The organism is Paraburkholderia yinzeri (genome assembly GCF_046581065.1).
Taxonomy (GTDB): domain Bacteria; phylum Pseudomonadota; class Gammaproteobacteria; order Burkholderiales; family Burkholderiaceae; genus Paraburkholderia.
The window spans coordinates 804,625-1,035,310 of sequence record NZ_JBFOCJ010000002.1; the positions used below are offsets into that span (position 1 = coordinate 804,625).

Consider the following 230,686-nt stretch of genomic DNA (forward strand, 5'->3'; position numbering starts at 1 on the left):
CGCACTGCGCGCGGCCGGCTTCGCCGTAGTGTTCTCCGATCGCCTGCAGCGCATGGCGCAGACGCGCGTCCAGATCCTGTCTGCGTGCCTGGCGGTCGTCCGCGCGACGATGCGGCGCGCGCAGATGCGCGCATGCGCGTTCGAGCGCTGCGACAAATGCGAGCCATTCCACCTCGGCCGCGAACGCGGCGCCCGCGAGCGCGAAAGCGCGATCCGGGCGGCGGGCCAGCGCGTACAGCAGGTTGGTTTTCGCCATGCTGGTGGGCAGATAGAACTGCCAGTAGGCGTGCTGCTGGCGCGTCACGCCGCAATGGTTCGCGACGCGGGCGAGCATTTCGTCATCCTGCCCATTGCCGCCGACCATGGGTCGCGCATCGGGCGGCAGGCCGTCGAACCGGCCGCCCGCCACGGCTCGCGCCACCGCGCTCCGCTGCGACGGTGCAAGCGCCCAGCGCTGGATCATGATGAAACGCAGACCCTCTTCGAGGTAGTCGTTGCGCAGCAGCCGCGCAAACGTTTCACCCCAGAACGCGCTTTCTTCGTCGAAGAGGCGTACGAGGCGCGCCGCAGCGGCATCTACGCCCTCCTCGTCCGCGGCAGGATCGCCGAGATACGAGAACGCATAGTCTTCGAGGAACGGTGCGATCTGCGCGCCGAGCGTGCGCGCGTCTTCGCGGTAGAAGCTGGCGAAGCGCTGCCAGTCGGCGGGAGCGGCGCTCTGCGGCATGCGCGCCACGTCCAGTTCGTAGATCGACAGCAGCGTGCGGTTCGAGGCCAGCGACGGCAGGCGGCTCACGTTGTCGCTGCGCACCGGCTTCATGAACTTCAGGAACTCGAAATCCTCGGGACGCAGCGGCCGGCGGTGGTAATCGCCGTCGAGCACGAGTTCGTCGACCGTTGCACTGCGAAACGCCGGCGCGGCCGCGAACTGCTTGATCAGCGAGACATACGCTTCGCTCTGTCCTGCGTAGGCCCCGAAATCGAATAAGGCGGGAGAACGGTACGTCATGCAGAAAGCTCCTTGTGCCGACGTTGCGGCAAATTCGAATCAATAGAGAGGAAACGGAGACAACATGCCGTCACGTCACTGGCGGCCGGATGCGGCCAGGCTCAACCGGCGGCGGCGAGCGCGGCCGGTTGCTGCGCGAAGGCAACGACGTCGCGCAAGGCACCTGCGATTTCACGAATCAACGGCGCACGTGCCGTTTCGACGAAAAAGTGGCCACCGTCCAGCATTTGCTCGCGAAACGCGCCGGTTGTTTCGTGGCGCCACGAAGAAAGATTTTCATGAAGTTCGGATAACGAATCTTCCCGGCCACCGAAGGCACAAACCGGACAGGCGAGCGGGCCCGATCGCGTACGCCAGCGGCGCACATAGGTGGCGCACAAGTGGAAATCCGCGCGCAGCACCGGCAAGGCAAGCTCAAGAAATTCCGCGTCGCCGAGCAGTTCTTCGGGCGTGCCGCCCAGGCGCCGCAGTTCCTCAACCATCTGCTCTGCGCCGCACTCGAGCCATTTCGTCTCGTAATCGCGCTCGAGCGGGGCGGCGCACGCGGCTACCCCTAGCCAGACGGGTTCGCGTCCGTCGCGTTCGCGCAGCGCGTGAGCCAGCTCCAGCGCGACCAGCGCGCCCATGCTGTGCCCGAAGATCGCGAAATCGCGCGCGGGCAACGGCCCGATCGCGTCGAGCAGCGCCGTGGCCAGCGCCGGCCAGTCGCTGCACGGCGCCATCGCCCGCAGGCGGCCGTGCCCCGGCAGATCGAGCGGAACGCAGTCGATCCACGACGGAAGCGCGTCGCGCCAGTCACGATAGATCGCCGCATTGCCGCCGGCGTAGGGCAGACAGAACAGCGTAACCGGCGCCTCGGCGAGGGCCCGCATGTCAGGCCTGCGCGCCGCCGGCGGCAGGCACGCCTGGCGTGCCCGATGCGTCGTACTGCGCCATCGCCTGGCGCAGGCTCAACGGACGCATGTCGGTCCAGACTGCCTCGATATGCGCCAGACACTCGTCCTTCGTGCCCGTCTTGCCGTCCGCGCGCCATCCCGCCGGCAGCGCCTTGTAGTCCGGCCAGATCGAATACTGTTCTTCGTGGTTCACCACCACGTGGTATTGGGTGTTTTCATCGCCCCAGCTCATTACTGCCCTCCTTCGCATGAATCGGTTAATCGAAGCGATCGCCGCGAGACTCGGCGCGCAGGGTTCCGTGTTGCATCCGCAGTAGCGACCATCTATAAATAAAAACGCAAATCATTCCCATTAACTTATTCAACGGTAGTAGCTCATTGCTCATGTGTCAACCTGTCAAGCCTGGAGACATACGCGGCGGACTGGCCTCATTCGCTCGATTCTGCCGCGTCATCAAAGACTTGAGCGCCAAGCTTCATCGCTGCGCGGGAAGCACGGAAAGGCCATTTAAGACTACCGCTATCAGGGGCTTTAAGGTTCCTGTCACAAATTGCCGCCCGCGCTACACCGCATTCAATCGCACTTGCATTGCAAAACGCATAATCGCCAGCCCATGATTGTCGATCAGGACTACATATCGCTGTTCCCGCACCGGGGCGCTCGGACAGGTCGCGCGATCGACGCTCGCCTGGCCCCGACGTCAAGGCCAGCGCGGCGCCCAAGCCACGCAGCCCTCGCTGCCCGCCAGTTCGTCAAGCCAGCAGAAGCGCAGCGTCCGCAGCCGCACCCCTGGTCCCGACGCGGCCAAGGTTTCCACGCGCGGCTCCCCCGTACCCTCACGCTGACACGGGTCGACCGAAAACGTCTGCAAGTCTTGTGCGATCCCTATGCCAAGCGTCTTGAGCAGCGCTTCTTTCGCCGTCCAGATGCGCACGAATACCTGGGCGCGCGCCGCTGGCGGCGCGCGCTCCAGCGCTTCGCACTCCGTAGCGGTGCAGGCGAGCGCACAGAGCGCGCGCCAGTCGGATACCCGCCCGTACTGTTCGACGTCGACACCCACCTCGCGCACGCCCGATATCGCAATCAACGCATGCGGCCCGCTATGCGAGACGTTGAACGACAGCATGCGCGTGCCGGGCGGCGCGCAGAGCACGGGCCTACCCTGCGGCGTGGCGTCAAAGCGCAGCGTAGCCGGCGGCACACCAAGGCGCTGCGCGAGCAGCGCGCGCAACGTCGACCGCGTGAGAACGAAGCGCACGCGATCTTCCTCGCGACGAAAACGCAGCACACGTGCGCGCTCCACATCGTCGAGATACGCCGCTTTGCCCGGCGCAAAGAACGCCCCCTCGACCAGCGCGGGTGCGCAGTCGACGCGCCACACCGCCACATCGTCGGGCCAGCGTCCCGCTGCTTCGATCTGCATTGCACTGAACAAGCGCGAGCCCCTCCTGGAAATGATCGCGCAGTGTACGGCATCTTCTCGTGCCCATCAAATGAATGAGAATCATTTGCAATTATAGAAATTTTTGGCGATCATATCCGTCCGCGTGTTCTTCGTCTTTCCTCTCCATGACCACTTCCCTCCTCGCGTCGCCTCCCGTCGGTACCGCCCCGGCGCTCACCGCGCAGGCGGACACCGCCCTCGCGCTGCTGCTCTCGCGCCAGTCGCATTGGCCGCTCACCGAACCGGGCCCGCGCGACGCCGAACTCGACCTGATCTTCGACGCCGCGATGCGCGCGCCCGATCACGGCAAGCTGCGGCCCTGGCGCTTCGTCATTGTGCGCGGCAAGGCGCGCGGCGCGCTCGGCGACGTGCTCGTCGACGTCGCCGCGGCACGTACGCCCGACGAGCCGCGCGAAACCCATGCGCATCGCCGCCGGCGGGCGTTTGCTGCGCCGCTCGTGATCGCGCTGGGTGTGTCGGTCTCGCATGAGGAAGGCATACCCGAAGTCGAGCAGGTGCTCGCGCTCGGCGCCGCGGCGATGAACATGCTCAACGCGATTCACGCGCTGGGCTACGGCGGCTTCTGGGCAACCGGGACCGACAGCTACGACGCGCGCCTGCACGACGCACTGGGTTTCGCCACGCACGAGCGCGTCCTGGGTTTCCTGTTCGTCGGCACGCCGCCACCGCGCACGAGCACGAAAGCGCGTCCGCCGGGCGCAGACTACGTGCGCGAATGGTTCGGCCCGGCCGGCCGCAGCGATTCGGCCTGACCCTGAGCGCAGGGGCCCGCGAGCGCACGTCGCCACGCGCGTCGCAACGTCAAGTACAAGGAGAATGCATGCGAAGCACGCCGCACGCGGGAGCCGCGCGCCGCTTCCAGCCGTCATCACATCCGATTTACGAAACGCCGGGCATCGAGTTCATTCCGCATCGCTCAGGACTGCACACGCGGACCGGCAATCCTCTGCCCTGCAGCGGAGAGCTGATGATCTGGCGGCTAAGTGCAAGCTGGGATTATCTGAGTTGCGAAGAGGCCTCGCTCTGGCTCTCGCGCCAGGAGACGGCGCACATGCGCCAGTATCGCAACCCGTCGTTCTCGCGGCGCTATGCGATCGCGCGCGCCTCGTTGCGGCACCTTCTTGCCGATGTTCTCGGCAAAGCGCCGCAAGCCATCGAACTCACCGACAACGACCACGGCCAGCCCATGCTGCGCGAACCCGATCTTGCGCAGCCCCTCGCGCTGCGCGTCGCCTTTGCCGGCATCTGGATCACGATCGGCATGAGCGCCGACGCGTTCGGTCTCGAAACGATCATGCCGGGTGCCGCGTGCGAATCGGCTGCGCCGCTCGCGCGCGGCCGGGTGCAGGCCGATCTCGACTGCGCCCGTACGGCATGCGCATCGCAGTTGCTCGCGCAACCGGTCGATCTCGGCGACCGATTGCGCACACAACGAATCGGGGCAGTGTCGGTGCACCAGATCGAGCGCGCCCTGTTCAAGGTGATCGATCTGCCCATGCCGGGCCGCATCAGCGCGGCCGCTGCCACGCCGCTTTCGACCTCGACCATACACGCGTATGGCTGGCTAAGCCGGCGTTTTTGATCGGAATCCGTAGCTTCCCAGCATGTCTCGCCTCCGTTCATTTGTCGCGCCGACACGCGCGCACGCCGGACATGGTTTCAAGCCGCGAGCAGATCGCGAAAAACTCGCCGGGGGTCACACGTGACAGTGCGATTTGCACGTCGTCGAATTCCGGATCGTCTTCGGACTGCTGCACAATAAACTGCTTGACGCGGACACTTCCCGAGCCGAGCGTATGTTGCAATGTATCCACAGAAACGCTTCCGCGCTCGACCAGAAATTGTATGTTGCGCTGTTGCCGGACAGCAATGAAGCGGCGCTCAAGCGGCTTCACTCCTGCAAGAATCACCAGAATGATGACGGTCGCGCCGATGGCCGCAGTGTACATGCCGCCACCGACGGCAAGACCGCCCCTCGCGACGGACCACAGGCTGGCCGCCGTGGTCAGCCCGCGGCCCACCCCGAAGAGCCGGAAATTTCCAGTTGAGACCGGGACGGAATTTGGGCCAGCCTCAGCAAGAGAGTGGCCGGACGATCGCCGTGTTGCCAATTTGACCGGCAACACGGCTGGCCCGGAAAGAGCAACGTCTGCGATTCAGGCAGGAGCGAATGGCGCCCTGCTGGGCGCCTGGTCAGAGCGTCTGCATGGCTTCGTCTATCCGGATTTCCAGTTTGACCATGTGGGCACCATCAGGAGGGGCGTTGCAGAAATGAACCCCTCAGATGTGGTCACCAGAAAACCTTGAGCGAAGTTCTGCTGAACCTTCTTGCCGCCTTTTCCGCGATATTCGACATGTAATTGAAATGGACTATCGAGATAGCCCATGACATTTCGATCGAGAGCCTGTGCAAACTCGCACTTGCTCTCGGCTGTGAACCTTATGAGCTTCTGCAGGCTGATTTCACCCCGCGGAGATAGCGAGGTGTAACGAATTGCAAGTGGAAGACGTATTTCGTTAACCATAAGTCTTCCAAACGGAAGTTTTATGGTTACCTATACAGTTCCGCGCGGCGGGACGCGAAAACCTTGACTGGCGGAAAGCAGCCGGAGTCGAACCGACCTGGGAACGGCTGACGTCCCCAACCAGATTTGAAGTCTGGCCGTACCACCCGATACGAATGCCTTCCTTTGCAGACCTGAGATATCCGATGCAACGCCGAGGGTGTCGCGATGGCGCGGCATTCAGAGCACGTCGTGCAAGCGGCTGTCTGGACGCAGGACATGCCGCTCGCGGTGAAACCGAGTATATCCAACGCGATCGAAGAACTCCAGAATCTGGATCGCGCGCTTGCGGCCCAGTCCTGTTGCGTCGCGAAACGCTGCCGCAGTGAGCGCACCGCCCTGTTCGGCGGCGGCGTTCGCCACGAGCCGCGCGAGTTCGTGCACGACCTCGCGCTCGTAGAACAGATCGCGTACGACCTGGTACAGTTCCCCGAGCCGCGCGAGCTTGCGCAGCAGCGCGCGCACGGTCTCCTCTTCTTCCCGCGTTTCGCGTGCGAGATCGCGCACCCACGGCGGATCGTAACGTCCTTGCGCAAGCAACGGTCGCAGGCGTGCCGCGAGTACCGTTTCTCGCGTGTCGAGCGTCACCGCGTGCGAAGGCAGGTGCAGCCATGGCCCGCTGCGCACTACCCGGCCCTCGTCCACCAGCGCGTCCACCACCGCACGCCACACGGCATCCGTCACCAGCGGCGCCGCCATGCGCCTCAAGCGCGCGGCGTCCGGGCCCTGCTCATCCGGCGCGCGCCGATGAAATTCGCCGAGTACCTCGACGATGCGTGCCGCCATCCGCGCCCAGTGCTGCCGCGCCATCACGACACCCTCGGCGGCACGACCCGACGATGCCACCTCGATCGCGTCGCCGGGCAGCGCGAGCGCATCGGCCGCATAGCCGGTCAACTGCGTCAACGTCGTACGCGCGATACCCCTCGGCGCTTGCGCAATCAGCGCATCGGCGCGTCCCTCGTCGAGCCAGGTGCGTAATGCGTCGAGCCATGCGTGCCGCTCGGGCGTGCGCCTGCGTCTTGCCGGCGCGAACGGATCGAGCACGCGGCCACCGCCTACAGTGCGCGTCGCCTGCGCGTTGCGCACGATCAGACGGTCGCCCGGCAACGCGCCAAGCGGCGCGTCGAACACGAGTTGCACGCGCGCCCGCTCGCCGGGCCCCAGCGTCTCGCCTTCCAGCAGCGCGACGTTCGCCACGCGGTGCGCGGTGCCGAGATGCACGTGCAGCGGAGACCAGTGATGCAGCGTCAGATCCGCATCGTCGAGCAGACTCAGCTCGCAGTCGATGCGCGTCGCCCCCTCCGCGAGCCTCGCATCGACGATCCAGTCGCCGCGCGCGATCTGCTCGCGGTCGATGCCCGCGAGATTCAGCGCACACCGTTGCCCCGCGTGGCCCTGCTCCGCCGCGCGATTCTGTGCGTGAATGCTGCGCACCCGCACGGGCAGTCCCGCCGGCGCCAGCATCAGCGTATCGCCCACCTGCACGCGGCCCGCGAACACCGTGCCGGTCACGACCGTCCCCTGGCCCGCGAGCGTGAACACGCGGTCGACCGCCAGCCGGAAGAGTCCGTCGTCGCGGCGGCCCTGCCTGGCCATGGCGCGTTCGCGCAGCCAGGCGTCCAGTCTCGCGACGCCTGCGTCGTCGGTCTGCGTGGCGCGCGTTTCGAAACACGGCGCGCCTGCAAGCGTCGTGGGCGCGAGCCATGCGGCAATGTCCTTTCTCACTTCGGCTAGCCGGGCCGCGTCCACGCGATCGGTTTTGGTGAGCGCGACGGCGCCCTCGGTCACGCCCAGCAACTGCAGAATCGCGAGATGCTCGCGCGTTTGCGGCATCACGCCGTCGTCGGCAGCGATCACGAGCAGGGCAAAATCGATGCCGCACGCGCCCGCCGCCATCGTGTGCACGAGCTTTTCGTGGCCCGGCACGTCGATGAAACCCAGCACGTCGCCATTGGCGAGCGGCACATAGGCGTAGCCCAGTTCGATCGAAATGCCGCGTGCCCTCTCTTCCTTGAGCCGGTCGGTATCGACACCCGTCAGCGCGCGGACCAGCGTGGTCTTGCCATGGTCGATATGCCCCGCCGTGCCGACGATCACAGACGCAGCTCCGCGAGTTGGGCAACGAACGCCGCTTCGTCGGCGCTTTCGAGGCAGCGCAGATCGAGCCGCAGCGCGTCGTCGGCAATGCGGCCGATCACGGGGCGCGGCAGCCCACGCAGCGCGCGCTCGAGCTTCAGCAGCGCGCGGCCGCTACCGCTTTTGCCGGCGGCGTGGCGCACGACAAGACCGCTGCTCGGCAGCACGTCCACCGGCAACGCGCCGCTGCCGATCTGGCTGAACATCGGCTCGACAGCCGCCGAGTAGCCGTCGCCCAGCACACGCTGCAAGACGGGCAGCGCACGCTCGGCCGCCGCCTGAATTTCAGCGGCGGGACGCGTGAGCAGGCGCAGCGTCGTGAGCCGTTCGCGCAGGAATTCCGGTGCCTGATAGAGCCTCAGCACCGGTTCCAGCGCGGCCAGCGTGAGCTTGCCCACGCGCAGCGCGCGCTTGAGCGGATGCTTCTTGATCTTCGCGATCAACGCCTTGCGGCCGACGATCAATCCGGCCTGCGGCCCGCCCAGCAACTTGTCGCCGCTGAACGTCACGAGGTCCGCGCCCGCTTCGACGGTCGCGCGCACGGTTGGCTCGGCGGGCAGCCCCCATTGCGTGAGATCGGTCAGCGTGCCGCTGCCCAGATCGACCGCCACGGGAAGACCGCGCGCATGGGCGAGCGGCGCCAGTTCGTCGAGTTCGACGCTCTTCGTGAAGCCGCTGATCGCATAGTTGCTGCAGTGAACCTTCATGAGCAGCGCCGTACGCGGATTGATCGCCGCTTCGTAGTCCTTGAGATGCGTGCGGTTGGTCGTGCCCACCTCGCGCAGGCGCGCACCCGCACGGCTCATGATGTCGGGAATGCGAAACGCGCCGCCAATCTCGACCAGTTCGCCGCGCGAGACGATCACTTCCTTGCGCGAGGCAAGTGCCGAGAGCGCCAGCAGCACGGCCGCCGCATTGTTGTTCACGACGGTCGCGGCCTCGGCGCCGGTCAGCTCGCAGATCAATTCGTCGATCAGGTCGTCGCGGTCGCCGCGCTTGCCCGTTGCGAGATCGAACTCCAGATTCGCCGGTTGCGTGAGCGCCTGCACGACGGCCCGAACCGATTCGTCGGGTAGCAGCGCACGGCCGAGATTCGTATGCAGCACCGTGCCCGTCAGGTTGAACACGGCACGCAACCGGTTTTGCGCGCGGGCGGCCAGTGCGCGTGCCGCGTGATCGATCACACGTTCGAGCGCGAACGGTTCGTCGTCGCCCGCCATCTTCCCCAGCGTGCCCGCCTGCGCTTCGCGCCGCCATTGGTCCAGCGTGGCGCGGATCGCCGCCAGCACCTGCGTGCGCCCGTACGCAGCGATCAAGGTCTGCGCCGGAGCGGAGGCAATCACACGCTCGACGGCCGGCATTCTCGCCAGCCATGCATTGAGCGTGCGCGCGTCACGCTCCGTTTCGTGTCCCACGGCTTCGCTCATCGTGGCTTCGCTCCTCTACTGGTCGGCCGGCACTTCGGGCCACAGCAGAGGGTTCGGGCTCGCGCGACGGTAGCCCGCGTCGCTCATCAGCAGGTCGAGCGTGAGGCTCGCGAGGTCGTCGGCGAGAGGCTCGAAGTCGAAATCCTTCTCCTGATAGCCAATCTTGCGATAGGTGTGGCACTCGTCGCACGATTCGGCCTTGAGCGCGGGGTCGCCGCCGTCGATGCCGTGGTACGCGATGCCTTTGGTCGAATCGCAGTTCGTGCACTTCACGCGCACAACATGCGCCTCGGTCCCGCACAGGCTGCATTGCGTGTAGCGATAGCCCTGGTACGTGCCGCCCACCCGCACGATGCTCGCCACGGGCGGCACGCCGCACATGGGGCATGCGCCGGGCGCATCGACGTAAGGCACGTCCCGCACATCGAGCCGGCTCGCCAGATCGGTCCACACCACCTGCAGGGCAGCCATGACGAAGGGCGCCGTGGCGGGCGCGACTTCGGCGTAGCGTTGCGCGAGCAGCGCATCGGCTTGCGCGTCGAGTTCGGCATCGCTCATCGCGCGCAGCGTATCGAGCACCTTCGCAAGCGCGGGCGCCACAGCGCCCGCCGCTTCCACGTGGTCGACAAGACGCCGCAGCACGTCGCGCCACAGCGGATCGCGCTGCCCCGAAAGCGCGGGCAGAATCGGCATGGCATGGCGCTGCGCGTTCTCGATAGCCTCGCGCTCGGGCATCGGCGCGCTCACGCGTTCGAGCGCGTGCTGCTGCGCGTCGACCAGCACCGCCATGAGCCGCACATAGCCGCCGATGGGATTGTGCTCCGCCAGCTTGCGCAGGCGCGCGGCACGCGTAGCGAAATGCGTCGCGCGCTCGGGCAGACGAATGCGCGGAATCGCGGAGGGATCGAGCGCCTGGATCTCGCCCGGATCGAGAATGCGTTGCGTCACGACCTGGTTTCTCCGAAAACGAAAAAGCCGCCGCGCCCTGCCGGGCCGGCGGCTTGCCGGAACACGCGGGGCCTTGTTGCAAGGGCCCCGCGCAGCCTCTACGCTACTTGATGCTCTCGCGGAACCAGCGTGGATGATGTTTCCTCGCCCAGCCCCATGTGACCGTGCCGCGCGTCATCGCTCCGATCGAGCCTTTCACCCACAGCGCCGCGTAGATATGCACGACGATGCTGACGATCAGGACAAACGCCGCGGCCGCATGCACGACTGCCGCAAGGCGCACCACCTCGATCGGAAACCAGAACGAAAAGTAGCGCCGCCAGATCACGATGCCGCTCGCGAGCAACAGCACGAGACAAGCCACCAGCGTAAAGAATAGCAGCTTCTGTCCCGCATTGTATTTGCCGATTTCGGGCAGCTTGTCCTCGCGATTGTGCAGTACGTCGTCGATCTGCCTGAGCCATTGCACGTCGTTGCGGTCCAGATAATTGTGATGCCAGAAACGCAGCACGAGAATCAGGAACGAGAGGAACATCACGATGCCGATGAACGGATGCAGGATGCGCGTCCACTGGCCGCCGCCGAACAGCGCGGAAAGCCAGAACATGGCGGGATGAAACATCGCGAGACCGGAAAGCGCGAGCAGCACGAAGCTGATCGCCGTGATCCAGTGATTGGTGCGCTCGTTCGGGGTATAGCGCTCGATCAGCCTGGGTTCGTCATTTTGCATCGTCGCGCTCCTCGGGTTCGCCCTTGATGCGGCGCGCTTCGTCGATCGCGGCCGCTTCGTCCTCGGCGCTCACTTCGTTCGGGCCGATCCGCGTGTAGTGGAAAAAGCCCGCCAGCGCGGCCAACGCAATGCCCGCCAGCGCGAGCGGCTTGGCCACGCCCTTCCAGAGCCGCACGAACGGGCTGATGCGCGGACTGTCGGGCAGGCCGTGATAGAGCGAGGGCTGGTCGGCGTGATGCAGCACGTACATGACGTGCGTGCCGCTCACGCCAGGCGGGTCGTAAAGGCCCGCGTTTTCGAAGCCGCGCTCCTTGAGGTCCACGATGCGCTCCGCCGCGTGCTGCTTCATGTCCTCCTTGGTGCCGAACACGATCGCACCGGTAGGACAGGTCTTCACGCAGGCGGGCTCCTGCCCCACGGCCACCCGGTCCGAGCAGAGCGTGCACTTGTAGACGCGATGGTCCTTCTTCGAAAGCCGCGGGATATTGAACGGGCAACCGGCAATGCAGTAGCCGCAGCCGATGCAGTTCTCCTCGTGGAAATCGACGATGCCGTTCGTGTACTGCACGATCGCGCCCGGCGAGGGACAGGCCTTGAGACAGCCGGGATCCTCGCAGTGCATGCAGCCGTCCTTGCGGATCAGCCATTCGAGGTTGCCGTTCGGGTTCTCGTACTCCGTGTAGCGCATCACCGTCCACGAATGCTCGGTGAGATCCATCGGGTTGTCGTAGACCCCGTGGTTCACGCCGATCTCGTCGCGCAGGTCGTTCCACTCCATGCAGGCCGTCTGGCAAGCCTTGCAACCTATGCATTTCGTGACGTCGATGAGCTTCGCCACCGTGCCCGTGACCGGTTCGCGCACGCCCGGCGGCGGCGTGGTGGTCGCGGAAAGGCGCTTGATGTCGAGCGATTGCAGTGCCATGTCTCGCGCCCCCTTATGCCTTTTCGACTTTCACGAGGAACGACTTGAACTCGGGCGTCTGCGAATTGCCGTCGCCCACCGGCGGCGTCAGCGTATTCGTCAGATAGCCCGGTTTCGTCAGCCCCGTGAATCCCCAGTGCAGCGGCACACCCACCGTATGCACCTTCTTGCCTTCGATCGTGAGCGGCTTGATGCGCTTCGTGACCACCGCCACCGCGATCAGGTAACCGCGGTTGCTCGACACCTTCACGCGTCCGCCATCGACCACGCCCACTTCGCTCGCGAGTTCCTCGCCGATCTCCACGAACTGCTGCGGCTGGATGATCGAGTTCAGGCGCGCGTGCTTGGTCCAGAAGTGGAAGTGCTCCGTGATGCGATAGGTGGTGGCGACATGCGGGAACGACTGCGCCGTGCCGAACGTCGCGCGGTCGTCGGGGAACACGCGCGCGGCGGGGTTGCTCGTCGCCTGCGGGTTGTTCGGATGGAACGGGTTGTAGCCGAGCGGATTTTCGAATGGTTCGTAGTGCTCGGGAAATGGCCCCTCGTTCATCTGGTCGCGCGCGAAAAACCTCGCAACCCCCTCTGGATTCATGATGAAAGGCCCCATGCCCAGATCGGGCGCTTCGTCCACTTTGTAGTCGGGGATGTCGGCGCCGGTCCACGCCGCGCCGGTCCAGCCGATCAGCTTGCGCGTGGGGTCGAAGGGCTTGCCCGCCGTATCGCACGAAGCGCGGTTATAGAGCACGCGCCGGTTCGCGGGCCATGCCCATGCCCAGTTCAAGGTCTGTCCAATGCCCGTGGGGTCCGAGTTGTCGCGCCGGCCCATCTGGTTGCCCGCCTGGGTCCACGCGCCGCAGAAGATCCAGCAGCCGCTCGCCGTTGTGCCATCGTCCTTCAACTGCGCGAAGCCCGAAAGCTGCTCGCCCTTCTTCACGAGCACCTTCGTGGGATCCTTCGCATCGGTCTGGTCTGCGAGAGCCTTGCCGTTGTACTCCATCGCAAGCTCTTCCGGTGTCGGGCTCGCGGGATCCGAGTAGGGCCAGCTCAGCTTGAGGATCGGGTCGGGACACTTGCCGCCGTCCTTCTGGTACGCGGCGCGAATGCGCAGGAACAGGCCCGACATGATCTCGAGATCGCTCTTCGCCTCGTAGGGTGCCTCCGCGCCCTTCCAGTGCCACTGCAGCACGCGGCTGGAACTCACGAGCGAACCGTTTTCCTCCGCAAAGCACGTGGTGGGCAGACGGAACACCTCGGTCTGGATCGAAGCCGTATCGACATCGTTGTAGTCGCCGTACTTGTTCCAGAACACCGACGTTTCCGTCTCCAGCGGGTCCATGATGACGAGCCACTTCAGCTTGCCGAGCGCGGCCAGCGTCTTGGCCTTGTCGGGTGCCGAGGCGATCACGTTGAAGCCCTGGCAGATATAACCTGTGAGCTTGTCCTGATTCATGAGCTCGATGGTCTGCAACAGGTCGTACGGCTTGTCGAGCTTCGGCAGCCAGTCGTAGCCCCAGTTGTTGTCCTTCGTCGCGTTGTCGCCCCACCACGACTTCATGAAGCTCACGAAGAAGGCGCCGTAATGCTGCCAGTAGCTGAGCTGGTTCGGCCGCATCGGCTGCGAGGCGCGCTTCTTGATGTAGCTGTCGTAGTCCTGCTCGGCTTCGTTGGGCAACGTCATGTAGCCGGTCAGCAGGTTCGACATCAGGCCGAGGTCGGTGAGCCCCTGGATGTTCGAGTGGCCGCGCAGCGCGTTCATGCCGCCGCCTGCGATGCCGATGTTGCCAAGCAGCAGTTGCACCATGGCGCCGGTGCGGATCATCTGCGAGCCGATCGAGTGATGCGTCCAGCCGAGCGCGTACATGATGGTGCCCGCGCGGCCCGGCACGGCCGTGCTGGCCAGCATTTCGCACACCTTGAAGAATTTTTCCTTAGGTGTGCCGCAGACCTTCTCCACCATCTCGGGCGTATAGCGCGAGTAGTGCTGCTTGAGCAGGTTGTAGACGCAACGCGGGTTCTGCAGCGTGTCGTCCGTTTTCACGAAGCCGTCGTCGCCGGTCTCGTAGTCCCACGACGACTTGTCGGGATACGCGTGCTTTTGCGGATCGTAGCCCGAGTAAATGCCGTCGTTGAACGCGAAATCGTCGCGCACGATGAACGAGAAGTCCGTGTAGTTCTTCACGTACTCGTGCTGGATCTTGTCGTTCGTGAGCAGGTAATTGATGACCCCGCCAAGGAACGCGATGTCCGTGCCGGTGCGGATCGGCGCGTAGAAGTCCGCCACCGAAGCGGTGCGCGTGAAACGCGGATCGACCACGATGAGGCGCGCCTTGCGGTTCGCCTTCGCCTCCGTGACCCACTTGAAGCCGCACGGGTGCGCCTCGGCCGCATTGCCGCCCATCACCAGAATCACGTCCGCATTGCGAATGTCGACCCAATGGTTCGTCATCGCACCACGGCCAAACGTCGGGGCAAGACCTGCCACCGTCGGGCCGTGTCAGACACGCGCCTGGTTGTCGAATGCGAGGAGGCCCATGCTGCGGGCCACTTTGTGCGTGAGGTACCCCACCTCGTTGCTGGCCGCCGAAGCGGCGAGCATGCCGACGGAGAGCCAGCGGTTGACGGTCTTGCCGTCCTCCGCCTTTTCGACGAAGTTCGCGTCGCGGTCCTCTTTCAGCCGCTTCGCGATCCCGTCGAGCGCCTCGTCCCACGAAATGCGTTTCCACTCGTTCGATCCCGCCGCCCGGTACTCGGGGTACTTGAGACGGTTCGGACTATGGATGAAGTCGATCAGGCTCGCCCCCTTCGGGCAGAGCGTGCCGCGGTTGACCGGATGATCGGGATCGCCCTCGATGTGGATGATGCTGGCCGTGGCGTTCTTCGCGCCGTCGCCAAGACCATACATGAGGATCCCGCAGCCGACCGAGCAGTACGGACAGGTGTTGCGGGTTTCGGTAGTACGCGCCAGTTTGTATTGGCGGACCTCGGCAAGCGCGTTGTCGGGCGCGAAGCCCATCAACGCGAGGCTGGAACCTGCCAGCGATGTTGCCGTGACCTTGAGGAACTGGCGCCGGGACATTTGCAGCATGGTGCGTCCTCGGCCTGTCGAGTTGTGGGTGATTTTCAGTATAGGCGGATTTCAGCGACGGATCACGGAAGCTGCGCAAAGGCACAGCCAAAGCGCGCCCGGGAGCCGCGCTTGCTAATATTGAGACAAAACAGGCACGCGGAACGGACATCATGGCCACGCTCTCTTCGGAACGACTGCAAGCCGCCGCGCGCAAGGAAGCGTCCTGGGTCGTGGGCGCCTTCCGGCAATTCTTCAAGGACCGCTGCCCGGCGCTCGCCGCGGGCATCGCGTTCTATTCGGCCTTTTCGCTTGCGCCAACGCTCGTCATGGTGATCGCCGTGGCCGGCTGGTTCTTCGGCGACGCCGCCGCGCGCGGCGAGTTGTTCCGCGAGGTTCACAACGTCCTCGGCGACGATGCCGCCGCCGGCATCACGACCATCGTGCAAAACGCACACCGCGCGGGCAAGGCCGGCGGCATCGCCACGATCATCTCGCTGTCCTTGCTCGCCGTCGGCGCCTCGGCCACGTTTTCGTCGCTGCACGCGGCGCTCAATGTCGTCTGGCCGCCGGACGGCACGCGCGCCTCGAGCGTATTCGCGCTCGTGCGGGTGCGGCTGATCTCGTTCTCGCTCGTGCTGGGCGTTGCGTTCCTGTTGATCGTCTCGCTCGTGCTGGACGCGGCGATCACCTTCGTCGGCCAGTGGCTGTGGGGCAACTCGCCCTATGTGATCATCGGAAATCTGCTGCAGCTCGCGGTCGGACTGATCGTGCTGGCCGCCGCGTTCGCCGCGCTCCTGCGTTTCCTGCCCGACGCCAACGTGCTCTGGCGCGATGCCATGGTGGGCGGCGGCGTCGCCGCCGTGCTGTTCTCGGCAGGCAAGAAGCTGTTCGCGCTCTACCTCGCCCATGCCGGCATGGCCACCGCGTTCGGCGCCGCCGGTTCGCTCGCCGTGCTGCTGATGTGGCTGTACTTTTCCGCGGCCGTGCTGCTGCTCGGCGCCGAGTTCTCCGCGGCGCGCGGGCGGCTGCACGATCCGCGCGGCGCATGGGGTTTCCTCGAGGAAACGCCGCCCGGCAGCCGCGCCAAGCTCGCCTCGGTGCTGGCCGCGTCGACCATCGTCAAGCCCCATGACCCCGCCGCTGCACCCCCCGGTACGCTTTCCGTGCCGATCGGAAACAACCCGGTTGCGGCGACCGGCGAAGTGCCCCTGTATGCCGCTGCCTCGGCCGCCGCACACGACGATGCGCCGCACGCCGGAACACCGCTGCGCGCCATGGCGCAGGCCAGCGCGCGGGGCGGCGCGTTCGGGCGACGTCCCGGCGCCGTTCTGCAGATTGGACGCTCGGTGGTGCGGATGGAAGACGGCGCGACCCGGGCCGCCGCGCAGACACTGGTTCGCGCGGGACGCACGGTCGTCGCCGCGGATCGCTACGTCAAGCGGCATCCGTGGAGTACGGTGTTGCTCGCCGCAGGCGCCGCCATCGCGATGACGGCTGCCGCGGGGCGCCGCAACGGCGCCGGCGAGGACAGCGAGGCGGACGCAACGCTTCCCTCGACCCAGGAGAAAAACTGACAATCAGCTAACTTATTATCGTCACAAATTACAATAATTAAAAATTGCGATTCAATCTGGAAAAAGCAGGTACGACTCATCCATGCCCCACCCATCAAGGCATCGATGTATTTGTCAGCTTTTTGCCACAGTCTGAACTTTTCATTTCTTTCAATTTATACAACTGCGTTATTCTCCATCGCGCAATAACGAAACCCTCATCTGCGTGGAGAAATCTGGATGAAACGCGTCGCCTTCTCGACCCTCTCGCTGGCCATGCTGACCGGCGCCGGTGCGGCCCATGCCCAAAGCAGCGTGACCCTCTACGGTGTGATCGACGAGTCGATCCAGTGGGCCCACAACACCACGAATTCGAACGCCCCGGGCCAGAACCAGAATCTGGTCGGCATGTACGGCGGCAACATCTCGGGCAACCGCTGGGGCCTGAAGGGCACGGAAGACCTGGGCGGCGGCCTGCAGGCGATCTTCCAACTGGAAAGCGGCTTTGACATCAATACCGGCGCGGCCGGCCAGGGCGGCAAGATGTTCGGCCGCCAGGCCTTCGTCGGGCTTGCTTCGGATCACTACGGCACGCTCACGCTGGGCCGCCAGTACGACCCGCTCGTCGACATGATCCAGCCGCTTACCGACGACAACGACTTCGGCAGCACGTTCGCGACGCCGGGCGACGTCGACAACAACGACAACAGCTCGCGCACGAACAACGCGATCAAGTACACCTCGCCGCTTCTGGACGGCTTCCAGTTCGAAGGCATGTATGCCCTGGGCGGCGTCGCCGGCTCGAACGGCTCGGGACAGAGCTGGGGTGCGGCAGGCACCTACGCCATCGGCTCGTTCAACATCGCGGCCGGCTACTTCATGATGGACAACGCGTCGTCGCTGGCCGACCGCACCGGAACGGACGGCACGGTGGGCTGGGCGTCAGGCTCGACATCGGGCGCCATGTTCGACAGCCAGATCAACCAGGCCTATGCCTCGGCGAAGTCGGTCGGCACGGCGGCGGTGGCGGCGCAGTACGTCACGGGCCCATTCACGTTCGCCGCGCGTTACAGCAACGTCCAGTTGAAGGCCGACGGCTTCTCGACGTTCGCCACGACGCAGCGCTACAACGTCGCCGGCGGCTACTTCGGCTATCAGGTGAACCCGGCCGTGCTGCTCGGTCTCGGCTACACCTACACGCACGGCTCGGGCAATGCGTCGAACACCTATAACCAGGTCTCGCTCGGCGCGGACTACAACCTGTCGAAGCGTACCGACCTGTACGCGCTCGCGGCATATCAGCACGCCAACGGCCAGCAGCCGGGCGCGGCCTCCGGCACATCCGCGGGCGCATCGATCGGTTCGTACGGGTACAACTCGGCTTCCAGCTCGCAGGAACTGGTCAGCCTCGGCATTCGCCACAAGTTCTAATAGAACGGCACAGCCGGGCTTCGGCCCGGCGTCAGAGCCGGTTCCCAACCGGTTCCGGCCGTGTCAGAATGGCGTGGCCGCTAAAAACCACACGCTTAACGGAAAAACCAGCCTTCGGTGCAAGCCAAGGCTGGTTTTTTCATGGGCGCAAGAAGACCCTCATGCGAAGCAGGCGCAGCAAAAAAACCGGCAGCAAGGTCAGTCATCCATAACATTCGCGTATGACCCATCGGCCGTATCCTCTCGCGAAGCGCTGTCCACGCGGATCGAACGACGCCCGGCGAGCGCGCATGAAAAATCCCCGCGAGCTCGACACCGGCGGGGATTTTTGGGTACTGACTCGCACACAGCCTCGCGGCTGCGGAAAACGGTGCTTACGCAGCCGCTGCGTCCTTCAGCTTCTTCAGTGCGCGTGCCTTGATGCGAACCGAGGCGGGCTTCGCCGGGAACCAGCGCTCCTGGCCCGTGAACGGGTCCTTGCCGAAGCGCTTCTTCTTCGCCGGCACGGCCTGCACGACGATCTTCAGAAGACCCGACAGCGTGAATTCGCCGGCGCCCTTCTTGTGGACCGAACCGAGGATCGTGTCTTCCAGAGCGGCGAGCACGGCCTTGGCGGCCTTCGGCTCGACACCGGCGCGCTCAGCGACGTGAGCAGCCAGCGAGGCCTTCGTGAAGGTGTCCTTGATCGGCGACGGAGCGCCAGACGCCTTCACGGCGACCTTCTTAGCTGCGGCCGTCTTGGCCGGTGCTTTCTTTGCAACAACCTTCTTGGCCGGGGCAGCTGCCTTTTTGGCCACTTTCTTTGCGGAAGTCGGCATGTTTCTCCTACCAGTGTTGGTCAGTGAATCGGCGAAGCACCGCAGAATGCATGTACTTCAACGGCGGATTCTACAAGCGCGCAAGCGTTTTGCGTGACTCTTTTGCATTGTCGAAGCAAATTTGTTGCGCGGCGCTGACTGCCGTGTGCATTTTGACGCCTGTTTACAGGGGTAATCGTGCTCGCCAGACTCCTCGAATACCCTGGACAGGCGCTCGCGAAGCCTGGCGCCGCGATGCAAGAAGGCGAACCGTATGGCGTTTTTCTGCGGGCGAGCGCTGCGCTGCGTATGACGAGCCCGAAGAAAAAAGCCCGGACACGTCGCGGACGTCCGGGCTTTTCGGCGGCTAGCCGGCTATCCGGCACGGCCTGAATGCAGGCAGCTTCGCTGCCGACGTTCGCTCAATGCGCGCCTTCGTGCTGCGCGGCGACCTGGGCCACCCGTTGCGCGCCGGCCTCGTGATGCTCGCGCGACAGGCGGCGCATCAGCGGCAGCAGCACGATGGCGACAAGCGTGCCCAGCGCGGCGAGCCAGCCGAGTCCTGAGAAGAGGTGCGTATAAAGCGGCAGCGAAACGAGCGGATCGAGCTCGCCGGAGGGCATCTGCGCGAAATTCGCGACCACGCTGCCGAGATACTGCGAAACGCCGCTGGCCACGAAATACGCACCCATCATGAAGCCGCTCATGCGCGCCGGCACGTAGCGCGCGATCATGGCGAGGCCGAGCCCGCTCACGAGCAGTTCGCCGAGCGAGTAGAGCCCATAGCCGCCCACCATGAACCAGGACGAGACACGTCCCGCCACGGCGTAGTTTCCGCTCGCCGCGAACACGAAGAAGCCCGCCGCAACCACCGCGAAACCCAGCGCATACTTCACCGCCACCGGAAAATCGCGTCCGTGCCGCGCGAGCGACGTATAGAGCGAAGCGAGCACCGGCGAAAGCAGCATGATCCAGATGGGATTGAGCGCCTGGAACTGGGCCGCGCTCCACTTGAAGAGCGACACGCCGAACAGCGAGAACTGCGGATCGACGTTGCGCAGCGCAAAGAGCGTGAGCGAGGTCGACATCTGCTGGTAGAACACGAAGAAAAGGATCGCCTGCAGCGTGAGGATCAGCGCGGCGGCAAGGCCCGCGCGCTCGGCGCGCTGTGAGCGCACGAGCATCCACGCGAACACCGCGAGCACGGCAACGCCCGCGGCATAGACGCAGGCCACGGCCACCGCCTTGTGCTGCAGCACGAACAGCGTCGCCGCGCCCAGCGCGACGGCGCCTACGGCAACGAGCGCGGCCCGGCGGTAGTTCAGCGGCGCATCGTCGGGCACGGAACCAATATGCGCGAGCGTGCGGCGCATCAGCAGGAAGTTGAGCACGCCCAGCAGCATGCCCGCGCAGCACACCGCGAATGCCGCGTGCCAGCCCCATTGGTCCTTGATCCACGGCGTGGCGAGCATCGACACGGTCGAGCCGATGTTCACCGCCATGTAATAGATGGTAAAGGCGCTGTCGAGACGCGCATCGTCGCCTTCGTAAATGCGGCGCACGAGGTTGGCCGCGTTCGACTTGAAGAGCCCGTTGCCCACCACGATCACGGCGAGCGAGGCGAACATGTGATGGAGGCTGTCGTCGGGCATCGCGAGCATGAGATAGCCGGCCGCGAGAATCAGCGCGCCCGCGACCATCGAGCGGCGCGCGCCGAGAATCTGGTCGCCTATCCAGCCGCCGATGGCCGGCGCCGCATAAACGAGCGCCGTGAAGGCGCCCCACGTGAGATTTGCCTGGCTGTCTTCAAAGCCGAGCTTGCTCACCATGAAAAGGACGAGCAGCGCGGCCATGCCGTAAAAGCCGAAGCGCTCCCACATTTCAATCAGGAAGACCGTCGTGAACGAACGGGTCTGGGAACGGGTTGGCGAAGCGGGGGTAGTCATTGTTCTCCTTGCCTGAAAACGCATCCGATATGGGTGCCGACCTCGTGCAATGGGGCGGCGGCACCCTGCCTGGCAGGCATTGCGCCTTTTTTGGCAGCCCCGGGCAAAGTCGCGGCAATAGAGTGGCGGCATGGACGGCAACCGCCGCCTTTCCCCCCTTCTCTCGCACGGGATTTCGCCATGGCACTCCAGATCGGCTTTCTCATCTTTCCTCGCGTGCAACTGCTCGACCTTACAGGGCCTTACGACGTGCTCGCGTCGATGGCGGACACCGAGGTCCGGCTTATTTCGAAAACGCGCGACTGTATCACGTCAAATACAGGCCTGGTCATGAGGTCCGATACCAGTTTCGAGGACTGCCCGCCGCTCGACGTGCTCTGCGTGCCTGGCGGCAGTGGCGTGGGCGACCTGATTCCCGATCAGGAAACGCTCGCGTTCCTGCGCCGTCAGGCCGCGCATGCGCGCTACATCACCTCGGTCTGCACGGGTGCGCTCGTGCTGGGCGCGGCCGGCCTCCTGCGCGGACGCCGCGCCACCACGCACTGGGCCTTCCACGCGCTGCTCGAGCCATTCGGCGCGATCCCTGTACGCGAGCGCGTGGTACGCGACGGCAATGTCATCACAGGCGGCGGCATTACGGCCGGCATCGATTTCGCGCTGACGCTCGCGGCGGAGCTGATCGGCCGCGAAGCCGCCGAAGCGTTGCAGCTCGAACTCGAATATGCGCCGGCGCCCCCCTTCGATGCGGGCAGCCCCGACACCGCGCCGCGTGCGGTCGTGGAGCGGGTGCGCGCCGCAAACGCGGCGTCGGTGGCGGCGCGCACGCGGCTCGTTCACGAGGCGGCGGCGCGACTCTAGCGCTGCAACGGCAGCAACGCAGAGGATGACGAATGAAACCTGGCCGCATGACCGGGCGCCACACCGCGGCAACGTCGACGGAATTCCATGAAGGGGATGGGACAGATTGAGGACATGACGGCGTCGAAACGATTACGCTTGCCTTGACGTCACCCGCTGGTTGGCCGCCCACGCATCGCTCGTTGCGATGGCGAGGCACAACCGCGAGGTCCAACCGGCAAGGAGCCGCAGATGGAAGTTGCAATCGACGAGGCACGCCGCTTCGCCACCGACGTGCTGGCCAAACTTTCGGTGCCGCCCGACATCGCCGCCGATGTCGCCGACCACCTGATCGAATCCGACCGCGTGGGCTACGCGAGCCACGGCCTCTCGATCCTGCCGAACTACCGGCTCGGGCTCGAAGCGGGATTCGTCACGCCCGACGGCCGCCCGGAGCGGGTCGTGGACCGCGGCAGCCTGATCGCCTACGACGGCCATCATGGCTTCGGCCAGCACGTGGGCAAGATCGTGATCGACGACGCCATCGCGCGCGTGCGCGAGCACGGCCAGTGCATCGTGACGCTGCGCCATAGCCATCACCTCGGGCGCATGGGACATTACGGCGAGATGGTCGCGCAGCACGGTTACGTGCTGCTCGCCTTCAGCAACGTGGTGAACCGGCCGCCCGTCGTCGCGCCCTATGGCGGACGCGAGGCGCGCCTCACGACCAATCCGCTATGCTTCGCAGGCCCGCTGCCAGGCGGGCGCCCTCCATTCGTCGTGGATATCGCGACGAGCGCCATTGCCGTCAACAAGGCGCGCGTGCTCGCGGAAAACGGCCGCCCCGCGCCGCCCGGCACGATGATCGACGCCAACGGCGACCCGAGCACCGACCCGAACGTGCTGTTCTCCGACCCGCCCGGCGCGCTGCTGCCGTTCGGCGCGCACAAGGGCTATGCGCTCGGCCTCGTCGCCGAACTGCTGGCCGGCGTGCTCTCGGGCGGCGGCACGATCCACGCGGACAATCCGCGCAACGGCATCGCGACCAACAACCTGTTTGCGCTCGTACTCGATCCGCAAGTGGACTTCAACCAGACGTGGCGCTCGCAGGAAGTCGAGACCTTCCTCGACTATCTGCTGGGGTGCCCGCCGCAGCATCCCGACGCGCCGGTGCAATACCCCGGCCAGTACGAGGCGGAGAACCGCGCGCGCCATACGCTCACGATCGATCTTCCGGATTCCGTGCAAAGAACGTTTGGCGAACTCGCCGCGCAACTGGGCGTGACGCCGCTCGCGGCAGCCCGCGCGTCGTAAGCGGCGCCTGCGGGCGGCGGGCCTCCCGGTTCGAGACTCGCCGGGCAGGAGCAAGACGGCCGCGCGGAACGCGACTTGCTGTGCGCTGCGGCGCCGGCAACCTGCCCGCCTTCCGCTCAACCTCATCCGAGAGTCATGCTCAAGCCCATCCGTCTTTTTGTCCCGTCTTTTCAGAGCCGCACACAGCGCCCGCATGCCGGAGCGCTCGCGTCGACCCTCGCGCTGTGCCTCGCGCTCGCCGCCGCGCCGGCAGCGTACGCGTCGGCAACGGCCACCGACACAGCAGCGGCGAGTGCAACACCGGCATCGACGCCGGCTCCGCCGACCCGGATTACAGAGGCCGGGCAGGATTTACCGGCTACGCCGCTGCCGCCGTCGGAACTCTACGGCGCGCTCTACCGCGACGTCGAGCTTGCCCAGATCTACCCCGACAGCAAGACGTTCGCTGACATGATCCCCAACGCGCCGCCCGCGCAGATCGTTGCCGCCTACACGGCCTGGCGGCAACAGAACAGCGCGTTGCAGGACCCCGCTGCCCGCAAGGCCGCGCTCACGCAGTTCGTCGAACGCAACTTCACGGCCCCGGCGCTGGCCGACGATCACTACGTTTCCGATCCGAACCAGAACGTCGCGGCCCATATCGACACGCTCTGGAACGTGCTGCGCCGCGGCCCGGACGCCGCGCAGCACGCGGATTCGTCGCTGCTGCCGCTGCCGTATCGCTACGTCGTGCCGGGCGGCCGCTTCAACGAGATCTACTACTGGGACTCGTACTTCATCATGCTCGGCCTCGAAGCAAGCGGACGGCACGACCTCTCGCTCGACGAGCTCAACAACTTCGCCACGCTGATCGACCGCTACGGCCACATTCCGAACGGCAATCGCAGCTACTATCTCAGCCGCTCGCAGCCGCCGTTCTTTGCGCAGATGGTGAGCCTCGTCGCGGAACGCGACGGCGACGCCGTGTATCTGCGCTACCTGCCGCAACTGCGCAAGGAGTACGACTACTGGATGGACGGCGCGGACAGCGTGAAGGCGGGCGACGCGGCGGGCCACGTCGTGCGCCTTGCCGACGGCACGCTCCTGAACCGCTACTGGGACGCGCGCGATACGCCGCGCGACGAGTCGTACCGCGAAGACGTGCTGACCGCGCAGGCCACGCCGCAGCGCGATCCCGCCGATCTGTGGCGCAACCTGCGCGCGGGCGGCGAAACGGGCTGGGATTTCAGCTCGCGCTGGCTCGCGGACAACCGTACGCTCGGCACCATCGACGTGACCTCGCTCGTGCCCGTCGACCTGAACTGTCTGCTGGTCGTGCTCGAACGCACGCTCGCGAAGGCCTATGGAATCCAGGGCGACGCCGGCGATGCGCAGGCGTTCTCGCAGCGCGCACAGCGCCGCGCCGCCGCAATCGAACGCGTGCTGTGGGATCCAAAACTGCATGCGTTCGGCGACTACGATTTCGTGCAGCACACACTCACGCATCGCCTCACCGCGGCCACCGTCTATCCGCTCTATGCGGGCGTCGCCACGCGCGGCGAGGCGCGCGAAGTGGCCGCCGCCGTGCGCGCCGGACTGCTCCGGCCAGGGGGCCTCGCCACGACCCAGGTGTCGAGCGGCCAGCAATGGGACGAGCCCAACGGCTGGGCGCCGCTGCAATATCTCGCGATCATGGGACTGCGCCGCTATGGCGAAAACGCGCTCGCGCAGACCATCGCTACACGCTGGGTCGCGACGAACCTCGTCTATTACCGGCACACGCACAAGCTCGTCGAAAAATATGACATAAGCGCGGCGGCAGCGAAGGCTTCATCGGCGGGCGGCGGCGAATATCCGCTGCAGGACGGCTTCGGCTGGACCAACGGCGTGTTGCGCGTGCTGCTGCTCATGTATCCGCACGCCTCCACACCGGTAACGCCGGCCATAGGTGCGCCGGCCGCGCCGTGAAACCGTGCCGGCTGAACCAGGCACGGCGTTTGCTGTTTCCTTTCGGCATGGCGGTCGGCGGCCTGCGCGCACAACGCGCCGCCGGGCCGCCGCTACGGCCCACCGGGCGTGGTGCATACCGCACGCCTTAGGCGTATGCTGATTACGACTACTACGATATAGACGTCCGGCTTGCGCCGTTCGACCGCGATGAACGCCTCCGCTCCCGCCCCAGGTTCCCAGTCCGCGCCGCGCGTGACGGTGGTCGTGTTGACGCGCAACCATGTTCGCCAGACTGTCGATACCGTCGCTCGCCTCCTCGCGCTGCCGGAGCACCCCGACGTGATGGTGGCCGACAACGGCTCGAGCGATTCCACCGTCGGCCTGCTCGCCTCGCTGTTTCCGCAGGTGCACATCGTCCAGGGTCTGCGCGACCTCGGCATGGCCGGTTTCAACCGTGCCGTCACACTCGCGCAGACCGATTACGTCGCCTGCTGCGACGACAGCACCTGGTTCGCGCCGGGTGCGCTCGCGAGCGCGGCCCAGTTGCTCGACGCGCACCCGAACGTCGCCGTCCTGAGCGCCCGCGTTGCCGACGAGGGCAAACGGGAGATTCATCCGGCCTGCCAAATGTTCGCCGCCACCTCCCCCGGCAGCGAGGGCCTCGCCGGCCCCGCGCTCGCGAGCTTCATGCCGGGCGCCTGCCTCTTCCGCGCGGACGTGTTCCGCGAATTCGGCGGCTACGACGAGCGGCTCGCGCGCGGCGGCGCCGAAGAGCTCGCCGCGCTCGACGTGCTGTCCGCCGGACACGCAATCGTCTATTGCGAGGGCGCGCTCGCGCATCGCGAGCCGCTCTATCGCTGGTTCACGCGCGCGCAGCATTGCACGCTCGCGCGCAACGCCGCGTGGGTCGCTTGGATGCGCCTGCCGGCACGCGACGCGCTCGCCGCCACCGGCCACGCACTCGCGGTCTTCGCGCGCCAGCGCTCGCTCGGGCCGGCGGGCTTCGCCCTGCTGCGCGGCGCGTTCTGGACACTGCGCCGCCGCCGCGTGGTGCCGCCGCATGTCGTGCTGCTCACGCGCCAGGTGCGCCGCGCCCAACACCAGGTGCGCCTCGGCATTCCCGCGATGGCCGAGAAGTACGATCGATCGGGACAGCGTGCATGGTAAGCTGCCCCGCCTGAACGGCCCTTCATTCATCCAAGGACCATGACGACGCCCGAGCCCGGCATCGCCCAGCAGCCCGGTTCCGCCCGGAAGGACGCGAACTTTGCCGCCGTCGGTCACAACGACCGCCGTTTCGAGGCGCTCGTGCAGCCCATCGAGGACTACGCGATCTTCCTGCTCGATCCCGGCGGCAACGTCGCGACCTGGAATCGCGGCGCCCAACGCATCAAGGGCTACGAGGCGCACGAGATCGTCGGCCAGCATTTCTCGCGCTTCTATACCGAAGACGCCAAAGCGCGCCGCTGGCCCGAGCACGAGCTCGAACAGGCCGTGCTCCATGGCCGCTTCAACGACGAAGGCTGGCGCGTGCGCAAGGACGGCTCGATGTTCTGGGCCAATGTCGTCATCACCGCGCTGTACGAGCAGGACGGCTCGCTCGCGGGCTTCGCGAAGGTCACGCGCGACCTCACCGTCGAACGCCGCCAGGTCGAGGCGCTGCGCCAGTCGGAGGAGCGCTTCCGCCTGCTCGTGGAGAACGTCGGCGACTACGCCATCTTCATGCTCGACCCCGAGGGCTTCGTGGTGAGCTGGAACAGCGGCGCGACCAACCTGAAGGGCTATCGCCCGGCCGAGATCGTGGGCCAGCATTTTTCGGTGTTCTATCCAACCGAGGACGTGGCCGACGGCGTGCCCGAACGCGAGCTGCGCCGCGCCGCCGGCCAGGGCCGTTCGGTGAGCGAAGGCTGGCGCGTGCGCAAGGACGGCTCGATGTTCTGGGCCTACGTCACGATCACGGCCATCCACGACAGCCAGGGACGCCTCTCCGGTTTCGCGAAGGTCACGCGCGACATGACCGAAAGCCGCCGCAACGAGGAGCTCGAACATTCGAGCGAGCAGATGAAGCAGTTCCTCGCGCTGCTCGCCCACGAACTGCGCAATCCGCTTGCACCCGTGCGCAACGCCGTCGCCGCGATGCGTCTTGCGCAGCACGCGAGCCCCGAAACGCGCCGCGCGGGCGACCTCATCGAACGGCAGATCGCGCATCTCACGCGGCTCGTCGACGACCTGCTCGACGTCGGCCGCATCACGTCCGGCAGGATCGAACTGCGCGAAGCGCCGCTCGATCTGCACGAGGTGATCGCGCACGCGGTCGAAGCGGCCCAGCCTTTCACCGCCGCGCGCGAGCAGCAGGTGATCGTGCAGCTACCGGCGAGCGCGCTGCGGATGATCGGCGACCACACGCGGCTCGTCCAGGTGCTGCAGAACGTGCTGCACAACGCCTCGAAATTTTCGCCCGACGGCAGCCGCATCACCATTGACGTGCATGCCGGCGCGCGCACCGTACAGATTCAGGTGCGCGACAACGGATGCGGCTTGCGGCCCGGCACCTTCGAATCGATCTTCGGTCTCTTCAGCCAGGACCGCTCGATGCCCGGCCCGAGCGAAAACGGTCTGGGCATCGGCCTGATGCTCTGCCGCTCGCTCGTCGAACTGCACGGCGGCACGATCTCGGCGACGAGCGCAGGGCCCGGCACCGGCAGCACTTTCACGATCCGCCTGCCGCTCGAGCGCGCCGGCGCATATATGCCGGCGGCTCAGCCGCCGGCGCCCGCGCAGACGGCGCGCGATCTCCACGCATCGCACGCACCGCCCGCGCTGCGCGTGCTGATCGTGGACGACAATCGCGACTCCGCCGACAGCCTGGCCATGCTGCTCGAACTGAAGGGACACGAGGTACGAGTGGCGTATAGCGCCGGGCACGCCCACGAGCAGGTGCAGGACTTCACGCCCGACGCGGCGCTGATCGACATCGCCATGCCCGAGATCGACGGCTATGCGGCACTGCAGGCATTGCGTGCCCATGCGCCGCTCGCGCGCACGCTGTTCGCCGCGATGACGGGCTTCGGCCAGGCCGCCGACGTCGAACTCACGCGCACGGCGGGCTTCGAAATGCATCTGGTGAAGCCCGTGGACGTCGCGCTGTTCGACGAGGTGCTCGCGCGGGCCGCCGAGCGGCGCGCTCAGGTCGTGACCGGCGCGACCGGTACGAACTGGCGGTAATCCACCTGCGGGCCGCGCACGACGATCGCCGTGGCCTCGGGCACCTCCGCCCAGGCGTCGGGCAGATCGACGAGCGGCTCGGAAACGATCAGATAGGCGTCGTCGCCGGCGGCCGTAATGCGCGGGTCGTCGGGATAGAGTTCGTGCAGATGCCTGAACGACGTGCTGTGATAGAGCGAACGCGACTTGCCTTCGCTCGAATAGCGCACCGCCACCATCTGCTCGCCGTCGGTCGCGACCACGGTCATGTTGAGCGGATTCTCGATTCCGTGGCTGCGCGCCTTCGCCTCGACGAAACCGACCATGCGTTCGAGCGCCGGCACCGGTTCGTGCTCGAGGCCGAACGACATCGCAAGATAGAACATCACCTCCGAATCCGTCGATCCTTCGAGCCCGTTGAAGCGCCCCGGATCGATCGCCACCAGCAGATCGCGGCGCACGATCGGAAAGTTCTCGATCAGCCCGTTATGGGCAAAGAGCCAGCGCCGGTGCCGGAACGGATGGCAGTTGGTCTCCTGCACCGGTGTGTGCGTGGCCGAGCGAATGTGCGCGATGAACATCGGCGCTCTCACGGCGCGCGCGAGTTCGTGCAGGTTATGGTCGTTCCAGGCGGGCTGGATGCTTCGATAGCGATAGGGAATGTCGTGCGACTGCTGATACCAGCCGAGACCGAAACCATCGCCGTTGGTGGTCGTCGCACCGAGCTTCGAGTGCAGAGCCTGGTCGATCAGCGAATGGCGCGAGCGGAACAGCACGGTTTGCAGATGAACGGGGTTGCCCGAATAGGCGAGCCAGCGGCACATGACGCACTCCTCTGTAACGGCGTACTCACTTCGTGACGTGCAGGGCCGCGATCGGCGTGAGGAAACCGTCGAGGCCGGTCAGGATGATCTGCACGCCGATGCACAGCAGCAGAAACGACGACACGCGCATGGCGACGCGCGTGCCCTCCACGCCGAGGTATTGCGCAAGGCGCGCCGCCCGGCTGTAGACGTAATAGATAACGATCATCACGAGCACCGAAATGGCGACCGAGGCGATGCTCGATATCAGCCACGCCGAAAGCTTGTGCGTGCGGTTCGCGTTCAGCGCGATAGCGGTGGCGATCGAGCCGGGCCCCGTGGTGAGCGGCACCGTGAGCGGAAAGAAGGCCTTGCCGGAAGCCGACTCGGCATTGAGGGCCTTGAGCGCGGCTTCGTCGGCCGGGCGCGGCGCGGCTTCGGGCGCGTTGAGCATTTGCCAGCCGCTCACGGCCACGGCAAGTCCGCCGCCAATGCGCAGCGCCTCCATCGAAATGCCGAAGAAATGCAGAATGGGCGTACCGACGAAGAACGCCACGATCAGAACGAAGAATGCGTTCATCGCCACGCGCTTGGCGAGCAGGCGCCGCTCCTCGTCGCTGAACGTGGCCGTGCGGTCGAGAAAGACGAACGCAACGCCGACAGGATTGATGATGCTGATCAGTCCGGTGAAACCGAACAGAATGTCTGAAATCAGGCTCTCGATCATGGAGTCGATCCGGTTTGGGCCAGGCCGGCCGGGGCAGTGCCGCCACGGCGGCCGGGCTGCCAGAAGTGTAACTGGATCGGCGGCGCGCGTGACGGCTCGGTGCCAGGCGCGCGGCTTCACAATCCCGCTTGCAATCCCGCGCCGCACCATGCTTTCGAAAGACATACGGTCATTTTTGAAGCCTTTACGCCGCAGTCCCGCCCGGCATAGAGTGACCGAACCGTCTTTGGCCACGCGATCGTTCTTGCCTGGAAGAGGAGTTGTCCATGTCACTGAAGCTGCTCGCCGCCCTGCCCTTCATCGGCATCCTGCTCGGCGTGCCGTTCGTCAACCGCACCGAACCGCTCGTGCTCGGCATGCCGTTCGTGCTCGCGTGGATCGTCATGTGGGTCGTGCTGACCTCGGCGATCATGGCCGTCGTCTACCGGCTCGATCCCGCCCATCGCCAGGCCGGGATGCAGGCGGACCCCGAGGCCGACAACGCGGGCGAGGCGCGATCATGAGCGCGCTCGTGCTCATCGCGGCAGTCACGCTCGTCGCGCTCGGCCTCGGCATGCGCGCGCGGCGCGGCCACGACATGGATCTCGAACAGTGGTCGGTGGGAGGCCGCAGCTTCGGCACGGCCTTCGTGTTCCTGCTCATGGCCGGCGAGATCTACACCACCTTCACGTTCTTGGGCGGCAGCGGCTTCGCCTACGGCAAGGGCGCGCCCGTCTATTACATCCTCGCCTACGCCACGCTCGCGTACATCCTCTCGTACTGGATGCTGCCGCCCATCTGGCGCTACGCGAAAACGCACCGGCTCGTCTCGCAGCCGCACTTCTTCGCGCGCAAATACCAGAGCCCCGCGCTCGGCGTGCTCGTCGCGCTCGTGGGCGTGACCGCTCTCGTGCCCTATCTCGTCCTGCAACTGAAGGGACTCGGCATCATCGTCGCGACGACCTCGTACGGCGCCATCCCCTCGACGGCCGCCATCTGGACCGGCGCCGTCGTCGTCACCGCCTATGTGATCGTCTCGGGCGTGCGCGGCTGCGCATGGAATTCGGTCGTCAAGGATGGGCTGATCCTCGGCGTGGCGATCTTTCTCGGCCTCTATCTGCCGATCCACTACTACGGCGGCCTCGGCGACATGTTCCACGCCATCGACGCGGCGAAGCCCGGCTTCCTGGCGTTCCCGGCCAAAGGGCAGAGCGTGACGTGGTTCCAGTCCACCGTGCTGCTCACGGCGCTCGGCTTCTTCATGTGGCCGCACAGCTTCGGCTCGGTCTATACCGCGAAGGACGAACGCATCTTCCGGCGCAACGCCATGCTGCTGCCGCTCTATCAGTTGATCCTGCTGTTCGTGTTCTTCTGCGGCTTCGCGGCCGTGCTGAAGGTGCCCGGCCTCAAGGGCGCCGACATCGACCTCTCGCTCTTCCGGCTCTCGCTGCAGACCTTCGATCCGTGGGTGATCGGCATCATCGGCGCGGCGGGCGTGCTCACGGCGCTCGTGCCGGGCTCGATGATTCTCACCACGGCGTCCACGCTGCTCGCCAACGACGTCTATCGCGGCGCGATGGCCAAGCGTGCCGACGACGCCCGCGTCGCCCGCCTCGCGCGCTTCCTCGTGCCGGTGATCGCGCTCGTCGCCGTGGGCTTTACGCTCAAGGGCGGCGATACCATCGTCGCCCTGCTGCTGATGGGCTACAGCTTCGTGACGCAGCTCTTTCCCGCGCTCGTGTGCAGCCTCGCGCCGCGCAACCGCGCCACGAAACAGGGGGCGTTCTGCGGGATTCTGGCCGGCGTGGCGGTGGTCGTCGCGACCACGCTCCTGCACGTGAGCGTGGCGCAGCTCATGCCGTTTGCGCCGGACGCGCTCAAGGACATCAACATCGGCTTTCTCGCACTGGGCATCAACGTGGTCGTGCTGGCGGTCGTGAGCGCGGCGACGCAGCCGCGTGCGCAGGCGGGGCATACGCACGCGAGCGCGCACTGAGGTGCGCTGAGGCGCCGTTGCGGGCGCCTGGTGCGCGCGCGGTGTGCGCCCGGCGACGAGCCTCTACGTTCAGCGTTTCGCCGCGCCGTAGAGCGTCGAATCGGCGAAGCCTTCCGCGGCCAGCACGTCGCCGACCAGAATCAGCGCGGTGCGCTCGATGTCGGTCGCCGACACCTTCTCCACGATATCGCCCAGCGTACCCGTCACGCGCTCCTCGTCGGGCCAGCTCGCCCGGTAGATCACCGCGACCGGGCAGGCCTCGCCGTAGTGCGGGCGCAGTTCGTCCACGATGCGCGCGAGATGGCGCACGCCCAGGTGAATCGCCATCGTCGCGCGATGGCGGGCGAGGTCGCCCAGTTGCTCGCCTTCGGGCATCGCGGTTTTCGTCGCATAACGCGTGAGGATGAGCGTCTGCGAGACGCCCGGCAGCGTAAGCTCGCAACCCAGCGCCGCCGCGCAGGCGGCCGTGGCCGTGACACCCGGCACGATTTCATAAGGAATGCCAAGCTCGCGCAGGCGGCGGATCTGCTCGCCGATCGCGCCGTAGAGCGACGGGTCGCCCGAATGCACGCGCGCGACGTCGTGGCCGTTTCGATGCGCCTCGTGCAGCAGCGCGACGATCTCGTCGAGCGTGAGCGGCGCGGTGTCCACCACCTGGCGGGCGCGATGCCCGTCCAGCACGGCAGGCGGTACGAGCGAGCCGGCATAGAGGATCACGGGGCAACTGCGCACGAGGCGCTGCCCCTTTACCGTGATGAGTTCCGGGTCGCCCGGTCCGGCGCCGATGAAGAAGACAGTCATTGCAGGGTATTCCGAAGCGTTTGCGCGGCGCCCAGCGCCGCGAGCAGATCCTCCGCCGAGTCGAACTCGCGCACGGCGGCAGGGAGTACCGGACGCCGCAGCATCACGACGGGCAAGCCCCGTTCGCGCGCGACGCCGAGCTTCGCTTCCGTAGCCGCGCCGCCGCTGTTCTTGCTGACGACGACATCGATGTGGGCAGAGGCGAACAGTTCGCGCTCGCCCTCGGGCGTGAACGGACCGCGCGCGTCGATCACGCGTGCGCGCGCGTGGCCGGGGTGCGCCTCAAGGCAGCGTATCGTCCAGCACTGATGCAGCGGGACTTCATTCAGATGCGCGAGCGGCTCGCGCCCGAGCGTGAAGAGCGGCCGCTCGAAGGACGCGAGCGCGGCCATCGCGCCGGACCAGCCATCGACGAAACGCCAGTCGTCGCCGGCTTGCGGCTGCCACGGCGCGCGGCGCAGCGCCCAATGAGGCACGCCCGCTTCGGCACACGCGTTCGCCGCGTTAGCGCTGATCTGCGCCGCGTACGGGTGCGTCGCATCGACCACGAGATCGATGCGCGCCTCGCTCAGATAACGGGCGAGTCCCTCGGCACCGCCAAAACCGCCGACACGCACCTCGCACGCGAGGTCTTTCGGCACGCGACCGAGGCCCGCGAGACTGTAGACGTGCCGCGGCGCGAGTCGACGTGCAATCTGCAGCGCGTCGCCGGTGCCGCCCAGCAGCAGCAAACGCGATATCACGGCTTCATTGCCTCGTAGAGCGTGACGGGCAACGCCTGACGCCACGTGTCGAAGCGCCCGAGCGGCTGCACCTCGCCAATGCCGATGCGCGTGAGCGTGCCACCATGCTGCTCGCGCCACGCCACGAGCGCCGCCTCGCTCTGCACGGTCACGGCGTTCGCCACGAGCCGGCCGCCGGGCGCGAGCCGGTTCCAGCAGGTTTCGAGCACGCCCGGCGCCGTCACGCCGCCGCCGACGAACACGGCGTCGGGCGCGGCGAGACCCACCAGGGCGTCGGGCGCGCGGCCCGCCACGAGCCGCAGCGCAGGCACGCCCAGCGCCTCGCGGTTGTGCTCGATGAAACGCTGGCGCGCTTCGTTCGCTTCGATCGCAATCGCACGGCAAGCCGGGTGCGCGCGCATCCATTCGATGCCGATCGATCCGCTGCCCGCGCCCACGTCCCAGAGCAGCGCGCCCGGTGTGGGCGCGAGCCGCGCGAGCGCGAGCGCGCGCACGTCGCGCTTCGTGAGCTGGCCGTCGTGAAGGTAGGCGTCGTCGGGCAGCCCCGGCGTGAGCGTCCAGGCTTGTGCACCGGCAGCGGCCACGCACTCGAATGCGACCAGGTTGAGCGCGGCAACTTCATCGGCGTGCCAGGCATCGGCACGGCCGTCGAGGCGCCGTTCGCGCTCGCCGCCCAGATGTTCGAACACGGTGAGACGCGTGGCGCCGAAGCCCGCCGATGCGAGCCACGCTGCGAGCGCGGTGGGCGTGCGACCGTCGGCGCTCAGGACCAGCACGCGCGAACCCGCATAAAGATGGCGCCGCAGCGCATCGATCGGCCTGCCGACGAGCGAGAGAGCCGCAACATCCTGCAGCGCCCAGCCAAGCCGCGCCGCGGCGAGCGACAACGACGACGGTGCGGGCAGCACCGCCATCTCGCCGGGCACGAGATGGCGCGCCAGCGTGGCGCCGACACCGAACAGCATGGGGTCGCCGCTCGCGAGCACGCACACGCGCAGGCCCGCTTCGCGCTGCGCGAGCAGCGGCTCGACGCTGAACGGCTGCGGCCACGGTTCGCGGCGCGCCCGCACGCGCGCGGGCAGCATCGACAGATGGCGCGCGCCGCCCGTCACCACCTGCGCGTCGAAGAGCGCATGCCGCGCCGCGCGTCCCAGTCCCGCATATCCGTCGTCGCCGATGCCGACCACCGTCAGCCACGCACGCGTGCCCTGCATGCCATCTCCGTTCGAGTCCCGGGGAGGCCGCCCCGAGTCTCGGGCCCCCCATGAAAACGGGCATAATACCGTGTCCGCCGGTGCCCGATGGGCTGAAAACGGAACACAGCGCAACTGTGCCCGCGCCCGAGCGCTCAACCTGGTATCTCTTTGAAGCACGATCAGCACCCTGGGCACGACAAGCCCATCGCCGCCACTCCCGACACCGACCGCCGTTCTGCGTGCCCGGGCCTGCTGCGCGTGGTCGCGGCGCGCGACGGCGGCCTGTGCCGCGTTCGCCTGCCTGGCGGCGTGCTCGCCTCCGCAGAAGCGCATGCCATCGCCGAAGCGGCGCGCGCGCATGCGAGCGGCGTGATCGAGTTGACGAATCGCGCGAACGTGCAGTTGCGCGGTGTGCGCCCCGGCCACGAGCACGCCCTGAGCGAAATGCTCATGCACGCGGGCCTCGGGCCCGATCTACCCGCGCCCACGTCTGGCGACGACGAAAACGCCTGCGCCCACGCTTCGCTCGCCGACGATCGGCGCAATCTGATGCTGAGCCCGCTGGCGGGCTGCGACCCCGACGCGCTGTTCGACACGACGACGCTGACCGAGCCGATCCTCGACCTGTTGCAGCACGAACCGCGTTTTGCGGCGCTCACGCCCAAGTTCGCACTGCTGGTGGATGGTGGCGAACGCCTCGCGGCGCTCGATCATCCGCACGACATCTGGCTCGCCGCGGCAAAGCACGGCGAACGCCCGGTGTTCATGTTCGGCCTCGCGGGCTGCCCCGGCGACGAAGCGCTGGGCGCCGTCGAGCCGCGGCACGTTCCCGCCCTGCTCCGCGCGCTGCTGCATGCTTTCCTCGATCTCGCCGAAGCCGGCCAGCGGCGCATGCGCGACGTGCGCGCAAGCCGGGGCTCGGAAGCCGTGCTGTTGCAGGCGCAACGGTATCTGGACTTCGCGCCGATGCGCGACGAAACCGTGCGCCAATGGCAACGCGCGCCGGTTGACACGGCGGCTCGGCTCGGTGCCCATGCGTTGCGTGCCGATAGCGGCTATATCGGCGCCCAGCCGCCGCTCGGCCGTCTCGACGCCGCCACGCTCGACGCACTCGCATCGCTCGCGCAATCGCACGCCACCGCCGCCCTGCGCATCACGCCGTGGCAAGGCGTGCTGCTGCCCGGCGTCGCGACGCACCAGCTTGCGCCCACGCTAACGCAGTTGGGCGCGCTCGGCCTGATGACCGAAAGTGCCGCGCCGCTTGCTCGGCTGATCGCCTGCACGGGCTCCGAGGGCTGCGCGAAAAGCCGCGCCGACACCAAGGCCGACGCGCTGCGCCTCGCCGCCCGCCTGGGCCGGAACACGCCTGCCGAGGTACACCTGAGCGGCTGCGAGCGCTCATGCGCAGCGGTGCATCGCGCACCGTGGACGCTGCTCGCTGTCGCGCCCGACTGTTACGACCTCTACGCACGCGACGAAGCCGCAGCCGGATTCGGCCGCCTCGTCGCGCCTCACCTGACGATCGATGCCGCTGCGGATGTGCTCTTGCAGCGGCCCCGGAGCACCCCCGATGCCTGACTATATTCGCGACGGCGCGGCGATCTACCGCGAGTCGTTCGCGACGATCCGCGCCGAAGCCGACCTCGCGCACGTTCCGCCCGACCTCGAAAAACTCGCCGTGCGCGTGATCCACGCGTGCGGCATGGTCGACGTCGCCGCCGATCTCGCGTTTTCCGCGGGCGCGGGCCACGCGGGCCGCGCGGCGCTCGCGGCCGGCGCGCCCATCCTCTGCGACGCGAAGATGGTGGCCTACGGCATCACGCGCGCGCGCCTGCCCGCCGCCAACGAAGTGATCTGCACGCTCGACGATCCGCGCGTGCCCGGTCTCGCGCGCGAGATCGGCAATACGCGCTCGGCCGCCGCCCTCGAGTTGTGGCGGCCGCATCTGGCCGGCAGCGTCGTCGCCATCGGCAACGCGCCCACTGCGCTCTTCCATCTGCTCGACCTGCTCGCCGCCGGCGCGCCGCGCCCGGCGCTCATCGTCGGCATGCCGGTGGGCTTCGTCGGCGCCGCGGAATCGAAGGCGCTGCTCGCCGAAGCCGAAGGCGCGCACGGCGTGCCGTTCGTCGCGGTGCACGGCCGCCGCGGCGGCAGCGCCATGGCCGCCGCCGCCGTCAACGCACTCGCTTCGGAGACCGAATAAATGGCGCGGCAAGGACGTCTCTACGGCATCGGCGTGGGCCCCGGCGACCCCGAACTGCTCACGCTCAAGGCTGTGCGATTGCTGAAAGCGGCGCCCGTGGTCGCGTACTTCGTCGCGAAAGGCAAGAAGGGCAACGCGTTCGGTATCGTCGAAGCCCACCTCGAACCGGACCAGACGCATCTGCCGCTCGTCTATCCCGTGACGACGGAGGCGCTGGAGCCGCCGCTCTCGTACGAAGCGATCATCGCGGACTTCTACGACACGGCGTCGACCCTCCTCGCGGAGCATCTCGACGCGGGCCGCGACGTGGCCGTGATCTGCGAAGGCGACCCGTTCTTTTACGGCTCGTACATGTATCTGCACGACCGGCTCGCCGCGCGCTACGAAGCCGAAGTCGTACCCGGCGTGTGCTCGATGCTGGGCGGCGCGGCGGTGCTGGGCGCGCCGCTCGTCTACCGCAACCAGAGCCTTTCCGTGCTCTCGGGGGTGCTGCCCGAGGGCGAACTGCGCCGCCGCCTCGCCGAAGCGGACGCCGCCGTGATCATGAAGCTCGGCCGCAATTTCGACAAGGTGCGCCGCGTGCTGGGCGAACTCGGCCTCGCCGAACGCGCGCTATACGTCGAACGCGCGACCATGGCCAATCAGCGCATCGTGCCGCTCGACGAAGTCGATCCCATGGCGTCGCCCTACTTTTCGCTGCTGGTGGTGCCGGGGGAAAAATGGCAACGCTGAAAGCGACGTCGAAAACAGCGCCCGCCATCGTGATTCTCGGGCCGGGCGCACTCTCCACGGCGCGGCGCGTACAGCGCTGCTACGAAGGCGCCCGCGTGCATGCATTGCAGGGGCGCGTGGAAGGCGACGTGGCATTCAACGAGCTCGGCACGCATCTGCGCGCGCTCTATGCCGAAGGCACGCCCATCGTCGCGCTGTGCGCCGCGGGCATCGTGATCCGCTGCGTGGCGCCGTTGCTCGCCAACAAGGGCGCCGAGCCTCCCGTGCTCGCGCTCGCCGAGGACGGGAGCGCCGTGGTGCCGCTGCTGGGCGGCCTCGCCGGCGTGAACGTCATGGCGCGCACGATAGGCGAAGCGCTCGGCATCGCGCCGGCCATCACCACGAGCGGCGAATTGCGCTTCGGCACCTGCCTGCTCGACCCGCCCGCGGGCTATGCGCTTTCGAGTCTCGATCAGGGCAAGCGCTTCGTTTCCGACCTGCTTGCGGGAGAATCCACGCGCATCGAAGGTGCCGCGCCCTGGCTCGATTACGTGGACCTGCCGCGCGACGGCGCCGCGCGTCACGCGATCCGCGTGAGCCCGCGGGCCTGGGACGGCACGCGCGAGGCACTCGTGATTCATCCGCGCAGCATCGTCGCCGCCGTGAGCGAGACGCGCGCGACTCTCGCCGATGCGGTGCGCGATGCGCTCGCTTCGCAAGCCTATGCGCCGCTCGCGCTCGCCGCGTTGCTCGCGCCGGCCGCGCGCATGAGCGACCCCGCGTGGGCCGAGGCCGCGGCCGGCCTCGGCGTGCCGCTGCGCTTTGCGGATGCGCCGGCCGCGACGTCCGGTGCGCTGCTCGAAGCGTGCGGTCTGCAGGCCCGCTTCGACGCCGGTGGCGTCGCCTTCGCCGTTGCCGATGCGCCGGTCGATCCGCACACGCTGGGCGTGGCGCGCGGCAAGCTCACGGTGCTCGGTCTCGGCCCCGGCCGCGCCGACCTGCTCGCCCCCGCCGCCCGGGCCGCGCTCGACGACGCCACCGACATCGTCGGCTACGCGACTTACGTCGAAATGGCTGGCCCGCTGCGCGCGGGCCAGCACCGCCACGCCACCGACAACCGCGAAGAGTTGCAGCGCGCGCGGCATGCGTTCGAACTGGCGAGCGCCGGACGGCGCGTGGCCGTGGTCTCGTCGGGCGACCCCGGCGTGTTCGCAATGGCCGCCGCCGTGCTCGAAGCCCTCGAAGCCTCGGACAACGCGCGCTGGCACGCGGTCGAACTCGAAATCGTCCCCGGCATCTCGGCGGCGCTCGCCACGGCCGCGCTCGCAGGCGCGCCGCTCGGCCACGACTTCTGCCTGTTGTCGCTCTCCGACAACCTCAAGCCGTGGGCCGTCATCGAAAAACGCCTTACGCACGCGGCGCAGGCCGACCTCGTGATGGCGTTCTACAACCCCATCTCGCGCGCGAGGCCGTGGCAACTCGACCGCGCGCTGGAAATCGTGCGCCGGCATCGCACCGCGCAAACCCGCGTGGTGCTGGGCCGCGACGTGGAGCGGCCTGCGCAGACGCTGCGCAATACGACGCTCGGCGCGCTGCGCGCGGAAGACGTGGATATGCGCACGATGGTGATCGTCGGGTCGTCGGCGACGCGGGGCTTCGGGCGTGACGGCGGTGGCGAGTGGGTTTATACGCCGCGCTGGTATCGCGAGGATGCAGCGCCCGAAAACTGAAATGTGGCGGGCGCAACGCCCGTCACCCAATCCGCCACCGATTTCCACATAACGCACCATTCGCGTGCAAACTCCCCGAGCCGGTCGCCAATTCAATACTGCACCGGCCAATCCCCTGTTTTCCAATCGTAATGCAGGAATCCGCCCGCACACGCCACGCCTGGTGCTCGCATTGGCCTGCCTCGTCCACGCCACAATTTCCCAAAATTGACACATATTGCCAATAATATGCAACCCGCCCCGCAGGCTCGGGCGACGTGGCCCTTGCGTCGCTCGTTGCAGCAAATAAAACCGATCCGGCGACGAAGGGGTGTCGCCAAACCTGACATGGGATGAAAGGACAATGAGTACCCAGTGGAAAGTGCTGATTCCAGCCCTGCTGATCAGCACCGGCGCTCACGCACAGAGCAGCGTCACGCTGTACGGCATGATCGATGAAGGCATCAACTTCACCAACAACGCCGGCAACGGACAGGCCTGGACAATGAAGAGCGGCGACGTGGCAGGCAGCCGCTTTGGCCTCAAGGGCACCGAAGATCTGGGCAGCGGTTATAGCGCGATCTTCCGCCTCGAAAACGGCTTCAACGCGAGCAACGGCGAAGCGGGCCAGGGCCAGCGCATGTTCGGCCGCCAGGCCTATGTGGGACTTGCCTCGCAGAACTACGGCACGCTGACGCTCGGCCGCCAGTACGATCCGACCGTCGACCTGTTCAGCCCGATCACCGCCGGCGGCAACTGGGCCGGCGACGTGGGCGCCACGCCGTTCGACAACGACAATACGGACTGGGATTACCGCGTCAACAACTCGGTGAAGTACGTTTCGCCGACCATCGCCGGCCTCACGGGCGAAGCGATGTACGGCTTCAGCAATACCGCGGGCGGCTTCGCGGACAACCGTCTCATCAGCGTCGCGGGCCAGTACCAGTACGCCGGCCTGACCGCCGTGGCCGCCTATATGCGCATCGACAACCCGGGCCAGGGTACGTCCGGCGCCGTGACCAACGACTCGGTGTTCACCGGCTCGACGCAGGAGAACATCGACGCGGGCATTGCGTACGACTTCAAGACGTTCAACATCGCCTTCGCGTATTCGCACACCAACATCGACCAGCCGACCGCCAACAGCTATCTCTCCGGCTCGCTGACGCCGGCCAACGGCGGCGCGTGGACGCGCTGGCAATTCGACAACTTCCAGATCAACGGCCAGTACTTCCTCCGTCCGAATCTCTGGCTCGGCGCGTCGTACATCTACACGATGGGCAAGCTCGACACGACGGCCGGCAACTACAGCCCGAAGTGGCATACGGCTGAAATCACGTTCGACTACGACCTCAGCAAGCGCACGTCGGTCTACATCCAGGGCGCTTATCAGCACGTGGCGGGCGGCAACACGGGCACGCAGTTCGACGACGCGCAGATCGTCGCCGCGCCGGGCGCCTCTTCGACCGAAAACCAGGTCGTGGCCCGCGTGGCGATGCTCCACAAGTTCTGACGCGCCCACGCCTCGCGCAGAGGATGCGGACTTACGGCTCCCGCCGTAAGTCCTTCTAACTTGTTGCGCCATCCGCGATTCGCTTGAACTTTTCCCGCAGCGCGCCGTAAACACGTAGACCGTGTCATTTCCCCGGAGCGCGCCGATGACCCCTGCAGAAGAATCCATTACGCATGTGGTTCTGCTCACGCCCGAGTCGTTGCCGCTTGGCCAGCCGCTCGCCTGGCCCGTGGTCGATCGCGATGGAACGCTGCTTCTCGCGCGCGGCGCCGTTCTCGTCAACGAAACGGAGCGGCGCTTCCTGTTCGAGCACTTCGCGCCGCAGCGTGGGGATCTCGATGCGCCCGAAGCCCTCAAAGCCCCGCAGGAAGAAACCGGTCCGCGCAACGTCGATGCGCCACCGGCTCTGCGCGAAATGCACCTCACGCTCGGCGCCCTCATGGGCCTGCGCTCGCAGATGAGCGGCAGCAGCGGGCCGATGCAGCCGTGCCGGCTGATTGGTTTCGCACCCAACGACATGATGTTCGTGACGCCGCCGCACGTGAGCGGGCGCATGCTCGAATTGATGCCGGGCGAGAACGTCGAGCTCGTCGCCATCGCCAGCCAGGCGGTCTACCGCTTCGTCTGCTCCGTCGAGGCGATCTGCCAGGCGCCGCTCGAATACCTCATCCTCTCGAAGCCCGGCGCCGTGCGCCGCCTGCGCGAACGCAAGTCGATCCGCGTGCGCGCGCATATTCCCGTGCGCTACGGGCTCGGCGAAAGCGGCGCCGGCTACGACGGCATTGCACTCGCGCGCAGCATCAGTTCGCTGGGGCTGTCCATCTCCGCGCCGTGGGCGCTCGGCAAGGTCGGCGAGCGGCTGCGCATTGCCTTCACCGTGCAGTCGGGCGAGGTAATCACGCCGATCGAAACGGGCGCCGTGATTCGCAACGTGCAGCAGGAAGGCGGCCCCGATGCGGGTCCCGACGCACCTGCCACGCTCGGCCTCGAACTCGACCAGCTCGGCGCCACCGAGCAGATGGCGATGAAGGTCTATGTCTTCGACCGCCAGGACGACGTGCTTTACTGGAGCGGCTCAGTCCGCTGATGCCGGCGTTGCGTCCGCTTTTGCTTCTGCTGTTGCTTCAGCAAGCAGCGTGCGCGCGTCGATGCACTGCGCATCCCACGCCTCGGCCAGCACGGCGCAACGGCCGAGCCGCACGGCCGCCGCTTCGAAATCGACTACGGTGACGCGATCTGCATGGCGCGGACGCGCGAGCCATTGCGTGCTGCGTCCGTCGCTCATGAGCCACAGATGGCGGGAGCGGCCCGGATCGCGACGCGCGGCCGACTCCAGCACGCGTGCCGCCGCCGCGATACCCGCCGCGAGCGGCGTTCCGCCTCCACCGCCAATGGGCGCGAGCCAGCGTTCGTTCCACCAGCGCGGCACGGCCGGGCCGAAGCGCAGTTCCGCCCCCGCGCCGCCGAACGAAATCAGCGCGACCTGGAAGCGTGCGTGACGCGCGCGATCGAACAAGGCGACGAGCACGCCCTTGGCGAGCGCGAGCTGTCCGCGCGCCAGCATCGATGCGGAGCAATCCAGCACGAAGCAGTGCAGCGCCCCCGTCCCGGCTCGCCTGCGCGCGTAGCGCAGATGATCGATATGCAGCCGCGCCTGGCATTTGGCGGCGAGTGTTGGCGCCCACGCAATGCGCGCGCCCGGCCCGCCGTCGCGCGTTGCGCGGGCGAGGCCCGAGCCTGGGCCCGGATCTGGGTCTTTCAGCCGCCGGGCGCCGCCCTGTGCGGAGGCGGCAGCCCTTGCCCGACGGGTCAGCGTTTTTTTGCGGGCAGCGGAATCACACCCTTCACAGGCGTGACGGCCACCGGCTCGGGCGGCAGCGCACCCCAATCCGCATCTGCCTGGGACTGCCGATCGTCCGTGCTTGCGGGCGAGCGGTCGGCGCTGGCGCCCGCTGGGGCGGGATCCTGAAACGCCCGGCGCCGGTGCGCGAGCACGGCCGCCGCCACCTGATCGACGTGCGCCGTGCTCACGTCGTGCGCGCCCTCGAACGCCGCGAGCGCGCGCGCCGCGCGCAGCATCACGATGTCCGCGCGCATGCCGTCGACCCTCGCTTCGACACACAACGCCGCTGCGCGCTCGTGCACCGCGTCGCTCAACATAAGCGTGGCCACGCGCTCGCGCGCCGCGCGCAAGCGCCCGGCCAACGCCGTTTGTGCCGCCTCGCAGGACGTGCAGAACGCATGCGGATCCGCGTCGAAGGCGAGCCGTGCCTTGACGATGCGCTGCCGCTCCGCGGCATCGAAGCTGTTCTCCAGTTCCACCATCAACCCGAAGCGATCGAGCAGTTGCGGCCGCAACTCGCCCTCCTCCGGGTTCATCGTGCCCACGAGCACGAAGCGCGCGTCGTGCGTATGCGAAATGCCGTCGCGCTCCACCGTGTTGGTGCCGCTCGCCGCCGCGTCGAGCAGCACGTCCACGAGCGCATCCGGCAGCAGGTTGACCTCGTCGACGTAGAGCACGCCGCCATGCGCCTTCGCGAGCAGCCCCGGCGAAAAGTGCACGGCGCTCTCGCGCAGCGCTGCTTCGAGATCGAGCGAGCCGATCAGCTTTTCCTCGCTCGCGCCGAGCGGCAGCGTGACGAATGCGCCGTCGGGCAGCAGCGCGGCCAGCGCACGCGCCGCCGTGGATTTCGCCGTGCCGCGCGGGCCGCTCACGAGCACGCCGCCAATGGCCGGATCGACGGCCGCGAGCAGCAGCGCCTGCTGCAAGGGCGCCTGGCCGACCAGTGCGGTGAACGGAAAGGCGGGTCGAAAATCGGGGGGAAGCGCCGCTGCGCTCATGGTGCTAATCCTTCCAGTTGCTGCCCGGCTTCGAGCAGACGTTGTTCGAGTTGCGCGCGATGAGCACCGGGTTGCTGCCACAGCCCGCGCTGGATCGCTTCGAGCAGGCGCTCGCAGATAGCGTGCAGTGCGTGCGGATTGTGCCGCGCGAGGAACGCACGCGTGGTGTCGTCGTGGACATAGGCGTCGGCCACGAGCGCGTACTGGTGGTCGCCCACCACGCGCGCCGTCGCATCGTAGCCGAACAGATAGTCGACGGTCGCCGCCATTTCCGCCGCGCCCTTGTAGCCGTGGCGCTTCACGCCGTCGATCCATTTCGGATTGACCACGCGCGAGCGGATCACGCGCGCGATCTCCTCGGCGAGCGGGCGGATGCGCGGTGCGGCAGGGTTACTGTGGTCGGCGTGATAGAGGCTCGGCTGCTCGCGCGAGAAGTGCCGTGCCGCCGCCGCCATGCCGCCCTGGAACTGGTAGTAGTCGTTCGAGTCGAGCACGTCGTGCTCGCGGTTGTCCTGGTTCTGCAGCACGACGTCGATGGCCGCGAGACGCGCGCCGAACGCCTCGCGCGCCTCGTCGCCCGCGCTGTTCTGGGCATACGCATAGCCGCCCCACGCCTGGTAGGCCTGCGCAAGATCGGCATCGGTCTGCCACTGGCGCTGGTCGATCAGGTCCTGCAGGCCCGCGCCGTAATGGCCCGGCCGCGCGCTGAACACGCGCCAGCCGGCGCGGCGGCGCGCTTCGGCTGGCTCGATGCCGCCCTTGACGAGCGCATCGCGCTCGCGCAGCACGCGCTCACGCAGGAGGTTCAAGTGCGGCGGCTCGTCGAGGTCGGCCACGGCCTGCACCGCCGCGTCGAACAGATGCATGACGTTCGGAAACGCGTCCCGGAAGAATCCGGAAACGCGCAGCGTCACATCGATGCGCGGCCGGTCGAGCGCCTCGGCGGGCATGATCTCGAAGTCGATCACGCGATGACTGCCCGCCGCCCACTTCGGCCGCACGCCGATCAGCGCGAGCGCCTGCGCGATGTCGTCGCCGCCCGTACGCATGGTGGCCGTGCCCCAGACCGAGAGTCCCACGGCGCGCGGGTAGTCCCCATGCTCCTGCAGATGGCGCTCGATCAGTTGTTGCGCCGACTTCATGCCGAGCGACCAGGCGGCCTGCGTCGGCACCGCGCGCGTATCGACCGAATAGAAGTTGCGGCCTGTCGGCAGCACGTCGGGGCGGCCGCGCGAGGGCGATCCGCTCGGGCCTGGCGGCACGAAACGGCCCTCCAGCGCGCGGCGGAACTGGCGCAGTTCCTCCGTGCCGCAGGCGTCGAGGCGCGGCAGCACGTCGTCGGCAAGGCGCGCGAGCACTTTCGCAGCTTGTGGCAACGATGCTTCGCATTCCACCGTGCCGGCGTCGCATACGCGCGCGACCAGCGATCCCGCCAGCGCCTCCAGCCGCTCGCGCGTATCGCCCGTGTGGCGCCAGGGCGTCTCGCTCACCGCTTCGAGCAGCGCCGGGCGCGGCCCGGTCCACGGCGCGGCCCAGTCCACGGCGGCCGGGTCGAGCAGATGATCGATCCGCAGATCGCGTGCGAGCGCGTCGATCAGTCCGGCGTTCGCGCCCTGCCCGTCGCCGCACGCATAGCGGCCCAGCGCCAGCAGTGTGTCGCGCCGCTGCGTCCCCTGCGGCGACGCGCCGAAGATATGCAGCCCGTCGCGAATCTGCGCTTCCTTCAGTTCGCAGAGCCAGGCGTCGGCACGCGTGAGCAACGCGTCTTCCGTCGCTTCGTCCTGCGGCGCCGGCATGCTGAGTTCCTCGTGCAGCCGGTGCTCGACGATCGTCTCCAGGATGGTCCGGCGCAACAGTTTCGCGCGGCGCGGATCGACCATCAATGCTTCGTAATACTCATCGACCTGCCGTTCGAGATCCTGCAGCGGGCCGTAGTTTTCGGCGCGCGTGAGCGGCGGCATCAAATGATCGATGATCACCGCCTGCGCGCGCCGCTTGGCCTGGCTGCCCTCGCCGGGGTCGTTGACGATGAACGGATAGACGTGCGGCAGCGGGCCGAGCGCCATGTCGGGCCAGCAGGTATCGGCCAGCGCGACGCTCTTGCCCGGCAGCCATTCGAGGTTGCCGTGCTTGCCCACGTGCGCGATCGCGTCGATGCCGAAGGTCTCGCGCAGCCAGAAGTAAAATGCTAGGTACGCGTGCGGCGGCACGAGTTCGGCGTCGTGATAGTTCGCGTAGGTGTCGTCGCCGCGCGAGCGTGACGGCTGGATGCCGACGAAGACCTGGCCGCAGCGCCAGCCCGCAATCATGAAGCGGCCGCGGCGCACGGTGGGATCCTGCTCGGGCGGCCCCCAGCGCGCGATGAGCGCGTTCTGCGCGGCGGCGGGCAAGCGCGCGAACGCGCGCCGGTAGTCGTCGAGGGCGAGGCTTTGCCACGCGGGCCGCAGCGCGCGCGTGTCCGGATCGTTGGTCACGCCCTGCGTGAGCCGCGCCATGAGCGCGTCGCCATCCTCGGGTAGATCGGGCAGGTCGGCCACGGCGTAGCCTTCGTCGCGCAGCATCCGCAGGAGGCCAACCACCGAGGCCGGGGTGTCGAGTCCCACGCCGTTGCCAATGCGCCCTTCGCTCGCCGGATAGTTCGCGAGCACGAGCGCGAGCTTTTTCTCCGCATTCGGCAGCCGGCGCAAACGGCACCAGCGGCGGCTCAACTCCGCCACGAACGCCACGCGCTCGGCATCGGGCTGATAGCGCACGACGTCGACCTGGGTTTCCTTGCAGTGGTACGCCAACCCCTTGAAGCTGATCGCCCGCGTGATGAGACGGCCGTCCACTTCGGGCAGCGCGATATGCATGGCAATGTCGCGCGAATTAAGGCCGTGATTGTCCTTGAGCCAGTATTCGCGGTTGCCGCCGGAGAGGATCACCTGCAGCACCGGCGCGTCGCCCGCGAGCGCGAGCGGCGCGGGATCGTCGAGCGACGAGGCCGCGAAAGCCGTGGTGTTCAGCACGAGCGCGATGTCGTGCGCGGCGCAGAGCCCGTCGATCACGTCGCGGCTCAACGTGTCCTTGAGCGAAGTGACGGCAAGCGGCAGCGGATTCATGCCGCGCTCCGTCAAGGCATCGATCAGGGCATCGAACGCCGCCGTGTTGGCGGCCTGCAGATGCGCCTTGTAGAAGAGCAGCATGACCACCGGCGCATCGGGCTGCCAGCGCGCGCGCCAGTCTTCGATCGTGGCAACGTCGCGCGATGGATGATAGAGCGCGGCCGCGGGCAGCGCGAGCGGCGGTGCCGGTTCGCTGCCCCAGCCGAAGGCGCGCCACGCGAGCGCGCGCAGGAAACCCTCGGCGTTCGCCGCGCCGCCTTCGCGCAGGTACCGCCACAGCAGCCGGCAGAATTCGGGCTCGGCACGGCTCTTCGCGATCAGGCCGGGATCTTCCTGAAGGTCGCCGGAGAACATCGCGAGCAACTGATCGCGGCGTTTGGCGAGCGCGACCACCTGCTCGATGCCGTAGGGCCAGTAGGCCTCGCCGCCCAGATGATCGACCACGACAACGCGCGCATGCTGCAACACGTCGTCGACATAGAAGTCCACCGAGGCCGGCTGGCGCAGATACGTGACGTTCGCAAGCCGCACGCTCGGGAACCCGGCGGGCAGGCGCGGCACGATACTCGCGAGCAGCGCGAGCGTCGTGTCGGCGGAACTGAGGATGACGATGTCGGCGGGCTGCTGGTCGATACGGACCACGCCGGCCGTATCGTCGACGAAGCCGCCCGGCGTCGTTCGCAACAAATGCATGAGAGAAGTGTCGCTGGCGTTGGCGTGGGTCGATCAGGCCAGCGCGCCCGGTGCGAGCGCGGCTTCGAATGCGCGTTGCAGCGTGGCGGCGTCCAGATTTTCGCCGATCAGCACGAAGCGGCTCGCGAGCGACTGCGACGCGGCTTCCTGCGCGTTCCAGCGGCGGTCGAAGTAGCTGTCGAAACGGCGCCCCACGCCCTGCACCACGAGCCGCATTGGAGCGCCGGGCAGCGCGGCGAAGCCCTTCACGCGATAGATCGTGTGCGCGTCCACAAGGCGCTGCAGCGCCTCGATCGCGCCCTCGCGCGAGGCAACCGTGGCCGTGACGACGACCGAATCGAATTCGTCGTGGTGATGATCGGCATCGTCGGCGGAACCATGATGGTCGTGGCGCAGATGGATGCTTTCCTCCGAGGCCGCTTCGAGCCCGAGCAGCGTATGCAGATCGAGCTGGCCATGTTGCGCGCGTACGATCTTCACCTGCGGAGGCAGTTCCTCGCGCAGTTCCTCGATGAGCGCATCCTGCGCCGCCGCGTCGAGCAGATCGGTCTTGTTGAGGATGACGAGATCCGCGGCCGAAAGCTGATCTTCGAACAGCTCGTGCAGCGGCGATTCGTGGTCGAGATTCGGGTCGGCCTTGCGCTGCGCGTCCACGGCTTCGGGGTTCTCGGCGAACTGGCCGCTCGCGGCGGCGGGGCCGTCCACTACCGTCACTACCGCATCGACCGTGAAGGCGTTGCGAATCGATGGCCAGTTAAACGCCTGCACGAGCGGCTTGGGCAGCGCGAGCCCCGACGTTTCGATCAGCACGTGATCGATCTCGCCGCGGCGCTCGAGCAGTTGCTCCATCACCGGGAAAAACTCTTCCTGCACGGTGCAGCAAAGGCACCCGTTGGCCAGTTCGTAGAGCTGGCCTTCCCGTTCGTTGCCGTTCTCGTCGCAGCCTATGCCGCAACCGCGCAGGATTTCGCCGTCGATGCCGAGTTCGCCGAACTCGTTGACGATCACCGCCACGCGCAAGCCGCCCGCGTGCTGAAGAATGTGACGCAGCAGCGTGGTTTTGCCGCTGCCGAGAAAGCCCGTGACGATGGTGACCGGGATCTTGCGCATGTTCATGAGGTATTCCTTCGGCGCGAATGGCCGCGGGCGTGGAGCATGGATCCGGCACCGCCTCCCCGCAGCGCGAATCCCTCGTGTCTGGCCGGTATCCGGACTGACGAAACGCCGCTCCGCCTTCCCGCGCGCCGGTCCTCGCGGACCGTCTGCACAGTGGCATGAGCTGCATGCGGCGCGCATGCGTCGAAGCGGCTTGCCTCGCCCATGCAGGGCGAAGCGATCGTTGTACCGTTGCGGGTGCAGTTCAGGTTGGCCAGTCCCTCGCCGGGATGGCTCCCTGATTCCCGTTTAACTGCGCGCGCAAGGAACGCGCGCGCGAGCACCAGAGTGCGTGCGAGTGTAGGCGTGGGCCACGGGATCGTCAAGGAAAGGCCCGGACGCCCGCTGTTGTTTACCCCTGGCGCCGGGACCTCGCGCCCGGGCGCGAAAAACCGTGTGCTATCGTATGCGCGCATCCGCCGGGCAACGGGCAAAGCCCGCGCCGCGGTGTCTGCTGCCCTGTCCGCTGCCTTGTTTCCAAGCACTCACCGTGAATTCCGCTACGTCTGCAAGCCTGCTTCCCGCGCCCTCCGCCTTACCCGGCCCCGCAGCGCTTGCGCTCGGTATCGGCTGCCGCCGCGGCGCGACGCTCGCGCAGATCGAGCGCGCCGTGCGGGCTGCGCTCGCGGTGTTGCCGATGGCTCGCGTTGCGGCCGTGGGGACGCTCGACGCGAAAGCCGACGAACCTGCGCTGCTCGCGTTCTGCGCGGCACATGGCTTGCCGCTTCACACGTACACACGCGAAGCCATCGCTGCCGTGCCGGTTGAGGCCGAGCCATCGGGTGCAGCGCGCACGAAGTTCGGCGTCGATGGCGTGAGCGAGCCTTGCGCCCGGCTCGCCGCCGGCGGCGGACCGCTGGCGTGCGGCAAGCTCGCGCTCGACGGCGTGACCGTAGCGGTTGCCGTGGTCGTTGCCGCAGTCGTTACTCCCGCGCAGGCGCCGCGCTAAACCGGCGGTGCATACGCACACGTTAAGAACCCCGCATCCTCAGACCTCGTTTCGCCCATGAAAACCGATCCCGATTCGCACCTGCGCATGACCCAACGCCGCCGTGAAGGCCACGAAAAGAAGCAGGCGGCGGCTTCCGTCGAAAAAGGGCTTTTGATCGTCAACACCGGCAACGGCAAGGGCAAGAGCACGGCGGCCTTCGGCATGGCCGTGCGCGTGCTGGGCCACGGCATGAAGCTGGGCGTCGTGCAGTTCATCAAGGGCGCGCTGCACACGGCCGAGCGCGACTTCCTTAGCAGCGTCGCCCATTGCGATTTCGTGACGATGGGCGACGGCTACACCTGGAACACGCAGAATCGCGACGCCGACATCGCCACCGCGCGCAAGGGCTGGAACGAGGCGAAGCGCATGATCGAAAGCGGCGAATACGGCATGGTGATCCTCGACGAGCTGAATACCGTGCTCAAGTACGAGTACCTGCCGCTCGACGAAGTGCTCGCCGTGCTGAATGCGCGCGGCCCGCTGCAGCACGTGGTCGTGACGGGCCGCCACGCGCCCGACGCGCTGATCGAAGCCGCCGATCTCGTCACCGAAATGCGGCTCGTGAAGCATCCGTACCGCGAGCAGGGCGTGAAAGCGCAAAAGGGCGTGGAGTTCTGAGCCGATGGTTGCCCGCGCTGCCAGCATTGCCTGCCCCGCGCTCTTCGTCAGCGCACCCGCCTCGGGCCAGGGCAAGACCACGCTCACGGCGGGACTCGCGCGCCTGCACCGCCGCGCCGGCAGGCGCGTGCGCGTCTTCAAGACCGGGCCCGACTTTCTCGATCCGATGATCCTCGCGCGCGCAAGCGGCGCGCCGGTCATGTCGCTCGATCTGTGGATGGTGGGCGAGCACGATTGCCGCACGCTGCTCACGCAGGCCGCGCAGGAAGCCGACCTGATTTTGATCGAAGGCGTTATGGGCCTCTTCGACGGCACGCCCAGCAGCGCCGATCTCGCCACGACCTTCGGCGTGCCGGTGGCGGCCGTGATCTCGGCGAAGTCGATGGCGCAGACCTTCGGCGCCGTCGCATTCGGGCTCGCGCGCTTTCGCCTCGACGTCCCGTTCCATGGCGTGCTGGCGAACCGCGTGGGCTCGGCACGGCATGCGCAGATGCTGCAGGAAGCCTTGCCGGCCGACCTCCGCTGGCTGGGCCACGTGGCCGGCGACGCCCTCATCGAACTGCCCGACCGGCATCTCGGCCTGCATCAGGCGAGCGAGATCGCCGACCTCGACGCACGCATCGAACGCGCCGCCGACGCGCTCGCGCAAACCGCGCTAGCGGACCTGCCGCCGCCCGTCGAATTCTCGCTCGCGAGCGCGCCGACTCCCCTTCCGCGCCTGCTCGAAGGCCGGCACATCGCGATTGCGCGCGACGCGGCGTTCTCGTTTGTCTATCCGGCGAACGTCGCGCTGCTCGAAGCGCTGGGCGCGCGCGTGACGACCTTTTCGCCGCTCGCCGACGAGGCCGCCCCGGCGAACGCCGATGCGATCTATCTGCCCGGCGGCTACCCCGAACTGCACGCCGCGGCGCTCGCGCGCCATACCCGCAGCGCGGCGTCGCTGCGCGCGCATGTGGAGGCCGACAAGCCGCTGGTCGCCGAGTGCGGCGGCATGCTCTGGCTGCTCGAAGGCCTGACCGATACCGAAGGCACGCGCACCCCCATGCTCGGGCTGCTGCCGGGCGAGGCGGTCATGCAGCGGCGCTTCGCGGCGCTCGGCATGCAGCAGATCGACAGCGCGCACGGCACGCTCAGGGGCCACACGTTCCACTACTCGCGCGTGAGCACACCGCTTGCGCCCACACTCGTCGCGCGCCATGCGCAGACCGGCGCCGCGGGCGAGCCGCTCTACCGCCACGGCCCGATCGTCGCCACCTACCTGCATGCCTGGTGGCCCTCCAACCCCGCTTTCACGGCCGCACTCTTTCATGGCTCAACCCTTTGACGAAGCCGGGCGCGCGGCGGTCTACCGCGCGATCTACGAACGGCGCGACATGCGGCACTTCGTGCCCGGCCCCGTCGATCCAGCCACGCTGCAGCGCCTGCTGGACGCCGCGCATCACGCGCCGAGCGTGGGCTTCATGCAGCCATGGCGCATCGTGCGGATCACCGACGCAACGTTGCGCACGCAACTGCATGCGGCGGTCGAGCGCGAGCGCCTCGCCACCGCCGATGCGCTAGGCAAGCGGCACGATGAGTTCATGAAGCTGAAGGTCGAAGGGATGCGCGAATGCGGCGAACTGCTCGTCGTCGCGCTGATGGATCGCCGCGAGCCGCATATCTTCGGGCGGCGGACGCTGCCCGAGATGGATCTCGCCTCGGTAGCCTGCGCGATCCAGAACCTGTGGCTCGCGGCGCGCGCCGAAGGGCTGGGCATGGGCTGGGTGTCGATCTTCGACGTGGACGAAGTGCGCGGGCTGCTCGCCATGCCGGCGGGCGCCAAGCCGGTGGCAATCCTGTGCCTCGGCCACGTGGCCGAATTCTATCCGCAGCCGATGCTGGAGATGGAGCATTGGGCCGAGCGCCGCGCGCTCGGCGAATGCGTCTACGAAAACCGCTGGCCGCGGGATGGCGCCGAAGACGATCGGCCGCCTTCGGCCTGACGTCACTGCGCCGGGGCGACTGCCTTTACGGAAATGACTTCCGGCAGCGCGCCCGCGCCGCCCTCGCCCCCCGCACCCGCTTCTGCCCCCGCCTCGCGCAGCTTCACGCGCCATTGCGGCGCACCGGCCGCACCGGCATAAGGCAGCCGCGCGAGCGCGCTCGCGACGAGATACGGCAGCGCCTCCTGGGCATTGGCGTTGCGGTCGTGCTTCACGACGCTCACGCGGTACGCCTCGGCGCCGCCGGGCAACGCGAAGAAACGCAGCGTGAGCGCATGCACGTACGGCCGCCCGAACCACGGGAATGGCGAACCGGCGGCCGGCTCGCAAGCCGGCGCACAGTCGCCCTGGGCAATCCCTACATCGGCCGGGCGCGTCGACCAGGCAGCAGAAACCACGTAGGCCGCCTTCTCCGGCGCGCCGTCCACGAAGCCGCGCTTCGCGAGGCCATCGCGCAACAAGGCTTCGTACGGCGGATTCGATACGGCCTCAGCCTCGGCCGGGGTACGCGCCAGACGATAGACCACGGTACGCTGGCCTGCGTCCGGCAAGGCGCCGCGTGCGCTCACGTCGGCGTTCACGCCGGCGCAACCAGCCAACGCGCCAGCCGTCAGAAAGAGGCATACCGTCAACAGGATCTTCACCGCAAACTCCATCGAACTCACCGCCAACCGCTCATTGGCACGCAAGCACCTCAGAGAGGCGCGTCGAGCGCGGGAAGCGACATCCTCAGAGTCGTGCCCTTGCCGGGCTCGCTCTCCACGTCGACCTCGCCGCCGTGGCGCGTCACCACCGTCTTCACGAACGCCATGCCGAGCCCGGCCCCGCTCACCTCGGGCCGCTGCTCCACATGAAAGCGCTGGAAAGGTTCGAAAAGCCTCGCCTGGTCTTCCAGCGAAATGCCGTAACCTTCGTCGCGAATCGAGCAGATCACACGTGCCGCCTGCGGCGCCACGCTTCCCGCCGTGGCAGAGATAGTACAGACAATTCGCGTATCGGGTGGGCTGTACTTCACGGCGTTGTTCAGGAGATTCACCAGCGCCCGTGTCATCAGCGACCGGTCGGCGTTGATCCAGCCCATCTGATCGTCCTCGAACACGGTCTCGATATGGATGCGCTTCGCGTGCGCCTGCGGCCAGACTTCGTCGCTCGCGTCGATCACGAGGTCGGCGAGGCTCGCGGGTTCGAGCGCGTACACCTGCGACTCCGCGCGCGCGAGTTGCACGAAGTCGTCCGCAAGCGTGAGCGCCCGCCGCGCGTAGCGTTCGATACGGTCCATCACGTCGCCCACGGGGCCCGAGCTCAGCGTGCCGCGCTCGCGCTCGGTCTCCACGAGCGCGACGATCGATGCCTGGGGCGAACGCATGTCGTGCGAAAGCAGCCTCAGCGCATCTTCGCGCTGGCGTTCGGCATCGTGCAGCGCGGTCACGTCCACGAGGCCCGCGATCCAGCCCACCGCCTGGCCCTGGGCGTTCGTGCAGCGCGCGTAGCGCAGCAGGTAGTCGCTGCCGTCGGCCGCGCGCACTTCCACGCCGCGCTCCATGAGCTCGGCGAATTCGCTGCGCGCCGGATCGAGCGGCGCGGGCCAGTGCGCATGCGCGAAGGCCGTCGCCTCGGGGCTGGGGTCGATCGGCTTGACGAGCGTGAAGCCGCCGAACACGGCGGCCATCGGCCGGCCTTCCGCTGCGCCGATGCCGAGCCGGTCGAACGACTCGCGCGCCGCGTGGTTGGCAATCAGCACGGAGCCGCGCAGATCGGCGACCAGAATGGGCTCCGGCACGGAATCGAGGCTGTCCCACACGAAGCGGCGCATGTCCTGGAGCCGCTGCGCGGCCTGGGCCATCAGCGCCATCTGCTGCGCGAGCGCATCGCCCGCGAATTCGCGGCGAGTGCTGTGCGCCTCCGGCAGCAGATAAGGCTCGTCGGCAAGCTGGCGCAGTTCCTTGCGCAGGTACGCCATGGTCATCTCGAGACGGCGCCAGCTCCACATCGGATAGACCACGAGCAGCACGACGACCGAGGGGACCGGGCTCAGCCATACGCGCGCCCCGTAGAGCAGCGCCGCGCTCACGCCGAACGACGCCGCGCCCAGCCCTGCCGAAAGCAGCAGCGCGCGCCACGGCGAGAGCCAGAGAAAACCCGCCAGCAGCAGGGCAAAAGGCACGAGCGTGGCCAGTACGACCCAGAAGGTCGAAGCGGGCTCGATGGCGGTGCCCGAAAGCAGGGTGTCGAGAACGCTCGCATGAATGTAGACGCCGGGCAGCGGGCCCAGCGTACCCGAGAGCGGCGTCGCGAACCGGTCGAAGAGACCCGACGCCGTGACGCCGACCACCACCACCCGCCCGCGCAGCACGTCGGGGGGCACGCGGCCTTGCAGCACGTCGTCGAACGATACCTTGCGATAGGTCTGCGCGTTCGTGCTGAACGGAATCAGGAAGCGCGCCTCGCTGTCCGGGCCACCCGCGAGCGTCAGATCGGCGCCGTGCATGACCTGCGGCACGCCGTCCGCCAGCACGACCTTGCCGGCGCGCACCGCGCGCCACGGCGGCACCATGAGCTGCGGCCAGCGCTGATGCGCGTCGCCCTCGAAGAGCGCGACGCTGCGCACGATGCCGTCGCTGTCCACCTCGAGATTGATGTGCCCTAGCCCCGCGGCCGCATTCGCAAGCGGCGCGACGGGCAGCGCGACCTGACGGTTGCCGGCCGCGTCGGCCTGCGACAGCAGGATCGGCAGGTAGACCGGACGCGCGGCGAACGCCTCGGCAAGGCGCGCGTCGTCAGGCGAAGGTTCGGTGAAGAGCACGTCGTAGACCACGGCGGCCACGCCGGCCTTCGCGAGCTGATCGACGAGCCGCGCGTGAACGCTGCGCGGCCAGGGCCAGCGGCCCAGCGCCGTGACGCTCGCATTGTCGATCTCGACGATGACGATGTCGGGCGACACCGGGTGCGAGCGCGCGGTGAGAAAGCGGTCGTAGACGAGATGGTCGGCGCCGGCGGTCCAGTGCCACACGACGCTCAGCAGCACGATCGCAATGCCCGCGCAACTCACGCCCACCCACTCGAAGAGGAAGCGGCGCCCGACCGAGCGGCCAAGGCGCTGACGCGGCTTGACGCTCATGACGGGCCTCGTCACCAGTCGAGCCGGAACGACTGGACGGGGCTGGCCTTCTGGTAGTAACGGCCGTTGTCGAACTGCTCGGCGATCACGGTCCAGTAGTAGACGCCCTTGGGCAGATCGCTCACCACGACTTCTCCACCTGAGAGATCCGTGCGGTCGACGAGCGGCACGCGCAGGTCCGGCGCTGCCGCGAGGACGAAGCGGAAATGCAGGTTCGTCGCATTGCGGTCGACGAACCAGCGGAACGCATAGTTGTGCGTGTTGTCGACCCGGCCCGCCGACGTGCCGAGCGCAAGATGCCGGCGCTCGAACGCATAGGTGCTGGGCATGCCTTCGAGACTGCTCTGATCGATGGCCGCGACGCGCACGAAGTAAGTGCCGTCGGCCAGCGCGCCGACATCCGCATGAGACGAATCGAAACGCTCGTCGTGGATCATTTCGAGCAGGCCCGCGTCGCGCCCGATCTGCACGCGATAACCGTGCGCGCCGTCGATCGGCACGACGTCGAAGGCGACGTTCGCGTCGTCCTGCACTTTCGACGGATTCGCGATAGCGGGCGCGTCGAGCAGCGCCACCGGGCCGCCAACCGCGCCGCCCGCCGTCGTCAGGCTGCCGTGGCGGGCCGTGACGAGCTGCGTCGAAGCGGCGAGCGGCACGCCCGGCGCGGGCGTGCCTGCCCCGCCATGCGCCGCGTCGACGCCCACCGCGCCATCCAGCACCTCGACCGCGGTCGACTCGTTGCCGCCGTCGTAATTCACGCGAAAGCTCGTGCCGCGCACACCGGCGACGACAGAGGGCGAACGGATCTGGAAGCGGTCGTCCTTGCGCGTGGCGTGCGTGACCTCGCTGTCGACCTCGCCGTGCTGCAGGTTGATGACGCGGTCGGTCGTGCCGGTCAGCGCCGTCTGGCGCAGCGTGCCGAACTCGAGCGAGGTGTTGGGGGGAATGATCAGGTGGGTGCCGTCGGCCAGTTCGAGCGTGGCGAATCCGTCCTTGCCGGTTTGCAGCCGGTCGCCTTCGACGAGGCTCGACCCCACGACCAGCGGAAGCGACGGCTCGTTGCGAAAGGCGTGCGTGGCGGGTCCGCTCGTGGCGATCACCTTCGCGCTCAGGCCGTCCTCGCGCAGCAGCGCGACCGGCACGCGCAGCACGGTGCCGGGTTGCAGGTGGCGCGGCGTGCTCACATGGTTCAGACGGGCAAGCTGCATCCAGTCCGAGGAGTCGCGCAGATAGCGGGTCGCCACGTTGTAAAGCGAGTCGCCCGCGCGCGTGACATAGGTGATCGTGTCCGGCGCGCCGGCGTGGGCGCGCGCTTCATGCGCTTGCGCCGGAGATGCCGCCAGCCATGTTCCGCAGACCAGCGCGCAAACTGTGCAAACATCAAGGCGCGCAAAGGTACGGCCGGCCGGCGCCGCCAGCGTGCGCGCGGCTCGCCGGGCTTCGGCGGGCCGCATCGAACGGGCTGTGCTCACGCGGCGTCCCCTTCGATCCTCTCGAGTCGATAGCCGTAGCCGTAGATCGGTGTCAGCCGGTAGCCATTCTCGGGGCGCAGCCCCAGCTTCGAGCGCAGCATCGAGACATGCGTGTCCATCGTCCGCGACGGGATGTCGTCGGACTGCTTCCAGATGACGTCGAGGATGTGTGCGCGCGAAAGCGGACGGCTCAGGTGCTGGAACAGCAGGAGCGCGAGGTCGAACTCCTTGTGCGTAAGGGCGACCTGCCTGCCGCCCACCGCCACCTGGCGCGACTTCAGATCGAATTCGTAGTCGCCGAAGGTTTCCTTGATCGCGGGCGCATGCAACTGATAGGCGCGGCGCAGCAGCGAACCCACGCGCGCAAGCAGCACCGGCGCGGAAACCGGCTTGACCACGTAGTCGTCGGCGCCGTTGTTGAGCATCTGCGCGATATCGGTCTCGCGACTGCGGCTCGTCATGAACAGCACGGGCAGGCGGTTCGAGAGGCTCTGCCGCACCCAGTGCAAGACCTCGTCGCCGGCCATGTCCGGCACGTTCCAGTCGAGCACGAGCAGATCGAACGTCTCCCGCCGCAACTGCCGAACGAGCTCGCCGCCCTTGGCAAACGCGTGGCAGGCATGCCCGGCCGCCGTCAAGGTCTGGCAAACAAAATCGGTTTGAGCTGGATCGTCGTCCAGTACCGCAATTCTCATCATGCCCCGCACCCAGGATCGTTATTCATCTTTTCGGGACGGACTCGCCTGCCGGTCGCGCGACCTTGGCGCCGGTCCGGCCGCCGGCCGCGCAAGCGCGCCCGGTGGCCTCGTGTCGCCAGACGTCCATCCTTACACTCCCTGCGCGCTCGCCGTGGCGGGCGCGCCCCATCCGCTACTCTCGCTTCATCTTGAATAAAATGGGAGAGTGAAACGGCGGTCGCTGTCTGGAATCGGATTTCGCTCATAGTAGTCGAAAACGCCCAAGCCCGATTTAACGAGTCGAGTCACGCGAACTCGCGAGACTCCCGCCTACCCTTGCCGCTCGTCCTCGCACGCCGCGATGTCCGCGGGATGGCCGGGCGGCGGTGCGTCCTGCTCCGCTTCGTTCTCTGCCTCGGGCCGCGCGGACAGCAACGCCGTGAGTTGCTTGCGCACGTGCTCCCACGCGGCGTGGGCGTAGTCCGGCTGAACCGCGGCGCGCGATTGCGCCAGTACGAAAACGCGCAGCACGGTCGCCGGGCATTGGGTCAGCCGCTCCGAACGTCCGAACGGCGACTGGCGCAATGCTTCTGCAAGCCAGGGCATGTCGGCCTCGCAGGCGTCCGCGTAAGCTTCCATGGCCGAGCGCGCGTGGCGGTCGCGGACCAGGTCCAGCTCGACCCGCCCGAAAGCGCGCCCGTCGCCCTCGACCCGTGAAGCAGGCGGAAACCGAAGCCTGCCAAATCGAAAAAACATGCGTCCTCGCTCGCTGGTCCGTGCCAACCCCGCGGCGGCGCCCCGGCGGGACGGCCTCGCGTGTCTGCCAAATGCAAATGGAATGGGGCAGCCATCATGCCGCCCCGTTCCTGCGTATCGTGTATCGGTGCCGAGCGCCCTGCAATCCGGACGCGAGAGATGAAAAACGAGTGGCGACGGCCTTCGTTGCGAACTGCGCGGCCCCCCGGTTTATTCCCCGGGATTGGTCCGCCGACACAGTCACCGCCGTACCGGCTGCGACCCGCAAGCAACATCACCGCCCGATGACCGCCTGCCTGTCGCCGCCGCCCTCAAGGCACGACGAACAACCCCAGCCATCGCCACTCCACCTCAAAGCGCTGGCCTCCCAGCGTTATCCGGCGAACTCGGGTTCGCTCTGACTTCCTCCGCGCCGGCATGCGTACGGCCGTGTATCCGGCCGCGCCAGCCCCCGTAGCAAAATCGTTTGTCGGCGGCAGGTCGTGCTTTTTCCGCGACGGCCCATTGTCGCCGGAAGTGACAGAATGTACTGTCAGGGATTGTTAAATCTGACGGTGAATAGCAAAACCGGCGGGCGGTGCCGACCCGGCGTCCCGAATCGGCGCCGCCAGGCGCGCTGCTCGCCCCGTATCCCGATCGCATGAACGAATAAAGCGAGATCGCCGAGGCTTCGAACGATGCTTAGCCACTCAATTATTTAGCAATCCATATTAATTAACGTAAACGGCGCGGCGGGACCCGAAACGCGAGTCCCGCCCGCAAGAGAGTCGGGAATGCGGTCAGTTCTGCTGCCGCGATTCGCCGTGGCCGCCTTCCTCGTGACCGGAGGGACGAGCGGGCTCCGGACGCGCATTGCCGGGCGCGGGCCCGGGCGCATGCATGGCGCCGGCGGGCTGCGGGCCGGGGGGGCGGCCATAACCCTGCTGATGCGGACCGCCAGGGCGACCGCCATATTGCGGTTGCGGCGCCGGGCCGGGTGGCCGGGCAGCCGCCGGAGGCGGCCCGGACGGCCGCGGAGGCGCAGCAGCCGGGGGACGCGCCACGTTGCCTTGCTCGGGCGGTCCACCCGGGCCGGCCGGAGCGCGGTATGCGCCCTCCGGCGGTCCATGCGGCGTGCCGGGCGGCGGGTGGTATACGCCTGCCCCAGGTCCGCCGTGCATGAGCGGAGGCGGCACTGGCGGCCGCCCGCCATAACCCGGCGGCGGCACGCGTGCCCAGTGATCGCGCTCGCCGTACCACGGGCGGTCGCGATAGAAGCTACCCCAGTACGTGCCGATGGCGAAGGTCACGATGGGCAGCCCGATCGCCGCGCCATAGCCTTCGACGGGAACGTAGCCGCCCTGATACGGATAGGTGAGATACCCCGCGTAGATCCAGCCGCGCAGGCCGGGTAGCACGATGTCGCACCACGAGTAGTCGCTCACGCAGCCCATGACCTCGACAGGCACGCCCTGATCGACTTCGCTGACCACGGGGTAATCGCCGGAAGGTCCGGCGTAAAGGTCGACCGGTTGGCTCGTCCAGGCCTGCGCCTGGGCAAAAGCCCCTGGGGCGGCCAGCCCCAGACAGGCCGACGCTGCCGCGAGCGCCCACGCCGGCGCGCGCATCGTCTGCCGCTTACGCATTTTTCTCTCCCTTGCCTTGTCCAGCTTCAATACGGGCCGGGCAAGCAGATTGCGTACCCGGCCTATTCGTTTTCTTCGAAGTAATGTCCGAACTTCACCTGCTTCGTGCGGATGTAGCGTTCGTTCTCTTCCCGCATCGGAATGGCAAGCGCGACGCGTTCGAGCACCGGAATGCCGTGCTTCGAAAGCGTGTCGAACTTCTTGGGATTATTACTCATGAGGCGCACCGACGACACGTTCAGGAGCCGCAGGATTGCCGCAGCCGAATCGTATTCGCGCGCGTCGTCGGGCAGGCCCAGGTCGAGATTGGCCTCGACGGTGTCGCGGCCCTGCTCCTGCAGCGCGTACGCGCGGATCTTGTTCGACAGGCCAATGCCGCGGCCCTCGTGACCGCGCAGGTAGAGCAGCACGCCGCGCCCTTCGGCCGCGATGTAGCGCAACGCCTGATCGAGTTGCTCGCCGCAGTCGCAGCGGTAGGAGCCGAGAACGTCGCCGGTCAGGCATTCGGAGTGCAGCCGCGTCAGCACGGGCTCGCCGCTCCCCACGTTGCCCATCACGAGCGCGAGGTGCTCGGCACCGCCGTCCCTCACCCGATAGACGTAGGACGTGAACGTGCCGTAACGAGTCGGCAGCGAAGCGGTGGCGTCGAGCACGACGCATTCGTTGGCGTTTTCGCCGTCCGCGCAGGACGACTCAGGAAGCGTAGGCATGATCTGGAACAGAAGACTGGCAAATACCGGCTCGCGACCGGGTTGAAGTTAGGAACCGGAGTTTACCGCCATTTGGCATCCCTCGCCGCGCGTCGCCTGCGGAGCGATCCGGCGGACAGTCGTCCCTCAGGCGTTGCCCCGCGCGCATATCCAGACGCCGCGACACGACCCGTCCGCCTATACTGAAAGCGTTTTCCAATGGCACGGCCGGCGCCCAGCCCGTCGTGCTGCGCCGCGCAATGACTGAAAACCCACCGCAGGACGAATGGGAGTCGCCCTATGACAAGCGTTGCACAGGTACTCAAGTCGAAGCCGGAACAGGTGGTCTATACGATTGCCGCCTCGGATTCCGTCTATAACGCAATCCGCCTGATGGCGGAAAAAGGGATCGGGGCGCTGGTCGTCACGGACGACAACGCGATCGTCGGCATCGTTACCGAGCGCGACTATGCGCGCAAGATCGTGCTGATGGACCGTTCGTCGAAAACCACGGCGGTGCGCGACATCATGACTCCGCACGTGCGCTTCGTGGAACTCGCGCAAACCACCTACGACTGCATGGCGCTGATGACCGAGCGCCGCATGCGCCACCTGCCCGTGATAGAAGACGGCAAGCTGATCGGGATGGTGTCGATCGGCGACCTCGTCAAGGAGATCATCGCCGAGCAGCAGTTCACGATCTCGCAGCTGGAACACTACATCACCGGCGGCCCCGGCACCTGAACCGCCTCGCGGCACTGCGCGAAGCGCCGCATGAAAAAAGCCCAATCCAGCCGGGTTGGGCCAAGCCGCCTTGCGGCGGCGGAGGTTTCACGCATGAAAGCCAGGCGACACGATGCGTGCCGTGCGCGCGGTATCGCCTATGGCTACAGTCTAGGCAGTCAAGCGACCAGGGCAAATACCCGGTTTTCCAACACACCGTTTCGTACCCCACAACAATCGCACGCCGGCCGGCATCGATTCAGACTCCGGTTGCCAACAGCCTGCGCGGCCCGCTGACGAACAGGCTGCCGACTTCGAAGAAGCGCAGCGGCCGTTCGGTTTCGCGCGACAGGCCGATACGCGTCGTTACGCCGACAGGCCGGGCGGGCTCGTCCACGCGACCGATCCAGAGGCCGCGCCCGCGGCACAAGTCCACGCCGTCGAAGGCCGCGCCAACGCCGAACGCCTGCGTCAGGCGGCCTGGCCCGCGCGCGAGGTCGCGCAAAGGTGCGTCTGGCCGGCGCGCCTCCATCTCCGCCAGCCCTTCCAGCGGCTCGACGGCGCGAATCAGCACACCCGCGCCAACGTCCGCCTCCTCGCTCGACATATTGAGCATCCATGAAGCGCCATAGGTGAGCCGCACATAGGCATGGCCGCGCTCGAGAAACAGCGAGGCGTTCCAGCGCCGCCGGCCGATGAACGCGTGACTGGTCGAATCGCCCACCGGGTAGGCCTCCATTTCCACGATCCGCCCGCTGACGCGGCCCTGCGCGCAATCATGGATCAGGTATTTGCCGACCATGAAGCGCGCCAGCTCGACGGTGTCCACGGGCAGGTCCGCGCGGCGCAGCGCGACGATCGGCAGCCGCGGCGACGAAGTCGCGGCCATCGCCGTTCGCGCACGAGCCAGTGTGGGCGCAAGGCTACCCTCGCCCGTCGGCCCCTCCCGACTCGCTCCGCGCAACCCGGCCGGGATGGCGCGCGGCTTCAACGCGACGCCTGCGTCTGCGCACGCAGTTTCGCTACATCGGCCACCCCCACCGCCGCCGCCTGATTGTTCCAGCCCGCACGGATGAAAGTCAGCACGTCGGCGATCTGGCGATCGGTCAGGACATCGGCATAAGCCGGCATCGGATACGGCGCCGGAATGCCCTGGATCACGAGGTCGCCGGTGCCGTTCAGCGTCACGTTGATGAGCGACGACGCGTTCGGCTCGAGCACGTTCGGATTGCCCGCGAGCGGCGCGAGCATCGGCGCGAAGCCGCGCCCGTCGGTGCCGTGGCAATGCATGCAGTACGCCGCGTAGACGCGGGCGCCCGCATCGTTCGCCGGCCGCGTGAGCGACACCTTCGTCGCCTGCCCGTCGTACGCATACTGCGACCCGCCGTTGCCTCCCGCCGCCGGCAGCGACTTCAGGTAGGCCGAGATCGCGTTGACGTCCGCGTCGTTCATCGCCTGGGTGCTGTTGTTGATCACGCTCGTCATCGCGCCGAACGCCGATGCGTGCTGGTTCGCCCCCGTCTTCAGGAACTGCGCGAGATCCGCTTCGCTCCAGCGCCCGAGGCCCGTGTTGTGCTCGCTCGTGAGGTTCGACGCGAACCAGCCGTCGAGCAGCGCGCCCGTGAGATACGCGCTGCCGCTTTCGTCGAGCGCCTTCTCGTTGAACGCGACGCTGCGCGGCGTATGGCAGGAGCCGCAATGGCCGAGGCCCTGCACGAGGTAGGCGCCGCGGTTCCATGCGACGTCCTTCCCCGGCTTGTCCTGATACACGCCCTTGTCGAGAAAGAACGCATTCCAGATCTTCAGCGGCCAGCGCATGTTCATGGGCCATGGGATATCCGCTTCGCGGTTGGCCTGCTTCACCGGCTGCACGCCGTGCATGAAGTACGCGTACAGCGCGGCGACGTCCTCGTCGCGCACCTTCGCATAAGACGGATAGGGCATGGCCGGATAAAGGTTGTGGCCGTCCTTCGCCACGCCTTCGCGCAATGCGCGCGCGAAGTCCTCTTCCGTGTAGCCGCCGATGCCCGTCTCGGGGTCGGGCGTGATGTTGGTCGTGTAGATGGGGCCCAGCGGCGTGCTCATCGGCAAGCCGCCCGCGAACGGCTTGCCGTGCGGCGCCGTGTGGCACGCCGCGCAATCGCCCGCCGCCGCGAGATAGGCGCCGCGTTGAACCCTGTCGGCGTCGGTTGCCGCGGCAAACGCCGCGTGCGAGGGCGTGAGCGCGAGCGCCGCGAATGCCAGCGCGGCGCCGAATGCGTTGTTCATTTTCATGGTGACTCGCCTCCCTCAGGCCGACTGCGCGTTCTGCAGTTGACGCCCCACGGGCAACTGCCGCAGGCGCTTGCCCGTGGCCGCGTAGATCGCGTTCGTCACGGCCGGCGCAAGCGCGGCCGTGCCCGGCTCGCCGATGCCGCCCGGCGCCTCCGTGCTCTTCACGATGCGCACTTCGATCTGCGGCGACTGGTCGATGCGCAGCATCCGGTAGTCGGTGAAGTTCGTCTGCGCGACGCGGCCGCGGTCGATCGTGATCTCGCTGTACAGCGCCGCCGTAATGCCGAAGATGATGCCGCCTTCGATCTGCGCCTCGATCGTCTCGGGATTGACGGCCATGCCGCAGTCGACGGCGCAGACCACGCGGTTCACGCGCACCTCGCCGTCGTCCACGCTCACCTCGGCCACCATGCAGAGAAAACTGCCGAAGGCATGCATCACCGATACGCCGCGCCCCTGCCCCTTGGGCAGCGGCGCCCCCCAGTTCGCGGCACGCGTGGCGACGTCGAGCACGTTCAGCGCGCGCGGCGATTTGTCGAGCAGCGCGCGCCGGTAGGCGACGGGGTCGGTCTTCGCGGCCACGGCCAGTTCGTCGACGAAGCTTTCCACGACGAAGGTGCCGCGCGTCGGCCCCACGCCGCGCCAGAACGCGGTGGGAACGGCGTGCGGCTCCACGCGCACGTATTCGATCAACTGGTTGGGCAGGTCATAAGGCAGGTCGACGGCCACTTCGACAGCATCCGGATCGATGCCGTTGTGGAACGCGGGCGGCGCGAAGCGCGCGAGGATCGACGAGCCCGCGATGCGATGCTGCCAGGCGAGAGGCTTGCCGGTAGCATCGAGGCCGGCGGAGAGGCGGTCGTAATAGTACGGCCGGTACATGTCGTGCTGGATGTCCTCCTCGCGCGTGTAGAAGACCTTGACCGGCGCATTGACCGCCTTGCCGATCTTGAGCGCCTGGGTGATCGCATCGACTTCGAGCCGCCGCCCGAAGCCGCCGCCGAGCAGATGGTTGTGCACCGTAATCTGCTCGGGCTTGAGGCCCGTCACGGCCACGGCCGCGTCGACGGCCCGCGTGGGCACCTGGGTGCCCACCCAGATATCGCAGCCGTCGGGCCGCACGGACACCGTGCAGTTGATCGGTTCCATCGTGGCGTGCGCGAGGAAAGGCTGCTGATAGACGGCATCGACGCGCGTCTTCGCATTGCCGAACGCCTGCTGCACGTCGCCGTCCTTGCGCGCGACGGCACCGCCTTGCTCCGATGCCGTGGCAAGGTCGGCGACGATCTGCTGCATCGAGAGCGCCGCGCCCGGCCCCTCGTTCCACTGCACCACGAGCGCCGCCGCGCCGCGCTTCGCGGCCCACGTATGCGCGCCGACCACGGCCACGGCGTTATCGATCTTCACGACCCCGGTGACGCCGGGAATCTGTTTCGCGTGCGTGTCGTCCACGCCGGCGAGCGTGCCGCCGAACACCGGGCAGTTCACGATGGCGGCGTAGACCATGCCGGGCAGGCGCACGTCGAGACCGAAGAGCGCCGAGCCGTCCACCTTCTCCGGCGAGTCGAGCCGCTTCGTCGGCTTGCCGATCAGCGTGAAGTCCCTGGGGTCCTTGAGCGCCACCTTGGGCGGCACGGGCAGCTTCGCCGCCGTGTCCGCGAGCTGGCCATAGGCGAGCCGGCGGCCGCTTGCGTCGTGCACCACCTCGCCGGCGCGCGCGGAGCAGGTGGCGGGATGCACCTGCCATTGCTGCGCCGCCGCCTGGATCAGCGCCGTGCGCGCGGCCGCGCCGGCCTCGCGCATGGGCTGCCACGCGTAGCGGATCGAGGTCGAGCCCCCCGTCAACTGGCCGCCCAGCAACGGGTCTGTGAAGAGCTTCGCGTTGGGCGGCGCGTGATCGATCGTCACGCTGTCGAGCGGCACTTCCAGCTCTTCCGCAATCAGCATGGGAATCGACGTGTAGACGCCCTGCCCCATCTCCACCTTCGGAATGATCAGCGTGACCTTGCCGGCGCGGTCGATCTGGATGAAGGCATTCGGTTCGAAGACGCCGTCCTGCGGCGCCTCGTTGCCGTCGCCGCCGATGACGGACGCGCGCGCCGGCGCGTCGCCCTGCGCCAGCGTCGAGACGCTGAAGCCGAGCAGCAGACCGCCGCCCGCCGCCGCGCCGAGCTTCAGGAACGCGCGGCGCGACACGCCGGCGTGACGGGCAGGGTGCAATTCGCCGTGCGGCGCACCGTTTTGTGCATCGAGGAGGCCCCGCGACATGTCAGGCCTCCTTCGCGGCTTGCTTGATGGCCGCACGAATCCGGTTATAGGTCCCGCAGCGGCAGATGTTGCCGGCCATGGCCGCGTCGATGTCGGCGTCGCTCGGGTCCGGATTCGACGCGATCAGCGCCGCCGCCGACATCACCTGCCCCGACTGGCAGTAGCCGCACTGCACCACGTCGAGATCCCGCCACGCTTTCTGCACCTTCTGGCCCGCGGGCGTCGCGCTCACGGCCTCGATGGTCGTGATCTTGCGGCCGGCGACGGCCGCGACGGGCAGCACGCACGAGCGCGTGGCCTCGCCTTCCAGATGCACCGTGCAGGCGCCGCATTGCGCAATGCCGCAGCCGAACTTCGTGCCGGTCAGGCCGACGATGTCGCGCAGCACCCAAAGGAGCGGCATGTCGGGTGGGGCGTCGACGTCATGGGTCTGGCCGTTGATCGTGAGCGTAGTCATGGGCTCTCCGGTGGTAGGGATTTGTCGTTATGGATCGAGCAATCGAAGGGCCGATGCGCCGGCTGTTCCGTTTCGAAAAGCCAATGCGCATGGCCCTGCCAGCGCGACCTGCCGAGAACCGGTTGAGTGTAGCGCCGCAGTTAAACGCGTGCAGAAAGCCGGCCGCCCGGGTGTCCAGGTTCCCGCGCGGTTGCGGGCCCTGCTTGCGACACGCGGAGAGGCAGGCCTTGCGCTACCATCGTCCGCAGAACCCCACGACCCGCCGCGCGGCGCGCGCGGCACCGAAGGAGCCGCAAGATGAACGAGCAACGCGCAAGGCAGTTTCTCAACGAAGTCCGCAAGCCGCTCCTCACGCTGCACAAGGCCATCCTCGACCACGAGCGCGCGGAGTACGAACGCGAGTTCGGACCCGTTACGCCCGCGGCGTTCCTCCAGGTGCTGATCAACGGCACGGGCTTCCGCTGGCTCATGCCGCTTTCGAGCGTGATCACGAACATCGACGAATCGCTGGACGCGAAAGACGCGACCGACGACGACCGGATCGGCGCCGCGCAGGCGGTCTGCTCGTTGTTTTCGGGCGAGGAGTCGAAGGAGTTTTTCGAGCGCTATCAGGCGCTGCTACAGGTGAGCCCGCATGTCGCGCAACTGCACGGGCAAGTCACGCCGCTCCTGCGCGGCGCGCAGGACGCCTGAGGCGAACGGCGCCGCGCCGCGATCGCGGGCCGGCTCCCGTTCCTGTCTCACCCGCCGCGCGCCGCGCGCTTGCGCGCAGCCGTAGTGGCAGAACCGCCCGCCTCGCGCACGGCGGCCAGGCGCCGCCACAACGTCGTCTTGCTGATGCCCAGCATCTCGCACACGCGGTCGCGGTCTCCGCCGCAGGCTTCGAGCGCTGCGCGAATCTCTTCCGCCTCCAGGCTCAGGCTGCGCTCGCGTAGCGTCGGCACGGCGCCCCCCGCCACGGCAGCGTCGGGCGCCACAGACGAGTCGAACACCTCCGGCGCAATCGAGCGCAGCACGTCCACCGGAATCGCTTCGACGTCCGTGTCGGCCAGCTCCACCACGATGCGCTCCACCACGTTCTGCAACTCGCGCACGTTGCCGGGCCAGTCGTGACGCACGAGCGCCTCTGCGACCGGCGCGAGCGTCGCGAATGCCGATTCCGCCGTACGAATGCGCAGCGCGACGCGCGGCTCGCGGCGCGCCGCTTGCAGCAATAGTTCGGCGGCGAGCGGCACGACATCGGCCGCGCGCTCGCGCAAGGCCGGAATCGCGAGATTGAGAATGTTCAGCCGATAGTAAAGGTCGGCGCGAAACTCGCCGGCCTCGATCTGCCCCGCGAGCGAGCGGTGCGTCGCCGCCACCACGCGCACGTCCACGCGCGTGGGCTCCGTCGCGCCGAGGCGCACCACCTCGCGCTCCTGCAGCACGCGCAACAGGCGGCTCTGCAGCGGCAGCGGCATCTCGCCGATCTCGTCGAGAAAGAGCGTGCCGCGATGCGCGGCCTCGATCAGGCCGACCTTGCCGCCGCGCCGCGCGCCCGTGAAGGCGCCCTCCTCGTAGCCGAACAGTTCGCTCTCCAGCAGCGCCTCGGGAAACGCGCCGCAGTTGATCGCCACGAACGGAAAATCGCGCCGCGCGCTCTCGCGGTGAATGCCCTGCGCGACCATCTCCTTGCCGGTACCGCTCTCGCCGCGGATCAGCACGGTGGCGTCCGATTTCGCGTAGCGCTTCGCGAGCTGGCGCACGCGCTCGATGCCCGGCGTCGCGCCGCTCAGGTCGTCGAGCCGGTAGCGCGCCACGAACTGCTGGGTGCGCTGGCGCGTGCGCAGCGTGCGGTCGAGCCGCTCCACCGCGCGCGACTCCTGGAACGTGAGCACGGCGCCCGTCGTCACGCCGTTGTCGACGAGCGGCCCACGGTGCACGACATAGCTCACGCCCCGCACGGTTTCGAGCGATTCGCCGTCGGCCTCGGGCAGCGCGAAGGCAATGTCCGGCGCCAGCTCGGCGAGCGACCGGCCCGCCGCCAGCGCCGGATCGACGCCGAGCACGGCGGCAAGACGCTGGTTGATCGCCTCCACGCGCCCTTCCGAGTCGAGCGCCACCACGCCGTCGCGCAGGTGCTGCAGCACGCTGTCCAGACGCTGGCGGCGCTGCGTCTCGCGCCAGGTGGCCAGCGCGACTTCGAGCGCATTGTCGAACGCCGCGCGCACGGAGGAATGCGAGTAGACGAAGAACGGCACGAGCCCGAGCCGCGCGGCCAGATCGTTGACGAGGCCCGGCCCCACGACCGCGCCCACGCCACGGTCGCGCAGGTCGAGCACACAGGCCTCCGCGTCCTGCACGGTGCGGTACGACGCGAACACCACGTCGAGCCCCCAGGCGCTCGCGAAACGGCGCACCTCGGCGGGCGTCTCGCCATAGGTGACAAGCGCGACGACCTCGGTTTCGCGGCGCGCGCGGGCCAGCGCCTGCATCACGTCGAAGCCGGTGGGCTGCAGCAGCACGACCGGCACGTCGATACGCGCCTTCAGATAGCCGCCGTTCGAACCCGCCGCGACGATGACGTCGGGCCGCTGATTCGGCCCCGCCGCCGCGATCTCGGCCACCGCCTCCTCGAAGCCGCGCGCGACCACCCGCAGGTCGGCGAGATCGTCGTATTCGCGGGCGATATCGCGAAACAGGTCGCGCAGGCGGCTGATGCCCATGGCCCAGACGCGCGGGCGGAATTCGGAGGGAACGGGAAAGCGGGTCATGGTGCCGGTCGCTGCGGTAAGGCGGGAAGCGACATTATCGCCCGGATTTCAAATTTGAAACTCCAATTTCAGAATCGCAATGCGCGCAGCGCGGACCGTCCAGCCAATTTGGCGGAAAATCAATGCGTTAGCCCCGCCACTCCGCCCTGGCACGGTAACTGCAATATCGAGTCGCGATTTCATCGGAGACATCCAGCATGACCAACCGAACCCCCACCAGCGCCGGCGCGAAATTCCGCGCGGCCGTCGCCGCAGAACAACCGCTGCAGGTCGTCGGCGCCATCACCGCCTATGCCGCCAAGCTTGCCGAGCAGACCGGCTTCAAGGCCGTCTACCTCTCCGGCGGCGGCGTGGCCGCCAATTCGCTCGGCGTGCCCGACCTCGGCATCAGCACGATGGACGACGTGCTCATCGACGCCCGCCGCATCACCGACGCCGTCGAGATTCCGCTGATGGTCGACATCGACACCGGCTGGGGCGGCGCCTTCAACATCGCGCGCACCGTCAAGTCGTTCATCAAGGCCGGCGTCGCGGCCGTGCATATGGAAGACCAGGTGGGCCAGAAGCGCTGCGGCCACCGCCCGAACAAGGAAGTGGTGCCGACCGACGAGATGGTGGACCGCGTGAAGGCCGCCGTGGACGCGCGCACGGACGACCAGTTCGTGATCATGGCGCGCACCGACGCGGCCGCGGTGGAAGGCATCGATGCGGCGATCGAGCGCGCGGTGGCCTACGTCGAGGCCGGCGCCGACATGATTTTCCCGGAAGCGATGAAAACGCTCGACGACTATCGCCGCTTCAGGGCCGCCGTGAAGGTGCCGATTCTCGCGAACCTGACCGAGTTCGGCTCGACGCCGTTCTTCACGACGGAAGAACTGAAGAGCGCGAACGTGGACATCGCGCTCTACTGCTGCGGCGCGTACCGCGCGATGAATGCGGCGGCGCTGAACTTCTACGAGACCGTGAAGCGCGACGGCACGCAGAAAGCGGCCGTTTCGACCATGCAGACGCGCGAGGATCTCTACAAATACCTCGGCTATCACGCGTACGAAGACAAGCTCGACGAGCTGTTCGCCGCGAAGAAGTAAACGTAGCGCAGTCACGCGATTCATTGCGTTCACTCCCGCATCTGAACCATTCGAGACATCATCAAGAGGACGACACCATGAGCGAAGCAGATACCAAGGCACAGGGCGCAGGCGGCTTCAAGCCGAAGAAGTCGGTCGCGCTCTCGGGCGTGGCGGCGGGCAACACGGCGCTGTGCACCGTGGGCCGCACCGGCAACGACCTGCACTACCGCGGCTACGACATTCTCGATCTGGCCACCGCCTGCGAGTTCGAAGAAGTCGCTTACCTGCTCGTGCACGGCAAGCTGCCGAACGCGGCCGAACTCGTCGCCTACAAGACGAAGCTCAAGGCCCTGCGCGGTCTGCCCGCGAACGTGAAAGCGGCGCTGGAGTGGGTGCCCGCTTCGGCGCACCCGATGGACGTGATGCGCACGGGCGTTTCCGTGCTCGGCACCGTGCTGCCCGAAAAGGACGACCACAATCTGCCGGGCGCGCGCGACATCGCCGACCGCCTGATGGCCTCGCTCGGCTCCATGCTGCTGTACTGGTACCACTACTCGCACAACGGCAAGCGCATCGAAGTGGAAACCGACGACGATTCGATCGGCGGTCACTTCCTGCACCTGCTGCACGGCCGCGAGCCGTCGAAGTCGTGGGTCGATGCGATGCACGTCTCGCTGAACCTCTACGCCGAACACGAGTTCAACGCTTCGACGTTCACGGGCCGCGTGATCGCGGGCACGGGCTCGGACATGTACTCGGCCATCACGGGCGCGATCGGCGCGCTGCGCGGCCCGAAGCACGGCGGCGCGAACGAGGTGGCGTTCGAGATCCAGTCGCGCTATGAAAACCCGGACGACGCGGAAGCCGACATCCGCCGCCGCGTGGAAGCGAAGGAAGTCGTGATCGGTTTCGGCCACCCGGTCTACACGATCTCGGACCCGCGCAACAAGGTCATCAAGGAAGTGGCGCGCAAGCTCTCGAAGGAGCAGTCGAACCTGAAGCTCTTCAACATCGCCGAGCGCCTCGAATCGACGATGTGGGACATCAAGAAGATGTTCCCGAACCTCGACTGGTTCAGCGCCGTGTCGTACCACATGATGGGCGTGCCGACCGCGATGTTCACGCCGGTGTTCGTGATCGCGCGCACGGCCGGCTGGAGCGCGCACATCATCGAACAGCGCATCGACAACAAGATCATTCGTCCGAGCGCGAATTACACCGGTCCGGAGAACCTGAAGTTCGTGCCGATCGGCAAGCGCTGATTTCCGCGAAGCGAATTCCCATGAACACCGCCTACCGCAAATCCCTTCCGGGCACCCGGCTCGACTACTTCGACGCGCGCGAAGCCGTCGAAGCCATCCGGCCCGGCGCCTGGGACACCTTACCTTACACCTCGCGCGTGCTCGCCGAGAACCTCGCGCGCCGCTGCGACCCGGCCACGCTCGCCGCCTCGCTCACGCAGCTCATCGAACGCAAGCGCGACCTCGACTTTCCGTGGTATCCAGCGCGCGTGGTCTGCCACGACATCCTCGGGCAAACCGCGCTCGTCGACCTCGCGGGCCTGCGCGACGCCATCGCCGACCAGGGCGGCGACCCGGCGAAAGTAAATCCGGTCGTGCCGGTGCAACTGATCGTCGACCACTCGCTCGCCGTGGAATGCGGCGGCTTCGACCCGGACGCGTTCGCGAAGAACCGTGCAATCGAGGACCGCCGCAACGTTGACCGCTTCGACTTCATCAACTGGACGAAGCAGTCCTTCCAGAACGTCGACGTGATCCCGCCCGGCAACGGCATCATGCACCAGATCAATCTGGAGAAGATGTCGCCCGTGATCGGCGTCACCGAAGGCGTGGCGTACCCCGATACCTGTGTCGGCACGGACAGCCATACGCCGCATGTGGACGCGCTCGGCGTGATCGCCATCGGCGTGGGCGGGCTCGAAGCGGAGAACGTCATGCTCGGCCGCGCCTCGTGGATGCGCCTGCCCGATATCGTGGGCGTGGAACTCACGGGCAAGCGCCAGCCTGGCATCACCGCCACCGACATCGTGCTCGCGCTCACCGAATTCCTGCGCAAGGAAAAGGTCGTGGGTGCGTATCTGGAGTTCCGTGGAGCAGGCGCGTCGAGCCTCACGCTCGGCGACCGCGCCACGATCTCGAACATGGCCCCCGAATATGGCGCGACGGCCGCGATGTTCTTCATCGACAACCAGACGCTCGACTATCTGCGCCTCACGGGCCGCGACGAAGAGCAGGTCAAGCTCGTCGAGACCTATGCGAAGACGGCGGGCCTGTGGGCCGATGCGCTCGCTCATGCGCAATACGAGCGTACGCTCACATTCGATCTGTCCTCCGTCGTGCGCAACATGGCCGGCCCGTCGAATCCGCACAAGCGCCTGCCCACCTCGGCGCTGGCCGAGCGCGGCATCGCGGGCAAGTGGGAAGAAACGCCGGGCCAGATGCCGGACGGCGCAGTGATCATCGCCGCCATTACGAGCTGCACGAACACGAGCAACCCGCGCAACGTGATCGCGGCCGCCCTGCTCGCGCGCAACGCGAACGCGCGCGGCCTCACGCGCAAGCCGTGGGTGAAGAGCTCGCTCGCGCCGGGATCGAAAGCCGTCGAGCTCTACCTCGAAGAAGCGAAACTGCTGCCCGAACTCGAAAAGCTCGGCTTCGGCATCGTGGCGTTCGCGTGCACCACGTGCAACGGCATGTCGGGCGCGCTCGATCCGAAGATCCAGCAGGAGATCATCGACCGCGACCTCTACGCCACGGCCGTGCTCTCGGGCAACCGCAACTTCGACGGCCGCATCCACCCGTACGCGAAGCAGGCCTTCCTCGCCTCGCCGCCGCTCGTGGTGGCGTACGCCATCGCCGGTACGATCCGCTTCGACATCGAAAAGGATGCGCTCGGCACCGACCAGAATGGCAAGCCGGTCTACCTGAAAGACCTCTGGCCGAGCGACGAGGAAATCGATGCCATCGTCGTGCAAAGCGTGAAGCCCGAGCAGTTTCGCAAGGTGTACGAACCGATGTTCGCCATCACTGCCTCGCGCAGCGAGGCGGCCGATCCGCTGTACGACTGGCGTGCGCAAAGCACCTACATCCGCCGCCCGCCGTACTGGGAAGGCGCGCTGGCCGGCGAGCGCACGCTGCGCGGGCTGCGGCCGCTCGCCGTGCTCGGCGACAACATCACGACCGACCATCTCTCGCCCTCCAACGCGATTTTGCCCAACAGTGCGGCGGGCGAGTACCTCGCGAAAATGGGCCTGCCCGAAGAGGACTTCAACTCGTACGCGACGCACCGCGGCGATCACCTCACGGCCCAGCGCGCCACCTTCGCGAACCCCACGCTCGTCAACGAAATGGCCGTGGTGGACGGCGCCGTGAAGAAGGGCTCGCTCGCCCGCATCGAGCCGGAAGGCAAGGTCACGCGCATGTGGGAAGCCATCGAAACCTACATGGAGCGCAAGCAGCCGCTCATCATCGTCGCGGGGGCCGACTACGGCCAGGGCAGCTCGCGCGACTGGGCGGCCAAGGGCGTGCGGCTCGCGGGCGTGGAAGCGATCGTCGCCGAAGGGTTCGAGCGCATTCACCGCACTAACCTGATCGGCATGGGCGTGCTGCCGCTGGAGTTCAAGGCCGGCACGAACCGCACGACGCTCGGCATCGACGGCACCGAGACCTTCGACGTGATCGGCGAGCGCAGGCCGCGCGCCGATCTCGCGCTCGTGATCCAGCGGAGGAACGGCGAGCGCGTGGAAGTGCCCGTGACCTGCCGGCTCGACACCGCGGAGGAAGTTTCGATCTACGAGGCGGGCGGCGTGCTGCAGCGTTTCGCGCAGGACTTCCTCGAATCGTCCAGGGCCGCGGCGTAAACCGTCGCTTCGATGCAATACGAGGGCGGCACAGCGACGTGCCGCCCGTTTCGATCACAGGACAGAGCTTTCATGGCCCACGAACCTCAAATCAGGATTCCCGCCACCTACCTGCGCGGCGGCACCAGCAAAGGCGTGTTCTTCCGTCTGCAGGATCTGCCCGAAGTGGCGCAGCAGCCGGGCGCCGCGCGCGATGCGCTGCTCCTGCGCGTGATCGGCAGCCCCGACCCCTACGGCAAGCAGATCGACGGCATGGGCGGCGCGACGTCGAGCACGAGCAAGACCGTGATCGTCGCGAAAAGCAGCCGGCCCGACCACGACGTCGATTACCTGTTCGGCCAGGTCGCCATCGACAAGGCATTCGTGGACTGGAGCGGCAACTGCGGCAATCTCTCGGCGGCCGTGGGGCCGTTCGCGATCAGCGGCGGCCTCGTGGACGCAAACCGCATTCCGCACGACGGGGTGGCCATCGTGCGCATCTGGCAAGCCAATATCGGCAAGACGATCATTGCGCACGTCCCGGTCACCCACGGCGCGGTGCAGGAAACCGGCGATTTCGAACTGGACGGCGTGACCTTCCCCGCCGCCGAAGTGCAGCTCGAGTTTCTCGACCCCGCCGCCGAAGAAGACGGCGCGGGCGGCGCGATGTTCCCCACGGGCAAGCTCGTGGACGACCTCGAAGTGCCCGGCGTGGGCACGCTGAAGGCGACGATGATCAATGCGGGCATCCCGACGATCTTCGTCAATGCCGAAGCTATCGGCTACACGGGCACCGAACTGCAGGACGCGATCAACGGCGACGCCGCGGCGCTCGACAAGTTCGAGACGATCCGCGCCCATGGCGCGCTGCGCATGGGCCTCATCAAGTCGCTCGACGAGATCGCCACACGCCAGCACACGCCCAAGATCGCCTTCGTCGCGAAGCCGCAGGCCTACACGGCCTCAAGCGGCAAACGCGTGGGCGCCGAGGACGTGGACCTGCTCGTGCGGGCGATGTCGATGGGCAAGCTGCATCACGCGATGATGGGCACGGCGGCGGTGGCGATCGGCACGGCGGCGGCGATCCCCGGCACGCTCGTGAACCTCGCGGCGGGCGGCGGCGAACGCAACGCGGTGCGCTTCGGTCACCCCTCGGGCACGCTGCGCGTGGGCGCCGAGGCGCGAGTGGAGAACGGCGAGTGGACCGTCACGAAGGCCATCATGAGCCGCAGTGCGCGCGTGCTGATGGAAGGCTGGGTGCGGGTGCCGGAAATACGCATTTTCAGGGGCTAACCTGACCTACCCGCCCGCAAAGCTCGCCTGAAAATGCCGAAAGCCGCCTCTCCGACACATCGCGGGGGGCGGCTTTTTTTCATAGGAAAAACGGACGTCAGTTGCTCGCGATCGGTTGCGGCGGCAAATACGGCATCGGATCGACCGGCTTGCCGTCGCGGCGCACCTCGAACAGCACGGCCACACGATCGTTGTCCTCGTTGCCCATCTCCGCGATCTGCTGCCCCTGGCGCACCATGTCGCCCATCTTCACGAGCAGGCGCCGGTTGTGCGAGTACGCGGTCAGGAAATCCTTGTTGTGCTGGACGATGATGAGGCTGCCGTACTCGTTGAGGCCCGTACCCGCGTACATCACCTTGCCGTCCGCGGCCGCGAGCACAGGGTCGCCGGCCTTGCCCGCGATCTCGATACCGCGCGTCTCGCCCGCCTGGAAGCCCTCGACAACCGACCCCTGCGCCGGCCAGACGAGCGCGACGCTCTGGGCGTGACGCGCCACTTCCGACGCCACCTCGCGATTTTCGGCCGGGTTGGCCGCAGCGGCGGCTGCGCCGCCGGTACTCGCGGCGGCCTGGACGGTAATCGTTTGCTTCGAGACGATCTTGAGCGACTGTCCCGTGCGCACGTGTCCATGCCTGATGTGATTCCAGGTCTCGAGGTCCTTCACGCTGCAGTCGTGCGCCTGAGCGATCCGCTGCAGTGAATCGCCGCGTCGCACGCGCACCCACGTGGTCTTCGTCACCACGCGGGTGGTCGGATCGGCCTGAGTCGCCGCGGCGGCGGAAGCCGCGTTGGCGGCCGGCGCCGATGCCGGGCTGGCCGAAGCGGACGGTTCCGGCTGCGGTTGCGGCGGCTGCGGTTGCTGGTCCTGACCGACGTTCGCGCAACCCGCGACCAGGACTGCGATCCCGATCGCGGCCCAGAGCGCTTTCAGACCTTTGGCACGCTGGCCACCATGAGCGTTGAACATGCTTACCTCCTTGCAATCTCGGCGGCCGGCGCTGGACGCGCGGGGCGCAAGCGGCGCGGTATGCGGCGTCTGGCGCGCTCCCGGCGTCGCGTCGACCCGGCGCACACAGCCGCCCGGCCCGCTTCGATCTGTACCCAATCGTCTCTCTTCTTCGAAGAAAAGACCGCTATATCACGGCATCGCCCGTCTCGAACGGACGATTACAATCTCAAAATCGACTCGGCATTGTAAAACGCATTTCACATTCTTCCGGCCGCGACTCACACTCTGATACAACTCTTAAGCAGTGGTATTCGGGCTGAATGCGGGGTCGAATGCAGCGCTGAATGCGGGCCCGATATGACCCTTACCGGTCTTCACCCCATATCGGCAGGATGGCGGCAAAACTTGAGCCGGCAGGCCTCGCGCACTGAAAGCAATATGAAATTAATGTAGTATTGACGCCCTGCTCCGGCCCCGATGACCGGAAACCCGCTCATCGCGCCGCACACGCCTCGGCCCGATCTGTCGCGGCCCGACCGGCCCGCTCGCCCAACCCATGTCACAGTCATCCAACCGTCTCGTCGAACTCGACTTTTTCCGCGGCCTCGTTCTGCTCATCATCGTCGTCGATCACATCGGCGGCAGCATCGTGTCGCGCGTCACCCTGCACGCCTACGCGTTTTGCGATGCGGCCGAAGTGTTCGTCTTTCTGGGCGGGTACGCCACGGCCACCGCCTGGTCCGCGCTCTGCACGCGCCGCACGGAAGCCGCCGCGCGCCAGCGCTTCCTGCGCCGCGCGTTCGAGATCTACCGCGCCTTCGTGGTCACGGCGCTCCTGATGCTGGTCGTCACGGCGATCCTGACCGCCTGCGACATCGATGCCCCGAACCTCGCCACCGACGACCTCGACGATCTCGCACTGACCCCCGCCGCCGTGCTGCGCGACATCGTGCTGCTGCGTCGCCAGCCCTATCTGGCGGCCGTGCTGCCCATGTACGCGTGCTTCGCGCTGGCCGCACCGCTGGCGCTGCCGCTCGCGCGCTCGAAGCCCTGGCGGCTGCTCGGGCTCAGCATGGCGCTGTGGGCGCTCGCACCGTTCGCGACTCCGTGGCTGCCGCACGTCGAAGACATGCAATGGGATTTCAATCCGCTCGCCTGGCAGTTGCTCTTCGTGCTCGGCGTGATTGCCCGGACGCAGCCGGTGTTCCAGCGAGCGAACGCACACCGGCTAGGCTGGATCGTCACGTTCGCGGCGCTCGGTGTGGCCGGGGCAGCCGCCGGCTATCGCCTGCATCTGGGCAACATCGTGCTGGACGGCGACTTCAAGCGCCATCTTGCGTGGTTCCGCGTGCTGAACTTCCTCGGCGTCGCGTGGCTCACGGCCCACGCGATCCGGCTGGGCTGGGCAAGGCGCATGGCCCGCGCGCTGCCTTGGATCGGCCTCGTCGGCCGCAAGGGTCTGCTCTCGTTCGTGGCGGGCGCGGTGATTTCGCTCGTTGTCGACTCGGTGCTCTACTGGTACACGGACGGCTATCTGAACGTGCCGCTCGGCCTTGCCGCCGATGCCGCCGCCCTCGGCGCGCTTTTTGCCGTCGCCCGCGCATCGGACCCGCTCAAGCGCCTGCTGCCCGCGAGAGTCAAAGCGTCCTCCGCCTGAAACACGCTGGCAGGCTGCCCCATGCGCCTGCTAGCATGGTGGCGCCGCGCCGGCGGCGCATCACCCGATTCCCCTTCCCCTCCCCGCCATGCGCCGACTCTTCCGAACCGCGCTACTGACGCTCGGCGCCGCGCTGGCCCTGCCCGCCATGGCGAGCACGATTGCCGTGCGCACGTTCCACTCGGCGGCGCTCGACCGCGACTGGTCGTACGTCGTGTACCTGCCGACGGGATATCGTGCCGACGCGGCGCGCTATCCCGTGCTTTACCTCCTGCACGGCAACGGCGGCGACGCCATGGACTGGGTGACGCAAGGCGACCTGCAAACGGCCGCGGACACGCTGATCGCACGCCACGAGATCGCGCCGGTCGTGATCGTGATGCCGCAGGGCGGCACCGACTGGTATGTCGATCGCAAGGAGAAGATGGAAACGGCGTTCTTCGACGACCTGTTGCCCGAGATCGAGCGTCATTTCCCGGTGGCCGAAACGCGCGGCGCACGAGCGATAGGCGGTGTCTCGATGGGCGGCTTCGGCGCGCTGCGCTATGCGATGGAGCGGCCCGACGCGTTCTGCGGCGCGCTCCTGCTCTCACCCGCGATCTACGCGAACGATCCGCCGCTAACATCGTCGGCGCGGCGCGTGGGCGTGTTCGGCGAGCACCAGTTCGATGCGCCCGTCTGGCGCGCGCTCAACTATCCGGCACTGTGGAACGGCTACTTCGCGCAGCCGTGGCGGCTGCCCTTCTTTATCGCCGCCGGCGACGACGACCTCGTGATCCAGGCCGAGGCGTCGCTGCTCTATACGCGCCTGCGCGAGGCGGGCAACCCGGCGGCGCTACGCATCGTAGACGGCGGGCATGTCTGGCCCGTATGGCGCGCGCTGCTGCCCGCCGCGCTCAAGTTCACGCTCGCGTGCGTGCGCGAAGCGCAGTGAGCCCGGCTGGCCGCGCCACGGTGCGAGCCCCGATCGAGCGGTTCACGCCGTGGCCCAGTTAGCCCAGAGCACCATCAGCACGGTCATGAGCGCCGGACCGATGAAGATGCCGATCAGCCCGAACGTCGTCGCCCCGCCCAGTATGCCGAACAGCACGAGCAGAAACGGCAGGCGCGTGGAATTGCCGATCAGCACGGGCCGCACGAAATGCTCGGCGACGAATACGACCACGCAGCCCCACACCAGGAGTCCGACGGCCGCGACGACCGATCCCTGCACCAGCAGCCATAGCCCCGCGAGCCCGAACACGACGGGCGCGCAGAACGGCAGCATGGCCGCCACGGCGGTGACGGTGCCGAGCAGCGCCGCGTGCGGCACCCCGGTCACGAGATAGGCCGCGCCCAGCATCACGCCCTCGCCCAGGCCCACCACCACGAGCCCGGTAACCGTGGCGCGCACGGCCTCGGCCATGCAGCGCAGCAGCTCGGCGCCGTCGTCGCCGAACGCGCGGTGCGCGCCGTGCATCAGCGTGCCGGAGAGGCGCGGCCCGGCCTGGAAGATCACGAACAGCGTGACGAGCATGAAGCCGAACGTCATCGACGCCCGTGCCGCGCGCGCGCCGAAGTGCCGCCCGAACTCGACGAGCGCATCGCCATGCAGGCTCTTCATCGCCGACGACGTCTTGAGCGGCTGCGCGAGATTGGCCTGCCACCAGTCGGTCACCTGGTGGACGCCTACCGGCAGGCGCGCGACGAAGTCGGGCACCGGCAAGCCGTTCTCCTGGGCCGCATGGAACCAGAGATAGAGATCGTGCGCCTCGCCGCCCGCCTGGATCGCGGTGATCGCGATCGGCAGCACGACCAGCAGCGCGATCGCGGCCGTCAGCACCGTGGCGATCGCGGTCGTGCGGCGGCGGAACCAGCGATGCCGTTCGATGACCTGATAAGCCGGCCAGAGCACGATGGCGAGCACGCCAGCCCACGCGACGGCAGGAAGGAACTCGCGCACGACCCACAGGGCGACGAGCACGAGCGTGGCAAACAGCCCCGTTGACGCGATGCGCTGGAGTTTCTGCGCATTTGCGGAGTTCGGAGCGGGCGGACGATGAATCATGTAACCTCGAAAAAAATCAACGGATCGGCGCAAGGCCGGTTCGTGCGAAGCAGCAAAAAGACAAGCAAAAAAGCCAACGCGGTCGTCCGCACTCTCTCCGATTCGCCCGCTTCGGAAGCGTTCCCCCCTCCCCAGGCGTCGGTTTTGACGTCGCGCTTTGTACGACAACGGCGCAACACTGCGTTGCACAAATTCGAGAGGTTGACGCAGATCACCCGTAAACCCCCATTCCTTCGTGAATCGCAACGTGTCGCAGGGGCATTGTTGCCGATTCTGGAATGGTGTTTCAACGCGAACACAATGGCACTCGGCGCTCCGCGGGACTAAATTCGCGGCAACCCCACCTACGGAGCCGACAATGAAATCCAAAGCGTGCCTCGCGCTAGACGGTGCCAACGGCGAGCGCATCGAAGTGCTCGAACAGACGGACGGCGCTCTCGTGATCCGCTGGGTCGAGCCGGGGCGCTGCCACTACGGGGAGCAACGCTGGCGCCGCCGCTCGGCGCATACGTCCGGGACCTGCGCCGTGTCGCGCCGCAAAATCCGCCGCGGCGACGCCGTGTTCAAACCGGCCGAGCGGCCCGCGCCGCTCAACGCGTCCGTGATGATCGCCGCCGAGGTGTTCGGCGACCTCGTCGCCGAGTAAGCCTGCTGCCGGGTCCACTACGGGCGCGGCTGCGCGAGCGCGATCGCCCGCGCGGCATGGCGCGGCTCGAAGCCCGCATCGGCGGCGGCCAGCGCTGCCACTCGCGCCAGCACGTCCGCATCGAACGGAACGGCGCGCGGCCCGGCGCGGTCCACGTGCAGCAAAAGCTGCTCGCTCGCGGAAACCGGCTCGCGCCCCTCGTCGGCGTACATCTCCAGATAGACGCGCACGCGCTTCGCGTCGTGCTGCAAGAGCCGCACCTCCACGCGCACCGCGGCGCCCTCCTTGATCTCGTGCAGGTAGTTCAGATGCGCCTCGAGCGTGTACATCGACCGGCCGCGCGCCTCGCGCTGCGCCGCGTCGAGACCGATCGCGTCGAGCAGCGCGTCGGTCGCATAGCTGTAGATCAGCATATAGAACGCGTCGCGCAGATGGCCGTTGTAATCGACCCATTCCGCCCGGACGGTGTCCCGGTACACCACGCTCATCTCGCCGACGCCTCTTTTCACCGCTGTCTGCACCTGAGCCCTCTCCCGCATCGCCATCTCGCCTCCCGCGTCTGCGCTGCAGTGTAACCCCGGCGGCAACGCGACAGCGTGCACACCCCGCGCCGCTGCGGTAAGGTGCGTCCTATGCATGCGGTGTCCTGCGCGCCCCTGCCGCCGGTCCGCCGCCCCGTCCGTCAACCGCCGTGCGATTCGCGAGCGCGGTGCTCCATCGGGATCCTGCCCATGGCCGAGAACGACACGCCCCTTTCGCTGCCGGTCGCTCCGCAGCAGTTCTCGCTCGACGTGATGCTCGAAAAGTACGCCAAGGGCGACGAGCGCAGCGCCGACGACATCTACCGCCGCGTCGCGCGCGGCGTCGCGATGGCCGAGCCGCCCGAACGGCGCGCGGAGATCGAAGCCCGCTTCGTCGACAACCTGCGCCACGGCGCGCTCGGCGCCGGGCGCATCATGAGCGCGGCCGGCAGCGGCATCGAGGCCACGCTCATCAACTGCTTCGTGCAGCCCGTGGGCGACAGCATCCAGGGGGTGGACGAGGAAGGCCGCCCCGGCATCTACGTCGCGCTGCTGCAGGCCGCCGAGACCATGCGCCGCGGCGGCGGCGTGGGCTACAACTTCTCGGCGATCCGGCCGCGCGGCGCGTTCGTGCACTCGACGGGATCGAACGCCTCCGGGCCCTGCAGCTACATCGACGTGTTCGACGCCTCGTGCCGCACCGTGGAGAGCGCGGGTTCGCGGCGCGGCGCGCAGATGGCCGTGCTCGACTGCGATCACCCCGACCTGCCCGAGTTCATCGAGGCCAAACACTCGAAGGGACGCTGGAACAATTTCAATGTCTCGGTGGCGGTGACCGACGCGTTCATGCGCGCCGTCGAGAACGACGCAACCTGGCCGCTCGTGCATCGCGCCGAACCTTCGCCCGCGCAGCGCGCCGCCGGCGACCTGCGCCAGCGCGAAGACGGCATGTGGATCTACGCGGAGCCGCGCGCCCGCGCCCTCTGGGACGCGATCATGCGCTCGACCTACGACATGGCCGAGCCCGGCGTGGTGTTCATCTCGCACATGAACGAGGACAACAATCTGCGCGCCGTGGAAACGATCCGGGCCACGAACCCGTGCGGCGAGCAACCCTTGCCGTCCTATGGCTGCTGCAATCTCGGCCCGCTCAATCTCACGCGCTTCGTCGCCGATCCCTTCGCACAACTGACGGGCGGCACGCCATCGTTCGACTGGGAAGCGCTTACCGAACGCACCGCCACCCAGGTCCGCTTTCTCGACGACGTGCTCGACGTCACGCTCTGGCCGCTGCCCGAACAGCACGCCGAGGCGGCCGCCAAGCGGCGCATCGGCGTGGGCTTCACCGGCCTCGGCGACACGCTCGTGATGCTCGGCATCCGCTACAACACCGAGGCGGGCTGCGCGTTCGGCGCACGCGTTGCGCGCACGATGCGCGACGCGGCCTATCGCGCCTCGGCGGAGCTCGCGCGCGAGCGCGGCGCGTTCCCGCTGTTCGACGCCGGCACGTATCTGGAAGACGGCACGTTCGCCTCGCGCCTGCCCGAGGACATCAAACATGCGGTCCGCACGCACGGCATCCGCAACAGCCATCTGCTCTCCATCGCGCCGACCGGCACGGTGAGCCTCGCCTTCGCCGACAACGCCTCGAACGGCATCGAGCCCGCGTTCTCGTGGACCTATCAACGCACGCGCCGGATGAACGACGGCAGCAACGAAACCTTCACTGTCGAAGACTATGCGTGGCGGCTCTATCGCGCCCTCGGCGGCGACGTGAACGCGCTGCCCGGCTACTTCGTGAGCGCGCTGGAAATGAGCGCGCAGGATCACATCGCGATGATGGAGGCGGTGCAGCCGTTCGTGGATACTTCGATCTCGAAGACCGTCAACGTGCCGGCCGACTACCCGTTCGAGGCCTTCGAGGGCCTTTACCTCGACGCGTGGCGGCGCGGCCTCAAGGGGCTCGCCACCTACCGTCCGAACGAGACGCTCGGCGCAGTGCTGCAAACGCTGCCGGCCGCCGAGGATGCGTTGGGCGACGCCCTGCTCGACCCCTTGCGCGTGGCGATCGACCATCGGCCCAAAGGCGAGCTGCCGGCGGTGATCGAGAAGATCGAATACCTCACGCAGACCGGCAAGGTCTCGCTCTACGTGGCCGTGTCGTTCCTCGAAGTGACGGGTCAGGTCGGCGGCGAGTCCGTGACGATCGAGCGGCCCATCGAATTCTTCATTCCCGTGGGACAGCGCGACGAGTCGCAACAATGGATCACGGCGACCATGCGCTCGCTCTCGCTCGCCGCGCGCGGCGGCTTCGTCGCGCGCAATCTGCAGGACCTGCGCAAGGTGTCGTGGGACCGCGGCCAGGTGCGCTACGGCGAAACGCAGCGGCTCGACGGGCAACGCATACCGCTCTGGCACGACTCGGAAGTCGCGGCGATCGCGTATGCAATCCAGCAGATTTTGCACCGGCGTGGCTTTCTCGATGCCGAAGGCCGCCAGGTGCCGTCGCGACTGCTCGCGCAGCGGCGCCAGGCGCTGCGCGGCGAGTTCGCGGCGCAACGCCTGGCGCCATCGAGCCAAGCCGGCGCCGATGGCACGACGCGTCCCGGCGATCAGGTGGTGGACGGCGCCAATGCACTGCCGCCCGACGCGACGTTCGCCGCGCCGCACGCGATGCTTGGCCGCAAGTGCGGATCGTGCGGCGCCAATGCGGTGATCCGCAAGGACGGCTGCGATTTCTGCACGGCGTGCGGAGAGATCGGATCGTGCGGATAGCCGGGGTTGGCCGGTTCAGGCAGTTGGGGGGAGGTTCGCCATCAGTGCAATCAGCAAGTTCATGGACTTTAAATTTGGAGCACGATTTTCATTAAACCTTTTCGCCAATTCCGCGGGAATTTCCTTGATGTTAGCGGGCATACCGCCTTTCTCCCACTTTTTGCTGGCTTTGTTTTAGAGACTCTCGCTGCTTCCCATCATGCCCAATTAAACCAATCGTAATGTTTCGACAATTCACTTCGCGTCAGCCATAGTGCACCATGATCACCGACCTGCCGGCCGAATCGGGCTGTTGCCGATGCACCGTCAGCAGACGCAGCCGTCATTTCGAAAAGTAACAATGCAAACCACCAATCATCACAATCCGGTCGAATCGGGAAAAGAACACGCACGCGGCATTTTTTTACATACGGGGTGGAGAAGCGCGGGAACGTGGGTATGGTCCCGATTCCGCAAACTGGAGTCGGTCAATGCCCTTTATGAGCCGCTGAGCGCAACGATCGGCGAGCTGGACGCGGCCGCCCTGTCCGACCTGCGTCCGGTCCATAGCTCGGGCCACCCGGCACTGCACGCGCCCTACTTCGAAGAGTATCGGCCCCTCCTGCAAGCACACGCGCGCGGCGTAGCGGGATACCGGAAAGACTTCGGAATCGACCGCTTCGGCGACATACCGGATGACGGGTTTGCGGCCCTGCAATCGTATCTCCGGCATCTTTGCGACAACTCGACAAATTGCGGAAAAATCCCCGTCCTGAAGTTTTGCCGCTCGCAAGGCCGCACCGCGTGGCTAAAGAATGCGTTCCCCGATGTCATACACGCTGGCGTTCTGCGAAATCCTGCCTCGCAGTTCGCGTCGGGCTGGCTACTGAAACAGGAATGGGGAAACCCGTATTTTGTTGCCGCACCGTACCGCGTCCTGGGACTCAACCAGAGCGAGCCGCTGGTCAGGGAAGTGATTGCCACATGCGGGGTCAAGCTGCCGCCTGCCGCGCCTTCCTCGCAAGACGCCTACGCAGCCGCTTGCAACGAGTATGTCCGGACGGTTGAAGGTAGCGACGCCTATACGGCATTCGTTGCCCTATGGATTCTCAACGCCTGGAAAATGCTTGGCCACGTGGACCTGATTGTCGACACGGATCGCCTCGGACAATCTCCCGACTACGCGACGGAGGTAAGCGCGCAATTTCAGGCGCATACCGGCATCTGTCCACACTTCAATGACGCGAGAAACCTTGTCGACGAATCCCGGAGAGGTGTTCGCCGGATGTTGGGAATCGACGGAAGGGTACCGGGGCCCGTGCATTCCCTCGCGCAAAGATTCCTGCTCGCACGCATGACGAAATCCGGAAACCAGCGAACGGATATCGTAGAACTGGTCAGACAGAAGCTTTCCGTTGCTGCCGAAATATCCGGAGCGTGGCGCTACCAGGGATGAGGAAGCGCCGTTCGCAGCGATCGTCTCGACGCCGGGCTCGCCGGGGAAACGTGTTCGCGCGTTTCGCACAACACGGCCACGCCAGCCGCGTAGCGCCGTGGATTTCCTCGATCGCTTCATCTCATCGCACGGTCGAAACCCGCACTGATCGGGTGGCGCGTACTTGCGTCTCGTTCATATAGATGGGGTCAAGGTGACTACACCGCTATCCGTAGAAAATGACGAACTGGACCTTCTGCAACCGGCCATTGCGCCGCCGACGGCCACGCCCGATGCCAATACGCTGATCGTGGTCCTCGGCATGCATCGGGGAGGCACGAGCGTCATCGTCCGTGCCATGGACACCATGGGTGCCGATCTTGGCAATCATCTCGGCACGCCCAAAGCCGGCGAAAACGACAAGGGCTTCTTCGAAGATCTCGACATCGTCGAAATCAACGAGCAGATTCTCGCCGCTGCGCAGTCCACGTGGCATACGCTGACACCCGTGGACTTCGGGAGCATCGACCCCATGAAACTTGCTGTGCTTCGAGCCAGAGCCGCTTCGATCCTGAGAGAAAAATGCCGCGCCAGGACATTCGCGCTCAAGGATCCGCGCCTGCCGCGCCTTCTGCCTTTCTGGCAGCCCGTGTTCGATCAGATCGGTTTGCGCGTCGCCTATGTCATTGCCGTCAGAAATCCCCTCAGTGTCGGGCTATCGCTGCAAAGAAGGAATGGCTTTGCGCTGAAGAGATCGTATTTACTATGGCTGAGCCACATGCTTTCCGCACTGGAGTCCACTCGCGGCAAGTCGCGCGTGATCGTCGAATACGACAGCCTGCTGGATGCCCCGCTCGACGAGTTGAAGAGGATTGCAAAACATCTTGGATTCGCGCTCGACAATGAACGCACACGGACATTCGAACGCGAGTTTCTCGACCGGACACTTCAACACTGGCGATTCGGAACGCAGGAACTCGAACACAGGCAAGCGATACCGCACGAGGTGCGCGAGCTTTTCGCCGCGCTGGTCGCGGTCAGTCGCGCTGACGAAGAGCCGTACCGGGCCGATCTCGAGGTGGCGATTCTCGACGCCCAGTGCCATCTCGACGAGTTGACACTGGCGCAACCCCAGGAAAAGTCGGATAGCAAGATGATGTCGTTGCTGAGACAAATCACGGCGCCGCTGCGCGCGATGCGGTGCCGGACGTTGCCCTGATGGGCACGCGAAGTCGCTAGCCAACACCGAGCGGTCCCCGGGCCACTGGCCGCGCGGGCGTTGCCTGTTCCCCGTTGACGGTGACGGGTTCGCCAAGCGCAACGGCGTATTCCCAGGGATTGTGTGCGCTGAATACACGCATCTCGGGATGCGTGGCTGTCAGCGCGCGAAGCCGCGCCTGATTGCGCAGGCGTTCGCGCCGCACGGTCTGGACGGCCGCCTGAAACAGGCCCACCTGCCATGCACATTGCCGTCGAATGCCATGAACTTCGCGTGGGTCGAAATAGGCATCCCCCGCGTGCAGCATCCATCCCTGCGCATCCTGCACGGCCACGCCGCAATGTCCCAGCGTATGCCCGAACAACGGAACGAGCAGGATTTCGGGCGGCAGACCGCGCAGTGCACGGATGGCCTCGAAGCCCATCCACGGCTCGCCCTCCTCGCTGTACGTTTCATAGCGCGGCTGGTGCGCCCACATGGCGGGCAGATAGCGATGCTTGTCCTTGAAAGAGCGGCGCGCGGTGCAGGCTTCCAGCTCCCGGTCATGCAGATGGACGCTCGCGTGCGGGAAGTCCGCCAGCCCTCCCACGTGATCGAGGTCCATGTGCGTCATCACGATATGGCGCACGTCGCCCGGATCGAAACCAAGCGCGCGAATCTGGGCCACGGCCGAAAGCGACGGATCGCGGCGGGGATTCGCATAGAGATGCGTGAAGGCGAAGCCTAGGCGCTTCACCGGGTCAACAAGATCCTGGATACCCAGTCCGGTGTCCACCAGGACGAGGCCGCTGGATGGCGTCTCGATAAGCAGGCAGTGGCAGGCCAGTTGTCGCCCATGAATGCGCAGACGCTGGATGCAGGCGCAGTTGAGGTGATGGACCTTGAGGGTGCTCGGGCTGGCCATGGACTGCCCCAAAAAAGGAATAAATATTCCCTTATGTTACGACGCGCCCCTGAAAAATCAAGGAATATTTATTCCCTTTCCCTGCTACACTGGCGTCATGCCGAAAATTTCCGACGCCCACCGGGATATGCGCCGTGCGCAGATTCTCGACGCCGCCTGGCGCTGCTTCTATCGGGAAGGCGTCCAGGCCACGACCATGGAACAGATCATCAAGGAAGCGGGCCTGTCCGCCAGCGCGATGTATCGGTACTTTGGCGGCAAGGACGACATCATCTTCAGCGCAATCTCCAGTTCGCTCACCGCGGTAGGCAAGCTGCTGGAGCCGATCGTCGCGCAGGGTCTGGCGCCCGCAGCCCTTGTGGAGCGCGTGACGAGCGACATCGAAGCGTTTAGTCAACGCGAGGACTACAACCTCGCCGCCATTGCCATGCACGGCTGGAGCGAGGCGCAACGCGACGAAAAGGTGCGCGAGCTCATTCGCGGCTTTTATATGGGCTTTCGCGAACAGCTCGTCGCGCAGGTGCTGAGGTGGCGGGAGGAAGGAGAGGTGACGCCGCACACGGATGCGACCGAGGTGGCCAAGGCGCTGCAGTCGATCATCCTCGGCTACGTCGTGCAGATGTCCATCATGCGGGACGTCGATCCAGCCGGACACGCGCGTGGTCTGGCTGCGTTTTTCGGGGCGCGTGCGGGTAATCCGGTATAAGTGAAGCGGCACGGCGTTCAGAGAGGCTGAACCTCTCCCGTCACTTTAATCGTGCGCTCTTCCAGCAGATAAGCCAGCGTCGCCGATAGCTGCCACTGTTGTGACGACGAGATCGAACAAGGCCTGATTGCTGGGGGACAGTGAACGGCACTTGTTCCAGACCATATGCAGCGGCCGCTCGATACGCAGATCCTCGACATCGACGATTTTCAGCTCTCCACGCCGAAGTTCGTCCTTCACACTGAGCACGGACACGTAGGCCAACGCACGCTGGGAAAGCAGCATGCGCTTGATGGCCTCAGTATCGCTAATAGACATCAGCGGCATAATAGCCAGACCGGCCCGTGAATAGGCCTCCTCAACAATTGCGCGAGTACCGGAGCCCGGCTCGCGCATAATGACCACCTGATCGGTCAAATCGCCGGCGCGCAGGCGGGTTTCCGCGCGAGGATGGCCTGCCGCAGCGACGACCGCAATTTCATCGGAGCCAATGCGGCGCGCATGTAGGACCGTGTCGTCAAACGGGCCTTCGACGAATCCCAACGTGAATGTCAAGTCGCGCAGGCCTGTCTCGACCCGCTCGGTATTGGTGACGGTCAAGTCTATCGCGACGCGCGGATGGCGAGCATTGAATTGCGCGATCATTTCAGGCACGAAGTACACGCCGAGCGTGGCGCTCGCGCCAATTTTCATATGACCGGCGCCGAGCCCCGTCAGCTCCTTCAACTGGTTCTCCGCGCCGTCCGCGAGCGTGAAGATACGGTCCGCATAGTCGAACAGTATCTTCCCCGCCTCGGTCGGGGCTACGCCGCGCGGCAGGCGGTCGAACAGGATCACGCCCAGCCGGTCTTCCAGTTCGCGGATCTCGCGCGTCACGGCTGGCTGGCTTACGTGCAGCCGCTCGGCACCCGCACTGACGCTGCCGGCACGCGCCACTTCATAAAAGGCGAGGAGATGGGTGAAGTTGATCACGTCGGTGACTCGAAAAAAAAGTGGCGCTCAGGCGGCCGTTTTGCCGCGCATGTGCGGGATGCCCGTCACCCAGCCCCAGCGGGCGAAAATCGCCGCGCCTTCGCGCGACTTCAGGAAATCGACGAATTGCTGAGATGCGGAATTGTCGGTTCCGCGCTTCGTTACCGCAATACCTGCATCGCGATAGACGGCGTAGCGCGGCTCGATGGGTACCGTGTCGGCGAGAGCGGGATTCGCCACTTGCCAGATGTTCCAGATGAGCCAGACGTCGATATCCGGTTGTGCGATCCATGCCTGGCGCGCGATGGCGCTGTTGCCTGCGTAGCTGACGATGTTGTGCCGCAGCGCCTCGACCGTGCGGATGTCGCCGAGGCGGCCTGCCACGTCTTCCCAGACGCCGTTCTGCCCAGCGCCGTTGACGACAAGTACCTTTACGCCAGGCTTGAGCACGTCGGCCAGTCCCCGGATGTGATGCGGATTGCCGGGGCGAACGAGGATCGCCATCGGGCGCAGATAGAGCGGTGTGGGCGCCGCGGGTGTTAGCTGGTCGCCCATGGCGACGACGAAGTCGGACATCATCGTTTCAGAGCCGCTGTAGACGAGGTCGGCGTCGGCACGGGCCTGGTCGATCCAGGCGGGCGTGGGGCCGGCTGTAACTTCGACATGGGTGCCGGTCTCCTTTTCGAACGCGGCGGCAGCTTCCTTCATCGCGGGTGCCGGCCCGCCCGGGCCATAGACATGCAGTGTGGACTGAGCAGCGGCATAGCCGCAGGCGAGCGACAGACAGAGCGCAGCGGCGGCGCGAATTGCGAGCTTCATGACGGGTTTCCGTGAGGACTGTTATGAATTGGCGTACAAGCCGGCAAACACTGCTGCGCAGCGCTTATTCCGGAGCGATGGGAATATTTTTCTGGTTGTATCGATGTGCGTTCCGGGTCAGTGAACGACCCACGTGTCGTGGTAATCAACAGACGATAGACGAAGCATTGACTCGTATTGCCGTAGCTCTGCTGCACGAGAACGGCTTCCTGGCGTCCGTGTGGAGAATGGGTGCGCCCGCGGCATCGCAACGTGTGTCGTTCAGTCTTGTAGCACCGACGCATTTGGCTGCGCCAGACGCCAGGCGGCCGCTATCTGCAGCGGAAAGCCCATTGCCAGCATGACGAAGCCCGCCCAATGCTGGTCGGCCAGCGGCGAGATATTCCATTGGCAAACGACGTCCACGTAGGGCATGTAGAGAATGTCGGCCGAGAGCATCCAGACAGTAGCAACCGCCATCATCGGCAACGAACCGACGAGCCCATACAGGCCCGATTGCCAGTCGTATCGCAACGTGCGCAAGCTGCGTGACAACTGAGCCCAGAACAGCAGACCTGAGAGAAGCTCAAGCAGGCCAAGCGGCGCGCTGAATAGTGCATTTGCCAACGCAGGTTCAAATAGGCCTGGAAGGCTCACCATCACGGAAAATGTCGCGAACACCGTCATGGCTACCCAGGGATCCAGCAGCCAGCCGGCCAGACTGCGAGCCGGCTTCGGTGCGGCTACGCCTCGCCAGCGCGTCCATTCGGCAGCGGGAACCGACATCAGCAACAACGGGGGCACCCACTGATTGAGCACCATCAGCGCCGCGCTGTAGCTGGCCATCGACGCCAGGGGATTGCGCAGGCCGAGTACGGAGCCGGCCATGCAAACGGCTGCAGCGAGACCGGCAAGCCCGTGGCGCCAGTGCCACCCTCTGCGGGTGACGCCATAGATGCTCATCACGGGAATCGTTCCGCTTATGCACAGCCACGCCGCCAGCGCGGCGGCATTCCAGTCCGCCCTCACGATGCCCGTCCATCAGACTCGTGCAATATGCGCAGAACATCACGCGCCATGGCACGAGAGTCGGCGAGCTGCGCATACCCGTAACGAACCCGGATTCGTCCTTCCGGGTCGACCAAAGTGACGACGGAAGTATGGTCGATGAAGCGGCCGTTCCCGGCATATCGCCAATGGATCCCCCAGGCGCGGGCCGCCTCGGCGACCTGCTGCTGCGTACCCGTCAGACCCAGCGGTGTCGGCGCAAACGCAGCGAGATACCCGTGCAGCAATGCAGGCGTGTCTCGCCGGGGATCGAGAGAAACGAAGAGCACCTGCACGCGCGCCGCCTCCGCGCCGAGCTGGTCGAAGACCGGATGCAGCGCGGCCAGCGTCGTCGGACAGACGTCTGGGCAATGCGTGTACCCGAAATAGACAAGCACCGCGCGCCCCCGTAGCGATGCCAGCGTGAACGCGCGGCCGTCATCGTCCAGCAGGGCGAGCGGCGGAGCCTGCCGTGCGACGAGGGGCGTCCCCTCGAATGCCGCCTGCCTGCCCAGCACAGCGTAGCCCCAAAGCATCGCCAGCATGCCCACGAGCACCATGGCTGCTTTCAAGGCCGACCGCCATGTCGAGCGCCGGAGGGTTAGCAAGCGGGTCATCGTGATCTGGCGGTCCAGTTACCAGAGCACCCAGCCGGGCGCGTGAACCACGTGCCCCAGCAACGACCAGAAGATCGGCAAATAGGCAGCCAGCATGACCACGAAGGCAAACAAGGACCACCAGCCAACCGGTTCAAGCGCGCGAGCAGTCGGCGAATCGTGCTCATGTTCCGGGGGAGTTGCCGTTCCGGCCGCATCGAGCGCATAGCTCTCCCGCCTGCCGAACGCCTGGGCAAAAGGAATTGGAGCCCGCGCTTCCCGCCGTGCTCCGGCAAGAAGCGAGCCGAAGAACACGACGTAAAAGCATGCGATGGCCACCCAGAGGATAATGCCGCCGAACGCCACCAGTGCGAGCGGGACATGTGCGGCACCATAGAGCGCATCATATGCGGAAGACGGCAGCTCCGAAACCCATGCCCGGCGCGGCACTCCGTAAAGACCGGCCCACAGCATGCCGAGCGAGAATGTCAGGATTCCTGCAAACCAGGCCCAGACAGCAACGAGCGCGAGGCGTCGACTGATCAGTTCTCGTCCGGTCAGATGCGGCACCATCCAGAATGCAATCGACATGAACGTCATCGCGCTAACGCTGCCGACGGTCAGATGGAAGTGACCCGGCAAAAATGTGGTGTTATGCACCACATTGTCGAGTTGCCAGCTACCGTTCACGATGCCGCTCGCGCCGCCAAGAATAAACGTCAAGGCAGCCAGTACCTGGCCCGCTACACCCGGATCGCGCCATGGAAGTGCCTTGAACCACCCGAACACGCCCTGCCCGCCCCGCAGCCGTCCCGCGTATTCAAGTGACAGGCCGATGGTGAAAGCCGTAATCAAACTTGGCAGTGCGACGGACATCGTCAACACAGTCAGAATTCCGCGCCAGACGTTTGAGAATCCCGGATCCTGGAACTGATGATGGCTACCCACAGGAAGCGAGAATACCAGCAGCAGAATGAAGGTCAGCCGCGCCATCGGGTCGGATACCAGCTTGCCCCCGGCCTGCTTCGGCAGCAGGCCGTACCAGGACACGTAGGCCGGCATAAGCCAGAAATACACGACCGGATGGCCTGTGAGCCAGAAGAGCGTGCGGCTGATCAGCGGATCGACGGTATCGATCATGCCAAGCGCCCACGGGTCGAGTTGCAGTACCAGTTCCAGCACGATGCCAATCGCCGAAAGCGCCCACATCCACATCGTAATCAAACTCATGTAGGTGACAAGCGGCGTAATCTGCCCGGGATTGTGCCGCTTCCAGCGCTTTCGCATGCCATGCACCACAGGAAGCGGGAACACGCTGCCGAGACCCAGCAGGGTCATGCCGAGATAGAACCAGGGACTCCCCTTCAGCGGTGGATAGAACGTCCAGAGAACGCTGGAGGAATTGTCGAACATGGCCACGAGCAGCATGACCACACCCGCCGCCATGCAGCCGAAGCCGGCGCGCCACACGAGCAGGTTCGGCGTCAGCCCGAGCTCCTGCGAAGGCAGGTAGACAAGCAGTCCGCACGTGACGAAGAAGGTGAACACATAGCCGTTGAGGACGCCGTGCAGGGTCAATCCCTGGTAGTAAGTCTGCAGCAGGGGCCGCAGGAACGGATACGCGTTGATGCCGCCGTAGTTGAGCGCCTGAAGCGGGCCAATCGTTGCGCCAATCATCAGGGCAGAGAAGCCGGTCACGAGAAACGCCAGCATCGTGCGTTGCGCCGGCGTCATTCGCGGTACCGATGTGGCCGACGTGCCCGATGTCGGCGAAGAGGGGAAGACGGCGCTCATGATTTCTCTTTCGGATCGACGACGATGCGGCCAATCATCGAATGATGTTCGATTCCGCAATATTCGTTGCAAATGACGTAGTACGTTCCGGCTCGCTCGAATTTATATTCCACCCTACTCACCGCCCCGGGCATCGCAGTGACGTTGATAGTCGTGCCCTGCACCTCGAAGCCATGCAGTACGTCCGTACTCGTGACATAGAAGGTCACCTGCGCACCCTCTTTTATGTGTATTACGCCGGGCGACCAGGCCCATGCATGGCCGACCATGTAAACGGAGTATTGGTTTGCACCGGTCTGAACGACCTTGCCTTCACGAAAAGCAGGATCGTTCATGACCGCGTCAGGCTGACGGAAGAACGCGGTTCCTCGCGTAATGACGCCGTAGTCGAATACCACGTAGAACATGGTCCCGACCAGCAGCAAGGCAAGCATGACGAGCACGACGAAAACCCATGCACGCTCATGCCGCTCCGCGGCCCGGTGAAAAGCATCTTCATACGCCGCTTGCGATGAAATGGAATCCAAGAGTCCCTCTCCTTAGCTTCTCGATATAAACACCAGCGATACCAGCAGCCAGACACCCAGCACCGTCGCAAGCAGAAAGCCGCCTACCACCCAGGTGCCCACCGGCTTGACCGGTTCATGGGTTCGCGGCCTGGTCGTGTTGCGCTCACTCATGATCGACCTCCGTTTGCGGTCCCGCGACCACGGGAGTGGAAGCCGGCGGCACCGTACCCGATGGCGGCGTATGGGCGGGGTCGCCCAGCAGGACGCCGTTCACCGTCGTCCCGTACATCGACGATTTCGAGTTGTGGTACTTCTTGCGCGTCTCTCCAACGTCTCCCGTAAAGCGGGGATCCTGAGGCCGAACCTGGCTGTCGATGTAGGTAGCCACGTCCCACGCCTGCTGAACGGTCAGCGTGCCGCCGAGGTCCAGCGGCATGTTTGCCTTGATGAACCCGGCGGCATTGCCGATGCCCGCCATTCCGGCGCCCCAGTTATACGACTGCGCACCCCAGAGAGGCGGAAACGTTAGGTGTCCGTCTGAATATTTTCCCTCTCCGTTGGCTCCATGGCACATGGCACAGCTTTGCGCATAGATACCCATGCCGCGTTGATAGTCCGCCGGCTTGTCCGGCTTCGGGAGCTTGGGAAAGCCACGCCCTTGAATCGGCACGCCAGTCGGCGCGCCCTTCGCGAGAAAATAAGCATAGGTTTCGAGTGCAACAAGCGTGGGATCGCCAAGCGGCGGCGCCTTGCCGTTCATGCTGTACCGAAAGCACCCCTGCAGCCGCTCAGCGAAGGTATTCACATGACCGTTCTTGCTCCGGTAGGCCGGATACGAAATGTAGGCTGCCCACATCGGCGCCGAATTGGCCAGCCGCCCGCCCGCAAGATGACAGTTGACGCAACTGAGTTTGTTGCCGACGAACGCTGGTGCGTACTTCCCGGTATCGTGAAAGATCCTCTCGCCCTGCCGGACCATGTCACCGAATTGGTCTTTCGGGATGGCGGAGTCCGGCGGGGGTTGGAAGGCCGCGGCCTGCGCGGCACCTCCGGCCATGACCGAATGTCGAAGAGCGCACACGCCTGCCCAGATCGCGCCGGCGACGATTATCAGGGCAGCGGCGGCCACGCTCACGCGCTTTATCATTGTCCGTCTCCATTCGAACCGGCATTGGAAGTGGCGGGAAGCGTGGCGACGTACGATGCGACTGCCTCTATATCCCGATCGCTCAAATGCGCGGCCTCGGCTCGCATGAATTTCCCGGTAGCGCCGCGCAGTACTCCTGATCGCCATTGCTTGAGCTGGCGCACGACATATCCCGGCGATTGCCCCGCGAGCGACGGCGAAAAGCCATCGACGCCCTGCGCGCCAATACCATGGCACTGCACGCAGGCTGGCGTATGGAATGTGCTGAGTCCATGCTCGTAGAGATCCTTGCCGTGCGCCAGCAACTCAGCCGACGGCGCAGGTGATGCGGCGTCCAACGTCTGGGGAGCCTGAGACGCGAAGTAGCGTGCCACCGCCTCCCTTTGAGCAGCGTCGAGCCGCTTTGCGTAGGGTGCCATGATGACGCTGTCGCGCTCGCCGTCAGCGAAATAAGCTAGCTGCCGCACCAGATAATCGGCCGGCAAACCAGCCAGTCTGGGAATACCCAATGCCGGTTGACCCGCGCCATTCGCTGCATGGCAGGCAGCGCAACTCGCATGTCCGTGCCCATCGCCCATCACTGCAATACGCTGCCCCGACTGCGCGACGTCCTCGCCGGCGTCCACGCGTTGAATGCAAAAAGAGAAACCGAGCAGTACCGCGATCCACGCGGTCCGGATATTGATCACCGCAGATCTTCGTCCACCAGGTAAGCGTTTTCGAACGTTGTACGGCGTGCGCTCTTTCATTGCGTTGGATGTAGTGGAATTTGATATCGACCGATTTTTATTCATCGTCATTCGCCGATGTGCCTGGAGAGTACGTGAATATTCCTTCACAGGCGGCCCGCAAATGGCCGGCTTCAACGCTCGAGCAGGGCGAATTTATGGGCAATGTTCTTGAATTCTTCAGCCTCAGGTAACGGCGCCCTGGTCCTGGTGATACTGGGCCACTCCTTTGCCAATTCGGCATTAAGGGAGGTGAACTGCTTCTGATCGGCAGGCACATCCTCTTCCGGATAGATGGCGTTCACCGGGCACTCGGCCACGCACACTGCGCAGTCAATGCACTCGTCCGGATCGATTGCGAGGAAGTTTGGCCCCTCGCGAAAACAATCCACCGGGCAGACGTCGACGCAATCGGTATAGCGGCATTTGATGCAGCTCTCGGTCACAACATGAGTCATTCGAGCAACTCCTGCTCGCGGATATCGCGGAAAAAGTACAAAAAAATCCGGCCGACCAACAATCGTGCGCGGATGCATCGGAGATTCAAGCGATGCGCCACGACGCATTCGATTCACTTGCTGGAGGGGTGGCACTCAGCGCCAGGCGTTGTTGCAAAAGCCAGAATGGAACTCTGCCGGACGTCTACCTCGCAACCATCAAAGCAGTGGAAACGGACCGAAGCGGGAAGAGGAGTTCAGTGATGCATTTCCCTTGCATTTTCCCGCTAAAGCGGCCGTCCCTGGCTACCGGCGTGAAGTCTAAAGTAATGACCTCGTCGCCGAAAATACAATATTGGCATCTCCGCCATCACTTCAAAGCATACCGTCCGCCCCCTCCATGGAATGTTCAACGCCGGGCCGAGGCCATCCAGGGGACGCCTCAATCGGACAGCACGGAGCCGCCAAAGACGCCCGATAAACGGTCACCTGTTTGGCGCCCTGGACGAGGCGATCGCGTCTGACGGGAAAGTGCATCCATACAAAGATGCGCTTTATTCGCCCTCGTTCACGGCTGCCATAACCGCTTGACATAGCTCGCATCGAAAGTTTGTATTTTTCGCTTCGCCTCCGCCCGATTAATCTTTGCATACCGACTCGCGATTGATGGCAGCAAGTCTCCCTCAATGGCGAACATGGGAAAAGCAGATATCGGTGGTGGCTTTACTGTTGGTTCGCTCTACGTCAGTACCAGCCGACAGGGTTATTAATTTTTTCCGTTAAATCACGAATACCAGTTTCCCGATGAGAAATGACAGGCCTTTGTTTGCAATGTTCCATTGAGTAGCAATTCTCAGACAATCCGCCAAATTCTTTATCGGGTAGTACATCGCTTCGCTATATCCACTTGAAGGAGCACATCATGAAAGCACTTGCAACTCTCACGATCGCAATCAGCGCCCTCTCCGTTTCGGCAATGGCGTTTGCCCAAAGCACTGCGCCGGTCACGCGCGCCGAGGTACGTGCGGAACTGGTTCAACTGGAAAAGGCCGGCTACAACCCGAACAGTAATGGCGATAACTATCCGGAAGACATTCAGGCCGCGGAAGCGAAGATTGCCGCCGAGCAGGCAAACAGCGCGGTTGGCGGCTCGGCAATGTCGGGCACGTCGGAAGCCGGGGGGCCGGCTGCAGCAACCAGCCATTAGCCGTCTGCATGCGTCGGCAGGAGAAAGTCGTGCGCACCCTGTTTCAGAACCTGATCGCGCACGGCTCATCCAAACGGCGCCGCCTACGTTCCACCCTAAGTACCGGCCCGCTCGTGGGCATCGTCGCTGGCGATGCCCCCATCTGCCGACCGCCCCTGACGAAGACAAGGTGACGTGATGAAACCGCCATCGGTACTCCTTGCCCTTCACATGGCGTTGACGTCGGTGTCAATCTCCCTCTCCGACGTCCTTCTGCGCACCGACAACAGCATCGCCGGCGCACTACTGCTCATTGTCGGGACATTGGCGCTCCAACTAGCTCGCCGACTTGTTCCGAAAGCAAGCGTCGAAATACTCTCGTCAAGGGTGCTGGCCCGGCCTGGCCGTGGTTCAAATTGCAGGCGTTCTACACGGCCCAGGAACACGGCGTCGAGCTGAACTGCAAGAGGCACCTTGCGCAGCCGCACCAACGGTGCTGCGCCAAGGTGAGCACGGACATGCGAACTAGCACAAAAAATCTGGCCGATCTCCGGACGCTCTCTCAAGAGCCATAGTACAACGCGTTCAGGCGCGCAAGCGTACCGTCGCGCTCTGCCTGCACGAGCTGGTTATAGACATCCTGGCGCGTGAGTTCATGCTGCGCCGGGGAGGTACCCACCGGCGCAGTTTGCTGCGGCGAATCGACGTGCGACTGGGCAACGGCGGGCATACCGGCTTCGCTACCGTTTCCAGTCGCATGGGCGGCGACACTTCCGCACGCCAGGGTAAGCGCGATAGCAGCGGGGACGATTGATTGGAGGAGATTGGACATGGTCGTTCCTTGCGTGAGGGTCAAGTGAATTGCGATATGTCATCGCAAATCCAGTGTATGGAACGCGTGTTCGCACGAAAAATACCATGAACGTATCGGCGCCATCACTTCAAGGCATAGCGTGAGTGCTGTCGTGCTTCCTATATCAAGGACGCATCGGGGCGATCATAAATATGTATTTTTCGTATCTCTCATGACTTCATAAACTGACTCCATCCAGTCACACAACGATGGGGAAACGACATGAAGCAACCCTGCTTATCGCCGCGCACTGTGAACCGCCAGGGTCCGCAATGGCTGGAGAAGATTCGCCAATTCACGCCGAACTGGTTCGCTGTCACGATGGGTACTGGCGTGGTGTACCTTGTCCTCAATGCGTTACCCGGCGCGTCCCCCGCCAAGACGGCGGCGGCCGAATTGCTCTGGCAGATAGACATCGGCCTGTATGCACTCTTCTTCGCGATGTTCGTCGGCCGCCTTGTGCTGTTCAGCGAGACGATCCAGCCGCTGCTGCACCACCCGCTGCAATCGATGTTTCTCGGCGCCATACCGATGGGCCTCGCGCCAATCGTGAACGGCGTCGTGATCTTCGCCGGCGCGCGCTATGGCAATGAAGCCTATTCCCTCGCACTGTATTTGTGGGGTATCGATGCCGCGATATCGCTCGCCGTCGCCATCGGTGTCCCGTATCTGATTTTCACGAGGCAGCAGCACAGCGTCGAGCGCCTGACCGCCGCCTTGCTGCTGCCAGTCGTCGCGCCTGAGGTGGCTGCGGCAAGTGCTGCTCTGCTTGCTCCCCATCTCCCTGCCCAGACGGCCCAGTTCGTGGTCGGTGCCGGGTATGTGCTGTGGGCCATCTCCGTGCCGCTCGCGTTCTCCATCCTGACTATCGTGCTGCTCCGTCTTGTCATTCACAAACTGCCGCATCGCGAACTGGGCGTCACCAGTTGGCTCACGCTCGGCCCGATAGGCACTGGCGCGCTGGGGCTCATCACTCTCGGCGACGCAGCGGTGAAGGCTTTCGCCGGCACCGCGCTCCAGCCCGTGGCGACGGTCGCACAGGCGTTCGGTGTGCTCGGTGCGCTGTTGCTGTGGGGTGCCGGGCTCTGGTGGCTCGCCTGTGCCGTACTCTTCATGTGGCGCTATCGCCGCGAGGGGTTGCCCTTCAATCTCGGCTGGTGGGGCTTCACCTTTCCGATCGGCGTCTACACGCTCGCCACGTTCAACCTTGCGCGAGTCACCCATTTTCACGGCTTCGTTCAATTCGGCCTGTTGCTCGCTGTGGTGCTCGATCTGCTCTGGGTCGCCGTGCTCACCCGCACGATTCGTGGCCTGATGTTCGAGCGGCTCTTCCATGCGCCGTGCCTCGCCACGGGCCGCCCGTAATCCGGATCGCCGACCCTGAACATCGCTTTTGAAAAAAAACCCGACGGATTGGAGGAGACTAATCCGTCGGGGTAAAGGGCGCCTGGAGCAATGGCGCCCTGGGTCCTACCACTCACTCAACTGAAATCGACCAACGCAGGTATCGGGCCAGAATCCGGGTGGCGGAGAATAGTCATCTCCGGTCAGAGGACGGCTCCTGTGCAACGACTGCCATCGCCCGCTTTTAATGAACTCCACTCCCGCCGATGATGGTCTGTCGCGATGACGTCCACGCATGGCAGGCGAACCGTAATAAAAATGCCAAGGTTGACGCAGATATCAAAAAGGCATCGCGCGAATATCATGAAGATATTTTTCCGTTCCTCCATTGGCCGATATGCTGTCCTCACTATCAGCCAAAGCAGATAAGGGTGTTGCTTGAATCGGCTGCCCCTTTTCAACCTGCGTACCTCGAGTAACGGACAGCGCGATGCACTCCACCGTCTTTCAACGTACCGTCAGTGCGATGGCCACGGAGATGGCTCACATGGCGAGAGGCAATTCACCCTGCCTTGCGCGGACCGGCATCGACTCAGCCCGCGAGGCTCAGAAGCGATGACGCAGACCCGCCGCCACTACAACCTGCTCGTTACCCGACGCCGGCGTCAGACTGAAAACGCCCGCATCAAACGCGGGATTGTTGCCTCCGCCGCTAACACGCTGATAGACACCTTCGAGGTAGAGGTCGGTACGCTTCGACAACTGGTAGTCGGCTTGCCCCATCACCTGGTTCCACTTTGGCTTAAGCGTTCCAGAGGCAGCATCGAATTGGCCCATCGTATACGTATAGGACGCGCCGATGCTGAACTCCGGCGAGAGGAAATATCGACCGTTGACTTCAAAGTTATCGAATTTGATATTGCTGCCCGTAAGCGAAGCAATGCTGCCGCCCTGCCAGATGCCAGTCACGTCGTTGGTCGACGAGTGGGTCCATACAACCCCCACCTGCGAGTTGCCGAACATGTACTTCGCACCGACACCGTAAATCTGCTGACGTCCGCCAGTCGTCAGCACGTTGGTGTCGGCAGTACTCGTCGCGCCTGCCGCGTTGGCATTTTCCGCCCCGGCAGCCCGATCGATCTGAAGGAACGCGGCACCCACGCTAAACGTGCCATAAGCGTAGCTCGTGCCGATGCTGTAGGCGCGGTTATTCGCGAACGCACCCGCGTCGTTCGAGAAGCCGTACATCGCACCGACGCGCAGACCATTGAACGCCACGCTGCTGAATTTGATCGAGTTATTAAGCCTCAGATCATTCGCGAGGTTGTCGTTGTCATAGGGATGGTCGGCGAAGTTACCACCAAATCCAGCGCCAACGGCCGAAAGCGGCGCAAGGTAATCCACGAGGAAGTCGTACTGGCGGCCAAGCGTCAGCGCGCCATATTGCCTGTCGGTAAGCCCAACATAAGCCTGGCGTCCGAACAGATCGCCACCATTGTTGAACTTACCGGTGGACGCGTTAAAGCCGTTCTCGAGCCAGAAAACGGCACCGAGTCCGCCGCCAAGGTCCTCGGTACCGCGCAGGCCCCAACGCGTGGTCGACACGCTACCGCTATTGAGGAGCCAGCTACTGGCTCCACCGCTGCTTGCACCGCCCGTTCGCTGACTATTTACGTAGACCACGCCTTCATCAACGATACCAAAAAGCGTGACGCTGCTTTGGGCATGAGCCGCACAGGTGAAAGACAGCGCCGACACCGCCGCCAGATACCGTAATTTCATGTTTGATTCTCCACTAACGACTTGATTGGGGCTTACCGAATTGAATGCCGGAACCACAAGGCTGCGCGAGTATAGGTCCGTATTCCGGTCTAACGAGTGGAGGACAACAGAAAAGCTAGGTTGCATCAGGCGGAAGCGTCTTTCACAAAAAATTAGCAGTACAAAAAAAATGGATGGATCATGCCAAACCGCATCAGACAAGGGTATTTCTCGTGTGGAATTTTCTGTATCTTCGAAGTTTCTTCTCGCGGAAGAGCGCAGGGACACTCAATTCTCTTACTCGATCAACAAGGTTGTGTCGTCGTTACAACGCTTTGTTGGCCGCGACGCAATTCCGCTCGATATCCCTGCGATGCAGGAGTGGGTATCGCCGGGGGGAACTCATCCAGTTCGAACTGTTGTCTTTGGCTACCCGGCGCTAACCATGTTAACAGCGTTCCGTATTCACCGAATAGCGAGTTAAGAGCCGCGCCAGCATGCCGGCTGCGATAAACCCAAAGATATGCATTTCGTGGGAGCAACCTACGATGGACCACATACAATCGATCAGGGCGTTCGTTACCGTCGTCCGCCTCGGGAGTTTCACGAAGGCCGCCCGACAATTGAGCATCTCTCTCGCGTCTTTATCTCGCGCCGTGGGTAATCTCGAGTCCCATACACAAACCCGACTTGTCAGTCGCTCATCCCGATTCGTCTCGCTGGCGCCGGGTGCCCACGAGTATTTCAATACGTGTGTCGACGTGCTCGATCGCCTCTACGAGGGCGAACAGCGCCTTCTGGGCGATCGGGCTGCATCGCGCGGCGTACTCCGCATCGCCGCTCATCCGATCGCAATCGAAGTGGGACTACCGCAGATCGTCCGTGAATATCAGCGCGGTGCGCCGGAGGTCGAAGTCGTACTGAATATGCGTACGAGCCCTCTGCGTCTGGAGCAGGACCACTATGACGTAGCCCTATATCCTCCCGATCTCATTCTGGATGCAGACGCGGTTTGCCGCCGTGTTCTCAATTCGCCTATCTTGCTTGTGGCGAACCATGCTTATTTGAGCAGTTTCAAACTCGATCGTGCGCAGCCTGACCTGAATGGTCACATTATTCTTTCCTGCCAAAACGACACAAAGAATGAAAGGGCGTTGCGCCTCGAAAACGCCGGAAAAATTACGACGTTATCCCGTGGGAGCGTTCGAATGGATGTCGGAGAATCCACTGCGGTTCGGTTAGCACTGTCGGGTTTCGGCATGGCCTTACTGCCCGAATTTCTGGCTGCGCCGTATCTGGCCAATGGAAAACTACGACTTGCCTTTCCGGACCATAAGCTGATCGACGAGATGGCCGCCCTTGGTGTCGCCTACCTGCGTCAAGGTACCATTGCGCATCGCGTACGCAGCTTTGTGAACGCATGCACGCGCTCCTTTGGTCTCGACAGTGCCGCGGATGTTCAGCAACGTCCTGGGATAGCCGCTTAGCTGCCGGCAAAGACCAGGTCCCGGCAAGCAACGACAGCAACTCTCGCCTCCAGCGCCATCGAGGAAGTGGAGCAATTCACGCGACGCGATACGCAAAGCGTGACGCGTTCACCAGTAAGCTTCGACGCAGATGAAAATTTCGGCTTATGAGCGGGATTGATTTCAATTCATGCTGAAATGCGCCTTACCTTGATAAGCCCCTGGTTTTACTGCCGTCCCATTTCACCTTATGGGCAAACGCACAGCCGGCACGGCGGGCACCTGCGCACCCAGATATGTCGCAAACCCCTCCGCGAGCCGGCCAGCCCCGCCGGCCCGCACGAGCCTGAGCACCTGCGACTCGTAAGGATTGCTCGATATTGGCCGGAACACCGCGCGCTCGCTGCCCGCGCGCCCGAGCGCAGCCGGCACGAGCGCGACGCCCATGCCGAACTCCACCATCGTCACCACGGTCTGCCACAGCCGCGCCTCGTGCCGGATCTGCGGACTGAAGCCCGCCTCCACGCAGGTCGCGATGATCTGATCGTGATAATGCGGCGAAACCGAACGCGGAAACAGGATGAACGGCTCGCGCGCGAGCGCGCCAAGCTCGATGCGCCGTTTGCGCGCGAACGCGTGATCCACGGGCAGGCAGCACAAAAAGGGCTCGGAAAACAGCACCTCGGACTGCACCTCGGCCGGAAAGCGTCCCCAGTGCGCAAAGCCGAGATCGATCTGCATGCGTTGCAGCGCCTGCACCTGCTCGGTCGTATTCATCTCCCGCAGCACGACCTCCACCGCCGGATGATCGGCCTCGAAACGCCGCACCGCTTCGGGCAGCCCACGGTAGAGCATCGAGTTGACGAAGCCGATGCGCAGCCGCCCCGCGAGCCCATGCGCCGAGCGCGCCGCGACGCGCCTGACCTCATCGGCCTGTTCGAGCAGCCGCCGCGCCTCTTCCAGCAGCACGTGGCCCGCGTTCGTCAGCGACACCGCCTTGTTGGTGCGCTCGAGCAGTTGCACGCCCAACTGCTCCTCGAACTTGCGGATGTCGAAACTCAGCGCGGGCTGCGAAATAAAGAGCCGCCGCGCGGCCCGGCCAAAGTGCAGTTCCTCCGCCACGGCCACGAAGTAGCGCAGTTGCTTGAGTTCCATGACGGGGTCTCCACAGGTTTTTTCGATAGATTCTGTTTATCGTACAGGACATCGTTTGTATTGGACTGTGATCGTTACCGCACCTAAGCTTGCCCGAATCGTGTCGCGGTCTATTAGTTAGCGAGACAACGGGCTAATACTTCCCGAGACAACTGCGATTCGTCGCCCGCATCGCCTTCTGCCACAACGTGTCTCCCTAACTAATCGACTGCCGCCGAACCCGCTTTTTTTGCCCCTCCCTCCGGCAAATCCGCACCCTCGATCTCGTCAGACCTGAAGCCTGCCGCTGCGCCTTACGCAAAGCGAACGCTATCCCGCGAGCCTTCACAAGCCCATCACCTCGGTCACCAGTCGCGCGAACCTACACGGCGCACCCTCCCTTACATACCAATCGCTGCTCCCTTGCGCCCAGCGCCTCCCAAGCGCAGCAGCGTCACGAAACCCTATCGATCGGGAGACACCGTCATGGAACTCAAGCAACTGCGCTATTTCGTGGCCGTGGCGGAGGAACTGCATTTCGGCCGGGCCGCGCGTCGGCTCTTCATTTCGCAGCCCGCGCTGAGCTTCGACATCCGCAAGTTCGAGGAGCAACTGGGCATGCAGTTGCTGGAGCGCTCCGACAAGGCCGTGCGAGTGGAGTTGCCCCTGTAATCCCGGACACAGCGTCACACTAAAGTATCCATCGAGTGCCAGAACTCGCGAGGCGAGCGGTATTTCAGCGCGCTATGGGGATGCTTCTCGTTGTAATGTATATGAACGCCTCCCTTTGCGAGAGGCTTCGGTCGGCATTCCAGAACAAGACGGGCTGCAGCTGTATATCCGGCCTATTTGCAGCTCGGACTACCGCTGCTGGCCACTATGAAATCCGCTGACTCGCACCTCATTGCTCAAACGAGCTCGAAGCTCTCACTACAACACAGGTTCAGCGAGCCCCGGTCCTACCTGTTCTGTCATTCCAGATGAAGCGCCTGCGCAACCGCTTGATGGTTCACGTACGACACGATGATGTTGATACGAACTTCCTGATTCCACGGCCCACCGGCAAACGTGCTCAGACTGGCCGAACGCTCGCGTAACCCTTTTCATACGGGCGTCCGTGTGCAAGGACTGCCCAGATGATCCGTGCGAGCTTGTTCGCCAAGGCGATCACTACCACGTTTGCCGGCCTTCGTTTTTTCAGTTGCTCGACCCAGAGGCCCGGGTCCTTGGCATTTGCCAGTACGCAGCGCGCACCGTGAGTCAGGAGTGTGCGTAAATAGGTGTCGCCCCTCTTGCTGATTCCAAACAGACTTACCTTTCCGCCCGAACCGTGCTGCCGCGGAACGAGCCCTAAAAACGCTGCAAATTCTCGCCCAGATCTGAACGATTTGGGATCGGCCATTGTGGCCACTGCCGCCGTTGCGGTGAGCAGACCAACGCCAGGAATTTCGGCTATGGCCGAACAACTTCTGTCCTGCTTCAGCCAGACGCGAAGCCGTTGCTCGATCCTCGCGATTTGCTCATCCATTCTTGCAACTTCGTTCCACCTGTCACGCAGCGTGTCGATCAGCATCGCCGGCAGACGTTCCGAGAGTCGGTGCAAAGTGCCTGGCATTTCTCGTTCCAGGACCGCGCGGCTTCTCCCCATTACCTCGCCGTATTCAGTCATCAAACCGCGCAGCGCGTTTATCTGCATCGTGCGCATCTTCACCAGTTGCTCTCGCATCCTGTGCATGGCGAGCACTGCCTGCTGAGCTTCGGTTTTCACTGAAACGCACTTGCCAGGCTGTTGGACAGCCAGCCAGATTGCTCGTGCTTCCGCCGCATCGCTCTTGTTGCCAATGTTGAATGCCCTGACGAATCTCGACGAGAGCAGCCTCACTTGATGCCCTAGCTTTGTCAGTTCACGCGCCCAATGCTGCGCGCCACCACAAGCCTCCATTCCAATAAGGCAAGGGGCCCGATTTGCGAAGTAGTGCAGAAAGCTGGCGCGCTTGATCGCCTTATTTGTGATCTGACCGTGTCCGTGTCTACATGGTGAACCTGAAACACCGACTTCGCGATATCAATTCCAACAGGAGTGAGCAGCATATCGATCTCCGATCTGTACCAAGACTCCTTGGCCATCCGACTATAGTCCGACTGCCGAGGTGTCGGCGTAGGTGGGAGGCGTTCATATCATTGCTCGAAACCTCTAGTCGAGGCTGGCGACGAACGGAGATGCTTCCCAGTCAATCACGTGGGTCAAATTAGATGAAAATTACAGCCCCAGGTGGCTACCGTGAGCGCACTCCGTTACTACCGGGCTGTGCCCTGCTTGATCCTGCCAGGCAGTACCGCGTCCGGAGCGCAGCTTGATAGGCAACCCCAACCGAGAACGGCCAACCGCCCACCTGGCGTCGACAAGACGTCGCCGGCATCTCGTCGGCCCACGTCGATGGTTGATGGGGCCACCACTCGACTACACCGACTTATCCCTTACTCTTTTCGAAAAGACCCGCGAGAATAAGTCCGATTTCGTCTTGAGCGGCGTCACGGTACAAGGGCGCTTCTATACCTGGCTCATCGCATATTTGAGGAGGCCCAGTATGAAACCCCAAAAGCCCCAGGACACTCACGCCAACATGGTCGACGCGATGTGCGCGTACATGACCGACTGCCGGTTCGACCAATCCCATCTGAACTCCATGTGCCTGTCGCTGGCCATGGAATACGTGTATCAACCGCGCCCGCGGTTTTGGCAGGACTTCAACATCGCGTACATCACCGTCGCGCTATCTCGCTGTATCCCCGACTGGCGGCACGCTCTCGAGAGCACCAACGGCGTCCCGGACAGACTGCTCCGGGACGTCGGAGAATTCCTGCACGTGAAGGCATTCGATGAAGCCAACGCCGAAATGATGCTGGCGTTGCCGGCTCACGAGCGTCCAACGGACAGCGCATCTGCCTTCGCCTGGATTTCGTCTCAACTGGCGCACAAAGGACTGAAGGCGGAACTCGACTTCGCGCGACGAGACGGCAATGCCTGCGGCGAGCATGCGCTCGACGCGCTACGCTGCCTTGAGGAAGCGGCAGCCGGACGAACCATCGCCAGAACCGGAGCACTCGTCGCTCGCACGTATCGCGACGCGGTCATGAAGCGTCACGCTGAAAGCGCAACCCAGTAGGCCATCGAGGGCTTGTGCAGGATGGCCAGGCCCTCGCGCAAACTGGCGATGACACAGCCGAATGAGTGGGCCAGAATCAGGGACGGCCTGACCGTGGAGACTTCTTGCCCTTCATCGGTCGGCTGTCGAACTGCAGCGCCGGTAAAAGGCAGGCGGCGACCAGAGCACTCGGCTTCGACATCTGATTGGACCTCGACCCACTACTGAAGTCGATACGGCAACAGGCGGCAAGGGATAGCGGCACGACGGCTGCCCACACTTTCGAACGACGCCTCCCAGCCCAACGCACCCAGGTAACCGGTTATGGTGCGGCGAAAGCCTGGTCCATCTGCCGGGAGCGTTTGACTTCGTCGCTCTGCAGGTAAATCGAGGTTGTCGCAATAGAGGCATGGCGCAGGTTATCGCGCACAGTCGTGAGCTCGGCGCCCCGGGCGAGCGCATGCGTGGCGTGAGTGTGGCGCGTCCAGTGGGGACTGGCACGTCGCAGCTTTTCCGCAAGCACGGGATGATCGGCACCGATGGCATCGGCGGCCAGACGGAAAAAGCGGCGCGTCACGGACCACAGACGGGAACGCGTGATGCCCGTTGCGCTTTCCTCTTCAAGGTTCGCGAGCAGCGGAGTCTTCGGGTTCCACCGCTGCGGTGTCACCGGCAGGCGCCTCTGGACGAGATACTGCTCGAGCGCGGCGCGTGCGAGCGGTGGCAAGGCGACCTTGCCGGCCTTGTCGCCCTTGCCGACGACATTGAGCCAATGGGCACCGCGTTCGTCCGTGCGGATATCGCCAAGCGTCGCGCTGACGAGTTCACTTGCGCGCAGACCGGTCGCATAGGAGAAGTCGAGCAGAAAGCGCAGTCGCTGCGCGGCAGGTTCTCCCCAGCCGTAGGACCATTCCAGTGCACTGGCAATCGTGCGAACCAGGCTCCATTCGCCTTCGGTGAAGCCCCGCGACGTGTCGAGTGACGCGGCACGCGTTCTGCCGCGGACCTTGATACCGGCAAACGGATTGGAGAGCACGTAGCGCTGCTCGATGAGCCAGCGAAACAGTGCGCCGAGCACGGAAAGCGCGTAGGCGGTCGAGCGCGCCGACAGGTTTCCGGCGAACGGGCGCCAGCCGGGAGCATTGCGCGGCCGCGGCGCCCCGACCCAGCGCTCGCGCGGCTGCGGATGCCGCAGGAAGCTCCGGTAGGCGATGGCATCCTCGATTGTGAGTGAGGACAGTGCCCTTCCACGCTCGACGATGGCCCACAGGATCAGGCGCTCGGCTTCCTTGCGGTAGGCGCGCTGGGTGGCCGGCGACTCATGCAACGCGAGCCAGGCCTGCACAGCGTCGTAATCGTTGTTCGCATCGAGCGCACAGGCCCGCCTGGGCGCGCGGAAGCTCCCCATCGAGCCATCGACTTCCTGAGGTATCCGCAACCGCTCCCAGGGGACAACCACGCCGGGCCGAGCTGCAGTCACAAGGGCACGTGCCCGTTCGGTCAGTTGCGGATGCGCGGCGAAGAAGGCCTCAATGCGACGCGCTCCGGTCTGGCCCAGTCCCGGGATAGCGGTCCACCACCGACGCCGGCGCGGAACCCGCACGGTAAGATCCGTGAGCGTTCCGAGGCCGCACGCCAGCAGCGCGCGCGCCGCCCTGGGCGAGAACCACTGGTCCACGCCGTCCGTGATCTGCGGTTCTGGCGGCTTCGCGTGGCGCAGGACTTCGACGGCCTGCCCAACCGCCTTCGCGTCCCGTTCGCGCCCGGCAGCCGATTGCTTCAACAGCAGGTCAGCGAGATCGTGGCGATGAACACGCCGTGCGGCTGTCGCAAGCCGGCGCCGGATGTCGCCGATCACGCCGCGAGCCGAGCGCCCTTGCCCCGTCCTGGCCGGCAGATAGCGCGAGACAGCGTTGCGCACGGGCACCCCGGCGTACCAGGCTCGCAGCGCGGCCAGTTCGTCCTCATCGGGAAAGACATCCGGCGCGCTGGCTGCCAGCGGCTCCGGCGTGTGACGCGTTTTCATGACCACCAGTTTGGCACGAAAATGCACCTGTCGCGATAAGAAGAATTATGGCAATAGATCGCATCAGTGCCGCTCTTTCTGACTCCCCTGTGCGGAAGAATCAATGCAATCTGTGCTGATACCCGCCCGGCCGCGCCCGGCATGTTGCGACGAGACGCCTGTCAATCTGGGCGTCCTCCATCCCTCGGTATCACGAGGCGTCCCGCATTTTGATATTTTTTAGCCGCCCGCGGTCCACAGGCACCAGGACGGCCGAGCGTAACGAGAGCGAAGTCGTTGCGGTATTCTGTGAAGCACCCTGAACCCCGGCAGCATAGGTGCCCTCATGCAGTACCGCCTCTTCATCGACGATCTCCGGGACCCTACTTCACCCGATTGGGTCGTGGCACGTGATTCAGCAACGGCAATCAAGCTGCTTGAAACTCAGGGTTGCCCGGTCGAAATTTCCTTCGACCACGACCTCGGTGGCGACGACACCGCCATCGCAGTGGTGAAGCGGCTTATCGATCTTGATCTGGATGCCGGTGGGAGCTATATCCCGAACGATTTCCACTTCACAGTCCACAGCGCAAACCCCGTTGGACGCGAGAATATCCTCGAGCTGCTCGCACGGTATCTTGAATTCCGCATCGAACAGCGCGGAACATACCTTTAATGAGTCGCGCCTTGCCAGGGGGATTATCCGCCTTTTGGACTGCTCGAATGGCTAGCCTTCATGCCTGCCCATTTGCCGCCCACAGTCGACCCGTGGGACTGGCTGCATCGCCATTTCCTTCACGCACTGGGTCAATCCTGGAACGCATGGTGTGCGATCGCTTCCGGCATGCAGGAAAGCGGGTGCTACGTCCTCTCACCGCTGCTTTTCCCCACGCGCCTGCTCTGGGTGGATTATCCCGACGAAGGGGTGGCCTTGCGCATTGTGCGTCCGCGCACGCCTGTCGTACCGCCCCGCGAGGCATTCGATGGCGCCTGACCTGATCCCCGATCGATTCTGTTACTGTACCCGTGCGTCGCCATATCCGCTTGACGGACTGTGGTCGACTCGCGTGGATTCCCCCACGAGTTCAAGCATCCTCCCGCTGGTTATTGGCCGTCTCGGCCCGGAGAGAGATGTGTCGCGCGAAGACATTCGCGCTCAAGGATCCGCGCCTCCTGCCTTTCTGGCAGCCCGTGTTCGATCAGACCGGTCTGCGCGTTGCCTATGTTATTGCCGTCAGAAATCCCGTCGGCGTCGGGCCATCGCCGCAAAAGAGAAATGGATTTACGCTGGAGAGATCGTATTCGCTCTGGTTGAGTCACATCCTTGCCGCGCTACAGACACCCGTGTCGAGACTACCGCTCCGATCGCAATTCCCCGCGGCGCGGGCCGGTCGATACTCTTGGTCGACCCGCTAGCCGATCCACGTTAATTAATCTTCATCATTCTCCGAGAACCTGGAACGCCGCCGCGGTTTCTAAAATAGAAAGGAGAAGCACGCAATGCGGAAATTCGTTCTCGCGGCTGGGATGGCTGCAATGCTCGCCGGGTGTGCCGTCGCGCCTGGCTACGACTATGGGTACGGTTACTACCCGTCCTATGCTCCCGGCGATTACGGATATGTTCCCGCCTACGGAGGGGTTGGTCTCGGCATTTGGGGCGGAGGTGGGGGGTACGGTGACTACGGTGGTTGGCACGGCCACGCAGGTGCTTGGGGCGGCGGTCACGACACCGCATGGGGGCGGGGTGGGCACGATGGCCGAGGCGGAGGCGGCCACGGTGGTGGGGGCCACGGTGGTGGAGGACACGGTGGGGGCCATTAGATCCTGGTCGGACAAATTGAGCGGTACGAGTCACGCTCGCGAGTTTTCATATAGAAACTCGTCTCTTCGTACCGTTGTCCTGCAAAGCAAAGCTTCGAGGAAGACTTCAACAGGAGCCGAGTTGCATCGTGCTCTCGGCGGACGCATTACACGGAAAGTACAACACAATGCTCGTGAACCGGAATTCGCAGGTGGTTTTCGTCCATGCGATGCAGTTCACGGACCTGCGGGCGATGGATCGCGCAGTCGGGGGGCGCTGCTGTCGCGTCGTGAGCCGCTGGCAGCCGGTATCGCGCTTCGCTACATCTCTTGAAACTGATGTGTGGGTCTTGCGGCGCCAGGCGACTTCGGCGTCTGCCTGACGCAACCACGAGAAAGCCGTTACTGCGGTGTCTTGATACTCAATTCATTTTTTACCAGTGTTACGCCGTCAACCCCTTTCGCCGCCTGGACCGCCAGATCCATCTGGTTCTGGCTTTCGCAACTGCCAGTGAGCGTCACGGCACCGTTGACGGCCTTGACGTAGATGTGTGTCGGATCAAGGCCGTTGGTGCGCGACAGGGCGCGATGGACCTTCTTCGCGAGCGCCCGATTCGCGGCCTTGCTGGCCTTCGGCAAAGCCGGCGCTGCCGCCGTCGTCGTATCCGTAGATGTACCGCTGGCTTGTGCGTGGGCGCCCGCCGCCAACACCAGGGCGAACGCGGCTACGGAAAGCCTGGCAACCTGTATCAGCTTCATATCGATTCTCCTTGCTCTGAAAATTCTTCGTTGCTTAACGGGACGAACCTCAAGCGCGGGAAGTCTGGTCTTGCCAGCCCGGCTTCCCGCTCGATGAGTCGATGCTTGTGGCCGGCCCGCCCTCAGAACTGGGTCATGATGCCAATATTGCCGGCGAACTGACTGTGACCATAACCCGGGCCTTCGTTGATGCCGCTGCCCACCGCGCCGCCGCCATCGGCGTTGCTGGCGCCGCCGGTACCGTACGGATCTGCATAGCCGTCGCCGAGGCCAATGTTTGACGTCGAGCTGTTGTGGATGTAGCCCAGCTCGGAATACAGGAACGTGCGCTTCGACAGGTTGTAGGTGCCAGCGAGCGTGTACAGCGTGGCATTGCCGTTGCCGTTGTTGGCGTTGGCGTGATAGACCGCGGCTGTAAGCAGCGTGACCGGCGTGATCTGCCATCCCACGCCACCCCATTCGTGATCGACCGCGGTCGGCAGGCTGGCGCCGTCCGGCGTGGCGGCGAAGTCGTAACCGGCTTCGTCGGCATCAGGCGCCGAGAGGTGCTGGTAGCCTGCGTAGAACTTCACCGGGCCAAGCGAATAGGTACCGCCGGCGAGGATCGAGCGCGAGTACAGATAAACATTGCTGAAGCGGCCGTACGGGTCACGGATCTCGTCGTAGATCGCCTGTAGTTCGAACGCCGAGGCGTTGTACTGAATCTTGGCGCCGTCCGAACGCCCCTGGCTGCTGCCGAAGCCCGAGGTCGTACCGAGCTGTCCCGGTGCACTACCCGTGCCGCCATTACCGTTCCAGTTCGCGCTGTTGGCGAGATCGTATTGCCCCTTGAGCGTGAGGCCGGCGAGTTGCGGCGACGTATATTCCACACTGTTGCCTGCCTGCGCCCAGTTACGGCCCCGCACCAGCGTGGCGATCGAGTAAAACTGCATGAGCTGCGGATCGACGTCCCAGCTGTCCTGGCTGATTTCCGCCGCGCCCGCGTAACCGATCTTGAACGTACCCCACGTATCGTTCGTCAAACCGACACGGGCCTCGCGACCGAACAGCGAGCCGTTTTGATACGCGCCGTTCATAACGTCCAGACCCATTTCCAGCTTGAAGATGGCCTTCGTGCCGCCGCCAAGGTCTTCAACACCCCTGAAGCCAAATTCCGATTCGCCCCAGTCACCGCTTTCCATCTGCACTGCATTGCCACCAGGAATTCCAGTGCGGTACTGAACACCAGTATCCAGCCGGCCATACATCGTCACGCTGCTTTGTGCGTGCGCGACGATTCCCGCAGACATAAGTGCTGCGGCAAGCAAAGCCTTCTTCATTGTTCGCCTCCATACCTTCACTAAGGATCCGGGCGCGGCATTGCTAACCTTGCCCGATGGTTTGCAGAATGAGCCAAAGCGTCTGTCGCGGGCAGCACCCCGGCGACAAATGCATGGACTCAGCCGCCTTTGCCAGCTTCGTGGACAATCACAGCCAATGCGAGGGAACTTAATTGATACTCTCCTGCCTGCCTTGTTGTTTTCGCCGTCAATGTATCAAGATCGAATCAAAGAATGGAGCAGTGAATGCATGAGCGTTGCGAATTATCCTCAAATTGCGTAAGAGGAAGGCCGCTCTGGGGGCGGAAGTATTCTTTCTGGAGCAAGTCATTATTTCATGCGACAAGTCTATTTCTCGCTAATCTTGGTCGCATATAACTAACTTGCACATGCCATTCTTTGCCTACATATTTATCATCTTAATGACGAATTTTTAACCATATTGATTTGTCAGCGTTGACCTAATGCAAAATTCCACGTGGCCGTAAATTTTCAATGCTCTCCTGCCGAATTCTGCAGTTGCTTACAAAAAGAATATATCTAAAATTTTATATAGCCGTATTTCATGAGCATGCAATCCCGGTCATTGCAATCGCCGAAAAAGTTCAGGCTGTTGCATAATTTAGAGTCCTATATACTTGGAGTTGGCACTGGGAAACGTGAAAATTCGGCATGCCAGGGCTTATCCGTAAGCGTCAGAACCCATTGACTTCAGCCAAAAGACTTGATGAAGCGCTTACCGTGAAAATCCCACGTTATCGCTTCCGTTGCTGTGGTCTACGCGTTGCGCGCGCACAACCGAAAGGCCCCGGGCGAAACGGGCCAAGGCCGCTGCGTCGATACTGCTGCCAGCCGCTCTGACCGCTTTGCGCGGCCAGATCTTTGCCGTACACGTCAGACATCAATGCCTGGCGATACGTACGTACCCCTTGGTACCGTCATCACTCGCCAGTCGACAAGCGCTGCCGTTTCGCGATGACGGCGCGGCTGCACATACCATCGCCCGGCTTCGTAACTGAAGCTCGAGGTGGTCTGGACGCCCTTTCGAAAGAAGAGCGGTGCTCCACCAACTCAAACAGATCTTTAGTTACGGGCGCGACAATTCCGTCAAGGGCTCCGAAAGTAGACTATCAACTACCGAGGCCCGGTTAGCGCAATCGGCCAACTGCTCGCAGCACCGCGTCACCACGCGAAGTGACACGCGGTACCGGAAAGCCAGAATCGGGCGACTCCATCACGATCAGTTGAAGATCGCGGAGCGCACAGAGCTCGTCAAGGTTCGGCTCTATCCGTTCCGTCGTATTCTTTACGACCATCAGCGTAGCAAGCTCGTGGGGACTCAACATGGCAATTCCCTCCGGATGGTGAGTGACGGACAAACCGGATGCGATCAGTTCAAGGTTTTGCTGACGGGAGGTATCGCACGCCGGTACCCGATTTCGAGTAGGCGGTCAACGCTTGCAAGCGAAATTGCAAAGCCGGTCCACCCGAAACCGCTGTGCCTAAGAAAGACGACGACGCCGGCGAACGCCGGATCGACGATTGTCTGCCAGAGCGGCTGCGTTTCAAGGGGAAACTGCTGGTCCAACGGTACCTCTGTGGGGACGGTCGGCGTCAGCGCGATGCGGGCGTGGCCAAGTGCTTCGATGAGACTGTCGACGTCTGCCGGATCGAGCAGCCCCCGGCTTTTGCCGATCCTGAGCATGAGCGCATTCGCCCCGTACTCGTTGACGAGCGCAAGCTCTACGTGAGACGCGCTAGCGGACTGGAGTAGCAAATCTAGCATGGCCTCGCTCCCTTGCGGTCCTTGCCCTCTACCGAACGCGCGGCCGCACGCAGTTCGCCAAGCCAACGCCTGCATTGTTCATTTTCGAGCGCGAACCCGGTCCAGCCTAAGCCCTCGTGACGAAAGAACAGCACGGTCGCGTCTAGCAACTGGCTCGGTTCGGCATACCAGCTTGGATCAACCGTCATATGGTACCTGTGGCCCGGCAGCAAGGTACTGCGAACCGGCGGTCGCATGGCGGCGCGGTATAGCGCGAGCTTCTCGATCAACTCGCCAACGGCGGCGCCGTCGAGCACAGTCGTGTCCTCGCCCCAACTGAGACGGAGACTGCGGCGCTCGCCTTCGCCAACCAGATCAATCCGCAAGGGACGTTGCATGGTGGAACCGCCTTCTAAATATGCTTTACGGTCACCATACCGTAGCAGTTGCGCCTGCGCGGAACAATGGCCGGGACATTAAGAATGCTTGCTGTTCGGAGAAAGAATGTAAGCCGGTGCCCACCACGCGCCTTAGCTGGCCTTGGCGCCAGCGCGTTAAGAAGGCTTAATCCTTGCCGGTTACTATCGCAGAGGACTCCGACTAAACTTGTGCATGCGACGGCATTGGCCGCGCTCATTTGTGTGCACGGTCAGACGCTGCTGCTCCGGCCAGGCCGGACGGACTTCGCTCGACCATCAGGAGGTTCCATCATGAAACTCGCATCCGTCGCTATCATTCTGGGGCTCGCTGTGGCCCTCTCCAGTCCGGTCCATGCCGCCCGCTTTCAGGTGTGCCACAAGGTGCTGCAGCATCATGAGTGGGTAGAGCAGTGTGGGCCATGACTGCCGCATTGGCGCGTGCGTCCTCTTTGCGGGCCAAAACCGCGCTGGTCGATTCCGGCCTTGCGAGCGTTGTGGTTCGTTCCCCGAACGCGCGACATAAGTGCCTGAGCGGGCCGCCCGCCCCACCGTCGCAGTGGGCGCTCGCCACGCTGCAGTTCGTCGCAGTCGAGCCTGCCGAGGGCTTGCACACATCCGGTGCATGGTCAGACATGCGGTGCGCTCTTGTCGCTTGATGCCGAATTCCATCTACGGAGTTGGCCTCTTCAATCGTCCGGCATTGACCTCGGTCACCGCTACAGCACAGCGCCAGAACACTGTGCCGTTGCGCCGCGGTGTTCCCGGCAGACATGACCGTCATCCACTTGCGCGTGGCAGACTAGCCTGGGGCCGGCGCGCTCGCCGAGCCGTAGTCGGCCGGCGCATCGGCCGGGCGCGGCGTTTCGCCCGCATGCTCGATCCAGCCGCCGCCCAGCGCGCGGTACAGATCGACCAGGTTGTTCTGCCGTGCCAGCTGCGTCTGGACCAGGGTCTGCTGCGCCGAGTACAGGTTGGTTTGCGCGAGCAGCACCGAAATATAGCTGTCCACACCGTTCTTGTAGCGCAGTTCCGCAAGATCGAGGCTGCGCTGGTTCGCGAAGGTGTTGCGCTGGAGCGCGGCGATTTGCTGCTCGTAGGTGCCGCGCGCCGCGAGCCCGTCCGCCACTTCGCGGAACGCGGACTGGATGGCCTTCTCGTAGTCGGCGATCTCGATGCGCTTCTCGACATTCGCGAGGTCCAGGTTCGCGATGTTCGCACCGCCTTCGAAGATCGGCATCGTGATCTGCGGCGCGAAGCTCCACGCCGCCGTGCCGGCCTTGAAGAGGCTGCCAAGCGACAGGCTTTCCGTACCGAAGGCCGCCGTCAGCGAAACCTTCGGGAAGAACGCTGCACGCGCCGCGCCGATGTTCGCGTTCGCGGCGAGCAGGCTCTCTTCCGCCTCCATGATGTCCGGACGCCGCGTGAGCAGGTCGGACGGGAGACCCGCCGGAATGTCGGTCAGCAGGTTCTGCGAGGAGAGCGGCAGACCAGGCGGCAGGTCGGCCGGCAGCGGCTCGCCGATCAGCAGCACAAGCGCGTTCTCGGCCTGTGCGCGGGCCCGCAGCTGGGCCTGCAGGTTGGCCTGCGCGGTTTCGACCACGGACTGCGCCTGGCGCAGATCGAGTTCGGAGCCCGTGCCGTTGTCGAACTGGGCCTTCGTGATGTTGTAGGAGTCCTGCGCGACCTTCAACGTGCCCTGCGTGACGTTCAGCAAGTCATCGTCGGCCAGCATCGTCAGGTACTGCTCGGCCACCTGCGAGACGAGCGAGATTTCTGCCGCCTTGCGCGCCTGCGCCGTGGAGAGATACTGCGCCAACGCCTGGTCCTTCAGGCTGCGGATACGCCCCCAGAAGTCGATTTCCCACGACGCCTGCAGACCCACGTTGTAATCGCTATATGGATTCTCCGGAATGAACTGGAAATCCATCGGAACGCGCGTGCGCGCGTCTGAGCCCACGGCACTGGCAGACGGAAGCAACTGGGCGCGCGTGATCTGGTACTGGGCGCGCGCCGCCTCGACGTTGAGCACCGAAACGCGCAGGTCGCGGTTGTTCTTCAGCGCGATCTCGACGAGCGCCTGCAGACGCCGATCGACGAAGAAGATGCGCCAGCCGATGTCGGTGGCCGACGCGCCGTTGGCGCTGCGGCCGTTCGGCGCGCCGCCCGACTGGCCCGGCTGCGTCGCATAGACGCCGCCTTCCGGGAAGGTCTGCGAGACCGGCGCCTGCGGCCGGTGATACCACGGCTCCATCGTGCAGCCTGCGAGGAGCGCAGCGGCGACCCCCATCACGCACAGCTTCTGCATCTCGTTGTCCATTCTTGCGCGAATCATTGACTGGTACTACCAGCGACGCTGGGTGTGTCGGAGGCGGTGCACGTGCAGGGTCGGCTCGCCATCGCCAGCGCTTCCCGCCAACCCGTGAACCTGAGGCGGCACCGCACCGTCCTGTTTGACATTCCGGTCGTGACAACGTAGCGACCGTGGTTTCACAGCGCAATGTCCAAACATTAAGAGTGGTTAATTGTTCGGCAAACGAACTATGCACGGTCCAGGTGAGCTTGCGATCCGAACGCGCATCGGCTTGGAGCACCGGGTCCGCCCGGCGGCAACGTCCGTTGGAACAGGAAGCCTGTCGCCGCTGGCGTGGGATCTCATCGGCGCGAAGATCCACCGCTTGAGCGGGACGAAAATGGCCCGGTGCGCAGGCGCATCGGGCCCGCGTTTAAGCAGTGACGCCAGGAAGCTAGTCGACGCTATCCAGGCCGCTGACGAATACGATTACGAACGTGAAAAAAATGGCGGGGAGCTCGCCCGGGCCCTCAAAGGGGACACGGCGGATCATGACGCTGTCGTGTGGTCGGAGGCGGGGCCAATCGCGACCTTGCAGGTTGATCTTAATCGTGGTGCCATTGGCACTGGGGGCGATCCGTTTGCGCTTCGACTTTGCGTATGTTGTCCTCTGAGTACGACACTGCTCTCGAGTGGCCTGGGAAAAGTGGCAAGGAATTCTAAAGAAAGATTAAAAATTTTCTGCATCTGATGTCACGATATATCCCGTCCGGAAAGGCGATACTTGGATCGCTGCCGTCCCCGAGGCAGCGTTAGCGGTAATTCCTCGTTGCCCCGGTCTGGCTACCGGGGCTTTTTTCGTGTGTTGGGAGGGTGCGAAAGCTTCGGGGTGAAAGTCCCCTGTGCGGTCTGACCGCGAGAACGGCAGCCGAAGCGTTCGGGCGTCGCCGGCGATCCGAGTTTGGTAAGGCATGTTTGGCGGAGCCACGATCGCATGAACAGAATGCGACTCCCTGCGCTTCACAACCGAAGGCTTTAACCGCTTCGTTACCTCCACGATTGCTCCGGTTGCTTCCGGCTGGAGCGGTTGCCGGGTGGGGCTTTCACCCACTGGAAAAGCGCCGCCTTTGCACGGCGCACGCCATGAAGCGTCATTCGCCGAATCAATCGGACAGACATTCGGACGACCGGTCTGCATCGGTATGCGGCCACATGAACGAGTGCGATGCCCTTCGCGGCAGCGCCCGGCTCAGCGCGGTTGAAATGCGATGATCGCCATTCCGACAAGCGAGAATGCCACGCCGGCCCAGTCCCAAATCGTCGGCCGCATTCCCTCGACAAGCCAGAGCCAGATCAGCGCGACGGCGATGTAAACCCCGCCATAGGCTGCATAGACGCGGCCCGCTGCACTTGGATGCAGAGTCAGAAGCCATGCAAAGATGGCGAGCGATAGCGCGGCCGGTATCACCAGCGCGACGCTCTTGCCCTCCTTAAGCCACAAGTATGGGAGATAGCAGCCAAGGATTTCAGCGATCGCCGTAGCGACGTACAAACAAAAGGTTCTCATTACCTGGTGACAAGGCGGACGCATGGGGATGCTACCCCAGAATGCCCGGGGTCGTGCGTCGCGATAGCTGATTGGAAGCGGTACTTGCCTTAGCCACGCGGGCAAGGGCGCACCTACCCGGCAGGCTACGTTCCTCTGACCTCAAAGCCGCGCTGGCAATGTTCTATGCACAAAACCAAATCCCCTTCGATACAAACGTATACCCCCCTACCCTATCAGTGGTAACATAGCCCCCTACCGTATTCAGGGGGCTAGCCGTGAGCCATACGATTCGCGAAAAACAGAAGCTACTTAACCGGGTTCGCCGCATTAAGGGCCAGATTGAAGCCATAGAGCGCGCACTTGAAGAAGAGCGGGGCTGTATGGATGTGCTCCAGCTGATCACCAGCAGCCGTGGGGCGATGAACGGGTTGCTTGCCGTGGTTCTTGAGGACCACATTCGAACGCATCTCGTCGACGCAGAGCCGGACGACGAGCACGGCAGCGGCACCGAGCAACTGATTGAGGTAGTCCACAGCTACTTCAAGTAAGAGGGAACCATGAGCAACTTCGAAGATTCCGCTTTCGGAGCGGGACACGACCACATCTTTCTGGGTGCAGCCCATGAAGACAACGAGCGCAGGACCTGGATGGTGATCGTGCTGTGCAGCGCGATGATGGTGGCGGAAATTGTCGGCGGCAGCTTTTTTGGCTCGCTGGCGCTCGTCGCCGATGGTCTGCACATGTCGACACACGCGGGCGCGATGCTGATCGCGGCCTTGGCGTACACCTACGCGCGCAGGCACGCGGCCGATAACCGCTTCGTATTCGGCACCGGCAAGCTGGGCGACCTCGCGGGCTTTACCAGCGCCATCGTGCTCGCGATGATCGCGCTACTGATTGGATACGAAGCCGTATCGCGCTTTCTCTCGCCCGTGCCCATCCACTTCGGTCAGGCGATCCCTATCGCCGTGCTTGGCCTGATGGTCAATCTCGCGAGCGTCTGGCTGCTGAGCGGCAACCACCACGGCCACAGTCATGGTCATGGGCATAGCCACGGTCATGGTCATGGTCACGGCCATGAAGACGAGCACGGTCACGATGACGAGGTGCACCGCATCTTCGGCAGCGCTGGCGTATTTGCCCTGTCGGTCTTCGAAGACGGTGTACCGCCCGTCTTCCGCATTACGCCCGAAACGGCTTCCTCGACACTGAACGCCAATGCGGTTTCAGTGACGACAATTCGTCCCGACGGCACGCAACAGACCTTCGCGTTTGCCGATCGCGGCGGCTATCTGGAGTCGAAGGACGACATTCCCGAGCCGCACGCATTCAGGGCCATTGTCCGCCTGCCCGATGGTGAACATCAGATCGAGTTCGAGGAACACGAGCACAATCACGACGATGCACAAGCCGCCGCCAACCGTGACCACAACATCCGTTCCGCCTACATTCACGTCATTGCCGACGCGGCGGTTTCTGTGCTGGCGATCATCGGTCTACTGCTCGCGCGTGCGTTTGGCTGGGTCTGGATGGACCCGTTGGCGGGCGTAATCGGCGCATTGGTGATTGCAAACTGGTCGTGGGGCTTGATGCGCGATACGGGCGGCATTCTGCTCGACATGAATCCGGACAAGCGCATGGCCGAGAACGTCCGTCATGTCATTGAAGACAACGGCGACACAGTGCTCGACCTCCATGTGTGGCGCGTCGGTCCGGGGCACATGAGCGCGATCGTATCGGTGGCTACCGGTGAAGCGCAGCGCAACCCGGGGTTCTACCGCGCGGCACTCAAGCGTTTCAAGGGATTGTCGCATGTGACAGTCGAAGTGAATCCGACGGCCGCCGCCTGACTGATGGCAGTCAAATCACCCTGCGTCGATGTATGTGCGTTCGATGGCAAGACCGGGCTTTGCATCGGCTGCTTTCGGACGCGAGACGAAATCCAGGGCTGGAAGAAGATGACGGACCACCGTCGTCATCAGATCCTTAACGAGAAGACCCGGCGACAGGCAAAGCTAGCAAGAGAGACGCAGATCGCCAAGGTGGAAAGCTGAGGGAGCAGACGTGTTGTTCAACTGCGCTCTGGATGTCCGGCGCACACCATATGCAGCCATTTGAGCGGGGAGCTTGTCAACGGCAGCAACGGGTCGTTTATGCCCATTGCATGAATGGACGTGGCGGCGACGATCACTGTGTTCGGTCATCGGGCGCTAGCCGGCCAATTTCGGCCGTTCGCTAGCATGCATCGACGGACAGTCGAACGTCGGGGGGGGCTGCGTACACCGGACGTTCGCTCGCCAGCTTCGTCCTCGGGGCCATCGGCCTTCTTGGTCATGCACTGGTATAGCGCCCAGTTGAAGACGCTTCAGCTCGCCGCTTGCCTTTCCGCCGCCGATAGTCCTAGGTCATAGCGTTACCGTGAAAGCTGGGTAGTACGGGCATGTGCATGCCCCCTCGCGTGGCCCGCGAGTAAAAATATCGCCATGCCCGACCCGGTCGGCGAAGCCGCTCGCCGGGAATTCAGGGCGGTATTTGGCCTTCCTGAACAGCGATTCCACAAAGGCGTTGTCATCCGAGACGCGCGGGCGAGAGTACGACGGCTTCGCTCCCAGCCAATTGGGCATCGCCAGTACCGTGGCGGCCTTGAGTGCACTACCGTTATCGTCGTGCAGGACCGGCTTGCTCGAGCATGCGACTGCGCAATCTAAGAAGCCCTGCAACGAGTGGATTCCCGAACACGCCGTCGGCCGGGGCCATGGCCAGACATGCGGCTCAATACACTGACGCCATGCCCGGTGGCCGGTGCTTGAAACGCCGGTGTACCCAGTAATACTGCTCGGGAAATTTCACCACCTGTTCTTCGAGAAACGCATTCATGCGCCGCGCGTCGACCACATCGCATCCAGACGGGAAGTCCGCGAGCGGTTCGAAGATCGTCAATTTGTACCCTTGATACTCAGGGAGCACCTCGGTGACAAAAGGCACAACCCGCGCCCGACCGAGTCTCGCGAGTCGCGAAACGGCCGTGAGTGTGCAGGCGGGAACGCCAAAGAAGGGTACAAAAACTGAGTTGTCGATACCCTGGTCCATATCCGCTGCCAGCATGACGGGCTTGCCGGTCCGAAGCAAACCTACAATTTTTCTCGCGCTGGTCGCGCGCTCGATCATCTCCGCGCCGAATCTGCCCCGCTGCTGCCTGGCGAGGTCGCATAAGGCAGTGCTTGACATGCGTGTATAGAGTGAGGCCACGGGATGATGCGTCGAGTAGAGCATGCAGCCGACCTCAATGCCCACAAAGTGAAATCCCATGAAAATGGTAGGCGGGGCCGCCGCATCGTTGAGATCGATTCTGCTTTCGATCTGAACGATGTCGCGGATCGCCTGAGCACTGCCAAACCACTGGATACCTCGCTCGAGATAGCTGCGAACAACATGGCGAAAATGCGCTCGTGCGAGTCTCCGAAGTTCGCCGCTGCTCTTCTGCGGGAAGCAAAGACGCAAGTTCACCAGGACGATGTGCTTGCGGCGGCTCGGCAGCGCATACAACGCGGTACCTGCGGCCACTCCGAGCCGCGCGACGAATTTATAGGGAAGTATGGAGAGTGTGCGCAACAACGTCGCGATGAGCGTACGATTGAGGTGTTTCAAAGCTCGTCCCCTACGGTTACAGCTGCCTCGAAGGCATAGTTATACGCGACGCAGACGAGTCTCCTGCGCGTCGCTGTCTCATTCGTGTGCTCTCGTTCCAGTACGACCTCCACAAATGGATTGAATGTTTATCGGAGCGCAAATACGGCTGAAGGGACGTGACTGGTCCGGGCAATGTCGTCGAACGCACTGCCGTGAAAACCGGCTAGTCCCGGCTGCCCCTCGTACGCCGCGGACCGGCTCGCTCGACCAACCAGAACGACCGACATGCAGCTGCACAAGTCTGTCCAGCCTGCAGTGCTTCGAATCGGATACCGTAGGTGACGCGCCGCCTTAAATGACGGCGTCCCGGTTGGCCGAAACACGATCAAGGCACGTCGAGCAACGATCTTTACCCACACGGCCGAGGCCACGATCAGGGAGAAAACGTAGCGCCTGAATGACTCGGGTAGTTGAAATTCCAGCGATTCATCCGAAATCGCTGCCGAGACGAAGAGGATCAATTGGATGCAAATCGCCGACAGCGAAGCCACGAAAAGGTGGGTGCTGATAATACGAGTCAATCTGGCACTCCTGTCGTAACGCACGGACACTTTTCCTGACGCTTGCTCGCCGGCCAGAGGGCACGGCTCAAATCCCGGCTGGAATTCGCAGCTCGAAATTGACGTTGGTGCGAAACAAATTTGCCTTGCTCCAACACATGCGGACCGACGATAACACCGGAAGCTTAAGGTACGCTGAGCCAGTTCCAACGATCGCGCTATTGCTTTCTTACAGTTTCACCCATCCATTCTGGCGTCCGTACACGCGCTTTCCGCGGACTGACCTGCCCCGGTTGTAGTCCGGACCGCAGCTTGAGTCCGAGGTTAAAAACTGCCGGGCAGCGTCATACGCCCGTGCGAACTGCTCGGGCGTATGACAGCCGAGCGAACTGTGGGGCCGCTCGGTGTTATGCCCGACCCGCCGCGATTCAATCAAGCTTCTGGTATTTTGGATGGAGACAAACCAGTGCTCGTTCAGGCAACCATCCTGGAAGCGCCCGTTGAAACGCTCGAAGTAGGCGTGCTCCACTGGCTTGTCGGGCCGGATGAACGACAGCGTTATACCGGCCGCAAGCCCATGCATCCAGGACCTTCCCGGTGAACTCTGGACCGTAGTCCCAGCACAAACCGCTCGCTTCGTCCGAACCGCTTATCGCCCAGACACGCCGCCAAATGGCGAGCCGAGGTCACTGTCGCATCTAAAAATCCGCTCCGGCGCATCTGCTATGACGCAAGCGGCTTCGTCGCGCTCAGGAATGCGGTGCGTATGGAAAAGGATTGCTGGCCTGATGTGAGGAGAGGACGTAATGCTTGCTCAATGCGTTTCCCCTCGTCTTTCGTGAACGTATTGCGAAGCAATTCACCGAGGGGGGGCGCCCAAGGAAATGGCGGATTTTTCAATAGAACATCCCATGACGTGGTTGGCGAAGGACCGACGTCGATATGAAACTCCATGTGAATGTCTGTAAACCCGGCATCCATGGCATACCGAACCAGATCCCGTTCGCTATAGTTGGTGATTGGATTCGCTGCGATATCCTCCTCGGTACCGGGAAGGTGCGTGATTTTCCAGCGATAAAGCAAACGGGAAATATGATCGTCAGTTCCGGCCGGAAGCGCGTCGACACTCTTTTTTAAGGCGACCACATCAAGCGCGTCGTCACGGCAGATGGGCTCGGCGATGGAAATCCGACCGCCAGGCTTCACGACGCGGTAGAACTCGCGCAGCACGGCGCGTTTGTCGGGTAGATAGGCCAGCACCGCGCGAGTGGTAACGGCATCCACGCTGGCGTCCCCAATGCCCTCAAGCGCCTCCGCAGAACATTGGGTAAAAGTGCACTGCCCTCGAATTCCGCATTGGGTCGCGGTCGCTTCGGCGTGCTGCAGCAACGCCGCAGAAATGTCAACCAGGACAGTATGCAGAGAAGGGCCGATGCGGTCTATCGCGCGAAACGCAACAAGTCCATCGCCAGCGCCAACGTCGACAAGGGTCATGCCCGCCTCAAGCCGCGCACCGTCGAGAACACGATCGGCATATCGACTGATATCGGCACGGAAAGCCCGCTCATGTGCCGGATCACCGGCAAACCGCTCGCGCAGAAGCCAATTGGCCCAAAGGTCGGATTGTACGCATTCTCGGTTGGTGTTCATCTATTACAGGTCTCCTGGCATGCCTGCAAATTCTCTGGATAGGCCGATCGAAATCGCGAACAAAACGAAGTGTCGATCGGAGCGTTGTTTGGCAAGCCGGAATTCTATCGGCCGGAACTGATGAAAACCTTAAGGGACCGCGTAGTGGTGACACTCTGATCGGTTGTGTCGCGATAGTAGACGTGAGCTCAATGGAGCTATCAGCTCAGGATTCCTCAGATAACCAGCGAGTGGAATTGCTCTGCATCGCTGCGGTTATTGTCACCCGTCATCTGCCCTTTCCGGATCATATGCATGATCTCGATACCGGAAAGAATGACGCGGGCGCACTGGAAGCTTTTGAAGCCCATCATCGGCCTGACCATCCTCTTGATCGCGCGATGGTCCGGCTCCACAATGTTGTTCTGCTACTTGATCTGCCTGATCCGGATGGGCGTTTCCCGTTCGCCGTTCAGGACATCGAGCGCAGCCCGGTTCGCGCCGCTCTTCTCAATCGTGACCGTCTCAGGTTCGCCGTTGTGCTCGATCGCCTTCTCGAAGCAACTCCCGGCAGCGACCTTGTCACGCCGGGCGCGCAGCAGGAAGTCGACCGTGTTGGCGGCCTTGTCCACTGCGCGATACAGGTACTTCGACTGACCACTCACCCTAATGCAGGTTTCGACCATGCGTCAGCTTCTGCCCACGGGCCGCTTGTGCCGGCGAAACGCCTTTTCGAACAGCGGCACGAACTTGAGGAACCAGCGGTGCACCGTCGAATGATCCACGTCGACGCCGTGTCAGGCCATCATTTCTTCGAGGTTGCGCAGGCTTAACGAGTAGGCGACATACCACCGCACGCATACCAAAATGACGTCAAGCGGATAATGAAGGTGCTTGAGTACCTTGCCGATGCCGGGCGGCAGTGTCTTCTTCGTTTTCGTCATCGTGGTCTTCACGCAGGTGGGGAGGAAAAATTCCATCGCAGTGCCTTACTGCGACACTGCCGCGCAGCGTCACGCCGGCGACGACCGTACGCTTCTCGCCGCGCATCACGCGTTGTACGCAAAGGCGCGCGAATGCAATCCGGCCCGCTGTTCGCGCCACACTGTTCCGTCGCGATCTAAACGGTATTCTGTAGTGCGAGATATTTGGCGTTGAGACAGTGGCGGATGTCTCGCGCTCAGCGAGAATGAATGAACCGCAGTCGAACGCGAGACGTAGATCGACACCCGGCGCAATGTTGTCGCGCGCTGCAAGAGCAACGGCCCCGGGATGCTCGCCCGGGGCCGTCGCTCAGAACGGATCGTCGATGTGATGCCGCACCGGGGCGGACCATGGTTGCCTGCTGCGCTGGATCTGCTCTGCGTATGCGCTGCTGAACCACAGCAGCCAGTCGCACAACAGTTGCTGGATCTGGGCCGCCGCCTCGTCGGTGAGCGCGGGTAGCGGCGGCGGTCGTGGCCCGATACGCGTGGACGGTGTGCGTGACTGACCTGGCTGCTGAGGGCGGCGGCTCATCGCATTTCCCCAATCGCCTGCTGCAACAGCTCGTCGGGCAGATGGTTCAGCCCTTTGGGCACAGCCAGCTGCATGGCGGTGCGCAGGATACGCCCGGCATTGCGCGGCAATCCGCGCGAAGCCTGGCGCAGCAGTTCGAGCCCGGTTTCGGAGATCAGCGTGTGGTTGCAGCCGGCGGCCTTGAGCGCGTGGGCGATGAGCTGTGCGAAGCGGGCGTGCTCGGTGACGGGCTGCAGTTGCACGCGGGTCTGGATGCGGCTGTAGAGCGCGGCGTAAGCGTTGCGCTCGAGCATCGGGGCCAGCTCCGGATGGCCGGCAAGCCACACGGTGATGAGACTGCGGGCGTCGAAGGCGAAGTTCAGGAACGAGGGGAAGTCGCGGAAGAACTCCGGCGGCAGGTTCTGCGCCTCATCGATGATCCACACCGGCAGGACCTGCTTGCCGTTGGCCAGCTCGGTGATGCGCTGCTTGATGTCGCGCCACAGGTCCGCGCGCCGGTAGCTGGGTTCGAGCCCGAGTTCGCGGGCCAGCGAGCGGTACAGGTCGATGCGCCCGAACTCGGTCTCGGACAGATAGATGGTCTGGTAGCGGTGCGGATTGAGGTTGCGCGTGAGGTGGCGCAGCATGGCGGTCTTGCCCACGCCGGGCTCCCCGGTGAGCAGGCCGATGCCGGGGCTGTCGAGCAGCCACTGGAAGCGTTCGGACAGGCGCGCGAGCGCGCCATCGTCCCACAGATCGGTGCCGTCGGTGTCCAGCGGCGCGCAACGCAGGCCGAAGTGTTGGCGGTACATGTGTCAGTCCTCGCGACGGTAATGATGTTGATGGACGAGTTCGATGAGGTTGGCTGTGGCAGCGGGCGCTGCAGTCGCGGCAACGGCGGGCGTCCTGCTGCGCCGGCGCCGGCTGTTGGCCAGCGCATCAAGCGCGGTGGCCGCGCCCAGTGGAGCGCCCTGCCTGCTCTGGACACGCACGACCGTACCGGCGTGCGGATCGACGACGAGCACGACGTAGTGGCCGCTGAGTTCATAGGGCACCTCGAAGACGGCGCCTTCGTACGAGACGGTGCCGTCGCGGCGCACGCGTCGCTCGACGCGGTGCAGGAACAGCTCATCGAGCCTGGGGGCAAGCGAGCCGAGCGCGCGGATGCGCGGCAGGTCCTGCCGGTAGCGCGAGAGCGGCGTCACGTTCTCGCCCAGCGCGCTGTGTGGCTCGCAGTGGTAGACCTGTTCGAGCCACGCCCACAGCCGCGCGTTCAGGTCAGTCAGCTCGCGGATGTGTGTGGTGTCCAGTTCGGAGAGGAACTGCTCGCGTACGGTACGGTGCCAGCGTTCGAGCTTGCCCTTGCTTGTGGGCTGGTAAGGCTGGCAATGCACGAGACGCACGCCCAGGTCTGCGCAGATGGTCTGCAGGCTCGCGGCGCGATAGGCCGCGCCGTTATCGACGACGAGCATCTTTGGAATTCCGCGACGCAAGAGCGCCTGCTTGAGCACGCCCTCGATCTCGAGGGCCGTCTCGGACAGACAGAAGGCGCTGTGTGCAACGAGGCGCGAGGCATCGTCCATGAGCGAGACGAGATAGGTCTTGCGGCGCGCCCCGCCAAACGAGAACGTCGGGCCGTGCATGACGTCACCGTACCAGATGGAGCCAGCGTACTCGGCCACGAAGCTGCGCTTCTCCTGGGCAACGACTGTAGGGCTGGCGATACGCGAGAGGTCGTGAGACTTGAGCAGGCGGTGCACGGCGCAGCGTGAGAGTGTGCCGCGCGCCACGATGCCGGTGGCCTCCAGCAACAGCCGGATCTGGCGCACCGAGCGGCTGGGGTTCTCGCGTTTGGCGGCGAGCACCGCAGCCTGCACGACCTCGGGCAGCTTCGAGCGACCCGTGTCGGTGCGCGGCCGGATGGCGAGCCCTGCGATGCCTTCGCGTCGCCAGGCGTAGTACCACGTCTGCAACGTGCGCTCGCTGATGTGACGCCGGCGCGAGCCCGGGATCGCGTACTCCTTGAGGGCGAGCTGACGCAACAGCTGTAGCAGCTCGCCGCGTTCGAGTCGCTCGCGGCTCACGATGGGGCCGAGCACGGACAGCCGGAACAGCGCCACGGGGTCGATGTCGTTCATGAAGTCTCCGTTGAAGTGGAAGAGACCTCATGAAACGCCTGATGCCGTGCAGGCGGCAGTGGGCAGACCCTGTGGGTTGCCCGTTACCGCGTCCGGCAGTGCGTCTCGTGTGGAATTGCGTTCAGCCGATCACGGGACATCGAGGCCATCCAGATCAAGCCAGGCCATCGCACGCGACAGCGACATGAGCGCGAAGCAGGGGCGCCAGAAGGTCGCCGTGTCGGCTGCGCGGCCCAGTTCGGGCAAGCGGCTTCGCAGGGCGAAGGCAAAGTCCTCACTGCAGCGCATGAGCCATCGCCACCAGCGGCGCACGGTGTGGCGATCGATGCCGACCAGGGCTGCGATGCGGCGCAGCGACAGGCCAGAGAGGATCAGGCAGAGCACGAGTTGCTGCAACGCCCAGCCGTACCAGCGCAGCGGGCAGATGCACAGCGGCAGGCGCGAACAGGTACGTCGGCAGGCGGCACAGCAATAGCGTGGCACGGGCACCGGATTGAGCGCGCCGGTGACGCTTCGGTCGGCCTTGCGTTCATAGAAGCCGTGCGCCCACAGGCACGTGCGGCCGCAGTGCGGGCAGCGGCCGGGATGATAGGACTGGGGCGTGGTGACGATGGAGCGAAGATGCTGTTCGAGCGTGAGAAAGGAATGTACGATCCGAAGCATAGGCCGGGCTGTTCTGCGTTCGTGGGCTGGTGTGAGAGCCGTCTCACGATAACAGAGGAGTACCGGCCTATCTCATGTCCACCGCATCGCACGATGCTCACGCTGAAATTCAGGAAATCGCCCTGGACGAACGCGAGACAAATACCCCCCGCCCAAACTCAAATAGCCCGAGCCGTAACAGCCACACGCGCAACCGGACACAGGTTCGTGCTGTGACGCTCAACCCGGTACGCGACTCTGTCGTCGCCGCGGCGGCGCACAACGCCGATAAACAGCCGTTGGGTGCGTGGATGAGTCGATAACTACGGTGCGCACGCGGGGTCGGGGCACGATCAATTGCGGTTATGAAAGGAGCTACTAGATTCTGAAGAGCCAGCCGGAGCACCTCCGTAGTCTGTACTTCCCCGTGATCGAACGTGAAAATCTGCCGCGGAGCCGCGAGCCATCGACTGATTTTCCTTTCCGACGGTTTCACACGGCGCGGGGGAGGCGGGGCCAGCGCGTTCCGGCTGATGCATTGGCGCCTGTTCGTTGAGAGACGGCATCGCGGGAGCGCGGGCAAACGATGCGGGCGGAATGAGCAGCGGATGGCGAAGAACGCGCTGGAAAGGACGAGATTCATGGCATTTCCCCCACGTCCGCGGCATCGCAGGATGCCGCAGGACATTCGAACCCACACGTTGATTATGATCCGTTATCCTTAAGATGTATTTAACGTGGCGCGGTGAAAATCTCTCGCGGGGCGGTCTGGACGGTCTCGATGTTGCAGCAGCAAGGGCTGATCGGTTTGCGGCGGAAGGTGCCGTTTGGCGGCGCCGTAACGACACCGCAATTGAGTGCTTCATTGGGGGCGGCGAGCAGCCAACTCATCGATAAGCCGGCAGCCGCCACTGAATCCGCTCAGCAACGCATCGATGTCTGACGTGAAAGGGCGCCCAGAAACATCGCTGAGATAGAGCACCCGATCGTCGTCATACGATTGATGGTCTGATTTGACGTGGACCGACGCCCAATAGGAAGGGGCCTTCGAGACGGTTCGGCCGCCGCAGATTTCGTAGCTAACCTCGACGGTAACGTCAATGCTGTAGCCTCGATATGCGTACTTGCGTCTCATGCTTCAACTTTCCTGCCAGTTATTTGAGGTGATTCGGTCATTCATCCTCGAGTCTCAAGGGCTACGGTTAGATAATGCACTGCACCGATGTTAGTTGGCGCGAGAGGGAAATTTTTTGTCGAACGGGGAATCTCTCGGCTGTCGAGCAAAGACGAGATCGATGACAGTCCTGAACCGAATGGCCTCGACGATCATGGGGCGACGTCGCCCTTCGAGCGCAATTTTTCATGATACATCCCTAGCTTAAGGGACAATTCAGTTAGCCGGACGGCCTGGTCAGTGTGGTCGTTGCGCCGTGAGGTACGCAATGCGAACGGCAGCGAACCGGTGGCCGCTTTCGACCAGCGGGCGTAACCGCGCTTCCAGAAACTCACGTTCGCTCAGCGTAAATTGTGTTTCGAGTATCGATTTCAGCGACGGCGCACCGGGATAGGGGGATGTATGCAAATAGGTTTGCCACGATGGCGAATCTTGAGTACGCACGTCGATATGCAATTCGAGATGGATATCCGTAAAGCCAGTATCGACTGCAAATCGTACGAGATCTCGTTCACCGTAACTGGTTATGGGAAGCGACCTTATCTTTTCCTTTGTGTCAGGATACTGCGCTGCCCTGCATCGCAGCAACAGTGCGAAGAAGGGGTCCTGAGGGTCTCCGATGCGAGCGTCGACGATCTGCTTTAAGGCGCAGACCTCAAGGGCTTCGTCGCGAATAATGGGCTCAGCCATCGCGAGTCGACCACCGGGCTTCAGAATCCGGAACAGCTCTCGCATCGCGGCGGGTTTGTCGGCCACATATGCGAGCACCGCGCGCATCACGACGGCGTCGACAGATGCGTCGTCGATTCCATCCAGCTTTTCGGCAGAACACTGAAGGAATTTACATTGATCGTGCACGCCAAGAACGTACGCTCTCTCGCTGGCGTGCGCCAACATAGGCGCGGAGATGTCAGTCATGGTCACATTCAATTTTCCGCCGGTCCGCTCGATGGCGCGAAATGCCACCAGACCGTCTCCTGTGCCAATATCGGCGAGCTTCATATGCGGTTTGAGGCGGGCGAAGTCCAGCACTCGATCGGCGTACGCGGTCATTTCGACACGCAGCCGCGATCTGTACTCGATGTCACCGCCATGTCGATGATGAAGAAGCCAGCTTGACCAGATATCGGGGGTGGTATCGCTCACGAGAATGAAGGAGTGTCGGTGAAGGCGCTTGCCGGGTCCGATATCGTACTGGGAGTTCCTGAAGAGATCCTTAACGGTTGAGCGGTCTACAAGAAGAGCAGTCCACATCGCGTCCCGGCAAGACGGCTTGACGATAGCCAGCGCAGGATACGAAGCGCTTGTCAGGCGCGGTAAAACGAGACTGAAAGAGGCTACGTCGTGCGGTCAATGCTCAATTCTGGTTACGACACAGACGGTACGTCCTTGAGGGCATCGGCTTATACACAATTTCCAACGTGACCGGCGGCACGTAGTCGGTCGTTGTCAACGGCATAACCTGCGGTTCGACGGTCTGAACGATCGATTTATGTGGGCGATCCAGATTGCTCGAGAGCCCGCTGCTGATTGAAACACTATCAACTCGGTTTCCGTGCTTACGCGGTTAGCGGCACACGAATTCCACAATGCCTCCTGCGGCGCAGATCACCACCACGGCAAGTGGAGGCGCTTTCCAGCGGTTCAACAGAAAGAAGCCGACTGTGGCAATGGAGAAGTCAATGCCGGAACGGATCGCGCTCGTCCAGACGGGCGAATAAAGCGCCGTCGCCAGCAACCCGACGACCGCCGCGTTCACGCCGGAAAGCGTCGCGGCCATGGATGAACGTGCGCGCAATGCTTGCCAGTGTGGCAACGCCGCAATCACGAGCAGCAAGCCAGGAAGGAAGATGCCGATGGTGGCAAGCAGCGCTCCGACGCAATGATTGGGCGCGCCCACAGTCATCCAGCCGAGGAAAGCGGCGAACGTGAACAATGGGCCCGGAACTGCCTGTGCCGCCCCGTATCCAGCGAGGAAGTCATTCGGCGATACCCAACCGGTCGCGACCGTCTGTTGCTGTAGCAGAGGTAGCACGACATGTCCGCCGCCGAAAACAAGCGCACCCGAGCGGTAAAAGGCGTCGAATATGGCGATGAGGTGGCCACTGCCCGATTGCTGCAGGGCTGGCAGAGCAAACAGCAGGAAGCAAAACAAGGCAAGTGCGATGCCTCCGGCCGGATGCGATACGCTGAATTCGCGCGCGTGCGCTATGCCGACCGACTTCGTTGACGCCGTTGAGCGGCAAAACACGAAGCCAAGCACAGCGCCGAGTGCGATGACAACGAGTTGCGCATCGATGGTGGTAAGCACGCTGAGTCCCGCCATGGCAGCAAGCGCAATGGCTGCCCGCCGGCGATCCGGGCACAGTCGACGGGCCATGTCCCAGACGGCCTGGGCCACGACAGCGACAGCGACGAGCTTGAGGCCATGAATCAATCCTTCACCGACCGGGCCGCCCAGATCCGGCGCTATGGCAGCGAAAGCGAGCAGCAACAAGACCGATGGCAGCGTGAACCCGCACCATGCCGCGAGCCCTCCGAACCAGCCAGCCCGGAGCAAGCCAATCGAGAACCCAACCTGGCTGCTGGCAGGGCCCGGCAGAAACTGGCACAGTCCGACCAGATCCATAAACGTTTCCTCATCGAGCCAGCGCCTGCGCTCGACGAACTCACGCCGGAAGTAGCCAATGTGGGCAATCGGGCCACCGAAACTCGTCAGCCCTAGCCGGAGGAACACGATCAACACTTCAAGCACGCACTTGGCACGGGACGACTCCCGCCGTGGCCTCTCGACTCCCATACCTCGTCCTCTGCCCCTTTATTTCGATTCGGCATCCGCGCGGCTTGCCCTTGACGTCGTGCGCGGCAAATCCCCGTCGCCCGATTCGGGCACTTCTGTGCGCCACGCCCTCTACGCTACTTTTCCCAGATCGGCGCCCCTGGCGACCAATGCGAATAAGCGATCAATCAGCAAATCATTCAGGATGACGCTGCGGCCATCGTTCAAAGAAGTCAATCGTACAAGCCAAACGATAGGCACGATCTCGCGCCTTGACCAGCCGCGGAATGCATTCAGGCGGCGCCGTTACGCTGAATCGATCAGGTCCGGTCTGGATAACGACCGCGCTCGCACATATCGCGTACATCATCTGCTTGGAAATCGCAGTGGATCGGCGGGCGCGGAGGTCGCGATATTATGGTCCCCCGGTTCATCAGCCGATGATTCAGTCTTGGGCAACAGACTCTTACTCCGCCTCATGAAGATGCTTTGCGTTCCCAACGTGAATGCGCCGTACAGTTCTTGACGCGCGCCAGTGAGCTGCGGTGCGTCATAGCTCGATGACGCACACCGGATCGAAAGTCGCATTCTCCCATCGCAGTTCGCTCTCTACCCGCGTGGACGCGAGATTCAGCGGGTAGCCGCGCGGGTTTGCCACGACGCGCGCACTGCCCGACCGGTAATCGAATGAATCGTGCACATGCCCGTGAATCCATAGATCTGCCAACGGCATCAGATGCCGCAGGTCGCTCAGAAAGCCCGCATTGACTGGTTGATCACGAAACCGCTCATGCATCGAAGCCGGCGAAACACCGTGATGCGTGATCACGACTGTCTTGCCCGCAAAAGGCTTCCCGAGTTCCCGCACGAGCCACGACACGGCGCGCCGATGTTCGGCCAGCGCTTCCTCCGGGCCGAACGGGCCGCCGTCTTCACGACGGATGGCGGCATGGTCCGACATCGCTTCGCGCGCATAGTCCATGCTTTTCACGCTGTCGCCGTAGAGCTCGTAATCCGTCCAGAGGCAGCAGCCAAGAAAGCGCGCTCCGCCGAACTCAATCGAGCGGCGTTTGAGATAATGGACCCGCGTACCCCGTGCCCGACGGCAGAGCGCAGCGACGGTCTCGGCATACCCGGCCCCATAAGCCTCATGATTGCCGCTGACGTAGAGGACCGGTACAGGCCACTCTGCGAAGCGGTCCACAGCCGCTGCACCCACGTGAATGTCGCCGGCGAGCACCAGTAGATCCGCGCCGGCGGCCACCTGCAGAGGCCATCTCGGGGGAAATTTCGATTGGAGAGCGTCGAGGTGAAGATCGGATGCAATCTGTAAGCGCATGATTCTTGTCAAACAGTGGCCATCCAATTTATGTCGTGGCGCATGCCCGCCGTCGAGCGCACGCGTCAAGCACTTCGCCCGGCGCGGAGGTGTCTCTATCCGCGTGCCGTCCCGTCCGATCCGATCGCGGCCTGCACATTCAAGGAGCACCGCGGACGTATAGCGTGCCGCCCTACCTGCGGCAACACATATTCTGTCACCTGCCACGCAACCAGCCCCGGAGCATAGAACAACAGATCGCGTATGCGTCGCGCACCTGCAAGCGCGAGGCAGGTTGGTGCATCGAATCCGAGTACCCCCCCGATCAGGACAAAACCGCCCTCCTGTACGCCCAGACTGCCGGGTACAAGAAAAGCCACGCTGCTCACAAGCTGGATCAAGGCCTCAATGACGAATGCCTGCGCAAACGTAGCATCTGTGCCGAGCACGCGGAGGGCGATCCAGATCTCGAGCGCGAATCCCGCGCACTGGACCGTTTGCCAGACAAACAGGTAGCGGGCGACGTTGCCCGTCTGACGCCATACCAGCTTGATGGACTGATCGACCCGAGCGGATTTCCCCACGAGCTCAAGCATCTTTCCGCTTGTGACCTGGTTCAGCGTTCGCGCCATGCGTTCGAAGGGCCGGGCATGCTGAACCAGCGCGAAGAGCGTCAGTATCGGCACGATTCCCGCGATGCTCCACACGAGCGTGCCTGCCAGATGCGCCGCACCAGACGTCGAATGACCCAGCAGGTAGCCACATGCTACGAGTGCAAAGACGACCTGGCTGATCAGCGTGAGTTGCACATCGACGACAAGGCTCGCTATCGCGCTCGCCGGCCGCACACCGCTGCGGCCAAGCAGCCGGAACGAGAGAATTTCGCCACCGATACGCGCGACCGGCAAGAGGCCGTTTACCGACTCCCGAAGCCAAACGAACTTCAGCAGCTTCGCGAAGGACGGACGCTCCGCAGGGCGAATAAGCGTGCGCCAGTCCCACGCGTTCGCGCACATCGGGAGGACATGCACGCAGGCGGATAGCACAAGGCCGGATCCTCCGTTGCGGATCAATTGCCAGACTGTCGCCGGATGATCGCGCAACACTAGCCAGACTGCGGCCGAAAATCCAACCAAAGCTGCGATACGGCCAAGGTGCTTCATCTGTGGTTCCCGCTTGCGGATGGCACCCGCGTCGTTACAGCTATCGACATCTCGTTGAACTCACTTCTCATTTACCGGCGACAGCATACCGTTCCCATCGACGCGGAAACGCCTGCCCCGCCAGACCACCCCAGACGAACAAAAGCTCGCGGCATAGATCGCGAATTGCACGAGATCCCACAGCGGCAGACAGAGTAGTCCGTGTGTCTTGTTATTCGTGGCGCGGTCAACCCTCCAGACCAGCACCGCTCGGCTCAACAGCGCGGCACAAGCCGATACCCACGCCACGCTCGCGCCGCCGGAAAATAGGACTGTGAGCATAGCGAGCGCAAACGGATGCATCAGCACGGCACCGAGATGTCCCGAGGGGTCGGCTGCGCGAATCGTGCGACTCCAGCGCAACTCATGGCTGAAGAGTCTGGAAAACGTATTCTCGACGCAGGCGTGTTCCACTATCATCGGCGGAATGGCAACCGTAGCGCCGTTACGACGCACGGCTTCACCGATGGCGTGATCCTCCGCAAGGTGGTGGGCGAACTGCGCGAGGCCCCCTATTCCCGCGAGGGTCTCCCGAGTCATCGCAACCGACTGTCCGAAGCACGGCCGGGCGCGGCCAATCGCAAGCCCGGTAACTACGCCGGGGAGGAAATGATAGTTGGTGAGCGCGGCTGAGACGCGCGACCAGAACCCGGGTGTGCGCAGGCCGCGATAGACCGTGGTGACGAGCCCGACGCCCGGCTCCTGCAGCGCTGCGACGATATTGCGAAGGTAAGCCCGACCGACACGCACATCGCTGTCCGCGAAACAAAGGACGTCATGCTCGGCATGTTCGAGCATGTTGACGAGATTAGCGATCTTCCGGTTGGGTCCATACAGCCGCGCGTCCACCACGACCGTGACCTGCGCCGAGGGATAGCGCGCGCGCACTGCATCGACGGCCCTCAGCGCTGCGTCCTGGGCGTCGTGAACGCCGAAGAGATACTGGATTGGAGCCGGGTAGTCCTGCTCGAAGAACGTGGCAAGATGCTCCGTGAGTTGCCACTCGTCTCCGTGAAGCGGCTTGACCACCGTCACACCAGGAAACTGCGTCGGCACGGCGGCGCAGCGAGCAAAGAAGCGGCCGACCAGCACGCAGGCGAATACCGTATAGACGACGCCAAACGCCGCGCCAAGGCCGCAGACTATGGCGAAAGACATGAGCAGCACATGTGCGCCATGCAGCAGTGCCGGATGCCTCAGCACAATCGCCCATGAAACCCCGAAGCACGCAGCGACGCCCAGCGCCAATACGCCACCGGTGAGCCGGATCGCGCGCGGCAAGCCCATCATGCCTCGTGGGCGCGCAGGAAGCGGAAGAACTCTACGCCTTCGCGCAGGCGGCGCTTCATCATCTCCCAGCTCGTGAGCATCTCGCGCACGATCTCCCAGATCTTCGAGGGGCGGAAATAGAACTCGCGATAGAACTGCTCGAGGTGGTGATAGATCTCGTCGCGCGACAGATGCGCATAGCCGATCGCCGCGAGCTGCACGCCTTCCTTGCTCACGAGGTTGATGGTCTTGTTCTCTTCCATCCAGCCGTTCTCCACGGCCTGCTTGTAGAGCGTCGTGCCCGGATAAGGCGCCGCGAGCGAGACCTGGATCGTGTGCGGATTGATTTCCTTCGCGTACTCGATGGTCTTCCTGATCGTTTCCGGCGTCTCGCCCGGCAGCCCCAGAATGAAGGTGCCGTGAATCTTGATGCCAAGCGTCTTGCAGTCCGCGCTGAAGCGGCGCGCGAAGTCCGTGCGCACGCCCTTCTTGATGTTCACGAGGATCTGGTCATCGCCGCTTTCAAAGCCCACGAGCAACAGACGCAGGCCGTTTTCCTTCATGACCTTGAGCGTCTCGTACGGCACGTTCGCCTTCGCGTTGCACGACCACGTCACGCCGAGCTTGCCGAGACCCTGCGCGATCGCTTCGGCGCGCGGCAGGTCGTCGGTGAAGGTGTCGTCGTCGAACATGAGCTCCTTCACTTCCGGCATGTTGTCGCGGATCCACTTCGCTTCCTCAAGCACGTTCTCGACCGAGCGCGTGCGGTAGCGGTGGCCGCTGACCGTCTGCGGCCACAGGCAGAAGGTGCAGCGGGACTTGCAGCCGCGGCCCGTGTAGATCGAAACGTACGGGTAGTTCAGGTAGCCGATGAAGTAGTTCTCGATCTTCAGATCGCGCTTGTAGACGGGCGCGACGAACGGCAGCTCGTCCATGTTTTCGAGGATCGGGCGCGCCTCGTTGTGCTCGATCGAACCGTCTTTCGCGCGCCAGCTCAAGCCCTTGATCTGCGGGAACGGCTTGCCTTCGGCGATTTCCTTGCAGGTGAAGTCGAATTCTTCGCGGCAGACGAAATCGATCGCTTCGGTTGCCGTGAGCGAGTTGTGCGGATCGACCATCACCTTCGCGCCGACCATGCCGACCAGAATCGACGGCTTGTGCTTCTTCAGGTCCTCGGCGAACAGCGCGTCCGTCGGGAACGACGGCGTGCTCGTATGGATGATGACGAGGTCGTAGTCGTCGGCGATGTTGAGCGTTTCCTGGACGGAAAGGCCGTCGGCGGGCGCATCGAGCACGCGGCTGCCGGGCACGAGGGCCGCCGGCTGCGCGAGCCAGGTCGGATACCAGAACGAACGGATCTCGCGCTTTGCCTGGTAGCGCGAACCGGCGCCACCGTCGAAGCCGTCATAGGACGGGGCCTGCAGAAACAGCGTTTTCATGTCGTTGGATTTCCCGCGATATATCGCGCGGTCACTCTTTGGTGTTTGTTCAGGGGGTGGAAGGGAAGCAAGCTAAAGTGCGCTCGCTCTTGCCTCGGTGAGGATTGACCGCAAGCATAAATCAAGATGCCCTGGGGTCAAACGTTCTCCGGTTGAGCCGCACGTACAACACGACGAGCGCACGCCGGGGGCAGTCACTGGACAGCGAAACGGTGCAATGCCGCTCACCGCCGAGCCACACATGGTTGCTTGCCAGGGCCGAGCGAAACGCCGAACCCGCGACTCTACGAGTCAAGAAAACCGCCGCAATGACCATCCCCCCAACGCCCAGACGGAACGCCGTCGACGTAAAGAACGTCTCCGGCGCGGCAAGCACAAGCATTGACGCCAGGACGATTGCCTGGATAAGCGTGGCTGCCAGCGAGGCAACCAGCAGATGCGCACGCCATTGATCGATGGTAGACGAATTCATCGCAAGCGACCGCGGCTATGCGTTACTGGAATATCGGCTTGCGGAACCATTACGCAATCCATTCAAATGCCACTCCCATCCGTGATCGAGAAAGGCTGACCGATACGTACTTCACCGCTTCCGATATTACCGGGACAAGCTGAAGGAAGCCTTAAGCATCCGCCTGAAAGAGCGGCCCGTTTGCCTGGCGAGGACCCGCACATACAATCTCAGGGAATTACGCCGTGATACCGCTGGCACGAGCGTGGAAAATAGAGGGACGGTCGCGAAACAGCACGGGTCCAATTGAGCATGAGAATCCTTCTTGTTGAAGACGACGACCTGATTGGCAACGGGCTGGAGATCAGCCTGAGCCAGGCAGGCTACGGTGTAGACTGGGTGCGCAATGGGTGCGACGCCGCCAATGCGCTCGCAACATCTCGCTACTCCCTGCTGGTGCTGGACCTCGGACTGCCGGGCAAGTCGGGAACTGAAGTCCTGCGCTCCCTGCGCGAAACAGGCGATGACATCCCCGTTCTCGTACTCACGGCGCGCGGCACCGTTGCCGATCGCGTCCGGGGTCTTGATGCCGGCGCTGACGACTATCTGGCCAAGCCGTTCGAGCTTTCCGAAGTGCTCGCGCGCTGCCGCGCACTCGTGCGCCGTTCACAGGGGCGTAGCCAGGAGACGATCGTGTGGCACGATATTTCGGTCGACCTCACCACACGCACCGTCACGCGTAACGCGGTCCGTGTGCCGCTGACTGCGAAGGAGTGGGTCCTCCTGACCCAGCTGGTCACTCATCAAGGCATACCGCAAACGCGAATACGCCTCGAAGATCGCCTCTACGGATGGCAGGAAGGCGTGGAAAGCAATGCCCTCGAAGTGCATGTCTCGAATTTGCGCAAAAAGCTCGGCGCCGACCTGATCCGCACTGTGCGCGGCGTCGGTTACGTTGTGGAAAAGCCATGATTTCCCGCTCGATACGTCATCGGCTTTCGTTGATGGTCCTGTCCTGCGTATGCATCGTCTGGATCGTAGCCGTGTACAGCTGCTTCCGGCATGCGTCGCGCGAAGTGCGGGAATGGGAAGATGCGCGCCTCGTCGAATACGCCATGTTTATCGCGCGGCTTGACCGCACGGATCTGAACGAGTTCTCACAGTCTCCCCTCAACGCCCAGATCGAGCTGACACGTCCCGGCAGGCATCAAAGCGCTGCATCGGACAGCGACCGCCTGCCGCGCGATATCCTTTTTGAAGTGCTGGACGAAACAGGTGCCCCCCTCACATCGAACATCCCGCGCGACGCAGCGAACCTGGCCGCATGGGCTGAGACGCACCCGCTGCCGTGGAGCGCCGACATCGACGGCTCCGCGTGGCGCCTATATACGCTGCATGACGGGCAGACCGGACGGACCATTCGGGTCATGGAAACCTCCAATACCAGGAGCGACCTCGCGAGTGGCGCAGCAAGGCAGATCGTATGGCCGCTGTTCGCCGCGCTGCCCGTGCTCGCGGCACTCCTCTGGTACGCGATCGGTCGAAGCCTTCGGCCGCTCGAAGCGGTCTCGACGACCATCCGCGCACGTGACGCCGATTCGCTCACGCCCCTCGGCATCGTAGGCGTACCGACTGAAGTGCGAACGCTTGTCGACGCGATTGACCGCCTGCTTTCACAACTACGGCAGTCGATCGCACGAGAACGTGCCTTCACCTCCGACGCGGCCCACGAACTGAAGACACCGCTTGCCGCCATCAAGGTACAAGCGCAGGTGGCGCTTTCAGCCACCACGCCTGATCTCCAGCGGCTCGCGATGCAACGCGTCATACAAGGCGTCGATCGCAGCACCCGCCTGGCCGAGCAACTGCTTCTACTGGCAAGACTGGATGAATATGAGCGTGTTCCTGCAACAACCGTGACGACGGCCGACCTGGTCGAAGAAGCCGTTGCCAGGCATGTCGCGAACGCACGGGGAAAAGGCATCGCGCTTTCCGTCAGGCAGGAGTCCAGACGTGCAATGCATGCGGACGCGGTGCTCATCGGCATCCTGCTGGACAATCTGCTCGACAACGCCATCAAATACGGCGTTCCGCAAGGCCACGTCGAGGTATCCCTGTTCGATCGCGGCCACATGCAATGCCTCGCGGTGCTCGACGATGGGCCGGGCGTGGCCGAAGCCGATCTTGCGCGCCTGACCGACCGCTTCTACCGTGGCGCCAGCGTGCAATCGCCGGGCAGCGGGCTCGGCCTGTCGATCGTCGAGCGCATTGCGCACTATTTCAACGGAAGGTTGCAGTTCGGCCCAGGGCTGGGGGGGCGGGGCCTTGCCGTCATCATCGACTTTCCTGCACTCCCTGAGGCTGGCACCGGTGCGTCCGCCGCCGGGGTTCGCGGCGAGGACTTCGAGCACGGCGCGATGCCTCCACCTTAACGTTCCGTTAAGGGTTTCTGCGTAAAATCAGCGCCTCTTTCCGACTTGGATTCCCACCGGGGCAAACATGCCGGCAACCTTACGTTACGACGCAGTTGCACGTTTTCTCCACTGGTTAGTCGTCGCACTGGTCAGCGCGCAGTTTGTACTGGGCTGGACGATGCCGGACGTGCATCGCGGCACGCAGCCGGTCGGTCTGATCGCCTGGCATATCGCGGTTGGCACATCGCTCTTGGCGACAATGGTATTGCGCATCGTCTGGCGCGTGACCCATCGCCCGCCGGCAGAAGAAATTTCACTGCCACTGCGCGCCGTCTCGTCCGTGACGCAGCTTGCGCTCTACGGGCTCCTCGTCGTTGTTCCGTTACTTGGCTGGATCAACGCTTCTTCGCGCGGCTGGCGAGTTACATTGTTTGGCGCGATTCCATTGCCCGGGCTCTCGCCCCAAGGCTCCTCGTTCGGTCACGAAATGGGTGACGTCCATGGTGTACTGGCATGGGTGTTGTTTGCGCTAATCTGTCTGCACATCGGGGGAGCGCTGCTGCATCTCCTTGTCCTTCGGGATCGAGTCGCACAACGGATGACGCCGTGGTGACCCTCAGGCCATGCGCTCGATGGTTCGCATACCAGGAGCAACGGTCGCAGAGCGCCGGGAGCAGATTCCATCGTACTGGCAGCACATATCCGATTGGCTCGAGCGTGCAATCTCCTGAATCTCGATCGACGCTGTTTGCCTATGCCTCAAGCGCACTCGTACCAGTTCTTCGAGCGGTTGACGATACGCACGACGAGCAGCATGACCGGCACCTCAATCAGCACAGTGAGCTTAAGCGCGGGGCGAGATCGTAGGTTACCGAAGTAGTAGGACTAACTACATGATCCGCTCACGACCGTTAGACAGAGTCTGGAGAATCCGGCCAGCCATTTTCCCCGGCCGACCCGCTGTCCAATGCGTTCGACAGGTACTCGCCCCAGCGTGTCGTGCGAGCATCAATCGCCGAATCGCAATTGATAGCGTGATTTGCATCGACATACCGACAGACTGCGAACGGAGTGCTTGCACCATTGACCGCGATCGCCGTGGGCAACATCAGCTCGGCACAGCTGCGGTAGGTGATGGCAGCGTTTTTCAGCCGGCGGATTGTCTTGGGGCGCGCCATCTCGCACTTGCACGTCCTGCCCACGATGAGCGAGGTGCAGCCGTGCATGCTTGAATTTGCACACTTGCATCTGATTGCTTTTTTAGCCGGTCACCGGAATACACGACTCCATAACGCGGTCACGACAGCCACGAAAATCATTCTGAGAGAGACTTCATGGTAGGTATCCAGCGAATTAACGGGCGAAGACTCCCGGGCGGGTAGGCCCCGGAGGCGCCGGAATTTGCGGCGCAGCCACGCCGAACGCGCCGCGTGGGCGAACGCCTTCTCTGCCTCTTGCGGCATGTCCGTGACAATGTCAAATTCCCGGCCGTCGATGTATCCCGACACCGAATACTTCCCGGACCGTTGCGTCATCCAGGCCTCATAGCCCCATGCAAAGACGTGTGTCAACTTCGCCTCCTTCGTCGACATCGCAAGTTTCGCGATGAGCTGATACCTACCGAACGAAATTCTGGTGTGACTGGCGATTCACCGAAGTATTATCGCGACCAGGACGACGACGGCCACTGCGAGTCCGAGAATCGAGACAGTGCCTCCGAGCCAGAGCGCGACCCGGTCGATATTCTCCTGCGACGAAGCGAAGCGGAAAAGCCATTCAGCAAACTTTCGGGGCCACTTCATGTCTTACCTCGTGCGGTGTCGATGAAGCTTTCTCAGGCCTGATTCCGGGGCAGCCTCCTCTCCAGTGTTTCCATGGAATCGCCTGCCTGGCCCCGAGGGAGGTTACTGGGCTACCTGACGAAACCGCGTCTCAGAATCCCTACGGGCCGTCGTCCTCGGTCCGTGAAGCTAGATAGGCTCGGTACCCGGCTTCCATCTTCTCGCGGCGAGTTTCCACAGAAGCCACATCGATATCGGGCTCAGAACCAGGAGCTCTCGGCAAAACCTCGAGCAGCTTACCTTCGGCAAGAAGCTTGCGAATGTGAGTGCGGCTGACGAAGAGATATTTTTCAGCTTCTTCAACGGTCATAGCAGGCACCTCCTCTTTTGACTGCAGGACGCCCGGCACACGAGGCGGCAGGGTCCGGGTGTTGGCCATGGCTCAGGTACTTCCAGATTCAATCGCTTCGCGATACCCAATCGATGCATCTCCCCGTATCTGCTCGTTGGGCATACGTTCCGAGGCGCGTTGTGTCGTACGTCCGGAATATGAATCGGATGCACGCGCTGTTTAGGTTGGCAGCCAGCCCTTAGACAAAATATTCGCGATTACCCATGGGCATTCAGTGGGAAAGCAATCTCGTTCGACATCAGCCGCCGCTTGAGCGAGTGCCTCTGCCCATATCAGTTGACACTTTCGAGGCTCATCAATCCTTTCACGTAAGCTCGGAGACTCTGCAAAACTCTCACCAATCCTCAATCGCTGTACATCAACCATTACCGACCGACTGGCGGTACGCTCGCTGGGCAGGTAGTACCATTTGAGTAAATGGGCGAGCAGCAGGGATATGTCTTTAACTAGTTCGCGAAGCTCCGCTTTCCCGACATCTTCAATCTCATCGGCCAGGTGCTCGATGTCCAGAAGGTCAAAACGACCTTCCCTTAGAAACCGAGCCTGCTCAAATGCCCACGCGTAGACATCTTCGTCGTAGGCTGGCATCTGAACTCCCTGATAAACGTCCCTCGAGGGGGTACGGGCAGCGAGGTGCTATTTCCAAATGATAGCGACTACAAGGATGACGACCGGCACTAATCCAAGTCCCACTGCCCCCCGGCCGACCCTGCTCGCCACGCAATCGATATTCTAAACACGCGTTTCGATGACTGATTTCGTGCGTTCATATGCAGTGGCCATCTTCCGCCCCGACAAGTAGCTGCCGGGTAACATCGGTGTACGATGCCACATTGTTCACCTTGCACCAGCGTTCCCATACATATTCAGCATTGCTCGACCGACCAGGTTGCCCAATGAGCTGGTACACGCGCCCTGACTGCGTCTGCCCGCGTAATGTGACGCGGTCGAACGTAATGACCTGAGAACTGACGCGACCCGTGGAATCTCGCTCATCGCTGCCGATGAAATGCCGAGTTCCATCATTGGTCTCTCGGATGCTCCACTGCAACAGCGAGACCGCTGGTTCCTCATTGACCGGGGCGATTCTCCAGATAGGCATGGGTATCTCCTATTCGCCGTTGAGCTTTCGGCCGAAAGCGGTGGCTCTCGGCGCCGGTAGCTCATTCAGATTACGCTGGAACTCATGACATTCGGATTTTTTCCGTTTTGAAGTGAAAAAAGCAGACTGTTTTATCGGTGATTTTTTGGACGGATTATGCTTTATATTTTTACGATTGGTCAAATTATGACTTATAGGGTGATTGAGGTTTCAGGGTAAATCTTTGCTAAACGGACAGCTTATGGTCTATTTCAAAGACGGGTTATGGATAACGGCACATGGACGCACGCGTGGAGTTCCGGCTTCTCCTGCGAGGCGCACTCCGAAGGTCACGTTCCGCCAATTGAGGCACCCCGATATTGTTCGCATTCCTATATATAACCCGCACATTCCGCTGCACAAATCAAATCTGCGAGCGCGCGCCATGCGTCCTTCGACGGGCACCGACACCGCGCATCCTAGCGAGCGCTGCATCCGGTCAAAGACGGCAGTCCGGGTACTGGTGCAGTTTGAAGGGCGAGCCCACAAAGCCGAAACGCCGCCGCCCAGTGCCGGCGGTACTCTATCCTCTTTCGTCCGAGGCTCGGCGATCATGCTGGTGGTCCGCGCCACTCATCCGAAAAAAATACGCGACCTAAATCTCACTTTTATTCTAGGCCACGAATCGCGGATGGCAAGGAATTCGTGTCGCTGATGCTCACCCTGCAGCGTCGGCGATGCCTGGATTAGCGGCAGCAACAAGTGCGCCGAATGGAATGTAACGCTCGAGGCTCGGGCTGCCGAGCACCGCGATACATTGAAGAAAGAGCGACAGCGAGAACGTCCCCTCAGCCATATGGGAAGCGAGCGTCCTTTCGCCAATCGGGGCGCCGATGTCGGACAACCGCTGCGCGAGCTTCTCCGGCGTCACCCATGGCTGCCGCGACAGCTCCGCAGCCATCACGGCTTGCGCGCGGGCCTCCCACGATCCCGACATCTTCAGCGCATCGCTCCACGACGATGGAGGCTCGTCTCCCGCCACATGAATGATCTGCAGCAGCAACGTGAACCTGACCGTTCCGCGCGAAACCCGGTTGACAAGAGAGCGTTCGTTCTCCTGAACGCCTGCAAGCGCGAGCGCGTCGATGAGTTCCGCGTATCCGCGATCCCAGCGCGCAAGCGCGATACGAATCACGCGACTGGCCAGCCCTGCCCAGGGGGTCTCTGCCTCGCTCACAGAAAATCCTTGAATTCCAGCTGCGATCGACTAGATTAAAAGTGCGACAGTAGTCGCACTTTTTACTATGCCAAAAGAGCACCGCCGCCTCTATCCGCGCGGTGTCCCTCGGTACTGCGTAGCCGTTGATTTTAACGATGACGAGACAAACGGACCAGTAGCCGGAAGCATAGGAATGGGAGACCTGCGCCAAGCGTGCACGACTACCCAGGGCGGCACCTGTCGTCGCCAGACGCAACAACACCTACGTGCGCGATACTCTGGCGCGCCAACACATCGTCAAGCGATGTCAAGTTAACTAAAAAAAATGTGCGCAGAACGCGCAGAGAACCCCACTTGCCTAAGTGCAAGTGCATCGGCTACTATCCGACCAATTGTATTGGGTGCCAAAAGACAGGCGCGCCGAGCCAAACCACCCTCAGCAACTGCCGCTGCCAAGATAGGGCAATGACCGTATGTTAACGCAAATGGCGATATTGTCAACAGCAGTGTCACGCCGATCGTTCGACCAACGAAGCAACAAACGGAGGGATTTTCCAGCAGACGACGATAGCCACTAAAAGCCATCGAAAGTGACGAGAGCGGATGTGTCAGGGTGGCAGCCCTGACACTCCGGTTTGGTGGACACCCCGTGCAACGAGGCCTTCGCACTTACACGCGCGAAGAATCTCACACTGGGTGCGCCGTGTCAACTCACGCCTGTACGCAACAGTCGACAGGCAACCGAAAGGCGACCCTGTGAGCACGAAGAAGTCACTGAAGCTCGATCCAGCGGACAAACCATCCCATCCGCTACGCGCTTCGCACACCCCGGCCGGAAAGCTCCCCCCGGTGCCCCATCCACCGCTGGTGGGTCCTCCAGCGCCTAAACCCTGCGGCGAGCGCTGCCCATTCCGGAACTCGCCGCACTGCAGTCACCGGGCGCTGGCGACCGCCCTGCGGGGCGAGGACGCCGCAGCGGAGGTACCCAGGATACCGCGCATCTGCTTCCAGCTTGCGCTACTTCGCCTCCCACGCCGGCCACGGGCTTCGCGCCCTACCGGGGAGGAACTATGAGCAGGATTTCGCGCGCAAGTTGTGCCGCCGGCGCAGTCACAAGCGGCGATACGCGCACAGACGACGGGAATCCACTTCTGGAAAACGTGCCGCCCGTGCCAACGCTGCCTGAGGCCATGCGTCTGACCGAACGGCAGGAACAGCAGGATGTCACCGGCTGGAATGTGCAGGAGTTAATCGCCCACGAGAGTGCCGACGCTTTCGTCACGGACGCGACTCACGCTGGTGTTCTTGTCGATGTCGTTTCGCAGGTTCGAAGTTCCTACCGGGACCGCGACCTGCGGGACTGCCGATACCGGAATCACGCGATCGAGGCGAACCGCCTGCTGCACAGCGGGCGCCCGGGGCCAAGTGTCTCGATTCCCTCCCGATTTGGCGTCGCCCCCATGGCGAGGCCTCGGGGGATCGTGGTCGTCGCCCCTGTCGGAACAGGCCGCCGGAGGCTGGCCGACATGGTAGCGTCGGCGCTCGGCAGCGAACCCCGCGTTGCCCGGATAAGCGCCGCTGCAGGCGTCACCGAATACCTCCAGCTCCCGGTCCTGCGCATTCCGTGGCCAATCGACGGCAGACAGGCTGGACTCGCGCAGGCGTTCATCGGCGCGTTCGACGCGGTGTTTCGCACAAGTTATGCCATCGCTACGCGTACGCCACTGTTTCGCGAGCGCGACATCGTCCCCACGATATGCGCGCTCGCCGTCGCGTCGAGCTTGGGTCTGCTTGTCGTGGAGCGAATCAACATGCAGGACGCGACCAACCCCGCGGCCGAAAGCACATGGAACGCACTCGGACAATTCACCCGCGTAACGGGTGTTCCGGTCCTGTGCCAGCCTACCCCCGGTGCGGCCGCAGCCGGTCTGACGAGGTTACCGGGTGTGGCAGCCGAGCTGACGTCAGCGGGCTTTGCCGAAATTACGCCTTCGTGTAATTCGCGCGAAAAACACTGGATCGCGGTGTGCGTTGTCCTGTTCAACAGGACGATCCGCGTTGCCGGCGTGGCGTCCATGCCCTCCTGGCTGCCGGACGCCGCGTATGACCTGACGCTGGGCTATCCGGGCCCGCTCGCGAGAGCGCTGTGCGCCATCGCACAGAACATGGTGAGGCTGAACGTCCGCGTCTTCACGCTCGAGATCTTCGCGAAATATGGCCGCCTGGCGCTCGCGCTCGACCAGTATCACCTCGACGCGGTCAGGATCATCCGGCAGGGAGGCACGTACACGCCGTCGACCCTCATGCGTCACGGCGACTGGCTGTCGCTCCACCAGCTCGCGTCGGCACGCCTCATGCCGGAGCTACGATGAACGCTAGGAGTCCCGCCATGTTCAGGACGCTCTACGCGGCTGCGCCGTACGAAACGCCGTTCAGCCTGCTGGTCGCGCTGGCCGGCACAACAATCGAGCCGCAGACCCGCTATCGGGTCGCGCTCGCTTTCCAGCCGCGACCACCGCTGCTGCAGACCGCGCCGTGCCGCCTGTCGCGGTTTTGCACCCTGACGGAGGACTTCTACGGCACGCCCCGTCAGGTGCTCATGGACCGCACGCTTTATCCCATGTACATGGGATGTATGAAGTCGGACCCGGCCGCCGCGCTCGCAGCCAACGCCTGCGACGCAACCAGCGGACGGCCTTGCCTGCCTCCCCTGCCTTCGTGGCTGTCCGCAGCCAACCGTTACGGGCTCGAGTGCCCAGAATGCGCCAGCGAACTCCGCGCGCTGACCGGTCGGCGATGTTCGCTCTCGTTCCACTGCATCCCCCTTCAGGCCCGCTGCCCGATTCACGGATGCCTGTACCGGCTCGCGCATCCGTGCAGCGCGCTAGAAACGGGTTCGCTCGTACCTGGCAGTCCTGTGTGTACCCGCAACACCCTTCGGCTCGGCGCGACCCTGTTGCGCTTCCTCCATGCGTCGCGCGGCGGATGCTGGCTCGACGAGCTGCGCTCGCAGCTTGCCGTGCGCGGATACGCTGCGAGCGACGGGCGGACCAGATGGGATGCCGTGAGCCGGGATCTTGGCGCACTGTACTCGGCAGGCTTTGAGGATGCGCGGCTGGGCGGCTGGGTCGCATGGAACTGCCTCGGCATGCGCGTGCACCGTTGCGAGCCGCAGTCCTCGCGGCCGCCGCATCCAGTGGAAGTGGCCTTGCTGCTGAACGCGCTCGACGAGATCGAATTCACCTCGCCACGGACAAGGACAATGGTTTCCCAATCCACAGCTCATCAGCTGGACGACTTGGCGAAAGGCGACGGCAGACAAGCGGCAGCGAACCTCCCGCCTGGTGGCGCGTCCGCCCGCCCGTCCGGGCTGCGCCGTCGGCCGGATAACGCGTCAGGCACGCCCACGAGGCCCTGCACGACGTGTCGGACAAAGCATCCTACGCCGTACCGCGTCCGCACTGCGAGAGCCGGCGGCCCGCCAGACTCCGGCAGCACGCGAGCAAGTCATGCTTATGAGCCAAGTCGCTCTGGAACCGACCGATGACAACGCGCCAACTCCCAACACCTGCTGTCACCCCGACCCATAGCGCGATATTGACCGAGCATGAAAATCCCCTGCTCATCAACGTGCCTACGGTACCAACGCTTGGCGAGGCGATGCGCCTCACCCAGGTCGTCGGCACCTACAACGACGCTCCAGTCCCATCGGGCGATGCGCTCACAAAGCGGTTATCTAGCGTCCTGGTGACTAACGCGGCCCGCGCCCGGGTTCTCATGACCGTGCTCGAGCAGGTCCGAAGCTCCTATCTTGCGCGCGACCTGCGGGATGCCGGTTACCGGAACTTCATTACCTCCGCAACTTACGCACTGCACAGGCGGCGGGATCGATGCGGCTATGACATTCCGCTGGCATTCGGAATCGCGCCCAACGCTCGCCCCCGCGGCATCTTCGTGGCGGCTCCGGTCCGTACGGGCCGGCGCAGTCTTGCGGCGACCATCGAATCGCTCTTCCGGCGCGAGGCAATCCCGGTGCGGCTTCCAGGCGAGCGCAACGGATTCACGGACTATATGCAGTTGCCGGTCTTACGCATCCAATGGCCAATTGGCGGCAAGATCCAAGGCCTTGCCCGAAACTACATCGGGACGTTCGCCCTAGCCATGAACATGGACTTCGGGCAACGCACCCAGAAGCTGTTCTTCCGCGACCGCGACACCGTTCCTGCCTTGTGCGCGCTGTCCATCGCCGCAAACCTCGGTCTGCTCATCGTCGAGCGCATCAACACTATCGATGCGAGTACGCAAGCGGCGGAAGTCACCTGGGACGGTCTGGCCCAGTTCACACGCATGACCGGTGTCCCGGTCCTGTGCCTTGCGACGCCCGGCGCAGCCATCGCCGGCCTCTCCAAGCTGCCGGGTGCACTTGGAGACCTCGCGCCAACGGGACCCATCGAGATCACCCCAGCGCCGGGCTACACGGACCGGCACTGGAACGATGTCTGCCGCGCACAGTACGACGCCACGATAGGGTCGGTTCATCGGGGCCCAATGCCCGACTGGCTGCCGAAAGCGGCGTACGAAATGACACTCGGGTACCCGGGTATTCTCGCGAAGGTCCTGTCTGCCATCGCACTCGAACTTCACGCGCTCAAGGTTACGACGTTTTCCCCCGAAATCTTCAACATCTACGGGAAAAAAGCGCTTGCGCTCGACCAGAATCACCTCGACGCCATCCGGATCATCCGTCAGGGTGCCGAGTACAAGCGCTCGAGTCTGTACAGGTACGGCGACTGGCTCTCATTCAGTCACCTGACATCGCTGCCGCTCGGTCCCGAGATGGCTTGACGCGTAACAGTCATGCTCAATATCGCATACCGGGCTGCGCAAACCCGGGCCGCGTGCGGTTCCTCGGCGACGCCAAACTGTGCTCTGCGCTCATCGGACGACACCAAGCAACCGGCATTCCCCAGATGGCGAGGGCCGGGCAGAGATCGAGTGCGGGCCGCCATAGCGCCCCCTGGTCGGGTTACGCATCGTCGGTAGCCAGACCGCGCAGGCATGTTAGTAGCGAATCGACCGTTTCAGTGCATCGCTGAGGTAATCGCGCATCATCTACCTACGCCTTATTAATGTTGGAGTACTAATAATGGGCGAGCACGCCAGCAAGACGCTTCGACCACACTTCTCGCTTTCCTCGATTTGTCCCGGAGAGTCGTTTTCCGGTTATCTGGCAAGGCACCGGTACGCGTCGCCAACTTTCATCTGCAAAGACGTCTCCGGCGAGAACAGTCCGCCTTCATGGATTCTCCCTACCAACCTGAGGCAGTACGTTCAACTTCTCGGGGATCGGGTTGGCTCCGAAAATGACGTCCTCGCAAACAACACATTACTTCCAGGATATAACCGGTTTGTGCCGCCAGGTATCGGCCGACTCCTGCGACACCATCATCTTCAGGGACCACAATTACGACGTTCTTTGACCAGCACGCTGGGCCTGACACGCCTGACTCCCCTCTGGAATCCTGCAGTATGCGTGAAGTGCCTGCAGGAAGATTTGACACCGGATGGTACGCCGTTCTGGCGTCGGGACTTTCTTTTCTCCTACATCCGCTTCTGCTCACGGCATCAGACGCCAATTTATGAAATGTGTGGCGACTGTGCGCGCACAGTCCACTGGTCCAGAGTGCTAACTTCCCCACGGGAAACATGCGTTTGCGGAAAACCGTTGGTAGCTCGTGGGCACACAAAGTCCGACCGGGCTCAGGAGATTGAATTGGGCATTGCGCGCGGCTGGTCCACCCTGCTCGACAGCTCCTTTTGCCCTCGAACGCGTGGGCTACAGATTGCGGACCTGCTCAATCAGGCAGCACACGCACGTGGATTGATCAGAAGAGGCCGAATCCAGCAGAGAGAGTATCAAGCACTAATTTCCGATGCGGCACACGCCGAAGTCGTCATGAGCCTGCGCATTTACGTGAGCAGTCAAATGGTAGCGCGAACGCTCGCTGGAATCGCGTGTCCGCGCAACCCGTTTATCGCGATTTTTATGCTCATGGCTTTGTTTGGCAGTTGGGAAGCCACCGAGGCGGCCATCAAGGCGTACAAGGCGACAGACATTGACCTGGAAAAATCCCCTGACGGGCGGCCGAAGCCTGCCTGGCGGCACGAGAGAAATTCAAAGGCCCAGAGGTTGAGGATTGCAAAGTCCATCCCCCTGCTGCCCGAGGCCAGTCTCCGATACAACGAGATACGAAAGGCAAATCCTCACTTCAGCCACACTGACGTCGTCTGTGCACTACCCATAATGTACCGTGTAGCGGCGACGAGAGCCCGACTGGCTAAACATGGAGCGGAACTCGTGCCTGCGCGACGAGGTCGTGAGTATCGTCGCAGCGTGGACAAATCGTTGCTGTCTCACATCAAACGTAGAAGCCGCGAATTCGTCAAGAGAAACGTACCCTTTCGCATCACCAGGTCAAGACTGCTATCCGGCTTCCCAAAGCTTATAAACAAAGAGAATCTTTCGTTTTATCCGAAGACTGCTGCAGCACTCGAAAAATGTGTCGAAACAAGTGAACAACGCTATCTCCGCCTTATCAAAGCCGCCATGCGATCCGGGAAACTGGAGGGTCTGACCGCCTCCAGCGAGCATATCGTCGACGAAATGGATTTGCATCGGCTGAAACTGGTATGGGCACAACTAGAGCGTGAAGACGCGCCTGCCAGCCCAGTTCCGCCCCACCGTGCGCAACCCTTCGGCGGTCGCCGGCCAAGATCGACTCCCGCATCGTTCTCCCTGTCTCCCATCTATCCTGGTGAACCGCTCGCAGGCTATCTTGGAAGAAATTGCTGGATAGGAAAAACATCGTTCTGCAAAGCCGTGACGGGATCCTACCGTCTGCCGTCCTGGATCATTCCCACACGGATCGACGAGCATGTGCGCCGCCTCGGCGAATGCGTTGGCCCGGTCGACGAAGTCCTCGACAAAAACACGTTACTTCCTGGGTACTCCCGATTCCTTTCAGCCGACGCTGCGCACGCCTTGCGGCAGCGGCATCTCGCTGGGCCACCGCTCCAGGCGCCGCCCTACTTTACAAACCGGGAGCGGGGTGCGTATGGCCCCTCATGGACACCGGCCATCTGTCTCGCCTGTCTGCGTGAGGACCTCGATCAAACAGGCATTCCCTTCTGGCGTCGCGAATTCCTTTTCACGCCCATCCGGGTCTGCGCCCGGCACGAAACGCCGCTTTACGAGTTCTGCGAAGCGTGCACGCAGTCGCTACGCAATTCAGCAACCTACGCGGGACCGCAAAAAAGATGCACGTGTGGATCTCCGCTGCAAATGCGCCCTCACGACACTTCCATCATCAGCCAGGAAATCGAGATCGACATGGCCCAAGCGTGGGCCGCCATGCTGGAGCCAACGTTCGCTCCGCACATGCACGGACCTCAACTTGCGGAACTGCTCCGTCGAGGTCTTATCGAAAACGGGCTGACAAAAGGAGACGGCCGGGTCGATCCAGGCAAATTCCGAAGCCTGATTTCCTCGCCGGAACAACGCGATATTGGGATGAGGCTGGGCATGTTTTCGACGTCGCCCCTCATTTCGCGCGCACTGTCCGGTCTGGAATGTCCACGAAGCCCTTTCGCCACGATTTTCATGCTGATCACGCTGTACGGTAGCTGGAAGGCCGTGAAAACCGAAATAACATCGTACAAGGCAAGTGAAACCTCCCGGGAAGCCGTCGTCCCCGCCCGTGCAACTGCGCAACTCAGGCCAACGCACAAGATAGAAAACCGCACCGCGGTGCGACATGCCAGATCCGTTGCACTTCTGCCGGAAACCGCGGTCCTTTACAACGCAGCCCAAGCCGAAAATCCTCATCTGGCTCACCGGGAGGTCGTTCTGTTGCTGCCGGCCATGCATCAATTGGCAGCGACGCGAGACAACCTGCGAGCACATGGCGCCAACCTAGCACCAGCCCGCATCGGCGCCGAACATCGCGACCGGATCGCTGAATCGCTCCCGGAAACGATTGAAAGAAGGTGGAAAGAACTCATCGACATGGACGTCCCCTTTCGTATCTGCGCGTACCGGTTGCTGGGAGAAACGCCAGCCAGATGCCACAGAGACCTTCTTGCGAAATTCCCGGGTGCCGCTGCGGTACTTGAGAAATTCACGGAAACGTTCGAGGCTTTTCACAGGCGAGTCGTCAAATCCGCAATCCGGCTGGGAAAGCTGAAGGAGTTTGCGCCGGACGACGAGGGCCTTGTCGACGAGATGGCGATCTCCGACGTCAAGCGACTCTGGACACGAGTGAGGAAAAGCCATGGAAATCCTTAAACTTCCACTCCCGTTTGCCACGCCGAGACATGTTGCCCCGCCATTTCGCGATGCATTCGGCGTCCCGCACGGCGAACGCTACGTACCGATGCACGACGCATCGGAAATGGGCATCGCGACCACAGCAAGCTTCGGCGCGCTGAAATTCCGCCGGGCACACCAAGCTCGTGCATTGAACGAAATGAGGCCGCTGTACGCGTTCAGCTTCAACCCCTACGTCATCGATATCCGCGACCAGTACCCGGTCTACGACCAGCAAACCTACAACCGGGCGCGAAGCGAAGGCAGATCGATGTCAGTTTTCGAACTCATGACCTTGGACATCGTCCTGACGCTCGTCCTGCCGCCGGACTATCGCCTCCACTACCACACGGTCTCCATCAAGGATGGTACCGAGGAGTTCGACCAGGCGACGAAAGAAAGACTGCGACGGGAGGAAGCGGAAATCGTGGCGCGCGGATGGACCTACGAACTTTTGCGAGGCGACCAGTTCGACGTGCTCGCATGGGGAAACCACGCGCTCATGAAAACCTGGGTAGCAAACCTTGACGTCTGGCAGCGCTACGACGATGCATTCCGCTTTGCCTGCCGGCTGCTGACCCGTTCGTCACGCGGCACGCTCGACGACATTCTGAACCGTCACGCCCGCCATCTGGGCATCTCCCTGAACCGGGCATACGAACTGTTCGCTGTCGCCGTGTGTTTTGGCTTTCTGTACCCCGATCATCGGGAGCCGTTGCGTACCGACAAACCGCTGCATCTTGTGAGGAGTTCATGATGGCGCGGGCTCCGAGCTATGGACCGATTTTGCCTTCCGTCGCGGACGAGGCGCTAGTCGCACAACTAAGAGCGCTTCATCACGCCGACTGGCCAGCGGGCCTTAAACGCTTCAAGCCTTTCTCCCTTGAAGGAGAGGCTTCACACACCATCTACATCGCGGTGGCCTGGGACCCCGCTAGCCGCCTGCTGTATGTGCAGAAGAGGCTGCGTAACGAGGACCCACCGTCATCCCGCATGCCGATCCACTTAGCCGTGACGGACGACTGGCCATCGCGCGTTAAGCCGGTTGACGGTTCCATCCGCCCCGAATGCATGCGGAAGACGCTTGCCGATGTCGAGCCGAGCATGCTCGATGGCCTCGATCAACGCATGATGCTCGTCAATGCGCTGGTCATGGTGGACGCTACAGGCCAGGGCAAGGAATCGGACTTCATTATCGACGACAACATCTTCTTCGACGCCGCCTACAGGAACGAACGTATCCGGAAAATGAAATCCGCGCTGGGCAAGCGCTCCTCCTTCCGGTCGAAGATGCACAATCTCCTGACCAAGTACATGTGGTACGGCGGCGGCAAGCACGCGATGCTCGCCCTCACGCCGCACAAGGGCGGTCCGGGCAAGAAACGTCACGCTCCCGCTTGCAAGCCCGGCCGGCTGTCGAACAAGGAGATATTAAATCGTGCACGCGCCAAGATGAACGGCAGGACGACCTTCAGGCGTGGCAGACGCACCTCGCAGAAGGACCTCGACAACATGGCCGACGCGCTGGACAAGTACTGGGCCGGTGAGCAGATAAGTCTGGCTAAGACGCACGAGCGCATGATCGAAGACCACTACGCCGACGTCCCGGTCGAGCTGACCCCGAGTTACGGCCGGCTGAAGTACCGCTACAAGGCTATCGCCCGGGAAAAGGGCCTGCTCGAGAAGCGCTACGGGCCCCGCGCGATGAAGCAATATTTCGCGCCACGGATCGGGAGCTCCAGCGATCTCACCCAGGGCGTCCTGGAGATACTGGATGCCGATGGCTTCCAGCCCAAGGTGCCAGTAGGCGCTCTCGTCGCTGGCAAGCTTCAACCTGTCGAGATATGGATCGTGTTCGCAGTATCCCGGCTATCGGGAGGAATCCGGGGATATGAAATCACGCTTGACCGGGAACGTGGGCAAGCCTATCAGCGGTGCCTCGTCACGAGCCTTCTTCCGATGGACGACCGGGTTGCGGCCTTGGGTCTGCAACCGCTCAAGGGGCTGCTACACGGCAACTTCGACGGTATCTTCGTGGACAACGGTCCAGGCAAGTCGAAGAAGGTGCGCGAAACGATCGACGAAACGCTCAGTGGGATCATGTTCAATCCGCCTGGTGGGCGAGGAGACCTGAAGCCGGTCGTGGAACGACTGAACGGGACCATGATTACGATCATGGCAGAGGAGATTGCAAGTGCGTACACGCGCCGGCACGACAGACTGGAGCGAATCAAGCGGAGCAATCGTCAATAGTGGTGTACGGGCGGGACGGCATGATCAGGCGGCCAGCGCTTGAGGAGCCGGTGTGCTTTCAATCACCGGGTTTCCGTCTTTGAACGGAACGCCCTTCAGAAGCTGATCAATTTTCTCGGCGCTGCGAATCTTCCTCCAGGTCTGCCCGGCCGCTTCAATCAGCTTGAACGCCATCGCCAGGAAGGTCGCGCGCGACAGACAGTTGCGCGTGCGGCTCGTGCGATGGCGTACCGTCGCAAACGTCGATTCGATCGGATTCGTGGTCCGCACATGCTGCCAGTGCTCCGCAGGGACATCGTAGAACGTGAGCAGTGCGTCTCGATCCTTCGTGAGCTTCTCGACAGCCTTCGGGTACTTGGCCGCGTACACGTCGACGAACTGATTGAACGCAACAATCGCATCGGCGCGCGTCGCGGCATTCCAGATCTCTGCGAGCGCCGCCTTGGCCTTGCCGTGCTGCGATTTGGGCATCGCGTTGAGGATATTTCCGACCTTATGAAACCAGCAGCGCTGATGTCGCGTTTGCGGGAACACCTCATCGAGTGCCGCCCATAGTCCCATCGCGCCGTCACCAACCGCGAGCAGTGGCGGCGCCTGCAGGCCGCGCGCTTTCAGATCGAGCAGCAGTTCAATCCACGACTGTTTCGACTCGCGGTAACCGTCGCTGAGCGCAACGCGCTCCTTGCCGCCGTCCGGTTTCACGCCGATGATCACGAGCAGGCACTGCCCGTCCGAATCCTCTGTGCGGGCTTGAGTATGGATGCCGTCGGCCCACCAGTAGACCCAGCGCGAGGCGGACAGGTCGCGCTTGTTCCACTTCTCGTACTCTTCTGACCATGCGGCCTTCAGGCGGCTCACGACGCTCGCTGACAGCCCTTTAGCCTGCTCGCCGAGCAGCTCGGACAGTGCGTCGCCCATGTCGCCGGTTGAGACGCCTCGCAGGTACAGCCACGGCAGCGACGATGACACGCGCGGCGACTTGCGCACATAGGGCGGCACGATCGTCGAATTGAACTTGATGCCGGAGCTCGAGCGGTCGCGAACCTTCGGTACCTTGACCGGCACCGGGCCTACCGCCGTGACGATCTCGCGCTCTGGCAGGTAGCCGTTGCGCACGACCGCGCGCCGGCCGTCCATCGTCTTCACATTCGAATATTGCTCGAGCATCGCCGCCAGTTCCGCCTCGATTGCCTGCTGGATGATCCGCCGCGCCCCTTGCTGGATCAGATCGTCCAGGCCGGGTGCGCCCTCAAATTGCGGTTCTGCTGTTTGACTGCTGCTCGTTTCCTGCGTATGTTTCGCCATGGTGGTGGAGTTCGATTGAGGAAGTGTTACCGTGGAAAGCAACATTCTCCATCAATCGCCACCGCCTTCTCCTGCCTCCTCCCTACGCCGCATACACCACTTCCGACGATAACTCAATCAAGCGTCGCATCAGGCGGATGAAGAAGCCGATTCTCCTGGACAATTTCGAGCGACTCCTCCTTAAGGCAATCAGCCACCTTAACCTGACGGCCAACAAGCGCAAACTGCGCACGAAGGAGATGTATGCGGCGGGAGTCGGTATTACGCCGGCCGCGATTCACGCGTACCAGCAGGCGCAGCGACGCGGAGAAGCTGCCCGCGTACGAAACCCGCAGGAGGTTTACGACACCTTTTTGCCGTGGGATACAGTCACCTGCCGAAGGGGGCTTGTGTTGTACAAGCAGGCCACGTATAGCGCACCGGAACTGACCGAGCTTGCCAGGCTGCAGGTGCTCACCCCCGGCAATGGCACGGCTTTCAAGGTGGAAGTCAAACGAATCGCACGGTTTTCCGACTCCTTGCTTTGCCGTGACAAAGATGGCTACGTATTCGAGATCGAGATGACCGACGCGGACAAGCGGCGCTTCGGACATGTCAGTTGGAAGGCGATGGAACTTGCACTCCTGGACGAGTCTGTCCGGGAAGCGGATTTGACAAAGCCTCGTGCGAAGTCCGCGTCCCAACTCAAAAGCTCCAGGCAGGAAGAAATCGACGCCATCGAGAAGGGGCGCGGCAATGCGTTTGCGGGCGTTGTCGGGCCGAGCAAGCACAAAGCCCGCCAGAACGGAGCGGCGCTGCGTGAAAGCGACTTTGGGCAGGCCCATCGTGCTGCATATGGCTTGCCGCCATCCAACGCCGCTCCCGTTCCCACGTCAGACCCATCAGTACTTTGGGAGACGGAACACGCCGCCCAGGACGATCCCCTGGCTTTGGCGGCGTTGAAAGCCGAGGAAGAGTTTCGCCGTACGAGTTGAGTCCGCGCGGCCAAACGCCCTCTCGAGCGGCCATCGACGGCGGTTCGCCGTGCCAATGGCCGCGATTTCACCGAAATCCCCGCAGGGCGGATCCGCACTGGACGAACGACTTCGAAAACTTATTGTTAGCTGACCCACTGGGCCTCTCGGTGCTGAAGGCTCTCGAAACATAAGCTCTCCGGGTTCTTTTCCTGATCGCCGGGGGAAACAGGCTGCCCCCCGTTCTGCGCTTCTCTGCGTCGGCCGCCCTGCTCGACTGTACCTCCGGTCGATTGCCGGAGCCGAGGCACGCCATTTCGGCACGCTCACCCCACGCTTCATGGCGTGCGGGTCTTTTGTTTTCGATAAACAGGACTTATCGAACGGGACATTCTTTGTATTGGACCGTGATCGTTGGCGCGCCTAAGCTTGGCCCAATTGAAATATGGAAAACGGAATCCGCCAAGGACTCGAAAGGGCCAGTAGGCGCGGCCCGTGGGATGCGCCGGGCTGTCTGACTCTGTGCCGCTCCGCGCCCGTTTGTATCGCAAACTAATCGATCGTCCAGCGCATTCATGACGACAGGAAAGCAAATCTACAAAACACGCGCAATACATCGAGCGCCATCCCCACACAGATGGTCGCACAGCCTTGTGTGGTGGGCCTGCCAGGCCTGTATTACGAACTATTCGCCCGGCTGTATCGCTAACTAATAGACCGCGACAATCGCACTGCGCCATGCGTGCGCGCAAAACAAGGAGACATTCGATGAGCGACCACTCCGGCCTCACCGCTTCGGCCGCTTCGGCCGCTTCAGCCGCGTCATCCACGAGCGACGGCGCCGCCAACATCCCCGACAGCCGCGGCATCAACTTCTACACGAGCGACCCCAGCTACGCGCCGCTGCTGCGCAGCTACCTGGGCGACATGGCGTTCGCCACCCTGGAAGCAAAGCTGCGTGCCCTCGGCCAGCGCGCCTCCGACGAACTCGACCAGTGGGCGCTCGCGGCGGACCACAACCCGCCCGTTCTGCAGCACCGCACGCGGCGCGGCGAGGCGCTCCAGCACCTCGACAAGCATCCCGACTACGTGGCGCTGGAGCGGGTCGCTTACTCCGAACTGGGCCTCGCGGCGATGAGCCATCAGCCCGCCCCGCCGGCTCCGCTCGTGAAGTACGCACTGACCTACCTGTTCGTGCAGGCCGAGTTCGGCCTGTGCTGCCCGGTGAGCATGACCGACTCCCTCACGCGCACGCTGCGCCGCTTCGGGTCGCCGGAGCTCGTGGCCCGCTATCTACCATTCCTCGCGTCGCAGGACTTCGACACGCTCTACCAGGGCGCGATGTTCATGACCGAGCAGGCGGCGGGCTCGGACGTCGCCCGCATCGCCACGCGCGCCACGCGCACGACCGACTTAGAAGGCAACGACGTCTGGCGTCTCTACGGCGACAAGTGGTTCTGCTCGAACGCCGACGCCGATCTGGCGATGGTGCTGGCACGCCCCGACGACGCGCCGCCGGGCATCAAGGGCCTCGCGCTCTTCCTGCTGCCGAAAACGCTGTCGGACGGCACGCGCAACGCCTATCGCATCGTACGCCTGAAGGACAAGCTGGGCAGCCGTTCGATGGCAAGCGGCGAGATCGTGCTGGAAGGGGCGCAGGCCTATCTGATCGGCGAAGTGGGCCGCGGCTTTCACCAGATGGCGGACATGATCAACATGTCGCGGCTTTCGAACGGCGTGCGTGCCGCGGGGCTCATGCGCCGCGCGGTGACCGAAGCGCTGCACGTCGCGCGCCATCGCGAGGCGTTCGGGCGCAAGCTGATCGACATGCCGCTCATGCAGCGCCAGTTGCTCAAGATGATGCTGCCCGCCGAGCAGGCACGCTCGATGTTCATGCGGATCGCCACGCTGCTCCCGCGAGCCGATCAGGGCGACGAGCTCGCCGCGAAATGCGTGCGCATCCTCACGCCGCTCATCAAGTTCCGCGCTTGCCGCGACGCGCGCCGCGTCACCGGCGACGCGATGGAAGTGCGCGGCGGCGTGGGCTATATCGAGGAATGGAGCGATGCGCGGCTCGTGCGCGATGCCCACCTGGGCTCGATCTGGGAAGGCACGAGCAACATCGTCGCCCTGGACGTCGCGCGCGCGGCAAAGCGCGAAGGCGCGCTGGACGCGCTTGCACGCTATGTGCGCGCGGAGATAGCCGAAGCGGGTCTGCCGGAGAAGAGCGCGGCCCTGCTGCGCGGCGTGTTCGAGCGCGCGGGCACGGTGCTCGAAAGCGTGGCGGAATGCGGCCGCGACGAATCGGTACGCCAGGCCGCATCCGCGCTCTACCACGCCACCACGGCGGTTTTCATGGCTTGCGAGGCCGCGCGCGTCGCGCCCGACTACCGGCGTCTCGCCCTCGCGCATCTGATCGTGCGGCACAAGCTGCTGCCGCGCGATCCGCTGGAGCCCGATGCGCGGGACGCACATGCAGAACCGCTGCGCGCCCTCGTGGACGAGCACCCGCTCGCGCTCGCTGACGCGATGCGGCTCCTCCCTGCACAATGAGGCCACCACGATGAACGATAGCAAGCCCACCCAATCCTCTGCCGTGAACGGCGCGCTGCATGGCCTGCGCGTGATCGACCTGAGCCGCGTACTGGGCGGTCCGTACTGCACCCAGGCGCTGGCCGACCACGGTGCCGAGGTCATCAAACTCGAACCGCCCGACGGCGACGAAACGCGCGGCTGGGGCCCGCCCTTCCTCGACGAGACCGCGTGGTACTACGTGGGCGTGAACCGCAACAAGCAGGGCATCGCCGTCGATCTCTCGTGCGACGAAGGCCGCGAGATCCTCTGGCAACTGCTGGAAGGCGCCGACGTGCTCGTGGAGAACTTCAAGCCCGGCACGCTCGCGCGCTGGGGAATGGATTACGAACGCGACTTGCGCCCGCGCTTTCCGCGCCTCATCCATTGCGCGGTCTCCGGCTTCGGCGCGGACGGCCCGCTCGGCGGCCTGCCCGGCTACGACGCGGTGATCCAGGCGATGGCCGGGCTCATGAGCGTGAACGGCGAGCACGACGGCCCCGCGCTGCGCATCGGCCTGCCGATCGTTGACATGGTGACGGGCCTGAACGCGCTGGCCGGCATCCTGCTTGCGCTGGCCGAGCGCGAGAAGAGCGGCCAGGGGCAGTCCGTCGATATCGCGCTCTACGACTGCGGGGTCTCGCTGCTGCATCCGCATCTGCCGAACTTCTTCGGCAACGGCCGCACGCCGCAGCGCAGCGGCAACGCTCATCCGAATATCGCGCCTTACGACAGCTACGCCACGCGTACCGCGCCGATCTTCCTCGCCGTAGGCAACGACCGGCAGTTCGCGAAGCTGTGCGCTCACCTGGGCGTGCCCGCGCTCGCCGACGACCCGCGTTTCGCAAACAACCGCAGCCGCTGCGCGCACCGGTCCGAGTTGAAGGCCGCGCTCGAAGCACGCCTCGCCGACCACGAGTGCGAGCCGCTCGCGCGCGAACTCATGGCATATGGCGTGCCGTGCGGCCCGGTGCAGACCGTCGATGCCGTGGTCGCGCATCCGCACACGCGGCACCGCGGCATGCTCGTGGAAATGGACGGCTATCTCGGCACCGGCGCGCCGGTCAAGCTCTCGCGCACGCCCGCGACGTACCGCACGAAGCCGCCCGCGCTCGGCGGGAACACGCGCGAGGTGCTCGACGCACTCGGCATCGACCGCGAGACTCAGGCGCGGCTTTTCGAGGCTGGCGTCGTGAAGGGCTGATCGTCACATAGTAGTGCAAACGGAATATAGACCGGCCCGAGCCGGCTCCAACCGATCGCAAAGGAGACACACGATGACCCAACCCGCAGCTCCCGCCGCGACGGCGCGCCAACCCGCACGCGCCTCGCTCGCCGCCTTCGTCGGCACCACCATCGAGTGGTACGACTTCTACATTTACGCCACGGCCTCCGCGCTCATCTTCGGCAAGCTGTTCTTCCCATCGAACGAGCCGTTCTACAGCACATTGGCCTCGTTCGGCACGTTTGCCGTCGGCTTTTTCGCGCGGCCCTTCGGCGGCCTCGTGTTCGGCCATCTCGGCGACAGGATCGGCCGCAAGAAGGCGCTCGTCGCCACGCTCTCGATCATGGGTGTCGGCACCGTGGGCATCGGCTTCCTGCCGACCTACGCCAATGCCGGAGCGCTCGCGCCCGCCCTGCTCGTGCTGCTGCGCGTGGCGCAGGGCATCGCCATCGGCGGCGAATGGGGCGGCGCCGTCCTCATGGCCGGCGAACACGCGCCGCGCGAGAAGCGCACCTTCCTCGCGTCGTTCGCGCAGCTCGGCAGCCCCGCAGGCCTGATCCTCGCGCTGCTTGCGTTTCGCAGCGTCGCGCATCTCGACCACGACGCGCTTCTCGCCTGGGGCTGGCGCCTGCCGTTCCTCGCGAGCGCCGTGCTGCTCGTCGTGGGTCTCCTGATCCGCTCTGGCGTGAGGGAGTCGCCCGAATTCGAGGCGCTCAAGGCACAGCGGCGCACGGCATCCATGCCGATCGTCGAGGTGCTGCGCGACGCCTGGCGCAGCGTGCTGCTGTGCCTCGGCGCAAACGTGATCGGCGTGGCGGGCGCGTGGTTCGTCAACACGTTCATGTTGAACTACACGACGCAAACGCTCGGGCTCGATCGCGCGCTGATCCTCGACTGCCTCTTCGTCGTCGCGTTCATTCAACTGTTCACGCAGCTCGCTTCGGGCTGGTTCGCACAGCGCGTGGGCTCGGGCCGCTTTCTCATCGTGGCCGCGGGCCTCGCAATGCTCTCGCCCTATCCCATGTTCGTGCTCGTTTCCACGGGACGTCCGACCGCCATCGTGATCGGCATTGCCGTTGCGGTGATGTGCATGTCGAGCTCGTATGCCGTCATGGCCGGCTTCATGACCAACGCGTTCCCGGTGCGCGTGCGCTACTCGGCGATCTCCATTTCGTACCAGTGCTGTGCGGCGCTCGCGGGCGGGCTCACGCCGCTCGTCGGCACGCTGCTCGCGCACGACTTCCCCGGACAATGGTGGCCGCTCGCGCTGTTCTATAGCGCGCTCGCGGGCACTTCGCTCATCTGCATCGCCGTGCTGCAGCGCCGCCAGCCATCGGCGGTACAGGCCGATATGACCGGCGCGCTGCCGGAGTGAGACTGCAGACGGGGATGCGATGGGGGCCTCGATGAAAGCAATCCGCGCACGCGCAGCGGGCCGATGCGTCGCCCCGCTGTGCACCGCACCAGATCGGCAAGCGTATCGAATTCGTCGGTCGCCTGCGCCGCCCGAAGCCAGCACACGTTCGAATGCTGCTTCGAGCGCGCGCACGGAATCGGGCACAAGGTCGAACACGTGATGCGATATTACGCCAAGGCCATGCGCACGTTCGCGCATCATGGTTGTGGCGCCAGATAACGCGACACACAGTGCGGCCATAGAAGCCATGCGCGCGCTGGATATCCAGCACTGCCTGCAGCGCTATGCCGAAGTCGGTGGGATTGTCGCGGTCGACGAGACACTGCGTGCCGCCGCGCTACGTGACGACGATGGCATAGGGGCGAGCTGATACGACACGGGCAGCGTTAATCCTGCCCGCAAGATTGGATGCGAGTCATGGGCGGCGTGTTCCACGGCCCGATCATCAACATCGGCATTAACCACGTCTCCGTATCTCACGCAGCTTTCCGATACGGGGTTGTCGGGTCCATCTTTGGGCGCCCACACGGGCGCTTTTTTCACAATTTTGTTGGCATCCCCTGGCGTTTCAGAAATATCTGATTGGAGACACTCCCGGGCTGGCACATAGTCAGCGTTCGTCCCGGTCGCATGGTTGCGGGACTGACTTCAGCACGCTGTCTGACAGGGAGACGAGCAGGAATGTTCAGCAACGCATTGACATATCGCACAGGAATTTTCGTGATTCGCTATCAAGCCTTCCTGTCATTCTGACAGGAAGACAATGGACCCGAAACTCCCCGACTATTACCTGCGCGAACTGAAGTACCAGACGGCTCTGACCGGCGAATTCGCGGCTCGGCATGCCAAGATCGCCAGACGGTTCGGCATGCTGGAAACGGGTGAGACTGCGGACCCGTATGCGCAGCGTCTCATCCAGGCCTCGGCCTGGATGAATGCGCGCACGCGCATGCGTACCGACCGCGCGACCGATGCCTTCACCCATCGCCAGCTCGCGTGCGTCCACCCCAACTATGTCGCGCCGCTGCCCTCGATGGCCGTGGTGCGCTTCTATCCCGGTTACAGGACTGGCCAGGGCGGCGAAGGCGAAGTGCTGCCACGCGGCACGCGGCTGTTCTCCGGTGCAGAGCTGGGACGGTCGGCCTGTGAGTTCCGCACCGCCTTCGATCTGACCATGCGACCGGTTGAAATCGTCCATGCGAGCCTGGGCGGTGTCCCCCCGGACATGCCCGACCTGTACCGCCAGGTGCACGGCAACGCTCGGGTACGCGGCTCGCTGCGCCTGCGGCTGCGCACCACCAACGGCACGGCAATTCGTGAGCTGGCAGGCTTCGACCGCCTGCCCGTGTACCTGTGCGGCGAGCCTCGCATTGCCTCGCACCTGTTCGAGCTGGTCCATACCGCGACGCTTGCCAGCGTGACCGGCGTGCCAGGCCAGTTTCCGACAGGTGAGCTGCACGGCGTTTTCCAGAACGGCCTGCGCCATGGACACATGCAGCGTGCCGTGGAGTACGAGGGGCTGGAGCCGGAGCATAGCCTCCTGCCGCCCGTGCACACGATGTACCACGGGCACAATCTTGTACACGAATACTTCGCCATGGCCTCGCGCTTCTGGTTCTTTACCCTCACCGATCTCGCGGGCGGGCTATCGAGGATCGACGGTCCCGAGGCGGAAATCGTGCTGCTGCTCGATCGCGAGGCCGGTGACCTCGCGCAGCACGTCGACGCCGCACAGTTCGCCTTGTTCTGTACGCCCGCGATCAACCTTTTTCCGGTGCGCACGGAAAAGCTCCGGGTCGATCCCGACGCACGTGAGCACCGGCTCGTGCCCTATGTGAGTGCACCCGACGACTACGAGGTGCATTCGGTGCAGCGCGTCACGGGGCGCGTCGATGATGACGGGGACGAGGCCGGGGAGGACGGTGCGATACCGTTCTCACCGCTGGACGTGGCGCGGCCCGATGACGAGCGCGGCGATGAACGCTGGTTCACACTGCACTGCGAACTGGACCAGCCTGCGAGCAATGTGCGCCGCTACCGCACCCGCCAGCCCTTCATCCGCACCCACACGTGGCTGACGCTGCTCGCCCACGACCAGACACCGGACGACACGGGTGTGCGGCACGTCATGCTCGACGCGTGGCTGACCAACGGCGACCTGCCCTGCACCCTGCCGCACGACGGCGTGGACGATCTCGTGGCCAACGGTGCGAAGTCGGTCGCCAGCGTCGGCTTTGTGCGGCCTCCGACGCTACCCCGGCCACCGCTTGCGTGGGGCGAGGCGACGTGGAAACTGATCCGGCAGATGAATCTCGAATACGGCGCCTTCGATGACGAATACGACGAACCCTCGCCAGGCGAGGGGCTGCGCCTGATGCTCCAGCCGTACCTGGGGGCGGGCGAGCCTGTCATGCAGCGCCAGCTCGACGGCCTCACGGGTGCGCTTGCCATGCCGGTACACGACCACCACCGGCTGGGAGGCGACCTGACGTACATGCGCGGCATCGGCGTCACGCTCACCTTCGACGAGGCCGCGTTCGAAGGCATGTCGCCCTTCACGTTCGCGCTGGTGCTGGAGCGGTACGTGGCGCGCCACGTTTCGTCCCATGCCTTTACCCGGACCACGTTCTGCACGCAGCAGCGTGGTCCCATTTTCACCTGGCCCACGCGTGAGGGCACGCGCGAGGTTCTGTAAGGAGGATCACGGATGTCCTGGAATACCCAGCCGCGCACGCTGGAGGTGGCAAGCGACGCGTTCCCGGAATACCACGGCACGCCCCTCTTCGTGGCCGCGCGCCTGCGCGGCGTCGAGAAGCTGGGCCGCCTCTACGACTACGAGGTGGACGTCACGACCATCGAGGCGGTTCACTTTACCCAGGTGCCCCGGTACGTCAACGTCAACAAGCTCGTCGGCAAGCACATGACGGTGAAGATCGCCTGCGAGGGCAACGGCACCCGGGCGGACGGCGGCGCGGTCAACACCGGGGCGGACGTGCGGGAAATCTCGGGGGTGATCGCCGGGGTGAAGTGCCTGGGGGCGGACGAGCGGCGCGTGACCTGGCGCCTGCGCCTGCGGCCCAGCCTCTGGCTGCTGACCCTGAACCGCGAAAACCGGGTGTTCCTGGACCAGGACGTGATCGGGATCACCCGCGAGGTGCTGGCGGATTATCCGGTGATGGTGCGTTACCGCGTGGACGGTCCCGGCTATGGGCGCAAGAGCTACCCGAAGCGCGACTATGTACGCCAATGGTACGAAAGCGACTGGGATTTTTTGAACCGCCTATGGCAGGAGTGGGGCATCACGTTTTTTTACGATAAGGACACCCTGGGGCTGTTCGACGGCGCGAGCTGGAAAAAGCACGGCGCGGCCTGGCGGACGATCCGCTACCTCGACCGGGGCGGCCAGCGCATTGACGAGGAACACATCCACAAGCTGGCGCTGTCGCGTGCGCTCACGACCGGCAAGGTGACGGTGACGGACTACGACTATACGTGGGGCGAGGCGAACCTGAACCGCACGATCCAGATCCACCGCGCGGCGACGGGCGACAACGCCGAGGAATATATCCCGGCCGAGTACGCGCAGCCGCTCCAGGGCGGCATGGGCCTGCATGGCGAGCGCAACGACTGGGAGTTCGAGGCGGACCACCTGGCGCGCATGCGGGCCGAGGCGCACCGCTGCAAGTCCCTGCGGATCAGGGGTAAGGGCAACCTGCGGGGGCTGAAGACGGGCTTCGCGTTCTACCTGGAAGGCTTCCCGTATGCCCCGGCCAACATGGAATACGTAGTGACGGGCACGAAGATCGAGATCGTGAACAACGATACGGTCACGCAAAGCGGACAGCCGCAGCGCGAGTACACGTGCAAAACGAGCTTCACGGCACAGGACGCCAACGAGGTGTACCGCACGCCGCTGACCGCGAAGAAGCCGCGCGCGTTCGCGGAGACGGCCATCGTGGCGGGGTACGACAAGGACATCATCTGCACGGACCAGATGGCGCGGCTCAAGCTGTGGATGACGTGGGACCGGCGGGGCAAACGCGACGGTCGCGCGACGTGCTGGGTGCCGCTGTCGCAGCCGTGGCAGGGCAACCGTTACGGGGCGGTCTGGATTCCGCGCGTGGATGACCACGTGCACGTGGGCTATATCAACGAGGACCCGGATCGTCCGTTCGTACTGTCGAGCCATACGACGAACGACAACACGACGCCGTGGGACCTGCCGGGTCAGGGCAACGACGCGCTGTCGGGCTGGCGCAGCCAGGACATTGGAGGCAAGAGCATCGCGTCGAACAGCGTGGTGACGGACGACACGCCCGGCAGGCTCCAGGTGCAGGTGGCGAGCGACCAGGCGAACTCGCGGTTCGTGGCGGGGTTCAATACGCGCATCGAGGGCAACAGGGGGCGCACGGTGGCGCGCGGTGAGGGTATCGAGATGGCCACCGATGCGCACGGGGTCGTGCGGGCCAACAAGGGCATGCTGGTGACGACCGAGACGCGGGCCGGGGCAACGGCCCCGATGATGGACATGGGCGAGACGGTGGCGCGGCTCACCCAGGCGCGACAGCAGCATGAGGAACTGTCACAACTCGCACAGAAGCATGGTGCGCAGACGGTGACTTCCGGTCAGGCCGAGGCCGCCCGCACCATCAAGGCGCAGAACGAGGCGATCAGGGGCGGGCAGAAGACGGCGGACAATCCCTCGCCGGAACTGACGCGCCCGGATGTGGTAGTGGCCAGTGCGGCGGGCATTGCGACGACGGCGACGGACAGCACGCACATGGCGAGCGTGAACGACCACGCGGTGACGGCGGGGCGAGACTACAGCGCCTCGGTTGGGCGTTCATACCACATCTCGACGCGCGGTTCGATCTCGCTGTTCGCCTACCAGGACGGCATGAAATTCTACGCGGCGAAGGGCGCGCTCCAGATGCAGGCGCAATCCGGGCCGATATCGCTGGCGTCGTTCGGGGACTTCACGATCAGCAGTTCCAGCGGAACGGTCATTATCAACGCGAAGACCGAGGTATGGATCGGAGCGGGAGGCTCGTACATCCAGATCAACGGCGACGGGATCATCAACGGCTCGCCGGGACCGATCCTCGAAAAAACCCCGGACTGGGACGCGCCTGCCGCGTCGTCCATGCGCCTGCCGCTACCCGCGATGCCCGTGACACCGATGACACAGAACGCGGAAGAACTGTATTCGCAGACGTTCGATGTGAGTACGGTTGCCGCAAACCGGGGAGACGGTCTGACGCTCGCCAACCAGCCCTACCGCATCTACCTGCCGGACGGCACGCTCGGGCAGCAGGGCATGCTGACCGATGGGGCAACGCTGACAGTCAGCACGGCGGAACCGGTGAAGGTGAAGTGCGAGGTCGGGGCCGGAGACTGGGGCGTCGTGGAGGACGCCTACGACCATGAAGAGCTTGCCGACGGCTTCGCCTGATATCTGCCGTTTTTTTAAAGTGACTTGTCAAAGGTAACACATGGCTCATCCGCATCACCCGCAGCAACCCGCCGCGCCCCAAACCCCACCATCGCCCTATGTGCAGGTGACGTTCGTATTCAGGGACACCCTGCAAAAGCCGATTGAAGGGCTGTCGGTGCAGATCAAGGGCGGCACGGGGACACCCGCCGCGCCTGCATGGACATTCGGTCAGGCCACTGACGGCTCACCGGCACCGGACCCTTCCGTGCCCCTGGTGGACAACAAGACCGAAGTTGCCACGGACGCGGACGGTTACGCCATGACCATCCAGAACGCCGCGCGCAACCAGCCGATTGACGTTCTGGTGAAGAACCGGCGCGGCGAGTATGTCTGGAAAGCGACGGTGACACCCAAAAAGGATATCAGCGCGTTCACCATCGTCAGCCCCGAGTACCACATCGAAGCGACGACGAAGCTGACGCCGAAGGAGGAACTGGAGCAGAACCTCGATCTTCCGGTGGTCAAGGATGGCGAGGTCATGACCATCGAGCGCCTGGTCCACGACTTCGGGCCGTACATCGGGTGGTCGCAGAAGGTGACCGAGCAGGGGAAGGTCAAGAAGGATTTCCCGGAGAAGCATAGGGAGACGACGACGGATGACAAGACCGGGAAGAAGAAAACGACCACCACCATTGAGCACCACTACAAGGTCGTGGATAACGGAAAGCCACGAACCGTCGTGCTGAATGTGCTGGGGTCACGATTAAATTATCCGAATCCTGCCGCGTTCACTGAGGATCATTTCAACTATTTGGCGACATCTTTTGGATGTGAGGCAGCAGCAGTAAAGGCGTTGACAAAACAAGAGACGATTGGAAAGGGTAAATGGGTATTGGATCATGGATTTGATTCCAATGGTCTACCGAGAATTCTGTTTGAGCGGCATCATTTTTATGATTTTACGGCCCCTCCAATTGATAAAAAAACTAAAAAACGCCCACCACACCCTTACGCCTTGAAGTATCCGGATATATGCAATCCTAAAAGCGGAGAATTTGGCGCAGAGGGTCTTCACCAATATGAACGATTTGTTAGAGCGACAAATCTAGACTTGGATGCGGCGATTATGTCGTGTTCTTGGGGGGGATTTCAGGTTTTGGGTGAGTACTATGAATCATGTGGATGCGACTCACCAATTGAATTGGTAAATGAGTACATGAAAGGAGTTGATGCTCATGTTCTTATGTTTGAAAAATTCATGAAAAAAGAGAAGGCATTGGCGATTCATGGATTGGCGAATAAGAAATGGGAGGAGGTGGCGTCTTCCTACAATGGCACTAAGTGGAAGATTCATAATCCGAATTACGCTGCCGATTTGGAGGAATTTTATAATGAGCTCAAGTAGATTATTTGCGGGATTGATTTGCATTTTATTGGCGCAGATTGCAAGTGCCGGGACGTTAATTACCTTTAGTGATCCGGGGCTCGTGATTTTCGAGTCTGAGCATGGGATTCAGGGCTACTATGTGGCAACTGAAAAGGGAAAGACGTGTGATTTTTTCATATTTCAGGCACCGGGCAGTGCTTGGAAAGATATTGGGGGTGATGGACGTTCCATTGAGGTAAATACATTCTCTTTGGAGATTGGGCAATTTCAATATGAGCAGCGGAATTCGATATATGATACTCGCGGCAAAATAAATAAAAATCAAGATGAATGGACTATGAGAACAAACGTGGAGCCTCCGGGATGTGGGGGGGGAGTTGGTGTTTTTTCTAGGAGTGGAAAAATTCCTGATTACCGATATTTTGAAAATAAAAAAATCCAAGCGACTGGGATTCGAGTTGTTAGAAAAAAGACAATTTTGCATAATGAAATTGATGGCCGATATATCAAACGAAGTGGTTATTTGACTCAAGATGACATTGTTGCGCTCGTGGAGACGCGGGATGGCTTTTCCTATGTTCGTTATTTCGATCCCGATTATTTCAGTGAGTCTGTCGGCAAAGTTACAACCGGCTGGGTTCATACCGCCGACCTCGTAGATCCGTTCCCACCCGCAGCCGAACACTAAGGAGAACTTGCATGATCGATCTCATCCGGCTCGGTGACACCACCGACCATGGCGGCGAAGTCGTCACCGCCTCCAGAACCATGCGCTACAAGGGCGTCCGCGTTGCCCGCAAAGGCGATGAGGTGAAGTGCCCGCAGCATCCCGACGTAAGCCCGAACGTGATTCTCGAAGGCGATCCGAAGATACGCGACAAGGGTGTACCGGTTGCGCGGCAGGGGCATCACGCCACATGTGGATGCAGTCTGATATCGAGCCTTAAATGACTTGTCCGGGCCGCTGACGCGGCCTGATTCCACCAAGGGAAATTGATGGACCGGACCAAACTCACCGTTGCCCTCCCAGTCGAACTGATTGACTGGTTGCAGGCCACGCCCTGGAATTACGGGTTCCTTGCGCTGATGCGCCGGATCAATGCGAACCCGGCCATCGATCCGGCCGGCACGGCCAGCCTGCCTGCTACGGAACCCTTCAGGGTCGGCCAGAAGCCGAGCCTGATTTTCGCGCCCAGCGAGATCGCGGACGCGAAGGTCGTCAACGGCAAGCTGCGCATCCGCCTCTACAGCCTGGGCATGCTGGGCCCGAACGGCCCGCTGCCGATTCACGTCACGGAAATTGCCCGCGAGCGCGAAGAACTGCGGGGCGACCCGACGCTCAGTAACTTCCTCGACATCTTCCACCACCGCTCGCTCACGCTGTTCTACCGCGCCTGGGCGTCAACGCAGTCCGCCGCCAGCCTCGATCGGCCCGACGACGACCGGTTCTCGCGGTACGTGTCGGCACTGGCAGGCCATGTGCTGTGGCGCGAGCGGCCTGCCCCGCTGCCCGTGCATGCGCGCCTGTCGGCTGCGCCGCACCTGGTGCGCCAGAGCCGCAACCCGGACGGGCTGCGCAGCACCCTGGCCCGCTATTTCGGCGTGCCGGTGGAGATCGTGGAATGCGACCCGCACTGGATGCCGATCGAACCGGAGTGTCGCAGTCGCATGGGCGGGAAGCGGATGTCGTCATGCCTGGCGATGGGGGCGATGCTCGGGGATATGGTGCCCGACCGGCGACAGCGCTTCCGCATCGTGATCGGACCGCTCGACATGGCGGACTACCACCGTTTCACACCCCGGGGTAACGATCTGCTCAAGCTCATCGAGTGCGTGCGGGTATTCGTGGGCCGGGAATTCAGCTGGCAGCTGGACCTGAAGATCAAGCCGCAGAGCGCCACGCCTGCGGTGATGGGCGACTCGCACCAGCTTGGCTGGTCCACCTGGCTGGGCGCGTCCCTCGGAGATCAGCCCGTGCAGGGCATGCTGTTCGAACCCGAAAGCTATGTGCCGCAGTTGCGGGAAAATGCTGCAAACCGGTCGGGCAGCGTTGGGGGCGCAAAGCGATAGCCCTGACATCAATGGCGTGGAAAACCCGTTCGGTGTTCCCTTTGCCTTGACGTGTGTGATGCAGCATCCCCAATCCACCTGTCGACGTAATTCTCCAACAGGTGCCTGGCCAAAATGGCTAGCCGGAGGCCACTTGCTCGAACGTTTTACAAGACATCTCTTTAGCGAGAAACAAGTGCTGATAACGTAAATCGTAACGACGGGATGCCCTACCCCTCCCCTTCCAACATCATCGTGTTCGTCAACGCCCGCACCGCACCGCGGTACACATCGCTATTGCGCCCGCCACTCAACAGCGCGTCCAGCAGCCTGCGCTGCAAAGCCGTGCGCACCTCGCCAGGCGGCAGGATGCCGTCGAACCCGGCGAGCGAGGTCACGAACGCCGGCGCCTGTGCCGGAGGGGACTCTCCCGCCAGCCATGGCGCAACGCCGGGAACGGCGGCGATCAACGCGACGCGCTCCTCCCAGATCACGAAGCGCGCGAGACGTGCAAGCAGACTCTCGCCCGGCGGAGCATACGGGCAGGGTGGCCGCCGCGCCATCCACTCGAGCAGACGAGCCGCCTCCATCGGCCGCGCGATCGCGTAGCCCTGGGCACCGTCGACGTCCAGCACGGTCAGCGCGCGCAACAGATCAGGCGAATCGATGCCCTCCGCCAGCACGAGCTTGCCCAGCGCGTGGCCCAGCCGCGTCAACTGATAAATGAAGCGCAGCACGTCGAGCGCGTCGTCGCGGTCGACCCGCGCGATCTCGCGGTCGATCTTGATCGAGTCGAACGGCAGCTCGCGCAGCCGTGCAAGCCCGCTGTGGCCGGAACCCAGATCGTCCTGCGCCAGCAGCACGCCAAGCTCGCGAAAGCGCGTGAGAATCGCCCGTTGCCCCTCGCCGAGCGATAGCGATTCGTTCTCCAGAACTTCCAGCGTGAGGCGAACGGGGGGGCAGGCATGCGCTTCGAGCGCCGCCCGCGTAGCCTCGAAATAGCGGATGTCGTTGAGCGCCGAGGGCGGAAGGTTGATCGAGATTTCCAGGTCGAGGCCATCGCGCAGCCAGCGGCCACGGTCGGCCAGCGCTTCGTCGACGCCGCGCGCGTAAAGCGCAAGCAGGTCGTCGGAGGCGAGCGCGCGAAGGAACTCGTCGGGCTGAAGCAGGCGTTCGCCGTCGCGCAGCCGCGCCAATGCCTCGACCTTGACGACGTCCCAGGTGCGCAGGTTCAGGAGCGGCTGATAATGCATTTCCAGCGCCCCGGTGCGCACGAGCGCCGCCCAATGCTGGCGCAGGCTCACCGGCACGGCCTCGCTGATGCCGTCGTGGGTCTGGATGCGCAATGCCGCGCAGCCCAGCAGCGTCTGCAGCAGATCGATGAACGCCACCTGGTGAGGCCCGATGAATCCGCCGGGAAACGCGCTATACAGCATGAGAATCGCGATCGGCGGCTGGCCGGGCGCGGCAAGCGGAATCGCCACGGAAGAGCGCAGCCCCAGGTCCTTCGCCACGTTGCGCCACTGCGCCACGAGCGGATCGGTCTGATAGTTGACCACGCGCTCGGGCTTGCCGCTGCGCCATGCCCGCCCGATCGCCCCCTGCCCCTGCGCATGATCGGCGCGCACGCTGACGGCGCGGCCCGATTCGGTCAGCAGCTCGATCAGCCCTTTGGGCACCCCGGCGCCCGTGCCCGCCTCAAAGTGGAAGATGCCCAGACCATCGGGCCTGCCGATGGTGCACGCCGCGGTTTCCTCGTGACCGGAAAACGCCTTGACGAGATGGTCGATGAAGTCCGTGTAGCCATCCGCTTCCCACACGATGCGCGTGACGCGCAACAGCACCTCCTGCTGCGAATCCTGCACCTCCTGATAAGCCTTGAGCTGCCAGGCGAGATCGGAAGTGAGACGGCGCGCGTAGAACGAAAGCGCGTGCCCGCTCACCTGGGTGCCGATCAGCTTGTACAGCAGCTCCTGCAGAATGCCGCGGCTGCGCGCGAGCTCCTCCTTGTCGAGCCCCACGATCGCATGGATGCGGCCGATGCGCAGCGCCATGTCGGCATGGTCGTGCGTGGTGAGGCCGGGGTTCGCCAACGCGAGGAGATTCTGGATCTGCTTCGACTTGAGATGGTCGAGCTCGTCCGCCGACAGCATTTCGAGGATGCGCCGGGACTTGGGGAGGCGGGCCAGCTCCTCGTAGAACTGGTTCACCACGAGGGCTGCATAGCGATGCAAAGCCTCGATCAACGTTTGCATTCTTCGAACCTTGACGGGTCCTGACTAAGTCCTGGGTGGCGGACGGGCACCACGCTGGTGCGGGTTCCTTGCCGGATCTGGGCGACGCAGACGAAATGATAAGGCATGGCCCCGGTCGGACCGGCGGGTTTTGGGGGCGAAGCGTGGGCTGCCCGACGTAGCGGGACGGCAGCCCATGGGCAAATGAATCCTGCCTCCGCATGATCTGCATGCGCCAGGAGTGCGCTACCTCCCTGATCCGGGTGGGCCGCCCCCTCGCGCCCCGCCCTTACCCTGCATCGACGCAGCCCGGGGCGCGCACGAGACTACCGTCCGCTGCGCGCGGGTCAGACTTGCGCCTTCGGGAGACAAACGCGAGTCGGACCGCTTCATGGCACCGGGTTCCTTGAAAACAACAGAAGCAGGACAGGCGAGCGCGGGCATGCGCAAGCCTCTCCATGACAAGGCCCACATCATGCATGCACAAACCGCACTTCCCGTGGCAGGCGAATTCGACTATCTGGTGATCGGGGCCGGCTCGGCCGGTTGCGCCGTGGCGGGCCGCCTCAGCGAGGATCCCACGGTGCGCGTCGCCGTGCTCGAAAACGGCGGCCCTGACGATCACTATCTGATCTGGACGCCCATCGGCCTCGCCAAAACGGTCGTCAAGCCGGGCCCATACAACTACGGCTATTACACCGAACCTCAGCCGGGCCTGAACGGCCGCAGCAGCTACCAGCCGCGCGGGCGCGTCCTCGGCGGATCGTCGTCGCTGAACGGGATGGTGTACATCCGCGGCCATCGCAAGGACTACGACGACTGGGCGGCGAACGGCTGCGCGGGCTGGGGCTTCGACGAGGTTCTGCCCTACTTCAGACGCAGCGAGAACAACCGGCGCTTCGCGGGCACCGACAACCCCTGGCACGGCACCGAAGGCCCGCTCTACGTCAACGATCTGCGCTCGCCCAATCCGTTCAGCCGGCAGTTCCTGCTTGCCGCCCAGCAGGCAGGCCACACGCTGAACGACGACTTCAACGGCGCCGAGCAGGAAGGCTTCGGCTTCTACCAGGTGACGCAGCACAACGGCGAACGCTGGAACGCGTCGCGCGCCTACCTGCATCGCGGCGAAACCGCCGGCGGGCGCTACAACGGCGGGCGCGGCAACCTGCACGTCCTGACGGGCACCCAGGCGCTGCGGCTCGTATTCGAGGGACGCCGCGCCGTGGGCGTGGTCGTCGTGCGCGACGGCGTCGAGACGACCCTGCGCGCTCGCCGCGAAGTGATCGTGAGCGGCGGCGTCTTCAACTCGCCGCAACTGCTGATGGCCTCCGGCATTGGCCCCGCCGCGCACCTGCAATCGTTCGGCATCGAAGTGCGCCACGACCTGCCTGGGGTCGGCGAAAACCTGCAGGATCATCTCGACATCGTCATCAACATGCAGCTCGACAGCAAGGACCTCTTCGGCGCGACGCTGGGCGGCGGCCTGCGCCTCCTCAGGGAGATCCGCCGCTACCGGCGCGAGCGCACCGGCATGCTCACCTCGAACTTCGTGGAAGCGGGCGCCTTCGTGAAGAGCCGCCCCGAACTCGACCGGCCGGACCTCAACCTGGTCTTCACGGTCGCGCTGATCGGCAACCGCAACATGGGCAGCCGCCGCAAGCTCGGCCACGGCTATTCCGGCCACGTCTGCGTGCTGCGCCCCGCAAGCCGCGGCCATGTGCGCCTGCGCTCGCGCGACATGCGCGAGGCGCCGCTCATCGATACGCGTCTTCTCAGCGCGCAGAGCGACATGGAAACGCTCATCGCCGGCATCCACATGATGCGCAACGTCTTCAGCCAGCCCGCGCTCAAGGACCTGGGCGGGCGCGAGATGAAGAGCGAAAGTTTCGCCGACGAAACCAGCCTGCGCGCGTTCGTTCGCGAGCACGCCGACTGCCTCTATCACCCGGTGGGCACCTGCCGCATGGGCAGCGGGAACGATCCGCTTGCTGTCGTCGATCCCCAGTTGCGCGTGCACGGCTGCGAAGGGCTGCGCGTGGTCGACTGTTCCATCATGCCGAGCCTGATCGGCGGCAACACGAATGCTCCGGCGATGATGATCGGCGAAAAAGCCGCCGACATGATCCGCAAGTCGGCACGCTGAACCCCCAACCCTGCATTGCCCACACGGCACGAGAACCAGGACAATCCGCATGACTACTCTGCATGACGAAACGTTTCGCCCAGGCGTCGATCCGCTGCCCGCCACCGCCGCCACCATCGCGGCCCACGAGCGCGCCTTGCGCGAACTGCCGCCCGACGACCCGCTCGAAGAGGCCGACGCGTCGCGGGGCTTCATCGGCACGATCCCGGATGCGGAAATTCGCGGCGCCTATGGCAATCTGGTCTGGAGCCTCGCGGACTACGCCTTCCTGGATACGCCGCAGGCGCCCGACACGGCCCACCCGGCGCTCTGGCGTCACGCCCGCCTCAACACGCTGCACGGGCTCTTTCGCGTGACGGAACGCATCTACCAGGTGCGCGGCTTCGATGTTTCCAACATCACGTTCATCGAAGGCGAGAGCGGGCTCATCGTCATCGACCCGCTGACCTGCACGGAGACCGCCGCCGCCGCGCTCGCGCTCTACTACGCACACCGTCCGAAGCGCCCGGTCGTCGCCGTGCTCTACAGCCACAGCCATGCCGACCACTTCGGCGGCGTGCGCGGCGTGGTCGACGAAGCGGACGTGCTGGCTGGCCGGGTGAAGATCTTCGCGCCGTCCGGCTTCATGGAGGCCGCCATTGCCGAGAACGTGACGGCGGGCACGGCGATGGCGCGCCGCGCCCAGTTCCAGTTCGGCCACACGCTGGCGCGCAATGCGTGCTGCCAGATCGACGCGGGCATGGGCAAGAACATTCCGCGCGGAACCATCACGCTGCTCGCGCCCACGCATCTCATCCGCGAAGAGACGGAAATCCACGTGATCGACGGCGTCGAGATCGTGTTCCAGCTCACGCCGGAAAGCGAAGCGCCGGCGGAAATGCACTTCTACTTCCCGCAGGAACGGGCGCTCAATCTGGCCGAAAACGGCACGCGCTCGCTGCACAATCTGTGTCCGCTGCGCGGTACCCAGGTGCGCAACGCGCAACTCTGGTCGCGCTATCTGGGCGCCTCGCTCGATCGCTACGGACGTCAGGCCGAAGTGGTGTTCGCCCAGCACAACTGGCCGACCTGGGGCAACGCGCGCATCGTCGACTATCTCGAAGCGCAGCGCGATCTCTACAAGTTCCTGCACGATCAGACCGTGCGGATGATGAATCACGGCCTCAATGCGGCGGAAATCGCCGAACAGCTCCGCCTGCCCGACGCACTGCACGCGAAATGGCATACACGCGGTTATTACGGCACGCTCTCGCACAACGTGAAGGCGATCTACCAGCATTACCTGAGCTGGTACGACGGGAACCCGGCCAATCTGCACGCCTTGCCGCCCGAGGCCTCGGCCGTGCGCTACGTGGAATACATGGGCGGCGCGAGCGCCATGCTGGAGCGCGCGCGGCGCGACTTCGAACGCGGCGCATACCGCTGGGTCGCACAGGTCATGAACCATCTGGTGTTCGCGCAACCCCAGTTGCGCGAGGCCCGCGAGCTGGGCGCGGCGGCGCTGGAGCAAATGGGCTACCAGGCCGAATCGGCCACCTGGCGCAATGCGTTCCTGCTGGGTGCGCGCGAACTGCGCGAGCGTCACGATACGTCGACCCAGTTCGGCGCCCGCAGCCGCGACATGATCTGCGCGATGACGGCGCCGATGTTCTTCGATTACCTGGCCGTGCGGCTGGACGGGCTCAAGGCGCAACATCTGAAGGCATGTATCGTGTGGCGCTTCACCGACGTCGACGAAACCTGGACGCTGAGCCTCAAGCACGGTGTCCTGAGCTGCTCGGCCGTGCCGCCGGGCGGGCACCCGGAGCTTGTCGTCACCATGACGCGCGAGACCCTGAACGCCATTCTCTGCGGCGAAACGGGCTTCCAGGAAGCGGTGAAGGCGCGCGCGATCGTGCTCGAAGGCGATGCGGGCGTGTTCGGCGCCCTCTTCGGGGCGCTCGACCAGTTCGACGGCGGCTTCAACGTCGTCGAGCCATGAGGCGATGAGGCGGCCGCAAAAAGCCTGGCTCCCGCCGCGCCGTCCTTTTACGTCCCTCGCCGCCGACAGCCCTCACACCGCCGTCACATAACGCGGCGCGGGCGGCGTCACGCGCGGCGCGGGCCCCACGGCCTCGCCGCGCGCCCGGCGCATCTCGTCGGCCGGACTCAGGCCGAACAGGCGCTTGAACTCGCGGCTGAACTGCGAGGCGCTCTCATAGCCCACGCGCGTCGCCGCCGCGCTCACATTGAGGCCGTCGTGCGCAATCAGGAGGCGCGCGTGATGCAGGCGCGTCGTCTTGACGTACTGCATCGGCGACGTCGATGTCACGGCCTTGAAGTGCGCGTGAAAGACCGCGAGGCTCATGCCCGCCTCGCTCGCGAGCGTGTCGACGTCGAGCGTGCCGCAGTAGTCCGCGTGAATACGCCTCAGCGCCTTCGCAATGCGCCCGAAGTGGTGCTGGTGAGCCAGCGCCGCGCGGATGGCATCGCCCTGCACGCCCGTCAGCACGCGATAGATGATCTCGCGCACGATCGAGGGCCCGAGAATGCGCGCGTCGCACGGCGCGGCGAGCGCTTCGACGAGACGCAGCACGGCGTTGGAGAGCGGCGCATCGAGTTCGGTGGCGTAGATGCCGCGCGGCTCCGAAACCGCGTTGCCGCGCGATTCGTTCAGCGCCATCAGCAGCTCCGCGACCATCGTGAGATCCACGCGGATCGAAATGCCGAGCAGCGGCTTGTCCGGGCTCGCCTCGGTCTCGCATTCGAACGGCAGCGGCACCGAAAGCACGAGGTACTGCTGCGCGTCGTACACGAACACCTGCTCGCCCAGAAAACCGCGCTTGCGTCCCTGGCAGACGATGAAGATGCTCGGCTCGTACATGACCGGCGTGCGCGGACGCGCCACGCTCGCGCGCATGAGGGTCACGCCTTCGAGCGCGGAGGGATTGGGGCCGTCGCGGTGCGTGAGCCGCGCGAGCAGCTCGACCGTGCGGCGGTGCGTGGTGTCGCCCGTCGGGTCGACGGGTTCGTCGTGGGCGGGGTCGCCGGACGGCGCAATCAAAGCCTGGATCTGTGCCATATCGTATGTGCCCCTAATGCAAAGGCGTAGCAGAGGAACAGGCTCGAAATCTATCACCAATCTCGCGCTTACGCCGACCGCCAGGAGAATCAGGCAAGTCTTCGATAGATTCAGGTATTCCCTGGGTGGGTCCCGGTCCTTAGGATGGGAACCCTGCCGCCACCCCCGGCGCACATGCACCAACAGGAGCGCACCTACATGTATCCGACTTACGGTTATGCCGCCAGCAACGCCAGCACGCCACTCGCGCCGTTCGAATTCCAGCGCCGCGACCTGCGCGAGCAGGACGTGCGCATCGACGTGCAGTTCTGCGGCGTATGCCACTCCGACCTGCACCAGGCGCGCAACGAATGGCGCAACTCGATCTATCCGGTCGTGCCGGGCCACGAGATCGTCGGCCGCGTGGCCGAAGTGGGGCCGGGCGTCCAGCGTTTCAAGGTCGGCCAGCTCGTGGGCGTAGGCTGCCTCGTCGATTCGTGCCGCACCTGTGCAAGCTGCGCCGAAGGCCTGGAACAGTATTGCGAAAACGGTTTTGTCGGCACCTATAACGGTATCGACCGCGTGAACGGCGAAACCACCTACGGCGGCTACTCGACGCAGCTCGTGGTCGACGAAGCCTTCGTGCTGCGCGTGCCCGAGAACCTCGACGCCGCGGCTGCCGCACCGCTGCTCTGCGCCGGGATCACGACGTACTCGCCGCTGCGCACGTGGGGCGCGGGGCCCGGCAAGAAGGTCGGCGTCGTTGGCCTGGGCGGTCTCGGCCACATGGGCGTGAAGCTCGCGCACGCCATGGGTGCGCACGTGGTGCTGTTCACCACGTCGCCTTCGAAGATCGAAGACGGCAAGCGCCTCGGCGCCGACGAAGTCGTGATCTCGAAGGACCCGGAGCAGATGCAGGCGCACGCGAACAGCTTCGACCTGATCGTCAACACCGTGGCCGCGCAGCACGACCTGAACCCGTTCATCGAGCTCTTGCGCCGCGACGGCACGATGGTGCTGGTTGGCGCGCCCGAGCACGATCACCCGTCGCCGCAGGTGTTCAACCTGATTTTCAAGCGGCGGCGCCTCGCGGGCTCGCTGATCGGCGGGATCCAGGAAACGCAGGAGATGCTGGACTTCTGCGGGCAGCACGGCATTACGTCGGACATCGAAATGATTGCGATGCAGGACATCAACGCCGCTTACGAGCGCATGCTCAAGAGCGATGTGAAGTACCGCTTCGTGATCGACCTCGACACCCTGCGCGCTGCTGCCCGTTAAGCAAGACCGACACCGCCCGACCTGCCGGGCCGTCGGTTCCTGACGGCCCGCCCGCCTCCCGCACTCCGCCCGGCGCCGCGCGATCCCGCGTAGCGCCGGCGCCCGCCCCCTCAACCGCCGCGCGCCCTTCTCCGCAGACGCCGGCACCGCGACCCGCTCCATTCGCTTCGCGGCTCAGCGCTTTCTCGCAGCACTGCGGATCTCTCAAGTCAGTAACCAGGAGCTTGCCCGTGATCGACCGTATCCAGGCGATGCGTACCTTCGTTCGCATCGTCGACACCAACAGTTTCACGAAAGCCGCACAGTCGCTCGACATGCCGCGCGCGAGCGCGACCACGATTCTGCAAAACCTCGAGGCGCTGCTCGGCACCCAGTTGCTCGTGCGCACCACGCGGCGTCTCTCGCTCACGCCCGAAGGCGCCGCCTATTACGAACGCTGCGCGCAGATCCTCGCCGACATCGACGAGGCCGAGGCGAGCGTGCGCCAGTCGCCCGGCGGCATCACCGGACGCCTGCGCGTGGAAATGCCGGGCCTGATCGCCAACGCGATCGTGCTGCCCGCGCTCGACGATTTCCACGCGCGCTATCCGCAGATCGACCTCGTGATCGGCGTGAGTCTGCGCAACGTCGACCTCGTCGGCGAAGGCGTGGATTGCAGCATCCAGCTTGGGCGCCTGCCCGACTCGGGGCTCGCGGCGCGCCGGCTCGGCGTGCTCGAGCACGTGACCTGCGCGAGCCTCGCGTACCTCGAACGGCGCGGCTCGCCCGGCTCGCTCGACGAACTTGCGGCGCATCAGGTGGTGAACTTCCTCTCGCCGCTCTCGGGCCGCCCGCTCGAATTCGACTTCGAGGTGGACGGCAGCGCGACGAAGGTGAAGGTGGACGGCTTCGTGCACGTGAGCGACGACCTCGCGTACCTCACCTGCGGGCTGCAGGGGCTCGGCCTCGTGCAGCCGCCGCGCCTCGCGGCACAACCGTATCTGGACAGCGGCTCGCTCGTCGAGGTGCTGCCGCAATGGAAACCGCTGCCCACCCCGGTTTCGGTCGCCTACGTGAAGACGCGCCAGGTGTCGCCGCGCGTGCGCGTGTTCGTCGACTGGCTCGCCGAGCTGTTCGAAGGTGCGGGGCCGATGAACCGCGATCTCTCGCGGGTGCGCCAGTTGCTGGGTGGATTGCAGTACGCGTGACAGATGGCCATGGCCCGCGTAGCCGCCTCGCGGGCTCATGCAAACGGCGCGCGTCAGGCGGGCCGCGTGAGCGCCATGCCCCGTCGCGCGTGAAAGCGCGCGACGGTCTCGTAGGGAAGCCACGCATCCGCCTGGTAGGGCGCCACGCCCGACGGATTGTGAAACCAGACCCCGCCATCGCCGCGGCCATGCAGCAGGATCAGATGGCCGCCGCGCTCCTGGTTGGGACGCTCGGGCCGGCGGATTTCGGCACTAACCGAAACGATGGCCAGCGTATCGGCCGAAACGCGCGCGGCCGTGTCCTCGATCGCCTCGTCGGTCATCACCTCGACGCACACGCCGAATTCTGCCTCCACCCAATCGGCAAACGGACGATAGATCAGTCCGTCCACACCGCCGTCCTCCCGCATCCGATAAACGCCGTGCCGTAAAGCGGCTTCGAGCAGATCGGCACGCGTGCCGTGCGCGATGCCCCAGTAGTCGAGCGCCGATTCGAGGCAGGCGAGCCCGCACAGACGCTGCGCCCAGAAACGGTAGGCATTGGGTTCGTCAAAGCCGCTGCGGCGCCATTGCGGGTCGCCGCACGGATCGACGCCATCCTCGGCGATGCGTGCAACCCACCCGGGGCTGCCCCACTGACTGAAGTAGGGCACGCCGTGATTTCGCACGGTCGTTTCGTCTTGAACAGGATTCACGCGGTTGGCACGCCCGAAGGCGCAGGAAAGTCGGAAACACGCATAGTCTCAGCGAGTCTGCCTCGCCGCAACACCCAAGTGCAATTATCCTGCAGACAGCAAATGTTTCACTTACCAAAAGGAGTCTTACAAAAAGCCGCGACGGCGGCAAATTATGCGTTTAGAATATTGTCTCCGCGATGCCGGCAGCCGGCATCGCGGTCGCGGCAAGCACACCGCCGCACGCCACTACTACTCAAAAACTGAATCCACGATTTCCCCCCCAAGGCATGTCGAACGTTGGACATTCACCCGACTCGGCCACGGTTGCGGAGCGCGTGCGCGAGCTGATGAGCCGTCATGGCATCGGCAAGCGCCAGCAGACAACCGAGCTTTGCCGGATCCTCGATCTCAGCTTTTCGCAAGGGCACCGCAAGCTGCGCGGCAACAGCCCGTGGACGCTCGCGCAAATCAAGAAGGTCGCCGAAGCATTCGGCGAACCGGCAGGCCAGCTCTTCGGCGCCCAGTTGCTCGATCCGGGCGTGGTGGGCGCGACCGCCCAGGAAGCCCTGCTTTGCGTGAGCGCGGCCGAACTGCCGTGCACCGCGTGGATCGGCATACCGGTCGAGGCGGGCAGCCGTCCCGAGTTCGTCGCGTACGAGAAGCAGGGCCAGTGGCGCGTGGTGCGTCCGGACGGCGCGCTCTATCAGAACGCGCGTGAAGTCCACAAAATCGAGATCTATCCGCGCCGCGCCGAAGCCGACAAACCGACGATCGCCGTGGTCGACGACGACCGCGCCTCCGCCGACAACCTGCGCGATTATCTCGAACACACCGGCTATGCGGCCCAGGCGATCTACGGCCTCGCGGCCTTCGAGGAAGCACTGGAGAACCAGGTGTTCGACGGCGTGGTGATCGACTGGCTGTTCGGCTGCCAGACCGCCGCCGATGCGATCCGCCGGATCCGCGCGTCCGAGAATCCCGAAGCACCGATCTTCGTGCTGACCGGCGAGCTGCTCACCGGCAAGGCGAGCGAGTCGGACATCAGCCTGGTGGTGCGCCACTACAACGTGGCGTGCTACGAAAAGCCCGCGCGCATGGCGATCCTTGTCGCCGATCTTTCGAAACGTCTCAATCGCGGTTAGTCGCGGTTGAGCCGCGGCACGGCCAGCGCGCGCTGCAAGGCGCGGCGCAGTTCCTCGTAGTGAACGGGCTTCGTCAGATAATCGAAGAACGGGCTGACGTTGCCTCCTGCGGTAAGCGCCGCGACATCCGCGCTCACCACGATCACCGGCGGCCGCAAGCCCGTGGTCGCGCCGGCGTCGAGCCCCGCGACGAACGCATAGCCGTCGCGGCCCGGCATGTGCAGATCGAGCAGCACGACGTCGCATGACTGCGTCGACACCAGCGCGAGCGCACTGTCGGCGTTGGCGGTCGCGAGCGGCGCGTAACCCATGTGCGCCGCCATCTCGCAGAGCGACTCGCGCACGAGCGGATTGTCGTCCACCACGAGCACGCGCGGGCGGCGCGGTGCGTCGTCCGCCACGCGTCCGGTGCCGGCGTCGGCCAGCGCCTCCACGGGAGCAACCGGCAGCGTCACGGTGAAAGTCGTGCCTTCGCCCACGCGGCTGTCGGTTCCGATCGTGCCGCCGAACAGGGCCACGAGGCCGCTCACGATCGCGAGCCCCATGCCCGCGCCTTCGTAGCGGCGCGAGCGCGAACTGTCGAGCTGCGTGAACTCCTTGAAGATGAGCGGGATCTGCTCGGGCAGCACGCCCGGCCCGGTGTCGCTCACGACGATCGCCAGCGTGCGCCCCTCCAGCACGAACTCGATGCACACCTTGCCGCGCTCGGTATAGCGGATCGCATTCGTCACGAGATTGTTGGCGATCTGGCGAATGCGATGCGGATCGGACACGATCTGCTGCGCCGCCCCGCGCCACGCGTGCTCGAACGCGAGCCCCCGGCCCAGGGCGGCGGCCTCGTTCTGATCGACGATCGACTGCAGAAGCTCGCGCGGATCGAACGGCTCCTCGCGCAGTTCGAGCTTGCCCGCGCCCAGCCGCGCGTAGTCGGTGAGATCCTTCATCTGCGCTTCGAGCTGGCGCGCGGCGGTGTCGAGCCGCTGGATCACCTTGTGGTCCGCTTCGGAATGCGAATTGAAACCGAGCAGCTCGATCGACGAGACGATCGCATGCAGCGGCGTGCGCAGTTCGTGGCTGATCATCCCGAGGAACGCGTCCTTCGCCGTGCTCGCCTCGCGCGCGGCGCGGCTCGCCTGGTGCTCGGCCTCGAGCGCCGCGTGCTGCTGGCGCAAGAGGCGCGTGCGCCGGTAGCCGTTCATCACGAGCAAAACGGCCGCCGCGGCGGAAAGCACGAGCAGCATGAACCCCGCTGCGAAAAGCTCGCGGCGCCTCGTGATGAAGTCGCGGCGGATGTCCTCGCGCTCCATGATGTCGGCGTAACGGCGGTTCAGCGAGAGATCCGTGACCTCGGACCAGTGCTCGCGCAGCACCTCGACCATCGGCATGATGCGCGCGGGCTCGCTATCGAGCGCGGCGAGCTGCGCGTCGAACGACGCGATTGCCGCGTCGAGCGAGGCGAGGTCGGCCTGCTGACGCTGCATGAGCGCGGGCATGCCGACGAGCGAACGCGTCGAGCCCTTCATGACGTTCAGCTTTGACTGCAGCACGGCGTAGCGCAGCCGCAGCGTTTCGAGATCGAGGTCCGTGCCGTTCGCGTAGAGCAGCAGCTGGCTTTCGAGGCGCGCGTAGGCGATCTGAAGCTGGGCCGCATCCCAGTAGAGGCCGTCGTAGTTGCCGGTGATGCGCTGAACCACGCGCGGATTGAGCAGGTTCGCGTACATCACATAGCCGACCGCCGCCACTGGCGGCGCGAGCGCGACGATCCAGACCAGTAAATGCATAAAGCGCCGCAACCGCCGATGCATCACACCCCGCTCATTGCTTGATTGTCATCGACTTGATCTGCCAGGCGAACTTGGCGTCGCCCGCGGAACCGTCCAGTTCCTGCGGATACTGGTCGCGCGGATAGATCAGGAACAGCGGGCCGAAATCGCTCACCTCGAGGCGCTTGCCGTTCATCGCATAGGCGAGCACCACGCCATAGTGCGCGGCGTCGGCCACCGGCACGGTGCAGGTGTAGTCGTCGATGGTATGGATCTCGATCTCGCTGCCGTAAGCGCCCACGGCCTTGAGCACGTCGGAGAGCAGCGGTCCCGTGAAGGTGGAGCGCGGCGTCCAGGTGGTCGAGGTGGCGATCGCGTGCATCGGCAGCTTGAGCAATTGCGCCTCGGTGAAGTGATAGGCCGTGTGCGCCGCGTTGTTCGTCACGTGCACTTCGCCGTCGATGTCGAGCGAAAGCGGCACGAGCGGCGCGGCATGCGCCGCCGCACTTCCGGCCGCCAGCGCCATTGCGGCGGTCCAGCGCCGCCAGCCTGCAGGTCCCCACATCCTTTCAAACCCCTTGTTGCATCGTTCTTCGTCTGGCCGATTCCTGGCGCCCCCCGGCGTGCCAGCAGGCGCGCCCGAGCATAGGCATAATATCGTCAAACTTTGAACCGACAATAGCCGTCGCGGCCGCGCCACGGGTACGGCCCACCGGTTTGCGCCGCTATTTCCGCTTCCGAAGAGATGAACAAACCTGTCGTGCCGCTCACCTACGAACAACTCGATCACTGGGTCGAATCGCTCCAGCCGCTGCTGGTGGCAGAAGATTTCGCCGCCGTGATCGGCATCCTGCGCGGCGGTGCGCCGCTCGCGCTGATGGTCTCGCACGCCACGGGCGCGAACGTCGCCTTCCTGCGCTACGACCGCGAGACGCGCGAAGTGCGCTGGGACTCGACCCTGCCGCTGCCCGAGCCGGGCTCGAAAGTGCTGCTGTGCGAGGACATCGCGGGGCGCGGCAACACGCTCGTGGACTGCATCGCTTTTCTGAGCGAGCACGGCCTCGTCGTGCGCACGCTCACGGGCGCCTACGACGACCTTTCGCGCCTGCGCCCGGACTACTCGATCGACGCGAGCGGCTACTTCGCGCTGTTTCCGTGGGAGCGCCAGGCGTACACCGACCGCTACCGCGCCGACTGGACCCGCGACGGCGCGAAGGAAGGCACGCTGATGGCCGACGACCACGAATACGCGGTCTACGCGATCGACCTGGACGGCGTGCTGCTGCCCGACCTGCCGCTCGAACGCTACGACGAGAACCTCGACGCCGCGCTCGCCGAACGCGACGCGCTGCTGCCCTTCGAGCGCATTCCCGGCGTCGACATGAAGCGCACGCGCGCGATCATCACCGGGCGGCCCGAAATGGACCGCATGCGCACGCAGGACTGGCTGGAGCGTTTTGGCTTCGGGCATCTGGAGCTCGTGATGCGCGCGCCCGACGAGCACGACGACACGCCCTCGGGCGCGGCCGAGCACAAGGCGGCCGCGGCGATCCGCTGCGGCGTCACGCATTTCATCGAAAGCGACCCGGTCCAGGCCATCTTCATCGCCCAGCGCGCGCCGCTCCTGCGCGTGATCTGGTGGAACGCGCACACGCGCACGGGCACGCTCATCGGCGCCTCGGCCTGGAGCTGAGCGACCGCGGGCGTTCCTTCCGTTCAGCCCTCGGCCTGCCCCCGCCCTTCTTCCAATGCCCGCGCCGCGCGCTGCGACGCCACGACGATGAGCTTCATCGTCGCGCGCGTCGCGCCGACAAAGAGCTTGCGCGCGGCGCGCTCGTCGAACGCGTCGAAATCCACCTCGGTCAGGATCACGCAGGGCGCGGATTGCCCCTTGAAGCGATAGACGGAGTCGAGCAGCACGTCGCCCTCGCGATACTGCGGGTTGCCGAACAGGTCGTACTGCCCCGTGAAGCTGCGCAGACGATGCGGCCCCAGATGGTCGAGCGCCGTGAGCTGCGAATGCTCGCGCCCGCGAAACGACAGCACCACGATGTCCTGCTTGCGAAACCCAAGCGCAAGCGCCTGGGTGATTGCGCGCTTGGTGGCCGCGGCTACGGGCGGCTCGCCGGCGGCGTCGGCCCCGGCGGTCTCGTCCCAGGCGGCGAGTGCGACCTCGGAGCCGTCGAACGGGCTGCCCGCCGCGAGTTCCGCCAGCGCGGGCGCGGCCGGGCCGGCGGCATCGCGCAGGAAGGCCAGGATATCGCGCGGGCTGCGGTAATTCGTGCTCTCGCGCAGCACGGTCCAGCCCGGCAATGCCACCGGTTCGCGCAAATAGAGGTTCTGCAACGGATCCTCGAGCCACCACCACGACGCGGCGAGGGCCAGCAATCGTTCCAGCGCTGCGACCCAGGCCTGCTGGAAGTCCTGTCCCTCGTCGACGATCAAGACGTCGAACCGCCAGCGTTCGTCGATGGGCGCCTGCGTGAAGCGACGCTCCAGTTCCTCGAATACGTTGCCGCCTTCGAAATCCGGCACGTGGCCGCCGTCGCGCGCCACCCAGTCGCAAAGCTGGTGATAGTTCGCCACTTTCGCCCCGGGCGGCGCGACCTTCGCGATATGGTCCGCGAGCGGCCGGTTGAAGCACACATAGAGCGTGCGCTGGCCGCGCGCCACCGCGTCTTTCATGACCTGCACCGCGAGCTGCGTCTTGCCCGAACCCGCCGTGCCGATCACGCGCAGCCGGAACGGCGCGAATTCGAGCCGCCGCGCCCAGGTGGCGAGCCCGCCCGCAAGCCGCGTGACGAGCGTGCCTGCCGCGCCGACCAGCGCGCTGGCGTCGGGCGCGAGCGAAAGTTCGTCGGCGAGGAAATGGTGGATTTTCGCCGCGCACGGCAAGCGCGGTTCGTCGGCGGGCAGCGCCCCGAGCACGATCGAAACGAGCTGCGACTTGCGTGCCGCATCGACGATGCGCGCCGGATTCACGCCCGCGATGGCCGGATCGCGCACGACATGATCGGGGCAATACAGAAGCTCTTCGAGGCAGTACGTGCCCGCCCCGAATGCGGCGGTGAAGCGGCGGTGCAGCCCTTCGACGGTGCGCGCGAGCGCGACGGCCACATTGCGCTCGGTCTGCAGATGCGCCTTCACGAGCCCGTTCGGCGTCTCGCGCAGAAAACCCGTCTTCTGTTCGACGATCATCACGCGGCCCGCCGGGCTCACGATCACGAAGTCGACTTCGCCGAAGACGGAAAAACCTTCGGCCAGCCGGGTCCAGTGCACGCCGTGATAAACCGTATAGCCGCCCGGCAGGCCGCGTTCGAGGAGCGCGAGCGTTTCGCGTTCGCGCGCGGCGGCGCCGGCGGCTTCGAGGTGTTGCCAGTTGTCGGGGACGATGCGGGCCATGGACGATCCTCGCGGCAGTTTGCTGGGGGTATTCTAGGGCCTGTCATCCGTTGGAAGTGGTCGTGAAGCGCCCGTAAAAAAACCGTAAGGGATGCGATCCGGCAAAGACCCTGCCGGATCGTGTATCGTTTCGCCCTGCGCTTATGACCTCAAGGAGAGTGCGCCCGATGCTTACGATCTGGGGACGCGCCAATTCGGTGAACGTCCAGAAAGTCCTGTGGTGCTGCGATGAACTCGTGCTGCCGTTCCAGCGTATCGATGCGGGCCTGCAGTTCGGCCGCGTCAACGAGCCGGAATACGTCGCGCTGAATCCGAACGCCAAGGTGCCGACGCTCGTAGACGGCAATTTCGTGCTGTGGGAATCGAATTCGATCCTGCGCTACCTCGCGATGGAGTACGGCCAGTCCAGCCTGCTCTATCCCGCCGAGCCGAAAGTGCGCGCGCTGATCGAACGCTGGCTCGACTGGTCGATCGGCACGCTCGCGCCGGCCGAGCGGCCGCTCTTCCAGGCGCTCGTGCGCACGCCGCCGGAAAAGCGCGACATGGCGAAGGTCGCCGACGACCTCGACCAGGTCGCCGCGTTGTGGAAGCTGCTCGATCGCCATCTGCAAGGGCGTTTCTTCCTGGAAAACGAACGCTTCTCGCTGGCGGACATCGTGATCGGCGGATTCGCGCGGCGCTGGTTCGGGCTCGAAGGCATCGAGCGCCCCACGCTGCCGAACCTCGAGCGCTGGTATCAGCGCATCGCGCAGCGCGAAGGCTTTCGCAAGTACCTCGCCCAGCCGCTCACCTGAAACGCGTCGGCGGCACGAGCTACAGCGAGGGCGGGCGCAGCCGCCGCCCGCCCCGTATAATTGCCGCATGAAGACAGCAAAACCGGCCCCGCACGATCACGGCCATCCTCACCACGAGCACGGCGGCGACGATCACGCCCACGCTCACGACGGCGTAGCGCCCGCGTCCATCGGCGCCGCGCTCGAAATGGCCGAGGCCTACTGCCGCGAGCGCGGCGAGAAGCTCACGCCGATCCGCCGCAAGGTGCTGGAACTGCTGCTGGCCTCGGGCCGGGCCACCAAGGCTTACTCGCTGCTGGACGAAATGCGCCAGATCCATCCCGGATCGGCGCCGCCCACGGTCTATCGCGCCCTCGATTTCCTGCTTTCGGCCGGGCTCGTGCACCGGATCGAATCGATCAACGCCTTCGCCGTCTGCCACGACCTCACGCAATGCCAGCACGGCATCCTCGTGGTCTGCCAGCAATGCGGCAACGTCACCGAACTGCACGAGCCACGCCTGCGCCAGGCGCTCGTCGCGCAGATCGAGGCGGCGGGATATCGCCTCGAAGGCGACGGCATCGAGCTAAAAGGCGTGTGCGCGCAATGCCGCGCGGCCGAACCCGCTCAGGCCGCCGCCGCTGCGGGGGGCGAAACCCGGGCCGCGGCGCAGTCCTCCTGAGAACCCCGCTCCGGGAACCTACAGCGACTGTCTCGCCTCGATCGCGTCGCTCAGCAGCGCCACGAGGGCTTCCGGCTCGGCCGGCTTCGTCATGAAGTGCTGAAATCCTTCGCCGATACTACGCAGGCGCCAGATTTCGTCGGTGTGCCCGGTTAACGCGACAGCGACCGTGGGGGCATGATCGCCGCGTATTTCATGATCGCGCAGGCGCTGGATCAGATAGAAGCCGTCCATGGCCGGCAGGTCCAGATCGCAAACCACGGCGTCGGGCAGCAATTCGAGAACCGCTTCGACGCCGGTTTCGGCATCTCCCACCGCCACCACGCGCGCTCCTTCCGACTCCAGCAGCGAGGCCAGCGACGCCCGGCTTTGCGGATCGTCTTCGACCAGGACGATGGTCGTCCGGTCGAGTTTGTGTACTGCATTCATCGTGTTTGCTTGAAACTTCCTGTTCGTCTGGCTTGCCGCGCCATGCGCGAACGCCGTCGCGGGCCGCCCTTCCAGCGCAAGTTTAATGCCGTCGCGCGCGGCGGCGCATGTCTCGTGCACGGCGCGCCGCGCACGATAGCCCGGGCGCAAGTCACGTCGATGAAACCGGCTTGCATCGCGGCTTTCATTACCTTACTCGCCGAGACTCGCGCATGCCGCCCGTTTTTTTGCTCCGTCCCTTCACTGACGCAAGCGAACGCTTCGAGGGGCCGCTGGCGAGCGAGTTCGTATTCGACGACAGGTTGGGGATAGTCGTTCCCGAAACGCACACCGGTCGAACCCGCGCTGCCGGTATCCATTGAAAAAATATTGAAAAAAAGCCGCTTCGGATCGTGGAATATCGAGGCGGATCAGCGGCCGCCCGGCACCGGCCCGATCCCCTGTGTAATCAGCGCCACCGCATGCTGCGCAATCTCGCGCGCGCCGATCTGGCGCTTGTCGGGATCGTTGCGCCACTGGCGCGAGGTGGCAAGCGGCAGCAGCGTGAGACCGAGCAGCGACTGAAACAGCAGCGACGGTTCGAGCGCCGGGTTCAAGCGCCCTTCGCGCTGCCAGCGCGCGATCGCCACCTGCGCCGCACTCTGGTGCGAATGGCCGAACCGCTCGTGCATGCGCTGGCGCAACAGGCCGCCTTCGCTGATCACCTCGCGCACCCACAGCGGCGCAAACCACGGATAGCGCGACCCCACCTCGACGAAACGCTCGGTCACCAGCGTGAGCGCCGCGACGGGATCGTCGGGATGCGCCTCGAAGATGCCGCCCATCGTCGCGCGCAGCGGCACGAAGCGCTCGTCGATCAGCACGTCGATCAACTGATCGCGGGTCTTGAAGTAGTAGTGGACCATCGCGGACGTCACGCCGGCCTCGCGGGCGATCGCCGCGAGCGTGGTGTCGACGATGCCCTGGCGCGCAAAGAGCGCGAGCGCCGCCTCGATCAACCGCGCGCGCTGCTCCGCTCCGCCCGCGCCGCCGCTCGGCCGGCCCGGCCGACGGGCGGGACGGCCGTCGACGGATTCGGGGGGGGTGGACGCGAGGGTATCGGGTTCGCTCATCGCTGCGCTCATCTCTGGTTACGTTTCAGTCTTTGACTGAATCCGGGAATTCTCCTAATATTAATCTCCAAGTTAATTAATTTCAAGACAGCCCCACTGCGATGGAATCCCCTATGGAACGCACCCTGCCGGTCCAGCCCGACGCCGCACCCGCGGCCAACCATCCGCCGATCCGGCTCCTTTTCCCCGCGCTGCTGCTCGTCATGCTGCTCGCGGCGCTCGACCAGACTATCGTTTCGACGGCGCTGCCCACCATCGTCGGCGAGCTGGGCGGCCTCGACCGCCTATCGTGGGTCGTCACGGCCTACCTGCTTACGTCGACCATCGTCGTGCCGCTCTACGGCAAGTTCGGCGACCTGTACGGGCGCAAGATCGTGCTGCAGGCCGCCATCGCGATCTTTCTCGTCGGCTCCGCGCTCTGCGGCATCGCGCAGGACATGATGCAGCTCATCGTCCTGCGCGCCGTGCAGGGTATCGGCGGCGGCGGGCTCATGGTCGTGACCATGGCGGCCATCGGCGACGTCATCCCGCCCGCACAGCGCGGCAAGTATCAGGGCATGTTCGGCGGCGTGTTCGGGCTCGCCACCGTCGTGGGGCCGCTCCTGGGCGGGTTTCTCGTCGAGCATCTGTCGTGGCGCTGGATCTTCTACATCAACCTGCCGCTCGGCGCGATCGCGCTCGCCGTGATCGGCGCCGTGTTCCGCCCGCGCGCCGCGCACGTGAGGCACGTGATCGACTACATGGGCGCCGCGTGGCTCGCCACCGCGCTTACCTGCCTGATCCTCTTCACGAGCCAGGGCGGCTCGATCCTGCCCTGGTCCTCGATGCAGCTATGGCTCACGCTGCTGCTCGGCGCCGTCGCGGTAGCCGGCTTCCTCCACGAGGAAAAGCACGCCGTCGAACCCATCATGCCGCTCGAACTGTTCCGCCACCGCACCTTCGTGCTGTCGAGCCTGATCGGCTTCATCGTGGGCGTGTCGCTGTTCGGCTCGGTCACTTTCCTGCCGCTCTATCTGCAGGTCGTGAAGGGCTCCACGCCTTCCGAGGCCGGCATGCAGATGCTGCCGATGATGGGCGGCGTGCTCGTGATGTCCGTCATCACGGGCCGCACCATCAGCAAGATCGGCAAGTACCGCATCTTCCCCATCGTGGGCACCGCGCTCGTGGCGATCGCCATGGTGCTGCTCGCGCGGCTGCAGATCGCCACGCCCATCCATCTGATGTATCTCTACATGGGCATTCTCGGCTGCGGGCTCGGCATGGTGATGCAGGTGCTGATCCTCGCCGTGCAGAACACCGTCGAGTTCCGCCATATGGGCGTGGCCACCTCGGGGGCGACGCTGTTCCGTTCGATAGGCGGTTCGGTGGGCGTGGCCGCGTTCGGCGCCGTGTTCTCGCACGGTCTGCAAACGCAGCTCGAAAAAGTGCTCACGCCCGGCGTCGAGCTGCCGCAGCCGCTCACGCCCGACGTGATCCGTCACCTGCCGCCCGCCCTGCACGCCGGCTACCTCGACGCGTTCGCCGGCGCGCTGCACATGGTCTATTTCTCGGCGGCGATCGTGGTGGTGTTCTCGTTCGCGCTGGCCTGGCTGCTGCAGGACGTTCCGCTGCGCAAGCAGCCTTGACGTTGCCCGCTGCAGCACGCCCCTCACGCGGCCTGCGCGCTCAGCTCCATCGCGCGCTGCAGCGTCTCGTACACCTTCGGGCGAGCGCACTGCGAGACGTTGAAGCGCAGGAAGTCGCCCGCGCTGCGCGAGTAGCTGAAGACATTGCCGGGCGCGAGCACCATGTCCTGCGCGAGCGCCTCGCGCGCCACCTGTGCGGCGTCGAGTCCGTCCGGCAGACGCGCCCAGACGAACAAACCCGCCTGCGGCCGCGTCCACGCGGCGAGGCCGAGCGCCGCGAGACGCCGCAGCGTTTCGCCCATCGCGTCGGCCAGGCGCGCACGCAACGCATCGAGATGACGGCGATAAGTGCCGTCCACGAGCAGGCGATGCACGAGATCGGCCGCCACCTCGCCGTTGCCGAACGACACCGCGAGCTTCAGATCGACGAGCGCCTCGACCCAGTCGGCGCGCGCAGCGATGAAGCCGCAGCGCACGGCCGCCGACATCGTTTTCGAAAAGCTGCCGATCGTCACGACGCGCGCGAGGCCGTCGAAGGCCGCGAGGCGGGGGGCAGGGTCGGTTTCGAAATCGGCAAAGATATCGTCCTCGACGATCAGGAGATCGTGCTCCTCGGCGAGCTTGAGCAAGCGGTGCGCGACTGCCGGGGCGAGCGTCGCGCCCGTGGGGTTGTGAATCGCCGAATTGGTCACGTAGAGCCGCGGGCGATGCTCGATCAGCGCGCGCTCGAACGCGGCGAGATCGGGGCCGGTGGGCGTGTACGGTACGCTCGCCACGCGCGCGCGATGCGCGCGCAGCAGCGCCTGGAAATTGAAGTAGCAGGGGTCGTCCACGAGCACCGTATCGCCCGGCTCCAGCAGGAAGCGGCACACGAAGTCGAGCGCCTGGGTGCCGCCGTCGGTGAGCACGATCTGCTCGGGGCCGGCCTCCACGCCGTGCTGCGCGAGACGCCACGAGAGCTGCTGGCGCAGCGCCGGCAGGCCGAGCGGCGAGGCATATTCGGCCAGCGGCGCGTGCGGATCCCGCGCCTGAGAGCGCAACGCGCGCCGCACGGCGTCCTGCGGCAGCCACGAAGGCGGCAGCCAGCCGCAGCCGGGGCGCAGCGCGTGCGGATCGGCTTCGAGCGACTGGCGCGTAAGCCAGAGCGGATCGATCTCGCGGTCCAGACGTGGACCAAGCGCCGCGAGCGCCAGCGGCGGCGCATGGCCGGCGACGAAGAATCCCGAACCGCGCCGCGCGACCAGCACGCCCTCGCCGACCAGCCGCTCGTACGCCTCCACCACGGTGGACTTCGAAACCCCCATCTGCTCGCTCATGGCGCGGACCGACGGCACGCGCGCGCCGGCAGCCAGCGCGCGGCCGGCAATGCGCCCGCGCAGCGTCTCCATGACGTGCGCGACGCGCGTGAGCGTGCCGCCCGTGGGCGTTTCCGGTTGTAGTTGTGTTTGCCTTTGCGTCTGGCCGGTGTCCGCCATCTGCCCTCTCCAGTCTGTCCGGCATCTGTACTGCCCTGTATTCAGTACAGTTTTGATAAATTGTACTGATCTGTAGCTTACCCTTTGTGCGGCCCGCGCGCATCATCGCCCGGATGTCCTATGCCATCCGGCCAACTTCACGGCCGCCACGAACCATGCGCAAATCTCTCGACTCCACCGCCGACGGCTGGCTCTGCGGCCTCGCCGGCGTCCTCATCTTCAGCGGCTCGCTGCCGGCCACGCGGGTCGCCGTGCTGGGCCTCGATCCGCTGTTCCTCACCGGCGCGCGCGCGACCATTGCCGGCGCGCTCGGCGCCCTGCTGCTCGCGCTGCTGCGCGCCGCGCGGCCCGAGCGCCGCGAACTCGGCCCGCTCGTCGTGGTGGCGCTCGGCGTGGTGGTCGGCTTTCCGCTCCTCACCGCGCTCGCGCTGCGTCACGTGAACTCCGCGCACGCCATTGTATTTATCGGCCTCTTGCCGCTCGCGACGGCCATCTTCGGCGTGCTGCGCGGCGGCGAACGTCCACAGCCCGCCTTCTGGATCTTCTCCGGGCTCGGCAGCGCCGCCGTGGTGGCCTTCGCGCTGCGTCACGGCGTCGATGCCTCGCCGGCCGGCGACGCACTCATGCTCGCGGCAATCGTCGTCTGCGGGCTCGGCTACGCCGAAGGCGCGCGCCTCTCGCGCCGGCTCGGCGGCTGGCAGGTGATCTGCTGGGCGCTCGTGATCTCGCTGCCCGTGATGGCACCGCTCGCCTTCTGGCTGCGGCCCGCCTCGTTCGCCACCGTCGGCACGGCGGCCTGGTGGGGGCTTGCCTACGTGTCGCTGTTCAGCATGCTGATCGGCTTCGTGTTCTGGTATCGCGGGCTCGCGCTCGGCGGCATCGCCGGCGTCGGGCAGTTGCAACTGCTGCAGCCGTTCTTCGGCTTCCTGCTCGCCGCGCTCGTGCTGCACGAAGCCGTGCCGCCCGCGATGATCGGCGTGACCGCCGTCGTGATCGCCTGCGTGGCCGGCGCGCGGCGCTTCGGCCGGATGGCGCCTCCACCGCCGGCCGGCGCCGCCGCGCCGCGCGCGTGAGCCCAGGCGTTGTGCCCTGGATCGAAGGCCGCGCGCCGGTATTTTTGACAAACTTTCAATCCGCTGCCGTCCGAGGCATAGTGGAAGGCGCCGCCGCGAATACTGCGCCGGCGCCTTCCCAACCCCGACCCGAAACGCATGAATGCACCCGCCGTCGCCCGGCCGCTCCTGCGCGACGCCACGCCAGGCGACTTCCCCGCGATTGCCGCGATCTACGCGCATCACGTCCTGCACGGCGCGGCCTCCTTCGAAGAAACCCCGCCCGACCTCGATGAACTCCAGCGCCGCCATGCCGCCGTACGCGGCCACGGCCTGCCCTGGATCGTCGCCGAGCTGAACGGCAAGGTGGCCGGCTACAGCTACGCCACGCCCTACCGCCCGCGCGCGGCCTACCGCTATACCGTCGAAGACTCGATCTACATCGACGAGTCGTGCCGCGGTCTCGGACTCGGCCGCGCCCTGCTGGAGGCGCTGATCGAGCGCTGCGAAAGCGGCCCCTGGCGGCAGATGATCGCCGTGATCGCCGACGCGCGCGGCGGCTCGATCGCCCTGCATCGGAGCCTCGGCTTCGAGAGGGTGGGCACGCTGCACGCCGTCGGGTTCAAGCACGACGAATGGCGCGACACGACGCTCATGCAGCGCGCGCTCGGCGCCGGCTCGAGCACGGTGCCCGCCGCCTGAGCAAACCGGCAGCCCGCGGTCACAGGCCGGCTCCCCGCCCTTAAAATAGTCCGTTCGTCTCGCGCCGGCCGCGCGCCGGCGCGCCGAGCCTGAACACGCGCGCGCAAGCCACGCCCCAAACCGCGCGAGCGCGCGCCGACGACCAAGGACTACCCCATGCAACCGCTGCTACAACACATTCATCCGTCCAACTGGAGCTTCCTGTGGGACGCGCTCAGCTCGTTCGCGATGCGCCTCGTCGCGGCGCTGGCCATCCTGTGGATCGGCTGGTGGCTCGCGCGCCGCATCGGCCGCTGGCTTTCCGGGCAGGGCAGCATCGACGCGACGCTGCGTCCCATCGTGCGCGATTCGGCCAAGTGGAGCGTGCGCATCGTCGCGCTGATCGGCGCGCTGTCGCAACTGGGCATCCAGACCGCGAGCATCGTCGCCGTGCTCGGCGCCGCGGGCCTCGCCATCGGCCTCGCGCTGCAAGGCACGCTGCAGAACATCGCGGCCGGCATCATGCTGTTGCTGCTGCGCCCCTTCAAGGTGGGCGACTATATCGACGGCGGCGCGGGCGTGAGCGTGGCCGGCACCGTGGAGGAGGTCAATCTCTTCACGACGCGCCTCACGAAACCGGACGGCATCTGCGAATACGTGCCGAACAGCGGGCTCTGGAGCAACTCGATCCGCAACTACAGCCGCAACCCCACGCGCCGTCTCGACCTCGAAGTGGAAGTCTCGGTGCGCGACGACGTGAACCGCGCCATCGAGGTGCTGCGCGCGCTCGCCGACGCCGACCCGCGCGCGCTGCGCGAACCCGCGCCGCAGGTGATGGTGAGCCGCTTCGACGACAGCACGGCGGTGCTCAACATCCGCGTCTGGGCCAACACCGACGTGTTCTGGGACCTGCGCTGGGATCTCTCGCGCAAGGTGCGGCAGGCGCTCAACGACGCGCAGTGCTCGCTGCCGCTGCGCGCGCGAGAGCTGCATATCGTGCAGACGCCGCAAGGCCAGGAGCAGGCACCGCAGCAAGCCCAACAACACGTCGAACAGCGGGCCCAGTGATGCTGAGCGCGCTCCTGCGCCGCATGCGCGGCTTCGCCACGCACATCGTGCCGCACGGCTATCTGGCCTTGCTGCTCGTGGTCGATGGACTCATGCTGCTGCGCCCGGTCGCCGAAAAGGCCTTACTGCATGCGCGCGGCAACTGGTTCCAGGACTGGATCACGCTGATCGATGCATTCGGCCTGCTCGCGCTGCCGCAAGTCGTGGTTGCAACGGGCCTCGCGACCATGGCGATCGGCATCGCCTTGCGCGCGCGCGTGGCCTGGGTGCTCTCGCTGCTGCTGCTCGCCGCCGCGGGCTTCATCAGCATGTGGGGCGACTATCGCAGCGAGCCGCTCTTCGCCTTCACCGTGCTGCTGGCCGCCGCCCTGCTGTACTACTGGCGGCGCTTCGACCGCACGAGCCTCGCCGCAAGCTCATTGTTCGCGATCCTGAGCATTGGCTCGTTGCTGATCTACGCGGTGTTCGGCGCGCTTTATCTCGGCACGGACTTCGATCCGCCCATCCAGAACCTCATCACGGCGTTCTACTTCGCAATCGTTTCGATGTCCACGGTCGGCTACGGCGATATCGTGCCGCACTCGGATACGGCGCGGCTCTTCACGGCCTCGGTGATCGTGCTGGGCATCACCGTGTTCGCGACGTCGATCAGCGCCGTGGTGGGGCCCGTGATAGGCGGCAAGCTGAAACATATCGTGAAGGGAGGGATTTCCAACGTGACCCGCAAGAACCATTACCTGATCGTCGGCGCCTCGCCGCTCGCGCACAGCGTGTACGCAGGCCTGAAAAAGCGCGGCTACGCGGTCACGGTGATCGTGACGCCAAACACGCCGCACACGTATCCCGCGAACGCCGATATCGTGGTAGGCGACCCGAGCGACACGGCGACACTGCACAACGCGAGCGCGGAAACGGCGCTCGCCGTGCTGGCCCTGCGCCTCGACGACGCCGAGAACGCCTTCGTGATCCTCGCGATCAAGGAACTGGCGCCGAAGGTGCGCACCGTCGCGCTGGTGAACGACAGCCGCAATCTGCAGCGACTGCGGCTGCTGCAGCCCGACATGGTGTTCTCGCCGCAATTGCTCGCGGGCGAACTGCTCGCGCGCACGCTCAACAACGAAACCATCGACAACGACCTGGTCTCGCACTTGCTGTTCGGCAAGGAGCATGCCGCCGGGGCCGCGGCGCCTGAACGCAAATAGCGACTATCACGCGTACGCGCGCGCAACGCGCCCCGTATCGCCTATGCTCCACGCTCGACCCGATCCGCGCGGGTGCCGGCGCCCGCGCGCCCCGCGTTCGTCCGCGGTCATTTTTCGCCCTGTTCGCATCCGCATGTCCATCCGAGCGCAAGCCCACGGCGAAGGCGCCGCGTTACGCACCCTGTCAGGCACCCTGTTGCGCAGCGTCGGCCAGATCGTCCTGCAACGCCACGCCGGCACCGGCGCGTGCCTGCTCGCCGCGCTCGCCCTCTGCGACCCGCGGCTCGCGTGCGCCGCACTCATCGGCGCGACGACAGCCAACGTCTGCGCCGTGCTGGCGGGCCACCCCGACGACGCGATCCGCGGCGGCCTCGCCGGTTTCAACGGCGCGCTCGCCGGGCTGGCGGCCTTCACCTTCATCGGCGATGCGCCGACGGCGCTCGCCACGGCGCTGCTGGCCGCCGCGGCCGCCGGCTGGCTCGACGCGCCGCTCGCGCGGCGGCTCGCGCGCGCGGGCCTCTCCGTCTACTCGACGCCCTGTCTCGTCGCCACGTGGATCTGGCTCGCGCTGCGCGCGAGCGCCTCATCGGCACCGCCTTCGCCAGCGCATGCCTTCAACGCCCCGTTCGCGGCGGACGGCGCCGTACCGCACTCCCTGGGGCTCGCCCTCCGCGCCCTTGCCGGCGTTTTGAGCGGCGTCGCGCAAAGCGAATTCGCATCTGGCGCGCCCGCCGGCCTCCTCGTGCTGGCCGGCATCGCGCTCTCGTCGCGACGGGCTGCCGGCTTCGCGCTCGCCGGCGCGGCGCTCGCGAGCGCCGTCGAACTGGCATGCGGCACGCCGCTCGCCGACTTCGACGCGGGCCTCGCGGGCTTCAACGGCGCACTGGCCGCGCTCGCCACGCTGACGCTCGGCACGCGCACCGCGTTCTGTGCGACGATGTTCGCCGCGGTGCTGCATCTGGCCGCCGTGCGCTGCGGCCTGCCCGCGATGACCGCGCCGTTCGTGCTGGCGAGCTGGTGCGCCCACCGCACCACCTCCGTCGCTCGCTGAATCTTCGCCGCCCCCGGGAAGGAACCACCATGTCATTCGCCCACCGCCCCACGAGCACGGCCGCCGAAACCGGCCCGCGCTCCGCCGCCGAGCAGCAGTTGCGCATCGATCTGGCCGCTGCCTACCGGCTCATCGCGCTCAACGGCTGGGACGACCTCATCTACACGCATGTCTCCGCGGCGATTCCCGGCGAGCCGGGACGTTTCCTGATCAACCCGTTCGGCCTCGCCTTCGACGAAGTCTGCGCGTCGAACCTCGTGAAGATCGACACGGAAGGCCGCATCGTCGGCCCGAGCGACTATCCCGTGAACGCGACGGGCTTCGCACTGCACGCCGCCGTCCACCTCGCGCGCCCGGACGCGGTCTGCGTCATGCATCTGCACAACACGGCGGGCATTGCCGTCTCGATCCAGCGCGGCGGCTTGCTGCCCGCCTCGCAACACGCGCTGCGCTTCTACGGCCAGCTCGCGTGGCACGACTACGAGGGCCTCGCGTTCACGCCGGCCGAGGGCGCGCGGCTAACGGCGAGCCTGGGCGAACGTTCCGCGATGCTGCTGCGCAACCACGGCACGCTCACGACGGGCCGCACGATCGCCGAGGCCTATGTGCTCATGGCCACGCTGATCAAGGCCTGCGAGATCCAGCTTCAAGCCCAGGCCGGCGGCGAGCCGCTGGTGCTGCCGCCGCCCGAGGTGGCCGCGCGCACGGCCGAGCAGCTCTACGACGGCGGCGCGATCGAAGGCGAGCTCGAATGGCCCGCGCTGCTGCGCAAGCTCGACCGCCTCGACGCGTCGTACCGGAATTGAACCACCCCACCCTGCCTTATACGGAGACAACCCATGCCGACTTTCCATATCGAACTGTTCGAAGGCCGCACCGTCGAGAAGAAACGCGAACTGGCCGCCGCGCTGACGGAAACCACCTGCAAGGTGCTGGGCTGCGACCCGCAGAGCGTCGACATTCTGTTCGTCGACGTCAAGCACGAGGACTGGGCAACGGGCGGCAAGCTCTGGAGCGATCCGCGTTGAGCGGGCAAGCGCACGCATCGACGCTACCGCCTTCCTGGCATTCCTGATTATCCTTCCCTGCCATCGTCCCGGCCGTCGTGGTCCGGGACGGTTCTCGCCACATCCCCACCTCATCCCCGCGCGCTGCGCACCTGGTCAGGTTGACGCACCCATTCCGCAGCGCGGTGTATTGACGCAGATCCACGGGCTGCAAGCCTGATCTGCAAGCCCCGTCCATTCCATCATTGTTGATTTACATCAACGCGTTACCGAACGATCTCGACATTTGCTGATTGCGATGTGCGACATGCTGGCGCACATCGCGGCGCAGCAAAACCGCCTCCGTTCCCCTACGCTTACGTTCATCCGCACGAGCCGCAGCCGGCCTTTCCGGCGCGTCGATCGAGCGGCCCCATTCCGGCAAGCAAGCATCAGGCACGCACATGGACACCTCGCTCTCGGCCTTCGACCTGGCCCGGCTGCAATTCGCCTTCACCGTTTCCTTCCACATCGTTTTTCCCGCGCTCAGCATCGGCCTCGCGAGCTTCATCGCCGTGCTCGAAGGCTGCTGGCTCAAGACCGGCAAGACGTACTACAAGGATCTTTGCCTGTTCTGGTCGAAGATCTTCGCGGTCGCCTTCGGCATGGGCGTGGTCTCCGGCGTTGTCATGAGCTACGAGTTCGGCACCAACTGGGCCGGTTTCTCGTCGTTCGCCGGGCCCATCACCGGCCCGCTTCTCATGTACGAGGTCATGACCGCGTTCTTCCTCGAAGCGGGCTTCCTCGGCATCATGCTGTTCGGCTGGAACCGCGTGAGCCCGCGCGCGCACTTCGGCGCGACGCTCATGGTCGCCATCGGCACGCTCATCTCCACGTTCTGGATCCTCGCCTCCAACAGCTGGATGCAGACGCCCCAGGGCTTCGAAGTCGTGAACGGGCATGTCGTGCCCACCGACTGGTTCAAGATCATCTTCAATCCGTCGTTCCCGTACCGCCTCGCGCACATGGCCATCGCGGCTTTCATCGTGGCCGCCCTCGTCGTGGCCGCCACGGGCGCGTGGCATCTGCTCAAGGGACGGCGCGACCCCGCCGTCAAGACGATGTTCTCGATGGCGCTCGGCCTTCTGCTCGTGCTGGCCCCCGTGCAGGCTTTCGTCGGCGACCAGCACGGACTGAACACGCGCGAATATCAGCCCGCCAAGATTGCCGCCATTGAGGGCCTCTGGGACACCGAACAGGGCGGTACCGCGCTCAATCTCTTCGGCATCCCCGACATGCAGGCCGAAACCACGCTCTACGCCGTGTCGGTCCCGCACCTCGGCAGCCTGATCCTCACGCATAGCTGGGACGGCGAGATTCGCGGCCTGAAGTCGTTCCCGCCCGATCAGCGCCCCAACTCGACGCTCGTCTTCTGGACCTTCCGCATAATGGTGGGCCTGGGACTCCTGATGATCGTGCTCGGCGTGGCCGGCTGGGTTCAGCGCCGGCGCGGCCGGCTCTACGAGTCGCGCGGGTTCCAGCGCTTCGCGCTGGCAATGGGCCCCACGGGCTTCATCACGCTGCTCGCCGGCTGGATCACCACCGAAGCCGGCCGCCAGCCCTGGGTCGTCTACGGCGTGATGCGCACGTCGCAGGCGGTGTCGCCGCTCACGACGCAGCAGGTGAGCGTTTCGCTGATGGCCTTCGTGGTCGTGTACTTCCTCGTGTTCGGCACCGGCATCTACTACATGCTCAAGCTGATCCGTAAGGGGCCCACACTGCCGGACCAAACAGACGAGACGGGCCAGGCGGGCCATCGGCCCGAGAGCGGGCGGCCCGCCGCCCCGACCGGAAGCCAGACCGCGCGCCGTCCGCTCTCGGCCGCCGATCAACTGATCGACGCCTGATCCCCTTCCCTCGCTTCGTATCGATAGCCACGCAAAAGAGGCAAGCAAAAATGGATGTCACCGTCATCTGGGCTGCGATCATCGCACTCGGCATCTTCATGTATATCGTGCTGGACGGCTTCGATCTGGGCATCGGCATCGTGTTTCCGCTCTTCCCCGACGAGCACGAGCGCGATCTCATGATGGACACCGTCGCCCCCGTCTGGGACGGCAACGAAACCTGGCTCGTGCTCGGCGGCGCCGCGCTCTTCGCCGTCTTTCCGGTGGTGTATGCCACCGTGCTCTCCGCGCTCTATCTGCCGCTCGTGTTCATGCTCGCGTGCCTGATCTTCCGCGGCGTTTCGTTCGAGATTCGCGCGAAGGCCAACCGCACGAAGCATCTTTGGGATCTCGCCTTCATCGGCGGATCGGCAGGCGCCGCGTTCTTCCAGGGCATCGCGCTCGGTGCGTTCCTGCAGGGCATCCCGGTCGAGGGCGGCCGCTTCGCGGGCAACGCCTTCGGCTGGCTCACGCCGTTCAGCCTGCTCACGGGGTTCGGGCTCGTCGCCACCTACGCCCTGCTCGGCAGTTGCTGGCTCGTCGCCAAGACCGAGGGCGATCTGCAACGCCGCCTGCACCGGCTCGTGTGGCCTCTCACGATGGTCCTGCTCGTGTTCATCGCACTCGTGAGCGTCTGGACGCCGCTGCAGGACGCCAGCATCGCTTCGCGCTGGTTCGACGCGCGGCTCTTCTGGCGTCTCGCCCCGGTGCCGCTGCTCGTGCTGGCCTGTGCGTACTGGATGCATCGCGCCGTGCGTGCGCGCCATCACAACACGCCGTTCATCGCGGCGCTCGGCCTCGTGGCGCTCGGCTATCTCGGGCTGCTCGTGAGCCTGTGGCCCTACGCGATTCCGCAGAGCCTCACGCTCTGGGAAGCAGCCGCGCCGCGTTCGAGCCAGATGTTCACGCTCGTCGGCGCGGCGGTGATACTCCCCGTCATTCTGGCGTACACGACGATGGGCTACTGGGTCTTCCGCGGAAAGGTGCGTCATGGCGACACCCATCACTATCACTAAGCGGCGCACGCTGCCGGGCTGGCTCTGGTTCGTACTGCTATGGTGCGCGGGCGTAGCCGGGGCGGTTTCGTTGGGCTGGGCGTTCAAGATTCTGATGAATCTCACGCTGTTCGCGGTGAAATAAGCGCCATCGGCGCGCGGCGCTTCCCGACTCCGCGCTAGACTGTCGGCCATCTGTTACTCGAACGATAGCGACCATGCAACCGATGTCTTTCATGGAATGCGTGAAGCGCGCCTGGGCCAGCGCGCGCGCAGCCGCGACGCAGATGCCCCTGCTGATGCTCGGCGCCTTCGTGGTCTACACCGTGCTCGGCTGGATCGCCTTCGCCGGGCGGCCCGTGCCCGGCGAGGGCGAAATGCCGTCGGGCGCGCTCGTGCTCGCCGCCGATATCGCTTCGCTGCTGAACTCGATCGTCTATCTCGGGTTCGTCGTCAAGGTGCATCGCTTCGTGCTGCAGGGCGAGCACGCGGCGCCGCTCGTCCCGCTCGGCGGCAAGCCGCTCATGCGCATGTTCGGCGTGGGCGTCGTGCTCACCTTCGCGCTGATCGTCACCGCGCTCGTGCTTTACGCCGTGCTGCGGCCGCACTATGCGGGCGGCGTCGCGTTCCTCGGGTTCCTCGTCGGTGTCGTCTGGATCTACATCGCCGTGCGGCTGAGCCTGCTCTTTCCGTCGCTCTCGCTCGGCAACCCCATCGCACTGCGCGCCGCCTGGCACGACAGCCGCGGCCATTTCTGGAGCCTGCTGGGCGTGCCGTTCGTTGCCGTGCTGCCGCTCGCGCTGATCGCCATCGGCGCGGTCGGCATCACGCCCGCCATGCTCGACTCGCCTGCGCGGCTTCTCGTGCTCGCGGCCAGCCAGAGTCTCGCGAATATCGTCTTCGTGTTGCTCACTGCAGCGGCCCAGGCATGGCTTTACCGGCGCCATGCCGAGCGCTTGCCCGCGCCGCCCGAAGTCTGAGGCCTTAGGCTAAGCCAAGGCCCGAAGCCGCCGCGACGCGCGCCGCCCACAGCGGCGCACCGCGTCACCAGATGCCCGGCACGAAGCGATAACGCACGCGCTGCATATACTCGCGGTAGCCGGGCAGCCCCTCGGCCAGCACGCGCTCTTCTTTGACCGCTCGCCAGCCGATGGCCACCATCATGAGGGGCACGCCCGCGAGCCCCCACCACGAACCCAGCATCAGGGGCGTGCCGGCGAGCAGCAGCATGGCGTAGGCGTACATCGGATGGCGAATGTGGGCATACGGCCCGGTATCGCTCACCGCATGGCCGCGCTCGCGCTGGATCGCCACGACCGGCGCGGCGTAGCGGTTCGCGGCGAACACGCCGCGCGTGAGGTAGATGCAAAGGAAGATTGCAATGGCGCCCACCACGCTCAGCCAGAGCGGCACGTGCGACCCGCCGCGGCGCACGGCATCGACGCCGATCAGCACGAGCCACGCGCACCAGCCCACCGTGACCATGAGCATGAACACCCGGTCCCAGGTACTCTGGCCGCGCCGCGCATAAGGCGAGAGGCGCTCGGCCAGCAGCCCGGGATCGACGCGCGCAAGCCAGAGACCGAGCCAGAGGCTCGTGGCCGCGAACTCCGCCAGCCACAACCAGGCGGCGAGCCACGCGAGCGTCCCCGCCGCGCCGAACAACAGCGCGCCCATGAGCGCGAGCCACGTCACCGTAATCGCGATCATGCGACCGATCATTGCCGACTCCTTCGCCTGGTTTATCCGCGTTTATTCGCGCTCAGTCACCCGGCGCGCGACCCGCAATCCGCGCATACAGCGTACCTGCATCGAAGTCCGAAGCATCGATGCCGAAGCTCGCGTGCAGGCAACCCATCAGGTCGTCCGCGCCGGCAATCCTGCGCGTAAGCGTGCGGCGGCCGCTCGCATCGCGCTCGGTATAGCGGTCGTTGAACAACGCCATGCGGCCGCCCGCTCTTACGCCGCACGCGATGAGATTGCCCGCGAAAAACGAATCCGGCGACGTCGACGTGTACCAGTTCGCGACTTCGTAATCGACCCATTCGGCCGGCGTCGATTCGAAACGATACACATCGCTCCAGGTGTCGCCTTCCTGCACGGCGAGCTTCCACATGCCATCGGGCTGAACCGCGAGGCGCGCGAATTCGAGCGGGGTGGACTGCGGCGCCTGCGAAGCGAACGCGAGCGGCGCGCAAAGCGTCGTGCCGCCGAACCCGACGTCGGCGAGCCATGCCGCATCGTCCATCTCCACACGCAGGAGCATGTGCGTGCGCGCCGTGATCGCACCCGCTGGCCGCCCGTACAGCACGCGCGCGGCAAGCGGCGTCACGCGAAAACCGAGCGCCGCGAGTGCATGAGCGAAGAGCGTGTTGTGTTCGAAGCAATAGCCGCCGCGACGCGCATCGACGAGCTTCGCGACGATGTCTTCGAGCCGGATCGAGATGCGCCGGCCGGCGAGAACGTCGAGGTTCTCGAAGGGGATCGCGAGCGGATGAAGCCGATGCAAGACGCGCAGCACGTCGAGCGTGGCCGCGCGCGGCCCGTCGTAGCCGATACGCGCGAAATAGCGGTCGAGTCCGGCGCGCCCGTCGAGACGCGAATCAAGGAAAAAGTCGCGAGAAAAACCGGAAGCGGTCATGAGCAGTTCGTCCGATGAAAATGCGCGCCGCCGGGCGCGCACGGCCATTCACGTAGCGATGATAGGCGACTTCCGCCTCCCCGCCGATCGACGTCGCTTCTGACTGGCTGCAAGCCCAAACAATGCATTTCGACAGCCATTTGTAAACACACTGCATCCCCCAAGTAATTCTTATGAGAATCATTCTCATTTGTGTTGACTCTTGTATTCCTGATGGGTACGATGGGCCCCGTTCGCTGGCCTCCCAATGGCGGCGATAAAGAGAATTCATGTGCAGCGGTGTCCACATCGTGGACATCGACATAATCAATAAGGATCTCGATGAAGTTCTCCCGGTCAGTTCGTCCCGCCGCGCTGTGCGGCTACGGGATCCGGCGCCGTTTCCCGGCGCTGCGCAGGCTCGCCCTGTCCGTTGCGTTTGCGACCCTCGCGAGCGGCGCCGCCCACGCCCAGGCAACCGCCAACCCCGACGCCAATCCGGAAGCCCCGGAAGCCGACCTCGCCATCCAGGCGCAACCGTCCAACTTCTGGACCGGCATCTGGAGCCGCCAGAACCTGCTCGGCGACATGGGCGGCCTGCGCCCGTGGATGGGCCAGTACGGCTTCTCGTTCCAGCTAACCGAGACGAGCGAATATCTCGCGAACCTGCGCGGCGGCCTGAACCGCGGCGGCACCTATGACGGCCTCACCACGGCGACCCTGCAGCTCGATACGAGCAAGTACTTTGGCGTCCCGGGCGGCCTCTTCAATATCAGCGCGCTCAACATTCACGGCTCGAACCTGAGCGCGCTGAATCTCGGCACGCTGAACACGGCGAGCGGCATCGAAGCGCAGGACACCACGCGCCTGTGGGAGATGTGGTACCAGCAGTCGTTCCTCAACAAGCGCGTGGACGTGAAGATCGGTCAGCAAAGTCTCGACCAGGAATTCATGGTGAGCCAGTACGCGTCGCTCTTCGTGAACACGATGTTCGGCTGGCCGGGCCTGCCTTCGTACGACCTGCCCAACGGCGGCCCCGCCTACCCGCTCTCCGACCTCGGCGTGCGCCTGCGCGGCCAGATCAACGGTTCGCTCACCGGCCTGATCGGCGTGTTCGACGCCGACCCGCTCGGCAACGACCCGAACAACCTGAGCGGCACGAACTTCAATCTGCACAACGGTGCGATGGTGATCGGCGAGCTGCAGTACGCGATCAACCAGCCGGCCGAAGGCGATCTCGTGAGCGCCGACGCCAGCAAGAAGCTGCCGGGCACGTACAAGCTGGGCTTCTGGTACAACAGCGACTCGTTCGCCGACCAGCAGAATTCGTCGATCCAGCACAAGGGCGACTACAGCTTCTACGCCGTCGCCGACCAGATGATCTGGCGCCCCGATCCCGACGAGCCGCGCAGCATTGGCGTGTTCGCACGCGTGATGGGCGCGCCCAGTGACCGCAACGAGGTCAGCGTGAGCGCCAACCTCGGGATCGTGATGAAAGCGCCGTTCGCCGGCCGCGACAACGACAGCGTGGGTCTGGCTCTCGCCTATATCAAGGTGAGCAACGACGCGGCCGCGGCCGACCTGGCTGCCGGAAACGTTCCGCGCGGCAGCGAGACGGCCCTCGAGGCGACCTACCAGTATCAGGTCAATCCCTGGTGGCAGATCCAGGCCGACGCGCAGTACACGTTCAACGCCGGTGCGGGCCAGAACCCGGACAACCCGACAGAGGCGCTGCGCAACACGTTCGTGGTGGGTCTGCGCACCAACATCACGTTCTGACCCGACGCCCTGTCACAACCGATCGAAACCTGATCCCATGGCCAACACCAAGTCCTCGCGAGTCCTTGCCGTCATGAGCGCCCCACGCGGCGCACGGTTTGCTTGCGGGGCACGGAGATTCACGATGAAACATGCTACGCGCACGCTCCTGCAACGCACGGCCCACTTCACGCGCGCCGCGCTGGCGCTCGCCGCGGCGGCCACGCTCACCGGCGCCCCGCTCGCCGCTCACGCCGATTCCGAAGGCCTGCTGCCGTCCGTCCACAAGGACACCACGCTCATCAACACCGTCCCCGACAACGGCGACCAGAACCCGTACGCGATCGTCGTCGCACCGGTCAGCGCCGGCACGGTCAAGACAGGCGACGTGCTCGTGGACAACTTCAACAACGCGGCCAACCTGCAGGGCACGGGCTCGACGATCGTCGATTACCACCCCGACACGAAGCAGATGTCGCTCTTCGCGACGATCCCGCGCGACCTGAAGGAATGCCCGGGCGGCGTCGGCCTCTCCACGGCGATGACGATGCTCAAGTCGGGCTGGGTGATCGTGGGCAGCACGCCCTCCAACGACGGCACGACCGGCACCAAGGGCGCCGGCTGCCTGATCGTGCTCGATTCCAGCGGCAAGATCGCGAAAACCATCAGCAGCCCGAACATCAACGACCCGTGGGGCAACATGGCCGTGGTGGACAACGGCGACCATGCCACGCTGTTCTTGAGCAACGCCGGCTTCGGCGTGGGCGGCGCGGACGGCAACCCGCCCGTGTTCAAGCAAGCCACCGTGCTGCGCCTCGACCTCGACATCCCGAGCGGCCAGGTGCCGGTCGTGAAGAGCGAGACCGTGGTGGCGAGCGGCTTCGGCGCGCAGGCCGACAAGGGCGTGTTCCTCGTCGGACCGACGGGCCTCGCGCTCTCCGCCGACAACAAGCTGCTCTACGTCTCGGACGCAATCGGCAACCGCGTCAACGTGATCGAGGATCCGCTCACGCGCGACACGAGCGCCGGCGTTGGCCGTCAGCTCACGGCGGATGGTATGCTCCACCGCCCGCTCGCGATGATCATGACGCCGCAAGGTCACCTGCTCGTCACGAATGCGCTCAACGGTCAGGTCGTGGAGATCGACCCGGCCGCGGCGAAGCAGCTCTACGCACGCTGGATCGATACGGACAAGGCGCAGACGCCTCCGGGCAACGGCGACCTGTTCGGCATCGCGCTGACGCCGGCGGGCGACGGCTTCTACTACGTGGAAGACGACGTCAATACTCTCGTACTGGCAAAATAATCATGTCCTCCGAAGACCCCACAAACACACCCGAGCGCCCCACGCGCCGGGGCTTCCTGAAGGCCGGCGGCGCCGCGGTCGCGGCGAGCGCGACGCTAGGCGCCGGCTTGTCCGCGCCCGGTGTCGCGCACGCGGCCATGGAAGCGAAGAAGCACGCGGCAAGCATGGACCCGCTGCTCGCCGTCGAGCCGTTCTACGGCGAGCACCAGGGCGGCATCGCCACGGCGCAGCAGGCGCACACCTATCTGGCCGCATTCGACCTCACGACCACCTCGCGCGAGGACGTGATCAACCTGCTCAAGCAGTGGACAGAATCGGCCGCGCGCATGACGCAGGGCCAGCCGGCCGCGGCGCTGGAAGGCACCGGCGACGATCACCCCGCGCCCGACTCCGGCGACGTGCTGGGTCTCGGGCCGGCCGGCCTCACGGTGACGTTCGGCTTCGGCCCCGGCCTCTTCACGTCCGAAGGCAAGGACCGCTACGGTCTCGCGAGCAAGCGGCCCGCCGCGCTCGTGGATCTGCCGCGCTTCAACGGCGACCAGCTCGTGGCCGAAAAGACCGGCGGCGACCTCTACGTGCAGGCCTGCGCGAACGACGCCCAGGTGGCGTTCCACGCGGTGCGCCAACTCGCGCGCCAGGGCTACGGCGTCCTGCGCATGCGCTGGGGCCAGGCCGGCTTCCTCTCGGGCCCGAAGGGCCAGACGCCGCGCAATCTGATGGGCTTCAAGGACGGCACGGACAATCCGGCGATCGGGAATCCGAAGGAGCTGAACGAATTCGTATGGGCGAACGATGCCGACGCGCCCTGGATGCAGGGCGGCACGTACACGGTCGTGCGCCGCATCCGCATCACGCTCGAACACTGGGACCAGATGGAACTCGGCTTCCAGGAGCAGGTGTTCGGACGACAGAAGTACAGTGGTGCGCCCATCGGCAAGGAGAAGGAGTTCGACCCGGTCGATCTCGCCGCGCAGGACAAGGATGGCAATCCGCTGATCCCGGAAAACTCGCACGTGAGGCTGTCGCATCGCTCGACGAACAACGGGGCGCGCGTCCTGCGCCGTTCGTACTCCTACAACGACAGCGCGAACTTCTATATCGAGCGCTGGCCGCCGTGGCGCCAGGAAACCGAGTACGACGCGGGCCTGATTTTCATCGCTCACCAGGGCGACCCGCGCGCGGGCTTCATTCCGATCAACGAAAAGCTCTCGAAGTTCGACATGATGAACCAGTTCACGACCCACATCGGCAGCGCGATCTTCGCGTGCCCGCCGGGCGCGAAACCCGGTTCGTACATCGGCGCGGAGCTGTTCTCGGCCTGAGTGAATGCCCTGAGGATCGCCTGGGGAATGGATGACCCAGGCGCCTTTCTTCATCAACGGATAACGACACATCATGAAGCTTTCGTTCCCCGGCGCGCCGCTGCGCGCCGCCGCCCTGAGCGTCGCGCTGGCCGTGGCCGGCACGCTGCCGCTCGCCGCTCGCGCCGATTCGATCACGGTGTACAACGCCCAGCACGAGCAGGTCATGAACCAGCTTGCCAAGGACTTCGAACAACAGAGCGGCATCAGCGTGAAGGTCCGCACCGATGAAGGCCCCGCGCTTGCCGCGCAGATCGTCGCGGAAGGCGACAAGTCGCCCGCCGACGTCTACTTCACGGAAAACTCGCCCGAGCTGATGCTGCTCGAAGAGAAGAGCCTGCTCGCACCCGTGCAGTCCGCCACGCTTTCCGCCGTGCCCGCTCGCTTCAGCTCGCCGGCCGGCCAGTGGGTGGGCGTGACCGCGCGCGAAAACGTGCTCGCGTACAACACGGCGAAGGTCCAGCCGGCGCAGTTGCCGCAGTCGCTCATGGATCTCGCGAAGCCCGAATGGAAGGGCAAGGTCGGCATCGCGCCGTCCGACGCCGACTTCCTGCCGCTCGTGGACGCCATGATCGCCGCCAAGGGCGAAGCCGCGACGCTCGAATGGCTCAAGGGCCTGAAGGCCAACTCGCAGATCTTCGACGACGACGAAGGCGTGGTCGCCGCCGTGAACCGCGGCGCGGTTGCCACGGGCATCATCAACAACTACTACTGGGATCGTCTGCACGCCGAAGTGGGCGACGCCAAGACGCGCAGTGCCGTGGCGCACTTCGCGAACGGCGACATCGGCGCGCTCGTGAACGTCTCGGGCGCCGCCGTGCTGAAGTCGGCGCACAACGCCGACGGCGCGCAGAAGTTCCTCGCATACCTCGTGAGCGATCGCGCCCAGAAGCTGATGGCGCAGGACCACATCAGCTTCGAGTACCCGCTGCGCCCCGGCGTGGCCGCCGACCCGATCAACAAGCCGTTCGACCAGCTCCATCCGCCGCAACTGACGATCGAGCAACTGGGCGACGACAGCCAGGCCGGCAAGCTGCTGCGCCAGGCGGGTCTTCTGTAACCGTAACTGCAATACCGGCACTATCGTGAGTGAAGCTGTCACCACGGCGCCAGCCATCGAGGAGTCGGGCGGCCACGCGCCGCCCGCGCGGCGACGTGTGCCGCGCGCGCTGGTCGCCGCCGCGCTCCTCGGCCCCCTGCTGGTGCTGCTCCCGCTCGCGCTGACGTTCTGGCGCGCGCTTTCGTTTGGATTCGCCGACGCCGCCGACCTGATCTTCAGGCCGCTCGTCGGCGAACTGCTGGTCAACACGCTCTCCATCACGGTCTCCGCGACGCTGGCCTCGGCCGTGCTCGGCACCGCCGTCGCCTGGTTCGTCGAGCGCACCGACGTGCCCGGACGTCGCGTCTGGGCCTTGCTCGCCGCCGCGCCGCTCGCGATGCCCGCGTTCATCACGAGCTTCGCCTGGATTTCGCTGAGCCTCGATCTGCAGGACTTTCTCGGCGCCTTCATCGTCATCACGACGGCCTATTTCCCGCTCGTCTATCTGCCCGTGGCCGCCGCGCTGCGCGGGCTCGACCCCGCGCTCGAAGAAACCGCGCGCGCGCTCGGCTGCAATCGCTGGAACACCTTCGTGCGCGTGGTGCTGCCGCAATTGCGCCCCGCCCTTCTCGGCTCCATGCTGCTCGTCGCGCTCGGCGTGCTGGCCGAGTTCGGCTCGTTCCAGTTGCTGCGCTTTCGCACTTTCACGACCGAGATCTACGCCGAGTACCGCACGAGCTTCGACGGCGGCGGCGCGTCGCTGCTCGCCTGCGTGCTGATCCTGCTGTGCCTCGTCGTGCTCGCGCTCGAATTCCGCGTGCGCGGCCGCGCACGCTACGAGCGCGTGGATCGCGGCACGCGCCGCGCCGTCACGCGCCATGCGCTCGGGCGCTGGCGCTGGCCCGTCGCAACAGCCTTCCTCGGGCTCAACATCGCCACGCTGGGCGTGCCGCTCGGCATGATCGGCTACTGGCTCACGCAGCCCGGCGCGGCCGCGATCACGCCGGCCGACGTCTCGCCCGAACTGCTCTTCGAGACCACGTTCGCTTCGCTGCGCCTCGGCCTCACGGCCGCCGTCGTGACGACGCTGCTCGCGCTACCGCTCGCGTACCTGCTCGCGCGCTATCCGGGGCGCCTCGCCACGTTCCTCGAACGCACGACGTTCGTGGCGCAAGGCGTGCCGAGCATCGTCATCGCGCTCGCGATCGTCTCGCTTGCCGTGCGCGTGCTCACGCCGCTCTATCAGAGCACGACGCTCCTGATCGTCGCCTACGCCATGCTTTTCCTGCCGCTCGCGCTCGTGAGCGTACGCGCCGCGCTGCTGCAGGCGCAGCAGCGGCTCGAAGACACGGCGCGCTCGCTCGGTCTCGGCTGGTTCGAAACGCTGCGCCGCGTGGTGCTGCCGCTTGCTGGCCCCGGGCTCGGCGCCGCGGCTTCGATGGTGTTCATCTCCGTCGTCACCGAACTCAACGCGACGCTGCTGCTCTCGCCCATCGGCACGCACACGCTCGCCACCCAAGTCTGGAGCGACACCGCCACGCTCGCGTTCGCCGCCGCCGCGCCCTATGCCGCGCTGCTCACGGCGCTTTCGCTCGCCGCATCGGGACTGCTGTTCGCATTCGCGGGCAAGAGCGCGCTCGCCGCGCATTCGGTCACGCCGCCCGAAGTGACCTCCTGACCGCCTCCACCGTATCGCCCATGAGCACTCTTCGCATTTCCGGCCTGCAAAAGGCGTTCGACGGCCACCCGGTGCTGCACGGCATCGATCTTTCCGTGAAATCGGGCTCGCTGCTCGCGCTGCTCGGGCCTTCGGGCAGCGGCAAGACTACGCTCCTGCGCGTGCTGTGCGGCTTCGAGCGCGCCGACGCGGGCACGATCGAAATCGACGGCCGGCGGGTGGCCGGCGAGGGCCAGCATCTGCCCGCCGAGAAACGCCAGATCGGCTATGTGCCGCAGGAAGGCGCGCTCTTCCCCCACCTCACCGTGGCCGAGAACATCGTGTTCGGCCTGCCGCGCACGCAACGCCGCGCGCAGCATCGCGTGGCCGAGCTGCTCGAACTCGTCGGCCTTCCGGAGTCCTATGCGAAGCGCGCACCGCAGCAGCTTTCGGGCGGCCAGCAGCAGCGCGTGGCGCTCGCGCGCGCGCTCGCGCCGTCGCCGGGTCTCGTGATGCTCGACGAGCCGTTCTCGTCGCTCGACGCCGCGCTGCGCATCGAAACGCGCGAAGCCGTCGCGCGCGCGCTCGCCGCGGCGGGCGCGACCGCCGTACTCGTCACGCACGATCAGGCCGAAGCCCTCTCGCTGGGCCACGAGGTCGCGGTGCTGTGGCGCGGGCGATTGCTCCAGACCGCCGCGCCGCAGGCGCTCTATCGGCGCCCCGTCACGCGCGAGCTGGCAGCGTTCATCGGCGAGGCCGTGCTGCTGCCGGGCACGGTGGCGGACGGCCGCGCGCGATGCGTGCTCGGCACGCTGCCCGTGGTGGAAGGCTCGATGGCCGCCGACGGCGACGTCGACGTGATGCTGCGCCCCGAGCAGATCGACGTGCTGCCCGAAGACGCGCAGCGCAGCGGCGCGCTCGACGCCCTTGTGCGCGACATCAGCTTCGAAGGGCAGGACGCGGCGCTCACGCTGCAATTGCTCGATTCGCCGACCACGGTGCGCGCGCGCGTGCCGGGCTACCGCACGCCGCGCCCCGGCGAGCGCGTGCGCCTCGCGGTAGGCGGCGAAGTCAACGTCTACCCGCGCTGACGCCGCACCGAAAGATCCTGCACCATCTGCTGTGCCAGGTAATCGCAGGTAGGCCGGTTCGACTTCACGCTGCGCGCGACGATGATGTCGAGCGGCTCGATCTTCGGCAAGCCCTCGTCCTCGCCCAGAATCGCGAAGCGCGACGGCACGCTGCAGCGCGTAAGCGCGACGACGGCGATACCCGCCTCGACCGTCGCCATCAGCCCCATCAGGCTCGCGCTGCTATAGGCGGCGCGATAGCGGATCTGCGCCGCATCGAGCGCCGCCACCGTATGCGCGCGCGCCACGCTGCCATGCTCGTAGAGCCCCACCGGCAGCGGCGACATGGCGAGCGGCGCGGGGTCCTCGGCCGAGCCCACCCACACCATGTCCTCGCTGCGCACGAACTCGCCGCGCAGCTTGCGGTCGCGCGTGACGAAGGCGAGATCGATCTTGTTGTCCGCCAGCATCGGCCCTAGCGCCACGCTTTGCGCGCAGACGATCTCGATCTCCACATGCGGATAGAGCGTCGAGAAGCGCCGCAGCACGGGCGACAGCAACGCCGCCATGTAATCGTCGGGGGCGCCCAGCACGACGCGCCCCGTCACCTCCGGCCGCACGAGCGCCGACCAAGCCTCCTCCTGCAGTTCGAGCGCGCGCCGCGCGTATTCGAGCAGCGTGCTGCCCGGCCGCGTGAGCGCGAGATTGCGCGTATCGCGCGTGAAGAGCGTGGTGCCGAGCATCTGCTCGAGCCGCTTGATCTGCATGCTCACGGCCGCCTGCGAACGGTGCACCGCGACCGCGGCTCGCGTGAAGCTGCCCGCGTCGGCCACGGCTACGAAGGTGCGCATGAGGTCGAGGTCGAATTCCGGGGTCATGATTCATCAGCGGTATTGATGGAATTGTTCAATTTAATTCGTTTGCCTGCGGTCTGCAACTGACGAATACTGGGGCGGTTTTCTTCCCTCTTTCGCGTCACGAACCTATGCAAACCGCGAGCCCGACCCACCGCCAGCAAGGCGCCCTCATGCTCGCGAGCGGCGGGCTGCTGATGGGCACGATCGGCGTCTTCGTCGAAGAAGCGCGGCTGGGCGCCATGACGCTCGTGTTTTTCCGCTGCTTCTTCGGCATGCTGGCGCTCGCGGCGTACTGCCTGTACAAGGGCTGGCTCTCGCCGCGCCAGTTCACGCGCCGCACGCTGGCACTCGCGGTTTTATCGGGAGTGCTGATGGTTACGCAGTGGGTCGCATTTTTCGATGCAATTCACCGCACGAGCATTGCCGTCGCGACGGTGGTGTTCCATGTGCAGCCGTTCTGGGTCGTGCTGATCGGCGCCGCGCTCTTTCACGAACGCCTCGGCGCGGACCGGCTGGGCTGGATCGGCATCGCGTTCGCGGGGCTCGTGCTCGCGTCGGGCGTGCTGGCCGAGGGCGCGTTGCAAGGGCATCAGCGCTATCTGATCGGCGTGGCCGAAGCGCTGGGGGGATCGGTGCTCTATGCGAGCGTCACACTGATGGCGAAGAGCCTGGGCGGACTGCGTCCGCATCTGCTGACGCTCACGCAATGCGCCGTGGGCGCCGTATGCCTGCCGCTGATCGCCCCGTTCTTCGCGCCGCTCGAACTGGCGCATATCTCGGCCGCGCAATGGGGCTGGGTAATCGGCATGGGGGTGCTGCACACGGGGCTTTCGTATGTGCTGATCTACGGCGCGCTGCCGCAGCTCACGACACCGGTGATCGCCGTGCTGCTGTTCGTCTACCCGCTCACGGCAATCGCCGTCGACGCGCTGGTGTACGGACGCGCGCTCAGCGTGCCGCAACTGGGCGGCATGGCGCTGATCGTGGTGGCCAGTCTGGGCGTCAATCTCGGGTGGCGGCTGTTTCCGCCGGTGATGGCGCGGATGCGGCGGTAGGGTCGACGGGTTCATGGAAGAAGCCTGCATTCCCGCTGACTTCCTCCCTATTCGGCGAAGACCTCCTGCAACGTCCGCAGAGTGTGCCGAAGCGTTTCTTCGGGGACCGAACCCTCCTTCTTGACCAATCGCACCTTGTCCACTGCACGAACCTGATCGAGAAGGACGAGACCCTGCTTCCGCTTGAACGTAACCGGAATTCGAAACGGTGCCGGACGGCCCTTCGAAGTCATCGGAGCAACGATGACTGTCCGTAAATGATCGTGCATTTCAGACGGGGAAATCACGACACAGGGGCGCGTCTTTTGAATCTCGCTGCCCAGTGTCGGGTCGAGCGCGACCAGCCACACTTCCCCTCGCACTACCATTCAAGCTCCGCATCGTCGGCATTCGGAAACTCACCCATCACAAGCGCATCATCGCCACTCTGGGCGAGCGCTTTGCTCGCCTCCGCCCAGCCTTCACGAGCCGGTTGCCGCGGCCGCCTCAGCACGATTGCGTCGTTTTCGATTTCCATTTCCACTTCGTTCTCCAATCCCAACTGTGCCAGAACGGGCTTCGGGATCAGCACGCCCTGCGAATTGCCCATCCTGCGGATTGTCGTTTTCATGACCTCACCGTAATCACAATGTTATTCCACGCCCTCATGAGACGTCAACACAATGTTATTACATTGCTGCGCTCGCGTCACCCCGGCAATGCCTCGCCCTTCGTCTCCGGCGCGAACGGAATAATGAACAACCCGGCTATGAACGCCAACGCCGTGAGCGCCACTGGTACACCCAGCGTGTGCATATGCAGCACCGCCGCGCCGAGCAGGAAGTTCACCCCCGCCCCCACGAAACGCCCGAACGACGTGCAGAACGCGAACGCCGTGGCGCGCACGCGCGTGCCGAACTGCTCCGGCAGCCAGAGACTGAACAGCGCGAAGTTGCCGCCGAAGAAACCGAGCACGAAGAGCAGCACGATGAACGGCACGAGCCCGTTCTCGAGGTAATAAGCCCAGCCGAAACTCGCTGCAATCGCTATCGCCATCCCCGCAAAATAGATCGCGAGCGTCCACTTGCGCCCCACACGCTCCGCCATCGGCGGCAGCACGAGACAGCCGAGGATCGTACCGATGGAGAGGAGTCCTGTCGCAATCGAGGCCGTGCGGATCGCCTGGGCCTTGCTCGCACCCGCACGCGTCGCGAGCTGGATCACGGCGGAAGGCTCGTACACCGCGCCCGCCCACAGGCCGATGATCGCGATGGTGAGCAACGCGCACGCCACGATGGTGCGCCGGCGATAAGCGGTCCCGAAGATCTCGCGCAGCGGGCGGCCTTGATGCTCGTGGCTCGCCTCCGACTTCTGCCACTTGTCCGGCTCTTCCACGCGCAGCAGCACGAGAATGGCCACCACCACCGGAATCGCGCCGGTGAGGAACATCGCGCGCCAGCCGAAGTGCACGCCAATGGTGTAGTTCAGCGCCGCGGCGATGAAGAAGCCCGCGTAGTAGCCGGTCTGCAGATAGCCCGCACCCATCTTGCGGCGGTCCTCCGGCCAGGACTCGGCCACGTAGGTGCCGGCCAGCGCCCACTCGCCGCCTATGCCGACGCCCGCGAGGAAGCGGTAGATGGCGAGCGCCCACACGCTCTGCGCCGTGGCCGAAAGGCCCGTGAAGATGGCGAACATGAAAATGGTGCCCGCTAGCACGCGCGTGCGGCCGAAGCGGTCGGCAAGCGGGCCCCAGATGAACGAGAGCCCCCAGCCGACCAGGAACAGCGCAAAAAGAATCGAGCCCGCGAGCCCGATGTTCGATGGAGTGGCCGCATAGCCCGAGTGCGGCAGCAACTCGGTGAGCGCGGGCGTGAGCACGAGCGCGTAGATGAACGAGTCCATGCCGTCGAGCGTCCAGCCGGCCCAGGCGCCCCAGAAGCCTGCGATCTGCGAACGGTTCAGCGGTGTTTTGGGCCGCGCTCGCCGCGCCGCACCGGTAATCGAATTCATGATGCTCCTCGTCCCATGCAAAGCAATCGGCGCGGTTCGTATCGCGACGATTCGTCTGAAGAAAACGCTGCTACTTCCCCGTTTACGGCACCTTCTCGTTCAGCTTGATGGGGCTTCCACCCTCGCTGTTTTATATATAATATTTGATCTCATGAGCGACGTAACGGCTGGTTTTCCCCTGGAAGGCGACACGACGGCGACCGGCCTGCCGGCCGCGGCGGCACCGCGCCCCAGCACTTCCCACGTGATCGCAAACGCCCTGCGCGACGCCATCGTGACGGGCACGCTCGCGCCCGGCGCGCCGCTGCGCCAGGACGCCATTGCGCGCCACTTCTCGGTGAGCGCCATTCCCGTGCGCGAAGCGCTGCGCCAGCTCGCCAGCGAAGGCTGGGCGCGTATCGAGCTCAACCGGGGGGCAAGCGTCGCGCCGCTCTGTGCGGACGAAGCGCGCGAGATCTACGAGATGCGCTCCGCGCTGGAGAGCCTCGCGCTCGGCCTCGCCATCCCGAAGCACACCGCGCAGTCGCTGCGCGAGGCGCGCGCGCTCGCCGACGCTGCAAAACGCGAGCGCGATCCGTCGCTCTACGTGGCGCGCAATGAAGCGTTCCACACGAGCCTCTATGCGCCCGCCGGCCGGCCCCACCTGATGGAGACGCTCGCCTCGCTGCACCGGCGCGGCGAGCGCTATCTGCGCCTGAAATTCGGCTTTCCCGAGTACAAGGGCGAGTCCGACGCCGAGCATGCCGAGATCCTCGCGGCCGTCCAGCGCGGCGACATTCCCGCCGCCCAGGCGCTCGTGGCCGCGCATCTGCTCGGCACGGGTGAATTGATCTATCGTTTTCTCACCGAGCGCGCCGCGGCACTGCCCGCCGCCAAAAAAGCGCGCTCTTCGTCTTCCCGCTCACGGAGCTGATCTGCCGATGAAGCCTCTCGCCGCCGCACCCGAATCACATCCTCCCGCCCTGGCGCCGCGCTCGTGGACCACGCGCCGCGACGAAAAAACCCGTCGCCTCGCCGCCGTTGCCGGCTGGCTCGAAGACGGTGTCCTGCCCGCCGCGCGCATGACCGACGCCCTCGAACTGCTGATCCGCCCGGGCGACCGCGTCGCCCTGGAGGGCGACAACCAGAAGCAGGCCGACTTTCTCTCGCGCTCGCTCGCAAAGGCCGATCCCGGCAAGCTCAACAACATTCATCTGCTCATTTCGAGCATCAGCCGCCCCGAGCACCTCACGCTCTTCGAGCGCGGCATCGCCCGGCGCGTCGACTTCGCGTTCGCTGGGCCGCAGAGCCTGCGCGTGGCGCAGTTGCTTGAAGACGGGCAGCTCGAAGTCGGCGCGATTCATACGTACGTCGAACTATATGCGCGCATGTTCGTGGACCTGATTCCTCAGGTCGCACTGCTGTGCGCCGAGAAAGCCGATCGCCACGGCAACCTCTACACGGGTCCGAACACCGAGGACACCCCCACCATTGCCGAAGCCGCCGCCTTCAGCCAGGGTATCGTGATCGTGCAGGTCAACGAGATCGTCGACGAGCTGCCGCGCGTCGATATCCCCGGCTCGTGGGTCGACGTGGTCGTACAGGCCGACCGCCCCTTTGCGGTCGAGCCGCTCTTCACGCGCGACCCGCGCCATATCGGCGATCTGCAGGTGCTCACCGCGATGATGGTCATCAAGGGCATCTATGCGCCGTACGGCATCACGGCGCTCAATCACGGCATCGGCTTCGACACCGCTGCGATCGAGCTGCTGCTGCCCACCTACGGCGAGTCGCTGGGCCTCAAGGGCAAGATCTGCCGCAACTGGACGCTCAATCCGCATCCCACGCTGATTCCCGCCATCGAGTCAGGCTGGGTGGAGAGCGTGCATTGCTTCGGCAGCGAAGTGGGGATGGAGGCGTACATCGCCGCGCGCCCCGACGTGTTCTTCACGGGCAGCGACGGCAGCCTGCGTTCGAACCGCGTGCTGTGCCAGCTCGCGGGGCAGTACGCGGTCGATCTCTTCATCGGCTCGACGCTGCAGATCGATGCCGACGCGAACTCTTCCACGGTCACGCGCGGGCGCCTCGCCGGCTTCGGCGGTGCGCCGAACATGGGCCACGATCCGCGCGGCCGCCGCCATGCGAGCGAGGCCTGGCTCAAGCTGCTTAAAAATACGGGCCCGGTCTCGCGCGGCCACAAACTCGTCGTGCAACTGGCCGAGACCTGGAAGAAAGGCGGCGAGTCGACCTTCGTCGACGAACTCGACGCCATCGCCGTGGGCGAGAAGAGCGGCATGCCCGTCGCGCCCGTCATGATCTACGGCGACGACGTGAGCCACGTCGTCACCGAGGAAGGCATCGCGCATCTGCATCGCGCGGAAGGCGTGGAAGAGCGGCGCGCGGCGCTGGCCGCCGTGGCGGGCGTGACGCCCATCGGCCAGCGCGCGAAGCCGGAGAAGACCGGCGAATTGCGCCGCCGCGGCATCGTTCAGTTCCCCGAAGATCTCGGCATCCGCCGTGGCGAGGCGAAGCGCTCGCTGCTCGCGGCGCGCAGCATCGACGATCTCGTGACGTGGTCGGGCGGGCTCTACACGCCGCCCGCGCGTTTTCGTAGCTGGTGAGCGCGATGCGCACGCTTGCGTTCGATACCCAGGCCACCCTGGCCGAGAGCAACGGGGCACCGCTTGCGCGCGATCCGCATGCCGCCTTCGCGGCACGCGACGAAGCCGCCTGCCCCGACGCTCAACTGGCGCGCTTCGCGCGCGACGCGCTGATCGACGAGGCACGGCTCACGCCGAAGCCCGGTCTCGTCGACGCGCGCGGCAACGGTGCGCACAGCGACCTCGATCTCGCGACCATGCTGCGCTCCGCGCATGCGCTCGAACCGACGTTCCGCGCGCTCGCGCGCGCCTCGCGCGGCGCGACGCCCGGCGTCGCCCTGCGCACCGATCTCGCACGCATCGGCCGTGCCGGCGAAGCCGCGATGATGCGCGCGACGAACGGCAGCAATACGCATCGCGGCGCGATCTGGATCATCGGTTTGCTCGTGGCGGGCGCGGCCATCGTGCATGCGCCGCCGGACAGCGATGAATCGGCCTGCGCCCACGCCTCGCGCATCTGCGAAACCGGCGCGCAGATCGCCCGCTACGACGACCGCTTCTACGATCCCCACGCGCGCCCCACACTCAGCAACGGCGAGCGCGTGCGCCGGCAATACAACGTAGGCGGCGCGCGCAGCGAAGCGCAGGACGGCTTCCCGCACGTGACGCATGCAGGCCTGCCCGCCCTGCTCGAAGCGCGCGCGCGAGGACAGGACGAAGGCACCGCACGCGTCGATGCGCTGCTCGCGATCATGGCCTCGCTCGACGATACCTGCGTGCTGCATCGTGCGGGCCACGCCGGCCGCGAAGCCGCGCAAGCCGGCGCGCGGCGCGTGCGCGAGGCCGGCGGCATCGCCACCCCCGCGGGCCGGGCCGCGTTCGATTCGCTCGAACGCTCGCTGCTTGCGCTCAACGCATCGCCGGGCGGCGCGGCCGACCTGCTCGCCGCCACGCTCTTCATCGACAGACTCGTTCAGCACCGCATTGGCGGAGGAACAACATGGAACAACTGACTTTCGACTATCCGGCGCAGCGCGCCGTCACGACGCGCGCGCACGTGGGCGTCGTCGGCTCGGGCGATCTCGAAGTGCTGCTGCAGCCCGCCGGCGACCTGCGCGCGCGCGTGACCGTGCATACGAGCGTGGACGGCTACGGCCACATCTGGAAGAGCGTGCTCGACCGCTTCTTCACGCGCTACGACGGCGCCGCCGAAATCGAGATCAACGACTTCGGCGCGACGCCCGGCATCGTGGCGCTGCGGCTTGCGGAAGCCGTGGAAGCGGCCGAGGACGCGGCACAAGGAGCGCAATCATGAACGCCGTACCGGAAAGCACGCCGCGCGCGCTGCTGCGCGAGAGTTTCATCGAACTCACGGCGCGCGAACGCGCGCGCGCGCTGCTCGACGCGGGCTCGTTCCGCGAACTGCTCGGCCCGTTCGATCGCCTCGAATCGCCGTGGCTGCCGCTGCAGGGCATCGTCTGCCAGGCCGACGACGGCGCGGTCATCGCGCGCGGCACCATCGACGGCGAGCCCGCCGTCGTGGCGGCCATCGAATCGGCGTTCCAGGGCGGCAGCATCGGCGAAGTGTCGGGCAGCAAGATCGCCGCGGCGCTGGAACTCGCGCTGGCCGACTGCGAGCGCGGCAAGATCGTGCGCCCCGTCGTGCTGTTCGAAACGGGCGGCGTGCGTCTGCAGGAAGCGAACCTCGGTCTCGCCGTGATTTCCGAAATCCAGGCCGCCATCGTCGCGCTGCGGCGCTACGTGCCGGTCGTGGGCGTGATCGCGGGCATGGTCGGCTGCTTCGGCGGCATGTCGCTCGCCGCGGCGCTGTGCTCGTATCTCGTGATGACGAAGCAGGGACGGCTCGGCATGAACGGCCCCGAGGTGATCGAGCAGGAAGCGGGCATCGAGGAACTCGACGCGAGCGATCGCCGCCGCGTGTGGCAACTGATCGGCGGCGAGCAGCGCGCGCGGACCGGCTACGCGGATGCGCTGGTGGAAGACGCCGTGGACGACGTGCGCGCCGCCGTGCAGGCGGCCTTCGCGCGCGGCGTGCCTGCTGCCGCGCGCAGCGAGCAGGTCGACACGTACCTCGCGAAGCTCGCGGCGATCGACCCCACTACGGTGGCGCCCGAAACGATGCGCGCCGTGTTCGGCGCGACACCCCTCAGCTCCGGTGGAGAAACGGCATGAGCGATACGATTTCGAGCCGCGGCGCGCAGTGGCTGCGCGCCCTCGCAGGCGACAGTGCCGCCCGGGCCAACGGCGGCGCGGTGCACTACGCCGATGCCCCGCTCGGCGACGAAACCGCTCGCTTCATCGCGGTCGTGCCCGATCCCGACAACCGCTTTCCGCGCGCGCGCGATAACGTCGTGGGCCTCGAACAAGGCTGGCGCCTCGCGCAGACCGTGCGCGAAGCGATCGCCGCCGATGCCGCCGGCCCGACCCGCCGGCCCATCGTCGCGGTGGTCGACGTAAAGAGCCAGGCCTATGGCTATCGCGAGGAAATGCTCGGCATTCATCTGGCGTGCGCCGCCGCCGTCGACGCCTACGCGAGCGCGCGGCTCGCGGGCCATCCCGTGGTCGCACTCATCGTCGGGCCGGCCATGTCGGGCGCGTTCCTCGCGCACGGCTACCAGGCCAATCGCATTGTCGCGCTCGACGCGGAGGGCACGATGGTCCACGCGATGGGCAAGGAAGCGGCCGCGCGCGTCACGCGGCGCAGCGTGGAGGAACTCGACGCGCTAGGCGAAACGATCGTGCCGATGTCGTACTCGATGGCGTCGTTCGGCAAGCTCGGGCTGCTCGACGAACTGATCGAAGGCGTGGATGCGGACGCACCGAGCGCGGAGCAGACTGCCCGCGTGCGCGACGTGCTCGCGCGCATGGTGGGCGAGGCCCGCGCAGACCGGCGCGATCTCTCGCACCGCCTGCAAGGCGATGCCGCGCAGCGCACGCGCGCGGCGTCGATCGAGGTGCGCAAGCGCCTCGCGCATCAGTGGGATGCGAGCTGATGCGCGTCTGCGCCGCGCCACCGTTCGCCGCCGACGCCCCGCGCGTCGCGGATGCGCGCTGGCGTGCGCACGATCTGCTGCGCGTGTTGCGCATCCCTCGCGCGCATGACGAGCCCGAATGGGTGCATACGGCGCTGGAACGCGCGCCGTGGGCAGTCGTCAGACGCGCAGAAGCGCCGGCGGGCTTCGTTGCGGCGGGTGTGCGCGGGGCGGCGCGCGACCAACGATTCGGAACGTGGCTGCATCATCAGGACATCGAAGCGGTTTGCTCGCCGGAAGACCTGTTGCAGAGGGAACCGCAGGCCGGACGCAGCACCCTGCCCGCGTTCGTGGCCCTGGCGCTGCTGCGCGAAAGGGTGTCGCCGCTACACTCGCTGGCCTGGGGCCCGACTGGCAGCACCGGGTTCGAGCTGGCCTCCGGCCTACCCACGCTATCGTCCTCGAGCGACCTGGACCTGCTGATCCGGTTGCCCGAGCGCAGCGAGGCCGCCCTGCTCCGCACGCTTGCCGACGTGCTCGCCCACGCCTCGGCGCGCGCCGGTACGCGTGTCGATGCGCAGGTGGAAACACCCCTGGGCGGCGTGGCGCTGACCGAACTCGCCGCGGGCAAGCCACGCGTGCTCGTGCGCGCGAGCGACGGCCCGCGCTTCGTCGCCGATCCCTGGTTTGCGTCATGACACTCGCGCTAATGTTCCCCGGCCAAGGCGCGCAAAGCCCCGGCTTTCTTCACCGGCTGCCGTGGCACGAAGCCGTGGCGGCGACGCTGGACGAAGCATCGGCGGTGCTGGGCCTCGACGTGCTCACGCTCGACAGCGCCGATGCCCTGCGCTCCACCGTGGCCGTGCAGATCGGCCTCACGGTGGCCGGCGTCGCCTGTGCCCGCGCGCTCGCGCACGAAGGGCTCACGCCGCAGTTCAGCGCCGGCCTTTCGGTCGGCGCCTTTCCTGCCGCGGTCTCCTGCGGCGCGGTCTCGTTCGGCGACGCACTGCGGATGGTCCGCAAACGCGCCGAACTGATGGAAACAGCCTGGCCAAGCGGCTATGGCCTGACCGCCATCTCGGGCCTCACCGAAACGCAGGTCGAAACGCTGGCGCGCGCCCAGCTTCAGGCAGGCGGCGAACCCGTGTACGTCGGCAACGTGAACGCGCCGCGCCAGATCGTCGTGGCCGGCGCCGATAGCGCCCTGGATGCGTTCGCCGCTCGCGCGCTCGCCCAAGGCGCGAGGAAGGCGCAGCGCCTCGCGGTATCCGTTCCTTCGCACTGCGAACTATTATCGGACGCGGCAGAGCAGCTTGCGGCATGGGCGCACGGCATTCCCTTTCGCGCGCCGCAGAGCGTCTACATCGACAACCGGGGCGGCCGCCCGCTCCACACTGGCGACGCGATCCGCGCGGATCTCGCCACCAACATGCGCCACACCGTGCGCTGGTTCGACGCCCTCACCGTGATGGTCGAGTCGGGCGCAACAGTGCTGGTAGAGGTGCCGCCGGCGCAGGTGCTCACCGACATTGCCCGCGAGCAATTCCCGGACGTGACCGCGTTGAGCGCTTCGACGCTGCCGCTCGAACGGCTGATCCCGATCGTACGGCGACGTCTGGGCGAGGACGCGTGAATCGGACGAATACGTTGTTTATGCGCATAAAGTGGTATTCGATTTCCTTCAACCGGGAGCCGAAGCCAGGCACAGCAAGTCATACCGGTTAATTTTCGCCAATACGGCAGGCATTCCGCCGTCATTTGCGCGCAATTACCGCCTCCCCCGCAACTCCGGCATCACGACCCGGAACGTGAGGTTCAGCCGCTCGCCGCTTACCGCCGGCTCCTTCGGCACGCGGTGCCGCCACTGTGCCTGGGTCTTGCCGCGCATCACGAGCAGGCTGCCGCCCGTCAGGCGGAACGAGCGCGTCACCCCTGTCGCGTTGTGCCGCAGATCGAAGCGTCGCGTCGCGCCGAGACTCACCGACGCAATGACAGGCTCCGGACCCAGTTCCGGCTCATGGTCGGCATGCCAGCCCATGCTGTCGGCGCCGCTGCGGTAACGGTTGAGCAGCACGCTATTGAAGCGAGCGCCGCACAAGGCCGATACGGCGTCGCGCAATTCCGCCACGGCCGGGGTCCAGGGCTGGGGCACGTTGCGTATGCCCGAATAGATATAGACGGCGTCGGGCTCGCCAAGCCAGGCCGTCAGGCGCGGCTGATCCACCCAGCCGCCCGGCGTACGGATGCGTTCCTGACGCCAGTCCGTTTCGGCCACGATGCGCGCGAACAGGATCGTGGCCTGCTCGGGGGCGAGCCAACCGGGATGCCACGCCACATCGGGTTGCGGCGCGTCGTCGAAAAGGTCGAACATGAAAGAGATTGCGTGGGCGAAATCAGACGAATAGGTGCAGTGTTGCACGGAATGCCCGCGTGCGACGCCACCCGCAAGCATGCGCACGCGCTACCTGCTTTCGGGATGCAGCACTCAGGTAAAGAGTGCGATATAGAAAACGATCGCGCCGACAAGCGCGCCGATGAAGCAGAAGCCTTCAGACGCGGCGTCGGTCGTGCGCGAGCGCAGCCAGCCGCCAACGGCACCGAACAGCCCCGCGATGCCCAGCGTGACGAACACCATCACGACATAGAACAACGCGGTACGGCCAAGCTCCGAGATATCGACGTGCCTGACGAACAGGTAGAGTGCCAGCGCCATGACCGATAGCACGACGAGCGGCAGCATGACGTGACTGCCCTCGTAACCGACATGGCGGCCATGATGCTCCTGGCCTGCAGGCTTGATGGCTTTCATGACCTGTCTCCCCCTTGGCGTCCCACATACTGCGCGGGATCTGATTTGAGCATAGTCCACCGGCTGGTCGTGTTCAATGGACGTTTAACAGTACCGGGCCCGCGCGAGCCGCCGGGAATGACCGAGACAAGATTGTGCCGCGCTGAAATGAGGGGACGCACCCGCACCGGCTTGATGACTGCTTTGCACTCTGCTTTTGAGTGCGTGGACGGCGCGGAGATTGACCGTTAGTTGCGTTAATTACAAACCCAATGTGCGGATTAGCCAAGGGTTTTATCAGGCAATCAATAATAAGTAGTCCGATACATCAATCTCGCCCCCTCTCCCATCCCACGCATGGCCAAGAGCCCCCGCGTGCCGGCCACACACCGGCACGCAGAAGCTTTGCCATGGCGTTCAATCCCGTGCCATCAGAACATCAAGGCGCACCGGAACGGAAAAGTGCGCGCGCCGTCCAGCGCCGCCACCAGCCGGCGACCGCCAGCGGCGGCGCGGCCGGCCAGCCGCTTTTCGGCGGTTCCGGCTCCGCGCGTGGCGGCGCGGAGCCGACGTCCCCGCTGTCGTCCGGGGTCGCATACGCCCAATACTCGTAAGGATGCAAGATCCGCACGAGCGACAGGGGCGCGGAGAACGTCCCGCGCGTATCGTGCAGCGTCGAAGTTTCGGTTCGGGGCCGGCCCGCGCGCCGGGTTGGATAAAGCGCCGCGTCCTGGGTGTCGCGGCGGTCAAGCGATGGCTTCTTCGCGTTCATGTTCGTCTCCGTTGAGGGATGCCGGGTAGTGGATGCCGGCAAACGGAGACGCCACAAAAAGAAAAGGCCTCATCCGTATCACCGGCGAGGCCTGTTGAGCTTCACTTCCTGGATCTAACGCAAACAGGCCTCCGCTGGCACGCCCGAGCAGGCGCCCATATGGCCTCGATTGACGAAAGTGAGAAGGTTGAAGGTCAACATGGGATCGAGTTTCAACGGCTTGGGTTGCTTTGTCAACAGAGTGCCTGTCGCTCGACAGCGACAGGCCGATGGCGCATCGATGCTCAAAGCCCCAGGTCGTCGATCACCTGCTCGCCGAGCGCAAACCCGGTGGAGGCCCCTGTTCCGCCCGTCACCATGACGAGGCGAATGTGATCGTCGGGCCGGTCCACCAGCACGCGGCGTTCGCTCGACGACACATAGCAGCCGGTCCAGCGATTCGCCACCGTACGAGCCGGCAGATCGAACACGCGATCGAACTCGCCGAGGATCAACTCGTCGAAACGCGCCTGCGCGAACGGTGCCGGCGCGTCGCCGTACACGTGGCTGTCGCCCACGACGAGCGACCCATCGGCAGACTGCACCGCGATCAGGTGAATGCCCGCGGCGCGGTATTCGCTCTCTTCCTCGTCGAGCCTGCGAATCAGTGCTTGCGCCTCGGGCAGCGCCGCGAACCCCTCGTAGCGCGCGAGGCTCTGATCGGACATTACCGCCGCGCCAAACGCTGTCCGCGCATCGCCGGTTACGAGCCGCAACATCTGGAGCGTGCAGATGCGCAGACCGTATGGCGCAATGCGTTCGGGAAAGAGCGTGGAGAGATCGTCGCCGGGACAAACGACCACGGCATCCGCATGAATGGAACCGCGGCTCGTTTCGACGCGCTTGCCGTCCACCGCGAGCACAGCCGTATTCCAGTGAAACACGACGCCGTGCTGTTGCGCGAGCCACGCGGCAATCTTTGGCAGTGCTTCCGATGATTCGACGCGCAGTTCGTGCGGGCTGTAGAGAAGCTCACTGACCGCATCGAGCCGCAGAGCCGGCACGATGGCTGCCGCCTCGTCGCGCGAGATCAGTTTGCAGCCGGCCGCCATCTCCGTTTCCAGGAAGGCATGCAGCACGTCGGCCGCCTCTTTCCGCCGCGCGGGAATCACCGCGCCGCGATGCTGGACGGCTATGCCCGCCTCTTCGGCCACCTGCATCCACACGTCGCGGCTGCGCATCGCGCGCGCCCAGTGATCGCCGGCTTCCTGGCCCGTCACGGTAACAAAACCGAAATTGCGAATGGAGGCTCCGGTGGCCCGCGCACTCCGGTCGAGCACCGCGACGCGTTTGCCCTTGCGTACCGCCGCCAGCGCGACTGCCAGCCCAACAATGCCGCCGCCGACCACGGCGACGTCGAAATGACCGTTCATGCGAGCCTCCCCACCGGACGACCGGAAAAAGCAGGATGGGATGCGCCGCTGCGCGCAGGGCCGCGGAACGGGACACACAGGACCCGGCGGGAAATCGACATGAGCATGGTTGCGGGATGGGACGTGAAGAACGGGCGCGCGAATCTACCCGATTCAGAAGACATCCATGTGACAGACACGGCAACCCGTCGATGAGCCAGCGCCTGCTCCTCTGCGTAACACCGGTCGGGCCGCTGCCTCGGCAACGAAGATCGGGATGGACGAGACGATTACACGAGATTGCGCAATATTAATGTTATGTTATAACATACCTCTCCCAGCACCGACGGTTGCCAGTCGCCTCCCATGTTTGACGGCGGATGTTCGACCGGCGGCGGCAAGACGCTCTCTCAACCGATTACAAGAACATGAAACGCCACACTCTCATTTCAGGCGCTACGTTGCTGCTGTTTGCAGAGGCGTTCTCGCTCTCCGCCATGGCTGCGAGTTCCTCCCTGACGGGCACCGTCACCGACGCACAAGGCCACGCGCTCGACAACGCGACCATTTCGGTCCAGGACGCGGACGGCCACACGCTCGCGCAAACCCATACCGGCCACGACGGTAGCTTCGTTGTGCAAAATGTCCAGCCTGGCACCTATGCCGTCACGGTCGACGCGAATGGCTTCGGCACGCACACGAGCATCGCCACCGTCGACAAGAGCGTGCCGCCGCCCATGAAGGTGACGCTCGAAAAGGGCAGCACAATGGACGTGAGCGTTCAGGCGCAGCGGCTGAACGAAGCCCGCAACGGGTTGCAGCCCGACATCGGGGCAAGCGTCTACCGCTTCACGCAGGAGGACATCCAGAACCTGCCGCAAGGAGAAAATACACCACTCAATCAGGTGCTGCTGCAGGCGCCCGGCGTGGCCAACGACTCGTATGGCCAGTTGCACGTGCGCGGCGACCACGCCGACCTGCAGTACCGGATCAACGGCATCATCATCCCCGAGCCGATCAGCGGCTTCGGGCAGTCGCTCGACACGCGCATCATCGACCAGGTGAGCCTGATCACGGGCGCACTGCCGGCCCAGTACGGCTATCGCACCGCCGGGATCGTCGACATCACGACCAAAACCGGCGACCTGGGCAACGGCGGCTCGATCGACGTCTATGGCGGCAGTCACCAGACGCTGCAGACGAGCGCCGACGTTTACGGTTCCCAAGGGGCGCTCAGCTACTTCTTCACCGGTACGCTCGGCGTGAACAAC

General features: G+C 64.9%; 200 protein-coding genes, 1 tRNA gene, 6 pseudogenes and 1 riboswitch (2 of these 208 running past the window's edge). Of the genes and pseudogenes, 105 read left to right on the top strand and 102 right to left on the bottom strand.

Annotated features, from left to right (window positions below):
- The 4 genes from WJ542_RS20660 to WJ542_RS20675 all read right to left on the bottom strand — a co-directional run.
- Positions 1–1,009, bottom strand: the 5' portion of a protein-coding gene (locus WJ542_RS20660; RefSeq protein ID WP_411191313.1) for a cupin domain-containing protein. It extends 434 nt beyond the left edge of the window; 1,009 of the gene's 1,443 nt are visible here — the first part of the coding sequence; it begins with the start codon at positions 1,007–1,009; the stop codon falls past the left edge of the window.
- A 101-nt stretch (positions 1,010–1,110) separates the two neighbouring features.
- Positions 1,111–1,881: a thioesterase II family protein gene (locus WJ542_RS20665; protein ID WP_411191314.1), complete on the bottom strand. Its 771-nt coding sequence runs from the start codon at positions 1,879–1,881 to the stop codon at positions 1,111–1,113.
- A gap of 1 nt (position 1,882) precedes the next feature.
- Complete coding sequence (locus tag WJ542_RS20670) at positions 1,883–2,137, bottom strand: MbtH family protein (protein ID WP_411191315.1); 255 nt, start codon at positions 2,135–2,137, stop codon at positions 1,883–1,885.
- Positions 2,138–2,606: 469 nt separating this feature from the next.
- Positions 2,607–3,341, bottom strand: a complete 735-nt coding sequence (locus WJ542_RS20675; RefSeq protein ID WP_411191316.1) for a 4'-phosphopantetheinyl transferase family protein — start codon at positions 3,339–3,341, stop codon at positions 2,607–2,609.
- Between the two features lie 134 nt (positions 3,342–3,475).
- Here WJ542_RS20675 and WJ542_RS20680 point away from each other — a divergent pair, with 134 nt between their 5' ends.
- Positions 3,476–4,123 carry a nitroreductase family protein gene (locus tag WJ542_RS20680; RefSeq protein WP_411191317.1) on the top strand — a complete coding sequence of 216 codons (648 nt, stop codon included), beginning with the start codon at positions 3,476–3,478 and terminating at the stop codon, positions 4,121–4,123.
- 68 nt (positions 4,124–4,191) lie between these two features.
- A complete protein-coding gene (locus WJ542_RS20685) occupies positions 4,192–4,953 on the top strand; it encodes a 4'-phosphopantetheinyl transferase family protein (protein WP_411191318.1) in 762 nt (253 codons plus the stop codon).
- Between the two features lie 37 nt (positions 4,954–4,990).
- Here the strand turns inward: WJ542_RS20685 and WJ542_RS20690 are convergent.
- The 9 genes and pseudogenes from WJ542_RS20690 to fdnG form a co-directional block, all read right to left on the bottom strand.
- A pseudogene (locus tag WJ542_RS20690) lies at positions 4,991–5,422 on the bottom strand (MgtC/SapB family protein); the annotation flags it as partial.
- 165 nt (positions 5,423–5,587) lie between these two features.
- The gene (locus WJ542_RS20695) at positions 5,588–5,758 is read right to left on the bottom strand and encodes a hypothetical protein (protein ID WP_411191319.1); all 171 of its coding nucleotides are present in this window, start codon (positions 5,756–5,758) and stop codon (positions 5,588–5,590) included.
- A gap of 206 nt (positions 5,759–5,964) precedes the next feature.
- Positions 5,965–6,060, bottom strand: a tRNA-Sec gene (locus WJ542_RS20700).
- Positions 6,061–6,115: 55 nt separating this feature from the next.
- Entirely contained in the window at positions 6,116–8,035 is a 1,920-nt protein-coding gene (gene selB / locus WJ542_RS20705) for a selenocysteine-specific translation elongation factor (RefSeq protein WP_411191320.1), read from the bottom strand.
- Positions 8,032–9,501 carry an L-seryl-tRNA(Sec) selenium transferase gene (gene selA / locus WJ542_RS20710; RefSeq protein WP_411191321.1) on the bottom strand — a complete coding sequence of 490 codons (1,470 nt, stop codon included), beginning with the start codon at positions 9,499–9,501 and terminating at the stop codon, positions 8,032–8,034. Before selA ends, selB begins: the two co-directional genes overlap by 4 nt.
- Before the next feature lie 15 nt (positions 9,502–9,516).
- Positions 9,517–10,449 (bottom strand): formate dehydrogenase accessory protein FdhE, encoded by a 933-nt coding sequence (fdhE, locus tag WJ542_RS20715; protein WP_411191322.1) that lies wholly within the window; start codon positions 10,447–10,449, stop codon positions 9,517–9,519.
- Positions 10,450–10,552: 103 nt separating this feature from the next.
- Positions 10,553–11,179, bottom strand: a complete 627-nt coding sequence (locus WJ542_RS20720; protein ID WP_411191323.1) for a formate dehydrogenase subunit gamma — start codon at positions 11,177–11,179, stop codon at positions 10,553–10,555.
- On the bottom strand, positions 11,169–12,101 hold the full coding sequence (fdxH, locus tag WJ542_RS20725) for a formate dehydrogenase subunit beta (protein ID WP_411191324.1): 933 nt from the start codon (positions 12,099–12,101) through the stop codon (positions 11,169–11,171). The genes WJ542_RS20720 and fdxH overlap by 11 nt, the downstream gene beginning before the upstream one ends.
- 13 nt (positions 12,102–12,114) lie before the next feature.
- Positions 12,115–15,186: a formate dehydrogenase-N subunit alpha gene (gene fdnG, locus WJ542_RS20730; protein ID WP_411191326.1), complete on the bottom strand. Its 3,072-nt coding sequence runs from the start codon at positions 15,184–15,186 to the stop codon at positions 12,115–12,117.
- A 152-nt stretch (positions 15,187–15,338) separates the two neighbouring features.
- On the opposite strand from fdnG, the gene WJ542_RS20735 reads away from it, so the two are divergent.
- Together WJ542_RS20735 and WJ542_RS20740 are read left to right on the top strand one after the other, a co-directional pair.
- Entirely contained in the window at positions 15,339–16,742 is a 1,404-nt protein-coding gene (locus tag WJ542_RS20735) for a YihY/virulence factor BrkB family protein (RefSeq protein ID WP_411191328.1), read from the top strand.
- Positions 16,743–16,961: 219 nt separating this feature from the next.
- On the top strand, positions 16,962–18,152 hold the full coding sequence (locus WJ542_RS20740) for a porin (protein WP_411191329.1): 1,191 nt from the start codon (positions 16,962–16,964) through the stop codon (positions 18,150–18,152).
- 374 nt (positions 18,153–18,526) lie between these two features.
- Here the strand turns inward: WJ542_RS20740 and WJ542_RS20745 are convergent, their stop codons facing one another.
- Positions 18,527–18,970 carry an HU family DNA-binding protein gene (locus WJ542_RS20745; RefSeq protein ID WP_027793866.1) on the bottom strand — a complete coding sequence of 148 codons (444 nt, stop codon included), beginning with the start codon at positions 18,968–18,970 and terminating at the stop codon, positions 18,527–18,529.
- Positions 18,971–19,371: 401 nt separating this feature from the next.
- Positions 19,372–20,895, bottom strand: a complete 1,524-nt coding sequence (locus tag WJ542_RS20750; RefSeq protein ID WP_411191330.1) for a peptide MFS transporter — start codon at positions 20,893–20,895, stop codon at positions 19,372–19,374.
- A 180-nt stretch (positions 20,896–21,075) separates the two neighbouring features.
- On the opposite strand from WJ542_RS20750, the gene WJ542_RS20755 reads away from it, so the two are divergent.
- From WJ542_RS20755 to WJ542_RS20775, 5 genes are all read left to right on the top strand, one after another.
- Positions 21,076–21,753, top strand: a complete 678-nt coding sequence (locus WJ542_RS20755) for a DJ-1/PfpI family protein (protein ID WP_411191331.1) — start codon at positions 21,076–21,078, stop codon at positions 21,751–21,753.
- A gap of 231 nt (positions 21,754–21,984) precedes the next feature.
- Entirely contained in the window at positions 21,985–23,046 is a 1,062-nt protein-coding gene (locus tag WJ542_RS20760) for an Ldh family oxidoreductase (RefSeq protein ID WP_411191332.1), read from the top strand.
- Between the two features lie 135 nt (positions 23,047–23,181).
- Positions 23,182–24,993, top strand: coding sequence for an alpha,alpha-trehalase TreF (gene treF, locus WJ542_RS20765; RefSeq protein WP_411191333.1), 1,812 nt, complete (start codon positions 23,182–23,184; stop codon positions 24,991–24,993).
- A 189-nt stretch (positions 24,994–25,182) separates the two neighbouring features.
- Entirely contained in the window at positions 25,183–26,142 is a 960-nt protein-coding gene (locus WJ542_RS20770; protein ID WP_411191334.1) for a glycosyltransferase family 2 protein, read from the top strand.
- Positions 26,143–26,181: 39 nt separating this feature from the next.
- Entirely contained in the window at positions 26,182–28,200 is a 2,019-nt protein-coding gene (locus tag WJ542_RS20775) for a PAS domain-containing hybrid sensor histidine kinase/response regulator (protein ID WP_411191336.1), read from the top strand.
- On the opposite strand, the gene WJ542_RS20780 is transcribed toward WJ542_RS20775, so the two are convergent.
- Together WJ542_RS20780 and WJ542_RS20785 are read right to left on the bottom strand one after the other, a co-directional pair.
- The gene (locus WJ542_RS20780; protein WP_411191337.1) at positions 28,161–29,003 is read right to left on the bottom strand and encodes a class II glutamine amidotransferase; all 843 of its coding nucleotides are present in this window, start codon (positions 29,001–29,003) and stop codon (positions 28,161–28,163) included. The genes WJ542_RS20775 and WJ542_RS20780 overlap by 40 nt on opposite strands.
- Positions 29,004–29,028: 25 nt before the next feature.
- Entirely contained in the window at positions 29,029–29,709 is a 681-nt protein-coding gene (locus WJ542_RS20785) for a MarC family protein (RefSeq protein ID WP_411191338.1), read from the bottom strand.
- Positions 29,710–29,975: 266 nt separating this feature from the next.
- On the opposite strand from WJ542_RS20785, the gene WJ542_RS20790 reads away from it, so the two are divergent.
- Together WJ542_RS20790 and WJ542_RS20795 are read left to right on the top strand one after the other, a co-directional pair.
- On the top strand, positions 29,976–30,212 hold the full coding sequence (locus WJ542_RS20790; RefSeq protein WP_411191340.1) for a DUF3311 domain-containing protein: 237 nt from the start codon (positions 29,976–29,978) through the stop codon (positions 30,210–30,212).
- Positions 30,209–31,684: a sodium:solute symporter family protein gene (locus WJ542_RS20795; protein WP_411191341.1), complete on the top strand. Its 1,476-nt coding sequence runs from the start codon at positions 30,209–30,211 to the stop codon at positions 31,682–31,684. Before WJ542_RS20790 ends, WJ542_RS20795 begins: the two co-directional genes overlap by 4 nt.
- 69 nt (positions 31,685–31,753) lie before the next feature.
- On the opposite strand, the gene cobM is transcribed toward WJ542_RS20795, so the two are convergent.
- The 3 genes from cobM to cbiE are packed head-to-tail and all read right to left on the bottom strand — an operon-like array spanning position 31,754 to position 34,442.
- Positions 31,754–32,485 carry a precorrin-4 C(11)-methyltransferase gene (cobM, locus tag WJ542_RS20800; RefSeq protein ID WP_411191342.1) on the bottom strand — a complete coding sequence of 244 codons (732 nt, stop codon included), beginning with the start codon at positions 32,483–32,485 and terminating at the stop codon, positions 31,754–31,756.
- The gene (locus WJ542_RS20805) at positions 32,482–33,228 is read right to left on the bottom strand and encodes a cobalt-precorrin-6A reductase (RefSeq protein ID WP_411191343.1); all 747 of its coding nucleotides are present in this window, start codon (positions 33,226–33,228) and stop codon (positions 32,482–32,484) included. Before WJ542_RS20805 ends, cobM begins: the two co-directional genes overlap by 4 nt.
- The gene (gene cbiE, locus WJ542_RS20810) at positions 33,225–34,442 is read right to left on the bottom strand and encodes a precorrin-6y C5,15-methyltransferase (decarboxylating) subunit CbiE (RefSeq protein WP_411191344.1); all 1,218 of its coding nucleotides are present in this window, start codon (positions 34,440–34,442) and stop codon (positions 33,225–33,227) included. The genes WJ542_RS20805 and cbiE overlap by 4 nt, the downstream gene beginning before the upstream one ends.
- Before the next feature lie 186 nt (positions 34,443–34,628).
- Between cbiE and cobG the strand changes: the two genes are divergently transcribed.
- The 6 genes from cobG (at position 34,629) to WJ542_RS20840 (ending at position 41,647) form a co-directional block, all read left to right on the top strand.
- Positions 34,629–36,002, top strand: coding sequence for a precorrin-3B synthase (gene cobG, locus WJ542_RS20815; RefSeq protein ID WP_411192507.1), 1,374 nt, complete (start codon positions 34,629–34,631; stop codon positions 36,000–36,002).
- Positions 35,995–36,627, top strand: a complete 633-nt coding sequence (locus WJ542_RS20820) for a precorrin-8X methylmutase (protein ID WP_411191346.1) — start codon at positions 35,995–35,997, stop codon at positions 36,625–36,627. Before cobG ends, WJ542_RS20820 begins: the two co-directional genes overlap by 8 nt.
- A complete protein-coding gene (locus WJ542_RS20825; RefSeq protein ID WP_411191347.1) occupies positions 36,628–37,359 on the top strand; it encodes a precorrin-2 C(20)-methyltransferase in 732 nt (243 codons plus the stop codon). It begins immediately after the preceding gene.
- Complete coding sequence (cobJ, locus tag WJ542_RS20830) at positions 37,347–39,068, top strand: precorrin-3B C(17)-methyltransferase (RefSeq protein ID WP_411191348.1); 1,722 nt, start codon at positions 37,347–37,349, stop codon at positions 39,066–39,068. Before WJ542_RS20825 ends, cobJ begins: the two co-directional genes overlap by 13 nt.
- Positions 39,069–39,411: 343 nt before the next feature.
- A complete protein-coding gene (locus tag WJ542_RS20835) occupies positions 39,412–40,560 on the top strand; it encodes a porin (protein ID WP_411191349.1) in 1,149 nt (382 codons plus the stop codon).
- 145 nt (positions 40,561–40,705) lie between these two features.
- Positions 40,706–41,647: a flagellar brake protein gene (locus WJ542_RS20840; protein ID WP_411191350.1), complete on the top strand. Its 942-nt coding sequence runs from the start codon at positions 40,706–40,708 to the stop codon at positions 41,645–41,647.
- Here WJ542_RS20840 and WJ542_RS20845 read toward each other — a convergent pair.
- From WJ542_RS20845 to cobW, 4 genes are read right to left on the bottom strand one after another with little or no spacing between them, the layout of a single operon-like run.
- Entirely contained in the window at positions 41,636–42,322 is a 687-nt protein-coding gene (locus WJ542_RS20845) for a vWA domain-containing protein (RefSeq protein WP_411192508.1), read from the bottom strand. The two genes, WJ542_RS20840 and WJ542_RS20845, sit on opposite strands and share 12 nt — an antisense overlap.
- A 47-nt stretch (positions 42,323–42,369) precedes the next feature.
- The gene (locus WJ542_RS20850) at positions 42,370–43,401 is read right to left on the bottom strand and encodes a magnesium chelatase ATPase subunit I (protein ID WP_411191351.1); all 1,032 of its coding nucleotides are present in this window, start codon (positions 43,399–43,401) and stop codon (positions 42,370–42,372) included.
- Entirely contained in the window at positions 43,398–47,198 is a 3,801-nt protein-coding gene (gene cobN, locus WJ542_RS20855) for a cobaltochelatase subunit CobN (RefSeq protein ID WP_411191352.1), read from the bottom strand. The genes WJ542_RS20850 and cobN overlap by 4 nt, the downstream gene beginning before the upstream one ends.
- A 33-nt stretch (positions 47,199–47,231) precedes the next feature.
- On the bottom strand, positions 47,232–48,308 hold the full coding sequence (gene cobW, locus WJ542_RS20860) for a cobalamin biosynthesis protein CobW (RefSeq protein WP_411192509.1): 1,077 nt from the start codon (positions 48,306–48,308) through the stop codon (positions 47,232–47,234).
- 72 nt (positions 48,309–48,380) lie between these two features.
- Positions 48,381–48,656: riboswitch (cobalamin riboswitch) on the bottom strand.
- A gap of 211 nt (positions 48,657–48,867) precedes the next feature.
- Between cobW and WJ542_RS20865 the strand changes: the two genes are divergently transcribed.
- From WJ542_RS20865 to bluB, 4 genes are read left to right on the top strand one after another with little or no spacing between them, the layout of a single operon-like run.
- On the top strand, positions 48,868–49,302 hold the full coding sequence (locus WJ542_RS20865) for a cobalamin biosynthesis protein (RefSeq protein ID WP_411192511.1): 435 nt from the start codon (positions 48,868–48,870) through the stop codon (positions 49,300–49,302).
- A gap of 57 nt (positions 49,303–49,359) precedes the next feature.
- Entirely contained in the window at positions 49,360–49,962 is a 603-nt protein-coding gene (cobO, locus tag WJ542_RS20870) for a cob(I)yrinic acid a,c-diamide adenosyltransferase (protein ID WP_411191353.1), read from the top strand.
- Between the two features lie 4 nt (positions 49,963–49,966).
- Complete coding sequence (locus tag WJ542_RS20875) at positions 49,967–51,286, top strand: cobyrinic acid a,c-diamide synthase CobB (RefSeq protein WP_411191354.1); 1,320 nt, start codon at positions 49,967–49,969, stop codon at positions 51,284–51,286.
- A complete protein-coding gene (bluB, locus tag WJ542_RS20880) occupies positions 51,270–51,944 on the top strand; it encodes a 5,6-dimethylbenzimidazole synthase (protein ID WP_411191355.1) in 675 nt (224 codons plus the stop codon). The genes WJ542_RS20875 and bluB overlap by 17 nt, the downstream gene beginning before the upstream one ends.
- 2 nt (positions 51,945–51,946) lie before the next feature.
- Here the strand turns inward: bluB and WJ542_RS20885 are convergent, their stop codons facing one another.
- From WJ542_RS20885 to ribA, 7 genes are all read right to left on the bottom strand, one after another.
- Positions 51,947–52,588, bottom strand: a complete 642-nt coding sequence (locus WJ542_RS20885) for a DUF4136 domain-containing protein (RefSeq protein ID WP_411191356.1) — start codon at positions 52,586–52,588, stop codon at positions 51,947–51,949.
- Positions 52,589–52,638: 50 nt separating this feature from the next.
- Positions 52,639–55,062, bottom strand: a complete 2,424-nt coding sequence (locus tag WJ542_RS20890; RefSeq protein ID WP_411191357.1) for a CHASE2 domain-containing protein — start codon at positions 55,060–55,062, stop codon at positions 52,639–52,641.
- An 11-nt stretch (positions 55,063–55,073) separates the two neighbouring features.
- Positions 55,074–56,516, bottom strand: coding sequence for a FecR family protein (locus tag WJ542_RS20895; RefSeq protein WP_411192512.1), 1,443 nt, complete (start codon positions 56,514–56,516; stop codon positions 55,074–55,076).
- Between the two features lie 14 nt (positions 56,517–56,530).
- Positions 56,531–57,229, bottom strand: a complete 699-nt coding sequence (locus tag WJ542_RS20900) for a response regulator transcription factor (RefSeq protein ID WP_411192514.1) — start codon at positions 57,227–57,229, stop codon at positions 56,531–56,533.
- A 312-nt stretch (positions 57,230–57,541) separates the two neighbouring features.
- The gene (locus tag WJ542_RS20905) at positions 57,542–57,967 is read right to left on the bottom strand and encodes a hypothetical protein (protein ID WP_411191358.1); all 426 of its coding nucleotides are present in this window, start codon (positions 57,965–57,967) and stop codon (positions 57,542–57,544) included.
- 779 nt (positions 57,968–58,746) lie between these two features.
- Positions 58,747–59,592, bottom strand: coding sequence for an SH3 domain-containing protein (locus tag WJ542_RS20910; RefSeq protein WP_411191359.1), 846 nt, complete (start codon positions 59,590–59,592; stop codon positions 58,747–58,749).
- A 62-nt stretch (positions 59,593–59,654) separates the two neighbouring features.
- On the bottom strand, positions 59,655–60,302 hold the full coding sequence (gene ribA, locus WJ542_RS20915; RefSeq protein WP_411191360.1) for a GTP cyclohydrolase II: 648 nt from the start codon (positions 60,300–60,302) through the stop codon (positions 59,655–59,657).
- 279 nt (positions 60,303–60,581) lie between these two features.
- Between ribA and WJ542_RS20920 the strand changes: the two genes are divergently transcribed.
- A complete protein-coding gene (locus WJ542_RS20920) occupies positions 60,582–61,025 on the top strand; it encodes a CBS domain-containing protein (protein ID WP_411191361.1) in 444 nt (147 codons plus the stop codon).
- A 238-nt stretch (positions 61,026–61,263) separates the two neighbouring features.
- Here WJ542_RS20920 and WJ542_RS20925 read toward each other — a convergent pair whose 3' ends face one another.
- From WJ542_RS20925 to WJ542_RS20940, 4 genes are all read right to left on the bottom strand, one after another.
- Positions 61,264–61,893, bottom strand: a complete 630-nt coding sequence (locus WJ542_RS20925) for a DNA-3-methyladenine glycosylase (RefSeq protein WP_411191362.1) — start codon at positions 61,891–61,893, stop codon at positions 61,264–61,266.
- Between the two features lie 98 nt (positions 61,894–61,991).
- On the bottom strand, positions 61,992–63,278 hold the full coding sequence (locus WJ542_RS20930) for a c-type cytochrome (RefSeq protein ID WP_411191363.1): 1,287 nt from the start codon (positions 63,276–63,278) through the stop codon (positions 61,992–61,994).
- 15 nt (positions 63,279–63,293) lie between these two features.
- Positions 63,294–65,546: a xanthine dehydrogenase family protein molybdopterin-binding subunit gene (locus tag WJ542_RS20935; protein ID WP_411191364.1), complete on the bottom strand. Its 2,253-nt coding sequence runs from the start codon at positions 65,544–65,546 to the stop codon at positions 63,294–63,296.
- 1 nt (position 65,547) lies between these two features.
- Positions 65,548–66,003 (bottom strand): (2Fe-2S)-binding protein, encoded by a 456-nt coding sequence (locus WJ542_RS20940; RefSeq protein WP_411191365.1) that lies wholly within the window; start codon positions 66,001–66,003, stop codon positions 65,548–65,550.
- Between the two features lie 297 nt (positions 66,004–66,300).
- Between WJ542_RS20940 and WJ542_RS20945 the strand changes: the two genes are divergently transcribed.
- On the top strand, positions 66,301–66,696 hold the full coding sequence (locus tag WJ542_RS20945) for a thioredoxin domain-containing protein (protein WP_411191366.1): 396 nt from the start codon (positions 66,301–66,303) through the stop codon (positions 66,694–66,696).
- Between the two features lie 47 nt (positions 66,697–66,743).
- On the opposite strand, the gene prpR is transcribed toward WJ542_RS20945, so the two are convergent.
- The gene (prpR, locus tag WJ542_RS20950) at positions 66,744–68,756 is read right to left on the bottom strand and encodes a propionate catabolism operon regulatory protein PrpR (RefSeq protein WP_411191367.1); all 2,013 of its coding nucleotides are present in this window, start codon (positions 68,754–68,756) and stop codon (positions 66,744–66,746) included.
- Between the two features lie 197 nt (positions 68,757–68,953).
- Between prpR and prpB the strand changes: the two genes are divergently transcribed.
- The 4 genes from prpB (at position 68,954) to prpF (ending at position 74,978) form a co-directional block, all read left to right on the top strand.
- Positions 68,954–69,844, top strand: coding sequence for a methylisocitrate lyase (gene prpB / locus WJ542_RS20955; protein ID WP_411191369.1), 891 nt, complete (start codon positions 68,954–68,956; stop codon positions 69,842–69,844).
- A 77-nt stretch (positions 69,845–69,921) separates the two neighbouring features.
- Positions 69,922–71,088: a bifunctional 2-methylcitrate synthase/citrate synthase gene (gene prpC, locus WJ542_RS20960; protein ID WP_411191370.1), complete on the top strand. Its 1,167-nt coding sequence runs from the start codon at positions 69,922–69,924 to the stop codon at positions 71,086–71,088.
- A gap of 20 nt (positions 71,089–71,108) precedes the next feature.
- Positions 71,109–73,706: a Fe/S-dependent 2-methylisocitrate dehydratase AcnD gene (gene acnD, locus WJ542_RS20965; protein ID WP_411191372.1), complete on the top strand. Its 2,598-nt coding sequence runs from the start codon at positions 71,109–71,111 to the stop codon at positions 73,704–73,706.
- A 72-nt stretch (positions 73,707–73,778) separates the two neighbouring features.
- Complete coding sequence (prpF, locus tag WJ542_RS20970) at positions 73,779–74,978, top strand: 2-methylaconitate cis-trans isomerase PrpF (RefSeq protein ID WP_411191373.1); 1,200 nt, start codon at positions 73,779–73,781, stop codon at positions 74,976–74,978.
- Positions 74,979–75,075: 97 nt separating this feature from the next.
- On the opposite strand, the gene WJ542_RS20975 is transcribed toward prpF, so the two are convergent.
- On the bottom strand, positions 75,076–75,945 hold the full coding sequence (locus WJ542_RS20975; protein ID WP_411191374.1) for a peptidoglycan DD-metalloendopeptidase family protein: 870 nt from the start codon (positions 75,943–75,945) through the stop codon (positions 75,076–75,078).
- 538 nt (positions 75,946–76,483) lie between these two features.
- Between WJ542_RS20975 and WJ542_RS20980 the strand changes: the two genes are divergently transcribed.
- On the top strand, positions 76,484–77,584 hold the full coding sequence (locus WJ542_RS20980) for an OpgC domain-containing protein (RefSeq protein WP_411191375.1): 1,101 nt from the start codon (positions 76,484–76,486) through the stop codon (positions 77,582–77,584).
- Between the two features lie 88 nt (positions 77,585–77,672).
- Entirely contained in the window at positions 77,673–78,518 is an 846-nt protein-coding gene (locus tag WJ542_RS20985; RefSeq protein ID WP_411191376.1) for an alpha/beta hydrolase, read from the top strand.
- 42 nt (positions 78,519–78,560) lie between these two features.
- Here the strand turns inward: WJ542_RS20985 and WJ542_RS20990 are convergent, their stop codons facing one another.
- Complete coding sequence (locus tag WJ542_RS20990) at positions 78,561–79,631, bottom strand: AI-2E family transporter (RefSeq protein ID WP_411191377.1); 1,071 nt, start codon at positions 79,629–79,631, stop codon at positions 78,561–78,563.
- On the opposite strand from WJ542_RS20990, the gene WJ542_RS20995 reads away from it, so the two are divergent.
- On the top strand, positions 79,623–79,958 hold the full coding sequence (locus tag WJ542_RS20995) for a hypothetical protein (RefSeq protein ID WP_411191378.1): 336 nt from the start codon (positions 79,623–79,625) through the stop codon (positions 79,956–79,958). The two genes, WJ542_RS20990 and WJ542_RS20995, sit on opposite strands and share 9 nt — an antisense overlap.
- Positions 79,959–79,989: 31 nt before the next feature.
- Positions 79,990–80,277, top strand: a complete 288-nt coding sequence (locus WJ542_RS21000; RefSeq protein ID WP_027793824.1) for a DUF3331 domain-containing protein — start codon at positions 79,990–79,992, stop codon at positions 80,275–80,277.
- A gap of 17 nt (positions 80,278–80,294) precedes the next feature.
- Here the strand turns inward: WJ542_RS21000 and WJ542_RS21005 are convergent, their stop codons facing one another.
- Positions 80,295–80,798 carry a thioesterase family protein gene (locus WJ542_RS21005; RefSeq protein ID WP_411192515.1) on the bottom strand — a complete coding sequence of 168 codons (504 nt, stop codon included), beginning with the start codon at positions 80,796–80,798 and terminating at the stop codon, positions 80,295–80,297.
- A 210-nt stretch (positions 80,799–81,008) separates the two neighbouring features.
- Between WJ542_RS21005 and WJ542_RS21010 the strand changes: the two genes are divergently transcribed.
- The 3 genes from WJ542_RS21010 (at position 81,009) to WJ542_RS21020 (ending at position 86,206) form a co-directional block, all read left to right on the top strand.
- Positions 81,009–83,573: an adenosylcobalamin-dependent ribonucleoside-diphosphate reductase gene (locus tag WJ542_RS21010; RefSeq protein WP_411191379.1), complete on the top strand. Its 2,565-nt coding sequence runs from the start codon at positions 81,009–81,011 to the stop codon at positions 83,571–83,573.
- 340 nt (positions 83,574–83,913) lie between these two features.
- On the top strand, positions 83,914–85,008 hold the full coding sequence (locus WJ542_RS21015; protein ID WP_411191381.1) for a hypothetical protein: 1,095 nt from the start codon (positions 83,914–83,916) through the stop codon (positions 85,006–85,008).
- Positions 85,009–85,201: 193 nt separating this feature from the next.
- Entirely contained in the window at positions 85,202–86,206 is a 1,005-nt protein-coding gene (locus WJ542_RS21020; RefSeq protein WP_411191382.1) for a sulfotransferase family protein, read from the top strand.
- Positions 86,207–86,222: 16 nt separating this feature from the next.
- Here the strand turns inward: WJ542_RS21020 and WJ542_RS21025 are convergent, their stop codons facing one another.
- The gene (locus tag WJ542_RS21025) at positions 86,223–87,110 is read right to left on the bottom strand and encodes an MBL fold metallo-hydrolase (protein WP_411191384.1); all 888 of its coding nucleotides are present in this window, start codon (positions 87,108–87,110) and stop codon (positions 86,223–86,225) included.
- Between WJ542_RS21025 and WJ542_RS21030 the strand changes: the two genes are divergently transcribed.
- Positions 87,109–87,816, top strand: a complete 708-nt coding sequence (locus WJ542_RS21030; RefSeq protein ID WP_411191386.1) for a TetR/AcrR family transcriptional regulator — start codon at positions 87,109–87,111, stop codon at positions 87,814–87,816. The two genes, WJ542_RS21025 and WJ542_RS21030, sit on opposite strands and share 2 nt — an antisense overlap.
- Positions 87,817–87,861: 45 nt before the next feature.
- On the opposite strand, the gene WJ542_RS21035 is transcribed toward WJ542_RS21030, so the two are convergent.
- From WJ542_RS21035 to fdxA, 10 genes are all read right to left on the bottom strand, one after another.
- Entirely contained in the window at positions 87,862–88,788 is a 927-nt protein-coding gene (locus WJ542_RS21035) for a LysR family transcriptional regulator (protein WP_411191387.1), read from the bottom strand.
- Positions 88,789–88,815: 27 nt separating this feature from the next.
- Positions 88,816–89,607, bottom strand: coding sequence for a substrate-binding domain-containing protein (locus WJ542_RS21040; RefSeq protein WP_411191388.1), 792 nt, complete (start codon positions 89,605–89,607; stop codon positions 88,816–88,818).
- Between the two features lie 261 nt (positions 89,608–89,868).
- The gene (locus tag WJ542_RS21045) at positions 89,869–90,549 is read right to left on the bottom strand and encodes a cytochrome c oxidase assembly protein (RefSeq protein ID WP_411191389.1); all 681 of its coding nucleotides are present in this window, start codon (positions 90,547–90,549) and stop codon (positions 89,869–89,871) included.
- Between the two features lie 62 nt (positions 90,550–90,611).
- A complete protein-coding gene (locus WJ542_RS21050; protein ID WP_411191391.1) occupies positions 90,612–91,205 on the bottom strand; it encodes an SCO family protein in 594 nt (197 codons plus the stop codon).
- Between the two features lie 63 nt (positions 91,206–91,268).
- Positions 91,269–93,023 carry a cbb3-type cytochrome c oxidase subunit I gene (locus WJ542_RS21055; protein WP_411191392.1) on the bottom strand — a complete coding sequence of 585 codons (1,755 nt, stop codon included), beginning with the start codon at positions 93,021–93,023 and terminating at the stop codon, positions 91,269–91,271.
- Entirely contained in the window at positions 93,020–93,550 is a 531-nt protein-coding gene (locus WJ542_RS21060; protein ID WP_411191393.1) for a cytochrome c oxidase subunit II, read from the bottom strand. The genes WJ542_RS21055 and WJ542_RS21060 overlap by 4 nt, the downstream gene beginning before the upstream one ends.
- Before the next feature lie 12 nt (positions 93,551–93,562).
- The gene (locus tag WJ542_RS21065; protein ID WP_411191395.1) at positions 93,563–93,703 is read right to left on the bottom strand and encodes a hypothetical protein; all 141 of its coding nucleotides are present in this window, start codon (positions 93,701–93,703) and stop codon (positions 93,563–93,565) included.
- Entirely contained in the window at positions 93,696–94,679 is a 984-nt protein-coding gene (locus tag WJ542_RS21070; RefSeq protein ID WP_411191396.1) for a c-type cytochrome, read from the bottom strand. The genes WJ542_RS21065 and WJ542_RS21070 overlap by 8 nt, the downstream gene beginning before the upstream one ends.
- Positions 94,676–95,479, bottom strand: a complete 804-nt coding sequence (locus WJ542_RS21075; RefSeq protein ID WP_411191397.1) for a c-type cytochrome — start codon at positions 95,477–95,479, stop codon at positions 94,676–94,678. The genes WJ542_RS21070 and WJ542_RS21075 overlap by 4 nt, the downstream gene beginning before the upstream one ends.
- A gap of 62 nt (positions 95,480–95,541) precedes the next feature.
- Positions 95,542–95,865, bottom strand: a complete 324-nt coding sequence (fdxA, locus tag WJ542_RS21080) for a ferredoxin FdxA (RefSeq protein ID WP_411191398.1) — start codon at positions 95,863–95,865, stop codon at positions 95,542–95,544.
- Positions 95,866–96,766: 901 nt separating this feature from the next.
- Between fdxA and WJ542_RS21085 the strand changes: the two genes are divergently transcribed.
- A complete protein-coding gene (locus tag WJ542_RS21085) occupies positions 96,767–97,051 on the top strand; it encodes a DUF4148 domain-containing protein (RefSeq protein ID WP_411191399.1) in 285 nt (94 codons plus the stop codon).
- Between the two features lie 541 nt (positions 97,052–97,592).
- On the opposite strand, the gene WJ542_RS21090 is transcribed toward WJ542_RS21085, so the two are convergent.
- Positions 97,593–97,862: a DUF4148 domain-containing protein gene (locus WJ542_RS21090; protein WP_411191400.1), complete on the bottom strand. Its 270-nt coding sequence runs from the start codon at positions 97,860–97,862 to the stop codon at positions 97,593–97,595.
- Positions 97,863–98,105: 243 nt separating this feature from the next.
- Between WJ542_RS21090 and WJ542_RS21095 the strand changes: the two genes are divergently transcribed.
- Positions 98,106–99,248 (top strand): TDT family transporter, encoded by a 1,143-nt coding sequence (locus tag WJ542_RS21095; protein WP_411191402.1) that lies wholly within the window; start codon positions 98,106–98,108, stop codon positions 99,246–99,248.
- A 585-nt stretch (positions 99,249–99,833) separates the two neighbouring features.
- Here the strand turns inward: WJ542_RS21095 and WJ542_RS21100 are convergent.
- Positions 99,834–101,009 carry a porin gene (locus WJ542_RS21100; protein WP_411191403.1) on the bottom strand — a complete coding sequence of 392 codons (1,176 nt, stop codon included), beginning with the start codon at positions 101,007–101,009 and terminating at the stop codon, positions 99,834–99,836.
- 527 nt (positions 101,010–101,536) lie between these two features.
- On the opposite strand from WJ542_RS21100, the gene WJ542_RS21105 reads away from it, so the two are divergent.
- Positions 101,537–102,475, top strand: a complete 939-nt coding sequence (locus tag WJ542_RS21105; RefSeq protein ID WP_411191404.1) for a LysR family transcriptional regulator — start codon at positions 101,537–101,539, stop codon at positions 102,473–102,475.
- Between the two features lie 222 nt (positions 102,476–102,697).
- Here the strand turns inward: WJ542_RS21105 and WJ542_RS21110 are convergent, their stop codons facing one another.
- Entirely contained in the window at positions 102,698–103,609 is a 912-nt protein-coding gene (locus tag WJ542_RS21110) for a LysR family transcriptional regulator (RefSeq protein WP_411191405.1), read from the bottom strand.
- A gap of 465 nt (positions 103,610–104,074) precedes the next feature.
- Here WJ542_RS21110 and WJ542_RS21115 point away from each other — a divergent pair.
- A pseudogene (locus WJ542_RS21115) lies at positions 104,075–104,239 on the top strand (LysR family transcriptional regulator); the annotation flags it as partial.
- Between the two features lie 421 nt (positions 104,240–104,660).
- On the opposite strand, the pseudogene WJ542_RS21120 reads toward WJ542_RS21115, so the two are convergent.
- A pseudogene (locus WJ542_RS21120) lies at positions 104,661–105,679 on the bottom strand (IS110 family RNA-guided transposase).
- A gap of 497 nt (positions 105,680–106,176) precedes the next feature.
- On the opposite strand from WJ542_RS21120, the gene WJ542_RS21125 reads away from it, so the two are divergent.
- Entirely contained in the window at positions 106,177–106,755 is a 579-nt protein-coding gene (locus WJ542_RS21125) for a hypothetical protein (protein ID WP_411191406.1), read from the top strand.
- 301 nt (positions 106,756–107,056) lie between these two features.
- Here WJ542_RS21125 and WJ542_RS21130 read toward each other — a convergent pair whose 3' ends face one another.
- Positions 107,057–108,760 carry a phage integrase family protein gene (locus tag WJ542_RS21130; RefSeq protein ID WP_411191408.1) on the bottom strand — a complete coding sequence of 568 codons (1,704 nt, stop codon included), beginning with the start codon at positions 108,758–108,760 and terminating at the stop codon, positions 107,057–107,059.
- A 325-nt stretch (positions 108,761–109,085) separates the two neighbouring features.
- On the opposite strand from WJ542_RS21130, the gene WJ542_RS21135 reads away from it, so the two are divergent.
- Both WJ542_RS21135 and WJ542_RS21140 read left to right on the top strand, forming a co-directional pair.
- The gene (locus tag WJ542_RS21135) at positions 109,086–109,415 is read left to right on the top strand and encodes a cyclic-phosphate processing receiver domain-containing protein (RefSeq protein WP_411191409.1); all 330 of its coding nucleotides are present in this window, start codon (positions 109,086–109,088) and stop codon (positions 109,413–109,415) included.
- 60 nt (positions 109,416–109,475) lie between these two features.
- The gene (locus tag WJ542_RS21140) at positions 109,476–109,733 is read left to right on the top strand and encodes a hypothetical protein (protein WP_411191410.1); all 258 of its coding nucleotides are present in this window, start codon (positions 109,476–109,478) and stop codon (positions 109,731–109,733) included.
- Between the two features lie 1,208 nt (positions 109,734–110,941).
- Here the strand turns inward: WJ542_RS21140 and WJ542_RS21145 are convergent.
- From WJ542_RS21145 to WJ542_RS21160, 4 genes are all read right to left on the bottom strand, one after another.
- On the bottom strand, positions 110,942–111,298 hold the full coding sequence (locus WJ542_RS21145; protein WP_411191411.1) for a BON domain-containing protein: 357 nt from the start codon (positions 111,296–111,298) through the stop codon (positions 110,942–110,944).
- A 122-nt stretch (positions 111,299–111,420) separates the two neighbouring features.
- A complete protein-coding gene (locus tag WJ542_RS21150; protein ID WP_411191412.1) occupies positions 111,421–112,617 on the bottom strand; it encodes a porin in 1,197 nt (398 codons plus the stop codon).
- A gap of 1,390 nt (positions 112,618–114,007) precedes the next feature.
- A complete protein-coding gene (locus WJ542_RS21155) occupies positions 114,008–114,403 on the bottom strand; it encodes a hypothetical protein (protein WP_411191414.1) in 396 nt (131 codons plus the stop codon).
- On the bottom strand, positions 114,397–114,780 hold the full coding sequence (locus tag WJ542_RS21160) for a hypothetical protein (protein WP_411191415.1): 384 nt from the start codon (positions 114,778–114,780) through the stop codon (positions 114,397–114,399). The genes WJ542_RS21155 and WJ542_RS21160 overlap by 7 nt, the downstream gene beginning before the upstream one ends.
- Before the next feature lie 312 nt (positions 114,781–115,092).
- Between WJ542_RS21160 and WJ542_RS21165 the strand changes: the two genes are divergently transcribed.
- On the top strand, positions 115,093–115,224 hold the full coding sequence (locus WJ542_RS21165) for a hypothetical protein (RefSeq protein WP_411191416.1): 132 nt from the start codon (positions 115,093–115,095) through the stop codon (positions 115,222–115,224).
- Between the two features lie 376 nt (positions 115,225–115,600).
- Here the strand turns inward: WJ542_RS21165 and WJ542_RS21170 are convergent, their stop codons facing one another.
- Both WJ542_RS21170 and WJ542_RS21175 read right to left on the bottom strand, forming a co-directional pair.
- A complete protein-coding gene (locus WJ542_RS21170; protein ID WP_411191417.1) occupies positions 115,601–117,118 on the bottom strand; it encodes an efflux transporter outer membrane subunit in 1,518 nt (505 codons plus the stop codon).
- Positions 117,119–118,340: 1,222 nt separating this feature from the next.
- Positions 118,341–118,658: a YnfA family protein gene (locus WJ542_RS21175; protein WP_411191419.1), complete on the bottom strand. Its 318-nt coding sequence runs from the start codon at positions 118,656–118,658 to the stop codon at positions 118,341–118,343.
- A gap of 257 nt (positions 118,659–118,915) precedes the next feature.
- Between WJ542_RS21175 and WJ542_RS21180 the strand changes: the two genes are divergently transcribed.
- Genes WJ542_RS21180 through WJ542_RS21190 form a run of 3 tightly spaced genes read left to right on the top strand, consistent with a single transcriptional unit; the run spans position 118,916 to position 120,694 of the window.
- Positions 118,916–119,188 carry a metal/formaldehyde-sensitive transcriptional repressor gene (locus WJ542_RS21180; protein WP_411191420.1) on the top strand — a complete coding sequence of 91 codons (273 nt, stop codon included), beginning with the start codon at positions 118,916–118,918 and terminating at the stop codon, positions 119,186–119,188.
- Positions 119,189–119,197: 9 nt separating this feature from the next.
- Positions 119,198–120,490, top strand: a complete 1,293-nt coding sequence (gene dmeF, locus WJ542_RS21185) for a CDF family Co(II)/Ni(II) efflux transporter DmeF (RefSeq protein ID WP_411191421.1) — start codon at positions 119,198–119,200, stop codon at positions 120,488–120,490.
- 3 nt (positions 120,491–120,493) lie between these two features.
- Positions 120,494–120,694 (top strand): DUF1289 domain-containing protein, encoded by a 201-nt coding sequence (locus WJ542_RS21190; protein WP_411191422.1) that lies wholly within the window; start codon positions 120,494–120,496, stop codon positions 120,692–120,694.
- Positions 120,695–121,138: 444 nt separating this feature from the next.
- Here WJ542_RS21190 and WJ542_RS21195 read toward each other — a convergent pair.
- From WJ542_RS21195 to WJ542_RS21235, 9 genes and pseudogenes are all read right to left on the bottom strand, one after another.
- Positions 121,139–121,333 (bottom strand): annotated as a pseudogene (locus WJ542_RS21195) (IS3-like element ISAzo10 family transposase); the annotation flags it as partial.
- A gap of 79 nt (positions 121,334–121,412) precedes the next feature.
- Positions 121,413–122,288 (bottom strand): lipid A biosynthesis lauroyl acyltransferase, encoded by an 876-nt coding sequence (locus WJ542_RS21200; protein WP_411191423.1) that lies wholly within the window; start codon positions 122,286–122,288, stop codon positions 121,413–121,415.
- A gap of 771 nt (positions 122,289–123,059) precedes the next feature.
- Positions 123,060–123,413 carry an integrase core domain-containing protein gene (locus tag WJ542_RS21205; protein ID WP_411191424.1) on the bottom strand — a complete coding sequence of 118 codons (354 nt, stop codon included), beginning with the start codon at positions 123,411–123,413 and terminating at the stop codon, positions 123,060–123,062.
- Positions 123,414–123,553: 140 nt separating this feature from the next.
- On the bottom strand, positions 123,554–124,480 hold the full coding sequence (locus WJ542_RS21210; RefSeq protein WP_411191425.1) for a class I SAM-dependent methyltransferase: 927 nt from the start codon (positions 124,478–124,480) through the stop codon (positions 123,554–123,556).
- Between the two features lie 215 nt (positions 124,481–124,695).
- A pseudogene (locus WJ542_RS21215) lies at positions 124,696–125,403 on the bottom strand (IS6 family transposase).
- A 349-nt stretch (positions 125,404–125,752) separates the two neighbouring features.
- The gene (locus tag WJ542_RS21220; RefSeq protein WP_411188278.1) at positions 125,753–125,977 is read right to left on the bottom strand and encodes a hypothetical protein; all 225 of its coding nucleotides are present in this window, start codon (positions 125,975–125,977) and stop codon (positions 125,753–125,755) included.
- Positions 125,974–126,768, bottom strand: a complete 795-nt coding sequence (locus WJ542_RS21225; protein WP_411188277.1) for an ExeA family protein — start codon at positions 126,766–126,768, stop codon at positions 125,974–125,976. Before WJ542_RS21225 ends, WJ542_RS21220 begins: the two co-directional genes overlap by 4 nt.
- A gap of 3 nt (positions 126,769–126,771) precedes the next feature.
- Positions 126,772–128,094 carry a DDE-type integrase/transposase/recombinase gene (locus tag WJ542_RS21230; RefSeq protein ID WP_411188276.1) on the bottom strand — a complete coding sequence of 441 codons (1,323 nt, stop codon included), beginning with the start codon at positions 128,092–128,094 and terminating at the stop codon, positions 126,772–126,774.
- Between the two features lie 129 nt (positions 128,095–128,223).
- Positions 128,224–128,757 (bottom strand): DUF6431 domain-containing protein, encoded by a 534-nt coding sequence (locus WJ542_RS21235; protein WP_411188275.1) that lies wholly within the window; start codon positions 128,755–128,757, stop codon positions 128,224–128,226.
- 74 nt (positions 128,758–128,831) lie between these two features.
- Here WJ542_RS21235 and WJ542_RS21240 point away from each other — a divergent pair, with 74 nt between their 5' ends.
- Positions 128,832–129,059, top strand: coding sequence for a hypothetical protein (locus tag WJ542_RS21240; RefSeq protein ID WP_411191426.1), 228 nt, complete (start codon positions 128,832–128,834; stop codon positions 129,057–129,059).
- A 458-nt stretch (positions 129,060–129,517) separates the two neighbouring features.
- Positions 129,518–129,679: a hypothetical protein gene (locus WJ542_RS21245; RefSeq protein WP_411191427.1), complete on the top strand. Its 162-nt coding sequence runs from the start codon at positions 129,518–129,520 to the stop codon at positions 129,677–129,679.
- Between the two features lie 468 nt (positions 129,680–130,147).
- Here the strand turns inward: WJ542_RS21245 and WJ542_RS21250 are convergent, their stop codons facing one another.
- From WJ542_RS21250 to WJ542_RS21280, 7 genes are all read right to left on the bottom strand, one after another.
- Positions 130,148–131,056 (bottom strand): class I SAM-dependent methyltransferase, encoded by a 909-nt coding sequence (locus tag WJ542_RS21250; protein WP_411191428.1) that lies wholly within the window; start codon positions 131,054–131,056, stop codon positions 130,148–130,150.
- Positions 131,057–131,477: 421 nt separating this feature from the next.
- A complete protein-coding gene (gene chrA, locus WJ542_RS21255) occupies positions 131,478–132,710 on the bottom strand; it encodes a chromate efflux transporter (protein ID WP_411191429.1) in 1,233 nt (410 codons plus the stop codon).
- A 529-nt stretch (positions 132,711–133,239) separates the two neighbouring features.
- Positions 133,240–134,028, bottom strand: coding sequence for a metallophosphoesterase family protein (locus WJ542_RS21260; protein WP_411191430.1), 789 nt, complete (start codon positions 134,026–134,028; stop codon positions 133,240–133,242).
- A 95-nt stretch (positions 134,029–134,123) separates the two neighbouring features.
- Positions 134,124–135,170: a lysylphosphatidylglycerol synthase domain-containing protein gene (locus WJ542_RS21265; RefSeq protein ID WP_411191432.1), complete on the bottom strand. Its 1,047-nt coding sequence runs from the start codon at positions 135,168–135,170 to the stop codon at positions 134,124–134,126.
- Between the two features lie 60 nt (positions 135,171–135,230).
- The gene (gene hpnI, locus WJ542_RS21270; protein WP_411192516.1) at positions 135,231–136,496 is read right to left on the bottom strand and encodes a bacteriohopanetetrol glucosamine biosynthesis glycosyltransferase HpnI; all 1,266 of its coding nucleotides are present in this window, start codon (positions 136,494–136,496) and stop codon (positions 135,231–135,233) included.
- Positions 136,496–137,917 (bottom strand): hopanoid biosynthesis associated radical SAM protein HpnJ, encoded by a 1,422-nt coding sequence (gene hpnJ, locus WJ542_RS21275; RefSeq protein WP_411191433.1) that lies wholly within the window; start codon positions 137,915–137,917, stop codon positions 136,496–136,498. The genes hpnI and hpnJ overlap by 1 nt, the downstream gene beginning before the upstream one ends.
- A 121-nt stretch (positions 137,918–138,038) precedes the next feature.
- Positions 138,039–138,389 (bottom strand): hypothetical protein, encoded by a 351-nt coding sequence (locus WJ542_RS21280; RefSeq protein ID WP_411191434.1) that lies wholly within the window; start codon positions 138,387–138,389, stop codon positions 138,039–138,041.
- A gap of 291 nt (positions 138,390–138,680) precedes the next feature.
- On the opposite strand from WJ542_RS21280, the gene WJ542_RS21285 reads away from it, so the two are divergent.
- The 3 genes from WJ542_RS21285 (at position 138,681) to WJ542_RS21295 (ending at position 141,395) form a co-directional block, all read left to right on the top strand.
- A complete protein-coding gene (locus tag WJ542_RS21285) occupies positions 138,681–139,340 on the top strand; it encodes a response regulator (protein ID WP_411191435.1) in 660 nt (219 codons plus the stop codon).
- The gene (locus WJ542_RS21290; RefSeq protein WP_411191436.1) at positions 139,337–140,800 is read left to right on the top strand and encodes an ATP-binding protein; all 1,464 of its coding nucleotides are present in this window, start codon (positions 139,337–139,339) and stop codon (positions 140,798–140,800) included. The genes WJ542_RS21285 and WJ542_RS21290 overlap by 4 nt, the downstream gene beginning before the upstream one ends.
- A 67-nt stretch (positions 140,801–140,867) precedes the next feature.
- Entirely contained in the window at positions 140,868–141,395 is a 528-nt protein-coding gene (locus tag WJ542_RS21295) for a cytochrome b (protein WP_411191438.1), read from the top strand.
- Positions 141,396–141,693: 298 nt separating this feature from the next.
- Here the strand turns inward: WJ542_RS21295 and WJ542_RS21300 are convergent, their stop codons facing one another.
- The 5 genes from WJ542_RS21300 to WJ542_RS21320 all read right to left on the bottom strand — a co-directional run bounded on the left by WJ542_RS21300 (position 141,694) and on the right by WJ542_RS21320 (position 145,293).
- Positions 141,694–141,960 carry a hypothetical protein gene (locus WJ542_RS21300; RefSeq protein ID WP_411191439.1) on the bottom strand — a complete coding sequence of 89 codons (267 nt, stop codon included), beginning with the start codon at positions 141,958–141,960 and terminating at the stop codon, positions 141,694–141,696.
- 90 nt (positions 141,961–142,050) lie between these two features.
- A complete protein-coding gene (locus WJ542_RS21305; protein ID WP_411191440.1) occupies positions 142,051–142,374 on the bottom strand; it encodes a hypothetical protein in 324 nt (107 codons plus the stop codon).
- A 349-nt stretch (positions 142,375–142,723) separates the two neighbouring features.
- Positions 142,724–143,002: a MerR family transcriptional regulator gene (locus tag WJ542_RS21310; protein ID WP_411191441.1), complete on the bottom strand. Its 279-nt coding sequence runs from the start codon at positions 143,000–143,002 to the stop codon at positions 142,724–142,726.
- Between the two features lie 132 nt (positions 143,003–143,134).
- Positions 143,135–143,563, bottom strand: a complete 429-nt coding sequence (locus WJ542_RS21315; protein WP_411191442.1) for a DUF29 domain-containing protein — start codon at positions 143,561–143,563, stop codon at positions 143,135–143,137.
- A gap of 1,211 nt (positions 143,564–144,774) precedes the next feature.
- Positions 144,775–145,293, bottom strand: coding sequence for a DUF6471 domain-containing protein (locus WJ542_RS21320; RefSeq protein ID WP_411191443.1), 519 nt, complete (start codon positions 145,291–145,293; stop codon positions 144,775–144,777).
- 1,052 nt (positions 145,294–146,345) lie between these two features.
- Here WJ542_RS21320 and WJ542_RS21325 point away from each other — a divergent pair.
- The 7 genes and pseudogenes from WJ542_RS21325 to WJ542_RS21355 all read left to right on the top strand — a co-directional run bounded on the left by WJ542_RS21325 (position 146,346) and on the right by WJ542_RS21355 (position 155,893).
- Entirely contained in the window at positions 146,346–147,647 is a 1,302-nt protein-coding gene (locus WJ542_RS21325; protein WP_411191444.1) for a hypothetical protein, read from the top strand.
- Between the two features lie 17 nt (positions 147,648–147,664).
- Positions 147,665–148,822, top strand: coding sequence for a hypothetical protein (locus WJ542_RS21330; RefSeq protein ID WP_411191445.1), 1,158 nt, complete (start codon positions 147,665–147,667; stop codon positions 148,820–148,822).
- Positions 148,819–150,120, top strand: a complete 1,302-nt coding sequence (locus WJ542_RS21335; RefSeq protein WP_411191446.1) for a hypothetical protein — start codon at positions 148,819–148,821, stop codon at positions 150,118–150,120. Before WJ542_RS21330 ends, WJ542_RS21335 begins: the two co-directional genes overlap by 4 nt.
- Positions 150,121–150,421: 301 nt before the next feature.
- Positions 150,422–150,895 (top strand): annotated as a pseudogene (locus WJ542_RS21340) (TniQ family protein); the annotation flags it as partial.
- Between the two features lie 336 nt (positions 150,896–151,231).
- Positions 151,232–153,619 carry a TniQ family protein gene (locus WJ542_RS21345; protein WP_411192557.1) on the top strand — a complete coding sequence of 796 codons (2,388 nt, stop codon included), beginning with the start codon at positions 151,232–151,234 and terminating at the stop codon, positions 153,617–153,619.
- Positions 153,606–154,397, top strand: coding sequence for a PDDEXK family nuclease (locus WJ542_RS21350; RefSeq protein ID WP_411191447.1), 792 nt, complete (start codon positions 153,606–153,608; stop codon positions 154,395–154,397). Before WJ542_RS21345 ends, WJ542_RS21350 begins: the two co-directional genes overlap by 14 nt.
- Positions 154,394–155,893, top strand: a complete 1,500-nt coding sequence (locus WJ542_RS21355; protein WP_411191449.1) for a hypothetical protein — start codon at positions 154,394–154,396, stop codon at positions 155,891–155,893. Before WJ542_RS21350 ends, WJ542_RS21355 begins: the two co-directional genes overlap by 4 nt.
- A gap of 24 nt (positions 155,894–155,917) precedes the next feature.
- On the opposite strand, the gene WJ542_RS21360 is transcribed toward WJ542_RS21355, so the two are convergent.
- Complete coding sequence (locus tag WJ542_RS21360) at positions 155,918–157,198, bottom strand: IS256 family transposase (RefSeq protein ID WP_411188333.1); 1,281 nt, start codon at positions 157,196–157,198, stop codon at positions 155,918–155,920.
- A 137-nt stretch (positions 157,199–157,335) separates the two neighbouring features.
- Between WJ542_RS21360 and WJ542_RS21365 the strand changes: the two genes are divergently transcribed.
- The 11 genes from WJ542_RS21365 to tssG all read left to right on the top strand — a co-directional run bounded on the left by WJ542_RS21365 (position 157,336) and on the right by tssG (position 172,255).
- Complete coding sequence (locus tag WJ542_RS21365; RefSeq protein ID WP_411191450.1) at positions 157,336–158,172, top strand: hypothetical protein; 837 nt, start codon at positions 157,336–157,338, stop codon at positions 158,170–158,172.
- A gap of 747 nt (positions 158,173–158,919) precedes the next feature.
- Positions 158,920–160,704 (top strand): acyl-CoA dehydrogenase family protein, encoded by a 1,785-nt coding sequence (locus tag WJ542_RS21370; RefSeq protein ID WP_411191452.1) that lies wholly within the window; start codon positions 158,920–158,922, stop codon positions 160,702–160,704.
- Between the two features lie 10 nt (positions 160,705–160,714).
- Positions 160,715–161,926 carry a CaiB/BaiF CoA transferase family protein gene (locus WJ542_RS21375; RefSeq protein WP_411191454.1) on the top strand — a complete coding sequence of 404 codons (1,212 nt, stop codon included), beginning with the start codon at positions 160,715–160,717 and terminating at the stop codon, positions 161,924–161,926.
- 73 nt (positions 161,927–161,999) lie between these two features.
- Positions 162,000–163,322: an MFS transporter gene (locus WJ542_RS21380; RefSeq protein ID WP_411191455.1), complete on the top strand. Its 1,323-nt coding sequence runs from the start codon at positions 162,000–162,002 to the stop codon at positions 163,320–163,322.
- Positions 163,323–163,611: 289 nt separating this feature from the next.
- Positions 163,612–163,734 carry a hypothetical protein gene (locus WJ542_RS21385; protein ID WP_411191457.1) on the top strand — a complete coding sequence of 41 codons (123 nt, stop codon included), beginning with the start codon at positions 163,612–163,614 and terminating at the stop codon, positions 163,732–163,734.
- Positions 163,735–164,127: 393 nt separating this feature from the next.
- Positions 164,128–166,059: a type VI secretion system baseplate subunit TssF gene (gene tssF, locus WJ542_RS21390; RefSeq protein WP_411191459.1), complete on the top strand. Its 1,932-nt coding sequence runs from the start codon at positions 164,128–164,130 to the stop codon at positions 166,057–166,059.
- Between the two features lie 12 nt (positions 166,060–166,071).
- Entirely contained in the window at positions 166,072–168,816 is a 2,745-nt protein-coding gene (locus tag WJ542_RS21395) for a type VI secretion system Vgr family protein (RefSeq protein ID WP_411191460.1), read from the top strand.
- A 40-nt stretch (positions 168,817–168,856) separates the two neighbouring features.
- A complete protein-coding gene (locus tag WJ542_RS21400; protein ID WP_411191461.1) occupies positions 168,857–170,203 on the top strand; it encodes an N-acetylmuramidase family protein in 1,347 nt (448 codons plus the stop codon).
- Complete coding sequence (locus WJ542_RS21405; protein ID WP_411191462.1) at positions 170,190–170,873, top strand: hypothetical protein; 684 nt, start codon at positions 170,190–170,192, stop codon at positions 170,871–170,873. Before WJ542_RS21400 ends, WJ542_RS21405 begins: the two co-directional genes overlap by 14 nt.
- Positions 170,874–170,884: 11 nt before the next feature.
- Entirely contained in the window at positions 170,885–171,136 is a 252-nt protein-coding gene (locus WJ542_RS21410; protein ID WP_411191463.1) for a PAAR domain-containing protein, read from the top strand.
- A 45-nt stretch (positions 171,137–171,181) separates the two neighbouring features.
- Positions 171,182–172,255, top strand: coding sequence for a type VI secretion system baseplate subunit TssG (tssG, locus tag WJ542_RS21415; protein WP_411191464.1), 1,074 nt, complete (start codon positions 171,182–171,184; stop codon positions 172,253–172,255).
- A gap of 209 nt (positions 172,256–172,464) precedes the next feature.
- Here tssG and WJ542_RS21420 read toward each other — a convergent pair whose 3' ends face one another.
- On the bottom strand, positions 172,465–174,489 hold the full coding sequence (locus tag WJ542_RS21420; RefSeq protein ID WP_411191465.1) for an EAL domain-containing protein: 2,025 nt from the start codon (positions 174,487–174,489) through the stop codon (positions 172,465–172,467).
- A gap of 454 nt (positions 174,490–174,943) precedes the next feature.
- Between WJ542_RS21420 and WJ542_RS21425 the strand changes: the two genes are divergently transcribed.
- Both WJ542_RS21425 and WJ542_RS21430 read left to right on the top strand, forming a co-directional pair.
- Positions 174,944–176,611 carry a GMC family oxidoreductase gene (locus WJ542_RS21425; RefSeq protein WP_462848305.1) on the top strand — a complete coding sequence of 556 codons (1,668 nt, stop codon included), beginning with the start codon at positions 174,944–174,946 and terminating at the stop codon, positions 176,609–176,611.
- A gap of 49 nt (positions 176,612–176,660) precedes the next feature.
- Entirely contained in the window at positions 176,661–178,592 is a 1,932-nt protein-coding gene (locus WJ542_RS21430; protein WP_411191469.1) for an alkyl/aryl-sulfatase, read from the top strand.
- A 72-nt stretch (positions 178,593–178,664) separates the two neighbouring features.
- Here the strand turns inward: WJ542_RS21430 and WJ542_RS21435 are convergent, their stop codons facing one another.
- On the bottom strand, positions 178,665–179,672 hold the full coding sequence (locus WJ542_RS21435) for an AraC family transcriptional regulator (RefSeq protein WP_411191470.1): 1,008 nt from the start codon (positions 179,670–179,672) through the stop codon (positions 178,665–178,667).
- A 198-nt stretch (positions 179,673–179,870) separates the two neighbouring features.
- Here WJ542_RS21435 and WJ542_RS21440 point away from each other — a divergent pair, with 198 nt between their 5' ends.
- The gene (locus WJ542_RS21440) at positions 179,871–180,932 is read left to right on the top strand and encodes an NAD(P)-dependent alcohol dehydrogenase (RefSeq protein ID WP_411191471.1); all 1,062 of its coding nucleotides are present in this window, start codon (positions 179,871–179,873) and stop codon (positions 180,930–180,932) included.
- 230 nt (positions 180,933–181,162) lie between these two features.
- Entirely contained in the window at positions 181,163–182,119 is a 957-nt protein-coding gene (locus tag WJ542_RS21445) for a LysR family transcriptional regulator (RefSeq protein ID WP_411191472.1), read from the top strand.
- Between the two features lie 53 nt (positions 182,120–182,172).
- Here WJ542_RS21445 and WJ542_RS21450 read toward each other — a convergent pair whose 3' ends face one another.
- Complete coding sequence (locus tag WJ542_RS21450) at positions 182,173–182,787, bottom strand: C39 family peptidase (protein ID WP_411191473.1); 615 nt, start codon at positions 182,785–182,787, stop codon at positions 182,173–182,175.
- 296 nt (positions 182,788–183,083) lie between these two features.
- Here WJ542_RS21450 and WJ542_RS21455 point away from each other — a divergent pair, with 296 nt between their 5' ends.
- Positions 183,084–183,938: a helix-turn-helix domain-containing protein gene (locus WJ542_RS21455; protein WP_411191474.1), complete on the top strand. Its 855-nt coding sequence runs from the start codon at positions 183,084–183,086 to the stop codon at positions 183,936–183,938.
- Here the strand turns inward: WJ542_RS21455 and WJ542_RS21460 are convergent.
- Positions 183,935–185,719, bottom strand: a complete 1,785-nt coding sequence (locus WJ542_RS21460; RefSeq protein ID WP_411191476.1) for an ATP-binding response regulator — start codon at positions 185,717–185,719, stop codon at positions 183,935–183,937. The two genes, WJ542_RS21455 and WJ542_RS21460, sit on opposite strands and share 4 nt — an antisense overlap.
- Positions 185,720–185,753: 34 nt before the next feature.
- Complete coding sequence (locus WJ542_RS21465; protein ID WP_411191478.1) at positions 185,754–186,266, bottom strand: putative pterin-binding protein; 513 nt, start codon at positions 186,264–186,266, stop codon at positions 185,754–185,756.
- A gap of 180 nt (positions 186,267–186,446) precedes the next feature.
- Between WJ542_RS21465 and WJ542_RS21470 the strand changes: the two genes are divergently transcribed.
- Positions 186,447–187,394: a phosphoribosyltransferase gene (locus WJ542_RS21470; protein WP_411191479.1), complete on the top strand. Its 948-nt coding sequence runs from the start codon at positions 186,447–186,449 to the stop codon at positions 187,392–187,394.
- A gap of 23 nt (positions 187,395–187,417) precedes the next feature.
- On the opposite strand, the gene WJ542_RS21475 is transcribed toward WJ542_RS21470, so the two are convergent.
- On the bottom strand, positions 187,418–189,103 hold the full coding sequence (locus WJ542_RS21475) for an ATP-binding domain-containing protein (RefSeq protein ID WP_411191480.1): 1,686 nt from the start codon (positions 189,101–189,103) through the stop codon (positions 187,418–187,420).
- Between the two features lie 167 nt (positions 189,104–189,270).
- On the opposite strand from WJ542_RS21475, the gene WJ542_RS21480 reads away from it, so the two are divergent.
- Together WJ542_RS21480 and WJ542_RS21485 are read left to right on the top strand one after the other, a co-directional pair.
- A complete protein-coding gene (locus WJ542_RS21480; protein WP_411191481.1) occupies positions 189,271–189,897 on the top strand; it encodes a glutathione S-transferase family protein in 627 nt (208 codons plus the stop codon).
- A gap of 67 nt (positions 189,898–189,964) precedes the next feature.
- Positions 189,965–190,558 (top strand): Fur family transcriptional regulator, encoded by a 594-nt coding sequence (locus WJ542_RS21485; protein WP_411191482.1) that lies wholly within the window; start codon positions 189,965–189,967, stop codon positions 190,556–190,558.
- 18 nt (positions 190,559–190,576) lie between these two features.
- Here the strand turns inward: WJ542_RS21485 and WJ542_RS21490 are convergent, their stop codons facing one another.
- Positions 190,577–190,987 carry a response regulator gene (locus WJ542_RS21490; protein ID WP_411191484.1) on the bottom strand — a complete coding sequence of 137 codons (411 nt, stop codon included), beginning with the start codon at positions 190,985–190,987 and terminating at the stop codon, positions 190,577–190,579.
- A gap of 410 nt (positions 190,988–191,397) precedes the next feature.
- Positions 191,398–192,099 carry a TetR/AcrR family transcriptional regulator gene (locus WJ542_RS21495; protein WP_411191485.1) on the bottom strand — a complete coding sequence of 234 codons (702 nt, stop codon included), beginning with the start codon at positions 192,097–192,099 and terminating at the stop codon, positions 191,398–191,400.
- A 101-nt stretch (positions 192,100–192,200) separates the two neighbouring features.
- On the opposite strand from WJ542_RS21495, the gene WJ542_RS21500 reads away from it, so the two are divergent.
- Complete coding sequence (locus WJ542_RS21500) at positions 192,201–193,724, top strand: MDR family MFS transporter (protein ID WP_411191486.1); 1,524 nt, start codon at positions 192,201–192,203, stop codon at positions 193,722–193,724.
- Between the two features lie 23 nt (positions 193,725–193,747).
- On the opposite strand, the gene WJ542_RS21505 is transcribed toward WJ542_RS21500, so the two are convergent.
- A complete protein-coding gene (locus WJ542_RS21505) occupies positions 193,748–195,199 on the bottom strand; it encodes an aminotransferase-like domain-containing protein (RefSeq protein ID WP_411191487.1) in 1,452 nt (483 codons plus the stop codon).
- Between the two features lie 155 nt (positions 195,200–195,354).
- On the opposite strand from WJ542_RS21505, the gene WJ542_RS21510 reads away from it, so the two are divergent.
- From WJ542_RS21510 to WJ542_RS21560, 11 genes are all read left to right on the top strand, one after another.
- A complete protein-coding gene (locus tag WJ542_RS21510; RefSeq protein WP_411191488.1) occupies positions 195,355–196,272 on the top strand; it encodes a DMT family transporter in 918 nt (305 codons plus the stop codon).
- Positions 196,273–196,410: 138 nt separating this feature from the next.
- Positions 196,411–196,953, top strand: coding sequence for a GNAT family N-acetyltransferase (locus tag WJ542_RS21515; RefSeq protein WP_411191490.1), 543 nt, complete (start codon positions 196,411–196,413; stop codon positions 196,951–196,953).
- A gap of 156 nt (positions 196,954–197,109) precedes the next feature.
- Positions 197,110–198,000, top strand: a complete 891-nt coding sequence (locus tag WJ542_RS21520; protein ID WP_411191492.1) for a mechanosensitive ion channel family protein — start codon at positions 197,110–197,112, stop codon at positions 197,998–198,000.
- Entirely contained in the window at positions 198,000–199,202 is a 1,203-nt protein-coding gene (gene kch / locus WJ542_RS21525) for a voltage-gated potassium channel protein (protein ID WP_411191494.1), read from the top strand. The genes WJ542_RS21520 and kch overlap by 1 nt, the downstream gene beginning before the upstream one ends.
- Before the next feature lie 133 nt (positions 199,203–199,335).
- A complete protein-coding gene (locus WJ542_RS21530) occupies positions 199,336–200,253 on the top strand; it encodes an urea transporter (RefSeq protein ID WP_411191496.1) in 918 nt (305 codons plus the stop codon).
- Between the two features lie 29 nt (positions 200,254–200,282).
- On the top strand, positions 200,283–201,059 hold the full coding sequence (locus WJ542_RS21535) for a class II aldolase/adducin family protein (protein ID WP_411191497.1): 777 nt from the start codon (positions 200,283–200,285) through the stop codon (positions 201,057–201,059).
- 33 nt (positions 201,060–201,092) lie between these two features.
- Positions 201,093–201,281: a 4-oxalocrotonate tautomerase gene (locus WJ542_RS21540; protein WP_411191499.1), complete on the top strand. Its 189-nt coding sequence runs from the start codon at positions 201,093–201,095 to the stop codon at positions 201,279–201,281.
- 422 nt (positions 201,282–201,703) lie between these two features.
- Positions 201,704–203,146 (top strand): cytochrome ubiquinol oxidase subunit I, encoded by a 1,443-nt coding sequence (locus tag WJ542_RS21545; RefSeq protein WP_411191500.1) that lies wholly within the window; start codon positions 201,704–201,706, stop codon positions 203,144–203,146.
- A 50-nt stretch (positions 203,147–203,196) separates the two neighbouring features.
- Complete coding sequence (gene cydB / locus WJ542_RS21550) at positions 203,197–204,201, top strand: cytochrome d ubiquinol oxidase subunit II (protein WP_411191501.1); 1,005 nt, start codon at positions 203,197–203,199, stop codon at positions 204,199–204,201.
- Positions 204,176–204,325 carry a hypothetical protein gene (locus tag WJ542_RS21555; protein ID WP_411191502.1) on the top strand — a complete coding sequence of 50 codons (150 nt, stop codon included), beginning with the start codon at positions 204,176–204,178 and terminating at the stop codon, positions 204,323–204,325. The genes cydB and WJ542_RS21555 overlap by 26 nt, the downstream gene beginning before the upstream one ends.
- Positions 204,326–204,398: 73 nt before the next feature.
- Complete coding sequence (locus WJ542_RS21560) at positions 204,399–205,160, top strand: hypothetical protein (RefSeq protein WP_411191504.1); 762 nt, start codon at positions 204,399–204,401, stop codon at positions 205,158–205,160.
- Between the two features lie 64 nt (positions 205,161–205,224).
- Here WJ542_RS21560 and WJ542_RS21565 read toward each other — a convergent pair whose 3' ends face one another.
- Entirely contained in the window at positions 205,225–205,902 is a 678-nt protein-coding gene (locus WJ542_RS21565; RefSeq protein ID WP_411191505.1) for a methyltransferase family protein, read from the bottom strand.
- A 40-nt stretch (positions 205,903–205,942) separates the two neighbouring features.
- Positions 205,943–206,821 carry an arylamine N-acetyltransferase family protein gene (locus tag WJ542_RS21570; protein WP_411191506.1) on the bottom strand — a complete coding sequence of 293 codons (879 nt, stop codon included), beginning with the start codon at positions 206,819–206,821 and terminating at the stop codon, positions 205,943–205,945.
- 321 nt (positions 206,822–207,142) lie between these two features.
- On the opposite strand from WJ542_RS21570, the gene WJ542_RS21575 reads away from it, so the two are divergent.
- From WJ542_RS21575 to WJ542_RS21600, 6 genes are all read left to right on the top strand, one after another.
- Positions 207,143–208,579, top strand: a complete 1,437-nt coding sequence (locus tag WJ542_RS21575; protein WP_411191507.1) for a carbohydrate porin — start codon at positions 207,143–207,145, stop codon at positions 208,577–208,579.
- A gap of 124 nt (positions 208,580–208,703) precedes the next feature.
- Positions 208,704–209,864 (top strand): NHL repeat-containing protein, encoded by a 1,161-nt coding sequence (locus WJ542_RS21580; protein ID WP_411191508.1) that lies wholly within the window; start codon positions 208,704–208,706, stop codon positions 209,862–209,864.
- A gap of 2 nt (positions 209,865–209,866) precedes the next feature.
- On the top strand, positions 209,867–211,186 hold the full coding sequence (efeB, locus tag WJ542_RS21585) for an iron uptake transporter deferrochelatase/peroxidase subunit (RefSeq protein ID WP_411191510.1): 1,320 nt from the start codon (positions 209,867–209,869) through the stop codon (positions 211,184–211,186).
- A gap of 73 nt (positions 211,187–211,259) precedes the next feature.
- Positions 211,260–212,285 carry an iron ABC transporter substrate-binding protein gene (locus WJ542_RS21590; protein WP_411191511.1) on the top strand — a complete coding sequence of 342 codons (1,026 nt, stop codon included), beginning with the start codon at positions 211,260–211,262 and terminating at the stop codon, positions 212,283–212,285.
- A gap of 25 nt (positions 212,286–212,310) precedes the next feature.
- Positions 212,311–213,942 carry an ABC transporter permease gene (locus WJ542_RS21595; protein WP_411191512.1) on the top strand — a complete coding sequence of 544 codons (1,632 nt, stop codon included), beginning with the start codon at positions 212,311–212,313 and terminating at the stop codon, positions 213,940–213,942.
- A 20-nt stretch (positions 213,943–213,962) separates the two neighbouring features.
- Complete coding sequence (locus WJ542_RS21600) at positions 213,963–215,012, top strand: ABC transporter ATP-binding protein (RefSeq protein WP_411191513.1); 1,050 nt, start codon at positions 213,963–213,965, stop codon at positions 215,010–215,012.
- On the opposite strand, the gene WJ542_RS21605 is transcribed toward WJ542_RS21600, so the two are convergent.
- Positions 215,000–215,869: a LysR family transcriptional regulator gene (locus tag WJ542_RS21605; protein ID WP_411191515.1), complete on the bottom strand. Its 870-nt coding sequence runs from the start codon at positions 215,867–215,869 to the stop codon at positions 215,000–215,002. The two genes, WJ542_RS21600 and WJ542_RS21605, sit on opposite strands and share 13 nt — an antisense overlap.
- A 107-nt stretch (positions 215,870–215,976) precedes the next feature.
- On the opposite strand from WJ542_RS21605, the gene WJ542_RS21610 reads away from it, so the two are divergent.
- A complete protein-coding gene (locus WJ542_RS21610; RefSeq protein ID WP_411191517.1) occupies positions 215,977–216,903 on the top strand; it encodes a DMT family transporter in 927 nt (308 codons plus the stop codon).
- 47 nt (positions 216,904–216,950) lie between these two features.
- Here WJ542_RS21610 and WJ542_RS21615 read toward each other — a convergent pair whose 3' ends face one another.
- The 3 genes from WJ542_RS21615 to WJ542_RS21625 form a co-directional block, all read right to left on the bottom strand.
- The gene (locus tag WJ542_RS21615) at positions 216,951–217,271 is read right to left on the bottom strand and encodes a type II toxin-antitoxin system PemK/MazF family toxin (RefSeq protein WP_411191519.1); all 321 of its coding nucleotides are present in this window, start codon (positions 217,269–217,271) and stop codon (positions 216,951–216,953) included.
- Entirely contained in the window at positions 217,265–217,513 is a 249-nt protein-coding gene (locus WJ542_RS21620; RefSeq protein WP_411191520.1) for an AbrB/MazE/SpoVT family DNA-binding domain-containing protein, read from the bottom strand. Before WJ542_RS21620 ends, WJ542_RS21615 begins: the two co-directional genes overlap by 7 nt.
- Positions 217,514–217,590: 77 nt before the next feature.
- Positions 217,591–218,892, bottom strand: a complete 1,302-nt coding sequence (locus WJ542_RS21625; RefSeq protein ID WP_411191521.1) for an MFS transporter — start codon at positions 218,890–218,892, stop codon at positions 217,591–217,593.
- Positions 218,893–219,043: 151 nt separating this feature from the next.
- Here WJ542_RS21625 and WJ542_RS21630 point away from each other — a divergent pair, with 151 nt between their 5' ends.
- Genes WJ542_RS21630 through mdcH form a run of 8 tightly spaced genes read left to right on the top strand, consistent with a single transcriptional unit; the run spans position 219,044 to position 226,097 of the window.
- Positions 219,044–219,805 (top strand): GntR family transcriptional regulator, encoded by a 762-nt coding sequence (locus WJ542_RS21630; RefSeq protein WP_411191522.1) that lies wholly within the window; start codon positions 219,044–219,046, stop codon positions 219,803–219,805.
- A 7-nt stretch (positions 219,806–219,812) separates the two neighbouring features.
- Positions 219,813–221,492 carry a malonate decarboxylase subunit alpha gene (gene mdcA / locus WJ542_RS21635; protein ID WP_411191524.1) on the top strand — a complete coding sequence of 560 codons (1,680 nt, stop codon included), beginning with the start codon at positions 219,813–219,815 and terminating at the stop codon, positions 221,490–221,492.
- A 5-nt stretch (positions 221,493–221,497) separates the two neighbouring features.
- Positions 221,498–222,484: a triphosphoribosyl-dephospho-CoA synthase gene (locus WJ542_RS21640; RefSeq protein ID WP_411191526.1), complete on the top strand. Its 987-nt coding sequence runs from the start codon at positions 221,498–221,500 to the stop codon at positions 222,482–222,484.
- On the top strand, positions 222,472–222,786 hold the full coding sequence (locus WJ542_RS21645; protein WP_027796194.1) for a malonate decarboxylase subunit delta: 315 nt from the start codon (positions 222,472–222,474) through the stop codon (positions 222,784–222,786). The genes WJ542_RS21640 and WJ542_RS21645 overlap by 13 nt, the downstream gene beginning before the upstream one ends.
- On the top strand, positions 222,783–223,664 hold the full coding sequence (locus WJ542_RS21650; protein WP_411191528.1) for a biotin-independent malonate decarboxylase subunit beta: 882 nt from the start codon (positions 222,783–222,785) through the stop codon (positions 223,662–223,664). Before WJ542_RS21645 ends, WJ542_RS21650 begins: the two co-directional genes overlap by 4 nt.
- Positions 223,661–224,485, top strand: a complete 825-nt coding sequence (gene mdcE / locus WJ542_RS21655; protein ID WP_411191530.1) for a biotin-independent malonate decarboxylase subunit gamma — start codon at positions 223,661–223,663, stop codon at positions 224,483–224,485. Before WJ542_RS21650 ends, mdcE begins: the two co-directional genes overlap by 4 nt.
- On the top strand, positions 224,485–225,162 hold the full coding sequence (locus tag WJ542_RS21660) for a malonate decarboxylase holo-ACP synthase (RefSeq protein WP_411191531.1): 678 nt from the start codon (positions 224,485–224,487) through the stop codon (positions 225,160–225,162). The genes mdcE and WJ542_RS21660 overlap by 1 nt, the downstream gene beginning before the upstream one ends.
- Positions 225,159–226,097: a malonate decarboxylase subunit epsilon gene (gene mdcH, locus WJ542_RS21665; RefSeq protein WP_411191533.1), complete on the top strand. Its 939-nt coding sequence runs from the start codon at positions 225,159–225,161 to the stop codon at positions 226,095–226,097. The genes WJ542_RS21660 and mdcH overlap by 4 nt, the downstream gene beginning before the upstream one ends.
- Positions 226,098–226,232: 135 nt before the next feature.
- Here mdcH and WJ542_RS21670 read toward each other — a convergent pair whose 3' ends face one another.
- The 4 genes from WJ542_RS21670 to WJ542_RS21685 form a co-directional block, all read right to left on the bottom strand.
- Positions 226,233–226,835, bottom strand: coding sequence for an alpha-ketoglutarate-dependent dioxygenase AlkB family protein (locus WJ542_RS21670; protein ID WP_411191535.1), 603 nt, complete (start codon positions 226,833–226,835; stop codon positions 226,233–226,235).
- A gap of 114 nt (positions 226,836–226,949) precedes the next feature.
- The gene (locus WJ542_RS21675; protein WP_411191537.1) at positions 226,950–227,273 is read right to left on the bottom strand and encodes a hypothetical protein; all 324 of its coding nucleotides are present in this window, start codon (positions 227,271–227,273) and stop codon (positions 226,950–226,952) included.
- A 418-nt stretch (positions 227,274–227,691) separates the two neighbouring features.
- Positions 227,692–228,024 carry a hypothetical protein gene (locus tag WJ542_RS21680; protein WP_411191539.1) on the bottom strand — a complete coding sequence of 111 codons (333 nt, stop codon included), beginning with the start codon at positions 228,022–228,024 and terminating at the stop codon, positions 227,692–227,694.
- Between the two features lie 284 nt (positions 228,025–228,308).
- Entirely contained in the window at positions 228,309–229,436 is a 1,128-nt protein-coding gene (locus WJ542_RS21685) for a TIGR03364 family FAD-dependent oxidoreductase (RefSeq protein WP_411191541.1), read from the bottom strand.
- A 407-nt stretch (positions 229,437–229,843) separates the two neighbouring features.
- On the opposite strand from WJ542_RS21685, the gene WJ542_RS21690 reads away from it, so the two are divergent.
- Positions 229,844–230,686 carry the 5' end (the start) of a TonB-dependent receptor gene (locus tag WJ542_RS21690; RefSeq protein WP_411191543.1) on the top strand. It continues 1,503 nt past the right edge of the window, so the window shows 843 of its 2,346 coding nt (coding positions 1–843); its start codon is at positions 229,844–229,846; its stop codon lies beyond the right edge, outside the window.

Bases quoted from the DNA above. Each gene is read 5' to 3' on its own strand.
- WJ542_RS21380 (WP_411191455.1), top strand. From the start codon at position 162,000: ATGACCCAACCCGCAGCTCCCGCCGCGACGGCGCGCCAACCCGCACGC.
- WJ542_RS21345 (WP_411192557.1), top strand. From the start codon at position 151,232: ATGAGCCTGCGCATTTACGTGAGCAGTCAAATGGTAGCGCGAACGCTC.
- WJ542_RS21485 (WP_411191482.1), top strand. From the start codon at position 189,965: ATGAAGACAGCAAAACCGGCCCCGCACGATCACGGCCATCCTCACCAC.
- cobO (WP_411191353.1), top strand. From the start codon at position 49,360: ATGAAAACCGATCCCGATTCGCACCTGCGCATGACCCAACGCCGCCGT.
- WJ542_RS20720 (WP_411191323.1), bottom strand. From the start codon at position 11,179: ATGCAAAATGACGAACCCAGGCTGATCGAGCGCTATACCCCGAACGAG.
- WJ542_RS20835 (WP_411191349.1), top strand. From the start codon at position 39,412: ATGAGTACCCAGTGGAAAGTGCTGATTCCAGCCCTGCTGATCAGCACC.
- cydB (WP_411191501.1), top strand. From the start codon at position 203,197: ATGGATGTCACCGTCATCTGGGCTGCGATCATCGCACTCGGCATCTTC.
- WJ542_RS20670 (WP_411191315.1), bottom strand. From the start codon at position 2,137: ATGAGCTGGGGCGATGAAAACACCCAATACCACGTGGTGGTGAACCAC.
- WJ542_RS21130 (WP_411191408.1), bottom strand. From the start codon at position 108,760: ATGAAAACGCGTCACACGCCGGAGCCGCTGGCAGCCAGCGCGCCGGAT.
- WJ542_RS20935 (WP_411191364.1), bottom strand. From the start codon at position 65,546: ATGTCGCGGGGCCTCCTCGATGCACAAAACGGTGCGCCGCACGGCGAA.
- WJ542_RS21480 (WP_411191481.1), top strand. From the start codon at position 189,271: ATGCTTACGATCTGGGGACGCGCCAATTCGGTGAACGTCCAGAAAGTC.
- WJ542_RS20930 (WP_411191363.1), bottom strand. From the start codon at position 63,278: ATGAAAATGAACAACGCATTCGGCGCCGCGCTGGCATTCGCGGCGCTC.
- WJ542_RS21355 (WP_411191449.1), top strand. From the start codon at position 154,394: ATGATGGCGCGGGCTCCGAGCTATGGACCGATTTTGCCTTCCGTCGCG.
- WJ542_RS21565 (WP_411191505.1), bottom strand. From the start codon at position 205,902: ATGATCGGTCGCATGATCGCGATTACGGTGACGTGGCTCGCGCTCATG.
- WJ542_RS21065 (WP_411191395.1), bottom strand. From the start codon at position 93,703: ATGAGTGAGCGCAACACGACCAGGCCGCGAACCCATGAACCGGTCAAG.
- WJ542_RS21505 (WP_411191487.1), bottom strand. From the start codon at position 195,199: ATGGCGGACACCGGCCAGACGCAAAGGCAAACACAACTACAACCGGAA.
- WJ542_RS21475 (WP_411191480.1), bottom strand. From the start codon at position 189,103: ATGGCCCGCATCGTCCCCGACAACTGGCAACACCTCGAAGCCGCCGGC.
- WJ542_RS20785 (WP_411191338.1), bottom strand. From the start codon at position 29,709: ATGATCGAGAGCCTGATTTCAGACATTCTGTTCGGTTTCACCGGACTG.
- mdcA (WP_411191524.1), top strand. From the start codon at position 219,813: ATGAAGCCTCTCGCCGCCGCACCCGAATCACATCCTCCCGCCCTGGCG.
- WJ542_RS20745 (WP_027793866.1), bottom strand. From the start codon at position 18,970: ATGCCGACTTCCGCAAAGAAAGTGGCCAAAAAGGCAGCTGCCCCGGCC.
- WJ542_RS21685 (WP_411191541.1), bottom strand. From the start codon at position 229,436: ATGAACGGTCATTTCGACGTCGCCGTGGTCGGCGGCGGCATTGTTGGG.
- WJ542_RS21055 (WP_411191392.1), bottom strand. From the start codon at position 93,023: ATGAGCGCCGTCTTCCCCTCTTCGCCGACATCGGGCACGTCGGCCACA.
- WJ542_RS21085 (WP_411191399.1), top strand. From the start codon at position 96,767: ATGAAAGCACTTGCAACTCTCACGATCGCAATCAGCGCCCTCTCCGTT.
- selA (WP_411191321.1), bottom strand. From the start codon at position 9,501: ATGAGCGAAGCCGTGGGACACGAAACGGAGCGTGACGCGCGCACGCTC.
- fdxA (WP_411191398.1), bottom strand. From the start codon at position 95,865: ATGACTCATGTTGTGACCGAGAGCTGCATCAAATGCCGCTATACCGAT.
- hpnJ (WP_411191433.1), bottom strand. From the start codon at position 137,917: ATGAAAACGCTGTTTCTGCAGGCCCCGTCCTATGACGGCTTCGACGGT.
- WJ542_RS20920 (WP_411191361.1), top strand. From the start codon at position 60,582: ATGACAAGCGTTGCACAGGTACTCAAGTCGAAGCCGGAACAGGTGGTC.
- WJ542_RS21660 (WP_411191531.1), top strand. From the start codon at position 224,485: ATGCGCGTCTGCGCCGCGCCACCGTTCGCCGCCGACGCCCCGCGCGTC.
- WJ542_RS21165 (WP_411191416.1), top strand. From the start codon at position 115,093: ATGAAACTCGCATCCGTCGCTATCATTCTGGGGCTCGCTGTGGCCCTC.
- WJ542_RS21125 (WP_411191406.1), top strand. From the start codon at position 106,177: ATGAAACCCCAAAAGCCCCAGGACACTCACGCCAACATGGTCGACGCG.
- WJ542_RS21110 (WP_411191405.1), bottom strand. From the start codon at position 103,609: ATGGAACTCAAGCAACTGCGCTACTTCGTGGCCGTGGCGGAGGAACTG.
- WJ542_RS20890 (WP_411191357.1), bottom strand. From the start codon at position 55,062: ATGAGCGTCAAGCCGCGTCAGCGCCTTGGCCGCTCGGTCGGGCGCCGC.
- WJ542_RS21615 (WP_411191519.1), bottom strand. From the start codon at position 217,271: ATGGTAGTGCGAGGGGAAGTGTGGCTGGTCGCGCTCGACCCGACACTG.
- WJ542_RS21555 (WP_411191502.1), top strand. From the start codon at position 204,176: ATGGCGACACCCATCACTATCACTAAGCGGCGCACGCTGCCGGGCTGG.
- WJ542_RS21545 (WP_411191500.1), top strand. From the start codon at position 201,704: ATGGACACCTCGCTCTCGGCCTTCGACCTGGCCCGGCTGCAATTCGCC.
- dmeF (WP_411191421.1), top strand. From the start codon at position 119,198: ATGAGCAACTTCGAAGATTCCGCTTTCGGAGCGGGACACGACCACATC.
- WJ542_RS20995 (WP_411191378.1), top strand. From the start codon at position 79,623: ATGAATCATGTAACCTCGAAAAAAATCAACGGATCGGCGCAAGGCCGG.
- WJ542_RS21230 (WP_411188276.1), bottom strand. From the start codon at position 128,094: ATGAACGACATCGACCCCGTGGCGCTGTTCCGGCTGTCCGTGCTCGGC.
- WJ542_RS21205 (WP_411191424.1), bottom strand. From the start codon at position 123,413: ATGCATGGGCTTGCGGCCGGTATAACGCTGTCGTTCATCCGGCCCGAC.
- WJ542_RS21540 (WP_411191499.1), top strand. From the start codon at position 201,093: ATGCCGACTTTCCATATCGAACTGTTCGAAGGCCGCACCGTCGAGAAG.
- WJ542_RS20755 (WP_411191331.1), top strand. From the start codon at position 21,076: ATGGCACTCCAGATCGGCTTTCTCATCTTTCCTCGCGTGCAACTGCTC.
- WJ542_RS20925 (WP_411191362.1), bottom strand. From the start codon at position 61,893: ATGGCCGCGACTTCGTCGCCGCGGCTGCCGATCGTCGCGCTGCGCCGC.
- acnD (WP_411191372.1), top strand. From the start codon at position 71,109: ATGAACACCGCCTACCGCAAATCCCTTCCGGGCACCCGGCTCGACTAC.
- WJ542_RS21610 (WP_411191517.1), top strand. From the start codon at position 215,977: ATGCAAACCGCGAGCCCGACCCACCGCCAGCAAGGCGCCCTCATGCTC.
- WJ542_RS21470 (WP_411191479.1), top strand. From the start codon at position 186,447: ATGAACAAACCTGTCGTGCCGCTCACCTACGAACAACTCGATCACTGG.
- WJ542_RS21365 (WP_411191450.1), top strand. From the start codon at position 157,336: ATGAAGAAGCCGATTCTCCTGGACAATTTCGAGCGACTCCTCCTTAAG.
- WJ542_RS21460 (WP_411191476.1), bottom strand. From the start codon at position 185,719: ATGCATTTACTGGTCTGGATCGTCGCGCTCGCGCCGCCAGTGGCGGCG.
- WJ542_RS21590 (WP_411191511.1), top strand. From the start codon at position 211,260: ATGAAGCTTTCGTTCCCCGGCGCGCCGCTGCGCGCCGCCGCCCTGAGC.
- WJ542_RS21030 (WP_411191386.1), top strand. From the start codon at position 87,109: ATGGACTGCCCCAAAAAAGGAATAAATATTCCCTTATGTTACGACGCG.
- WJ542_RS21375 (WP_411191454.1), top strand. From the start codon at position 160,715: ATGAACGATAGCAAGCCCACCCAATCCTCTGCCGTGAACGGCGCGCTG.
- WJ542_RS20975 (WP_411191374.1), bottom strand. From the start codon at position 75,945: ATGTTCAACGCTCATGGTGGCCAGCGTGCCAAAGGTCTGAAAGCGCTC.
- WJ542_RS20665 (WP_411191314.1), bottom strand. From the start codon at position 1,881: ATGCGGGCCCTCGCCGAGGCGCCGGTTACGCTGTTCTGTCTGCCCTAC.
- WJ542_RS21645 (WP_027796194.1), top strand. From the start codon at position 222,472: ATGGAACAACTGACTTTCGACTATCCGGCGCAGCGCGCCGTCACGACG.
- WJ542_RS21535 (WP_411191497.1), top strand. From the start codon at position 200,283: ATGTCATTCGCCCACCGCCCCACGAGCACGGCCGCCGAAACCGGCCCG.
- WJ542_RS20940 (WP_411191365.1), bottom strand. From the start codon at position 66,003: ATGACTACGCTCACGATCAACGGCCAGACCCATGACGTCGACGCCCCA.
- WJ542_RS21025 (WP_411191384.1), bottom strand. From the start codon at position 87,110: ATGGCCAGCCCGAGCACCCTCAAGGTCCATCACCTCAACTGCGCCTGC.
- WJ542_RS21395 (WP_411191460.1), top strand. From the start codon at position 166,072: ATGTCCTGGAATACCCAGCCGCGCACGCTGGAGGTGGCAAGCGACGCG.
- WJ542_RS20825 (WP_411191347.1), top strand. From the start codon at position 36,628: ATGGCGCGGCAAGGACGTCTCTACGGCATCGGCGTGGGCCCCGGCGAC.
- WJ542_RS21560 (WP_411191504.1), top strand. From the start codon at position 204,399: ATGCAACCGATGTCTTTCATGGAATGCGTGAAGCGCGCCTGGGCCAGC.
- WJ542_RS20795 (WP_411191341.1), top strand. From the start codon at position 30,209: ATGAGCGCGCTCGTGCTCATCGCGGCAGTCACGCTCGTCGCGCTCGGC.
- WJ542_RS21330 (WP_411191445.1), top strand. From the start codon at position 147,665: ATGTTCAGGACGCTCTACGCGGCTGCGCCGTACGAAACGCCGTTCAGC.
- WJ542_RS21070 (WP_411191396.1), bottom strand. From the start codon at position 94,679: ATGATAAAGCGCGTGAGCGTGGCCGCCGCTGCCCTGATAATCGTCGCC.
- mdcE (WP_411191530.1), top strand. From the start codon at position 223,661: ATGAGCGATACGATTTCGAGCCGCGGCGCGCAGTGGCTGCGCGCCCTC.
- WJ542_RS21095 (WP_411191402.1), top strand. From the start codon at position 98,106: ATGAAGCAACCCTGCTTATCGCCGCGCACTGTGAACCGCCAGGGTCCG.
- WJ542_RS20775 (WP_411191336.1), top strand. From the start codon at position 26,182: ATGACGACGCCCGAGCCCGGCATCGCCCAGCAGCCCGGTTCCGCCCGG.
- WJ542_RS21245 (WP_411191427.1), top strand. From the start codon at position 129,518: ATGTTGCAGCAGCAAGGGCTGATCGGTTTGCGGCGGAAGGTGCCGTTT.
- WJ542_RS21625 (WP_411191521.1), bottom strand. From the start codon at position 218,892: ATGAATTCGATTACCGGTGCGGCGCGGCGAGCGCGGCCCAAAACACCG.
- WJ542_RS20900 (WP_411192514.1), bottom strand. From the start codon at position 57,229: ATGAGAATTGCGGTACTGGACGACGATCCAGCTCAAACCGATTTTGTT.
- bluB (WP_411191355.1), top strand. From the start codon at position 51,270: ATGGCTCAACCCTTTGACGAAGCCGGGCGCGCGGCGGTCTACCGCGCG.
- chrA (WP_411191429.1), bottom strand. From the start codon at position 132,710: ATGGGAGTCGAGAGGCCACGGCGGGAGTCGTCCCGTGCCAAGTGCGTG.
- WJ542_RS20945 (WP_411191366.1), top strand. From the start codon at position 66,301: ATGAACGAGCAACGCGCAAGGCAGTTTCTCAACGAAGTCCGCAAGCCG.
- tssF (WP_411191459.1), top strand. From the start codon at position 164,128: ATGGACCCGAAACTCCCCGACTATTACCTGCGCGAACTGAAGTACCAG.
- WJ542_RS20990 (WP_411191377.1), bottom strand. From the start codon at position 79,631: ATGATTCATCGTCCGCCCGCTCCGAACTCCGCAAATGCGCAGAAACTC.
- cobM (WP_411191342.1), bottom strand. From the start codon at position 32,485: ATGACTGTCTTCTTCATCGGCGCCGGACCGGGCGACCCGGAACTCATC.
- WJ542_RS21240 (WP_411191426.1), top strand. From the start codon at position 128,832: ATGTCCACCGCATCGCACGATGCTCACGCTGAAATTCAGGAAATCGCC.
- cobW (WP_411192509.1), bottom strand. From the start codon at position 48,308: ATGCGCAAGATCCCGGTCACCATCGTCACGGGCTTTCTCGGCAGCGGC.
- WJ542_RS20685 (WP_411191318.1), top strand. From the start codon at position 4,192: ATGCGAAGCACGCCGCACGCGGGAGCCGCGCGCCGCTTCCAGCCGTCA.
- WJ542_RS21175 (WP_411191419.1), bottom strand. From the start codon at position 118,658: ATGAGAACCTTTTGTTTGTACGTCGCTACGGCGATCGCTGAAATCCTT.
- WJ542_RS21405 (WP_411191462.1), top strand. From the start codon at position 170,190: ATGAGCTCAAGTAGATTATTTGCGGGATTGATTTGCATTTTATTGGCG.
- efeB (WP_411191510.1), top strand. From the start codon at position 209,867: ATGTCCTCCGAAGACCCCACAAACACACCCGAGCGCCCCACGCGCCGG.
- WJ542_RS21190 (WP_411191422.1), top strand. From the start codon at position 120,494: ATGGCAGTCAAATCACCCTGCGTCGATGTATGTGCGTTCGATGGCAAG.
- WJ542_RS21325 (WP_411191444.1), top strand. From the start codon at position 146,346: ATGAGCAGGATTTCGCGCGCAAGTTGTGCCGCCGGCGCAGTCACAAGC.
- WJ542_RS21140 (WP_411191410.1), top strand. From the start codon at position 109,476: ATGCCTGCCCATTTGCCGCCCACAGTCGACCCGTGGGACTGGCTGCAT.
- WJ542_RS21290 (WP_411191436.1), top strand. From the start codon at position 139,337: ATGATTTCCCGCTCGATACGTCATCGGCTTTCGTTGATGGTCCTGTCC.
- WJ542_RS21100 (WP_411191403.1), bottom strand. From the start codon at position 101,009: ATGAAATTACGGTATCTGGCGGCGGTGTCGGCGCTGTCTTTCACCTGT.
- prpC (WP_411191370.1), top strand. From the start codon at position 69,922: ATGAGCGAAGCAGATACCAAGGCACAGGGCGCAGGCGGCTTCAAGCCG.
- WJ542_RS21210 (WP_411191425.1), bottom strand. From the start codon at position 124,480: ATGAACACCAACCGAGAATGCGTACAATCCGACCTTTGGGCCAATTGG.
- WJ542_RS20790 (WP_411191340.1), top strand. From the start codon at position 29,976: ATGTCACTGAAGCTGCTCGCCGCCCTGCCCTTCATCGGCATCCTGCTC.
- cbiE (WP_411191344.1), bottom strand. From the start codon at position 34,442: ATGCAGGGCACGCGTGCGTGGCTGACGGTGGTCGGCATCGGCGACGAC.
- WJ542_RS21220 (WP_411188278.1), bottom strand. From the start codon at position 125,977: ATGAGCCGCCGCCCTCAGCAGCCAGGTCAGTCACGCACACCGTCCACG.
- WJ542_RS20985 (WP_411191376.1), top strand. From the start codon at position 77,673: ATGCGCCGACTCTTCCGAACCGCGCTACTGACGCTCGGCGCCGCGCTG.
- WJ542_RS21515 (WP_411191490.1), top strand. From the start codon at position 196,411: ATGAATGCACCCGCCGTCGCCCGGCCGCTCCTGCGCGACGCCACGCCA.
- WJ542_RS20750 (WP_411191330.1), bottom strand. From the start codon at position 20,895: ATGACTACCCCCGCTTCGCCAACCCGTTCCCAGACCCGTTCGTTCACG.
- WJ542_RS20875 (WP_411191354.1), top strand. From the start codon at position 49,967: ATGGTTGCCCGCGCTGCCAGCATTGCCTGCCCCGCGCTCTTCGTCAGC.
- WJ542_RS20740 (WP_411191329.1), top strand. From the start codon at position 16,962: ATGAAACGCGTCGCCTTCTCGACCCTCTCGCTGGCCATGCTGACCGGC.
- prpB (WP_411191369.1), top strand. From the start codon at position 68,954: ATGACCAACCGAACCCCCACCAGCGCCGGCGCGAAATTCCGCGCGGCC.
- WJ542_RS20980 (WP_411191375.1), top strand. From the start codon at position 76,484: ATGTCACAGTCATCCAACCGTCTCGTCGAACTCGACTTTTTCCGCGGC.
- WJ542_RS20760 (WP_411191332.1), top strand. From the start codon at position 21,985: ATGGAAGTTGCAATCGACGAGGCACGCCGCTTCGCCACCGACGTGCTG.
- WJ542_RS21235 (WP_411188275.1), bottom strand. From the start codon at position 128,757: ATGCTTCGGATCGTACATTCCTTTCTCACGCTCGAACAGCATCTTCGC.
- WJ542_RS21135 (WP_411191409.1), top strand. From the start codon at position 109,086: ATGCAGTACCGCCTCTTCATCGACGATCTCCGGGACCCTACTTCACCC.
- prpF (WP_411191373.1), top strand. From the start codon at position 73,779: ATGGCCCACGAACCTCAAATCAGGATTCCCGCCACCTACCTGCGCGGC.
- WJ542_RS21620 (WP_411191520.1), bottom strand. From the start codon at position 217,513: ATGAAAACGACAATCCGCAGGATGGGCAATTCGCAGGGCGTGCTGATC.
- treF (WP_411191333.1), top strand. From the start codon at position 23,182: ATGCTCAAGCCCATCCGTCTTTTTGTCCCGTCTTTTCAGAGCCGCACA.
- mdcH (WP_411191533.1), top strand. From the start codon at position 225,159: ATGACACTCGCGCTAATGTTCCCCGGCCAAGGCGCGCAAAGCCCCGGC.
- WJ542_RS21675 (WP_411191537.1), bottom strand. From the start codon at position 227,273: ATGAAAGCCATCAAGCCTGCAGGCCAGGAGCATCATGGCCGCCATGTC.
- WJ542_RS21420 (WP_411191465.1), bottom strand. From the start codon at position 174,489: ATGCAAACGTTGATCGAGGCTTTGCATCGCTATGCAGCCCTCGTGGTG.
- kch (WP_411191494.1), top strand. From the start codon at position 198,000: ATGCTGAGCGCGCTCCTGCGCCGCATGCGCGGCTTCGCCACGCACATC.
- WJ542_RS21305 (WP_411191440.1), bottom strand. From the start codon at position 142,374: ATGTCGACGAAGGAGGCGAAGTTGACACACGTCTTTGCATGGGGCTAT.
- cobN (WP_411191352.1), bottom strand. From the start codon at position 47,198: ATGCATTTGTTGCGAACGACGCCGGGCGGCTTCGTCGACGATACGGCC.
- WJ542_RS21530 (WP_411191496.1), top strand. From the start codon at position 199,336: ATGTCCATCCGAGCGCAAGCCCACGGCGAAGGCGCCGCGTTACGCACC.
- WJ542_RS20840 (WP_411191350.1), top strand. From the start codon at position 40,706: ATGACCCCTGCAGAAGAATCCATTACGCATGTGGTTCTGCTCACGCCC.
- WJ542_RS21335 (WP_411191446.1), top strand. From the start codon at position 148,819: ATGACAACGCGCCAACTCCCAACACCTGCTGTCACCCCGACCCATAGC.
- WJ542_RS21015 (WP_411191381.1), top strand. From the start codon at position 83,914: ATGCAAACCACCAATCATCACAATCCGGTCGAATCGGGAAAAGAACAC.
- WJ542_RS21435 (WP_411191470.1), bottom strand. From the start codon at position 179,672: ATGGCACAGATCCAGGCTTTGATTGCGCCGTCCGGCGACCCCGCCCAC.
- WJ542_RS21090 (WP_411191400.1), bottom strand. From the start codon at position 97,862: ATGTCCAATCTCCTCCAATCAATCGTCCCCGCTGCTATCGCGCTTACC.
- WJ542_RS21145 (WP_411191411.1), bottom strand. From the start codon at position 111,298: ATGAAGCTGATACAGGTTGCCAGGCTTTCCGTAGCCGCGTTCGCCCTG.
- WJ542_RS21105 (WP_411191404.1), top strand. From the start codon at position 101,537: ATGGACCACATACAATCGATCAGGGCGTTCGTTACCGTCGTCCGCCTC.
- cobJ (WP_411191348.1), top strand. From the start codon at position 37,347: ATGGCAACGCTGAAAGCGACGTCGAAAACAGCGCCCGCCATCGTGATT.
- WJ542_RS20770 (WP_411191334.1), top strand. From the start codon at position 25,183: ATGAACGCCTCCGCTCCCGCCCCAGGTTCCCAGTCCGCGCCGCGCGTG.
- WJ542_RS21575 (WP_411191507.1), top strand. From the start codon at position 207,143: ATGAAGTTCTCCCGGTCAGTTCGTCCCGCCGCGCTGTGCGGCTACGGG.
- WJ542_RS21295 (WP_411191438.1), top strand. From the start codon at position 140,868: ATGCCGGCAACCTTACGTTACGACGCAGTTGCACGTTTTCTCCACTGG.
- WJ542_RS20905 (WP_411191358.1), bottom strand. From the start codon at position 57,967: ATGTTTTTTCGATTTGGCAGGCTTCGGTTTCCGCCTGCTTCACGGGTC.
- WJ542_RS20780 (WP_411191337.1), bottom strand. From the start codon at position 29,003: ATGTGCCGCTGGCTCGCCTATTCGGGCAACCCCGTTCATCTGCAAACC.
- WJ542_RS21630 (WP_411191522.1), top strand. From the start codon at position 219,044: ATGAGCGACGTAACGGCTGGTTTTCCCCTGGAAGGCGACACGACGGCG.
- WJ542_RS21170 (WP_411191417.1), bottom strand. From the start codon at position 117,118: ATGGACAACGAGATGCAGAAGCTGTGCGTGATGGGGGTCGCCGCTGCG.
- WJ542_RS21670 (WP_411191535.1), bottom strand. From the start codon at position 226,835: ATGTTCGACCTTTTCGACGACGCGCCGCAACCCGATGTGGCGTGGCAT.
- WJ542_RS21640 (WP_411191526.1), top strand. From the start codon at position 221,498: ATGCGCACGCTTGCGTTCGATACCCAGGCCACCCTGGCCGAGAGCAAC.
- WJ542_RS20680 (WP_411191317.1), top strand. From the start codon at position 3,476: ATGACCACTTCCCTCCTCGCGTCGCCTCCCGTCGGTACCGCCCCGGCG.
- WJ542_RS21160 (WP_411191415.1), bottom strand. From the start codon at position 114,780: ATGCAACGTCCCTTGCGGATTGATCTGGTTGGCGAAGGCGAGCGCCGC.
- WJ542_RS21500 (WP_411191486.1), top strand. From the start codon at position 192,201: ATGGAATCCCCTATGGAACGCACCCTGCCGGTCCAGCCCGACGCCGCA.
- WJ542_RS21605 (WP_411191515.1), bottom strand. From the start codon at position 215,869: ATGACCCCGGAATTCGACCTCGACCTCATGCGCACCTTCGTAGCCGTG.
- WJ542_RS21430 (WP_411191469.1), top strand. From the start codon at position 176,661: ATGACTACTCTGCATGACGAAACGTTTCGCCCAGGCGTCGATCCGCTG.
- WJ542_RS21300 (WP_411191439.1), bottom strand. From the start codon at position 141,960: ATGGCGCGCCCCAAGACAATCCGCCGGCTGAAAAACGCTGCCATCACC.
- WJ542_RS21010 (WP_411191379.1), top strand. From the start codon at position 81,009: ATGGCCGAGAACGACACGCCCCTTTCGCTGCCGGTCGCTCCGCAGCAG.
- WJ542_RS21280 (WP_411191434.1), bottom strand. From the start codon at position 138,389: ATGAATTCGTCTACCATCGATCAATGGCGTGCGCATCTGCTGGTTGCC.
- WJ542_RS21465 (WP_411191478.1), bottom strand. From the start codon at position 186,266: ATGTGGGGACCTGCAGGCTGGCGGCGCTGGACCGCCGCAATGGCGCTG.
- WJ542_RS21490 (WP_411191484.1), bottom strand. From the start codon at position 190,987: ATGAATGCAGTACACAAACTCGACCGGACGACCATCGTCCTGGTCGAA.
- WJ542_RS21265 (WP_411191432.1), bottom strand. From the start codon at position 135,170: ATGAAGCACCTTGGCCGTATCGCAGCTTTGGTTGGATTTTCGGCCGCA.
- ribA (WP_411191360.1), bottom strand. From the start codon at position 60,302: ATGCCTACGCTTCCTGAGTCGTCCTGCGCGGACGGCGAAAACGCCAAC.
- WJ542_RS21315 (WP_411191442.1), bottom strand. From the start codon at position 143,563: ATGCCAGCCTACGACGAAGATGTCTACGCGTGGGCATTTGAGCAGGCT.
- WJ542_RS21410 (WP_411191463.1), top strand. From the start codon at position 170,885: ATGATCGATCTCATCCGGCTCGGTGACACCACCGACCATGGCGGCGAA.
- WJ542_RS21350 (WP_411191447.1), top strand. From the start codon at position 153,606: ATGGAAATCCTTAAACTTCCACTCCCGTTTGCCACGCCGAGACATGTT.
- WJ542_RS21000 (WP_027793824.1), top strand. From the start codon at position 79,990: ATGAAATCCAAAGCGTGCCTCGCGCTAGACGGTGCCAACGGCGAGCGC.
- WJ542_RS21260 (WP_411191430.1), bottom strand. From the start codon at position 134,028: ATGCGCTTACAGATTGCATCCGATCTTCACCTCGACGCTCTCCAATCG.
- WJ542_RS21310 (WP_411191441.1), bottom strand. From the start codon at position 143,002: ATGGCCAACACCCGGACCCTGCCGCCTCGTGTGCCGGGCGTCCTGCAG.
- WJ542_RS21425 (WP_462848305.1), top strand. From the start codon at position 174,944: ATGCATGCACAAACCGCACTTCCCGTGGCAGGCGAATTCGACTATCTG.
- WJ542_RS21285 (WP_411191435.1), top strand. From the start codon at position 138,681: ATGAGAATCCTTCTTGTTGAAGACGACGACCTGATTGGCAACGGGCTG.
- WJ542_RS20895 (WP_411192512.1), bottom strand. From the start codon at position 56,516: ATGCGGCCCGCCGAAGCCCGGCGAGCCGCGCGCACGCTGGCGGCGCCG.
- WJ542_RS21150 (WP_411191412.1), bottom strand. From the start codon at position 112,617: ATGAAGAAGGCTTTGCTTGCCGCAGCACTTATGTCTGCGGGAATCGTC.
- WJ542_RS20850 (WP_411191351.1), bottom strand. From the start codon at position 43,401: ATGAGCGCAGCGGCGCTTCCCCCCGATTTTCGACCCGCCTTTCCGTTC.
- fdxH (WP_411191324.1), bottom strand. From the start codon at position 12,101: ATGGCACTGCAATCGCTCGACATCAAGCGCCTTTCCGCGACCACCACG.
- prpR (WP_411191367.1), bottom strand. From the start codon at position 68,756: ATGACCCGCTTTCCCGTTCCCTCCGAATTCCGCCCGCGCGTCTGGGCC.
- WJ542_RS21440 (WP_411191471.1), top strand. From the start codon at position 179,871: ATGTATCCGACTTACGGTTATGCCGCCAGCAACGCCAGCACGCCACTC.
- WJ542_RS20735 (WP_411191328.1), top strand. From the start codon at position 15,339: ATGGCCACGCTCTCTTCGGAACGACTGCAAGCCGCCGCGCGCAAGGAA.
- WJ542_RS21650 (WP_411191528.1), top strand. From the start codon at position 222,783: ATGAACGCCGTACCGGAAAGCACGCCGCGCGCGCTGCTGCGCGAGAGT.
- WJ542_RS21520 (WP_411191492.1), top strand. From the start codon at position 197,110: ATGCAACCGCTGCTACAACACATTCATCCGTCCAACTGGAGCTTCCTG.
- WJ542_RS20820 (WP_411191346.1), top strand. From the start codon at position 35,995: ATGCCTGACTATATTCGCGACGGCGCGGCGATCTACCGCGAGTCGTTC.
- WJ542_RS21360 (WP_411188333.1), bottom strand. From the start codon at position 157,198: ATGGCGAAACATACGCAGGAAACGAGCAGCAGTCAAACAGCAGAACCG.
- WJ542_RS21510 (WP_411191488.1), top strand. From the start codon at position 195,355: ATGCGCAAATCTCTCGACTCCACCGCCGACGGCTGGCTCTGCGGCCTC.
- WJ542_RS20695 (WP_411191319.1), bottom strand. From the start codon at position 5,758: ATGGGCTATCTCGATAGTCCATTTCAATTACATGTCGAATATCGCGGA.
- WJ542_RS21045 (WP_411191389.1), bottom strand. From the start codon at position 90,549: ATGAGCATCTATGGCGTCACCCGCAGAGGGTGGCACTGGCGCCACGGG.
- WJ542_RS21570 (WP_411191506.1), bottom strand. From the start codon at position 206,821: ATGACCGCTTCCGGTTTTTCTCGCGACTTTTTCCTTGATTCGCGTCTC.
- WJ542_RS21370 (WP_411191452.1), top strand. From the start codon at position 158,920: ATGAGCGACCACTCCGGCCTCACCGCTTCGGCCGCTTCGGCCGCTTCA.
- WJ542_RS21680 (WP_411191539.1), bottom strand. From the start codon at position 228,024: ATGAACGCGAAGAAGCCATCGCTTGACCGCCGCGACACCCAGGACGCG.
- WJ542_RS21040 (WP_411191388.1), bottom strand. From the start codon at position 89,607: ATGAAGCTCGCAATTCGCGCCGCCGCTGCGCTCTGTCTGTCGCTCGCC.
- hpnI (WP_411192516.1), bottom strand. From the start codon at position 136,496: ATGGGCTTGCCGCGCGCGATCCGGCTCACCGGTGGCGTATTGGCGCTG.
- WJ542_RS21075 (WP_411191397.1), bottom strand. From the start codon at position 95,479: ATGACGATGAATAAAAATCGGTCGATATCAAATTCCACTACATCCAAC.
- WJ542_RS21225 (WP_411188277.1), bottom strand. From the start codon at position 126,768: ATGTACCGCCAACACTTCGGCCTGCGTTGCGCGCCGCTGGACACCGAC.
- WJ542_RS21455 (WP_411191474.1), top strand. From the start codon at position 183,084: ATGTCGAACGTTGGACATTCACCCGACTCGGCCACGGTTGCGGAGCGC.
- tssG (WP_411191464.1), top strand. From the start codon at position 171,182: ATGGACCGGACCAAACTCACCGTTGCCCTCCCAGTCGAACTGATTGAC.
- WJ542_RS21155 (WP_411191414.1), bottom strand. From the start codon at position 114,403: ATGCTAGATTTGCTACTCCAGTCCGCTAGCGCGTCTCACGTAGAGCTT.
- WJ542_RS21385 (WP_411191457.1), top strand. From the start codon at position 163,612: ATGCGCGCGCTGGATATCCAGCACTGCCTGCAGCGCTATGCCGAAGTC.
- WJ542_RS21400 (WP_411191461.1), top strand. From the start codon at position 168,857: ATGGCTCATCCGCATCACCCGCAGCAACCCGCCGCGCCCCAAACCCCA.
- WJ542_RS21600 (WP_411191513.1), top strand. From the start codon at position 213,963: ATGAGCACTCTTCGCATTTCCGGCCTGCAAAAGGCGTTCGACGGCCAC.
- WJ542_RS20910 (WP_411191359.1), bottom strand. From the start codon at position 59,592: ATGCGTAAGCGGCAGACGATGCGCGCGCCGGCGTGGGCGCTCGCGGCA.
- WJ542_RS21495 (WP_411191485.1), bottom strand. From the start codon at position 192,099: ATGAGCGAACCCGATACCCTCGCGTCCACCCCCCCCGAATCCGTCGAC.
- WJ542_RS21580 (WP_411191508.1), top strand. From the start codon at position 208,704: ATGAAACATGCTACGCGCACGCTCCTGCAACGCACGGCCCACTTCACG.